The following is a 228,801-nucleotide window of genomic DNA, read 5'->3' as shown; positions in this document are numbered from 1 at the left end:
AGAATAATGTACCTTTGTTGTCTCAGATACCAATAGAATCTGATACTTTTTCTGGTACAGGGAAGGATCTACCAGTTGTTCATACATCTCGAGATTCAATAACAGCAAAAGTATTTTTAGAACTTGCAGGAACTTTATGTAATGCATTATCTGTTAAACAGTGATTTAAAGTAATTATGAGTTTTGGTCGCAGTAAAATACCTAATTTAAAAATAGTTAGAAACAAAAAATTTTGGAAAGATGTAGATTTAATAATTTGGATTGTACCTATTATTTTAGTACATTTATCTTGCTTATTAATTGCAAGTACTCAAAGAAATCTTGGCATTACAGATTGGTATCAACATGCAATTATTGCTTATATAGGTTCTTTTATTGTTTATTTTTTAGCACAATTTCCTTTGCAAGATTTAAAAAAATATATCATAACAATATATTCTTTTACTATTTTAACACTTTTATATGTAAATTTTAGTGGCACTACAGCTCTAGGTGCAAAAAGATGGCTCAGCTTTGCTGGTTTATATATACAGCCATCTGAATTTGCAAAATTAACCTTAATACTTATCTTGGCTTCTATTTTAGAGCGCAAAACATTTTCTGGGCTATCTCATTTAATTAAACCCTTATTAGTTTCATTCTTGCCTTGGGTTTTAGTTTTTTTACAACCTGATCTTGGTACATCTCTTGTGTTTGGAGCCACACTTCTTGGAATGTTGTATTGGTCAGGAATGCCATATGAGTGGGCATTTATTATTTTGGCTACTTTTGTGACAGGATTAATAGGATATTTATATCAATTCGGTCTTTTTATATGGATTCCAATAATTTGGTTTATTTCGTATAAGTCTCTGCCAAATAAAAGAAAGTTACTAACATTATTTGTTGTCTTGTTTCATTCTTTAATAGCAAAAATATCTCCTTGGTTTTGGGAAAATGTTTTAAGAGATTATCAAAGAGATCGATTAATTCTTTTCCTTAATCCCAGTAAAGATCCTTTAGGTGGTGGATATCATATGCTTCAAAGCAAAATAGGTATTGGATCTGGAGGATTGTTGGGTTCAGGTTTGATGCAAGGCCAATTAACTAAATTAAAATTCATCCCTGAGCAACATACTGATTTCATTTTTAGTGCTCTTGGAGAAGAAACAGGTTTCTTAGGAACTTTATTCGTCTTATTTTTATTTTTTATTCTAATTTTTCGACTAATAAAAATAGCCATTGAGGCGCGTACTGATTTTGAATCTTTGATTGTTATTGGAATAGCTTCAATGTTTATTTTCCAAATTATGGTGAATATATTTATGACTGTTGGCCTAGGACCTGTCACGGGAATCCCATTACCTTTTATGAGCTATGGAAGAACTGCCTTATTTGTTAATTTCATAAGTCTGGGCTTATGTTTATCTGTCTCTAGACGAGGCCAGTCAGTAAGAAAAAATCTTTGATTAGATACTTTTGCTTATGTGTATTTGAAACGCATTAATTGACTTTTAGCAGAGCTTTGAAACTAATTCTGGTGAATAGGCGAATACCATCTTGAGGCTAAGTTTTTGCATCTATGTAAAGGAAGGAATCCTCACTTTCAGATTAAACATGAGTTTCATTGGATTAGTTATTATTATTGGATGAATTATATTTCCCGGCTTTAAATCTCCTAGCTAGTCCACTGATAGACGAATTATGTGATTTGTCCAAAGAGACTTTATTTGCCTTTTTAATGGATTGATTGAGCTTAAATGTACAATGCTCAATTCATCTGTTTTAAATATTCATCTAAGCCACCTTAATGAGTCTCAACTGTAGTTTCTATGCTTTTTCATCCTTTAAAATATAATCATCTTAATGGATTTAAAGGTTTTAATGAGGTTAGGAGGATTTTGTGAGCACTCCTCAAGTAACTATTCAAGATTTGCAAAAAAGAATGGCTCAAGGTGTCCCTCGTGCCACATTCAGTGAGTCTGCAGTAAGGAGAATGTGGTGGGCAGCTCTAGATACTCTTCAGTCAGACATATTGCTACCAATGAATCTTACAAGAGGTTTGTGGTTGTCTTCGCCTTTGCCGGCATTATACGAACCTAAATTACTCAAGAAATTCCAAGGATGGGTTTGGGCGCCAAAGGATTTGCTGAGCCTTACAAAGCCCTCCATGGGGATGTTACCTCCCAGTCAATCAATTTCGATGAATTCCCATAATGATTCTTCAGGCTATGAGCGACTGACTCTTTGGCAGGAAGATGGAAATGATCCACTGCTAATTGTTATTACACCTGAAATTCAAATTGCATTAGCTCTGGAAGGTAAATCTCAGGACAGGAAATTATTAATGCGAAGTGATCCTGAAACTTTGAGTGATCTTTTGACAATGCTTGATAATAGATTGAACATTGAAAATGTTGAACAAGCAAATAATCTCCGAAATGCACTTGGAGAGATGGGTCAGCTTAAAACAAATGATGATTTATCAAAGGTATTTTGGCCTTTACTATCTCAACGTCTCGCAGATATTGCACCAAGTTTAAATATTCATACTTTGCCCGATAGCTTAATTAATGATCACAAGTTAAGTTCAAAAGATAGTGAAATTTCCTTGCTAGAAGCCCTAACTCATGAAATTAGAACTCCATTGGCGACAATAAGAACATTAATTAGATCTCTTCTAAGAAAGAAAGATTTACCTAAAGTCATTGAAACACGTTTGAAGCAAATAGATATTGAATGTACAGAACAAATTGATCGTTTTGGTTTGATTTTTAATGCAGTAGAGCTTGAGAGAAGCGAACCTGAACAAACAAATTTAGCTTCAACTGATTTAGGTAAAATGCTGAACATTTTGTCTCCAGTCTGGAACAATCAGCTAGAGCGAAAAGGCTTGAAACTTATTCTTGATATCACACCGGATTTACCTAAGGTTTTGAGTGACGCAGAGGGTCTTGAATTAATGTTGACGGGTCTTATTGATAGGAATAGTCGTGGATTAAAAGCGGGTGGAGAATTAACTTTGAAATTAAGGCCAGCTGGACAGAGATTAAAGCTTCAAATCTTGACTAAGCTCTCCCCAACTGCTCATTATGGACTTTCAGAAAGTGTTTCCAATGAAGAAATTGGACCAGTACTTAGTTGGAATCCAAACACAGGAAATTTGCAGCTTAGTCAAGCTGCAACTCAAAGACTTTTGAAAAGTCTTGGCGGCCGTCTTGCTAATAGGCGAGATAGTGGAATGACGATATTTTTTCCAATTTCTGAATTAAAAGAATTTGATCATCAAGGTTAATGTTGACGCGTGTGAAGTTGACGTGAAATGAGTCAAAAGGCACAAAATAAAGTGCTAATTTAAAAATATAAAGAATAAGTCGATTTGATTGAAAGCATGACTGAAGTATTACCTGGAACACTTCCAAAGCACATTGGTAGCACTGGTGGATTATTAAACTCGGCTGAAACCGAAGAAAAATATGCAATTACATGGACAAGTAAAACTTCTGAGGTTTTTGAACTTCCAACTGGCGGAGCTGCAGTAATGCATGAGGGAGATAATCTCATGTACTTTGCGAGAAAAGAGCAGTGTTTTGCTTTGAATACTCAATTGAGGGGTTTTAAGCCCAGAATTGAAACAAGTAAAATATATAGAATTTATCCTGGGGGAGATAGAGAATTACTTTTCCCTAAAGATGGCGTTTTCTCTGAGAAACCTAATGAAGGTCGCATTAAAGAGGGTTACAACAATAGGCGAATTGGTGAAAATCCTAACCCAGCAAGTTTGAAATTTAGCGGTAAAAAAACTTACGATGCATAAGTTATTCGATTTCAACTTTTGACCCCTTTTAATCTATGTATTGGGCTGCCATTATGCAGTCATGTTTAGTTTAGATAAGGAAGAATTTCTTTTATCAGCCTCCAGCGGGGCCAACTATATTCCCTTGGCAAAAAGTTGGCCTGCAGATTTAGAAACTCCTCTTACAACCTGGCTTAAAGTTGGTAATGATGGCTCTCCAGGAGCATTGCTTGAATCAGTAGAAGGAGGAGAAACTATAGGTAGGTGGAGTGTGGTGGCAACAGATCCTCTCTGGAAGGTGATAGTAAGGGGTGATGAATTGACTAGATGCTGGAGAAATGGAAAACAAGAAAAGTTCCATGGAAATCCAATCGAGATACTCAGGAATATGCTTGAGCCTTATAAATCTGTTTCTTTATCTGGCTTGCCACAATTAGGACAACTTTTTGGAATGTGGGGGTACGAGCTAATTCAATGGATTGAGCCTTCAGTACCTACTTATGAATTATCAGAGCAAGACTTACCTGATGGTATTTGGATGTTTATGGACAAAATTCTTATTTTTGATCAAGTAAAACGTCTAATAACAGCTGTTGCATATGGAAATATGAGTGATGGAGTCTCTGCTCAAAAAGCTTATGAGATTGCCTGTGAACAAATTAATGGACTTCAAGATTTAATGGCTTCTCCTTTAAAACCCATAAAGTCTTTAAGGTGGAATGAAATAGGGAATAGATCTTTTGATATGACTAGTAATATATCAAAAATTGAATTTGAAAATAGTGTTGAAGTGGCAAAGGAATTTATTAAAGAAGGTGATGTTTTTCAGTTAGTTCTTAGTCAAAAACTTGAGTCAACTGTTACGCAAACACCTTTTGAACTATATCGAAGCTTGAGAATGGTAAATCCCTCTCCATTTATGGCATTTTTTGACTTTGGAGACTGGCAACTTATTGGTTCTAGTCCAGAGGTAATGGTCAAGGCCCAACTAACGGGAAAGGGGATTCAAGCAAGTTTGAGACCAATTGCGGGTACACGTCCTAGAGGTAAAGATGATTTGGAAGATGCAGCTTTAGAGAAAGATCTTTTAAAAGATCCCAAAGAAAGATCTGAGCACGTAATGTTAGTAGATTTAGGTCGAAATGACTTAGGTAGAGTTTGTTCCCCAGGGAGTGTGTTTGTAAAAGAATTAATGGTTATAGAAAAATATTCTCATGTGATGCACATAGTCAGTGAGGTTGAAGGCACCCTGAAAAAAGACAAGGATGTTTGGGACTTATTAATTGCCTCTTTCCCCGCTGGAACAGTTAGTGGAGCCCCAAAGATAAGAGCAATGCAACTAATCAATCAATTAGAAAAACAACGTAGAGGGCCTTATTCCGGCGTTTATGGGTCTATAGATTTAAATGGAGCTTTGAATACAGCTATTACTATCAGAACAATGATTGTGCGTAAGCAAAATAAAAATTATTTTAATGTTCAAGTACAAGCTGGGGCAGGAGTAGTTGCGGATTCCATTCCTTCTAATGAGTTTCAAGAAACTTTAAATAAAGCGAAAGGGATGTTTACTGCTTTAGCTTGCCTAGAGCCTCATGATTTATGACCAACTTAATGCTTTTAAAGGGGTTTGAAGTGGAGCTTTTTACTGGCACACAAGATGGTAAAAATGTAGGTATTGCATCTGCTATCACTCAAGATTTATCAGACTTCGTCAAAGAACCTGATCAAAGAAATCTGGAGTACATAACTGTTCCTGATCATAGATACGCTGTTTTAAAACATGCACTGTTACTACCAAGACAAAAACTTAGGAAATGGCTTGATTGCCAAAAACTTACAATCCTTCCAGGAAGCACACTTAGTCTTGGTAATACTAGAATTTTTGAAAGGTCAGATTCAGAAAATTCTTATCACTCATTTATAGAAAAAAACTATGGCACTAATGTTGTAACAGCAAGTATTCACATCAATTTAGGTATTGAAAACTTATCCTTACTTTTTTCGGCTCTTCGCTTGGTGAGATGTGAGGCATCATTATTTCTTGCATTAAGTGCTAGTTCTCCTTTCTTGGGTGGATATGCAACGGGTGCACATTCACAAAGATGGGTTCAATTCCCTAAGACACCATCGAATGTTCCTCTGTTTGTGGATCACGCACATTATGTGGGATGGGTTGAAGATCAATTAGGTCAAGGCAATATGCAAAACGAAAGACATTTGTGGACATCAGTAAGACCAAATGGTCCAGAAAGGCCTCATATCCTAAATCGCTTAGAGCTAAGGATATGTGATTTGGTCTCTGATGTTGATTTGCTTTTAGCGATTACCGCTTTACTTGAGCTCAGAATTATTAATCTAAAAAACAATATGAAGAAATTTGATCCAATTGAGGCAAGCTCTAAAACAAAAGAGGAATTGGCTCTATTGGCAGATGAAAATGATTTGATCGCTGCTAAATCTAGCCTTGATGCAAATTTATATCATTGGAAAAATGGGGAACCAATAAACTGTCGTGATTGGATAAAGGAACTTCTTTTAGATGTAACTCCTTTGGCTAAAGAGCTTGATATGTTTGAGTTGATTCAACCTATTGAAGCTGTTTTGACAAATGGAAATCAATCAATGAAATGGCTTCATTCTTATTCCAAGGGAGTATCAATTAAGTCCTTGCTTCAGAAAGGTATTGATGAAATGGAACGAGAAGAGATCAATTTCATGCAAATGATGCAATCTACTAGTGACTAAGTCGGCAGAACTGCCTCATAATATATTTATGTTGAAAAATTCTTCTAGCGAAAAAATCTCTAATCACTCGACAGGATGTGTTGAGGGTCCTGATCCTGGATATTTGCTGCAACAAAGGCTTGAACTGGTTGAGGATCTATGGAAAACAGTTCTCAAAAGTGAATGTCCACCTGATCAAACAGAGAGATTATTGCTTTTAAAACAATTAAGTGACCCTAGCAAGTCAAATCAAGATAATTCCTCACAAGCAATAGTCCAATTGATTACTGAAATGGATTTAGTAGAGGCGATATCAGCTGCTAGGGCTTTTTCTCTTTATTTTCAGTTGGTAAATATTCTTGAGCAACGTATAGAGGAGGATAGTTATCTAGAAAGTATAGAAAAAGGAAAGTTAGACAATAGTAATTATCAAATAGATCCATTTGCTCCAGCTTTAGCGAGTCAGACTGCCCCTGCAACTTTTACACAATTATTTGAGCGATTACGTCGTTTGAATGTTCCTCCAGCTCAACTTGATGCGTTGATGAGAGAAATGGATATTCGTCTTGTTTTTACAGCTCATCCAACTGAAATAGTTAGACACACTGTTCGCCACAAGCAACGCAGGGTAGCAACTCTTTTGCAGCAACTTCAATCTAATAGCTTAATTTCCGAATCGGAGAAGGCAATATTTAGATTGCAACTAGAGGAGGAGATAAGACTTTGGTGGAGAACTGATGAGCTTCATCAATTTAAACCGACTGTTCTTGATGAGGTTGACTATGCGCTTCATTATTTTCAGCAGGTTTTGTTTGATGCCATGCCTCAATTAAGAAGGAGATTGACTACGGCACTTGCTTCAAGTTTTCCAGATGTAGAGATTCCTAATGAAGCTTTTTGTACGTTTGGTTCATGGGTAGGTTCAGATCGTGACGGGAATCCGTCTGTTACTCCTGAAATCACATGGAGAACAGCGTGTTATCAAAGACAATTAATGTTGGATAGGTATATCGCATCAGTTCAAGAGCTAAGAGACCAACTCAGTATCTCTATGCAATGGAGTCAAGTAAGCTCGCCTTTGCTAGAGTCATTAGAAATGGACAGAGTTCGTTTCCCTGAAGTCTATGAGGAAAGGGCTGCTAGATATAGACTAGAACCTTATCGCTTGAAACTTAGCTATACACTAGAGAGGCTGAGATTGACTCAATTACGTAATAGGCAGCTAGCGGATGCTGGATGGCAATCATCACCGGAAGGAAAGCCTTTAACGTCTACTAAAAATAGTTTTGATGAATTTCTTCACTATAGATCTGTAGATGAATTAAAAAATGAATTAGAGCTTATTAGAAATAGTTTGGTTAGTACAGATCTCACATGTGAACCTCTAGATACTTTATTAAATCAAGTTCATATATTTGGTTTCTCTTTGGCTAGCTTAGACATTAGGCAGGAAAGTACACGACATAGTGATGCGTTGGATGAGCTTACTCGCTATTTAGATCTGCCTGAGTCATATGGTGTGATGGACGAGGATAGTCGAGTCAAATGGTTGATGAAGGAATTAGGCACTCGTAGACCACTTATTCCTCCTGCTTTTGAGTGGTCTAAAACTACTCAAGAAACCATCTCGGTTTTTCATATGCTGCGTAGGCTTCAGAAAGAATTTGGTACTCGTATATGTCGCTCCTATGTGATTTCAATGAGTCATACAGCATCAGATTTATTAGAAGTTCTTCTTTTAGCCAAAGAGTCAGGTTTGATTGATCCAACTTTAGGAGCTGCAGATTTTCTCGTTGTTCCATTATTTGAAACGGTTGAAGATTTACAACATGCTCCTTCTGTAATGGAGTCGTTGCTCCAGAAAGATGTTTATCGTGACTTGCTTCCACGAGTAGGAGAGAAAAAACAACCGCTTCAGGAACTTATGCTTGGATATTCTGATAGTAATAAGGATTCTGGTTTTCTTTCAAGTAATTGGGAAATTCATAAGGCTCAAATAGCACTCCAAGACTTGGCTAGTCAACAAGGAATAGCATTGCGGATTTTTCATGGTAGAGGAGGGTCTGTAGGAAGAGGAGGTGGACCAGCTTATCAAGCTATTTTGGCTCAACCTAGTGGTACGCTTCAGGGACGAATAAAGATTACAGAGCAAGGGGAGGTTCTAGCCTCAAAATATAGTCTTCCAGAACTGGCTTTATATAATCTAGAAACTGTAACCACAGCTGTTATCCAAAATAGCTTAGTTACCAATAAATTAGATGCTACGCCAAGTTGGAATGAATTGATGACTAGACTTGCAGCTCGTTCAAGAGAGCATTACCGAGCTTTAGTACACGATAATCCTGATTTGGTTCAATTTTTTCAAGTAGTTACTCCAATAGAAGAAATTAGTAAGTTACAAATTTCTAGTCGTCCTGCACGAAGAAAGAGTGGTGCAAAAGATTTATCAAGTCTTCGTGCTATACCCTGGGTCTTTGGTTGGACACAAAGTCGTTTCCTTTTACCGAGTTGGTTCGGGGTTGGTACTGCTTTGTCTACTGAACTAATGACAGACCCCAACCAAATGGAGATGTTGCGGATGTTGAATCAGAGATGGCCATTCTTTAGAATGTTAATATCTAAAGTAGAGATGACACTTTCAAAAGTTGATTTGGATGTAGCCCATCATTATATGGTTAGTTTAGGTGGCCATGAAAATCGGGATGCGTTTGCTGGGATTTTCGAGATTATCTCAAATGAATATACCCTGACTAAGAAATTAATTTTAGAAATTACTGATAAGTCGAAACTGTTAAGTGCAGACCCTGCTTTGCAATTGTCTGTAAATCTGAGAAATAGGACTATTGTCCCTTTAGGATTTTTACAGGTCGCGCTTCTCAAACGATTGAGAGATCAGAATCGTCAACCACCAATCAGTGAAGATTTGAGTGTTGACTCTACACAAAGTTCACGTACATATAGCCGTAGTGAATTATTGCGTGGTGCATTGTTGACTATCAATGGCATTGCTGCAGGGATGAGAAACACAGGATGACATGCTTGGATTGAACTCAGCAAATCAATGTCCTCAAATCCCTGAGGGCTTTGTTCTCCTTCGGAGTGAACTCGTTTCTGTACGTAAAATAAATAGGCTTCTATCAAAATGTAATCAGGATACTCATCAACCAAGGAAGTTAGAATTAGCTTTGAAAAGTAGTGATTTTTATTTGACTCTTCTTCAAAGGACTTCTGAAAATCTTGTAGGTTTTGTCCGTGTGACAAGTGATAAAGGTTTAAATGCAAATTTGTGGGATTTAGTAGCAGAGCCTGGCAATCAACAAGAAAAATACATATCTATTGTAGTTTTTAAGGCAGTTGAAATAATTAGACGGGAGTTGCCAGGTTGTAGCATTTCTGTTGCGGCTCCATTAATTTCACTTAATTCATTGAAAGCTAATGGATTTTTATTAAATCCCAATGGTATTAAAACAATGGGGGTTAGACTTTGAAAAAATAATTTACGAGCATGGAGGGACTCGAACCCCCGACTCTCAGAACCGGAATCTGATGCTCTATCCAACTGAGCTACATGCCCAACGAAGGGTTGTTATTAAAAAAGGCCAAATACTAAGACCTTATTAAAATTAGCTTACATACAAATTCCATAAAGAAACATTCAACTTCATCAGTTAGAACTAAATAATTTTCGAAATTATCGGCGTTTTCAGTTTGAGTTGACTGAAAATCGTTTGATAGTAATAGGTCAAAATGGAGTTGGTAAATCTAACCTTCTGGAATCCGTAGAGCTTTTATCAAGTTTACGTTCTCATCGATCTAATCGAAACCAGGATTTGGTTTATTGGGACCAAGACAAGGCTTACTTATCTGCGATGCTTGAGGATGATCAAAAACTATCTTTAGAATTAAATAGAAAAGGTGGTAGAACCGCCTACAAAAATGAAAAACTTTTAACTCGTCAAATAGATTTAATTGGACCGATGAGAAGCGTAGGATTTAGTACACTTGATCTAGAATTAATTAGAGGAGAACCTTCTCTAAGAAGGAATTGGTTGGATAGAATTGTTCAACAACTCGAGCCTATTTATTCTGATTTGATGAGAAGGTTTTCGAGATTACTTAGGCAAAGAAGTCAGCTTTGGCGAAATTTAATTGTTGAATCGAGCAGGAATAAAAATCTTCTATTAGATTCTTTTGATATGCAAATGGCTTTGGTGAGTACAAGAATTCATCGAAGACGTAGGCGTATCCTGGAACGTCTACTTCCCATCGCGTCAAGTTGGCAACAACATCTAAGTAATAGTAGGGAGAAGCTCAATATTATATATTTGCCGGGTAGTAAAATTGAGGGCGAAGAGAGTGAAAGACTTTGGAGGGAGAGTATTGAACGTCAACTTTTAGAAATGAGGCCTGAGGAAGAGTCAACAGGTTATTGTCGAGTGGGTCCTCATCGTGATGATGTGCAGTTTCAACTTAATGGAGTGGATGCTAGACGTTTTGGGTCTGCTGGTCAGCAGAGGACTATTGTATTGGCTTTGAAATTGGCTGAATTAGAATTAATTAAAACAGTGTATGGAAAATCTCCAATTTTGCTTTTAGATGATGTTTTGGCAGAGCTGGATCCCAAACGACAATTATTGCTTTTAGATGCTGTCGGTCAAAAACATCAATGTTTAATTAGTGCAACGCATGTCGAATCTTTTGAAGGTGAATGGGTACGCAACTCACAATTAATGCAATTAGATTCCTTGGGTTGAAACAATTGGTCGGTTATTGTGGGGATGATTTTTGAATAGAAATGGAACCTTTTTTTCCAGAATTGCATCCAAATCCTGGATGGCGTGAATCTTGCAAGTCAAGTGATATAGAAATCTTAGATAAAAAATCTAGCGAGAATATTGGCAGACACTGCATACTTGAACTTTATCAATGTGATAATGCGAAGCTTAATGATGAAGCTTTTATAAGGACAACCATTACATCATCAGCCAAGATTTCTGGTGCAACACTTATAAACTTGGTAACACATAGTTTTAAGCCTCAGGGAGTTACGGGACTAGCTTTATTGGCTGAATCTCATATCTCCATACATACATGGCCCGAGATTGGTTATGCAGCTATTGATGTATTCACATGTGGTGACCATACGATGCCTGAAAAAGCTTGCAAGTTACTTTGTAAAGATTTTTTGGCTAAGAACTTTTCTTTTAAAAATATCACAAGAGAAATTCCTTCAGGAATTCAAACTTTGCATCGTGAACTTTGATCAAAATGCAAAGAGAAAGTAAATCAATAATCATTGTCTCATTAGCATTTACTTTAATTAGCCTTGATGTCTCTAGTGAGCTTTCCACTAATAAACCCCTCGAGATCTAGGCTTATTGAATGGAAACCTAAATATAAAAAATATTTAATTAATTTATCTTTTTCAATAATTTTAAGAAAGTTATCTATTTCATTCGCCGGTAATTCGATTCTGGCTGATAGACCTTGACTTCTCACACGTACTTTTGAAAAACCTCGATTAATAATCCATTCTTCTGCTAAGGCAATTTGCTCAAGCCGTTTTGAACTTATTTCTTCTCCAAAAGGAATACGAGAGGCTAAACATGGTTGCGCAGGTTTATCCCACCAAGGTAAACCTAATGATTTAGAAATCGAACGAATTGATTTTTTATCTATTTTTAGCTCGGCAAGAGGTGATATCACTCCTGCCTGATTAGATGCGTTAATACCTGGTCGAAAATCGTGAAGATCGTCATAATTAACTCCATCGATGACCTGAGCATGATGAAACCTCTTTGAAATTTGATTTAAATGTTTGTGCAATTCTTGCTTGCAAGCAAAGCATCTATTTTCAGGGTTTTTAAAATAATTTGGTTCATTAATTTCATTCGTTTGGCATTCTTCATGATTAATACCAATCCAAGCTGCTTGAAGACGTGCTTGCTGTAGTAGATATGGAGCTAAAGAAGGCGAGACACCAGTAACGGCAAAGGCTTTTGAACCAAGTTGCTCTTGCGCTATTGTGGCTACTAAAGAACTATCAACGCCGCCAGAAAAAGCAACACAAGCATAATTTATATCCTTAATAAACTCCCGTAACAATTTTAATTGCTTCAGTTCTGAGTCAGTTAAAGATTCAAGTTGACTGAAAAACACGTTTTAAAAGATCATTAATTTGATTAAATTGAGACTCGTTAGCTCTGTCATTTTTGTATGTATTTTGCATATTCTATGACGTCTAATGTAGAAGAAGTTAAGTTGCATGCATAAGAAGCAGAATCATCGATCGTGGTATCAAACGGTATAGGAATTACGACAGCATCGGAAAGCCAAGAACGTAGTCACGGACAATTACATGTTTATGACGGAGAGGGTAAAGGGAAGAGTCAGGCAGCTTTGGGGGTGGTTTTGAGGACAATAGGACTAGGGATATGTGAGAAAAGACAAACAAGAGTATTACTTCTTAGATTTTTGAAAGGTCCTGGTCGGTCCTATGACGAAGATGCAGCAATAGATGCTTTGCAGCAAGGCTTCCCTCACTTGATTGATCAAGTGAGGACTGGTAGGGGCGAATTTTTTACCGCCGACCAATCCACCAAATTTGATTATCAGGAAGCTCAAAGAGGATGGGACATAGCAAAGGGGGCAATTGCTAGTGCCTTATATTCAGTTGTTGTCCTGGACGAATTGAATCCTGTTTTGGATTTGGGATTATTGCCTATTGAAGAAGTTGTTAAAACACTTACTGCAAGACCAAACGGTATGGAAATTATTGTTACGGGAAGAGCTGCACCCAATTCTCTTATTAAAGTTGCGGAACTGCATTCTGAAATGAGAGCTCACAGACGACCTGAGATTAATAACGGTGAAATTCTTTTTGAGAATAATGTTGGTGGAATTGAGATATATACCGGTGAAGGTAAAGGCAAATCAACCAGTGCTTTGGGTAAAGCTTTACAAGCTATCGGTAGAGGAATTAGTCAGGATAAAAGTCATCGTGTATTAATTTTGCAATGGCTTAAAGGTGGTAGTGGTTACACAGAGGATGCTGCTATTGCAGCTCTTCGAGAAAGTTATCCTCATTTAGTGGATCATCTTAGATCTGGTAGAGATGCGATTGTTTGGAGGGGCCAGCAAAAGCCCATTGATTATGTAGAAGCTGAAAGAGCATGGGAAATTGCAAGAGCAGCTATTTCAAGTGGTCTTTATAAGACTGTGATTTTGGATGAGTTAAATCCAACTGTTGATTTGGAACTCTTACCAGTTGAGCCTATTGTTCAAACATTGCTACGTAAACCTGCAGAGACTGAGGTGATTATTACAGGAAGATGTAAAAACCAACCAATATATTTTGATTTAGCAAGTGTTCATTCTGAGATGGTCTGTCACAAGCACTATGCAGAAAAAGGAGTTGATTTAAAAAGGGGAGTTGATTATTAGTTTTAATTAATTTTTTCGTTATTCCAGGCTTCAATACCTCCTTCAATATTAATACCTCTAATTCCAAATTTATTTAAATGCTTTAGTGCGCGCAATGATCTGTTCCCACTTTTACAGAATACATAAAGATTTTTTTTTGCGGTAAGAATTTTAATTTCATTAATGGCTTCCCCGCTTTCAATAGTACTCAGGGGTATAAGCCTTGAACCTGAAATTGAACATTGATCGTGTTCATTGAGGTTGCGAACATCTATTAATAGTATTTCTTTTGAAGATTGGCTAAGGAGTCTCTTTAATTCCTTGATTGAAATACTTTTTATATAATAATCTACCTCATTTTTCACTTTAATGTCTGAACAAAACTTTTGATAATCTATTAGCTTATGTATATTTTTATTTTCAGGATTAGATTTCAATGTTAGCTCTTTAAAGCTCATTTTTAGTGCATTAAAAATGAGTAGCCTTCCGTTTAGTGGATAACCAATATTTGTTATTATCTTAATGGCTTCTGCTGCTTGAATTGTACCAATAATTCCTGGAAGGATTCCCATGACACCTGCTTCAGAGCATGATGGGATTAGTTCTTTTGGAGGGGGTGTTGGAATAAGATCTCGATAGTTGGGGCTATCTTCCTTCAGATTAAATACACTTACTTGACCTTCGAATCTAGCAATAGAAGCATATATATTGGGCTTATTAAGTATTAGACAAGAATCATTTATTAGGTAGCGCGTTGGGAAATTGTCAGAACAATCACATATTACATCATAGTTGTTAAGTATTTCTAAAGCATTGCTACTTGTTAGCTTTTGATTGTGTAAATCTACTCGACAAGAGGGATTTAGTTTGAGTAAGTGTTGCTTAGCAGAAGCTGTTTTTAATAAACCTACTGAATTGGTTGAATGAATGATTTGCCTTTGTAAATTTGAGTATTCAACTACATCAAAATCAACTATTCCGATACGTCCAATTCCAGCTGCTGCAAGATAAATTAAAAGTGGAGATCCTAGTCCTCCTGTTCCAATGCAAACAACTGAGCTTGTCTTTAATTTTTCTTGGCCTTTAATGCCTATTTCAGGAAGACTTATATGTCTTGCATACCTAGAAATTTCTTCAGAACTTAAATTTTTTTCATTCTGGCTTTGCTCCATCAATCAAACCTTTCCTGATTAATTTACGTTAAAGAAAAAATCTTAATTTTCACTCTTTGAAAGTTTAATTTATTTTTGACCCACCATGCTTTTAAATCTCCATCTCTATTTGAAATAACCATAAGACCAGGAGATTGGTGTAAGAATAAATCCATTTCTGAAGGTTTGTTTTCACCTGAAGGATGAGAGTGTGCAGAACATAAAACTTCTAGATCATGCTCTCTTGACCATTTGTGAGATGCAATTTGATCTTTAGCGTCTACTTCGAAGCGATTTTTTTTGGATAATTGCATATTTTTTTGATTAGAAAACTCCCCTATATTTTGATCAATTAATTTCGAATCTTTTTCTCCCCAAATATTTCGACAATTCCAGATGTGAGTTACCTCCCAAATATTTTTTTTGTGATCTTTAGCCGAGCTGTTGGTTTTGCCAATTAACATACAGCAGCCTTCCTCTGGCTCTGCCTCCTTTAAAAATCTAGAGAGAACACAATTCGTTTCGTTATGGAATTCAATATATTTTGGAATTTTCATGGGAAAAAATGATTTAATTCGGCATTCTCTCTATTTTGGTTCGGACTTATCTCTACTCAGCCTATGGCATTTATTAAATTAATTCGATACGCTCAATTTATATTTGCTAAGTAGCTTGTGTTCATGTCTGATGTAAATCCTGATTCTAAAGATGAATCAAAGGCTGGGAAAACAGAAGGAGTTAATTTTTCAGAACGTTACAATGATGTAATGGGAAAAGTTAATGAATCTTTGAGCAAAATTGATTGGACTCAAATGGGTAAGTATGGCAAGGCGGCAGGGATCATTGCTGTTGTTGTTTTAGCGCAAGTTTTAATCAAGGTTGTTATTGATACAGTTAATTTCTTCCCGATTCTTCCTGGTTTGCTAGAACTTCTTGGAATTGTTGTTTTAGGCCAATGGAGTTGGCAGAACTTAACAACAAGTGAAAAAAGAACAGCTGTCTTTGACAAAGTTCAAAATCTTAAGAAAGAGTACTTAGGATAAATTTATAAGAGAGAAAAGAACAGATCTGAGGTCTCTTTACTCACGAGATCTCAGATCTTTTAGTATTTTTAGTGAATTTTCTTTGTATGAACCACCGAAAATATTTGCATGATTAAGTAAATGGTAAAGATTATAAATATCAGTTCTATCCTTTGAAAATTTATCTAGTGGCCAAATCTCTTCATATCCTTGATAAAAATCTCTATTAAAACCACCAAATAATTTAGTCATTGAGATATCAACTTCTCTGTCAGCCCAGTAACTGGCAGGATCATAAAGACTTCCTAAACCATTTCTAGTACTTCCACAATTCCCGGACCATAAATCACCATGAACTATTGATATCCTTGGGTCATGATCATTTAGATATGAGCTTAAATATCTTAAAACATCCTCATAATCATCAACTCTAACGCCCCATGCTTTTGCTTTTATAAGTTGTGGTCTAAGACGATAATTCACAAAGAATTCTCCCCAGCTATTGTCCCAACCTCTTATTTGGGTGCTAGAACCTATAAAACCTTCTTTTTCCCATCCGAATTTTTTTGGGCTCCATTCACTCGAGGATTTATGCAGCAGTGCTAAGCCTTTCCCAAGGAGATTTTGTTGGGATTGTTTGAGATCTATCCATTCTAAAAAAAGTATAGATATGTTTTGATAACTTATGAGATCAAGTGCTTTAGGAACGCAGATATACGATTTATTAGCAAATCTTTTTAGAACTGAAAGACACTCACGTTCAAACTTAAACATATTAATATTGTCAATGTGATTTGATTTGGCAAAAACTTTCTTGTCATTTTGGAAATGAATGCACCAAGCTTTATGGATACAACCGCCGCCTATCGGAATTATTTTTTCTATTAGTGAGTTGTTGCTTACTTTATCTGAACTTGAAAGGGCCTTTTGGATTAATTCCTCCATTCACTGTATTCTCGCTTGATAATTTTTATGTCTGAAGAATCTATCATTGTTGTTGGGGGAGGGATAGCTGGCTTAACAGGTGCTGCTCTTCTGGCTAAAGAAGGTTATCAGGTAACTTTGGTCGAAGCACATAGTCAATTAGGTGGTTGTGCAGGAACTTTTAGCAGAGGTTCTTATACCTTTGATGTAGGCGCTACTCAAGTTGCAGGACTTGAAAAGGGGGGGATGCATCATCGTTTATTTAATTATTTAGATATTCCGTTACCTGATGCAAAAATTTTAGATCCTGGATGTTCAGTCGTTCTTGGTGATGGGAGTAGGCCAATCAATCTGTGGCATGATCCCTTGAGATGGAAGAAAGAAAGACAAGAACAGTTTCCTGGGAGTGAGATCTTCTGGTCCTTATGTTCTAAAATTCACGAAAGTAACTGGGCATTTGTCGAAAGAGATCCAATACTTCCGGTAAGAAATTTTTGGGATTTAAGTCAATTAATTAGAGCCATACGTCCTTCCAATCTTTTAACAGGTTTTTTGAGTAAGTTGACTATTGCAGACTTGCTTGCAATAACTGGTTGTCATAAAGATAGACGTCTACGAAGTTTTTTAGACCTTCAATTAAAACTTTACTCTCAAGAGCCAGCAAGTAGAACGGCAGCTTTATATGGTGCAACTGTTCTTCAAATGGCCCAAGCCCCAAGAGGGCTATGGCATATTCATGGATCCATGCAAATTCTTAGCGATGTGTTGAAAGATAGTTTTTTGAGAGATGGTGGAAGACTGTTGATTGGGCATAGAGTAACCAAAATATTAAATAAAAAAAAATCACATATTTTTGATGTCAATGTGATTGATAGAAGAAAGAATTTGATACAGCTGAAAGCGTCAGATATTGTTTTTAGTTTGCCTCCTCAATCTCTTTTAGATTTAATTCCTATTGATGGAGGTTTATCAAGAGCATACCGTGACAGTATAAAAAAATTATCCAAGCCTAGTGGTGCCCTTGTATTCTATGGAGCTCTTCGTCGTACTTACTTACCAGTTGATTGTCCAGGGCATATTCAAATATTTGATGAAAATTTTGGCTCTTTATTTATTTCTATAAGTATGGAAGATGATCAGCGTGCACCAGCTGGAATGGCTACTTTAAATGCAAGTGTATTTGTTGATATTAATCAATGGTCTAATCTAGATAGCCAATCTTATGCCAGAAAAAAAAGTATTTTATCAAAACAGATTAGAACTATTTTAAATAAAAAGTTTGATTTGCTAGAGACGAGTTGGGATCATCAAGAACTGTCAACCCCAAGAAGCTTTGAAAGGTGGACAGGACGTCCTGGTGGGATCGTCGGAGGGCTTGGTCAACATCCAGATCAATTTGGTCCTTTTGGCTTGGCGAGTAGGACCCCTCTTAGAGGTTTATGGCTTTGTGGAGATTCAATATATCCTGGCGAAGGTACAGCTGGTGTAAGCCAATCAGCCATGATGGTTGTCAGGCAACTCATGGAATCTAAAGGTAGACATTTGAATATCCCTGTCTTTACTTAGTAGGTTTTAAAATAAAATTCTGTCTTTCTTCCTGAGTATTGATTAGTATTTTTTCTAGCTCACTCCAGTTCTCTTCAAGTAAATATTTTTCAAACAGATCTAGAGAATGTCTATAAGAGGCCAAATGTCTCTCTATATTTTTCTTGTTAAATTTTGCCATGGAGACTCCTAGTGTTGGGTTTCCACCTCCGACCCTAGAGGTGTCAGCAAACCCACTGGATGCAATACTTTTTGCCAGTGAATATAAGGTGGGCTTTGCATCTGCACTGAGTGTATTCAGCAATGCCGCGCTAATTAGAACTGGTAAATGTGAAATTAAGCCTACAGCTTCATCATGTATTTGAGCTTCAGAGCTTATCCATTGACTCCCAAGTGACAAAGCAATTTGGTGCACTATTTCGAGGGCTTTTTGATCAGTTTCTTTACTTGGAGTAACTACCCATGGCTTGTTTTTAAATAAATTATGTCGACCTGCATCTACGCCAGATTCTTCCGTTCCTGTCATTGGATGACTTGCTACAAAACGGGGATGGAGCTTGTTCCAAGTATTTAAAATAGGGACTTTTACAGATCCAACATCAGTAACAACAGCATTTCTAGGAATAGCATTGATTAAAGCTGTTGAAGGATTTAGAAGCTGCTCAAGTGGTAACGCAATATAAATAAGAGAACAACTCTTTAAAATACTTGGATCAGTACTAACAATTTGGGCTAGTTTTCTTTCTTTGGCTTTTTGTGCAGTTTTTTCTCGATGCGTAATTCCACACACTGTAAATCCAAGCTTTTGGAGATCTAAGCCTAAGGAGCCTCCAATTAGACCTAATCCAACAATTCCTATATTTGCAGAAGTTTTTGTTTTAAGCTCCATAAATTGTATTGTTCTATATCTTTATTGATAGGGCAACATGATTAAAAGAATTTATTGATAAAAGGTACTACTAATGCTTGAGGTTAATTCACATAAACATCTAAAAAAATACTATCAAAACAATCTTGCTCTATGGCCTCATAATTTGACCCTAACAAGATTGATCTCCAGAAGCTTAATTCGTAAAGATAATACTTTTATTCAACTATCAAGTGACAGTAGAAATTTTTGGTGGCCTGGCCTCTTGATTCCACTTTGTTTGCATAACAAGAACATTGTTCTGATTCTTTCAGAGAGACAACGTCGACTATTGTTTGAAGTGGAATTGCCAAAGCTCAGATATAGTCGATTAGGTTTTAATTATGTTGAAGGGATTGAATTAACTCCCTCAGATAAAGAGGTTTGGGTCCTAAGTTATCAAGATCTTATTTTTGCACATGAAAAAGATTTATTAGAAAATCGCCAATTAATATTTCCTGAATCTGAGTTTATTTCTAGTGAGCTTAGAGAATCTATGTCTATTAAAATCACTCCAAAAGATTGGGAGGATTTAATTGCTTCTCATTCATGTTTTGAAGCTTCAATTATTGAAGTTCATGAGCGCCTAACTCGAAGTCTTTTCAGTCATTCAGTAAGTTCTGAGGCTTTCATAAGAATTGATCATAGGGAACTTTTAGCATTAAAAAAAATTCTCAAAGATGACTTACCTTCCACAATGCCTTGGAAACGAGCTCTTAATGCGGCCAGCAATGAATGGGTAACATGGGCGAAACTAGATAATAGAAAACTTAGTTGGGATTGGTATATTCAACCTTTGACTCCTTTGCAAACTCTCTCGGGTTTGTTATCAAAAAATACTCTTTTAATGTTGACTAATTCAGGTCAAAGCGATTCTTTCTTTTTAGATTTAAATAGTAAAAAATTTACTTTCACTGTAAAGGTGAATTTAGGAAATAAATTTGATCAAGAACCTATTCCTTTATTTGTTCCAGAAAGACAACCTTTGCCAAATACGGCTCATTTTTATCGTCATATTCTAAGACAGTGTCAAAGATTAATTCTTGGTCGTACTCGTCCAACTATTATTTTGGTAGATGATTTGCAACTACGACTTCAGATAACTAGTGAATTGTCTGGAGAATTTGGATTGAGAGTAGTTCATGAAACTACTGATATTGAGACTAATGGGATTATTTGTTGTAGTTGTAATTGGTGGATTATGCATCAGTACAATTTGCCAACACCAGATCAATTGATTTTTCCAGTTGTTCCATTGCCCACTTTAGAATCACCCTGGATTGCCGCTAAAGTTGAAATACTTAAGCATCAAGGTCGTGACTGGTTTCGAGAATTCCTTTTCCCTGAAACTCTTACTATCCTTCTCAAATCGCTTGCAATCATTAGGGGTAAAAATGTTCGAGTCGCTATACTTGACGGCCGCATGCGGTATAGAAGTTGGGGAAAACTAATATTTGAAGCTCTTGAGCCATGGGTTGAGTTAGAGCGTTTATTGCCTTATTAAAATCAATCTCTTAGATTGATAAATATTGTTTTTTATAATGGGAGAAGCTCGCCGAAGATCTAAACAAGGCTTAAACCCTCGTAGTAAGAAAAACTCTAGGAATGAGTCTCCTCGTATTGTTTCTTGGTTTCCTGTTACGCAAGCGCAGAGAGATCAATTTATACAATTAAGTATTCGTGCAGGATGGGTAGGTATTGCTGCTTTAGTTATTCTTTGGATTATTGTTCGCTTTGTTGGGCCTGCTGCGGGGTGGTGGATTCCTGCAGACATCAGATAAAGTTAAATATATTGTTACCTTTAGCCGTTAGCTGAAACTTGGCTTAGGCTTGGTCGTAATGAAGCATGTCGAGCAGCCGCGGCTAATGGTCTCATTGAATTAGCACTTACTTCTGAGCCCTCAGTTAATTTGTCTTTAACTAATTTTTCAATTATTTCTTTTGATTCAGGATTTTGTTCAAGCCAAGTAATGGTATTGTCTCTTCCTTGCCCAATATTGTCACCTTCATAGCTATACCAAGCTCCTTTACGAGTAACGACATTAGTCTCATCTGCTAAATCCAGAAGACAACCAAGAGTACTAATTCCTTTTCCAAATAGAATATCAAATTCGGCTATTCGGAATGGAGGCGCAACTTTGTTTTTTGCGACTTTTACTTTTGCACGAATTCCATATTCTTCAGTTCCTCTCTTTAACGTTTGAATACGACGAATATCTAATCTTACAGAGGCATAAAATTTAAGAGCGTTTCCACCAGTGGTTGTTTCTGGATTCCCATATGTAATACCAATTTTTAGACGTAATTGATTTAAGAAAATCACTGTGCAACCAGACTTGCCAATATTTCCAGTAATTTTTCTCATTGCTTGACTCATAAGACGAGCTTGAGCACCTACTGAATGGTCACCCATCTCTCCTTCTATCTCTGAACGAGGCGTAAGTGCAGCGACTGAATCAACAACTACTAGATCGACTGCAGCAGATCTAATAAGTTGGTCAACGATTTCCAATGCCATCTCGCCTGTATCCGGTTGAGATACTAGAAGATTCTCTACATCAACACCAAGAGAAGCTGCATAGACTGGGTCAAGAGCATGTTCTGCATCTACAAATGCAGCAACTCCGCCGTTACGTTGAATCTCAGCTATCGCATGTAATGTCAGCGTTGTTTTCCCAGAACTTTCGGGACCATATACTTCAATTACACGTCCTTTGGGATAGCCGCCACCAAGAGCCAAATCAAGAGTTAAAGCACCCGTAGATATTGTTTCTACCCGCATCTTTGACGCGTCCCCAAGACGCATGATCGAACCTTTCCCGAAATTGCGTTCTATTTGCCCAACTACTAAGCTTAATGCTTTTTCTTTTTCTCCAGATTTTGCGTCTATTTTCTTGGATTCAGTCGATTGGAGTGACTTACCTTCGTTTGACATGACAAATAACGTTAATTCAGAGGGATAACAAGAGACGTTGGGATTTGGTTATGAAATACTCAGTTCCTCAACGAATAGCGATTAAACCGATAGTACAGACGTACGCTATTAAGTCAAGACCACTTCCGGATTGGTTCTCGTAAAGTATCTGAATTTAATAATTTAATACTGGAAGGAAGATTATTTCTATCTTGAGGTTTTAAGTATCCCCAGCTTGCTAAGTAACAAGGGATAGATTTCAGCTTGGGATCTTCTAAGACTTTTTCTAAGGTAGTTCTTCGATCTTCAATAAACCCTGGAATGATTCTTTTTTGTAAGAGTTGTTTTAAGACATCGACTTTACTTCCTGATTCGTGACCGAAAACAAGCTTTGGCTGAAGATCGAAACAATCCAAAAGTTTTTTTGTGAACTCAATGCTTTTTGTTGTTAAAACAGCAAACTCTATTCCTTCTTTCTCAAGTGTCTTGAGGCGTTGAGTGACTAAAGAAAAAGGCTGATGAAAATTTAACCATTGATTGAAATTATTTGATATTGCTTCTCTTCTTGTTTGATTTAAAGCTTCTTGTAATTGAGAAGGTGTCCAACCCCATTTTTCAAGAGCTAAAGAGCATTCTATTTGGTAATTTTTTGAGAAATTTTGTAAACCTTTTAAGTTTAATTGACTAGTTTTATTTGAACATTCAGCAGCCAGAATAACCATTTCCCAACCCTCATTAACCCAGGGTCTCATGGCTTTAAAAGTTTGGGGAATCTCGCTAGGAAAAGAAATAATTTCTTTTTCTTTGGGAGAAATTATGTTTAGACAAGTTTGACGAGAACTTGACCAATACTCCTTAATGCCGTCAACTATGACACCATCAAAATCAAGAACAAGTAGAGGTTTTTCTATCACTAACTATTGAAAACTGGGCCGCTAGGATTCGAACCTAGGAATGTCGAGACCAAAACCCGATGCCTTACCACTTGGCGACGGCCCATTGTTCCAGATCTATGTTTGCAATTTAAAGACATAGATTTGGATTCTTTCTCTTAAATAATTGCATATTTGATTCAATCCTGTCATGTCTTTATCTAGTTTTTTTTAGTTAATCGGAAGATTTCTTCATTAATCCAGCACAAGATGTGCTTTCGAATGATTGATTTGGCTAGGGAAATCCAATTATAAAGATTTTCTTACAAGCCAAGGATTTATCAGTCGTTTTGCCTCTGCAAGAGCCGACTCCCAGCCTTCAGGCCAATCTCTAATACTAATTCTTTTTCGTTGAGCCTCTTCTAGCCATGGTTGGATTATCTTTCTCGCTTTCCCTCCAAAAGCAACTCCTTCAGGCCCTTTAATCTCTGGTAGGTACTTAATTGTCGATTCATTAGTCCCTCCAGCAAGCTGTAAGGGGCCTGGTGGAGCTATTGGGCGTATTCTTTCCCATAGTTTTACTGCAATTTTGGCCGCACCTGCTCCGAGATCTCCACTCATTCGACGCCCATCAATTTGCCAGAGAGGTTTTTGATTATGAATTCTCAGGAATTTATGTCGCAGCCAAAGTTCTTCTGCTAATTTTTCATGGTTTATTCCATACCCTTCTAAACCACAGCTGACAGATAATCGTTGTAGCTGCAGATCGACTTTAAGAATTTCCTTAATTGTTTTTTCAAATGCTTGGCCTCTTCCTGGAGCAGTATGAATTTCTACTGCATCTGGTCTGATAGTTGTTAACAACGGAGCAAAATCTTTAAGAGTTAATCTTCGATCCTTTTCTTGAATGATTCCTAATGGGCATGTATCAATACACCGGCCACATCCATAGCATTTATTAGCTTTTACACTACCTTCGTTTTCAATCGCGTGAGCTGGACAAATGCTTTGACAGGGTCTTAAGCAATTGGATGGACATAGGCCTGGATCAAACCAAGCTTTGCGAAAATGCGCATCTTTTCCATCACTTAAGCTGATCATCAGCCAAGGTTTTTTCCCATAAGTGTCGAAAACCCAATCAATAGCATTGCGAGCTGCATGGATAACAGCTTCGTCGGCAGCCAGGTCAATGCAATGCACCCCTGCAGCCCCATAAATTGAGCAAAGATCAGTTATTGAAGGCAAGTCTTGATTACTTGCGCCACAAATTAACTTTACCCAGTTACCTTTCTTTAGAGCTTCAGAATTGTAAATCGAATTGTTAGTAATCACCTTGATGAATTTCTAATCTCTATTGATGAATTCACTTAATGGTTGCCAGGTAATACTTCGTGCCCCTCCCATCTCAATAACAATTTTGATTCTAGGGTCCTTTTGGCAGAGATTATTTATTGCTAATAGTTCTGACTTTGATAAGACTTGCCCCTCTAATAACCACAGAACCAAGGTTTTATCTTCTACTAACAATTCATTTAATTGAGGAATAACTTGTTGAACTTCCCCTAGAGCCCCATTTCTCCCAACATTTTGATGTCCCAAATGTGGTGGTCTGATTCCATGTAATTGGGTAAGAAAGACAACTGGATCTCCTAAGCCTCTAGCGGAAGTTATCTGTGTTTGATATCCACTAGCTCTAAGCCTTCTAAGTAAACGAGTTTCTGCTCCACCTTCTAACGGACTAAGGATGGCAAGGCAGCCGAATGATTCAAGATCATTGCGAAATGTCTGGCCAGAGAGTAATAAAGGCATCCTTAAATCAAATTCTTTATCTTATTCAAGTGAAGCATCACACAAAATGGGTGTTAATAGTGTAATCTTTTAAGTTGCTAAAGCTTTTCTATGCCCGCCCGCTAGCCGGGCCTCTGGACGCTTGAGCAGACTAGACGTTTGCGTTTAGCCTTTTTGGCTAGTGCAGGAGAATTTATTTTCTTTTGTCGAGATACTGTTTGAACTTTTTTAAAAGTTTGAAAAAGTCTCAGCCACCTGATTATCGCTAGCATTTTTCCAAATAAATTGAATTTCAATTAACTTCAACTTTTTTGGCTAGATAGGCGATTTAATTCAGATTTCAAGTCTCTCTCATTGCAGATTGACCTTTGAGCTGGCGTTTTTTTAACTCATGTCTTTAGGAATCTTAGGTAAGAAGTTGGGAATGTCCCAACTCTTCGATGATCAAGGCAGAGCCGTTCCAGTCACTTTGATCGAAGCGGGTCCCTGTCGAATCACTCAATTAAAATCTGCTGATACGGATGGTTATGCTTCTGTACAGATAGGCTTTCAATTAATTCGTGAAAAACTTATTAATAAGCCTTCAAAAGGTCATCTGGCAAAATCAGGTGATGACCTTTTACGCCATCTTCGAGAATACCGAGTAGAAAATTCTAGTGAATTTAAACTCGGAGCTGCAATAACTGTCGATGATTTCGAAAAAGGTCAAAAAGTTGATGTTAGTGGAGACACTATGGGTAGAGGATTCGCAGGTTATCAAAAGCGACATGGCTTTAGCCGAGGGCCCATGAGTCATGGTTCAAAGAATCATAGATTGCCTGGTTCGACAGGAGCTGGAACAACCCCTGGGCGTGTTTATCCCGGGAAAAGGATGGCTGGTCGTATGGGCGGTAAAAAAGTCACTACAAGAGGCCTTGAAATTCTAAAGATTGATACAAATCACAATTTATTGGTAGTAAAAGGATCTGTTCCGGGGAAGCCTGGATCTCTTTTAAACATTAGACCTGCCAAAAGAGTTGGCGTATCTACCCAGCAAGGAGGTAAATGATGGCTAACTGTACTGTTCTTGATTGGCAAGGCAAAGAGGCTGGACAATCATCAATTGATTTGAAAACTGCCAAGGATTCCTCAGCAGCAGATTTATTACATCGTGCTGTTTTGCGTCAACAGGCACACAGCCGTCAAGGGACTGCAAGCACTTTGACTAGGTCTGAGGTTCGAGGAGGCGGGCGAAAACCCTACAAACAAAAGGGTACTGGTAGAGCAAGGCAAGGCTCAATTAGAACTCCCCTACGCCCAGGAGGTGGAATTATTTTTGGCCCTAAGCCTCGCAAATACAACTTGGAGATGAATAGGAAGGAACGAAGACTAGCTCTTCGTACTGCACTAATGAGTAGAATTTCAGACGCAAAAATAATTAAAGACTTCGGTTCCAAGCTAGAGGTTCCTAAAACAAGTGAAATTCTTGCTGTCCTAAAGAGAGTAGGAATTGATTCTGAAGGGAAAATTCTTATTATTCTCAATAAACCATCAGAAATTATAAAGCGATCAATTAGAAACTTAGAAAAAATTAAGCTTATCTCTGCTGATCAATTAAATGTGTTTGACCTTCTCAATGCCAACTCATTGGTAATAGGTGAAGATGCATTATCAACCATTAAGGAGGTCTACGGTAATGACTAAATTTTTTGATAAACGAATTACTGAAGTAATTAAGCGTCCTTTGATAACTGAGAAGGCGACAAAAGCTTTGGACTTAAATCAGTACACTTTTGAAGTTGATCCAAGAGCAGCTAAGCCTGATATAAAGGCTGCTGTAGAAAAAATGTTTGATGTCAAGGTTCTTGGTATAAGTACTATGAATCCCCCAAGAAAAAGTAGGAGAGTCGGTAGGTTCTCTGGAAAGAGGCCTCAAGTGAAGAAGGCTGTGGTTCGCCTAGCTGAAGGCAATTCCATACAGTTGTTCCCAGAATCAGAGGAGGCTTAAAACAATGGCCATAAGAAGTTTCAAACCTTACACACCTGGTACTCGTACAAGAGTAGTAACTGACTTTAGTGAAGTTACATCCAATAAACCTGAGCGCTCACTTGTCGTATCTAAGCATCGAAAGAAAGGTCGCAATAACAGAGGTGTAATTACTTGTCGACATAGAGGAGGAGGGCATAAAAGGTTGTATAGGATTGTTGATTTTCGTAGAAATAAGTATGGTATTTCAGCCAAAGTTGCGGCAATTCATTATGACCCGCATCGGAATGCAAGACTTGCTCTACTCTTTTACTCTGATGGTGAAAAGAGATACATACTTGCACCTGCGGACATAACAGTTGGGCAAGAAGTTATTTCAGGTCCAGATGCACCAATTGAAACTGGTAATGCTTTACCACTTTCTTCAATGCCTTTAGGTTCGAGTGTTCATTGTGTTGAACTTTATCCAGGTAGAGGCGGACAGATGGTCCGTACAGCTGGAGCTAGCGCTCAAGTCATGGCTAAAGAAGGAGATTACGTCGCGTTGAAATTACCTTCAACTGAGGTTCGTTTAGTCAGGAAGGAATGCTACGCCACTCTTGGAGAGGTTGGTAACTCTGAGATTAGAAATACAAGCCTTGGAAAAGCTGGAAGAAGAAGATGGCTTGGTAGACGACCTCAAGTTAGAGGAAGTGTCATGAATCCATGTGATCACCCTCATGGAGGAGGAGAAGGGAAAGCACCTGTTGGACGTGCTGGCCCAGTGACACCATGGGGTAAAGCTGCTCTTGGTTTGAAAACCAGGAAGAAAAATAAGCCCAGCAATAAGTACGTTCTTCGAAAACGACGCAAGGTATCTAAACGGAGTAGAGGAGGTCGAGATTCATGATTTCTATCTTTATTTACCAATTCTTTTAAACCGTTATGGGACGTTCACTAAAAAAAGGGCCATTTATTTCAGACAGTTTGCTTCGTAAAATCGAAAAGCAAAACTCTAATGAAGATAAAGCTGTCATCAAAACATGGTCTAGAGCCTCAACAATTCTGCCAATGATGATTGGCCATACAATTGCTGTTCACAATGGAAAGAGTCACATACCTGTTTTCATAACTGAGCAAATGGTTGGACACAAGTTAGGAGAGTTTGCACCAACTCGAACCTACAGAGGCCACATCAGAGATAAAAAAGGAGCACGCTAATCATGACTACTTCATCTACCAAAACGACAGCCCAAGCCCATGGGCGTTATATTCGCGGATCTGCTTCAAAAGTACGCCGAGTTCTTGATCAAATAAGAGGAAGAACTTACAGGGATGCTTTGATCATGCTTGAATTCATGCCTTATCGATCAACTGAGCCAATAACAAAAGTATTGCGATCAGCTGTTGCGAATGCAGAAAACAATCTTGGTCTTGAACCTTCTTCGTTGTTTATTAGCACTGCTACCGCTGATATGGGTCCACCAATGAAACGCTATAGACCTAGGGCTCAGGGCAGAGCATTTGCAATTAAAAAGCAGACATGCCACATCAGCATTGCTGTTTCGGCCACTCAATCAACCAATTCTGAGGACTCGGACTGATGGGACATAAAATTCACCCCACTGGAATTAGGCTCGGTATCACTCAAGAGCATCGTTCTAAATGGTATGCACCAAGTAAAACTTATCCTTTACTACTCCAAGAAGATGATCGGATCCGTACTTTCATCAAGAAAAAGTATGGAGCAGCAGGTATAAGTGATGTCCTGATTGCTCGAAAAGCAGATCAACTTGAGCTTGAATTAAAAACTGCTCGGCCAGGAGTCATAGTCGGTAGGCAAGGAAGTGGTATTGAAGAACTTAGATCTGGTATTCAAAAAACAATCGGTGATAGAAATAGACAAGTACGTATCAATGTTGTTGAAGTAGAAAAAGTTGATGCAGATGCTTATCTTCTTGCCGAATATATTGCTCAGCAACTAGAAAAGCGTGTTGCCTTTAGACGAACTATTCGAATGGCTGTTCAAAGAGCACAAAGAGCTGGTGTCTTAGGTCTTAAAATACAAGTAGGCGGAAGGTTGAATGGCGCTGAAATCGCACGTTCTGAATGGACACGAGAAGGAAGAGTTCCTCTACACACTTTGCGAGCAGAAATTGATTATGCAACCAAAGTAGCTACTACAACCTATGGCGTTTTAGGAATCAAAGTATGGGTTTTCAAAGGTGAAGTTCTTCCTAAAGAAGAACAGCCATTACCTGTTGGTTCTTCTCCTAGACGCAATAGGGGGAATCGAAGACCTCAACAATTTGAGGACCGTTCCAATGAAGCTAAATAAGGAGTTTTAATCATGCTTAGTCCAAAAAGAACCAAATTTCGCAAACAACAGAGAGGCCGTATGCGCGGCGTTGCTACTAGAGGCAATAAAATCGCTTTTGGTCAGTTTGCATTGCAAGCTCAAGATTGTGGTTGGGTTACCTCAAGACAAATCGAAGCAAGTAGACGAGCTATGACTCGTTATGTAAAAAGGGGAGGACAAATTTGGATTCGTATTTTCCCTGATAAGCCTGTAACGATGAGGCCTGCCGAGACAAGAATGGGATCTGGTAAAGGTAACCCAGAATTTTGGGTTGCAGTTGTCAAGCCTGGTCGAATCTTGTTTGAAATGGGTGGCGATGAAATTACAGAGGAAATTGCAAAAGAGGCAATGCGTCTTGCTCAATACAAACTGCCAGTAAAAACAAAATTTATTTCTCTAGAGGAAGATCTCAATAAGGGAAATTATAAACCTGCTAAAACGCCAGTTACAGCAGATAATTCGGAGTCATCATCATGAGTAAAATAACCACGAAAGATGTTAGGAATCTCTCTGATTCCGAGATATCAGAAAAGATTGAAAATCTTCGTAAAGAACTTTTTGATCTTCGTTTTCAGCAAGCTACAAGACAGCTAGCTAAAACTCACCGTTTCAAAGAGGCACGCACCGAACTTGCTCAACTTTTAACGGTCTCTAACGAGCGAAGTCGCTCAAACACATCATCTTGATTTTTTAGTTATGGCACTTAAGGAAATGGTCGGCACTGTTGTCAGTGACAAAATGCAAAAAACAGTCGTAGTAGCGGTGGAAAATAGATTTCCACATCCTATGTACCAAAAAATTATTAGTCGGACTACTCGATATAAAGCTCATGATGCAGAAAACAATTGCAAAGTGGGAGACAGAGTTCGAATTAAAGAGAGTCCTCCAATGAGTGCTCAGAAAAGATGGACGGTTATAGATGTTCTTGTGAAGGGTATGAAATCCAAGGAGGCTGCAAAATGATTCAGCAAGAAACATTCCTAACTGTTGCAGATAATAGTGGTGCCAAGCGTTTGCAATGTATTAGAGTCTTGGGCTCTAATCGTCGTTATGCCCATGTAGGCGATGTGATAGTTGCTTCAGTTAAAGATGCAATGCCAAATATGGGAGTAAAAAAATCAGATGTGGTCAAAGCAGTTGTAGTGCGTACCAGAGCTACGATGCGCAGAGAAACAGGAAATTCAATTCGCTTTGATGACAATGCTGCGGTGCTTATTAATGATGATCAAAATCCAAGAGGTACAAGGGTATTTGGCCCCGTTGCACGCGAATTAAGAGAGCGCAATTTTACTAAAATTGTTTCCTTAGCACCTGAGGTTATTTAGTCATGCCAGCAATTAACAAAACCAAAGTATCTTCTGATCGGATAAAAATGAAGATCAGGAAAGGAGATACAGTTCAGATTATTTCTGGAAAGGATAAAGGTAAGACCGGAGAAGTCCTTCAAACACTTCCTCATGAAAATAGAGTTTTAGTGAAGGGAATTAATCAAAGAACAAAGCATTTAAAGCCATCACAGGAAGGAGAAACGGGTCGAATAGAGACCAAAGAATTTTCTTTGCATGCTTCAAATGTAATGATCTACTCAACTAAAGAAAAAGTTGCTAGTAAGGTTGAAATTTTTATAGATAAAGATGGGTCAAAGAAACGGCGATTAAAGAAGACAGGGGAATTAATTGATTAATTAATTCACTATTCCTTTGTCTGAATTAACTAAAGCAGACTTTCTTTTCCCACTTGAATTCTGACCAAGACCAGAATCAACTTTTTTCCAGCAATGTCACTAAAAACCCGCTACCGAGAGACAATTAGACCAAAGCTTTTAAAAGACCTCGGTCTGAAAAATGTTCATCAAGTTCCTAAAGTGCAAAAGGTCACTTTAAACAGAGGACTTGGTGAGGCTGCATCTAATTCAAAAGCTTTAGAAGCTTCTCTAGCTGAAATGGCTACCATTTCTGGGCAAAAAGCTCTTATAACAAGGGCCAAGAAAGCAATTGCTACCTTTAAAATTAGACAGGGAATGCCTATAGGTTGTGTAGTCACACTTAGAGGTGACCGCATGTACGCCTTCTTGGAAAGGTTTATTAATTTGGCACTTCCAAGAATTAGAGATTTTCGTGGTGTGAGTCCAAAAAGCTTTGATGGCCGAGGAAATTACACCATTGGAGTCAAAGAGCAACTTATCTTCCCTGAGATTACTTTTGACAAAGTCGACACTATTAGAGGGATGGATATCACAATTGTGACCAGTGCTTCCTCTGATGAACAAGGTAAGGCTCTTCTTAGTGAAATGGGAATGCCCTTCCGTAAAAAATGAGTTTGATTAGCTAAATACTATGGCCAACCACGATCCAATTTCAGACATGCTCACTCGCATAAGAAATGCAAGTGAAAAACGTCATGAAAATACCAAAGTCCCTGCTTCAAGAATGTCTCTTAGTATCGCTAAGGTTCTTCAGCGTGAGGGATTTATTGCAGAAATCAATGAAGAAGGAGAAGGCTTTCGAAAGCAGCTCATTCTTGGATTGAAATATACTGGTAAGCATCGCTCACCCATTATTCGTTCAATGCAGCGAGTCAGTAAACCAGGCTTGAGGATTTATAAAAATACTCGAGGATTACCAAAAGTTTTAGGAGGCCTTGGAGTTGCAATAATTTCCACCTCTAAGGGAGTCATGAGCGATCGTGATGCTCGCAAGCAAGGTGTTGGAGGAGAAGTCCTCTGCTACGTCTGTTGATTGATTAGGTATTTATTATGTCTCGTACTGGAAAAAAACCAATCTCCCTTCCCGAAAAGGTAGATGTAAAACTCGAAGGACTTTCTATCACTGTAAAAGGTCCAAAGGGTCAACTGCAGCGAACCCTTCCTACTGGAGTCAGCCTAAGCAAAAATGACAACATAATTGTTGTTAAACCTATAAATGAAAAGAGACAGTCCAGGGAAATGCATGGACTATGCAGATCTCTTGTGGCAAATATGGTTGAGGGCGTTAGTAATGGTTTTACAAAAAAACTTGAGATTGTAGGTGTTGGCTCAAGAGCTCAAGTAAAAGGAAAAACTCTTGTTGTTAGTGCCGGTTATAGTCATCCAGTTGAGGTTGTACCTCCAGAAGGCATTACTTTTAAAGTTGAAAATAATACAAATGTGACTGTAACTGGTCCTGATAAAGAATTAGTTGGCAACGAAGCTGCAAAAATAAGAGCAATTAGACCTCCTGAACCTTATAAAGGTAAAGGGATCAAGTATGAAGGAGAAAACATAATTAGAAAAGCTGGTAAGTCTGGCAAAGCTTCTTAATCTTGCTTATTTGTCTTTTTAAATTTTTTAGCCATGTCAAAACTTTCTAGAAAACAACAGACCCAAAAACGACATAAACGCTTGAGGAGAAACTTAAGCGGAACAGAGGCTCGTCCAAGACTTGCTGTATTTCGGTCTAATAACCACATCTATGCTCAAATAATAGATGATGATGCTCAAAATACTATATGTGCAGCATCAACCCTCGATAAAGACCTCAAGGCTTCTTTAAAAGCTAATGCTGGAAGTTGCGATGCCTCTACAGCAGTAGGAGATCTTGTTGCCAAAAAAGCTTTATCAAAAGGCATCAAACAAGTTATCTTTGACAGAGGTGGGAACATCTATCATGGCAGGGTTAAAGCTCTAGCCGAAGCGGCCAGAGTGGCAGGCTTGAACTTTTAATTATTGCTTTAATAATGACAGACTCTAAAAACCAGTCACCAAATAAAAAAACTTCTGGATCATCAGATAATCCTCCTGCAGCTGATGGTAGGCAGGAAAATCGCCGCAACCGTGGTGAAAAACGCGGAGGGAGAAGAGATAGAAGAGGTCAAGAAAGAGACTCTGAATGGCAAGAACGCGTTGTTCAAATTAGAAGGGTCTCTAAAACAGTCAAAGGTGGAAAGAAAATGAGTTTCAGGGCAATAGTTGTAGTGGGAAATGAAAAAGGCCAAGTTGGAGTTGGGGTAGGAAAAGCGGGAGATGTTATTGGTGCTGTTCGGAAAGGAGTTGCTGATGGAAAAAAACATTTAGTTCGTGTTCCTTTAACTCGAAATAGCTCAATTCCAACTCTCTCTAACGGCAGAGATGGAGCAGCAAGTGTATTAATTCGTCCTGCAGCGCCGGGAACAGGTGTAATTGCAGGAGGTTCAATTCGTACTGTTTTAGAATTAGCTGGAATTAAGAATGTACTTGCTAAGAGGTTAGGTAGTAAGACCCCTCTTAATAATGCTCGCGCTGCAATGGTTGCTTTAAGTGAGTTAAGAACTCATAAAGCCACAGCAAAAGAGCGTGGTATCTCCCTTGAGCAGATTTACTCTTAAAAATCATGACTATTAAATTAGAAGCCCTTCAGTCAAATAAAGGATCTAGACGTAAAAAAATGCGTAAAGGTCGAGGTATAGCTGCTGGCCAAGGAGCTAGTTGCGGCTTTGGAATGCGTGGGCAAAAATCTCGATCAGGAAGACCTACTCGTCCAGGATTTGAGGGTGGTCAGATGCCTTTATACAGGCGAGTACCAAAACTAAAGCATTTCCCAATAGTTAATCAGAAAAATTTTACTGTCCTCAATGTTTCGACTTTGAATGATTTGAAGGATGGTACTGTGGTTAACCTTGATTTATTGGTCAAGGAGGGTATTTTGACAAAACCAAAATATCCTCTAAAAATTCTTGGTAACGGCAAATTAGAAGTTAAATTAACTGTTCAAGCTGCTGCTTTCACAGCATCCGCCAAAAAGAAAATTGAAGACCTTGGAGGAACCTGTGAGTTGTACACTTAAGTGTTGTTTCTTTGAAAATATAATTTTATACATTAGCCTCAAATAAATTATCATTTTAAATGTTAATAAGTCGTGGTCGAAATCCAAGTGCAGGCGAGGTGATTACCCAGCTTTTCACTAACGAGGAGCTAAGGGGAAGAGTGTTTACGACCCTTGGTTTATTGTTAGTTGTTCGACTAGGTATTTACATTCCCATGCCTGGGATAGATAGAGAGGCTTTTAAAACTTTTATTGATCAGGGAGGTCAACTTATTGGATTCCTTGATATCTTTACAGGCGGTGGAATCTCAACTTTGGGTGTTTTTGCATTAGGTATTCTGCCATTCATTAATGCGTCAATAATTATTCAATTGCTTACTGCTTCATTACCTCAACTTGAAGATTTACAGAAGAATGAGGGGGAGGCAGGAAGAAGGAAGATTGCCCAAATCACTAGGTATGTGGCTTTGGGTTGGGGCTTAGTTCAGAGTACAGTTTTTGCTTTGATTCTTAGACAGTACGCTGTCGCAGGTCTTAGTGAAACTGAATTTGTTATTCAAACATCCTTGGCATTAGTTACTGGATCAATGATAGTGATGTGGCTTAGTGAGATTATTACTGAAAAAGGTATAGGCCAAGGTGCTTCTTTGGTTATTTTCTTGAATATTGTTGCAACTTTACCTAAGGCACTGAGCTCTACTATTGAAAAAGCTCAAACCGGAGATAGAGCAGATGTTTTGGGGATAATAATTCTTTTGATTGTTTTTTTAATTACTATTGTTGGCATTATTTTTGTTCAAGAAGGTGCTAGAAGAATCCCAATAGTAAGTGCAAAAAGCCAAATGGGAGGAACAGCGCTTTTGCCAAGTAGACAAAGTTATCTACCTCTTAAGTTAAATGCTGGAGGTGTTATGCCAATAATTTTTGCTTCTGCATTGATTTTCCTCCCAATAACAATTGCAAATTTCACTCAAAACCCTTTACTTATTAAGGCTGCTAGTTCACTGAATCCAGGCTCATCTAATCCATGGCCTTATGCAATTACCTTCTTTGCATTGATTCTAGGTTTTGCTTACTTTTATGCTTCTTTAACGATTAACCCAATAGATATTGCATCTAATTTAAAAAAAGGTGGTGTTGCAATTCCTGGAGTAAGGCCAGGAGGTTCTACTTCTAATTATCTTTCAGGTGTGCAAAACCGTCTTACTTTACTTGGTGGATTATTTCTAGGTTCTGTTGCTATTGTCCCTGCCGCAGTAGAGAGAGCGACTAATGTACAAACTTTTCAAGGGCTTGGAGCGACTTCCTTATTGATTTTGGTAGGAGTTGCAATAGATACATCTAAGCAGATTCAGACTTATGTAATTTCTCAAAGATATGAAGGATTGGTGAGACAGTAAAATTTTTTGTATGATTTTTATTTAAATGAAAAAAAAATTACTTTTCCTTGGCCCCCCTGGCGCAGGTAAAGGAACGCAAGCAAATCTTTTATGCAAAAAATACGGATTAGTTCATCTTTCCACTGGAGATTTACTTAGAGATGAAGTCTCCTCTGGTTCTGTTTTAGGTCTCAAAGCTGCTGAGATTATGAATAAAGGAGAATTAGTAAGTGATGAATTAGTTCTCTCAATTGTTGAAGGAAGATTGGTAAATATTAATGAGGGGTGGTTACTTGATGGGTTCCCTAGAAATGTTAATCAAGCTAATTCTCTTGAAAATCTTTTAGAAAAAATCAAGCAACCTTTGGAAGGAGTTATATTAATAAAAATTGCTGACGATTATTTAATTAAAAGGCTTTTAGAAAGAGGAAGGCAGGATGACAATGAACAAGTAATAACTAACAGACTGAAAATATACAGAGACAAAACCTCTCCTCTAATTGATTTGTATAAGAAGCAAGGTATTCTCAAGGAGATAGAAGGTAATGCTGACATAGATGTTGTTTTTTCATGCATTGAGAAGTCTTTAGGCTGACGATGTAGTAAAGTTATAGTTTGGAAATAGGAGAGTCTCACCAAATGAAGGTTAGATCCTCAGTCAAAAAAATTAGTCCTGACGATCAGATCGTGAGGCGAAGAGGCCGAATCTATGTGATAAACAAGAAAAGGCCTCGTAACAAGCAGCGTCAGGGCTGATTCCTGACTTTTTAAGAAGTCTTAAACGATTAATTTTTTTCGTTTACTTCTTTCAACAACGTCATCATTAATTTATGATGATTTTTATTGTCCTCTTCGATTTATCCCTAAGTGGCACGGATTTCAGGCATCGATATACCTCGCGAAAAGCGGGTAGAAGTTGCCCTTACTTACATCTACGGCATTGGCTTAACCAGAGCTCAGGCTATCCTTGAAAAGTCAGGTGTTAATCCTGATATTCGTGTAAAGGATTTAGAAGATAGTGATATTCAGAAGCTCAGAGCTGTTACTGAAGAATTCACTCTTGAAGGAGATTTAAGGCGTCAAGAAGGAATGGCTCTTAAACGACTTCAAGATATCGGATGTGTACGTGGACGGAGGCATAGAATGAGCCTGCCTGTTCGTGGTCAACGAACAAGAACTAACGCTCGCACAAGGAGAGGAGCTAGAAAAACTGTTGCAGGAAGAAAGAAATAATATTTTTAGACTACTGTTACCAACTAACTGGTAATTTACTAAATTTTTTTAAATAAAACACAGCCTAATGGCTACAACCTCAAAGAAATCCGGTTCTAAGAAGTCAAAGCGCAACGTTCCAAATGGAGTTGTGCATATTCAAAGTACCTTCAATAACACCATTGTCTCAATTACTGATACCTCTGGTGAAGTAATTTCCTGGTCATCAGCAGGAGCAAGTGGATTTAAAGGAGCTCGAAAAGGTACTCCTTTTGCTGCTCAGACCGCTGCTGAACTTGCAGCCCGAAGGGCCTTAGAGCAAGGAATGCGCCAAATCGAAGTTCTTGTACGTGGACCAGGCTCAGGTCGTGAAACCGCAATAAGAGCGTTGCAAGTAGCTGGTCTTGAAATTACTTTGATCAGAGATGTAACTCCTCTTCCTCATAACGGTTGCAGGAGACCTAAACGCAGGCGCGTTTAAATCTACTCACTTAAGTGAACTTTTCTTTTTTTCCACATCCCATTAGACCGTGTTGCAATACCAGATAGACAGGATCGACCATCAAGTTTCTAGTGATCGTTCCCAAACAGGCGTTTTCCTAATTGGACCTCTTGAAAGAGGTCAAGCAACAACTTTGGGTAATTCTTTACGCAGAGTTTTAATGGGCGGTCTCGAAGGCAGCGCAGTCACTGCTGTAAGGATTGCAGGTGTTAATCATGAATATGCAACAATTCCTGGTGTAAGAGAAGACGTATTAGACATTCTTCTAAATTGTAAGCAGATTTCAGTTGATAGTCGTAGTCAAGAGCTTGAGATAGGAAGACTGGTTGTATCCGGCCCCGCTGAAGTTAAAGCAAAGGATATTCAGTTCTCATCTCTAGTTGAAGTTGTAGATGGTGAGCGTCCAATAGCAACAGTTCAGGAGGGGCATAACTTAGAACTAGAAATACATGTAGAGAGAGGTGTTGGATATCGACCAGTTGATAGAAAGAATGAAGAGACAAGCGCAATTGATTTGCTTCAAATAGATGCTGTATTTATGCCTATAAATAGAGTTAATTTTACTATTGATGAAACCGCTGTGGCTGAGGGGGGATCTACTAGAGAAAGATTAAAAATGGAGTTAGTAACTGACGGATCTACCTCTCCAGACGATGCATTAGCGGAGGCTGCGAATCAATTAATCGAACTCTTTCAACCTCTTGCTACTGTTTCAATGGTAGAAGAAATTCCTGAAGAGCCAGAGCCTGCAGCAGAGGCCCAAATACCCCTTGAGGAGTTAAACTTATCTGTACGAGCTTACAATTGCCTCAAACGAGCCCAAGTTAACTCTGTTTCTGATCTGATGGGTTTCAGTTATGAGGATTTATTGGAAATTAAGAACTTCGGTTCTAAATCTGCTGATGAAGTTATTGAAGCTCTAGAGAGAATTGGGATTTCTATTCCTCAAAGTAGAACTTCTGCATGACTTTCAGTTTTCTCACTACTAAATTTTAAAGCTAATCAAATGCGTCATCAACGTCGAATCCCACAATTGAGTCTCCCTGCAGATCAAAGGAAGGCACTTTTAAGAGGATTAACTACTCAACTGATTCGCGAAGGTAGAGTTACAACAACTAAAGCAAGAGCCAAAGCTTTAAGAAACGAAACTGAAAGAATGATTACTTTAGCTAAGGATGGCAGCCTTGCTTCAAGGAGAAGAGCTATTGGATATGTATACGATAAGCAGTTGGTTCATGCACTTTTTGAAAAGGCCCAAGAGAGATACGGTGATCGTCAAGGAGGATATACAAGGATTGTTAGAACTACTCCAAGGCGTGGTGACAATTCAGAAATGGCAATTGTTGAGCTTGTATAGGGATTAATTATTCACAAATGTAAATTAATATCTTTTATTTTTTTAGTACGATTTGACGAATAGAATTGCTCTTGTTATTCAATACGATGGAACAGATTTTAAAGGCTGGCAAAACCAAAAAGATTCAATAACTGTTCAAGGAACTTTAGAAGAAAAAATTGCAGAACTTGATCCAATTAAACCTGTCAAAGTAATAGCAGCTGGCAGAACTGATTCAGGAGTGCATGCTTCAGGACAAGTTGTTCATTTTGATTGTTCTGGCCCAATTCCTATTCACAAATGGCCATCAGCTCTGAATGGAAGACTTCCAGCATCAATTAAAGTCCTTGAAGCAGTGAGTGTTCCCAGAGACTGGCATGCTTGCTATTCAGCAAAGTATAGAAGGTATAGATATTCTATCTTTAACGGTTCCTACCCAAATCTTTTTCTTCAAAATATAAGTTGGCATAGATATAGATTTAGATTGGATATTAATTTAATGAATAATGCTCTGAATGATTTATTGGGTTTACATGATTTTGCAGCGTTTCAAAAAGCTGGAAGTAATAGGAGTAATTCATTCACCACAATTCAAGATGTTTCTATTTTTCGTAATGGGGATATAGTCACAGTTGAAATTCAGGCCAGTGGATTTTTGTATGGGATGGTAAGGCTTGTGATGGGTCAATTAGTTGCTGTTGGAGAAAAACGACTTTCTCTTGAAAAATTTAGACATAGATGGAGAAACTGTTTGCGCTCTGAGGTTAAAGAGTCTGCTCCACCTTATGGTCTTTGTTTGATAAGAGTCGGTTATGAGGAACCACTCTTTTCAAAAGAGAAAAGTTTTGATACTTTTCCTAGTTTTTCTCTTCCAATATTTTAGTGTTCAAAATATACAGAACACATCAAAGATTTATAAATTAAAAATTGGTAATTTTGCTAAATCAGCAATTTAAATTTTATACAAAAAAAAAAGCCAGTTTTAAGCCATGAAAGTGTAGAATCCTTTTTCTGAAGCATCAGATCAATTTTTTGACTTGATAACTTCCATAAACAGCATTATCAAAACGATACTGCTTATTCAGTGTTAAAGGTGTTCAGGAAAAATGAACAAGACATCCGTTCCATCACCGGATTCAATAGATCGCCAGTGGTTTCTGGTTGATGCAGAGAATCAGACTCTAGGTAGACTAGCAACTGAAGTTGCTAGTCTACTTAGGGGTAAAACAAAGCCAAATTTCACTCCTCATTTGGATACTGGTGATTTTGTCGTTGTTGTGAATGCAGAAAAGATCAAAGTGACCGGTAAAAAATCTGATCAAAAACTTTATCGCAGGCACTCTGGACGTCCTGGAGGAATGAAAGTTGAAACCTTTAAGGCTCTTCAATCCAGAATTCCAGAGAGAATAGTTGAGAAGGCAATTAAAGGAATGTTGCCTCATACAAGATTAGGAAGGCAGTTATTTACTAAACTCAAAGTGTATAAAGGCTCTGATCACCCTCATTCAGCTCAAGAACCTAAAATTCTCAATTTAAATTCTGAACCTGTTTCGAAATGAATAGTTCCACAAACAAAGTAGTCTACTGGGGAACTGGTAGACGAAAGACCTCCGTCGCCAGAGTAAGGTTAACCCCTGGAAAAGGTGAAATAATAATAAATGGTCGCCCAGGGAACCATTATTTGAATTTTAATCCAGCATATATATCTGCTGTTAAAGCTCCTCTAAAAACTCTAGGCTTGAGTGAATCATATGATGTTTTAGTGAATGTATATGGCGGAGGTTTGACTGGTCAGTCAGATGCCATAAAGCAGGGAGCTGCTAGGGCTTTATGTGAATTGTCACTTGATAACCGTAAGCCCTTGAAAGTAGAGGGTCATCTTAGTCGAGATCCTAGAGCAAAAGAGAGGCGTAAATATGGTCTCAAAAAAGCTCGTAAGGCTCCACAATTCTCTAAGAGATAATTTTACTTTTCACCTTAAATCTTGCTCTTTTTTTACTATGCCTAAATCAGATATACATCCAACTTGGTATCCAGAAGCAAAAGTTATTTGTAATGGAGAAGTTGTTATGACAACAGGTTCTACGCAGCCTGAAATTCAAGTTGATGTTTGGAGTGGAAACCATCCTTTCTTTACAGGTACCCAGAAAATTTTAGATACGGAAGGAAGAGTGGATAGATTCATGAAAAAATATGGTATGGCTTCATCTGACTCAACTGATGAAAAAGATAAATCTAAAAAAGAACAAAAAGAAATTTGATAGAAGTTGATCTAAAAAATTAGGGAATACAAAGAATGGATTCTTCAACCCTAATAAAACGATTAGAAACAGCTAAAAGTAGTTTTCAAAACTTGGAGTTGCAGCTGGCTGATCCAGATGTTGCATCTGATCCCAAACAGCTTGAGAAAATTGCTAGAGAACGATCACGTTTAGAGCCATTGGTCAATGATTATGCAAAACTCCAAACTATAGAAAGAGAGTTTGTAGAGGCTAAAGATTTAGTAAAAGCAAGTAGAGAAGATAAAGAGATGGAACTTCTTGCTAGAGAAGAACTTGAGAATCTGGAACTTTCAAAAAATGAATTAATTCATAAATTGACTTTGGCTCTTTTACCCAAAGATCCAAGAGATGAAAAAAGTGTAATGCTTGAAATAAGAGCTGGAGCAGGAGGAAATGAAGCTTGTTTATGGGCTGGTGACTTAGCAAGAATGTATGAGAGATATGGACAAAAACTTGGTTGGAATGTAAAGCCCATAAGTTCAACCGAAGCTGATATGGGTGGCTTTCGTGAAATGATTATCTCAGTCAAAGGAGAATCTGTTTATAGCCAATTAAAATTTGAAGCAGGTGTTCATAGAGTTCAAAGAGTTCCATCAACTGAATCCCAAGGACGAGTTCATACTTCTACTGCAACTGTTGCTGTAATGCCAGAAGCTGACCCGGTGGAGGTAAAAATAGAATCTACTGACTTAGAAATAAGTACGGCAAGATCAGGTGGTGCTGGTGGGCAAAATGTAAATAAAGTAGAAACAGCTATTGATTTATTTCATAAGCCCTCAGGTATAAGAGTTTTTTGTACACAGGAACGTTCTCAATTACAAAATAGAGAAAGAGCAATGGAAATTTTAAGAGCTAAATTATTAGAACTAGAAATTGCAGAAGCTAATGCAAAAGAAAGATCAGCTAGATTGTCTCAGGTTGGCACAGGAGATAGAAGTGAAAAGATACGGACTTATAACTACAAAGATAATCGAACGACTGATCATAGATTAGGAATTAATTTTCCCCTTGAACAAGTTCTGGCAGGTCAATTAGAAGATGTTATTGGCGCTTGTATCGCAGAAGAACAAAAAAGGCAAATGGAAGAGCTTAGTAATCAATCAGAAGAGTAAAAGAAACTAAGCTACCCATCCAATCACGTATTTACTCCATTCTTTATGACGACCAGAATGGATTTGTTTTGTGGTTTCAAAACTCATGTTATTTAAAGGTTTATAAGGTTTCGTTTTTAAAGGCATCTTTGCTTCTTCAGGGGTTCTATTGCCTTTCATTACGTTGCATTGAAGACATGCCGTAATCACATTTTCCCAATTGTCAGTTCCTCCTCTACTGCGTGGTAAAACATGATCAATTGAAAGTTTTTTATTTTTCTGGCCACAATATTGACAACAGTTATTATCTCTTTGAAATATGTTTTTTCTAGATAGAGGAATATCACGATATGGCACTCTAATAAATTGTCTTAATCTTATTACCGTTGGAGCTTTTACATCTTGCCTAATATTGTGTGAAATATCCTCTTCAAGACTCTCAGCCTTGCCTTTAAGCATTAAAACAGTCGCGCGACGCCATGAAGTGATGTTCAATGGCTCATAGGACGCATTCAAAACAAGAACTTGACCCATGCAAGCAAGCTAATTAAGCGGCATGCTAGTGGTATTACAGCCTTCTTGCAGTTTCCCTTATTACATTGATTGTATTCAGAGTATGTCAAAGATCAATAACAGTGGAAGGTCTATCACTTTTAGTGGGAAAAATGAAAATGTAATGAATCCTGATCCTCGTAGCCGTGCATGGGTTGAGGTCGATTCGAAAGTTATTGAAAATAATTCAAGAGTCTTGAAAAACTTTATTGGCCCAGAATGTTTACTAATGGCAGTTGTGAAAGCTGATGGATATGGACATGGTGCAGAGACTGTTGCAAATGCAGCTTTACTGGGAGGGGCTGATAGTCTTGGAGTGGCAACTTTAGAAGAAGGAATTCAATTAAGAAATGCTGGCTTGAAGTGTCAGATATTAATTCTTGGAAATTTAATAAATGCAGAAGAACTCTATTATTCCTTTTGCTGGGACCTGATACCTACAATAAGTGGAATTCGTGAGGCGATAATTTGTAATAACATTGCTGAAAATAAGCATAAAAAATTTGTTATTCACTTAAAAGTGGATACGGGTATGACGAGACTTGGCTGTCAATGCAATGAGGTAGAAGAATTAATTTCTAAAATTGATTATTTAGAAAACATATCCTTAAAAGGCATATATAGTCATTTAGCAATGGCTGATAAAGATCTAGAAAGCAATATGAACCAAAGTTTTACTCAGATTCAATTAAATAGATTTGAGAAGGTTTTAAAGGATTTGGGTAAAAGAAATAAGCTTTTATGCAAACATTTAGCAAATTCAGCTGGGACACTTTCAGATCGTCGTCTTCATTTTGATATGGTTCGAGTTGGACTTAGCTTGTATGGTTACTACCCTTTAAATGATTTTGAATCTGATTTGAGACTTGACCCGGCATTGAAAGTTAAGGCTAGAGTTACTTTGGTTAGGGAGGTAGAAAAGGATACAGGAGTGGGATACGGACATTTTTTTAAAACTCAAAGGAAAAGTAAGCTTGCTGTAGTTGCTATTGGCTATGCAGATGGCGTCAGCAGAAATCTTTCTGGAAAAATATCAGCCTCAATAGATGGGTTTTTGGTGCCCCAAGTAGGTGCAATTGCAATGGATCAAATGGTTTTTGATATAACTGATAAACCAGATATTAAAACAGGTCAAGTTTTAACCCTTCTTGGTACTGATGGCGAAGTTTCTATTTCACCCCAAAATTGGTGTGATTTGTCTGGATCAATTCCATGGGAAGTTCTTTGTAGTTTTAGAAATCGTCTTCCTCGAGTTGTCACTTAAAATTTGTAGAGGAGCACAATCTAATATTTTTGAGCTTTTACTTGATAAGGTATTTGTAATGGAGAGGTGGCTGAGTGGTTGAAAGCGGCTCCCTGCTAAGGAGTTACAGGAGGTAACTTCTGTCGAGGGTTCGAATCCCTCCCTCTCCGTTCTTATTTGGAGTAAGAGAGTTTCAAGGAGTTCTAAACAGATTAAAAATACAGTAGTAGTAAAGGTTTAGAGAGATAAAGAGTTTCAAGCGTTCCCTTAGTGTGCCATAGAGATCGGAAATGTGGAGGGGGATTTGTGATGGATAATATGTGGGATTTGAATTTCTGATGATAAAATAAATTGTTTACCTTCTAGATTTAGAGGATTCAGAAAAAAGCATGGATGAGTCGCAACTTAATAATTTAATTCAACAATACGCAAAGTATTTAAATTATCAACAGCAAACATTAGATAGGATAGATTCTATCTTAGAAAAAGATAATCATTATCAAAGAATCTTACAATGTAAGAATGATTTTGCTAAGAATTATGCTCGGCATCATTTTTCTCAGACAGATGAAGATGGACTGACGATTGAAATTAATAAACGTATAATTAAAGGTAAGAAAAAGAAAAATACATTTTTAGAACTTGGAGTAGGTACAGGTTGTGAAAATAATACATTAATCTTATTAGCCATGGGGTGGGAAGGCTCATGGTTTGGTGGAGAAGAACTCTCTTTTGATCACACTATTTCAGATAGACTGAAGTTTCAGAAAATATTTATTTCTAAGGAAAATATCAAAAATATATATGAAAAATCATTACTAGAAAATAAGATTGATCATCACAATTTAATATCAATAGATCTTGATGGCAATGATTATGAAATAGCTAGCTCAATCCTAAATTTAAAAGCTAATCCTGATGTTTTTATTGTTGAATATAATGCTATTTTTCCTCCACAGATTAGATGGGAAATGACCTATAATGAAAAACATCAATGGCAGGGAGATAGTTATTTTGGGGCTTCATTAGCATCTTTTGTAGATTTGTTTAAAAGTCATGAGTACTTCTTGTGTGCTTGTAATCCCTCAACAGGATCAAATGCTTTTTTTGTAAAGAATCAATATAGAGATCTTTTTAAAGATGTACCAGAATCAATCAATGATATTTATATGGAACCAAATTATTTGCTGAGAGCAAAACATCATTGGCCAATAAGTCCTAAGCTTGTGTCTTCTATTATTTCCTGAAGATTAGTATAAATATATATTATTAGAATAAAAAATAAATACAGATTTTACATTGCTAAATTGTTCTAATAATTATTAGAAATAAGAGTTATTAGTATAGAGAATATTTTTCAATGAAGAATATATATATGTTTTTAATTAAGATTTTTCTTTGGAGGGGGATTTAATCGCTCTCCCCTCCTTATCTCTTCCCAACCCGTTCTATCCCGTTCTTTTTCCGCTTATTCTGAATCACTCCCTCTCCGTTCTTGATTTCTTCCATTAAAGAAGGGGGCAAGATTTTGGTTGCCCCCTTTAATTTAAGTTCAGCACTTGTGTATCCGTGTGAACAATACGATTCCCTTTAACTAACCACTTCCCTGACCTACGGGAAGACAAGTGCTAGAACTTCAACCCATTTCTAATCAAACAAAATCATTGGAACATGAGAGAAAACACCTGTTTCCATTTGTGTAATTGGTTCATCAGACCAAAGTGAGTTAAAACAAAGTTAGTCAGCATGAACTGATTATGGATAGTAAAGAATATGATTGGATTTTTGTTTATAAGATTCGTGATTCAGGTGATGTGATTTATAAAGTCACTATTCCATCAGAACGAAAAGAAGATGCAGTTGAAATATTTAAGAGAGAACATCCAGATGGATTGATCTGTAGTGGTATCAGGAGAGGTGATTTTAAATTGATACCATTCAAGGAACTATCTTCACGTGATCCTTGGGAGGAGATTGCTTCGTAAGTGATATTCAAATCAAATCAAGGCAAATCCTTTACCAAAGAAGAAGCAATAGATCTAATGGTGTCATTGAGTGCAACTGACGCAAATTCAGAAAAGAAGTGGAGAGGTTTCTACAACTCTTTATCGCAGAAAGAACTTCAGGATGAATGGGATGAGCATTGGAAACCTTGATTTTTGCATTAAGAAAGGGACCCTGCTGCTTCAGCGAGCTTGAGTCCCTCTCTTCATTTACAGAACTATGTGTGAGGAGTTGTTCTGCTTTTCCTTTTCTAATCAATTCCATAGACGGTGCGCATCAGGAAAAATTCCTAATTCGCAATTCGTACTAATTTAGTTCATGAAACGTTTATAAATGTTGTTGAAACTAATTTTTAGATTTTGTGTAGCAGCTGAATGACCATATTCGTTTGTTATTGATGACATACCTTGGTTCATTAAATAAAGGGATTCTCTATCATCATCTCTTGGTATTTGACTTTCTATCCACCCAACACAAACCATTCGCTCTCCCTGAGTAACGGTTTTTACTTCATGAAGATATTTAGTAGGATATATAATCATTTCTCCTGGATTCATTTTGATTTGCTTCTTTTCTGGAGTTATATAAAGTATTAGTTCTCCTCCCTCATAATCTGTGGGTTGATTTAAGAAAATGGTAAAAGATAAATCTCTACGACCTTTAGGAGTGAAAGCAACGTCTACGTGAGGTCCATAAAACATACCTTCTCCCGTTCTTGTAAATAAAATATTAAATATCTTAGAAGGGAAAGAAAAGTTATTACTTAATTCATCCTTATCGATAATTTCAATTATTTCTTTTGATAATTTATTATATGTTTCTCCTAAATTTAATTGTATATTTTTTTTAACTTTAGAACCTCTGGCTGAATTTTTTCCATCTACCCATTCAGTTGAGAGCATTAAACTTTTTCTTAAATCTTTAACTTGTCCCTCATTAAGTAATTTATGAGCAAGATAAAGCATGAAATTTATTCATAGTCATTAAATTTTAGATCAAGATTAATTTTAATCAAGGACTTTTAGATTGTCAGACTTTTTACTATTATATCTTCCAGATCTTCTGAGTCTCTAAGTTGAAGTGCTAATAAATGGCTAGATGAATTATGTTTAATTAATTTACAGTTTTCATGTTCTACGAATTTTGCGTGATTCTTGTCGATTTTTGAAAGGTTAGAGTAATGTATTTCTACTTTGGTTTTAAACGGAATTAAATTCTTAAGGTTTAAGCATTTTTGATATAAAGTATCTGATGAATGTAGATTTCTTAATTTCTCACAAAGTTCTACTGTATAGAAGTTGTCTTTTACTAAGGTTTCCTTCTCTTTTGAAATAACAGTCTGAGGATTGAATACTATGACTTTTGAAAACTTTAGTAAATGTCCAAAGAGAATAGCTGCGAATCCACCAGCTGATGCTCCTACTGATATTGTCTTTTTATATTTCTTTATGGAGCTCATTTTTCTGATTAAATCAACTGTCTCCTGTAAATTATTTGTGCTATTTTTGAGACCTGTTAGATAGTAATTACGATCAATATCTCTTAGAAAGAGTTTATCAAATGACTTGTTATTTTTAAACAAATTATAGAAATTAAAGGATGGTATTAACTTACTATCTCGCCCCATACTACCGAAAATAACTAAGAGAATATCTGTATTATTATCTTCATATAAATAATCATCTTGATCACTCCAAAGTTGATTATTTTTAGTTGTTTTTTCATCATACTCACCTTGAATAAATTTAATACGAGTTAACTCACCTTTAAATAAGTGATTATTGGGATCAAGTTTAATTGCTCGTTCAATTTCTTTACAGGCTTGAGTAAAATCATTCTCTAAGCTGTATATATTACTAAGTACTTGATAAGCCTGTGCGAAATTGGGATTAAGCTTGATAGATTTGCGAATACATATTTTTGCTTGATTTAAGTTGCCAATCTCTATCAATATTGTCGCCAGATTGTAATAAGCATCAGCGTAATCAGGTTTGAGCTCAATTGCTTTTCGAGTTGATAATTCAGCATCTTTGAATTTACCAAGATTGCTCAAAATGCTTCCCAGGTTTAAATGCGCTTCTGCGAAATTAGGATTCAGTGCAATAGCTTTACGAGTCGATAATTCTGCGTTTTCTGAGTAATCAAGATCTTTCAATATGTTGCCAAGATTACAATGCGCCTCTGCATAATCAGGTTTAATTTCAATTGCTTTTTGGTAAGAGATTACTGCGTCTTTTAAGTAATCAAGATCTTTCAATATGTTGCCAAGATTACAATGCGCCTCTGCATAATCAGGTTTAATTTCAATTGCTTTGCGAGTGAATACTTCTGCCTCTTTTAAGTTGTCAAGATATATCAATATACTTCCTAGATTTACATAAGCATCTGCGAGATCAGGTTTAATTTCAATTGCTTTGCGAGTGAATACTTCTGCCTCTTTTAAGTTGTCAAGATATATCAATATACTTCCTAGATTTAAATAAGCATCTGCGAGATCAGGTTTGATTTCAATTGCTTTGCGAGTGAATACTTCTGCCTCTTTTAAGTTGTCAAGATATATCAATATACTTCCTAGATGTAAATAAGCATCTGCGAGATCAGGTTTGATTTCAATTGCTTTGCGGTATGACAATTCTGCTTCTTCTAATTTGCCAAGATCTCTCAATATATCTCCATAGTTAGAGAAAATCCTTTCATCTTTGAATCCTTGCTGAATCAAATATTGATAAAGTTTTTCTGCTTCTGGAATATTTCCTTTTATTTGAAACTGAATTGCTTGATTTATCTTTTGTTCTTTATAAGACCTAGAAGAAGTATGAGAAGTCAGAGTGATGTTTCCTTTGATTTCTCCTAGACCAATTGGAACTGGGAATGTCTTTATTTCTGTGAATTTCTTTTTTTCTTGCTCTTTATGGCTAGATACCACTATCTTCTAAGAACTTCTAATTCAGTCATTTTATTAGCCACTACATCCTTATTAACACTCTTTCTGGGATTATTGTTACTTAATACATAGAGTTCTAAGAAAGATTGTTTGCTTGATCAAAAGAACTGTTTCCTAATTAAATACTTGATTGAAGCTATCTAATTTAGTTATGTCTTTTTATCCATCATCAAAAGTTTGCGAAAACTCTTCTCTCGAACAATCTGAAGTTTAAATGAGTAGGTGGCATGTCACCATACCCACTGCGCTTACCTAATCCACAATTCTAATAAAATTACCGCTTAGGGTTATTTGTATGGAGAAATATCGGTTCTCTTTCTAAAACCTGTTCAATCCCTTTTAGCGTTATGCGTATAAGCTTCCGATTTTAATCTTAGAAGAGATTAAGACTTAGGTTAAATAGTTATTATATGATTTTTCTTCAACCAGCTCTGAATGATACTTCTGGTTGATTTCTTTTTTTATAGAAGCTCTCTTATCATTCTCTTTGTAAACTGATCTAGCGAATTCAATAAATTCTTTGTCAAATTCTTGATTGCTCTCTTTTATCCTAATATTATCTTCTATTTCCCAAAGGCTCTTGTTTACTTCTTTGAGATTATTAATTAAATCGATATCAATTTGCAGATTCTTATCCTGAATTATATTTTTTAGTAGTTTTAGCTCTTTATCTATATTTTTTAGCTTTATTCCAGTCATATGTATTTGTTTGATTTCTAAAATTGTAATTTTATCTATTAGTTCTCCTATAGAGACTGGAGCGAGAATAGAAGATAGGTATTTAACTCTTGAACTCATGCTTTTCCTCCTGATTCTATATCGCAATCTTTTATCACTTCAAGCAACATATCATATTGTTTAATTAAATTATTATATATATTAGACTCTTGTTGGAGTAATCTAACATCAACATTTTTATCTGGATGTAATCTAAACCAGTCTTCACTTGGCATTATAACTGTTTGCTTTAGTTCAAAATCGATATCTAGATATAATCCAAGTGGACTATTTGCTACTCCTTCTTCTACCCACAGCTTGTTTAGTTTTTGAGAAAATAGTTGTAAACCTAGAGGTGTAACAACTCTTACATGAGTTGGATCATCATAGAATAAGTGATGTCTAAAATGAGGTACAATTATTTTAATATTTGCTCCATGAGTACATATTCGATACATCTCTTTAAATATTCCAAAGTATATTTCTACATCTTTTCCTAGATGTTCAAGAACATGTATTAATAGAATATCTGAAACTGAATTTGTCTCCCAAGGCCAAGGGAAAGATTCTAAATCATGTTTTATATCTGGGCTCCCAAACTTATCTACATTGATATAATCTGGTATTTTATTTTCACCACATCCAAGATTTAGTTTAAGACCATTCATTCTTTAAATTTTTCATGATATATCTTTATGATAAGACTCTATTAATTTTCTGCTGTTATGTTTTTACTTCTATTTCCTTTTTTAGTTTATTTGAGACATTTTCCATAACTTCTTGCCAATTATGTCGTTCGTTTTGCCGAAATAATCTCATTGATGGATACCAAAATGTATTGTCCCCTTTCAGTCCCCATCTCCAGTCAGGTAAATGATTTAGGAGTAACCAGGTTGGTTTACCCATTCCTCCAGCTAGGTGAGCAATTGAAGTGTCAGAAGTAATAATTAAATCACAGTTTTCCATAATGGCAGCATTTTCCAGAAAATCCCAAGTGGCATCAATTTTAGCTTGGCATTCAACAAACTTATTTTTAAATGAGCAATGATGGAATTGCTCTGAACCAAATCCTTTTTGTAGTGATAAAAATTTGAAGTTATTATTTCTCGTAAGACTAGAGAAGGTTTCTAGAGGTAATGAGCGCCCTATGTGATCAGTCTTTTCTGCATTTGGATTTCCTTGCCAATTAATAGCTACGATTGGTCTTTTTTCTTGGGAGAGTATGTTTTTCCATTTCTTTTTTAGTTCATTAGTTGAAAAGATATATGGGTTTGAAATGATTGGATTATTCGGACTTACTTGTAGATATCTAGGTAAAGATAATAGTGGGATCCATTGACCCTCTGAAACTTCGCTTGCCTCCTCTGGAGTTAATGGATGTTGATCAATACCAGAGGATTTGATTAATGAATGTAGTTTTGTTTGAGCACAAAAAGAAATTTTTAGGCCTTGATTTCTAATGTAAGGAATATATCTCATGAATTGAAGGGTATCTCCTAAACCTTGCTCAGTGATGACTAATAGCTTTTCTCCTTTTTGTGATTTTTTATGCTCGATTCGTTTGAGTTTTGTAATACCGTGAGCAATAGCAGGGTTCTTTCTTTTGAATCTAAATTCATAGTTCTCTAAACCATTTTTATAGTCACCTTGAAGTAGTTCAAGTAATGAAAGATTCAAAAATGCTTCTGCGAAATTAGGATTAATTTCAATTGCTTTGAGAGTTGCTATTTTTGATTCTTTTAATTTGCCAAGATCTTTCAATATTATTCCCATATTGGAATGAGCCTCTGCAAAATTAGGATTAATTTCAATAGCTTTGCGTTGTGAAATTTCTGCTTCTTGTAATTTGCCGAGATCCATCAATATGTTTCCTAGATTGTAATGAGCTTTAGCGAAATCAGGATTAATTTCAATTGCTTTGCGAGTGGATATTTCTGCTTCTTGTAATTTGCCAAGATCCATCAATATGTTTCCTAGATTGGAATGAGCATCAGCGAAATTAGGATTCAGTTCAAGCGCTTTGCGAGTCGATAATTCTGCTTCTTGTAGGTTGCCAAGATCTTTCAATATGTTTCCCAGATTAGAATGAGCCTCTGCGAAATCAGGTTTGATTTCAATTGCTTTCCTTTGTGAAATCTCTGCTTCTTGTAGGTTGCCAAGATCTTTCAATATGTTTCCCAGATTGTAATGAGCTTTAGCGAAATCAGGATTTATTTCAAGTGCTTTGCGAGTGGATATTTCTGCTTCTTGTAGGTTGCCAAGATCTTTCAATATGTTTCCCAGATTGGAATGCGCCTCTGCGAAATCAGGATTTATTTCAAGTGCTTTGCGAGTGGATATTTCTGCTTCTTGTAATTTGCCAAGATCTTTCAATATGTTTCCCAGATTGGAATGCGCCTCTGCGAAATCAGGATTTATTTCAAGTGCTTTCCTTTGTGAAATCTCTGCTTCTTGTAGGTTGCCAAGATCTTTCAATATGTTTCCCAGATTTAAATGAACATCAGCGAAATTAGGTTGAATTTCGATTGCTTTACGGTATAATAATTCTGCTTCTTTTAATTTACCAAGATCATTCAATATGATTCCATAATTAGTAAAAACCCTGTGATCTTTGAACCCTTGATTTATAAAATATAGATAATACTTTGCTGCTTCTGGAATATTGCCTTGTGAATGAAACTTAAATGCTTTACTCATTATTGCTTCTTTAGCAGGCTTAGAAGTAGTGTTATTGGAAATAGAAATATTCTCTTTAATTTTTCCTAGTCTAAATGGAACTGTAAATGTTTTCACTTCAGTGAATTTCCTTTTTTCTTGCTCTTTATCACTAGATCCCATTATCTTATAAGAATTTTTTAATTTAATTGATTCTACTACTCATTATATTGCTATTTAAAACTCTTCCTGAGATTATTTTGATTTAATTTCGAGAGTGAGATTAAAGATTAATTTCTTGATAAAGTTGATGCGATAATAGATTCCAGTTATAAAAACAGATCTTAGAGATTTTTGTCATGTATATTCTTTTTAGGCTGCAAAACCTTAAGAGAGTTGATTAATAATCAAAATAAGAAACCCATTTCTCTAGGTATTGGTGACAATCTTTAAAATATTTCTCATAGTTTTTCCATTTCTCAATGGATGACTTATATAAAGGTTGAACAACTTGAGAAGATGAAGGAGTATTGATTTTTCCTCTATCTAGTGCTGTTTTTCTGTAGTTTCTTATATTATCATCCCATTTAATGTCTAAAAAATTTAATATTTTAAAAGTATGTTTATCAAAGTCTTCAATAAGATGTTCATATTTGGATGTTATAAAATCAAGAGAAATATTGTTTTTGTATATATCCCATGCCCCCATAACTTGATCATACATTATTGAAGAGGATTTCAAATCTATGAAATGTAACATTGCTATATTTGGATCGAAAGATTGTTGGAAACATGATAAAACCGTGTCATAAGGATGCCTATGCGCAAAAATTATTTTAGCATTAGGGAATAGAAGATTAATCAATGGAAGTTTAACTGTATTTAATGGTAATTTATCTATAATCAGCTTTCTTTCTTTTGTTGTAAATTCTCTCATTATTTCAAAATATTTTCTCCTTAGCATTATTATATTATCGTCCGAAATACTATAAAGATTATCAATTTTTGTATTAAGTTGTTTTTTGATTATTGTTTCAATATTTGAGATTATAGGTTTTTCTTCTATTACTTCAATCTCTTTATGGCTTCTAAGTATAGTATCTAATAGCGTAGTCCCAGACCTGGGAAAGCCTATTAAAAATACAATATTTGTTTCTTCAAATTTATAATTTGAATTTTTAATATTGATTGTTTTATTGATAATATTTTTTTTATATGAATCAATAATATTTAAGTATGAATTTTTACTTAATCTAGAATAAAGTAGGTGATCTTGACTTTTTTGAAAGCAAGAGTATGCAATATCATAATTTTCGATTTTTTCCTCTATAAATGCTTTGTAAGTCCAATAAGTTAGTTTTTGTATGTTATTGCTTTTTTCTAACCATTCATTAGAGATACTATTGATTAATTCTTTAGCAGTTTTATAATCCTTATTCCTAAAATTTAATCTAGAGCGAAAAAGAAATAGTTCATTTTCAATACAATCTATATCATTAAACTCTTTTATCGATTTTTTTAGTTTTTGTAAATTATTTGTTTTTTCATAGTCTAGAAAGAGATTGAAATAGGCATCTACTAGATTAGGATTCAGTTCAATTGCTTTACGATATGAAGATTCTGCTTCTTGTGATTTGCCAAGATCATTCTGTATGATTCCTAGATTGGAATAAGCATTTGCGTAATTAGGATTCAGTTCAATTGCTTTGCGAGTTGATAATTCGGCTTCTTCTAATTTCCCAAAACTTTTTAATATTGCTCCATAATTAGAAAACACTCTAGGATCATTACATCCTTGATTCATTATTTGTTGATAGCATTTTGTTGCTTCTGGAATATTTCCTTGTTGATGTAACTTTCTTGCATGATTAATTATTTGCTCTTTCGAGGGTCTGTCAGGAGTATTAGTATAACTAGTAACATTTTCTTTCACTTCTTCTAAACATAATGGAATAGGGTATGTTTTAATTGGGTGTAATTTTTTGTTTTTATACTGATTCTTATTATTTTCTTCTTCCACACCTGATCATTTTAAATATATTGTAATTTTACTATATTATCTCTTGACTAGCTCTGAGTTTATAGAAATAGTTTTACAAGTAGTTACTTTTGATTAAATAAAGTGTGAAATATATTTTTAGATTTTAATCAGTATGTCGAAAACGTTTATCTATTATTCACTTTTATTTTATATTATTTATTCAGGGTAATAGTATAGTTGCTCTTAATTTATATTTTAACTCCTTATAATTATTGGCTTAGATAAATATTTTTTATTTTTGCTTTATTCTTTCGTTCCCTTCCGTTGCCGTTCTTTCTGCTCCCACTGTAAAGTAGTAACTTTTCGTTCTATTTAGTTGCAAAAGTTTTATGTGATTTATATGTATGCAAGGGATGCAAGTAAAATGTATTGCATTACTTCATTGCAACTAGCCAATATTTGTAAAATCATTGTGATCTGGATGCTTGAATAAGGCAAATTTTTGGATTTAAAGTGCAAGCGAAAACAGCTCAAGCAGAGAAGAAAGCCTTAGCAGAGAAGAAAGCTGCTGCAGAGAAGAAAGCTGCTGCAGAGAAGAAAGCCTTAGCAGAGAAGAAAGCTGCTGCAGAGAAGAAAGCCTTAGCAGAGAAGAAAGCTGCTGCAGAGAAGAAAGCTGCTGCAGAGAAGAAAGCCTTAGCAGATAAGAAAGCTGCTGCAGATAAGAAAGCCTTAGCAGAGAAGAAAGCTGCTGCAGATAAGAAAGCTGCTGCAGATAAGAAAGCTGCTGCAGAGAAGAAAGCTGCTGCAGATAAGAAAGCTGCTGCAGATAAGAAAGCCTTAGCAGAGAAGAAAGCTGCTGCAGATAAGAAAGCTGCTGCAGAGAAGAAAGCTGCTGCAGATAAGAAAGCTGCTGCAGATAAGAAAGCCTTAGCAGATAAGAAAGCTGCTGCAGAGAAGAAAGCTGCTGCAGAGAAGAAAGCCTTAGCAGAGAAGAAAGCTGCTGCAGATAAGAAAGCTGCTGCAGATAAGAAAGCCTTAGCAGAGAAGAAAGCTGCTGCAGATAAGAAAGCCTTAGCAGATAAGAAAGCTGCTGCAGAGAAGAAAGCTGCTGCAGAGAAGAAAGCTGCTGCAGAGAAGAAAGCTGCTGCAGAGAAGAAAGCTGCTGCAGATAAGAAAGCCTTAGCAGAGAAGAAAGCTGCTGCAGATAAGAAAGCCTTAGCAGAGAAGAAAGCTGCTGCAGATAAGAAAGCCTTAGCAGAGAAGAAAGCTGCTGCAGATAAGAAAGCCTTAGCAGAGAAGAAAGCTGCTGCAGATAAGAAAGCCTTAGCAGAGAAGAAAGCTGCTGCAGAGAAGAAAGCTGCTGCAGAGAAGAAAGCCTTAGCAGATAGAAAATCTCAAGTGAGCAATAAAGTTAATTCTCGACCTCAAATTGATTCACAACAGAAACGAGATTCAAGAACTGAATTGTTGACGGTATCAGTCTCCTTAAACACTGGGAAGATCGTTTCAATCGCTTCTGTGGGGATTTTGGCTGCGGCTATTCTTATTTCTGCGATGGTATTTATTGCTGGGTAAGTCAATTTCACTAATATCTATGTGAAAGCAACTTTTTTATTCTGACTTTCTGCTATGTTTTCGATCTTATAGTTTTAGATAAACCTAAGCTGTGCTTAAAGAAAGAATCCAGGAGATTTTTGAGTTCACCAAAAGTGAGTCTCCCTATAGAAAGGCTAATAAAGGTTGGATTAATCCAGATATCTTTTTAGATTTGAGTCCCTCTGCTGATACAGCTAAACAAACAAAAGAAGATGCTAAAATTACATTATTTTGGTCTCCAATAAATAGCTTATTATCGAATATTTTTATTATTGTTATTTTAGGTTCAATACTAGTATTCACTTCTGTATCTTTTGCAAAAGATAGATTTGAATTTAATTTATTTCGTGAATCTGCAATTATGGATATTGAAGAAGTTGAAGAAAATAAAGTTCTAGATACGAGAATATTAAAGGATATAGATTCTAATAATTCAACAATCATAGAAAATATGTCTAAAAAAGACTTGGATAAAACCAATAAAACTAATTCATTAGATGATGATTTGATGAAAGTAGATAAGAAAATAAGAAACAAAAAAATAGATAGCCAAGATGTCGCAATCATAGAAAGTCAAAGTAATAAAGATATTAAAGTTTTACAAAATAAGAAACCAAAATCAAATTTTATTTAAACTATTTTTTTGATACCAATTAATAATTCTTTGGTTTTTTAAAAATTGTTTTATCAGTTAAACTTTTTTTGTTTTTTGGCATAGTTGGATGCTTTAATCAAAGTGATTTTTATGAGTTTTAAAGGTGTCTGAAGCAAAGGGTAATCAACTCGCAACTATATCTGTTTACTTAAATACACCAATAATAGCCGTGCTTTTGGCTGTTGGATTCCTTTTGGGATCTATTTTATTCGCTGGAATTTTACTTATTGCTAAATAGCTAATTTGTTTAACTCACTGCTAATCGCAGGCAGTAAAAATTGATCTTTGACTAATTCTTTGCCAGTTGTAAAAACGACTGCAAGCATAGGATTCTTATTAGGTGCCTCCCACCATGCGACATCATGGCGAACCTCACTCATTAGACCTGCTTTGCTCCAAAGTTGAGAAGTCAAAGGTAGGCCTGCGCCTAAAAAACCATCTACTTGATTCTCTAAATCTTGCTTTCTAGCAACTGGATCGAGTGAGCGTTTAAAAACTTTTATTAAATTCTCACTGGCTGATTTTGGGAGCATTTCATTAGTCATTAATGATTCAAAGATTCTGGCACTCCCATCAGTTGTCATACTGTTTCGATTCTCATTTCTTTTTCCATAAAAATCTTTTTCCCTTCCAAAAGGACCTTCATTCCAAGTCTTTTGACTGCAGTTCCAATTTTTTATTTCAGGCCATCTAAGATCATCTAGCCAGTGGTTAATTAATTGCCTTTGGATTTTCCATGATTGATAGTTTGACTCATTAAGAGATGGGCCACTTGTTGTACCTGTCAAAAGATCTAAAATAAAACTTGTGGCATCATTATTGGAGTTTGCGATCATTTCATGTAATGCTCTTCTAAGCTCTTCTGAGTCAACAATTAAGTCTTGTTGGAGCCATACCTGAGTCGCAAATGCATAAACTATTTTTACTACGCTTGCAGGATAAAAATTTTTGTTTGAATTCCACCCTGTCCCATATCCACTAGATATTGATGGACTTTGCTTGTCATAACGTATGCATGTTATTGCAATATTTTCTTGAAGGTTGGGACGACCTTCTTTTTCAAACCTATCGAGTAGACCTTTCAGGCAATATGCCATTTCAGGGTCTTGTCGGTAGAACGCCATAGCGCTCGAGAAGAATACAATATGACCTTAGAGGTTTTGCTCACTAAATCTTCATTTGTTTTGGGAAGTTTATGGAAACTGAGAATAAATATTGATGGATTTAAAAGTGAAAATAGTGATGAATTAGTTACGCAAGCAAGAATTGGTAGGAGGTTTCAATTGATTGATTGTTTCAAATCTAATTTTAACAATAAGGAAATTATCGATAGAGTCAAAGTGCGTCTTTTGGAAGATGACTATATTTGTTGGTTTAGATTTTCTGAATTAATTCATCAAGCTTCAAAAATAGAATCATGGGAAACTGAATTTTTTACTGAAGAGAAAATAATTTCTAGGATTCCTGGGATATTGTCTTGGACTAAGGCTGCTAAAAAAATTAGTAATGAATATTTGTGGGGTGGAACTATAGGTCCAAATTTTGATTGCTCTGGTTTGGTTCAATCTGCTTTTGCAAGTTCAGGAATTTGGATACCAAGAGATGCTTATCAGCAGGAAAAATTCTGTAAAAATATTGCATTGGATCTTGAAGCTTTAGGCAAAGAATTAAAACCTGGTGATTTACTTTTCTTTGGATCTTCTAAAAAATGTACTCACGTTGGATTACATATTGAGAATGGTTTTTATATTCATAGTTCTGGGCTAACTGATGGGCATAATGGAATAGAGATTGATGGTTTATTTAAACCGAACCTTGGAAAAATTGCTTCTTTTTACAGATCTAAATTTAGATCGGCTGGAAGAGTGATTTCTTGTTATCAGAGTGAAAAACTCTAAATGATAATTAATTGACCCTTATGAGGAGTTTTGAATGAATTCTAATGTTGCACTATCAATAGTTGTTCCTATCTATAACGAAGAAGAAAGTCTTCCTTTTTTGATTAATCAGTTATTAGAAGTTTTACAGCCTATGGAGGAAACTTTTGAAATAGTTTTAGTTAATGATGGTTCGTCAGATAATAGTGCAGAGGTAATTAGGAAACTAAGCTTTGAGCTGCCAGAATTAGTTGGAGTTCTTCTACGTAAAAACTATGGACAGACAGCTGCGATGGCAGCAGGATTTGATATTTCTTCTGGAGAGATAGTTGTCACACTTGATGGTGATTTACAAAATGATCCTGCAGATATTCCTTTATTAGTTAACAAGATTAGGGATGGATTTGATCTTGTAAGTGGATGGAGATATCGAAGGCAAGATGCTGCGATCAGTAGAAAGCTTCCATCAAAAATTGCTAACCGATTGATTGGGAAGGTTACTGGTGTGCGCCTTAATGATTATGGATGTTCTTTAAAGGCTTATAAGAAAGAAGTACTGACAGATATGAGATTATATGGAGAATTACATAGATTCTTGCCTGTTCTTGCAAATATTGAAGGAGCTAGAATTACGGAAGTTAAAGTAAATCATAGAGCCCGTCAATTTGGATCTAGTAAGTATGGAATAGATAGAACTTTTAGAGTTTTAATGGACTTGTTGACTGTTTGGTTTATGAATAGATTCTTAACTAGACCTATGTATGTTTTTGGCTTTGGTGGAATTCTTGCAATTATTGGGAGCTTCATAACAAGCTTTTACCTATTAACAATCAAACTTTTAGGAGAAGATATAGGCAGTAGACCTTTACTTATATTTGCTTTACTTCTTGCAGTGACTGGAGTTCAACTTTTTGGGTTTGGATTGCTTGGAGAGCTGCAAATCCGTACTTATCATGAAAGTCAAAATAGACCAATTTATCGCATTAGAGATACATTTCGAGGTGGACGAGAAGCTTGAGATTTTTTATGTAAATCAATAGGTTTACCTTTATAAGATGAAATGCCAGTAGCAGAAGCAATAACAACTCTGCTATCAGAATCCTTCAATCCTCTTCTTAAAAAAGGTAATGCTTTCATATTGTCCCATTGACTAGCAATTTGAATGGCTAATAGACGATCATTGGGGTTGCTAGAGATTAATTTAGTTAATTGTTTTTTTGTCTCTATTGAATTAAGTGAATTCGTCTGTGAAAAAGGCTTGTATTTTTTATTATTAAGTTTTTTTGATTTATGATTTTGTAAACTCTTTTCGATTACCAATGCGGATGGTGTTAACTGAGCCTTTGACAAGGAATCTTTTTGAGATTTGAAAAAAGCTGATGCCTTGGATTGTTTTTTTGAACTCCAAAGGATTAAAGCAATAATTAGAGCTAAACCACCAGCAAAAACTTGATTCATGATGAGAAAATCTATTTAGTAATGCATCTTAAAGAAGATATACGGATTGAACTTTTATGTCATCAATGGGTTGTATTTGGTTTGAATAGATCATAATTCTATAAAATAAAAGTGGATTTATTGAAATAAGTAATGACTAGTGAACTAGCTTCAAGTTTGCTTCCCGCTATTCTGATTCCTTTGGTTGGAATAATGGGTCCAGCCGTTTTCATCGTTTTAATTGGTAGGTACATAACTGCTACTGAGTAATTTTTAAAATTTAATCTTCTACCAATTTTTTTGTCCATGACTAAATCTCAAGAAACACTTATGCAAAAGTGGGCTGTGAAAACGGTTTCAGATCCAACTGTTGGCAATCTTCAGACTCCAGTTAACAGTGGTTGGTTTACAAAGATGGTTATAAACAATCTTCCTGTTTATAGAGAGGGCTTATCGCCAAACTTCAGAGGTCTAGAAACAGGCGCGATTTTTGGTTATTTACTTTTTGGTCCTTTTTCTATGACAGGGCCTTTAAGAAATACTGATTTTGCCTTAACAGCAGGTTTGCTTGGCGGGGTGGGAGCTATTCAAATATTGACTGCTCTTTTTATTCTTTACAATGCTGCAGGTAAGGAGCCGAATGTACAACCTCCTGATGCAACAGTAGCTAATCCTCCTTCTGATTTATTTACTAGAGCAGGATGGAGTGATTTTACAAATGGTTTTTGGTTAGGAGGCACAGGAGGTGTAGTATTTGCTTGGTTGTTAATTGGTACTTTGCATCTAGATACTGTTCTACCTTTGATTAAGGAATATCATTTACTTGGAGCTTAAAACTTTTCTGGAGAAATTTTCATTAACAAGCCCCTTCAATAAGGGGTTTTTTAATTCTCTAAATTATTTACTTCAATTGGCTGATATATTTTTAAAAGCTTTAATTGAGATTAATTTATTTAGTTTTTATATTTTCTAGGCCTAATTTATTGCTATTAAATTGTTCTATTTTGCTTATAAATATCAATAGATAATCTCATAAAAATTGTACCCATAAAAAAAGAACACTGCTTTTGAAGACAGTGTTCTTTTGATTGGAAGCTTGGTTATAGATTTATCCGAACTTACCTGAAGTAGATGCGATAACAAATGCACCAAAGGTTACAAAGTTTCCAACTGTGAAATGGGTTAAACCAACTAATCGTGCTTGGACAATGGATAATGCAACAGGCTTATCTCTCCAACCAACTAAATTAGCTATTGGTGTTCTTTGATGAGCCCAAACAAGAGTTTTTATAGATAATCTAATAAATATGAGATTAGTACCCATAAAAAAAGAACACTGCTTTTGAAGACAGTGTTCTTTTGATTGGAAGCTTGGTTATAGATTTATCCGAACTTACCTGAAGTAGATGCGATAACAAATGCACCAAAGGTTACAAAGTTTCCAACTGTGAAATGGGTTAAACCAACTAATCGTGCTTGGACAATGGATAATGCAACAGGCTTATCTCTCCAACCAACTAAATTAGCTATTGGTGTTCTTTGATGAGCCCAAACAAGAGTTTCGATAAGTTCTTGCCAATATCCTCTCCAAGAGATGAGGAACATAAATCCAGTCGCCCAAATGAGATGACCAAATAAGAACATCCAAGCCCATGGAGATAAAGCATTTACACCAAATGGGTTATATCCATTGATTAGCTGAGAACTATTTAGCCATAGATAATCTCTAAACCAACCCATTAAATAGGTACCAGATTCATTGAATTGAGCGGTATTACCCATCCAAATTGCTAGATGTTTCCAATGCCAATAGAAGGTAATCCAAGCAATAGTATTTAAGGCCCAGAACATTGCTAAATAAGTAGCGTCCCAAGAAGAACTATCACAAGTACCACCACGACCTGGTCCATCACATGGGAAAGCAAATCCTAAATCCTTTTTATCTGGAATTAGTTTTGTTCCTCTAGCATCAAGAGCACCCTTTATAAGAATCAAAGCAGTTGTATGTAGTCCTAGTGCAATCGCATGGTGAACTAAGAAATCTGCAGGTCCAATAGGTAAGAAATTGGTTAGTGCATCTGGTCTATTGATCATGTCCATCCAGTAGTGATTACCTGGCATGGAATTAGCAGCTATAGATGCAGAACTTGATGCATTTGCTAGCAACGCATTAAATCCATACATCATTTTTCCACTAGCAGCCTGTGCGAACTGTGCAAATACTGGTTCTATAAGAATCTGCTTTTCAGGTGTACCAAAGGCTACAACTACATCGTTGTGAACATAAATTCCAAGAGTATGGAAGCCTAGAAGCATTGTTACCCAACTTAAGTGGCTAATTAGTGCTTCTTTTGTACTAAGGATTCTTGCTAATACATTATCTTTATTCAGCTCCGGATCATAATCTCTTACAAAGAAAATTGCTCCGTGAGAGAAAGCACCAACCATCAAGAACATTGCTATGTATTGATGATGAGTGTATAGAGCTGACTGAGTTGTGTAATCCCTTGCGATAAATGCATATGAAGGAAGTGCACCCATATGTTGGGCGACCAAACTACAAGCTACACCTAAAGAAGCGAGTGCAAGTCCAAGCTGAAAATGGAGAGAATTGTTAACTGTCTCGAACAGTCCATTGTGCTTTATACCGAAATAACCCTTATGTGGATCTTTTGGGTGACTTGTATTATGTGCTTCAACAATTTCTTTAAGGCTATGACCAATACCAAAGTTAGTCCTATACATATGACCTGCAATTATAAATACAACTCCTATAGCCAAATGATGGTGCGCAATATCTGTTAGCCAAAGTGATTCACTTTGAGGGTGAAGTCCACCTAGAAATGTAAATATCGCTGTACCAGCTCCTTGAGTAGTTCCAAAAACTGCATCAAGTGAATCAGGGTTTTGAGCATAAGCTCCCCAGTTCCCTGAGAAAAATGGAGTTAGACCTTCTGGATGAGGCATAACAGTTAACCAGTTATCCCAGCCAACATGAATTCCTCTTGATTCAGGGATGGCTACGTGAATTAAATGACCAGTCCAAGCAATACTGCTGAATCCAAAAAGGACAGCTAGGTGATGATTTAATTGAGATTCTGCATTTTTAAACCATGCTAATGATGGTCTGTATTTAGGTTGAAGATGAAGCCATCCAGCAAACAATAACCAGCAGACAAGAATGTTGATAAATATTGCACCTTGGAAAAGCTGCTCATTAGTTCTCATGCCAATCGTGTACCACCAGTGGTACAAGCCTGAGTAAGCAATATTGACTGGAGAAGTTGCTCCTGCCTGGGTCAGGGCATCAGTAAGACCTTGTCCAAAATGAGGATCCCAAATTGCATGAGCAATTGGACGAGTATGAGTTGGATCTAGAACCCATTGCTCAAAGTTTCCTTGCCAAGCAATGTGAAAAAGATTTCCTGCCACCCAAAGGCCAATGATGGCTAAGTGACCAAAATGTGTAGAGAAGAGTTTTTGATATAACTGTTCCTCTGTCATGCCGTCATGACTTTCGAAATCATGAGCGGTAGCTATGCCGTACCAGATTCTTCTGGTTGTAGGGTCTTGAGCAAGACCCTGACTAAAAGATGGAAATTTAGTTGCCATTTTATAAAAGATCAGAGAGGGTCAGCCGAGACCGATTAAGCGAGCGTGGAAGAAGGCCCAAGTTGTAGCAATTCCTCCTAGAAGGAAATGAGCTGCTCCTACTGCACGACCTTGAGTGATAGATAGAGCTCTTGGTTGAATAGTTGGAGCCAACTTAAGTTTATTATGAGCCCAAATAATTGACTCAAATAATTCTTGCCAGTAACCACGGCCACTGAATAGGAACATAAGACTAAATGCCCAAACGAAATGTGCTCCCAAGAACATTAAACCGTACATACTTATGGGTTGGCCATAACTTGTAAGGACCTGCGATGACTGAGCCCAGAGGAAATCTCTAAGCCATCCGTTAATAGTTATGGAGCTTTGAGCAAAGTTTCCTCCGGTAAGACCCCATACATCACTTTGCATTTTCCATGAGAAGTGGAAGATAACTACTGATAAGCCGTTATACATCCAGAACAATCCAAGGAAAACATGATCCCAAGATGAAACTTGGCATGTACCTCCTCTTCCTGGTCCATCACATGGGAATCTAAATCCAAGATTCGCTTTATCAGGAATAAGTCTGGAGCTCCTTGCGAATAAAACTCCTTTTAGAAGAATAAGAAGGGTTACGTGGATCGTAAAAGCATGAATATGGTGAATCATGAAATCAGCAGTTCCTAGAGGTATAGGAGCGATTCCAATTTTTCCTCCAACTTGACTTACGGAACCATTGAAAACTTCACTAACTAATCCAGGTTGAAGGTTTACGTTTGCACCAGCAAGAGTGGTAGAACCAGCTGCTGAATTATGAATATTTTGAATCCATTGAGCAAAAACAGGTTGAAGTTGGATTCCTGTATCACTGAACATATCTGCAGGTCTTCCTAACGCACGCATTACATCGTTATGAATATAAAGACCAAAACTATGGAAACCTAAGAACATGCAAGCCCAATTCAGATGACTAATTAATGCATCTCTTGCTTTCAAGATTCTGTCTAGAACGTTATCAATATGAACAGCTGGGTCATAATCTCTAATCATTGCAATACCAGCATGAGCTGCTGCACCAACAATGAATAATCCTCCTATCCACATGTGGTGTGTAAATAGACCTAAGACAGTTGGGTAATCAATCGACAAGTAAGGATATGGAGGCATCGCATACATGTGATGGGAAATGATGATGCTCAAGGAGCCAATCATTGCAAGGTTTAAGCCAAGCTGAGCATGCCAACTATTAGCTAAAAACTCATAAATCCCTTTATGGCCATTTGGAGCAGGGAAAAGAATTGGATCTCCAGCATGATTATCTAGTATTTCTTTAAGGCTATGGCCAATGCCAAACATTGTTCTATATAGATGACCGCCCAATACAGCTAGTACTCCAAAAGCTAAATGATGATGAGAAATATCTGTCATCCATAAGCTACCAGTAACTGGATTTAGACCACCTTTGAAAGTTAGGAAATCACTAAACGCCCACCAATTAGTCGTAAAGAAATTTTCAACTGTTCTTCCAGCGAGGCCAGGGAATATTTGACTAGCAATAGCAGGATTGCAAAGCTCGTGGGGCAGAGGCATGTCCGCAATCGAAGCAATTGGAATTCCATCAATAATTAGAGGCTTTCCTGCATCAATTGCATCCATGAGTGCTGCTGTAGGTGCACCAATGTGAATGCAATGTCCAGCCCAAGCAATCGAACCCAATCCCACTAGACCAGCTATGTGGTGATTGAGCATAGACTCGAGATTTCTAAACCAATCAAGCTTGGGAGCAGCTTTGTGATAGTGATATATGCCACCGTGCAACATTATGGCTGCCATTAGTAGTGCACCAATAGCTAAAGCCATGAGCTCGGTTTCATTGGTAATTCCCCAGCCTCTCCACATCTGAAAAATTCCAGAAGTGATCTGAATACCGTGATAATTACCGCCTAAATCCGCATTAAGCATCTCCTGACCAACTATTGGCCAAACAACTTGTGCTCCTGGCTTGACATGAGTTGGATCAGAGAGCCATCCAGAATAATTAGAAAAGCGAGCTCCATGGAAAAAAGCTGCACTCATCCAAATAAAGATGACTGCTAGATGTCCAAAATGAGCAGAAAATACTTTTCTACTGGTTTCTTGGAGATCTCCAACATGAGTATCAAAATCATGCGCATCAGCATGAAGATTCCATATCCATGTAGTAGTCTTTGGCCCTTTCGCAAGGGATTTTGACCAAAAACCAGGCTTATCAAGCTTGGAAAAATCTACAGGGATTGCATCAGTTTCGATAGGTTTATCGAGAACCGGTTCTTTTTTTTGTTCTTTTTCTGGTGGGCTAATGGTCATCGAGTGATTCCTTCAGGAATGTGATCGAGGTTTGGGGGGCCTAATCTTGGAAAGACTAGGGTGAAATCTTTAGCAAGTAATTTTACTTATGAAGTGAAATTACTTTGGAGAAAGATTTCAGGCATTCAAGACCTACCTTTGAAGTTACTTGAAAACCTATATAAGGGTTATGCGTTAAGCATAAAGTAGACAGTCAGTTACTACGGAAGCATGTAACAAATGTTCTACACTTTTATTCTTAAGTGGTCATTGAATCCACGGTTTTTCTTAATTAGTAAATCTTTGCCTTTCGTGGAGTGCAGGCAAGAAAGTTTTTTAGGCCTAGGGGCTTTACTTCTTATAGATATTAATTAGGGAAAAAAGTTGTTATATAAGGCTTTCTTGGCTTTGCAAAGTTTAATTGGATGCTAATAGCTAGGTAAAAATACTATTTGATTTCTTGATAAGAGCTTTTTATTGATTTCAATAAATTTGTTTAAAGACTATTTCACGGTTTTTGATGTTTGATTTTTACTAAAGCTTTCTTTAAGAGGCTACCTTATATAAATAAACCAAAAATTTATTTTATCTCTCGTTCTGGAAAAAACATTAGTAAAAACTTCAAAAAGGATTGCATTTGGATTTTCTTTAAGCGCTTTGCCTTTGCTTGAGAGATTACAAGCAAGCAAACATGTAGATCAAATTTTTATATCTAATGGTTCATCTCTTTCTTTAGAAAAAAAAATTGAAGGTTTAGTTGAATCCTCACCAATTGATTTTTTAAAAGATTATTGGCAGAACAATAATAAATTAATTTTTTTAGGTTCAATCGGCGCTGTAGTCAGACTCATATCTCCTTTTGTTAGATCTAAAGAAAATGATCCAGCAATACTAGTAATGGATTCAAAAGCTAAAAATGTTATTACTCTTTTAGGAGGCCATAAGCAAGGAGGAGATCGATTTGCTAGTGAATTAGCAGCTGCTTTAGAAGCAGAAGTGATTTGCACCTCAGATTCATTTACAGAAAGAAGAATCCCTTTGGATTGTTTTGGTGAAGGATGGGGTTGGAAAAGAGGAGGAGAGAATGTCGATTGGCGAAAGTTAATGATTAGTCAGTCTAAAGAACAAAAAAATATTGTTTTTCAAGGCAAAGGATCAAAATTGTGGCAGAAATTAAAGGGTTGTTCCAATTTCTCTTTTTTAGAGAAAAATGATCCAATATCTTGTAAAAATATCGACTTATATATAGGTCATGAAAATAAGAACATATGTTCATGGCATCCACCGACAATAATCATTGGAATTGGCTGTGAGAGAAATACAGATGAAATTGTCATTCAAAGAGCAATTGATAAGTCTTTGAATCAAAATGGCTTATCAATTCTTTCAATCTCAGGTTTAGCAACGATTGATAAAAAAAATGATGAAATAGGATTATTGAATTTGTCAAAAAAAAATGAATGGCCAATTTATTTTTTTAGTGCCCTTGAACTTTCACAAGTCAACGTGCCAACTCCTTCAAATGTAGTTTTGAATGAAATGGGAACTGCCTCAGTCGCTGAAGCTGCGGCAATTTTGTTAGGAGGTCAGTCTGGAAGATTAATACAAGAAAAACAAATCTATTATTCCAACGAGGATGAGTGTGGTGCCGTAACAATTGCATTGGTCGAGTTATCAATTCCCTTTGCACCTCATAAAGGAGAATTGCATTTAATTGGTAGTGGACCTGGAGACTTGGAAATGCTTACCTCTGACTCACGTCGAGCTTTAACTAGATGCTCTGCTTGGATCGGTTATACCCCTTACTTAAATTATTTGGATTCAATTCGCCGTCCTGATCAGGTTCGTATTGATTCTGAATTAACTTTTGAAAAAGATCGATGTCAATACGCTCTTGATCTTGCAAAAGAGGGAGTAAAAGTTGCGCTTATTTCATCTGGCGACAGTGGAATTTATGGAATGGCAGGCTTGGCTCTTGAACTTTGGCTACATGAAAAGATTGATTCAAGGCCTTTATTTCAAGTGCATCCAGGCATTAGCTCCTTTCAGATGGCTGCTGCAAAACTAGGTGCTCCTTTTATGCATGATTTTTGTTCTATCTCCTTAAGTGATCTTTTGACTCCGTGGGATCAAATTGAAAGGAGAATTAAAAGTGCAGCGATAGGTGACTTTGTTATTGCAATATTTAATCCAAAATCAAAAAAACGTGATTGGCAGTTAAAAAAGACTGTTGATTTGCTAATCGAATTTCGCAAACCCTGCACACCTGTTGCTATCGCTAGAGAGCTTGGGAGGCCAGATGAAAGTATTGAAATTCATACACTCGAAACCTTGCCATTTGATCAGGTCGATATGCTTTCTATTTTGGTTATTGGTAATAGTCAGAGTGTTATTAAAAACAATAGATTTTTAACGCCTAGAGGCTATTTCTCTAATTAATTGTTTTTGCTTACTACGAACCAGAAAATCGAATATTTAGTTTGAATCTTTTTTTAGTTGTCAAATTGAGAAGAAGTTAAAAAATCAAGTCAATCTGGAAATCCTATCTAAAGTTAGTTTGTTATTAAAAGAGCTTTGCTTAAACCAGACTGGTTACGTGTTAAGGCACCACAGCAAGAGAGGATTGGCAATGTTGCTGATCTATTAGTTGATTTAAAACTCAATACAGTATGTCAGGAAGCAAGTTGCCCAAATATTGGAGAATGTTTTGCAGGAGGAACTGCTACTTTTTTAATAATGGGACCTGCATGCACTAGGAAATGCCCTTATTGCGATATTTCATTTGATAATTCGAAAAGGCTTTTAGACCCATCAGAACCTGATCGTCTAGGTGAAGCTGTTTACAGGATGGGCTTAACTCATGTCGTCATAACTTCCGTCAATCGTGATGACTTAGAAGATGGTGGCGCTAGTCAATTTTTGAAATGTATTAAGGCTGTTCAAAGCAGATCCCCCTTTACCTCCATTGAAGTTCTAATTCCAGATCTTTGCGGTAATTGGGATGCTTTGAAAGTTATTTTGGATGCCGCTCCAAATGTACTAAATCACAATATTGAGACTGTTCCAAGGCTATATCCAAGAGTCAGACCTCAAGGAATATATGAAAGGTCTTTGGAATTATTAAAAAGAGTTCGTGAAGGCTGGCCAAGAGTTTATACGAAATCTGGCTTAATGGCTGGATTAGGGGAAACAGATGAAGAGATTTTGAGTGTTCTTTCTGATCTGCATCTAAATAAAGTTGATATAGTAACTATTGGCCAATATTTATCTCCTGGACCAAAACATTTACCTGTTAATAGATTTGTATCTCCTGCTCAATTTGATAGTTACCGTTTTGAGGGAGAAAATAATTTAGGGTTTTTGCAGGTCATTAGTTCACCATTAACTAGAAGTAGTTATCACGCAGGAGAAGTTAAAAAATTAATGATGTCTCATCCAAGATGATTTCAAAACTTTGGTTGACTTCCATTAATAGATATCCATTCTTGAAGATCCCAGATAACTAAATTATTTTTAATCATGGGATCATTTTCTATGATCTTTTTTGCTGTTAAATAATCCTTCGCTTCAAGAATTAATAAACCTCCACCACCCGGCATCTTTTTTTCATTTATTAAATATCCGCTATGGATGTAATGGCCGGATTTACTAATATTATTAACCCATTCTTTATGCAGTAATATGAATTTTTTCCTTTCAATATTAGATAATTCTAAGGTTTGCTCTTTAAACTTCTCTGTCTTAATAAATATAGGCATTAGTGTCTATCTATATTGTCGCTTTCTCCAGCGCTTCCTCAATACCTAATTTATTCTTTTCACTTGGAGGCACTACAACCTTAAATAAATTTTTCCACGAAGACCAGTCTGAGAGAATCTTTTGCGCTAAAGGACTTTTTGTTTTCTGATGATATTCAATAATTAAGTCATTTAAGAATTGTTCTTGGTTAGTTGCAGTTAGATGATATGTCTTAACAATTTCTTTATTCATTCTCAAGTCAAGTTCATTTGTTTTGTCAAGAATAAAAGCTATGCCTCCAGTCATTCCTGCTCCTATGTTCCTTCCGGTTTTGCCAAGCACAACAACTACTCCTCCAGTCATATATTCGCAACAATGGTCACCCGCTCCTTCAATAACAGCATGAGCTCCACTATTGCGAACTCCAAAACGCTCCCCTGCTATTCCAAGGGCGAATAACTTCCCACCAGTTGCTCCATATAGACATGTGTTACCAAGTATTACCTGGGTGTTAGATGTGTCATTAATAATTTCTGGAACAATCGTAATGGAACCTCCGTTAATACCTTTCCCTACATAATCATTAGCTTCTCCTATCAAAGATATATTCATTCCTTTTAAAATAAATGCACCAAAACTTTGGCCGGCTGAACCTTTAAATCTCAAATTTAAATTCCCATTAAAACCTTTATTGCCATATTTTTTAGCTATTTCTCCAGAGATTCGTGCACAAACACTTCTATCTGTATTAACAATTGGAATTTCTTTAGTGATGCTTCCTTGAGTTTGAATTGCATTAGAAACTTCTTCATCTTTCAGTAGGGCATTTTCAATAACTTCTCCATTGCTATGAGCTTTAATTTCGTGTCTTAACCATGAACGATCTTTTGATTTGTCTATAGGTTTGAGAAGGCTAGAAAGGTCAACTTCTTTTGTTTTTGTTAAGTCTAGATTTCGTTGGATTAATAGATCTGTTCTTCCAATAAGATCCTCGACTTTTGCTACTCCAATTTGACTCATTAATTGTCTGACTTCCTCAGCTACGAAGATAAAGAAGTTGACTACATGTTCTGGTAACCCTGGGAATCTTTTTCTTAAGCCTTCTTGTTGAGTCGCTATACCTACTGGACATTTATTTGTATGGCAAATCCTTGCCATGATACAACCTTCGGCAATCATTGCGATTGTTCCAAAACCATATTCTTCTGCTCCAAGTAAAGCTGCAATTAGGACATCCCATCCTGTCTTTAAACCTCCATCTGCTCTTAATAAAACCCTTTTGCGAAGACCATTTTCTAATAAAGAGCGATGAACTTCCGTTAATCCAAGTTCCCATGGCAAACCAGCATGTTTAATTGAGCTAAGTGGCGATGCGCCCGTCCCTCCATCATGTCCTGAAATTTGGATGACATCAGCATTGGCTTTGGCTACTCCCCCTGCAATTGTGCCAATCCCTATCTCAGCAACTAATTTCACACTTACTTTTGCAGTTGGATTTATTTGATGTAGGTCATGAATAAGTTGGGCAAGGTCTTCTATTGAGTAAATATCATGATGAGGAGGAGGTGAAATAAGAGCTACTCCTGGCTTGCTATTACGAAGCTTTGCTATATATGCATCAACCTTTGGCCCAGGCAATTGTCCTCCTTCTCCAGGCTTTGCACCTTGAGCAACTTTGATTTCTAATTGCTTGCCGCTAGTTAAATATTCAGGGGTTACACCAAATCGGCCAGACGCAATTTGTTTAATTGCAGAACATGCTGTATCTCCATTTAAAAGTCCTTTGAGATTAGGTAATGTTTTTGATTGATTATTTTCGTCAACATCCTCTAGAACATTGAATCTTGCAGGATCCTCTCCTCCTTCACCACTATTACTTTTGCCTCCAATCCTATTCATTGCTATTGCAAGAACTTCATGCGCTTCCCTAGATAGGGCACCTAGACTCATTCCGCCAGTGCAAAATCTTTGACAAATACTCTCAACACTCTCTATTTGATCAAGGGGTAAAGGCTGGGCGGCTGTTTTAAATGTAAGAAGATCTCTGAGGGTAGTGGCGGGTCGACTTTCTAGAAGTTGTTGATAAGTTTTGAAGTGGTCATATCCAGGCCCAGCTTTCACTGCAGCATGAAGAATTTTTGACATTTCTGGATTATTTAAATGAAATTCTCCACTATTTCGATATTGAACAAATCCATTAAAATCAAGTTTTTTTTGCGCTAGTTCTGGGAAAGCTTTTGTATGAAAGGAAACCGTCTCGACTGATAATTCGCTCAAAGTTAGTCCTGCTATACGACTTGTGGTTCCCTTGAAAGCTAAATCAATTAAATCTGCACCGATACCTATAGCCTCAAAGATTTGTGCTCCGTGATAACTTGCTAATACTGATATTCCTATCTTCGAAAGTATTTTTCTTAATCCATCTTCCATTGCTTTTTTAACATTATCTTGAGCAATCTCTATAGATAAATTAGATAACTTCCCATCGGAAATGAGTTTTTGAGTTTTAGGTAATTGCCACCAATGACGAGTAGTTTCCCATGTTAACCAAGGACAAATTGCACTTGCTCCAAATCCAATCAGACACGCTATATGATGAGTACTCCAGCATTGAGCTGTATCTAAAATTATCGAGGTTTTTAGTCTTAGCCCTTTTCTAAGTAAGTGATGATGAACAGCACCAACAGCGAGAAGAGGTGGAATGTAGGAGTTCTCTTGATTAATAGTTCTATCAGAAAGGATTAGTATTTCTCCACCTTTAATTACAGTCTCTTCTGCTTCTTGGCATAGATTTTTGAGACCTTTTTCGAGGTTTATTTTATTATCATTAATAGGAATTAAAGTCGATATCTGCTTGCATGAAAGTCCTGATTTTGTTATTGAAAGTAATTCTTTTTCATTAAGTATTGGTGATTTAATATGAATTAGTCTTGCAGACTCTGCTTTAGGCCTTAAGGGTGCTTTTCTAACCCCAAGATTCATCTCTAAGCTGGTGACTAGCTTTTCTCTAAGAGGATCAATTGGTGGATTAGTAACTTGTGCAAATCTCTGTTTGAAATAGTCGTAAAGAATATGTGATTTATTAGAAAGTATTGCTAGTGGTATATCGTCTCCCATGCAATAAGTTGGTTCTTTTGCATTTGCTGCCATGCTATTAATTATGTAATCAAAATCTTCTGCACTAAAGCCAAATGCAATTTGTTGCTTAAGCAATTCTTGCTTATCAAATTTATTATTTGTTTCCCAACTTTGATTGTTAAGGTTTATTCGATTTGCCTTTAACCAATCTAAGTATGGGTATCTATTGGATGACTCTTCTTTAACATCCCAATTACGTAAAATTCTCTTGCTTTCTAAATCTACCGCAAGCATTTGGCCAGGACCTAGGCGACCTTTCTCTTGGATTAGATCTTCTTCTAATTCAACAACACCTGTTTCAGATCCCATGACAACATATCCATTTTTAGTGATGCAATAGCGAGCTGGTCTTAAACCATTTCTATCAAGAGTTGCGCCTATGTTTCTTCCGTCAGTAAAGACTATTAAAGCTGGACCGTCCCAAGGCTCTTGGGTCCCTGCAGCATATTCGTAAAAAGCAGTTATTTCAGGTTTGTTAATTAATTCTGGTTGGTCTCTAAAAGCTTCCGGAATAAGTGTTAATAAACTATCAGTTATTGGTCTTCCACTTCGAACTAATAGTTCAAGATTTAAATCAAGATTTGCTGAATCACTATATAAATTATTGACTATCGGTTTTAGATCATTTGCATGTTCTTTCCAAACTGAACTTATATCTGTTTCTGTTGCTTTAGCCCAATTTATATTTCCGAGTAATGTATTTATTTCTCCATTATGACCTAAAAGTCTCATTGGTTGAGCTAAAGGCCATTTAGGTAATGTATTTGTACTAAATCTTCTATGGTAAACCGCATATGAAACTTCAAATCTATCGTCCTTTAAATCATTATAGAAAGGAGCTAATATTTCAGATCTAACCATCCCTTTATAAACAATAGTTTTGCTACTTAAAGAGCAAATATAGAGACCTAATTCATCCTCCTTTAATTCTATATTTGCTCGATTAGAAATCCTTTGCCTCAATCTGAAAAGTAAAGCCTCAAGATTGATTTCATCATCCTTAACATCAACTAGCCATTGTCTAATAAAGGGTTCATTTTCCCTTGCAAGTTTGCCTAAAACTTCTTCATGAACAGGAACATCTCTCCACCCTTTGGAGGTTATCCCTAACAACTCAGCTTCTTGCTCACATATCTTCTTCGCTATTTCCCTATTCTTAGAGTCTTTAGGCATGAAAATCATACCTATTCCTGATAAATGGGGGTCACATTGTTTAGCCGTGCCCCAAACTTGCTTGAAATAAGACCATGGAATTTCACATAATATCCCAGCACCATCACCTGAGTCACCATCTCCGCCGCATCCGCCCCTGTGCTCCATGCAACTGAGACCACGTAATGCCTGAGACAAGACCCAATGATTTCGGTTTCCTTCAACGCTCGCTATAAAGCCAACACCACAAGAATCTTTTTCCCCAGAAAAGGCATCTGGATTGGTGCTATCGCAGTAGGGCCAATTTGATCTTGAGGGTCGTTGATGCATGTTTTTAACTTACTATTTTTACTTTTCTTACAAAAGTGCTATCTATAAAAGATTGAAATAGCTGATGAGAATAATTTGATAGATCCTAGAGTTACATCTTAAACATTTTTGTCTACTAAGAAGTTTTTTATTCAATACTTTCTTGAAAATTATTTGTACTTATGCTTAAACCTGAATAAAAATAAAATATTAATTGAATAAAACTATGAATTTGGGTAGTTGACCAAGTAATCTGAGGAATTGTTGAATCTGGTCGTACCTAGACCAAATATTAAATTAATGCCAACCATTCAACAGTTGATAAGAACAGAGCGAAAGACTCTTAAAACAAAGACAAAATCTCCTGCTTTGCGAGGCTGCCCAGAAAGGAGAGGAGTCTGTACAAGGGTTTACACCTCAACTCCCAAAAAACCTAATTCTGCTCTTAGGAAAGTAGCTCGTGTCAGATTAACCTCAGGTTTTGAGGTGACTGCATACATTGGTGGTATCGGTCATAATCTTCAAGAACACTCTGTCGTTTTGCTTAGAGGCGGAAGAGTTAAAGATCTACCAGGAGTTAGATATCATATAGTCAGAGGAACTCTTGATACCGCTGGGGTTAAAGACCGTAGACAGTCAAGATCAAAATATGGAGCTAAATCTCCTAAAGAATAAAAATTTAGTTTGTTTTATCGAATTTACCCACTTATACAATTTAATTTCATGTCAAGAAGAAACGCAGCAGAAAAAAGACCTGTTCTCCCAGATCCTCAGTTCAATAATCGCTTGGCGAGTATGATGGTTCATCGCTTGATGAAGCATGGGAAGAAATCAACAGCCCAAAAAATCCTTTCTGATGCGTTTGGTTTGATTAACGAACGAACTGGTTCGGATCCGATTGAGTTATTCGAAACAGCTGTGAAAAATGTCACACCTCTTGTTGAAGTTAGAGCAAGGAGAGTTGGTGGAGCAACATATCAGGTTCCAATGGAGGTTCGCCAAGAAAGAGGGACTGCAATGGCACTCAGATGGTTAGTAAATTTCTCAAGATCAAGAAATGGTAGAAGCATGTCTCAAAAACTTGCTGGGGAGCTTATGGATGCAGCCAATGAAGCCGGAAATGCTGTCAGGAAGAGGGAAGAGACCCATAAAATGGCCGAAGCAAATAAAGCTTTTGCTCACTATCGCTATTGATTTAGGTCAAATTTTTCTATTTAAATCCTCAAAATATTTCTTTTTTAGCATGCTTAGTTGTAGAGTCCATGCGCATTTTAAAGCCCTTTAGTCGGAGTATTTTCTGTGGCACGCGCCTTCCCTTTAGAACGAATAAGAAATATCGGTATTGCTGCACATATTGATGCTGGTAAAACAACTTGCACTGAAAGAATTCTGTTCTATTCAGGTGTTGTTCACAAGATGGGAGAGGTACATGATGGTGCAGCAGTAACTGATTGGATGGCTCAAGAGAGAGAGAGAGGAATAACGATTACCGCAGCGGCGATTTCAACCACATGGGATGATCACCGTATAAACATTATCGATACCCCTGGACACGTTGACTTCACCATTGAAGTTGAACGCTCTATGAGAGTTCTTGATGGTGTTATTGCTGTCTTCTGTGCTGTTGGAGGCGTACAGCCTCAATCTGAGACGGTTTGGCGTCAAGCCGATAGGTACTCAGTGCCAAGAATGGTATTTGTCAATAAAATGGATCGAACTGGAGCAGATTTCCTAAAGGTTCATGGTCAAATTAAAGATAGATTGAAAGCTAATGCAGTTCCAATTCAGCTACCCATTGGAGCTGAAAATGATTTAAAAGGTATTATTGATCTTGTAGAAAACAAAGCATATATATATAAAGATGATCTCGGGAAAGATATTGAGCAGACTGAGGTTCCATCAGACATGGTTGATTTGGTATCTGATTGGCGATCAAAATTAATGGAATCAATAGCAGAAACCGAGGAGGAATTATTAGAAGCTTTTTTAGAAAATGGTGAGCTAACAATAGAGCAACTCAAATCTGGCATTAGGGAAGGAGTTCTTAAACATGGGGTGGTTCCGATGTTATGTGGTTCAGCTTTTAAAAATAAAGGAGTTCAGTTGTTATTAGATGCAGTAGTTAATTATCTGCCTGCTCCTGTTGATGTCCCTCCTATTCAAGGTTTACTTCCTAACGGAAAAGAAGCTGTAAGACCTTCTGATGATGGCGCTCCATTTAGCGCTCTTGCATTCAAGGTAATGGCTGATCCGTATGGCAAATTGACTTTTGTTCGGATGTATTCCGGTGTTCTTGAAAAAGGAAGTTACGTTCTCAATTCAACTAAGGATGCAAAAGAGAGAATATCTAGATTGATAATTTTGAAAGCTGATGACCGAGAGGAAGTCGATGAATTAAGAGCTGGTGATCTTGGTGCTGTGCTTGGCCTCAAAAACACAACCACAGGAGATACTTTATGCGCTTCCGAAGAGGCAATTGTTCTTGAAACCCTTTATATACCTGAGCCAGTTATTTCGGTTGCGGTAGAACCCAAGACTAAAAGTGATATGGAAAAGTTAGGAAAAGCTCTTACATCTCTTTCTGAGGAAGATCCAACATTCAGAGTAAGTACTGATCAGGAGACCAATCAAACAGTAATCGCAGGTATGGGTGAACTTCACCTAGAGATTCTTGTTGATCGTATGTTGAGAGAATTTAAGGTAGAAGCAAATATTGGAGCACCTCAAGTTTCTTACAGAGAAACGATTAGAGCTAGCTCTTCAGGTGAAGGAAAGTTTGCGCGACAAACAGGTGGTAAAGGTCAGTATGGTCATGTTGTTATTGAAGTTGAGCCAGGTGAACCAGGAACTGGTTTTGAGTTTGTTAATAAAATAGTTGGTGGTTCTGTACCAAAAGAATATATAAAACCTGCTGAATCAGGAATGAAAGAAACATGTGAGTCTGGTGTAATTGCTGGCTATCCTTTAATTGATGTAAAAGTTACATTGGTTGATGGCTCTTATCATGACGTTGACTCATCAGAGATGGCTTTCAAGATTGCTGGGTCAATGGCTTTCAAAGATGGAATCAAGAAGTGCAATCCTGTCCTTCTAGAACCTATGATGAAAGTTGAGGTAGAAGTGCCTGAGGACTTCCTAGGATCTATAATTGGAGATCTGTCCTCTAGACGAGGTCAGGTTGAAGGTCAATCCATCGATGATGGACAATCCAAAGTCCAGGCAAAAGTGCCATTAGCCGAAATGTTTGGCTATGCCACTCAACTCCGATCAATGACTCAAGGTCGGGGTATTTTCTCAATGGAGTTCAGCACCTACGAGGAAGTTCCTCGTAATGTTGCTGAAGCAATTATCTCCAAGAATCAGGGCAATTCCTGATCTCTAAAAATTTACTAACCACCCCCCGATTCTTTAAAAAAAATGGCTCGCGAGAAGTTTGAGAGGAACAAACCTCACGTCAACATAGGTACTATTGGCCACGTTGACCATGGCAAAACAACACTTACTGCTGCAATCACAAAGGTTTTAGCCAAAAAAGGTCAAGCCGAAGCGCAAGATTACGCTGAAATTGATGGAGCTCCAGAAGAACGTGAACGCGGTATCACAATCAACACTGCTCACGTTGAATATGAAACTGATGGTAGGCATTACGCTCATGTTGATTGCCCAGGTCACGCTGATTATGTTAAAAACATGATCACAGGTGCTGCTCAGATGGACGGTGCAATACTTGTTGTAGCAGCTACTGATGGAGCAATGGCACAAACAAAAGAACATATTCTTTTGGCCAAGCAGGTTGGTGTCCCTGCATTGGTTGTTGCACTAAACAAATGTGACATGGTCGACGATGAAGAAATGATAGAACTTGTAGAAATGGAGATTCGTGAACTTCTCACAAGTTATGACTTCCCTGGCGATGACATACCTGTTGTTCAAGTTTCAGGATTAAAAGCTATTGAAGGAGAAGCAGATTGGGAGACAAAAATAGATGAATTGATGACTGCTGTTGATTCTTCAATTCCAGAACCAGAACGTGAAATTGATAAGCCTTTCCTAATGGCTATTGAAGACGTTTTCTCAATTACAGGGCGTGGAACTGTTGCTACTGGTCGAATTGAAAGAGGAAAAGTAACAGTTGGAGAGGAGGTTGAAATTGTAGGTATTAGAGATACGAGACTTACAACCGTTACCGGAGTAGAGATGTTTAGAAAGCTTCTCGATGAAGGTATGGCTGGAGATAATGTTGGACTCCTCTTAAGAGGTATTCAGAAAGAAGATATTGAAAGAGGGATGGTGCTTGTTAAAAAAGGATCAATTACTCCCCATACTAAATTTGAAGGGGAGGTTTATGTATTGAAAAAAGAGGAGGGTGGTCGACATACCCCTTTCTTTGCTGGATATCGTCCACAGTTTTACATTCGTACTACTGATGTAACAGGTCAAATTACAGCTTTCACATCTGATGATGGAAGTAATGTTGAAATGGTTATGCCCGGTGACAGAATAAAAATGACCGGTGAATTAATAGCTCCTGTAGCTATTGAGCAAGGAATGAGATTCGCAATTCGTGAAGGTGGTAGGACTATTGGAGCCGGAGTGGTTTCAAAAATTATTGAGTAATTGTTTCTGAGGATGACTTGTAATTTATTCAGGTCATCCTCTAAATTAAATAAACAAATGAACTAACTAGTTCATCCTAAAAAGAACCTGGAAAACTTAATTAGCTTTTGGTAACCCCATTATGTCAACTGCAATTGCACAGCAAAAAATACGCATTCGTCTAAAGGCCTTTGACAGAAGAATGCTAGATTTATCTTGCGAAAAAATAATCGAGACAGCAGACACAACAGCTGCTTCAGCAATAGGACCCATACCTCTTCCTACAAAAAGAAAAATTTATTGTGTTCTTCGTTCGCCTCATGTTGATAAAGATTCAAGAGAGCATTTTGAAACAAGAACACACAGAAGAATTATTGATATTTATAGCCCTTCTGCGAAAACTATAGATGCTCTAATGAAGTTGGACCTTCCTAGCGGAGTTGATATAGAAGTTAAGCTCTAAACCTTTTTCTCTCAAACCAGAGATTGATTATCTAGGATATGTTTAATTAGGAATACCCATTTGAGCGAACTTTCAGTTAGGGAGCTAGCACTTTTCCCATTGCCTGAGGTTGTGCTTTTCCCTCAGGAGTACTTGCCACTTCATATCTTTGAGACTCGTTACAGGGTGATGCTTAAATCTGTTTTGAAATCGGATAGCCGTTTTGGTGTGGTTAGATGGGATCCAATTGCAAAAAAAATGGCAGATGTTGGTTGTTGTGCTGAGATCATTAAGCATCAAACTTCACAAGATGGAAGGAGTAATATTGTCACTATTGGACAACAAAGATTTCGAATTCTAGAAATTATTAGTGAAACTCCTTTTATTAACGCGTTAGTAAGTTGGGTTGATGATGAACAGATTTTAGATCAAACCAAACTATTGGAACTAAAGGATTCAGTCGCTATTGCTTTGAAGGATGTGGTTTCACTTACTTCAAAATTGACTGACTCTGATAAAGCACTCCCTGATTCTTTGCCTGATATCCCTAGGGAGTTGTCTTTTTGGATAGCTGCTCATCTTGGAGGCCCGGTAGCAAGTGAACAGCAAAATTTATTAGAATTAACCAATACTTTCCAGCGTTTAGAGAGAGAATATGAACTTCTTGATCACACAAGAAGACAATTAGCTGCCAGAACTGCTTTAAAAGATACTTTCTCAAATGCTGATCAAGCTAACAATTAATTATGCAATTGATCTTGATTTTTATATTTAGTGCCTTTTTTCTTTTCATTTTAACTACTCATTGGCTCAGGAAAAGTCGTAAATATGAGTCTGTTAATAGCGTTGCATCTTCATATGATTCATGGACTAATGATCGTTTATTAGAAAATCTCTGGGGAGAACATATTCATCTTGGTTTTTATGAAAAACCAAGAATAAAAAAAGACTTTAGGAAAGCTAAGGTAGATTTTGTTCATGAATTAGTTCGTTGGAGTGGTTTAAATAAATTACCAAAAGGCTCAAGGATTTTAGATGTAGGATGTGGAATAGGCGGAAGTTCAAGAATATTATCTGATTATTATGGATTTGATGTCATTGGTATTTCCATAAGTCAGGAACAAATTAAAAGAGCGAATGAATTAACAGCTAACAGAGATTTTTGCCGGTTTGAGGTAATGAATGCCCTTGACTTAAAGTTTGAAAAAGGCAGCTTTGATGGGGTGTGGAGTGTGGAAGCTGGTCCTCATATCTTTGATAAACAAACGTTTGCAGATGAAATGCTCAGGGTCCTTAGACCAGGGGGAGTTTTGGCTGTTGCAGATTGGAATCAAAGAAATTCAAAAAAGCATCCCTTGAATTTATTGGAAAAGTTCATTATGAATCAATTACTAATCCAATGGACCCATCCAGAATTTTCAAGTATTGAAGGGTTCAAAAATAACTTATTAAACAGTCCTTATTGTGGAAGTTCGGTAGAGACTTCCAATTGGACAAAATATACAATTCAATCTTGGAATGAATCTATATATGAAGGTTTTAGAAGACCTTCGTCCATCTTGAAATTAGGCCTTAGATCTCTCCTAAAGGCATTTAGGGAAATTCCAACAATACTAATGATGAGATGGTCCTTTTCAAATGGATTGATGAAATTTGGAGTATTCAAATCAAGAGGATAAGCTACTCAACTTCTGATCCGTAATAACATCCAAAATGAATTATTTGATTGCAAAGTGGAGATAACTCTTCAGTGATGTTTTGAAAGTCTTTTTGATTATTGCTATTCAAATCAAGATCTATGAAAAATACATATTCTCCTAGCTCTCTTTTGGAGGGACGAGATTCAATCCTACTCATATTTAGTCCGAGATTTGCGATACAATTCAATGCTTTTAGTAATGCACCTGGACTATTTGACTTAAGAGAAAAAGCCATACTTGCTTTATTGCCATCTACTTTAATGTTGTTCTTACTAAGCAGAACGAATCTAGTGCAATTACCATCAATATCATTAATAGGATAAGCCAAAATATTCAGTTCATTGCTTGCATCTCTTGACCCTATGGCTGCTCTAAATGAACTACCTTTTACCATTCTTATTGCTTCAGCCGTTGAATTAGTTGGTAAATGAACTGCATTTGGAATATTGTCTTGCAACCATTGGCTGCATTGAGCTATGGCCTGAGGATGTGAGAGGACTTCTGAAATGGTTGATTTTGATCCACTGCTTATTAATGCGTGTTTAATAGGGAGTACTAGGGCTCTGTGAATAAATAGATTTTGATGTCTCCATAGAGAATCTAATGTTGTGGTAACCCCACCTTCTACTGAATTTTCAATTGGTACGACGGCTGCTTCACAAAGATTGTTTGCAAGATTATCTACCACAGCCCTTAAGCCTTTGCATGGCGAGAACTCAGGTGAGTCAATCTTTTCTAGGGCTGCTAGCGCTTTTGCAGCCTTCTCGGCGTATGTACCTTTAGGCCCTAGGTAGGCCACTCGAGTTGACATTAGATAAAAAAAATGGGGTAAATGCCGATAAGATCAATCTGAGCAGGTTTTTGATAATGTCTCTTGCCTTTACAGCGCGACAAAAAATTGATCTAGTTGTTCAAGATAATCAGGAGCAACTTCCTGATTATCTCCTACAACAGGAAAGAGTTGTAGGAGCAATGCTTGATCCTAAAAAATTGACTCCGTTGGGGCCAGGAAGTTTTAAGTACGAAGTCACAAGTTTTAAAGTTTTTCAACTTCAAATAAATCCAGTTGTATCAATAGCAGTTGAAAATACTGAGAGCAAAATCAGAATGTACGTAACCGAAAGCCACTTGGATGGCTTGGGATTAGTTGATGATTTTGATTTAACATTAGATGCAATTTTGGAGGCAAACCCATCAGGTCTCGAAGGCGAAGCTCTTTTGGGTGTAACAGTAAGTCAACCTCAGCTGTTGAGATTAATTCCTCCCAAAATGCTTGAGAAAACAGGGCAGTCAATATTAAATGGAATTTTGTTAGGAATTAAGGCAAGGGTTGAGAAGCAGCTAATTGTTGACTTTAATAATTGGTGCAAAGAAAATTAGTTATCAAATAAATATCAATCGATTTTCACTCTTGAGATAAAGCTTTTTCGGTGGAGTTTTGTTGAACCTCCTTTGATTAAGTTTCTTCTATGCATTTCAGTTCCATATCCCTTGTTTTTTGCTAGTCCATAAATACTGTATTTGCGAGCTAGTCTTTTAATTAATTCATCTCTTGTTTCTTTTGCTAAGACGCTTGCAGCCGCAATTGAGGCGAAATGACTTTCACCCCTAACTTGTGTCTTTTGTTCTCCTGGCCATAAGCGAATGGGTAATATTCCGTCTACAAGAATTAAGTCTGGAGTGGATGGGAATTTTGCCAGTGCTCTTAGCATAGCTTTTTCAGTAGCCTCTCTGATACCTACACAGTCAATTTCTCTTGCTGAAGCCTGTCCTATCGCCCAAGCTATTGAGTTTTTTTTTATTAAAGGAACTAGATTATGTCTTTGCCGCTCGTTTAATTTTTTACTGTCTTTTAAACCATGGCTTAAGAGCTTTATTTCGTTCTCTTTGCTTAAAATCACAGCTCCAGCGAAGACAGGTCCAAATAAACAACCTTTTCCTACTTCATCAACTCCTGCAATCAGATATTCCTTAGGTCCCATCTTTAAGAAGAAGCGGAAGACCTTCTTCTTTTCCGTCTTGGATCCTCATCAACTTCTTTTGGGTCGGTGGAACTTAATTCATTCTTTTCAGTTTTAAAACTATTATCAGTATTTATTAATTCACTTATTTCTTCATCTAAATCTACATTGATATTTTCTTTTTCGGCATTCTCTATCTCTTCAGAATTAGTTAGTTTTTGTTCAATAGAGACATTGTTTTGAAGATTAATAATATCTTTGTGAATTTTTTTGTTTTTCTCACTTGAGCTGGTAAGTGTATTTTTTTTACTTGCCTCATGTATTGCATCCTTTTTGTCTAAAACGGCCTCGTCCCCAGGCCTAATTATGTTAACTGTGTAGTTTTCGGAAAGTTCAGGTTGATCTAAAATTAGAATAGGATCTAATCCCATAGAACTATATACCATCTCTTCGTTTTCACTCATACTTATATTTATTATTCGGTTTTCTTGCTTTTTATTATTATCTTTATTTATATCCTCTGCATTTGTTTCTCTTGATATTGATTTTGAATTATCTATAGATGATTTATATTCTTCATTGATAATATTATGTTCTATATCTTTTGTTCTATTTATACGCTTCTTTTTTATATTATTCTCTTGTAAAGATTGTAAATCTTCACCTGACCTTAAAGTTGAATTGATTGCACCTGATTCAGTCGAATTTGTTGGATTTATATCTTCAATATTAATGTTTTGAAAATTACCTAGACCTTGGGAATTAGGAGAAGTTTTTCCAAATAACTCATATATATTTTGACCTTGTCTTTTTCTTGTTAGCTCAACAAGTCCAAGTTCTGTAAGTGAAGCAATTTGTGGCCGTGCTGAGTCTCCATTAATAGCAGATGTGAAATGTTCTAATAATTGAAGTTGATCTCTTCTCGTATCCATATCTATAAAATCAATAATAATCACCCCGCCAATATTCCTTAATTTTAATTGTCTTGCTATTTCAATAGCTGCCTCACAATTAGTCCATAAAACTGTTTCTCTTGAATTTGCAGATCTTGTAAATGAGCCTGAGTTAACATCAATAACTGTCAAAGCTTCTGTTGGCTCTATTATTATATATCCGCCAGAAGGTAGATTTACCCTAGGTTTTAATGCGTCGTTAATTGCAGAAATGACTCTATGCTTTTCTAATATGTTTTGCGAATCACTATGTAATTCTATTGCTAATTCCTTGCTATCCTTACCTAGGAAGCTTTTGACTCGACCAATTGCTTCAGTATTATCTACAACAATCTGAGTAACATTTTGACCGATATTATCTCTAAGAATTCTATGGATAAAGTCCTCATCTCTGTTTAAAAGGATTGGTGGTGTGCAACTCTCAGATGCTTGTTGAATAAGCTCCCACTGTTTAAGAAGATTCTCAAGATCATCAATTAAAAATTCTTCAGAAATATCCTCTGCTTCTGTCCTTATTAAAAGCCCTGTACTTGGAGGCTTGACTAGTACCCCTAAAGCTCTAAGTCTATTTCTTTCATTCTCTGTGCTTATTCTTCTAGAAATATTTACACCTTGTCCATAGGGCTGGAGTACCAGATACCTACCAGGAAGCGCTATGTTCCCAGTTAATCTAGGTCCTTTTGAACCAGTGGGCTCTTTCATTACTTGAACTAAAACCTTTTGCTTTGGTTCGAGTAACTCTGTTATTCCTGCAGTTGCTTTTTTTAATCTAAGTGGACCTAAGTCATTTACATGAATAAAACCATTTTTTTCACTTTCTCCAATATTGACAAAAGCAGCATCTATTCCTGGAAGAACATTTTCAACTGTCCCTAAGAAAATATCTCCAATTTGGTAGCTACCTTGAGCCACGATTAATTCATCTATTCTCTCGTCAGTGAGCAGAGCGGCAATACGCAAATGCTCAGCAATAACAATTTGCTGGGGCATATATAATGTTGAGCTTTTTAAAGCTATTAAAAAATGATTTGCAGAAAAATTGCAAATAGAACTTTTTGCAATTTTTAACGCTAAACAAACTTAAAGAGATTTTTGAATACTGTTCGGAATGGGATTTAAATATAGTCCGGTTGAAATCGTTGGATTTACCAACGTTTAATCTAGGTGTCTCTTTAAGAAAAGCTTACGTTAATTGAGAACATTAGGGGGTTAAACCCTTTTCTTAGTTCCTAATACATATTAACACAACATATATTTTGAATTAATTGTTTTGAGCATGAAGACCTATTCAAAATTAGTTCTTAATTGCTTAATCATCTGTGTTTGAAGTTATTAAGGTGTTTAAGGGATTATCCTTAAATTAAATCTTGGCGATTCTCAAGTGGTACAAGTTAATGCTGATTACCTGAAATTAAAAGCAGGTTATCTTTTTCCAGAGATTTCTAGAAGAATTAAAGATTTTACCTCTAAGAATCCAAATGCTGATTTGATCCGTCTAGGAATCGGAGATGTGACGGAACCTCTACCTTTGGCTTGTCGTGAAGCCATGAAAGCGGCAATTGAAGAAATGGGAACAGAAAAGGGCTTTAGGGGCTATGGACCAGAGCAGGGATATAAATGGCTTCGAGAGAGCATTGCTGAAAATGATTATCTTTCTCGTGGTTGTGAGATTTCGGCAGAGGAAATCTTTATTTCAGATGGCTCAAAATGCGATAGCAGTAATATTTTAGATATCCTCGGGAAGGATAATAAAATAGCTGTAACTGATCCTGTTTATCCTGTATACGTAGATACTAATGTGATGACAGGAAGGACAGGAGAAGTCAACTCGGCCGGAGAGTATAGAGGTTTAAGTTATATTCCTATTAATTCAGAGAATGGCTTTGAGGCAGCAATACCAAAAGAAAAATTTGATTTGATTTATCTTTGTTTTCCTAATAACCCAACTGGGGCAGTTGCTACTAAAGAGCAATTAGCTTCTTGGGTTAAATATGCAAAAGAAAATAATTCTTTGATTCTTTTTGATGCTGCTTATGAGGCTTTCATTAAAGATGAATCTCTTCCTCATTCGATTTTTGAAATTGAGGGATCTAATGATTGTGCAATTGAGTTTCGCTCTTTTTCGAAAAATGCAGGCTTCACTGGAACAAGATGTGCTTTTACAGTTGTTCCCAAGTCTTTAAAAGGTAAAGCAGGTTCTGAAGAAGTTGATTTGTGGTCTTTATGGAATCGTCGACAAAGTACTAAATTCAATGGTGTAAGTTACGTGGTTCAGAGGGGAGCGGAAGCTGTTTACTCTAAAGAAGGGCAAATACAAATAAAAAAATTAGTAAGCTTTTATATGGACAATGCTCAAAAAATTAAAGCAAATTTGACTGCTGCAGGATTTGAAGTTTTTGGCGCTACTAATGCCCCTTATGCATGGATCAAAACTCCAAAAAACATGAGCTCATGGGATTTCTTTGACTTCTTGCTTGAAAAAGCAAATGTCGTGGGCACCCCAGGAAGTGGCTTTGGAGCTGCGGGAGAAGGTTATTTTCGATTATCAGCTTTCAACAGTAAAGAAAATGTCGAAAAAGCTATGCAAAGGATCGTCAAACTTAATGCTTAATCTCATGGTAAGTTTCTTTTTAAAGAGTGCTATTCATCCTGATAGTTTGATTATGGTTGATTCTGCAAATCAAAGTGATGGTGAAACGGCTGTTATTGATAGGGAAGTTCAGCGAGTTAGAAAATTATCTCCAAAATATAAGGTTCTACTTCATAATGATCCAGTTAATACGATGGATTATGTAGTTGATACTTTAAGGCAGGTAGTTCCACAACTAAGTGAACAGGATGCTTTGAATATTATGTTAGAAACGCATAACAATGGTGTCGGACTTGTTATAACTTGTGACTTAGAACCCGCAGAATTTTACTCTGAATCTTTAAAGGCAAAAGGCTTAACAAGTACAATAGAAATAGAAAGCTGAAATTATCAATTAACACTTTTTGGAATAGATGGTTGCTTCAAAAGATGCAATGGCTACCATCGGCTACGCTTTTTTTCTTTTTGTATCCTGCTGGATGGCTTATTAGTCATTTATCTTACTTATTTAATAGAGATATTAGTTCCAGTGATTTAAGTATTATAGGTACCATAATAACATTCATATTTTTTTTAAGTATCCTACCAAGTTGGGGTAGAATTAGATGGAAAACTAATAATCTATGGGAATTATTAGGATTAGATTTTAAAAATAAATATACAGCATTAAAAATATTTTGTAGTGGATTTATATTTTCAGTTTTTCTTCTATTTATTCTGGTTGTGTTCTTTTTATTATGCGGCTGGGTTGATGGATTTGGCTATGTCACATTTGCTGACTTATTAAATGCAATATTTTTGATAGTGGGCATTGTTTTTGCTGAAGAGATAGTTTTTCGAGGGTGGTTAATGGAGGAAATGGTACTTTTGCTTGGCTTGAGAAGAGGGGTAATTGTTCAATCTATAATTTTTAGCCTTGCCCATTATAGATCTGACATTGGTTTACTAGCTTTAATTCCTTTCTTAATTGGTCTATTTCTTTTTGGATTAGTTTTAACTTTGAGACGAACTATTGATAGAGGTTCATTATTAGGTTGTATAGGTTTGCATGGTGGATTGGTTGGTATTTGGTATCTATTTGATTCAGGAATGCTTGTTTTTTCTATTCATACTCCTTATTTTTTACTAGGACCAAGTCAAAACATGGTAAATCCAATTGGTAGCGTTATTGGCATCTTAATTTTATTGATTACGATATTTTTTCAACGAAGGGTTTTTGCAAGAACTGGACGATTTTTAGCTTCTACAGTTAATGCTTCGTTTAAAGATGAAACTCCATAATCTCTTTCTAATAAGTGCATAACTGTTCTACCGAAATCGTTTGGATTTGTATCGAAGGCTTCTAAACAAATTCTTCCAAATTCTTTGCCCATAGGCTCTGGATTCCAGAGTAGTTTCCTTGCAGTCCAAGGCATTAAACTCATAGGGTTATAACCAGGTTTTAATAAACCTTTTTTCATCCCATACTCTTCCAATAAAGTGTGAGGTTGAAGTCCTATAAAGAATATAGAGGGCTCAACAATATCAGCTCCGAAAATCTTCTCTAATTCTCTATGGTAAGCAACTGTTTGTCTTATTGTTTCTGGACGCTCGTCAATAACATTAAATGAGTAATTTACTGAAACCTGTGATTTAAATCCTGCTTTTGCTAAAAGTTCGCAATTTTTCAGAACGGTTTTTAAGTTGTATCCCATTCTCATCTTTCTAACAAGCTCTTGGGATCCAGAAGTTATTCCAATTTCGAAATAGCTCATGCCTGTTCTAACCATTAATTCAGCTAATTCTGCATCTAAATTGTCAGCTCGTATGTATGCTGCCCAATGAATATCATGTAACCCTTCTTCATGGATAGCTTGAAGAATATCTTTAGCATTTTGAATGTGTCCTCTAGAGGGTATGAATTGAGCGTCTGTAAACCAAAAGCCACGAACACCAAGCTCATACAGTGATTTAATTTCTTTAACTACTTCACTTACTGGATTAATTCTTACTTTTTTACCTTCGATAACAGTGTAAATACAATAACAACAGTTATGAGGACAACCTCTTTTAGTTTGAACTCCAATATAAAAGTCGCCACCTTCTAGATACCATTTGAATTCGGGCCAGATAGATTGGATATAGTCATAATCACATGCAGTTTTAATTAGATTATTTGGTTTCTCATGAATCAACTTTTCTCTAGGAGACTCACCTACAATAAAACATCTCTCATCTGCAATCGATTCATATCTTATTAATTTCTCTATTAAGAGCTCTCCTTCTCCTAATGAGATAATAGTACCTTTAGGAAGAGATTTTTTTAATTGATTATAAAAAACACTAACTGCACCTCCACCCAATATTAGGTTGACATTTGGCTTATATTTTTTTGCATATTTTAATCCATTTCTAATTAATCTTTGGTTTCTCCATATTTCTCCATAATGACTTTTTAATAGTTGAAAACCTCCTAAAGCACCACGAATTTTTTTTATAGGATTGCGAGCATAAAAAACTTCAAATGAATTTTGTAATGGATTACCTCCTCGTCCATCTACAGGAGCGTAAATTTGTATATCTCTCCATGAAAAAACTAATAGAGTAGGTTTAAAACTTTTTATGTTATTTATTAGTATTCTTTCTACATCTAATATGGGTAATGAAGCTAAATCTAAAATTAATTGTTGAATCTCTGGAAAGCATTTATGAACATGATCTGCTAAATAAATTGGTCCAATTGGGAAAATAGGATTACAAGGCAGTCTGACATACAATATCTTAACCTCCGATTTAGGTCCAAGAAGTTTTAATTCAGAAGTCAAAGTTGCTTTCATCAGGACATCTATTGAAAACAAAAATAATTATGTAGAGATAAACACTAACAATTTGTTGACCTTTTTGATTGAAAATTAGATTAATAGTTAAAAGGAAGAATATTAAATTCCATCCCGAATATAGTCAAAACTTAGTTGCAGCTTATTCTTTCATGTCTTTTGAAAGAATTAATTTAATGATTTAATTTAAAGGCAAAGTTTTTTAGAGGCTTTTAAACCAATTGATCTTGATCAATTGGTTTAAAAGCAAAAAATAGATCAGACTAACGATATAGATTTGATGCTTTGATCATGAATCCTTCAATTACTTTGATCATATACATTCTCAGTGGGGCTGCTCTAGGAAGTTTGATGCTGCTAAGCGGCATTCCTGCGGCTCCTCTTCTTGGCTCGATTTTGGCAGCAGGATGCTTAAGCGTAAGTGGTCAATTTGAACCTGCCCAATGGCCGATGGGCACCAAAACTTTACTTGGTATTGGTGTAGGGACTGTTATAGGTACGGGTATTAATAAGGATACTCTTACAGAGTTACAAACTCTTTGGAGGCCAGCTATCCTGATTACAATTACTTTAATTTTTACTGGTTTAGTTGTTGGATTTCTAGTAGTACGTATCTTTGGAATTGATCCTTTAATAGCAGTGCTAGGATCTGCACCTGGGGGAACTCTTGGTATGAGCCTGGTTGGTGCAGAGCTTGGAGTTGGAGCGGCAGTTGCAGCAATTCATGCATTTAGATTAATAGCAGTTTTATTAATAACTCCGGCTGTGGTTAAGTATTTAGCTCCTCTTATTAATGCTAGTTAGAAATTTTTTTAAAAAAGTAAAAATTATTCAAGAAAGCTGATTATCTTTATAAAATTTTCCAAACAGCTTTTTCAGGTATTACTGGCCCTTTGTATTTATCTAAGGGCTCAGTAGTGGTTATACGCCAATCCGGAACACGACATTGTATGTAAGAGGGATTTTGAATCAGAACACCTGGTTTCTCATCTTTTTTGTAAGTAAAACCTCCTTTCCATGTGCCCCCTTCTTTTAGTGAATCTTTAAACCAAACCCAACAGTTTTCTCTTTCCATTTGATGAAGATAAAGAGCCTTAGAATTTTAGTTTTAACTAATTGTTGAGGTTTGTTTATCTTCTTCTGCTTCTGCGTCTTTGTTGTAATTTACGCTTGTATTTTTCGACAGGCGTTTCATGATGACGTAGGCGCTTTAACTCTCCAAAGATGCCGGCTTTGGAAACTTGACGCTTAAAACGGCGAAGTGCTGATTCAATGCCTTCGTTTTCTCCAACAGTTACTTGAGTCAAAAAGATAAAAAATTATTATTGGATAATTTTACAGGACGATAAAGCAAATTTTTGTTTTGTCCTTTTTGGGTGAAAAAGATCTAGAATATATCCTGAATTATCCAAATAGCTTTCTTCAGGTTTTGCTCATTAGTCAATTCATTGAGGTTTTTCCCTTTTCGGACCATTCATTCTTACTTCATAAGTCCGTTATCCAATGACTATTTACATAGGGAATCTCTCCTTTGATGCTGAGGTTGAAGATATTGTTGGTGTTTTTAGCAGCTATGGGGAAGTTACTAATTGTAAGCTCCCATTAGAAAGGGAAACTGGAAGGAAAAGAGGTTTCGCTTTTGTTGATATGGGCGATGATGTGCAAGAACAAAAGGCAATCGATGATCTTCAAGATGTTGAATGGATGGGAAGAGCTATCAGGGTTACAAAAGCTAGACCTAAAAATAACTAGTTTTAGATTTCAGTCTATTAGCGATTACAGCATTTTCTCAAATTAATGCTGTAATGATTAGAAGTTAAGAGCGATGCTTTTTAATGCTTTACTCAACAATCCCTTTTTCTACAATCACATTTGGTGGATTTAATCCTTTAGCTGCAATTGCTGGTTTAGTGATCTTTTTTCAGATTTCTCAAATTTATTATTATGGCTTACCTGAGAATGAACCATCAGTTGAGCTTTCTGAAACAGGCTCATATAAGTACCTTCAAAAACAATTTATTGGTGTTCAAGTAGTTACTGCTCTTATTGCTGCTTCAGTTATGCTTGCCGGTCCTGATAAAATATTCTTCCCTTTTAAATATTTTTAAACTCCAAATAAAATTGAATTTTTTAAAAAAGGCAGCTGAATAAGCTGCCTTTTTTAATTTATAATTAATTTCTAAAAAAATTATGGAGTTAATCTTTTACTTTGATTAATTCGTTTTGGAATCACAATTTTGTTCATGATGAACATCATTTGATGGAACAGATGTTTTAAATAGTTTATACATTTTATCTATTATGGAATTAAATCAAGTTAGTGCTGATAATTATCAAGAAATAGTTAATAGAAAGGAAAAGGCTTTTTCGTCTGAAAATCTTAATTACTTGTACCCAAATGGTCATCGTATTACTCATCAAATGAGATGGTTTAAAGGTATTCGTGATATGGGATTGAACTCTGATATTGCGGCATGAAAAAGACAATAAAAAATAATTATTTATTTATGAAAAAGAAATGAGAAAAACTAAAAATCATAATAGTAATCCTGATCCTTATGAAGATTTCATTAGATCAGACCAACTTGATCCTTATGAAGCACTAATTAAATCAAATAATTCTCGAAAAAATAATAAATTAACTTAATTAATATGGCTTTTATTTAAAATTTTGAAATTAATCTTTCTATTAATGAAAAAAGCCTCCTATTTAAATAGGAGGCTTTTTTAACTTTTAAGGCTTGGCTTAGAAGCTGAAATAAGTTTCTGCAACTACACCAGTGTCGTCATCACCACTACTTGTGTCTTCTACAGTAAAGAATCCAGCTGTGACAGAGACATAGTCATTAAGACCATAGCTGTAAGAAACTTCAAATCCTGTTGAATCTTCAGAATCACTGCCATCAATATCTGTTGAATTGTAGGCAGCACTTAATGTTCCTGGACCAACTTCGTAGTCAACACCAACGAACAAATCAGTTGCATCAGCACCTGTTTCTGGATCTGTTGTGTCATAAGCAACGCTGATTGTTGCAGGGACTGACTCGGGGCTGTAATAGATACCTCCACCAAATGTGTCGTATCCAGAGGTCCCGCCTTCGCCGTCGTTGGTTGCGATTACAAGTCCGCCACCAAAGCCGTCTCCGTCATAACCAAGAGTGAATGTAGAAACATCATCTCCATCATCAGCGCCGATTCCTACGGTTGAATCAGAGCCACCAACAGAAACGAAGCTAACAGAAGCAACTACGCCGTTGTCTCCAGAGTAAGCAACACCAACTCCAGGACCAGTTTCGCCACCAGCTAGTGAGTAAGGCATGCTGCCCAGTCTGAAAGCATCTGAATAAGCAGAAGTCGTTGCAGCTACAACATCATCCTGATCAAGTAAAGGTCCAGCAGTTACTGAAAGATCGCCAACAGGGAAAGCATAATATAAAGAATGCAATGTAATAGCACCAGTGCCGCCGACTGAGCTATCCATGCTTGCTAATGGACCACTAGCATTACCAGTTTCCATACCCATATAGAGCATGTCTTCACCAGTAAAACTAGACGTTACATCAAGTCCATAGCCGTATTGCATATAGAGCTCTTCTTCCGTATCAGTTGTACCACCGTCGGAAACAGAACCTATAGTAAAAACAGCACCACCAGAAAGAGATGTGGTTGATGAAAATGCAGTATCTGCATTGGCTGCAACAGGAGCGATTAATCCCAATACAGCAGGAGCAACCAGCAAACGCTGAAAAAGCTTCATTGTGTCCTCACACAAATTATTAACAATTTATTTTCGTAATTAACAATTTAATTTGATGTATTGCAAATTACATTTTTAGAAAATAATAGGTATTAAAAGCTACATCTTCGTGTTCAGATTTATCTTTTTAATTTTCAGTGAATTAATAGATTAAGGTTTTAATGATTAGCTATCTTATTCATCTAAGAATCAAAGCTAATGAAATTGGGAGTAATTTTTTGAACTTTGATCGATCAATTGAAAAATCATTGAATGTGATTTTAATAGCTAATCATTGTCTATCGCACTGGCTTCTGGCCCTAGAGAAGAAGCAATCCACAATGAAACAACTGCAGAAACACTAGAGAGTTTGTTAAGGAATATTCTCTCTTCTAATGTAACTAGTTGATTACTTTCTATTCTATTGAGTATGTTTTGGACTCGTATTTTTGTTGTTGTTGAGATCATAAAATTTTTTAATATTTTCTAGCTAACCAGCTCTAAGTCGACTGTCCATTCTGGACTGTTTGTAATTCCTTGATATTTTAAGCTTTGTTTTTGGTATAAAAAATCACAAATATATTTTTATTTGTTTGTTTTAATTCCAGCAAATAAATGTAAGTTATGGTCGATTTCTCTTATAGAAACATAAGCTCAAGTATGGTCATATTAAAATGCATTGGACCAGAGAGATTTTTTTTAGAAAGAGCTATTTTCCCCCAAGAAGTTTTTTCGGCTATGGCACCAGAAGGCTCTCAGTTGGAAATTTGGGGAATAGAGTCTTATGGACCGAATTTAGAACAACGTCTTAGAGTATCCGCCTCTAATACTGAAAATCAAGTTGCAGCTTAGTTTGATAACCATTTAAATTATCTCAAAGCAATAGATATCTTTGAGCAAGTGGTAGTGATTCAGCTGGTTCACAGGTTAAAAGCTCTCCGTCTGCGAATACTTCGTATGTTTGAGGGTCAACTTCTATTTTTGGTCTTGCATTATTTAGTTTCATTGATTGTTTAGATATTTTCCTTGTGTCTTTAACAGGAGCATAAGAGCGTTCCAATTTGAGTCGTTTAGGGACACCAGCTTGTATCGCACTCTCGCTTAAGAAAGTCAGGCATGTAGGATTTATTGCCTTTCCAAAGGAAGAAAACATTGGACGACCATGGACTGGTTGTGGCGTAGGAATGGAGGCATTCGCATCTCCCATTTGAGCCCATGCAATAGATCCTCCTTTGATTATTAAGTCAGGTTTAATTCCAAAAAAGCCAGGCTTCCAAAGTACTAAGTCTGCTAGTTTGCCAACTTCTACCGACCCAACATGACCACTGATTCCATGAGCTATAGCGGGATTAATAGTTACCTTTGAGATATATCTTTTTAGACGATGATTGTCATTCTTTTTATTATCCTCTGGTAAGGAACCTCTTTGAACTTTCATTTTATGAGCAGTTTGAAAAGTCCTACTAATTACCTCCCCAACTCGACCCATAGCCTGGGAGTCACTGGCAATAATAGAAAAGGCTCCTAAATCGTGGAGTATATCCTCAGCGGCAATAGTTTCACGACGTATTCTTGACTCGGCGAATGCAACATCCTCTGGAATTTTGGGATCCAAATGATGACAAACCATCAACATGTCTAGATGCTCTTCAAGAGTATTTAGAGTGAAAGGCCTGGTGGGATTTGTACTGCTAGGGATCACATTAGATTCCCCACAAATTTTGATAATGTCGGGAGCATGACCTCCTCCAGCTCCTTCAGTATGAAAAGTATGAATTGTTCTTCCTTTTATTGCACGAATTGTATCTTCAACAAAACCAGCTTCGTTTAGGGTATCTGTATGAATACAAACTTGTACATCTAATTGATCTGCAACACTTAGGCAAGAATCAATACATGCTGGTGTCGTTCCCCAGTCTTCATGAAGTTTTAACCCACAAGCACCTGCTCTTACTTGTTCCTCTAATGCTGCTTTGTTAGTTGCATTGCCTTTTCCAAAGAATCCCATATTAACAGGAAATCCCTCTGCTGATTGCAACATTCTTGTGATATGAAATGCTCCTGGTGTACATGTAGTTGCATTAGTACCAGTTGCTGGACCTGTCCCCCCTCCGAGCATTGTGGTAACCCCACTAGCTAAAGCAGTTTCTATTTGTTGTGGACAGATAAAGTGAATATGACTATCAATGGCGCCCGCAGTAAGAATGTTTCCTTCTCCTGCGATTGCTTCTGTACTGGCTCCTAAAATAATGTTGACACCTTCTTGAGTATCAGGATTGCCAGCTTTTCCGATGCCTGAAATTTTCCCATCTTTAATCCCAATATCTGCTTTAACAATTCCCCACCAATCCAGAATGAGTGCATTTGTAATTACTGTATCTACTACTCCATTGTCTCTACTTTGTTGTGATTGTCCCATTCCATCACGAATAACTTTACCACCACCAAATTTTACTTCGTCTCCATAGTGAGTATGGTCCTCTTCGACTTCAAGGATTAAGTCTGTATCGGCAAGTCTAATGCGATCTCCTTTGGTAGGCCCATAAGTCTCTGCATAAGCTTGGCGAGAAATTTTGAAAGACATTTTATTTTTGAAGTGAATCGTTTATGAGTCCATTAAATCCAAAAACTTTACGGTCTCCTGCATAGGGCACAAGACTAACTTCTCTTTGGTCACCTGGCTCAAATCTAATAGCAGTACCAGCTGGGATGTCTAGTCTTTTGCCAAGAGATTGTTGACGATCAAATTCTAAACCTTTATTTGATTCAAAGAAATGATAATGAGAGCCAATTTGAATTGGTCGATCAGAAATGTTAGCGACTTTTAGAGTCGTGACTTCTCTTCCTTTATTGAGTTCAATAAAACCATCTTCGGGAATAAGTTCTCCAGGAATTAAATTAGGCATAATTGTATTTAGCAAATTGGATTGTGAAGTGTTACCAGCTTCGTTCCATCTGGGAAAACAGCTTCTATTTGAACTTCATGGATAAGTTCTGGCACACCTTCCATGACTTGTTCTCTTTTTAACCATGTCGTTCCTTCGTTCATTAAGGTTGAGACACTCTTTCCATCTCTAGCGCCTTCAAGTACTTGAAAGCTAAGCCAAGCAACGGCTTCAGGATGATTTAATTTCACACCTCTATTTAATCTTCTCTCTGCCAAAAGAGCAGCGGTAACTATGAGTAATTTGTCTTTTTCTTGAGGGCTTAAGTACATTTTTTAATAGTTAGAATTTCATTTTACTAGCAAAGAAATGCTTAAAAGTTCATGATGGACATTTTGTATCTGTTGATGGATTCTCTTGCATTGGCCAAATCCTCATGTATTCAGGCATGCTTAATTTCCTGAAAACTCTTGTAAGACTCCAAATTCTATAAAACCAAAACCGAGCTGATTGAGTTGAAGAGCCTGTATACCTTGCTGATATCCCATTTTCAAGAAGACTACAAGTCATAAACCCTTCCAGTCCATCTCTTTGTTGTCGGCATTTTACTAGTAAATCAGATAAATTTTTTTGGTTGATTACTTTAGGTGTTATCCATGTTAAAGAGCCAAATACTGGTTGTCGTTCTAAACCATGAATTGATTTTAGAGCTTCTCCAGATAGCTCTAAGCGATCACTAAATTCATAATGTTTACCTTGAGGATTTTCCCTGAAGATTTCCAAAGATGATCTCCATACTCCAGTTCCAAGTTCTTCCCCTGCCGCAGTTCGTCCTAAGCGAACCAAATCAACACATAAAAAGCTTGATGAGGTATCAAGATTAACAGTCATATTTTGTTCAAAAAGACCTCCCTGATAAATAATTAATTCTTGAGGGATCCACTCAAAGTCAGCATTTTTTTTAATCTGAAAAAAACATTTTTGATTCGCCCATCTCCCTTGCGGATTTAATTTTGACCTGCCTCTGCTTCCATAAACTTTTTGAGCTGCTACTGAAGAACAAATAGCACTGCTAGCTTCTTCAGCGTTGACATTTATTGTTAGTTGATCACCGCCAACAATGCCTCCAGCACTATGGAGAATTGGTATTTCACATCTTCCATCTTTTTTATCATTGAATACTTTCATTAATTTCAATGGAGCTGTGCATTTTGCTTGATGAATTGTTTTGAGACTATCGATCTCATTAGGATTTGACTTTTTGAAAAGCCTTAGATCACATGTTCCATGCCATTGAGATGTCATTGTATTGTTGTATCGATTTTGCTCATTTAGTATTGAGAAAATAATAAATGTCTTGTCAGGTAGATATACCCTTTAAAATTTAGCTCTACAAAAAATTTGAAGCTTGTCACACGAATTAATCTATCTCACTAAGAGAATTAGTGCTCAAGTGATAGAACATTGTCTTCTACTTCCCTTGTCAGCAAAAGAGAGGACTCAACTTCGGGGCAAGAGATTAACATTAGATGGAATTGATGTCATTTTAAATTTGCCTAGAGGAGGAGGTAGATTGATGCCTGGAGAGGTATTACAAAGTGAGAATTCACAAGTGTTCGTCATCATAGAGGCGGCTCATGAAGATGTAATAAGAATTACCTCAGAAAATAGATTGAAACTGTTAAAAGCTGCTTATCATTTAGGTAATAGACATGTTGAGATTGAGTTGCATGAAAAAGAGTTATATTTACTCAATGATGTAGTTATGCAAAAGATGCTAGAAAGACAAGGATTTTCAATAGAAAGTTTCCAAAGACCTTTCTCTCCAGAGATTGGTGCTTATGAGTAGAAGGTTTGATTAATTTCGTTCATGAAACTTGAGCTTTTACAATTAATCAGTCCATCACTACCAGTTGGTGCTTTTAGTTACTCAGAAGGATTGGAGTGGCTGGTTCAAAATAAAAAAGTATATGACGAGAAAACACTTTTCAATTGGATTGAAAGTGAACTATCTAGAGGCCAGATAACAATTGAGGCAAGCTCAATTGCTCACATAATGAGAGATTTAGTTGATTGGAGGGATTATAAAGATGTTAAATATAAGTTAATTATTGATGAGTGGAATTCTTGGCTTAGTTCACTAAGAGATTCTCCAGATGTTAGATCTCAACAAATACAAATGGGTGAATCTCTATTACAGCTTCTCATTGATCTTGATCATCCTCTTCCTGGTAATGAAAAGAAATTTATATGGCCGATAGCGTGGGCTTGGGCTGGAGTTAGTTGGGATATACCTCAAATTGATTTAGTGGAAGGATTTTTATATAGTTGGGTCGCTAACCAGTTGAGTGCAGCGTTAAGACTATTGTCATTAGGACCCACAAAAGCTCAACAGATTCAAAAGAAATCACTATTGCTTATTAAGTCTCAAGCAAGTTTCTTATTGCAACAGAATCCCAAAGAAATTTGGATTAGCGATGTTGGCGCGATTATGGCCCAACAATCGCATATAGAACTTTATTCAAGATTATTTAGAAGCTAATGGAAAGTAAATTGAGAGTTGGCATCGCTGGTCCAGTGGGATCTGGTAAAACGGCTATTATTCAGAGACTATGTGAAAATCTGAAAGATCACTATGAGATCGCAGTAGTAACGAATGACATCTACACTCAAGAAGATGCAAAGTTTTTAACTAATTCAAAAGCTTTAGCACCTGAACGTATCAAAGGAGTTGAAACTGGAGGATGCCCGCATACAGCTATAAGAGAAGATTGTTCTATTAATCGAATTGCTGTTGAAGAGTTAGAACATAAATTTACAGCTTTAGATTTAATATTTGTTGAAAGCGGTGGCGATAATCTTGCCGCAAGTTTTAGCCCTGAGCTAGTAGATATATGTATATACATAATTGATGTTGCAGCTGGAGATAAAATCCCCAGGAAAGGAGGCCCAGGAATAACACGTTCAGACTTATTAGTGATCAATAAGATTGATCTCGCTGAAATGGTTGGAGCAAGCTTGAAAATAATGGAGAGAGATACTCTATTGATGAGAAATAATCGTCCCTGGTGCTTTACAAATACGAAATCAGGGGAGGGGATAAAAACAATTGAAGAGTTTTTGTGTAATCAGATACCTACTGCTCGGTGAAGTGTAGTGGTTAATACGAAAATCTATCTTCATTTACTGAAATAGCAAAAACAGTCTCATTGGTTACAAAAAGAGGGGTGTTCAGTTGGATACTTTTCTTAAACCCCAAGGTGGGCAAACAACTAAATTTAGTTAGTAATTCATGAAGCTTTCAAAGCGCATTTTTGCAGGTTTAGCTACTGCCTCATTGGCCGTAACTGTTACTGCTTGTGGTGGATCAGATTCCTCAGGCAAATTTGATGACACCGTAACTGTTGGAATTCTCCACTCCCTATCAGGGACAATGGCAATCTCCGAGTCAACTCTTGTTGATACAGAGAAAATGGCTATTGAAGAAATCAATGCAGCTGGCGGTGTAACAGTCGACGGTAAAAGCTATAAAATTGAGTACATCGTTGAAGATGGGGCATCAGATTGGCCTACCTTTGCTGAGAAATCAAAGAAGTTGATAGACCAGGATGGTGTCCCAGTTGTCTTTGGCGGCTGGACTTCTGCTAGTCGTAAGGCAATGCTTCCGGTTTATGAATCTAAAGATGCATTCCTTTATTACCCTATTCAATATGAAGCACAAGAGTGCTCCAATAACATTTTCTATACAGGAGCGACTCCTAACCAACAATCTGAGCCTGCTACAGAATTCATGTACAAGCGCTCACCAGCGGCTGGAGGAGATTTCTTCTTAGTTGGTTCTGATTATGTTTTCCCAAGAACTTCTAACACAATTACTAAAGCTCAAGTCAAACAACTTGGCGGTAAAGTTGTTGGGGAAGACTATCTGCCTTTGGGTAATACAGAGGTAGCTCCTATTATCTCCAAGATTAAAGTTGCTCTTCCTGATGGTGGAATCATCGTTAACACTTTGAATGGTGATCAAAACGTTGCTTTCTTTAAACAAATCCAGGACGCAGGAATTACTCCTTCCAATGGTTATTACGTAATGAACTACTCCATTGCGGAAGAAGAGATTAGTACGATTGGACCTGAGTTCCTTGAGGGCCACTATGGTGCTTGGAACTACATGATGTCTATTGATACTCCAGCTTCTAAGAAATTTGCTAAGAGCTTTAAGAAGAGATGGGGTAGTGATCGTGTTGTGGCTGATCCTCAAGAATCTGCTTATAACATGGTTTATCTTTGGAAGCAGGCAGTTGAAGATGCAGGAACATTTGATGACAATGCGGTTAGAGAAGCATTGGTTGGGCAGACATTTGATGCTCCTCAAGGTCCAGTAGAAGTTATGGCAAATCATCACCTATCTCAAACAGTGAGAATTGGTGAAATCAACGCAGAGGGTGGATTTACGATCCTTGAAGAAACTGATGTAGTTGAACCACAAGCATGGAACCAAAAACATCCAAGTTCAAAAGGTTACGCTTGTGATTGGACTGATCCTAAGAAAGGTGAAAAATATAGGATGTGATTCAATTTTTGACTTATAAATAGATCCTAATAAGGAGCCTTTGGGCTCCTTATTTCTTTAAAAAAAACAACCAAGCTAGTGCAACTTTTTCTTGAAAGCCTCTTTAATGGCGTTGCTATTGGCTCAGTTTTGCTTGTCGCAGCACTGGGACTAGCAATTGTCTTCGGTTTAATGGGCGTCATCAATCTTGCTCATGGGGAATTGATGATGCTTGGTGCTTATTCAACATACATAACCCAATTAATTTTCAAACAAGTTTCTTTTTTAAAACCTTTTTATGATTCGTATGTCATAGTTGCAATTGGGATTGCTTTTTTAGTTAGTGGAACAGTTGGCATTCTTTTAGAGCGAACGGTTATTAGACGTCTCTATGGAAGTCCTCTTGAAACACTTCTCGCGACATGGGGAGTTAGCCTAATCCTTCAACAATTTGTTAGAAGCGTTCCGCTAGCCTATGCAAGTGGTTTGGTGATAGCACTTTTCTTTGGACTATTTTCACCATTATTTATTTCGGATGACTTACTTCATGGTGCAAAAGGTAAATTAATTAAGGCATGTACTTGGGGCTTTTCTGCATTACTAGGTGTCGCAACAGGAGGTATTTTATCTTCTTTAGTAAGCAAACTTAGCCGCGCTAGTGCAAGGAATGTTGATGTTACAGCTCCTTCTTGGATGAGAGGTGGAATTGATTTTGTTGGAATTACTTTTCCTAAAACTCGTCTTTTAATAATCTTTATTACCTTAATATCTGTTTTAGTAGTAATTTTCTTTCTTGATAAAACAGCTTGGGGGATAAGAATTAGAGCAGTAACTCAAAATAGACCTATGAGTGATTGTTTAGGTATATCAACAGAAACAGTAGATATTATTACTTTTGGAATTGGATCAGGTTTGGCTGGTGTCGCAGGAGTTGCGGTTTCACTACTTGGTTCAGTGGGGCCAAATGTTGGCGGAAATTATATCGTGGGTTGTTTTATGGTTGTCGTTCTAGGTGGCGTGGGCAATTTATTAGGAACAATTCTTGCTTCTTTCTCGATTGGAATAATGACCGATTTGATAGGAGCAGGAAGACTGCTTACCATTTGGCCCGAGATGCCATCCCCTCTTTATTCAACGATAGATTTTTTTGCGACAACAAGCATGGCTAGAGTAATGATATTTGCTCTAATAGTCATATTCCTTCAATTTAGACCAACTGGGATGTTCCCTCAAAAAGGAAGAATGGTGGAGTCTTGATTTATGAGTATTTTTTCTACAAAAAAAAGTTGGATTAACTTAACTATTTGGGTGTTGATCATTGCCTTAATTATTGCTGCACCCTCAGTACTTCCTGTCTTTAGATTAAATCTCTTAGGAAGATATTTATCTCTTGCAATAGTTGCTCTTGGAGTTGATTTGATTTGGGGATTCACAGGGATGTTGAGTTTAGGTCAAGGAATTTTCTTTGCTCTTGGTGGATATTGTGCTGCGATGTTCCTGCAACTGAATAGTGCAGGAGAATTCCCAAATGGTATTCCCGAGTTTTTTGGTTTATATGGAGTCGAAAAACTTCCATTCTTCTGGGAACCATTTAAAAGTTCAATTTTTACTCTTATTTCCATTTGGTTGTTACCGGCAATAATTGCTGGTCTTCTTGGGTATTTAGTTTTTAGAAATAGAATTAAAGGTGTTTATTTCTCAATTCTTACACAAGCGGCACTTTTAGTTTTCTTCAATTTCTTTAATGGGCAACAGAAATTGATTAATGGAACAAATGGTCTGAAAACAGACGTAACTCAACTTTTTGGTCAAATGGTTGGTTCAGAAATAATGCAAAGATGGTTTTTTTGGATATCAGCTATCTTAGTAATACTTGCATGGTTTTTTGCGCGGTGGATTGTTAGAGATAGATTTGGAAATATCCTTGTTGGAATTAGAGACGATGAAGCTCGAGTTCGTTTTACTGGATATAATCCAGTAATTTTCAAAACAATAATTTTTTCAATAGCAGGAGGATTAGCTGGTGTTTCAGGAGCTTTGTATACAGTTCAATCTGGAATAGTGTCTCCTCAATTTATGACTGTTCCTTTCTCTATCGAAATGGTTATTTGGGTTGCCGTGGGAGGTAGAGGAACATTATTAGGCGCAATCTTTGGAGCTGTTTTGATTAATTATGCAAAAAGTTTGGTGAGTGAAGCATTACCTGCAAGCTGGATGTTTATTCAAGGTGGATTATTTATTCTTGTAGTAACAGCTCTTCCAGAGGGTGTACTAGGATGGATCAGAAAAGGCGGTCCAAAGAAATTACTTTTTTTAATAGGGATTAATAAAAAGCTAGAAACATATCCAAGTCTTGAAGTCAATGAACAAGGTGAGGTTAAATCATGAATTCTCCATTGCTAGAGCTAAAACAAATTTCAGTTAGTTTTGAAGGATTTCTTGCCCTCAGAGATCTTGATCTGGTTTTGAATCAAGGCGATCTTAGAGCAGTTATTGGTCCCAATGGTGCAGGTAAAACTACATTTTTAGATGTAATTACTGGGAAAGTAGCACCGACAAAGGGGGATGTGATTTTTAAAGGAAAATCGTTGCTTGGTCAAAAAGAGTTTCGTATAGCGCGGAAAGGGATTGGAAGGAAATTTCAAAGTCCTAGGATATTTGAAAATTTATCTGTACAAGACAATTTAGCTCTATCAGTTAGCAGACCTAAAACTCCTTTTTCATTATTAATTAATACTTTAAAGGTTAAGCATTTAGATCAAATTCACCATTTGATGAGTATTGTCAACCTTCAATCAAAAGCCAATATCAGGGCTGGATCGCTTTCTCATGGTCAAAAACAATGGCTTGAGATAGCGATGCTGGTTGGACAAGACCCTGATCTTTTACTTGTTGATGAACCTGTAGCTGGTTTGACTGATGAAGAAACAGATTTAACTGCTGATCTTCTTAAATCTTTAGCTGGCGATCATACTGTCTTAGTCATTGATCATGATATGGAATTTATTCGTAGACTTGATTGTCCTGTTAGTGTTTTACATCAAGGGCATGTATTAAAAGAGGGGTCTATGAGCGACATACAAAAAGATCCTTTAGTTATAGAGGTTTATCTAGGAAAATCTGTGGAGGAAGAAGAATGACTATGCTTCAGATAAAAGGCTTAAATACCTACTATGGCGAGAGTCATATTCTTCGAGATGTTGATATGAATATCAATCAAGGTGAGATGATTTGTCTTATTGGTCGAAATGGAGTAGGTAAAACAACTTTGCTTAAATCATTAATAGGTTTATTAACTCCACGGCGTGGAGAGATTATTTTTAATGGAGATTTACTAAATAGAAAGCCGCCTCATCAAAGGGCTCGTTCCGGCATTGCATATGTTCCTCAAGGACGAGAAATAATACCTTATCTAACTGTTGAGGAAAATCTTCAACTTGGATTGGAAGCTTTGCCTGGAGGGTTAGCAAAGCATAAAAAGATTGATCAACTTGTATATGAACTTTTTCCTGTTTTAAAACAATTTCTAGCTCGTAAAGGAGGTGACTTAAGCGGAGGACAACAGCAACAACTTGCAATTGCGCGAGCATTACTTGGAAAACCAAAGTTGCTTTTACTTGATGAGCCAACCGAAGGAATACAGCCGAATATTGTTCAAGATATTGAGTCAGCAGTTAAAAGGATCATTAGTGAGACTGGGGTTGGAGTTTTATTGGTAGAGCAACATTTGCATTTCGTTAGGCAAGCAGATCGTTATTATGCAATGCAACGCGGTGGAATAGTAGCTAATGGCCCAACGAGCGAATTAAGTAAATCTGTTGTTGAGAAATTCCTTAGTGTTTAAGTCTATTTTGTTTTAGTAAAACTCGTTTCTTGCTCTATTTTGTCTTGGCAAGTAGAGCAAAGGATATGACCTTTCTTTTTCCAAAAAGTCTTTGTTGATCTTTCGATATTTTGTCCACAGCCAAGGCATTTAAAGAGTGGACTCATTTATTACTAAATCTTTTTTTTATGATTATTTATAACACTATTTTTTGTCTGTCGTAAGATATACCATTTCCTTTGGGCCGTAGTCTTTTCTTTTTATCAATAAAATTGAATAATTTAATTAACCTGAAAAAGCATTTTTTGATACTTGCTCTCTTTATTAAGTTTGTTATAAATCGACTAGCTTGTTTTTAGTTCATGTCTTTCGAGAGACTAAGCAAAACTGAAATAGTTCATGGCAGGATTGCAATGTCAGGTGTATTATTTGTTTTATTCCTAGAAATAGTATTTAGAATAAATATTTCTTAGATACTATATGTATTGAATTAATTTTTTTAGGAATAGAAAAGTTAAGCTACTTTTAGGAATAGAGAATCTTTAATTCTCTTGATTTCTCCCCCTTTCCATAACCAGATAATAGGTTCTTTAGATTTGGCTTTTTGTAGATCAATTCTATTTTCAATACTTATAGGATTAAATTCTGTTTTCGCCTCAAATTGTTTATCTCTGATTGCCTGATTGATAACAATACTTCCATCATTTCCAGATATTGATCTATGAAAAGTACCGATAGGTATTTGTAGTGCCCCCATGAATCTATTGAGATAAATTATGTGATGAGGTTCATCCCAGAGAGGATTTAATAGCGTGAAAATCCTATCTCCCTGAAGTACCAGATTATTATCTGTTTGATGATAGTGTACATAATATTGCTCGAAGCTATTTAAATCAGGGGGGGAAGTTGCTCCTCCTCTATGAATAACAACGTCACTACCATTTGAATCTTCAACACTGGCATCTAAAAAAGTTACTTCAGGAGTCTCTCGAAAAATATTAACCGGTACAAAATTGAGTTTCATTAAAAATTTTATTTGTACCAAATATTACGTGAATAAATGTATCTAACTGTATTAATTGATTCACTTTTATCGAATTAATTATCTTTTAGGTAAGAGTAAGGGTATTTAAATATACTAAAAGTCATCAAATATGCTTTGTTTTATTTAGCTCACAAAGCAATTAATGATACATAAGAATATCAAAAATATTTATAACTTTAACTACATTAAGCTATCTGGTTATGACTAAATCAGGCATTAAAAATAAAAAACTCTTGGTTGACTTGATGGTCAAAACTTTTAAATCTCTCCCTGAAACAGCGATTACTTTTTCGAACATAAAAAAAAATTAAACTCATAACTTACGATACCTTTTTGAGATACTTTGCTAGTGGATTATTTTTACTATCTCATGGCCTTTTGGTTTTAGATCATCTAGGAATAGGAGCAGCTCTTCATGGCCTTGGTGAAGTATTTTTTGCTCCTTGGGCTATTAAGCAGAAAGCATGGGACTTGGTTTTTATAGCTTTTTTATTTGGTGCATTTGATCTTTGGGGAACTTTGAAATTAGGATTTAATTAGTAAATTTATTAAATTAATTACTTTTTTTAAAAAATTAGAGGGAGGTCAAAACCCTTCCCAGTAGTGCTGACCTCCCTACAGAAAACTTTGGAACGGGTTTTCTGATAAAACAGTTATAGGTAATTTAGTTGGATAAGTTAAGACTTAATTGATACAGAATTAAAAATCTATTAAAAATTAAAGTAAGTTTTGAATTTATTTGCTTAAAGCTTAATTAGTATAAATTTTTTTTCTCTTAACTTTCTTTAACTCATGCATACCTTCTATTTGTTGGTAAATAGATTGAAGTTGGTTACAAATATGCTCAGTATTCTCTACTTTGTATAATCTAAGTAGCATCTTCTCTATTTGCTCTTTGCATTCTAGGAAGACATGGCAATCTATCGTCCCCGGCTCATATTGCATGTTTGATTTGAAAAGAGTTTACTTTTAAGGCATTAATTAAATTAAAACTGTATTGATTGATTCAGTATTTTAATAAACTAGTTTATTATTTAGTTTATAAATAACAAAATTCAAAAATATAATTAAAAACTATATTTAACTAATGGAAAGACTTTTTTCTAATTCTTTCTCAACCCATTTCAGCTTTCATGGCTTCATGGATTCTCTTACTCATGATTTCATGACCACAATACTGCAAGTGCACTTCTTGAGAGCTTTTAGCAGATTTGTTTTGAGAGTACTTAAGTCCTCTGTAAGTTAGTTCAGCCATTAGAAAAATTGTCATTGTTCAAGTCCCCGTTCCATGGCTTGAATCTAACTGCGACTCGAATAGAGCTGAACGTCTGTTGATAATACACAATTCATTCTCAATCTGTTGAAGTTTCTTCAAAAATTATTATCAATTTAGATCCGAAACTTTTTGTCTTTTCAAGCATAAAGTCCGATTTGGGAAAAAATTATTGCTTATGGACTCTATGGAGAGATGGAGCAATCTTGTCTCTACCTTGAAAAAATAATTGTGTAAGAATATTTTTCTATTAATTAACTTGCCAGTCTGGAAATATATGAGTCTCTTGAACCTGCATTTATCCAACCAGTTGCAATTGTTTTGGAATGAATTTTGTTAACTCTGCCTCTATGAATATGCGTCAATCCAGCAGGGAAAATAACTAATTTTCCTCGTTCAGCTGTCTCATGATATTCCTGCCAGTGGAATTCTGTACCTCCAGATTCGACATCATTGCAATAGAGAATCCAAGCTAAAACTCTATGAACCGGTTCGGTTGCTTCTTCGCTAATCGTCCAGTCACAATGCCATTTTTTAAATCCTTCTCCAGGGGCATAACGTTGTATGTTGAAAATTGGATTGACAAATAATGATTGTTCTGGGGAGCATTTACTAAAAAGAGGACGATCTTGGAGGTATTTTTGAAGCCCAGCATCGACGCCTCTTACAATGACCTCAGAGAGTGCAAATGCTTCTGGGTCGCTGCGATCTATGGCTACAAGGCTGATATCAGTAGAAATTTTTGCAGGATCTGAATCATTATTTGATCCATTGCTGAAGGCGATTCCATTGCGATGCAAGTCCGTGCGACGATCGAAAAATGACATCACACCATCTGCAACAGATTCAAAACCTTTATTTCTATAGCTAGCTATTAAATTCATGGAATTTTTTTAAGGTTTTTTCGATCTCTGGATACTTTAAATCCATTGAAAGTACTAATTCAATAAAAATCCAATAGAGACATTTGCCCTCTTTTAGTTGGCTAGAGGGGTTGTGTTTGATTTAAATGAAGTTGTTTTATTAAAAGGCTATAAATTAAGCTACAGCTTTGTCTTTCAGAGATCTTAAATATCTCTTTCTTTGACCGCTACCTTCAACTTCAAAATGCCAAGTAGGTTGTTTCTTGTCGGTTTTTTTTAAGTTAACGCCAGAATTGCTTGTGCTTAACTTCTTCTTAATCTGTGAGTTCATGGGCTTATTAAAGCACATTCTCTAATTCTTTATGGTTCGGTCATTACTTTCTCTTCTCGAAAATAGATAATAAAAAAGAGGCCCAGTTGAACCTCTCTTTGAAATTTAAAACAATTTTGACCTTGCCCTATGCAATTCCTCGGTTCTTGTAAGGGTCATCTTTGAAAGGCTGCGCCTCAAAACTTGGAGGTGAGTTATCTTTATAAGGATGAAATAGAGCATTTCCCATTGAAATGAGTAATTCTTGAAGCCAAAGAATTGTTTTTTTCATTGAGTCCTCTGGTGGAATATAACCATATATAAGTTATGTGGAATATTTATACATCAGTAAAAACTCCTCTTGTTGAAGTTTTAATTTTCTAGGCAATAGCAATCGAGCAGCCCTCGAGTATCTATTGCAAATAAGAAATTTTGACCTTATTCGAATCCTTGAGGTGACGTTTTCGTCCGAACCTTAAAATCCCAAACCGTAATTCCTCCGTTTGCATTTATTGCAGCCAAGGCAGTGTCATCAGGGTGCCAAGCGATTTGGCTTACAAGGTCACCTGAAAATGCACCACCAACTGGATCACCCTGACCATCTGCTTGGAGGAACCAAGAAAAAACTGAACCATCTCTCGCGCCAGAAGCTAAAAGCATCCCGCTATGTGAGAAAGCAAGGCATGAAATGGGTTCGGTATGAAGCATTAACTCTCCAGGTACAGTGCCCTCAGGACCATCGTCTTGAAAACTCCAAACCGTTACTCGATCACTACCCCCAGTAGCAAGAACTGTGCCAGTTTGATCAAAAGCTAGGTGGCTTGGTTTGCCTGGATATCCTGTCATCTCTGAATCTTCATCTGTTGAACGACGCCAGAAATGAACAGAATTATCCTGACTGCCGCATGCCACTATGTCTCCATCTGGACTAAGCACCATTGATACCAGTGAGCCTCGCCACTCCAACTTTTGATTGATCTTGTCGTTTACTACATCAAAAAAAGTGACTTGGCCATAGCATGCTGTTGCTAATTCATTTGAATTAGACCAAGCAATTGCGCTGACAGTGCTGGGATGCTCCTCTGATCGCCAATGTTCTTGACCTTTATCATCAAAAACATAGACGTATTTAGTAAAAACTACTGCTAAAAATTTTCCGTCTGGGGACCACTTGATGTGCTCAACCCATCCTTTCCCAAGTTCCAAAGCATTAGTTGCCGTACCCTCTTGGCTTTCCCATATATTCACATGTCCATCTTGGCCAGCAGTTGCAAAAGTCTTTCCATTTGGATGTATAGACATTGCGAGTAAGCCACCTTTATGTATGTCTTTTATTTGCCAAATGAGCTTTCCAGATTTTCCCTCAAATGCGTAAAGCCCACCAGCGACATCACCTACTAAAAAAGTTTTACCTTCTAGTGCCCAGCCGCAGACAATCGCATAGTCGTCAACTTGCGTAGACCAACCTTCATGAAGCATTCCCTTGGGACTAAATGCTTCTATACCAGACATTTGTCAAACTCCCTACTCATTTCTGCTGCATCAAGATTTCTACCGATAAAGACGAGTTGGTTACGGCGAGGTTCATTGCCCCATTCTTTATCAGGTTGTGCTGTGAAGAGCATGTGTACTCCTTGAAAAACTATTCGCTTAGATTCACCCGCATAACTAATGAAACCTTTGGTGCGAAATATATCCACACCTTTCTCAGACAAAAGTCGACTTAGCCATCTATTGAGTTTCTCCGGATCTACATCACCCTCTCGCTCGATAGCGATTGAACCTACTTCGTCATCGTGTTCGTGTTCAGCTACCCAAACCCTTTCAGCTATTGGAGAAATTGTAGAGGTGTTCTGATCATTATCTATCTCATCTGTAGAAGGAGTATTTACTTTCGTTAATTTCATATTAAATTCTTCGGCTGTATGTTGAGTGAACAGACCTATATCCCTTGCCTTATCAACATCTATGAAGAAGGACTTAGTTCCTCCGGATTGCAGTTGAAGGCTTACATGTTTGCCGACTGGGACCATATCCCCTGGATTCATAAGTTGTTCTTGTTCGGCATATAGTCTTACGCATGATTCAGCCCCTGAGTTGAGTGATGTCTCATCCTTGCCTTGATTTAATAACAGGACGAGAGACATTGTGGGGTCTGGACCTTCTTCGAGCGTAAGTTCATAGCGACCTTTTTCAAGTGAAAAAACACCTGTCCACTCAAATGGGTATTCTGGTTCAAGAAAAGTTGGACGACGCTGAAGTACTTGATCTAGATCAAAAGCACTTAGATTTAGCACAGTATCAATTGAGACGTCTGCTTGTTTACTGCGTATGACACGAGCCATACGATTCATATCGCGTAGCCGTAATTCTAAGTTGTCGAGTGATTCATCTGAAACTAGATCAGTTTTATTTAAGACAAGGACGTCAGCAAAGGCAACTTGCTCTGAACTCTCATCACTTCGACCAAGTTGTTGCTCTATATGGGCTGCATCAACAAGTGTGACTATGCCATCAAGTGAAAACTCCTCACGGATTTCATCGTCCATAAAGAATGTCTGAGCGACAGGACCAGGATCAGCAAGGCCAGTAGTTTCAACTAATACGTAGTCAAATTTGTCTCGCCTCTTCATGAGGTTTCCAAGTACACGAATTAGATCACCCCGAACGGTGCAACAGATGCAACCATTCGACATCTCGAAGACCTCTTCATCAGCATTGATTACTAATCCTTGATCAATACCAACTTCACCATATTCATTTTCAATAACAGCTATTTTTTTACCGTGCTCTTCGCTTAGAATTCGATTAAGAAGAGTCGTTTTGCCAGATCCTAGGAAACCAGTCAGTATTGTCACCGGTACTTTTTGTTTGGTACTCATTTCCTTTAATTAACGATTTGAACAATGTGAGTTTTCAAGAGAAATATCAGTTATCCAATTTTCTTGAATACCCAATAATTCAAGTGATTTTGACTCGAAGTCATCAAGTTCGTAATAATTATAAGGGACTTTTACTCTTAATGTATTTTCCCCATTCTCTTTTTTAAGCGAATGATTTGAAAATTGAAGTTCTTTTAGATTGGAATCGAAATCAGTTGAGATAATAAGTTTTAGGATCTTATCTTGGTCCCATGGTGGTTTATCCATGAAACCCGCTTGGTCTTCCCAATGTTGTTTGTATGCTTTATATCCTTTGGTTGGAAACATGTAGTTTGAATAATGTCTAACTTTTTTCAAGTTAGACATTATTCAAATTTTGAATCTTAAGGGTTGGTTAAATCATTCCATTTACCCTCAAGTTCATCCCCCTCTCTCTCATCACATTCTCCACCAAGCGAATCAACAATTGTACATGTGTTGTGTACTGCTACTGAAACAGTATTCCCTTCTAGCATTAGACCATCAACAAAGATTTGATTTCTTGCAATAGGGGTGGAAGTTTGTCTGCTTAAGTTTTTTAATAGCTTGGAAGGAGGCTTTTGCTCAGCGAATAAGACGTTCACGTTTTCTTCTTTGAGCTCAGCTATTACCGTAGAAATAGTCTCTGGTCTAAGGCTGGAAGAATCACCAAGGAAATCTAATAGACTCAAAGTCTTCAAGCCAAATGCATCTCCGTAATATTCCATCGCTTTGTGCTTAGAAACGATTGTCCTTCGATCAGTAGGAATTGTAGCAACTTGTTTTTGAGTCCATAAGTCGAGATCTTCTAAAATAGAATTAACGGCTTGAGTTCTTTCTTTTAAAACTTTTTTTGTTTCTCTGTCAAAGAAGGAAATTTTCTTATTGATATTTTTAGAAATGACATTTCCCATCTTGATGATGTTATGAGGGTCATGCCAGATATGAGGATCTAGCCCACCATGATCATGGTGATGATGATGATCGCCTTCATCTGGAACTTGAGCTATAGGTTCAACATCGTCGCCTGAAACATCCTTAAAGAAATGTTCGTCGGCTTCAAACTCAAAAGGCATATGCTCAGTAAAGAATGCATATTTACCAGCTTTTTTGATTTCTACAGTAAAGGTTGTGATGTCTTTCTTCTCATTAAATGAAAGAAAATATGCTTTTTCCTGCGCAACAAGTTTGTCATTATTGCGTTTGGTTTCTGAATCCTTAGATCCTAATAATTCTTTGGCAAGCTCTTCTGATGCTTCAATATCACCAGAATTGAGAATAACCATTTTCATTGCAGGATCAGCATAGTCTCCATCGACTTTGGCAAAAGACCATTTGTATGTTCCTGCTGAAAGATCAAAAACACCAGCCCATTCAAAAGCTCCTTCTCCATGGCTATCACCATGATCATCGTGGTCATCATGATCGTCATGTTTAGCAGCTGAATGATCATCGTGGTCATCATGATCGTCATGTTTAGCAGCTGAATGATCATCGTGGTCGTCATGATGATCGTCTATTTCTATTGCACTTACACCAACGACAACAGTTAAGGGATTATCTAACCATTTTTTAATTGCAGGGGTCATCTCTGAACCAAGCGTAAATATTTGATTCGCACTTTTTAGTGTTTGAGCTTGCCTTGGGGTGATCTTGACATCATGAACATCTTGTTTTCTATCAATTAAGCAGGTTACGGGAGTAGAGGGTGGTGCAATTGCAGAAACGACATCGCAGACTAATGGCTCTACAGCAATAATTGATTTTGAATTTGCCTGTGCGCTCTGATGAATTCCCGAAAATAAAAATGCTCCAGCAAGAAAAGAGTTCTTAAGGACTGTTTTATTAAATATTGATTTGCTCTTGATGCGTTGATTGAACAATTTCGACATTTAATCAAAAATTAACGTATCTAAAACGATAATCATTTTCATTTGAGATTGGCAAGTATATTATGTTTCTTGTCAGCAAATCCTCTAATTGATGTCTAGTTTGATTGCTGAAAATGTGACATATTCCTATTCCAGTAAAATCAAACCTGCTTTAAGTGAGGTTTCTCTAAAGCTGGAGCCAGGTACTTTGACTGCTCTTGTTGGTCCCAATGGTGCAGGAAAGTCCACATTATTAAGCTTGCTTCAAGGAAACAGCAAACCAGATAAAGGAAAAATCACTGTTGGAGGGAAACCATTAATTAATGATCGATCTCAAATTGCTTTAATGCCTCAAAGAGGAAAGCTGAATTGGAATTTTCCTATCACAGTTGAAGGATTAGTTTCCTTAGGTCGAGTAAATCATTCCAAATCGACTTGTTGTGAATTAGAAGCTGCTCTTCAACGTGTTGGAATATCTCATTTAGCAAAAAGGAGACTTGATGCTTTGTCTGGTGGTCAGCAACAAAGAGCATTACTTGCAAAAACATTAATGAATCCAGCCAAAATTTTTCTTCTTGATGAACCTTGCTCCGCCTTTGATCCTCCCGCTAAAGAAGATTTCCTGTTAATCATTCGTCAGCTAGCTGATTCGGGATTCACTGTCTTTGTTAGTAGTCACGACTGGGGAACATCTTTAAATGCCTATGACAAGGTTGTTGCTTTAGATAAAATTATTTTGGCTTCTGGCAGCCCTCAGGAAGTTCAAGAAAAACTTAGTTCAATTAATTATTTGAGGTGGAAGTTATAGGGTTGATTCATATTCAAATAATCTTATCCAACATTAAGTTGCTGAGAACAATTTTGGCAGAGACCAAAGTACTCAAGAGTATGAAACAAAAGCTCAAAATTTTTAGAAGTTTTTTTGGACAGATCAGTTGTTTTGACCGGACATCCCTTTAAGCGTGTTGTTTCTCCACAGCTTACGCAAGTTAAATGATGAATATCTCTTTCAACTGGTGCATAAAGAACCTCACCATTGGGAAGATGTCTGGAACGAATCAAACCTTGCTTTACTAGAGCTTGCAGGTTTCGATAGACCGTGGTCAGTCCCATGACCTTTTCACCATTATGAAGTTGTCTATGCAGTTCTTGCCCACTCAATTCATCAGTACATTTCTTGAGTTCATTGAGCAGTTGCTGTTGACGTCTAGTGATTTCAGGCTTGCTTTTGCTCATTTGTAAGATCTTAACTTGATCTCTCTTCCTGACCATACTGAATCATTGGCTTCATGTCTTTTTTAAATACAAATTGGTGGATAATTCCTCTTTTGATAACTTCCTTTTCAGGAATACTTTGCCCTGCCATGGGCACTGTATTGATCACTCATAAAAGGCTTCTTCAAGTTAATTTGATTTCGCATTGTGTTTTGCCAGGTCTAGCTTTGGCTATGGCGCTTGGTTTGGATCCTTCTATTGGTGGAGTCATCAGCGGCTTGGTAGGAGCTATTGCAGCAGAGAGCTTGACAAATAGAAAAAATCAAAATTATGAAGCGGTTATGAATACAATTCTTGCTGGTTCGATGGGACTCGGTGTTTTGCTTATACCTCTACTGGGTATCAGGATTGATTTGGAGGCTGTTTTATTTGGAGATTTATTAACTGCAAATTTGAGTGATCTGCTAAGAACTTTGATCGCTTTCTCGGTATTTATTTGTTTGATGCTTTTTGGTTACGACAAGCTTGTTCATATTGGTCTTGATCCAGAAGGAGCTGCCTCAAGTGGAGTTAATGTATCTTTTTTAAATTTGGCTCTTGGTTTTACTACGGCACTTGTCATTGTGAGTTCAATGTCTGCAGTGGGAGTCATTCTTGTGATTGCGTTACTTTCAACCCCAACTTTGTTGGGATTACAGAAAGCAAGATCTTTATGGATTGCAATGATTAGATCATCCATATTTGGCTTAATTTTATCGCTTATAGGTTTTTCTCTAGCTATGATTTTGAATTTGCCTCCTGGACCTTTGATTAGTGTTCTTTGTGTGATTTCATTAATTTTGCTACCAAATAATAGATAGATTTATTTTTACCCTTATTGCTTGTAAGAGGTAATTTTTGGATGGGTGAAAAGAGATAGCTTCTTAAAGATCAAGAAATCTGAAAATGTTAACGATATGGTTTTGAATTCAATAAAATATTCATTAATTGGATTTTCCCACCCTTTCATTGATTAACTCATGAAGAGAACTCAACTCAATGTAAGTATTGACCCAAAACTTTTAGAAAAGATTAAGGAGAGTGCGAGGATTTCGGGAAAATCATTGGTTGGTTATGTCTCTGATTGTTTTGTTAATCAAATAGAAAATCTGCCTGTTGAATCGATAGATTCTCGATTTCACATGATTGAACAAAGACTGCAATCATTAGAGAAAAAACTTGAATTTCCTGATTATGAAAGCCATGTCACATCATCTTTTACACCTCATCAATTACAGAATTTTAATGAATTCATAAAAGCTGTTTTCAGCAAAGAGTTAAAAAAGAAGGGATATAGATCAATGAAAGAAGCATGGAATGATTTTATAAACCATATAAATTGTTTTGAACAATGGAATGAGACATGTTCTTTTAGGCTTAAAGAGTCTCTTTTTATTGAACATGCTGATCCTTTAACAAGCGAAGAAATCAATCACCTTAAAGCAGGACAAGTTTGTCCTCAACCAATCCGAACAGGGATTATTAATTGGATCAAAAATTCAGATAGAGGAGAATGTTGTTGCTCCGATAAAGAGTTCCCTTCACAGGAGCAAATTTGCGAAAAGGGTTCAATGTTAGTTGAAGATATATATTCTTAGACCAATTAAGATCACTTTTCGAAAGGTAATTAAATCCTAATTTGTTACAAAACAGGGGGATGAATTTAGTCTTTTTTTAGATATATTGCCAAGAAGTTTATACCACAGCTTTAAATTCTTAATTACTTCAAGATTAGTTAGGGTTTATATGGATTGCACAAGGCATCCATAATTTACCCATCTTATGGACACCATTGCATCCGATCTTTTTGGCTTCGATCTCTGCCTGAGCTTTAGTTGGATATGCATATATATTTTTTGAAGAAGGAGAATTTGAACGATTGATTGACTCGTGAATAGCATTATTTTCCGGACTCCACACCTTTAGACCCATAGTTGTTATTCCTGCAGAAAATATTCCCATTCCTACTATTGAGGCATTAACGACTCCCATAGCTACTACGCCTATAGAAACTACACCCATGGGAACAATCCCAATGGTAACAATTCCCATGGGAACAATTCCAATGGATATAAATCCGAGTGGCGCTATCCCAAATGCAATTTTTTTTGGTTTACTTCCGCAATGAGAAGGACTTTCGGAATTGTTCTGATCGGTACTATTTGAATTTGTCATTATCTAACAATATTAGTGATGATGGTGATGCCCATCATGAGATTCATGATCTGTATGACTTTTGCAAGGCATCCATTTATCTCCCATCTTATGAGCTCCAGTGCAATTGAAATTTTTTGCTGCTTTTTCAGCTTCTGCTTTCGTTTCAAAAAGTGCAGTAGTTCCGTTTGTTTGGGAATTACCCGAGCATCCCATCAGTGAAAACGACATAGAAATAATGATGGCGGTGAAAATAGGCTTGAGATTGTTCATCATTCTAGGTTTATCTAGTTCGTCTAGTTTTAGGTTAATTAACTTGTGAACGTTGTCAGCAAAAGACGTTGAATCTTTGTAGCAAAACGCACACAATCTTTGTAGCAAAACGCACGTCTTTTAGAACTCTCGCAAGTTTTTGAGGTTATATTTTTATTTATATATAGTTTTACTAGTTTTGCTAGTATTTGTGAGATCTATGAAGCTCTTTTCGCGATTACTCTTGATTCCTGCTGCGTTAGGCTTAATGGCCCCAATGGCTGTTGAAGCAGGAGGTGGCGATCAGAAAGGTCATCATGATCACCATGTTGGTCACATGAATATGGGGGATTCATACCCTACAACTATGTTTATGGGTAAAACGACTTTTGTTTTGGGTGGAGTAGATGGCGTAAGCGATTCTGGAATGGGTGGAATGGGTGGAATGGGTGGAATGTCTACTTCTGAGGACAAGGATGGGACAGTTTTTCATTACGATACAAAGCTGATGTTTATGACCAGTTTTACTGGCCAAGACATTCTTAAGACTGCTGTTCGCATAGGTAATTTCGGAATGATGGAGCCCTTCGGGATGATGGGTGAGGCAAGATTAGATACTGCTTTTAGTAGTAGTGATTCGTTAGAACTTCACAAGGCTTATTACCAATTCCCTGTTGGAGACGATATTCAAGTAACTTTTGGCCCCAAGCTTCGTCAAGATGATTTGCTTGGTGTGTGGCCGAGTGCTTACCCAGGCGATGGAGTCTTGTTTGTACTAAACCAGGCAGGAGCCAATGATACTTATTCCAAAAAAATGGGAGCGGGTGCTGGTATTACTTGGTCCCAAGACAAATTAGTTGCTTCTGCACTCTTCGTTTCAGAAGATGCATCAAATTCTTCGATTGGCTTTTTAACTGATGATGGTAAAGATCACATAACAACTCAGTTGGCATGGGTTGATGAGAAATTTACTCTTGCAGCGGCCTATACTCAAGCGGATAACGGGAATACTGATGATTCTCCTGATGTGAATGATTACTCTTCATATGGAATTAGTGGTAGTTACCAATTTGGAGACGACTACAGTCTGAGTGCTGGTATTGGTTGGAAGAATCCTGAAAACGAGGATAATCCTGATACTGCGATGAATAAGGTGGAGGATGGCAATACATGGTCTGTTGGCTTCCTATGGAATGATGCGTTTATTGAGGGGAATAAGTTTGGATTTGGTATTGGAACAGCCGAAACTCATAGAGATGACAGTGGTTATGATGATCCTTTGGCTTGGGAAGCTTTTTATGATTTTTCGGTGAACGATAGTGTCACAGTTACCCCAGCTATTTTTGTTATTGAACAAGATGGTAAAGAGGACGTTAATGGAGCATTGGTTAAAACCACTTTCAAGTTCTAATGCTAATGTTGGTTTTTACTTTGATTAAGCTAATTGAGTAGATAATATTAAACTTATTATCTCAATTGCAGAGATTTTACTTATGTAGAGTCTAATCAATGATTTTTTACACCTAGAGACCTATCATCAAGTTTAAAAAGGGTCAATTCTTAACTATGACAAAGGCTTCTAAATTCGTTTTTGTTATAGTGTTTGGTTTGCTTATTCAAATTTTTTCTCAACCAGTTGATGCATGTGTTGAAGGATTGAAATGGGGAATGGATCTTTCAAGCGTAGAGACTCATCTTGGTGTCTCTTTCATTCCTATAAAAGAAAAAATAAATCAGAATCTGTTCGAAGTGAACGATATTCAAATAAGTGGTTTACCTGTAAAGGCTCTTAGAGTTCGAATTGAGAAGGAGGGTGGATTAAAACAACTTGCTTATGAAATAGACAACGAAAATATGACTGAGGTCCTGGCAGGATTACGCTATCGCTTTGGTCCCCCAGTTGGAACAAATGTTGATGTTGAAAACGGGCCTACCCAGCAACAATGGATTTGGCATACTGGAGAAGATGTGATTATTGCAGTTAAGAGTGACCAAAGGCCATTTTTGCTTTCTTATCGACCATCACTTTTAGATCCCTCTTTTCTCTAAGAGAACTTTTTAACAGTTGTTGTAAGTGACCAAACCTTTTTTAGTTGATTTAGTAATTTTTACCGAAGTTTGACTGCTGTTTAACAAGTTCGAAGAACTCCTGCTTCAAGCTTGCATCATGGCGAAAATCACCCCTAACGATTGAGTTGATCATGCTAGTTTCAGGTTCTTTTACTCCTCTCCATTTCATACAATAATGTTGAGCTTTAACAAGTATTGCTAGGCCTTTAGGTTCGCACAAACGTTCTATTTCATCAGCAAGAATCATTACGGCTTCTTCTTGAATGTGTGGCCTAGAAAAAACCCAATCAGCTACTCTTGCAAACTTCGATATTCCAATAACTTTCTCTCCAGGTTTTATTCCTATCCAGCAATCTCCAAGAATTGGGACAAAGTGATGAGAACAAGCAGATCGAACTGTTATTGGCCCAAGTGTATAAATCTCATCTAAATTTCTATCGTTGGGGAAATTAGTAACTTTAGGTTGAGGGTGATATCTGCCTTTGAATACCTCGTTTAGATACATTCTTGAAACGCGTTCTGCAGTTTCTTGAGTGTTGTGGTCATTATCAACATCAATCAATAAAGTTTTCAGTAAATCTCTCACCCTAGTTGCAACTTCTCTTTCAAGAGTTTCTAGTTCTCCTGGCTGAATGAAATCGGAAATATTATCATTTGCATGGAATCTAGCTCCATGGGCTTGTATACGTTCGCGAATTATTTCTGAGACTAATTTGCAAGAAATTTGATCTTTTAAATTATCCTTTACATTCTCATTAGGAGCAGTAGAAGTCATAACCTTTATTTGTAAGGGTAAAAACCGATGACATACATTTAGAGCGCTAAGACCCTAACATATCAAGATCACTTTCGTTATGGATACAATACCTATTCAATTTTATACGAATCAATGGTCACATGTATTTTCTAAGGGCAAGGTCTTAGCTATTTCAGGAGTTATTCCATTTTTCATAAAAGAAGAAATATCTGAATAAGTGCTTTATTTAGATCATCTTCTTACAGGCTAATTCTCTCGAAAGCCATTTAAAAACTTTATGCCGATGAGTGGAATTGAACCACCGACCTACTGGTTACGAATCAGTTGCTCTACCCCTGAGCTACACCGGCATTAGAATCAAATTATCATCTTTCGATTTATTTTTGAATAAGCCTAATAAGCCAGGATCCAATTTAGATCCCAATTTAAGAGCAAGACTTTTGAAGGAGTCAAAAAATCCTTATCGGGGATTAAGAAGAGCTGTTTGGATAGCGCTTTTCGGTTCGGCTTCTGTTGGTTTTTTTATTATGATTACTAATATAATCGCAGGAGATACTGTCTCTATTAATGATCTTGTAATCCAAAGTTCAGCATTATTAATTCTTGGTTTTTTATTATATAAAGATAGGAATAAACAAAAAAATGATTAGGCTTTTCCTTTTAACTCATTATATTTATTCAGATCTAGAGCCGAAATAAATAACTAATTTAATTCGTTAATTTTCTTCTTTGAGTTACAAGTTTAAAGGCTTCTATTTGATCCCCCTCTTCCCAGTTTGCAAAGCGATCGCATCCTATTCCGCACTCGAAACCTGTTGCTACATCTTTTACATCATCTTTGTTCCTTTTCAGTGAATCTAGATCGCCTTCAAAAACAATTTGCTTTCCTCGTTTGACTCTTGCTCGGCAATTCCGTTGTATTTTTCCATTTGTTACATAACAGCCTGCAACGGCACTTTTCCCAATTGAGAAAATTGCTCTAACCTCAGCAACCCCTAGAGCTTCTTCTATCATTTCTGGCTCTAGAAGACCCTCCATGGCTAATTGGATATCTTCTAAAAGCTTGTAAATAACCTCGTAATCTCTTACGTCAACACCATTCGCATCAGCTGCTCGTTTGGCACCCGAAGCCATTGAAGTATTAAATCCAACTATAACTGCACCAGATGCTGCTGCTAAGTCAACATCGGTCTCAGTAATTTCACCTGGAGCTGATAGCAAAACTCTTACTTGGACTTCATCTTTAGGAAGCTGTTCTAAAGAACCAAGAATTGCTTCTAAGCTTCCTTGAACATCAGCTTTAAGAATGATATTTAATTCTTTAAGTTCACCCTCACTTGCCTGGCCAGACATAGAAGAAAGTGATACTCGTCTGGAAGCCATTTGCTGTGCAAGCCTTGCTGCCCTAGCATCTGTTGCTCTTTCTCCAACTACGGCTCTTGCTGCTTTCTCATCTGGATAAACTTCGAACTCATCGCCAGCTGTTGGCACTTCACTGAATCCAAGAGCTTCTACTGGACAAGATGGACCTGCCTTTTTAATTCTAGATCCATTTTCATCTACCATCGCTCTCACTTTTCCAAGCACTGGACCAGCTGCGACTACATCTCCTGATTTAAGGGTACCGTTTTGTACTAGTAAAGTTGCAACAGGTCCTTTGGCTTTGTCTAAGTGGGCTTCAATAACTGTACCTTTGGCCAATCTGTCTGGGTTTGCTTGTAAATCCTCTACCTCAGTTACAAGCAAAACCATCTCTAAAAGTTTGTCGATGTTTTCGCCTTTAATGGCACTAACGGGAACTATCACTACATCTCCTCCCCACTCCTCTGACAGTAAATCCTGCTCTGATAACTCTTGTTTTACGCGGTCTGGAGAAGATCCTTCTTTGTCAATTTTGTTGATTGCTACGACAATGGGGACTTTTGCTGCTCTTGCATGGCTAATAGCTTCAAGGGTTTGAGGCCTAACTCCATCATCAGCAGCTACAACTAAGATGGCTACATCTGTAACCCTGGTTCCTCTCGCTCTCATCGCAGTAAAAGCTTCATGCCCAGGGGTGTCAAGAAAAGTTAGTTTCTTCGTTGATCCATCATGTTCAGTCTCAATTTGATAAGCACCAATGTGTTGAGTGATTCCTCCAGCTTCTCCTGCTGCAACCCTTGCTTTCCTAATAGCGTCCAGTAAAGATGTTTTTCCATGGTCAACGTGCCCCATCACAGTAACGACTGGAGGTCTTCTAATTAAATGTTTTAAATCTCCCTCCTCAATCATTTCAACTGTCTTCTTCGCTGCTTCTTCAACATCATCTTGAAGAACAGGTACGCCGAACTCTTCAGCTACTGTTTCGATTGTCGTTAGATCTAATGATTGAGTAACAGTTGCAGTAATTCCTTTGAAAAATAAAGATTTAATGATTTCGGAACTTTCAACACTCAACATGTCAGCAAGCTCTTGAACTGTGAGATTGTCTTCTGGAACAACAATCATTTCAGGTCTTACAAGTTTTGCTTCTCTAGCCGCTCTTAATTCCATTGCACGTCTTCGTTGCCTTTGGCGAGTTGTTTCTTTTTTACGTTTTTTCAGCGCAGTTAAAGGCTTCCCATTGTTTCTTTTGCCAGATTTAGGCTTTGATGGTCGAGCCAAGCTTGCTGAGAGAACAACTGCTTGTTGTTCTCCTGCGAATCCACCTCTTTCTGCAGTTAGTGCATCATCATTTTCTCCAATAATGTGAACCTTTTGACGCTGTTTTTGAGGAGATTTATTTCTTAAAGCATCAAGCTTTGCACTGTCATCCCAGTCAGGCCTACCTGTCCTTCTTGGGGCTGCGGCAGTACCTCCAGGCCTATGAGCTGGCTTTTTAGGGGCTGCTGGAGTTGGCCTGCTTACTGGGGGCCTTGCTCCATTTGAGTTATCTCTTTTCTGTCTAGGGCTAGTTGAGGAATCAGTTTTTCTTTGTGGAGCATTAGGTCTGGCTTGCGGCTTTTGCAGTTGCATCAATTCACTAGGTGCAACTGGTTTTCTCATGCCAGAAGGAACCCCTGGACGATTATTAGAACGGTTTGGCCCGCTAAGGGACCTGCTAGGAAATCCAGGCCTATTTTGCATCCCCCCTCGATTTGGAGATCCAGCACGAACTGGTGCTCCAGGTCGATTATTGGACCCTGGACGATTTTGTCCTTGGGTAGGTCGATTAGATACTCCACCTCGATTGGTACCTTGGCGATTTGGCGAACCAAGACGATTTGGTCCTCCCATTCTGTTATTAGGACCAGGTCGATTTGATAAGCCTTGACGATTTGCAGAGACTGGCGGTTTTGGAGCTCCAGGCCTGGATGGAATTACTGGTTTATTTCTTGCTTCGTTAGTCTGAGGTTTATTTGTAGGTTTCTCTCTTCGTATTGGGGCACCTACAAGTTCAAGAGTATTTCCTTTGGTTGGAGGCTGTGGGCTTCTCGATGGTGAATTCTGCTTGGTTTGACTTTTGATTCTTTGGATATTTGCTGGACTAACTTTCTGTGGAGAAATATCACCTTGATTGATTTTTGTTTTTGGCTTTTGGTTGTTGGGTTGTAGTTGTTTTTTATCTTGAATATTTATTTTTGGTCTGCTTGGTGGTGCTAATGGCCTCTTTGGTTCTTGACGATTAGTTTGTTGTGGTTGAACAATTGGCTTTTTAGCTGATTCAGAAATTTTGGATTGATTGATGAATTTGGCATCTTTTTTTTGTTCTAAACGTGTAATCTCACTCTCTGTTTGATTTAAGGGCTTAGAAATAATTTTTTTTACTTCCTCTCTTGGTTTTGGAGGTAATGGTTTGTTTGGTTTAGAGGGTGCATTTATTTTTTGTGGTGTAGGAAATCTACTTTTTAAAGTATTACGATTGTTAGCTTGAGAAGATACTTGATCTTTAACCAAAGTTTGATTTGGTTTTAAAGGGATATTTAACTTTGCTTTTGAAATCTCTGATTGATTTGGGTTGTTTTGCTTCAGTTCAGGCTTCTGATCTTTTTGAGTTTTGACGGGACTTTTTTTAACGGAAAGGATTTGTTTATCTAATTTCTTGCCGGGTTTGCTTGTCGTTTTTATATTATTGCTTTTTTTTAGAAAATCTTTGATTTTATTTGCTTCAAGACTGCTTATGGAGCTGCTGTGGCTTTTTGCTGGTATGGCAAGTTTTCGAGCTGCGTCTAGCACATCTTTATTGTCAAGGCTTAAATCCTTGGACAATTCATAAATTCTGATTTTGCCGCTGCTGGTCATTAATGTTGTGATTGAACTTTAGATTTGGTTTTTGAGTTTACTGAGTTCTCTCAATGAACATCATGCCTCAGTATCTGACTCAATGCAGGTATTAAGTTGTTTTTGGAGCATATTGAAAATGCTTGAGTCAATAGCACATCGCAAAGCTTTTTGTAATCTTTTACGCTTCAAAGCTTCTTCAAAACATGACTCAGCTGGACAGAGATAGGCTGATCTTCCCATCCCGCCTGATAGGACTACTCCATTCTGAAAATCTCTAGTAACTTTTAAAAAATACTTGCGATCAAGAACTTTTTTGCAAGCTACACACCTACGCAGGATGGGACTTTGACTCACCGGGTTCCTTCCTCTTTTGTCATTATTTTATCTTCTCCAGTAACCGCCGCTTCGATTGTTTCTTCAATATCAGTCTCTTCAGTTTCAGTGTTTGTACCATCTATATCGATATTTGAATCAGTTTCAGAAGATTCAGATTCAGATTCAGATTCAGCTTCTGCTTCTGCTTCTGCTTCTGCTTCATCATCATTATCGATATCTGACAATTGCTCATCTTGAAAGTCTTCTTCATCCTCTGGCAAGGGGTAAAGCTCTCTTAATCGTGCATCTTCTTCAGCTCTGGCTGCCTGCTCAGCCTCTAATCTCTGCTCAGCTTCTCTCTGTAAAGATTCTTCTTCCTCCCTTTGAGAAATTAATTCTGCAACCTCAGAATCTTCAGTAGCTTGATCATATTCTTGTGAATTTTTGATATCTATTTTCCATCCTGTAAGCCTTGCAGCAAGTCTTACATTTTGCCCTTCTCTACCTATTGCGAGGCTAAGTTGATCTGGAGGAACTAGGACATGGGCATGCTGACCTTCTGGATCCACAAGTCTGACCACTTCAACTCTTGCAGGACTTAATGAATTGCAGATGTATTGAACAGGGTCAGAAGACCAGCGAATTACATCTATTTTTTCTCCACGAAGTTCATTAACTACTTGTTGAATTCGGGCACCTCTAGCACCAATACATGCTCCAACAGGGTCAACCTCTCTTTCAATACTGTCAACAGCTACTTTTGTTCTGGGACCTACTGCCCTTGAAGGTGGATTTGCTTCACGAGCAACAGCAACAATTCGAACTGAACCTTCTTGAATTTCAGGAACTTCATTTTCAAATAAATATACAACCAGACCAGCGTTTGACCTGCTCACAAAAAGCTGAGGCCCTCGCCTAGGGATTTCACTAACTTCTTTGAGAAATACTTTAAATGTTGCATTTGCTCGATAATTATCATTTGGCAATTGATCTCGTCTTGGAAGCTCTGCTTCTACTTCTGGTCTGCCTAAACCAGAGCTTACTGCCATTATTACTGACTGCCTTTCAAATCTAATGACTCTGGCAGTTAGCACTGGATCTTCTAGGTCAGCAAATTCCTCTTGAATCATTCTTCTTTGCTGATCTCTCAATTTTTGGGCTAAAACTTGCTTGGTTGTAGCTGCAGCCATTCTTCCAAAATCTTCTTTCTCTGGAGTCACATCTAGAACAACGGTATCTCCAACTTGAGCGTCATCAGCAACTTGCATAACTTCAGCTATTGCTATTTGATGGTCATCACTCTCAACTTCTTCCACTATTATCTTACTAGCTAAAACTCTGTAACCTTCCTCTTCTAGATCTAAACCAACATCAAAATTGCTAAAGTAATCTTCTTCAAAAGGATCTTCGCTAATACCTAAATAAAGCGTTCTTCGATATCGTTCATAACCTTTTAAAAGTGCTTCTCGCAAAGCAGCTTCTACGACTTGTGATGGAAGCTTTTTTTCCTCACTAATGTCTTCAATTAAGTTATTTAAGCCGGGGAGTAGAACAAGAGCCATCGATGATGGGATATAGAGATGAGAATGATTGGGTTAGATAGATTGATATCTAGGTTTTAACCAGAGGGTGTTGTGAGTCGGACTTGAATCACATCCTCGACTGGGATTCGTTGAGTTTTCCCCTTTTGATTTATTTGTAGTTCATCATGAGTCCTTTTTAGAAGCAAACCATTTGTTTGTTGTTCAATTTTTTTTAAATCCTGATAAGTAACTTCAATTGGAAAACCTTTGAAAATTTGAAAATCTTGTTCATCCGTTAAGAAATCACCAATTCCCTCACTGCTGATTTGAAGATTGAAAGGTTGATCAAGTATTGAAGAATCTTGAATAGCTTCATCAATGTATTGACTAAGAATAGAACAGTCATCAATAGTGACTTTCTTGTCAGGATTTTTGTGTCGGATATTTACCTGAATTGATAAGGGGTTTAGATGAGTGAACATCTTAAAATCAATTACATCAAAGCCATAATTAGTTGCTGACTTTGCTGCAAGAACCTTCAATTCTGAAACGGTTTGATTAGACAAAAGGCAGTGTCGAAGTCGGGCAGGAAGCCCGAGCGGTTTAAGTTTTGACCCGCCCCTATTTAAAGAGGTACCGTCAGGCAACTAAATATTACTAGATAAAGGTTTCGGTTACCTCTAAAGGCAATTTATTCTTATTTTGCATTGATCCACTTTATTCTTTTCTTAATATTTGGATTAGTTATGGTGAGCCTAAGAAAGTTAGTGATTACGATGAAATTTAGCAGAATATTTTTACTCTCCTCAATCCTTTTTTGTTTTTTGTTAGTGCCAAAATCTGTATTTGCTTTGGAAGATTTTCAAGCAAGTGAATCACATAGTTTTGTTGCTAATGTCGCCAGTAAGGTTTCACCATCGGTAGTACGGATTGATATTGAAAGAGAACTTCAAACAGATGAATTTGAATCTGATTTATTAGACCCCTTATTAAGAGATCTTTTAGGCGATTTGGGGACTCTCCCAAAAAAAGAAAGGGGACAAGGCTCAGGAGTGATAATTGATAGCTCTGGATTAGTTCTCACCAACGCTCATGTGGTTGAAAGAGTTGATCGTGTGATCATCACTTTTCAAAATGGAAAGCAAGTTGATGGAACAGTAGTTGGAACCGATCAAGTTACTGACTTGGCTCTAGTGAAAATTAAAGAATTTCCTGGTTTAGAAAGTGCAAAATTAGGTGATTCAGAAGTTATTCAAGTTGGGGATTGGGCAATTGCTCTTGGAACCCCTTATGGCCTTGAAAGTACTGTCACGCTGGGTATAGTTAGTAGTCTTCATAGAGACATTAATTCTCTTGGCTTTTCTGACAAGAGATTGGATTTAATTCAAACTGATGCAGCAATAAACCCTGGGAATTCTGGAGGTCCATTGATAAATTCAAATGGAGAAGTTATTGGAATAAATACTTTGGTCAGATCAGGTCCAGGGGCAGGACTCGGATTCGCAATCCCAATCAATCTTGCTTCAAAAGTAACCAATCAATTGCTCGCGAATGGAGAGGTTATTCATCCTTACCTAGGCGCTCAGTTGGTTTTATTGAATGAAAGAATAGCCAAAGAGCATAACCAAGATCCAAATGCCTTGATTCTTTTGCCTGAACGATCAGGAGCACTTGTTCAATCTGTAATACCTCAAAGTCCAGCAGAAGAGGGCGGTTTAAGACGTGGTGATCTTGTGATTAATGCTGGTGGTTATGAAGTTAGTGATCCAAAGTCTTTACTCATGCAAGTTGAGAACGCTCAAATAGGCGAGCCATTTAAATTGGAAGTCGTTCGAAACAACAAAGAGATTAATCTTTCTATTAAGCCTGCTGCTTTACCAGGAATTAGCTAATAATCTTGCTACTGTCTTTCAAAAGGTACGACTAAATGGATCTCCAAAATCAGATGAAACAAGCAGTTGCTCAAGCTGCTGTAGATCAAATTCAAAACGGGATGATCCTTGGTCTTGGCTCTGGTTCTACAGCAGCTTTAATGATTGAAGCACTTGCGTTGAAAATAAAATCAGGAGAAATTAAAGATATTGTTGGAGTGACTACATCTTTTCAAGGTGAGGTTCTTGCTTCCGAATTGGGCATACCTCTTAAATCTCTTTCCTCAGTCTCAGAAATTGACCTTGCAATTGATGGCGCGGATGAAGTTGATCCCAAATTTCAACTAATTAAAGGGGGCGGAGCCTGTCATGTTCAGGAAAAACTTGTTGCTGCTTTGGCTAAAAAATTTATAGTTGTAGTTGATTCAACAAAGATTGTCCAAAAATTGAACCTTGAGTTCAAATTACCAGTTGAGGTTCTTCCCTCTGCATGGAAACAAGTACGAAAAACATTAATAAATCTAGGAGGAGAAGGTGATCTAAGGATGGCTCAGAAAAAAGCTGGACCTATAGTTACTGACCAAGGAAACTTGATACTTGATTTAACTTTCAGTAACGGCATTGACCAACCTGAACTATTGGAAAGTCAAATTAACAATATTCCCGGCGTCCTTGAAAATGGACTTTTTGTAAATCTGACAGATGAAGTATTAGTTGGAAAAGTGGAAAATGACGTAGTGGGTGTTGAATCACTTAACAAGATTTAGAGTCTCTAATTCGTATTGATTCTGCGTGACTATGCAATCCCTCGCTGTTGGCTAAATGTACAACTGCATTTTTATTCTCATTGAAGGCTGCTTTTGAAAAATCTATAAGTGAAGTATTTTTCATAAAAGTTTCAACCCCAAGAGCGCCAGCAAATCTTGCAGTCCCTGAAGTGGGAAGAGTGTGATTAGGCCCCCCAAGATAATCTCCTATAGCCTCTGGGCTCCATGGTCCCATAAATATTGCTCCAGCATTCTTGATGATTTTTGATAATTCTTTTGGATTCTCCACAAGTAATTCAAGATGTTCTGGGGCAAAAGTATCACTTAGTTTTGCACAAGTTTCTAAATCATCACAAAGTACTATTAAACCCCAGCTGGAAATAGATTCTTGGCATATTTCCAATCTTGGATGATTAATTAATTGACGTTCAATTTCTGCTGGTAATTTTTCCGTTAATTTTTTATTAGTAGTGATTAGTATTGCCGAAGCTAAAGGATCATGTTCCGATTGAGCTAACATATCTGATGCAACATGTTCCAGTTTTGCTGATTGATCAGCGATTATTAGGATCTCACTTGGACCAGCCAAAGAATCAATACCTACCTTTCCATAAACTTTTTTCTTTGCCAAAGTTACATAAATATTTCCTGGCCCAGTAATTACATCTACTTTTGGAATTGATTCTGTTCCACTAGCAAGCGCGCCAATGGCTTGTGCCCCTCCAATACGAAAAACCTTATTGATCCCTGTAATGTGTGCTGCAGCTAATACTGTTTGGTTTAATTCTCCTTTAGAGTTTGCGGGAGACACCATGATGGTTTGTTTGACTCCTGCAACATAAGCAGGAATAGCATTCATTAAAACTGTGCTTGGATAGGCGGCTCTTCCTCCAGGAACATATATTCCCGCTTTTTCAACAGGGCTCCATCTTCGTCCAAGTGATTCACCATGGGGTCCCGTATAACTAATATTGTTCGGCACCTGAAGACTATGAAATTTTTCAATTCTTTTTTTTGCCAATAAAAGTGCATCTTGTAACTCCTTATTAGTCTCTTCCCAAGCTTTGATTATTAAATCTGATGGAACTTGAAAACTTTCTGCTAAAAATCCATCAAAGCGAGAAGTGTATTCTTTAAGCGCCTCATCCCCTCTTTCATTAACGTTTTTAAGAATATCTTCAACCACCTTTATAGCTTTATCTTGAACGGTTCCAGATGTTCTATTGGTAATTTTGTTGAGCTCAAGCTGAGCCTGATCAAGATTTTTAGCTGTTTTTATGGTCAATTTTCTTGAAGGGGTTTCTTGAACCTCATCTTTATTAATTATTTGCGTCATGAACTTTTGGCTATTGGTTCAATTTGATTATCTTATGCCTTAATTTTGATTTATGTAGATCTTCTTCATGGTCTTGAGGTAGTGTGGATTAACATAAGACTAAAACACAAAGCCTCCGTGGCAAATACCAACTCAGCTAAAAAGCGAATTCAAATTGCGGAACGCAACCGCCTTGAAAACAAAAATTACAAATCTACAGTTCGCACTCTAATGAAGCGATGCTTTGTAGCTTGTGGAATATTTGAAAAAGAGCCTGGCGATGAATCAAAAGCAGATCTCCAAAAAACATTTAATTTAGCCTTTAGCAAAATTGATAAAGCAGTTAAAAAAGGTGTTTTGCATAAAAACACAGGAGCTAATCAGAAATCCAGGCTTAGCACTGCGCTTAAGAAAGTTTTGAAAGAAGTTGTTTGAGAATAAATAAACTAAGATTTAATATTGAAAGAACATTTAATTTTGCACCTTGAGCGATTCCAAAAGTTCAATAATTGACAGTCATTGCCACATCGTATTTTCTAACTTTAATGAAGATAGAGAAGAAGTTGCATTGAGGTGGAGATCACAAGGCGTTAAAGCTTTATTACATGCTTGCGTAGAACCCTCTGAAATCCCTGCTATTAAATCAATGGCTGATCAATTTCAGGAGATGAGATATTCAGTAGGAGTACATCCATTGGATGCACATCATTGGGGACCTGAAACTTTAAGTGTTTTAAAAAATGCAGCTCTTGATGACAGTAGAGTTGTTGCAATAGGTGAATTAGGACTAGATCTTTTCAAAGCAGAGAACTTGAATGAGCAGCTTTCAATTTTAATGCCGCAATTAAACTTGGCTTTTGAATTGAATTTGCCAATCATCGTTCATTGTAGAGATGCCGCAAAAGAAATGTTAGAAGTTTTTTCTAAGCTTTCTGAAGATGATTGTTGTCCAAAAGGTGTTATGCATTGCTGGAGCGGCAATGTCAAAGAGATGAGAGAGTTCCTTGATCTTGGCTTTTATATAAGCTTCAGTGGAAATGTAACTTTCAAGAATGCTATTGATATTCATGAATGTGCCAAAGAAGTTCCTAAAAGTAGATTTCTAGTAGAAACCGATAGTCCTTTCTTATCACCCGTTCCTCATAGAGGGAAAAGGAATGAACCTTCTTTCGTAAAGCATGTGGTAGATAAAATTTCAGAGCTTAGAGGTGAAAACTTTTCTGAAATTGCTGAAAAAACAACTCAAAATGCAAGGGAATTGTTTGCGTTGCCTTAAATATCATCATTTACCATAGTTAATTAACTGATTTGAGTGTAGAGTTATTTATTGTCTTGCCTAGGCGTTTTATCTGCGCTTAATCTTTAAGGTTCTACCCTTTTGAGTCAGTTTGTTCGTTGATTAAGTAAATTCAATTTCAAATTTCAGTCTTTTAGGAGATTGTTTTTTGTTTTTTTCTTAAGTAAAGATCATTTTTCGACATATAGGACAAGACATTAACCCCGTCCTCTACATATAAACGCAGGTTCTCGAATGAGCAGAAGCGCGATTCAGGTAGCCAAAGCAGCTACATATCTGCCTGATTTGGTTGAGGTGCAAAGATCAAGTTTTAAGTGGTTTTTGGATAAAGGCTTGATAGAAGAATTAGACAATTTTTCGCCCATTACTGACTATACCGGTAAGCTTGAACTTCATTTCATAGGAGCAGAATATAGGCTTAAGCGTCCAAGGCATGATGTAGAAGAAGCAAAAAGAAGAGATGCAACCTTTGCTTCTCAAATGTATGTCACTTGTCGTTTAGTTAATAAAGAAACTGGAGAGATTAAAGAGCAAGAAGTCTTTATAGGTGAACTACCTTTAATGACTGAACGTGGAACTTTTATAATTAATGGGGCTGAGAGAGTAATAGTTAATCAAATCGTTCGAAGTCCAGGAGTTTATTTTAAAGATGAGCAAGATAAAAATGGTAGAAGAACTTACAATGCAAGCGTTATTCCTAATCGCGGAGCATGGTTAAAATTTGAAACTGATAAAAATGATTTGCTGCATGTTCGTGTAGATAAAACACGAAAAATCAATGCTCATGTCTTAATGAGGGCAATGGGTTTGTCAGATAATGATGTGATAGATAAATTACGACATCCCGAGTTTTATCAAAAGTCAATTGATGCGGCAAATGAAGAAGGAATAAGTTCAGAGGACCAGGCTTTGTTAGAGCTTTATAAAAAGTTAAGGCCAGGCGAGCCTCCTTCAGTAAGTGGAGGTCAACAACTACTTCAAACAAGATTTTTCGATCCAAAACGTTATGACTTAGGAAGAGTTGGTAGATATAAAATAAATAAGAAATTACGCTTAACTATTCCTGACAATATAAGGACACTTACAAACGAAGATGTTCTATCTACTTTAGATTATTTAATCAATTTAGAATTAGATGTTGGTGGTGCAACTTTGGATGATATTGATCATTTGGGCAATAGACGAGTTAGGTCAGTCGGTGAACTTTTACAAAATCAAGTTCGAGTTGGTTTAAATAGACTTGAAAGGATAATTAAAGAGAGGATGACCGTTGGGGAAACAGATTCACTTACCCCAGCGCAATTGGTAAACCCAAAACCTTTAGTTGCAGCAATAAAAGAATTTTTTGGTTCAAGTCAACTAAGTCAATTTATGGATCAAACCAATCCATTAGCTGAATTGACTCATAAAAGACGCATCTCTGCTTTGGGACCAGGTGGTTTAACTCGTGAAAGAGCTGGTTTCGCAGTTAGAGATATTCATCCATCTCATTATGGAAGACTTTGTCCAATTGAAACCCCTGAAGGACCAAATGCCGGTTTGATTAATTCTTTAGCAACTCACGCACGAGTAAATGAATACGGTTTTATTGAGACACCATTTTGGAAGGTGGAAAATGGGAGATTAATTAAGGAAGGCGATCCTATATATCTGTCTGCAGATTTAGAAGATGAATGTAGGGTTGCTCCAGGCGATGTTGCTACAGATGAAGAAGGAAAAATATTGGCAGACCTTGTCCCAGTTAGATATAGACAAGATTTTGAAACTGTTTCTCCTGAGCAAGTTGATTATGTCCAACTATCACCTGTTCAAGTTATTTCTGTAGCCGCATCCTTAATTCCGTTTTTGGAACACGACGATGCTAATAGAGCTTTGATGGGTTCCAATATGCAAAGACAAGCAGTTCCTCTTTTGCGTCCAGAAAGACCTTTAGTTGGAACTGGTTTAGAGACTCAGGTTGCGAGAGACTCCGGCATGGTTCCAATTTCAAAAGTAAATGGAACAGTGACTTATGTTGATGCCAATGCAATTGTCGTTACTGATGAGGAAGGCAATGATCACACTCATTACTTGCAAAAATATCAGAGATCTAATCAAGATACTTGTTTAAACCATAGGCCTATAGTTTTTAATGGTGACCCAGTAATTGTGGGGCAAGTCTTAGCTGATGGCTCTGCCTGTGAGGGCGGAGAAATAGCTCTTGGTCAGAATGTATTAATTGCATACATGCCATGGGAAGGCTACAACTATGAAGATGCAATTCTTGTTAGCGAAAGGTTAGTTAAAGATGATTTATATACTTCTGTCCATATAGAAAAATATGAAATAGAAGCTCGTCAAACAAAGCTAGGTCCTGAAGAAATAACAAGAGAAATCCCAAATGTATCAGAAGAAAGCCTTGGGAATTTGGATGAAATGGGTATTATCCGAATAGGAGCTTTCGTTGAAAGTGGAGACATACTTGTTGGGAAAGTAACCCCTAAAGGAGAATCAGATCAACCGCCTGAGGAAAAACTTCTTAGAGCTATATTTGGAGAAAAAGCTAGAGATGTAAGAGATAACTCTCTTCGAGTTCCCTCAACTGAGAGAGGGCGAGTAGTCGATGTCAGGATCTATACAAGAGAACAAGGTGATGAGCTGCCACCCGGAGCAAATATGGTCGTAAGAGTTTACGTGGCGCAACGAAGGAAAATTCAAGTTGGCGATAAAATGGCAGGAAGGCATGGTAATAAAGGAATCATAAGCAGAATACTTCCTAGAGAGGATATGCCTTATCTTCCTGATGGCACTCCTGTAGATATATGCCTTAATCCACTTGGGGTTCCAAGTAGAATGAATGTAGGGCAAGTATTTGAGCTCCTTATGGGTTGGGCCGCCTCAAACTTGGATTGTAGAGTTAAAATTGTCCCATTTGATGAGATGTATGGACCAGAAATGTCTAATAAGACTGTTCAAGCGTATTTGAAAGAGGCTGCAAAGCAGCCAGGTAAATCATGGGTATATAACCCTGAGGACCCTGGGAAGTTACTCCTTAAGGATGGTCGAACCGGTGAGCCTTTTGATCAACCAGTTGCTGTCGGCTACGCTCATTTCTTAAAACTTGTACATCTAGTAGACGATAAAATACATGCTCGATCTACAGGTCCATATTCTTTAGTTACGCAACAACCTCTAGGTGGAAAGGCCCAGCAAGGAGGACAGAGACTGGGTGAAATGGAAGTATGGGCACTTGAGGCTTATGGAGCAGCATACACTTTGCAAGAACTGTTAACTGTAAAGTCTGATGACATGCAAGGCCGCAATGAAGCGCTTAATTCGATTGTCAAAGGAAAACCAATCCCAAGACCTGGAACTCCAGAATCTTTCAAAGTTTTAATGAGAGAACTTCAGTCATTGGGATTAGATATTGGAGTTTATACAGATGATGGAAAAGAAGTTGATCTAATGCAAGATGTCAATCCACGGAGGAGCACGCCAAGTAGACCAACCTATGAATCATTAGGTAAAGAATACGAGGAGTAATCGACTAAAACGAAACAAATCATCTAAACACCACTAATCTCTCATGACTAATAGCAATCTACGTACGGAAAATCATTTTGATTATGTCAAAATAAAACTAGCCTCTCCTGAACGAGTAATGGAATGGGGGCAAAGAACTTTGCCCAATGGTCAGGTAGTAGGGGAAGTAACTAAACCAGAAACAATAAACTATCGAACACTTAAACCTGAAATGGATGGGTTGTTTTGTGAAAAGATTTTTGGTCCATCTAAGGACTGGGAATGTCATTGTGGAAAATATAAGAGAGTTAGACATCGTGGAATTGTTTGTGAAAGATGCGGTGTTGAAGTAACAGAAAGTCGGGTGAGGAGGCATAGAATGGGTTTTATTAAATTGGCTGCTCCCGTATCGCATGTTTGGTATTTAAAAGGTATTCCTAGCTATGTCGCTATTTTGTTAGACATGCCTCTCAGAGATGTTGAGCAAATTGTTTACTTTAATTGTTATGTTGTTTTAGATATCGGGGATAGTAAAGATTTAAAATATAAGCAGCTACTAACTGAAGATGAATGGCTTGAGATTGAAGACGAGATTTACGCTGAGGATTCAACTATAGAGAATGAACCTATTGTTGGGATAGGTGCAGAGGCTTTAAAACAATTACTTGAAGATTTAAATCTAAAGGAAGTTGCTGAGCAATTGAGAGAAGAAATTGCAACAAGCAAAGGTCAAAAAAGGGCTAAGCTTATCAAAAGACTAAGGGTAATAGATAATTTTATTGCGACTAGTGCAAGTCCAGAGTGGATGGTTTTAGATGCGATACCTGTGATACCTCCTGATTTGAGGCCTATGGTGCAATTAGATGGGGGGCGATTCGCTACCTCAGATTTAAATGACTTATACAGAAGAGTAATTAATAGGAACAATCGTCTTGCTCGGCTTCAGGAAATATTAGCCCCAGAGATAATAGTTAGAAATGAAAAAAGGATGCTCCAAGAGGCTGTAGATGCACTTATTGATAATGGTAGAAGGGGAAGAACTGTTGTTGGCGCAAATAATCGTCCCTTGAAATCATTGAGCGATATTATCGAAGGTAAACAAGGTAGATTTAGACAGAATTTGCTTGGAAAAAGAGTTGATTATTCAGGTCGCTCGGTAATAGTAGTTGGTCCGAAGTTGAAAATGCATCAATGTGGATTGCCAAAGGAAATGGCTATAGAGCTTTTTCAGCCTTTTGTAATTCACAGATTGATTCGCCAGAATATTGTCAATAACATCAAAGCAGCAAAGAAATTAATACAGAAAGCCGACGATGAAGTTATGCAGGTATTACAGGAAGTTATAGACGGTCATCCTATCCTGCTTAACCGGGCACCTACCTTGCACCGACTAGGAATTCAGGCTTTTGAGCCTAAATTAGTTGCTGGACGTGCTATACAGCTACATCCATTGGTATGTCCAGCTTTTAACGCTGATTTTGATGGAGATCAAATGGCTGTTCATGTGCCTTTAGCAATTGAGGCGCAAACTGAGGCAAGGATGTTAATGCTAGCTAGTAACAATATTCTTTCCCCTGCAACTGGTGATCCAATTGTTACCCCATCTCAAGATATGGTTTTAGGCTCTTATTACCTGACCGCAATTCATCCTCAAGCAGACCAACCAAAGTTTGGAGATCATGCCCATACCTATGCATCACTTGAAGACGTTTTACAAGCACTTGAAGATAAAAGGATATATTTACATGATTGGGTTTGGGTTCGATTTTCTGGTGAAATTGAGGATGACGATGAGCTTCAGAAACCTCGTAAGACAGAGACTTTGAAAGATGGTACTCGTATCGAGGAATGGACATATCGACGTGACCGATTGGATGAAGATGGAAGTTTAATTAGCCGTTACATATTGACTACAGTTGGCCGGGTTGTCATGAACCATACAATTATTGATGCTGTAGCAGCCACCTGATAACTCTTAGAACAAATTCCCTTTTTTCTTGAATCGCTTTTCAACATGACTTCTTCCTCTCCTAAAACTCGTAAATCCTCTACTAAAACAAAAGCAAAAAGAGGCTCTAAAGCAAAAAAAGCAGCAGAGATGAAAGCTGTTCAAAGACTTTCTAAAACTCCTCCGCCCTTTAGAAATAAAGTAGTTGATAAGAAAGGTTTGAAAAATTTAGTTGCATGGGCATTCAAGCATCATGGAACAGCAGCAACTGCTGCTATGGCAGATAACTTGAAAGATCTTGGTTTCAGGTATGCAACCCAGGCAGCAGTTTCAATTTCTGTTGATGATTTAAAGGTTCCAGAGGCTAAACAAGATTTACTCGGTCAGGCCGAAGAACTAATCACTTCTACAGAGGAATGCTATAGATTAGGTGAAATTACTGAGGTCGAGAGACATACAAAAGTTATAGATACTTGGACTGAGACTAATGAAAGATTAGTTGATGCTGTCAAAAAGAATTTCAATCAAAACGATCCATTAAATTCAGTATGGATGATGGCTAACTCAGGAGCCAGAGGAAATATGTCTCAGGTTCGTCAGCTTGTTGGGATGAGAGGATTAATGGCTAATCCTCAAGGTGAGATCATTGACTTACCAATACGCACTAATTTTAGAGAGGGTTTGACGGTCACTGAATATGTCATTTCCTCTTATGGAGCTCGTAAAGGTCTTGTTGACACTGCTTTAAGAACTGCTGACTCTGGATATTTAACTAGACGCTTAGTTGATGTCGCTCAAGACGTAATTGTTAGAGAAGAGGATTGTGGTACTACAAGATCAATTTCAATAAATGCAGAGGATGAAAAGTTTGGTAATAGGCTTGTTGGACGCCTGACAGCCGAACAAGTAGTTAACGTAGAGCAGGAAGTTTTGGCTGAAAGAGATACTCCAATTGATCCTCAGCTATCTAAGAAATTTGAACAATCAAATATTCAAAGTGTCAGGGTTAGATCGCCTCTTACATGTGAGGCGACTAGATCAGTCTGTCGTAAATGTTATGGCTGGGCACTGGCGCATAATCAACTCGTTGATTTAGGGGAAGCAGTAGGTATCGTTGCTGCTCAATCTATTGGGGAGCCAGGTACCCAATTAACTATGAGGACTTTCCATACTGGTGGGGTTTCAACAGCAGAAACTGGTGTTGTTCGTTCCACTCTCGCAGGAAAAGTTGAGTTTGGTTCGAAGGCACGAGTAAGAGGCTATAGAACACCGCATGGCGTTGAAGCGCAGCAAGCAGAAGTTGATTTCAACCTAAAAATTATTCCGGCAACTGGTGCTAAACCTCAGAAGATTGATATACCAATGGGTTCTTTACTTTTTGTAGACAATGATCAAAATATTGATATAGATGTAACTGTTGCTCAGATTGCGAGTGGAGCTGTTCAAAAAAGTGTTGAAAAGGCTACTAAAGATGTTATATGTGATTTGGCTGGACAAGTTAGGTATGAAACCATTATCCAACCCAGAGAGGTTACGGATAGGCAAGGGAATATAACACTTAAAGCTCAGCGACTTGGTCGACTTTGGGTGCTAGCAGGAGACGTGTACAATTTACCTCCGAATGCTAAGCCAGTTGTTTCCGGCAATGTTTCGGTAAAGGAGGGACAAGTTTTAGCTGAAGCAAGTCAGGCAAGTGAGTTTGGAGGTGAAGTAAGGCTCAGAGATTCTATTGGTGACTCTAGAGAGGTTCAAATAGTCACAACCTCTATGACTTTGAATGATTTTGAATTGCATGAAGAGTCGAGTCATTCAGGGGAAATATGGCATCTTGAAGCAAAAGACAATACACGTTATAGATTGAATACTATCCCTGGAAGTAAAATTGGGAATAACGAGGTAATAGCTGAATTAGCAGACGATCGGTTTAAAACTCAAACAGGTGGACTTGTTAAATATGCCCCTGGGTTGACAATTAAAAAAGCTCGTTCTGCAAAGAATGGGTATGAAGTTAGTAAAGGTGGCACTTTATTGTGGGTCCCTCAAGAAACTCATGAAATAAATAAGGATATCTCATTATTAATGATTAAAGATCGTCAATGGATAGAGGCAGGGACAGAAGTTGTCAAAGATATTTTTAGTCAAACTGCTGGAATAGTTACTGTTACACAAAAAAATGATATTCTCCGCGAAATTATAGTCAGAAGCGGTACTTTTAAACTATGTAAAGAAAGTAAAGCACTTGATAGGTTCGCAGGTGATGGGCAAATAGTTAATCCTGGAGAAATAATCGCAAAAGGGATTAAGACTGATTCAATGGTCATGGTTCAATCAGTTGAAACACCAGAAGGTAAAGGTCTCTTATTAAGACCTGTAGAGGAATTCACTATTCCTGACCAAGCACAATTACCTGAATTAGAGCATGTTAAACAACCTAAAGGACCATCACTAGGAATCAAAGCCTCTCAAAGACTTGCTTTCAAGGATGGTGAGCTTATTAAATCTGTTGAAGGTATTGAGTTGCTTAAAACTCAACTCATGCTTGAGACGTTTGATACAACGCCACAGATGACAGTAGATGTAGAAGTCATAAAAGATTTGAATTCAAAGAGTATTAATAGATTGAAATTAGTTATTCTTGAAAGTATTTTAGTTAGACGAGATACAACTTCTGATTCTAGCCATGGGTCAACACATACTGAATTACAGATAGAACATGCTCAAGTTGTTGCAGCTGGAGACGTTGTAGCTACAACCCAGATATTGTGTAAGCAAGAAGGTATTGTTCAACTTCCTGATGCCATTGACGGTGACCCTGTTCGTCGACTTATCGTTGAAAGGGATGAAGATACAATAACAATTGATTCCAAAGGAACTACTCTTTTGAAAGTTGGACAAAGAGTAGTAGATGGAGACTTTGTATCTAAAGACCAACTAATTGGCGCTTGCGGCGAAATAGAAAATATTGATGGTAAGAAAGTGAAGTTGCGTCTTGGTAGGCCTTATATGGTCTCCCCAGATTCAGTCCTGCATGTTCGTGATGGTGATCTGGTGCAAAGAGGTGATGGCCTGGCTTTGTTAGTGTTTGAAAGACAAAAAACAGGTGATATTGTTCAAGGTCTACCAAGGATCGAAGAATTGCTAGAAGCTCGTAGGCCCAGGGATTCTGCTATTTTGTGTAAAAAGTCCGGCACAGTAGATATTAAAAAAGGTGATGACGATGACGCTGTAGTTGTATCTGTTATTGAGGACAATGATGCAATCTCTGAATATCCAATTTTGTTGGGACGTAATGTAATGGTTAGAAATAGCCAACAAGTTGTAGCTGGTGAATTATTGACTGATGGTCCAGTAAATCCACATGAGCTTTTGGAATGTTTCTTTACAGACTTACGTGATAAAAAACCTCTAATGGATGCAGCTCAGGAGGCTATAGCTAAGCTTCAGCATAGGATGGTAAGCGAGGTTCAAAATGTTTATAAATCGCAGGGTGTAGCTATAGACGATAAGCACATAGAAGTAATTGTTCGACAGATGACGAGTAAAGTACGAATAGAAGATGCGGGAGATACAACATTTTTACCAGGAGAGTTAATAGAACTGAGGCAAGTTGAAGATACTAACCAGGCTATATCCATTACTGGAGGCGCCCCCTCGGAATTTACTCCTGTTTTACTTGGTATAACAAAGGCATCACTTAATACTGATAGTTTCATATCAGCGGCTTCATTCCAAGAAACAACCCGAGTTCTTACCGAAGCGGCTATTGAAGGTAAATCTGATTGGCTTCGTGGACTTAAAGAAAATGTAATTATTGGTCGCCTGATCCCTGCCGGCACTGGCTTTAGTGGCTTTGTCGAAGAGTTAAATGCCGAAGCAGGTCCTCATCCAGATATTCTTGCGGAAGACCCAGCGGGTTATCGAAGGATACAAAATCTTAGACCTGACTATACTGTTGACATGCCTTCTTCCCCAGTCGCTAAGAATACCTCTGTTTTGGATGATCCAAGTGAAGAGGATTTAGAGGCAACTAGAAGTAGACATGGCATTGATCCTACAACGAGTAATTTCGCAGCATTTGCGCGACCAATCGGTGATGATGAATCTTCTGAAGACCAAATGCCAGACCCTGCTGCGTTGGAGGGCTTGCAAGAAGAGGGCTTACTTTCAGATGAATAAATGAATCTCTACAATGTTCTTATAAACTTTCTAATATTTAGTTCTTCTACTTTAAAGTCCATCGATGATTGATCCACCTGTAGTCCCCAAGCGTAAATTACCACGCTATGGCTTTCATACACATACTGAAAGAGTTAATGGTAGATGGGCAATGATTGGTTTTATTGCATTAGTTCTTTTGGAATTTAAGTTGGGACATGGATTAATGAATTGGTGACAAAATTCCCTAAACTATCAAGTAATGCATCCTTGCTTGGCTTAGGTTCAAAAGATCTTGAAGAATTTGCTCGCCAGGAAGGTGAAAAAGCTTTTCGAGGTAGGCAAATTCATGAATGGATTTATCAAAGAGGGGCAAAAAGTTTAGATTCAATTACTGTACTGCCAAAGAAATGGCGAGATTCATTAGAACATAAAGGAATAAAGATCGGAAGACTTGAGGAAATCAATAGGGTTGTATCAGAAGATAAGACATTAAAATTATTGATGGGGACTATCGATGATGAGATTATAGAAACAGTAGGAATACCAACAGACAAAAGACTGACTGTTTGTGTTTCAAGTCAAATTGGCTGTCCTATGGGTTGCAAATTTTGTGCGACTGGTAAAAGCGGGCTTAATAGATCTCTTAATGTGAATGAGATCGTTGATCAAGTTATTAGTGTCAGAGAAACAATGAATAGGAGACCCACTCATGTGGTGTTTATGGGCATGGGCGAGCCACTTCTAAATATTCGCAACGTTTTAGACTCTATTGAATGTCTGACGAATGATATAGGCATTGGTCAAAGGAAGATAACTGTTAGCACTGTTGGCATACCGGATACTCTCCCAGATTTAGCAAAATTAGCTCAAGAGCGTTTAGGAAGAGTTAAATTCACTCTTGCTGTTAGCCTTCATGCATCTAATCAGACCTTGCGTGAATCAATTATTCCCTCAGCGAGTTCTTATCCAATCGATTCATTACTCAAAGACTGTAAAAAATATATAGAACTCACTGGTAGACGAGTAAGTTTTGAGTATATACTTCTTGGAGGGTTGAATGACAAAGATATTCATGCAGAGCAGTTAGCTGATTTGATGAGAGGTTTTCAGAGCCATGTTAATTTAATAGCTTATAATCCAATTGCTGAAGAAAACTTTAAACGACCAAGCCAATCCAGGGTTAATGGCTTTAGAGAGCTTTTAGAAAATAAAGGAGTTGCTGTAAGTGTTCGTGCAAGTAGAGGTAGAGATAAAGATGCGGCATGTGGACAGCTAAGAAGGCAAACAATCGATACAATAAAAATTAATTAAGCAAGAAAAAAATATGATTTGTGAGATCTTATGAGTGTTATTGATTGGTTTATTTTATTTCTTTATTTAATATTTTCTTTGGTATTGGGGATTTATATATCTCTAAAAAATCATAATGAGGCAGACTATTTTGTTGCGGGCCGTCGTCTGAATGGTTTGCTTGCAGGTATGTCTATGGCTGCAACAACGTTCTCGATTGATACTCCTCTTTATGTGGCAGGCATTATTGGAACTAGAGGCTTGGCCGGAAACTGGGAGTGGTGGAGTTTTGGACTTGCACATGTGGCTATGACAGTTGTATTCGCTCCACTTTGGAGGCGTAGTGGAGTATTAACTGATGCTGCCTTCACTGAATTACGTTATGGGGGCAAATCAGCTGCTTATTTAAGAGGTATAAAAGCTTTCTTGCTTTCTGTTCCGATTAATTGTATTGGGATTGGTTATGCATTTCTGGCAATGCGTAAAGTGGCTGAATCATTAGGTGTCGTGGATGGACATATTGTGTTTGGCCCCTTTACTGACACGATACTTCTAATGTTTTTAGTTGCTTTGTTTTTGCTTGTTTACACTGTTGTAGGTGGCCTTTGGGCAGTAGTGGTAAATGATTTTATACAACTTGTATTAGCTCTTTTAGGCGCGTTTGCTGTTTGCTTTGTAGCGCTTGATGCTTCAGGTGGTATGACCGAATTATTAACAAAGTTAGAGGCATTAGATCGACCTGAGCTCCTTTCTTTATTTCCATGGACATTTAATAAAGATGGTTTCAAGTGGTTGGATAGTTCAGGAATAAGTATTACTACTTTTTTCGCTTTTATTTCTTTACAGTGGTGGAGTTTTAGACGTAGTGATGGTGGTGGGGAATTTATTCAGCGTTTATTGGCTACTAAAGATGAAAAACAAGCAACTTTGGCAGGAATAGTTTTTTTAATTGTTAATTATCTTATTCGTAGTTGGCTTTGGATTTTAGTTGGCTTGGCTGGTTTAGTTCTCTTGCCTCAACAAGCTGACTGGGAATTAAGTTATCCAAACCTCGCTATTACATATTTGCCACCTGTTGGACTTGGATTAGTCGTGGTTTCATTGGTTGCTGCATTTATGAGTACCGTAAGTACTTCAATTAATTGGGGAGCAAGTTATCTTGCTCATGATTTATATAAAAGATTTGTGAGGCCATCGGCTGGCCCTAAAGAAATGATTCTTATAGGCCAGGTTGCAAGTATTTTATTGCTGCTAATTGGAGTCGTCACGGCTCTATTTAGTAACAGTATTGGTTCAATGTTTAGACTTGTTATTGCAATAGGTACAGGACCAGGTGCTGTCCTTGTTCTTCGGTGGTTTTGGTGGCGAGTTAATGCTCTAGCGGAGCTTTCCGCAATGTTGAGTGGTTTTTTTATAGGCTTAATTACCTCAGTCTCGCCCTATTTTATAATTGAAGATTTTGGAAAAAGACTCTTATTTACCACTTCATTTACTGCTGTAATTTGGTTGCTTACTTTATTTTTTACTGAGCCAGAGTCTGAGGAGACACTCAATCAATTTGTGATGCAGGTAAACCCCCCAGGTCCTGGTTGGAAAACAATAAGGAAAAGTCTGAATATCAATCCGGTTGACAATTTTTCTTTGATTGGATCTCGATTCGTTTTAGCCTCAGGAATTCTCTATGGTGGATTAATTAGCATTGGGGCTTTCTTATTGCATCAAGAAAGGAGCGCTTGGATTGCGCTTTTAATTTTTGTGAGCTGTGTGTTTTTAATTAAGAAAACAAAACTAATGACTCAAAAAGTTGACCCTCGATAGCCAAATGGTCAAAATTTAGAGCAGAATAGAATTCTAATTAATTTGTAACTTTGGGTTTTTTACGAACAACTCTTTTCCCTATTTTGATTGTTGCTCTTTTTGCTGTTGCTTTGTTCGCTGTTAGCGCTCGTATATGGCTCCCCGGGGATATGCTTGCTCCAGCACCAATTAATTAGTTTGCTCTTCCTCTGTCAGAGCTATGAATGATGAAAATCAAAAATTAAGTGAAAAAGGGTTGGCTAATTTGGCCATAGACCCTGATCTTTTGGCTAGAGAATTAGCTGCTCAATTGGCAGGAGATCCTTTAGATGAAATTGAATTAGATAAAATTGATGGAGAGCAATGGAATTCATCAAAAGAATGTGATGTTGCGTTGAAATGGCTGCAATCCGGAAATAATGAGAGACTCCAGGGCTTAAGAGTCTTTTGCGAACATAGAGACCCGAGAGCTCTGCCATTCTTATTGCCTTTACTTGACGAGCCATCTCCTGTCGTCAGGATGAGTGCTGTTTATGCTTTAGGGAGAAATCCTTGTCCACAAGCTATAGATCTTCTGTTGCATTTATTGAGATTTGATAGTAACGCTTATGTGCGTAAAGCTACTGCATGGAGTCTCGGCAATTACACTGACGCTCCAGTACTAGAACCTCTGATTAATGCATTAAAACAAGATGTCGCTGCCGTGAGATTATGGGCATCCAGCTCTTTGGCAGAGGTTGGACTAAATTCAGCAGAGAGCTCTTCCCCAGCAGCGAATCAATTACTTGAAAGTTTGCAAGTAGATGGTGAACCAATAGTTAGAAGTAACTGTATTTGGTCTTTAGGCCGCCTTTATGAACTTTTGAGTCCGGGAATCCAAATTCAAATAGTAGAAACTTTTATTTCTGTTTTATTAAATGATAGAGAGCCTTCTGTCAGGTATGAGGCCAGGACAGCTTTGGAGCAATTGGATAATCCAGAGGTACAAAAAAAATTAAAATCACTGATTGATGATGGTCAATTGGTTTAATTTTTGGTACAAAAACAATTCGTTGTAATTAATAATTCGCGTTTCTAGAGTTTTTTTCTATATCATGCGTGACTTAGGGCTTCAATTTTATGCCACAACGCACATTGCGCTTTAAAATCCGACAAGATGGACGTGTTGAAGAAACCGTTGAAGGTCTTATTGGTGAGGCATGTATTGATTTAACTGAGAAGCTTGAGGAAGCCTTAGGCACCGTTGAAAGGAGAGAGCCAACCTCTGATACCTTTCTTCGTGAAAACGTTCAAAAACAGACAATTACTGCAGAAATCCACTGATGTCACATTTCAGCACAGTCAAAACTCAACTTCGTAAGAAAGAGTTCCTTAAACAGGCTCTAATAGACTTAGGTTATGTCCCCAACGAAGGTGAAAATCTAGTTAGAGGTTATAGAGGTCAAACGGTAAAAGCTCAAATGACTGTTCAGATGAGTAAAGGAGCAGACATTGGATTTCGTTGGAATGAAGGCTCAAAATCATATGAACTTGTAACTGACCTTGATCTCTGGAAACAATCAATACCAATTGAGAGATTTTTAGCTCAGGTCACTCAACGTTATGCTCTAAACACTGTTCTTGATTCAACTTCTCAAGAAGGATTTCAAGTGTCTGAGCAAAAGCAAAATTTAGATGGATCAATTGAATTGGTAGTTACTCGTTGGGATTCCTAAGACTGTTTTGAAAATTGACTTTTGATCCTAGAGCTGCTTTTGAAACTAGGTCTATTGAATATCAGCCTTCAAATGATATTTATGATCCAAATGTTGCATACGAAGCACCTAATAATGAAGATTTTGAGCTTAGTGGTAGAGATCCAGTCCTTGGAGGGAAGTTAAGGGAAAAAGCAGTTTGGGTTGATGAGAGGAAATGCATCGGCTGTACATACTGCAGTTCAGTTGCTACTAACACTTTTGCAATGGAGCCAGAACAAGGGCGAGCAAGAGCTTTTAGGCAAGATGGAGATAGTGATGAATTAATACAAGAAGCAATTGATACCTGCCCTGTCGATTGCATAGATTGGGTTTCTTTTGAAGACTTAATTAAACTGGAAGAAGTTATAAAAAATCATCATTTTAGGAATTTAGGTTTACCACCGGTTACTTGATTTTGAAATATAGAAGTGGCAAGAATTAAAGATAGTAAAAACAATTCAATACCTAGAAGAAGATTTGGGCGTACAGAAATTCAGATGCCAGTTTTATCTCTTGGAGGGATGCGCTTTCAACAAAGCTGGAAGGATTTAGATCCTAGAGAGATTAATAATCAAGAACAAGAGATCTTGCAAAAAACCATTAAGCATGCGTCTCAAAAAGGTATGCATCATATAGAAACTGCTCGTCATTATGGAACATCAGAACGTCAGATAGGCTGGGCCTTCGGCCAAATCGATGACCCAAAAAGAATATTACAAACGAAAATACCACCAAATATTGATCCTTCTATATTTGAGCAAGAACTTGAGTTAAGTATGAGTAGATTAGGTTCCAAGAAAATAGATTTATTAGCTATTCATGGTATTAATCTTCCTGAGCACTTAGATATGACTATTCGTCCTAATGGATGTCTAGAGGTTGTTCGTCGTTGGCAAAAAGATGGTCTTGTTGGTCATGTTGGTTTCTCAACTCATGCAAACGTTGAATTGATAATTAAAACAATTGAAACAGGATTTTTTGATTATGTTAATTTGCATTGGTATTTCATTCGTCAGGAAAACGAAAGAGCTTTACAAGCTGCGGATGCTAATGATATGGGGGTTTTTATTATAAGTCCTACTGATAAGGGAGGTCACTTACATACACCGTCGTTGAAACTTTTGGATTTATGTAGCCCTTTGCATCCAATAGAATTTAATGATCTATTCTGTTTGAGTGACAAAAGAATTCATACATTAAGTGTTGGAGCTTCAAAGCCTGAAGATCTAGATATTCATTTAGGTGCAATCTCTAAACTGGATATAATGCATGATTTGATTAATACTATAGATAAAAGATTATTTGATGCCTCATGCAAGTCGCTTGGAGAGTCATGGTTGACTACCTGGAAAATAGGTTTACCTTGTTGGGACCAAACTCCAGGAGAGATTAATATTCCTGTTCTGCTATGGCTAAATAATTTATTAGAGGCTTGGGATATGGAAAGCTTTGCTAAAGATCGTTATGGTCTTTTAGGCAGAGGAGGACATTGGTTCCCAGGCTCAAACGCAGATTGTTTGGATTGTGAAGTGAGCGAGGATGACTTGAAAAAAGTTTTGATTAATAGCCCGTGGAGATCTGAAATACCTTTCATACTTAGAAAATTGAAAAACAGATTGGGGGGAGAAAGAAGAGATAGATTATGGGGGGTTTAGTAACCTAAAGGCTGTTTTTTGGGTTTGCCGATAGATCTTGGATATTGATTGGGACATTTATTAAGAGAACTAATCCTAATAATATTCCTAATACCGCGATTATTAGGGAGTACGAATTCATGTGTTCGTTGGATCTTTGCATTTAGTTCAGTTAAAGCTTTTTTTAGTATTTGTTGCTCTGCTTCGCTCCACCCTCCTTTAAATATGAGTGCTTGACCTGTCGAATTTAAAAAAGGCACCAGATATTCTGCTACTACATTTGCAGAAGCAACTGCTCTTGCAATGGCATAGTCAAAATTACTTCGAAGGATTGGATCCCTTCCTGCTGTCTCAGCTCGTTCAGTTACGACTGTTATACGAGAATTCAATCCAATTTCTTTAGAAACTTCTTTCAGAAAAGTCGTTTTTTTACTTGAAGAATCTAAAAGAGTAATATTTGAATTTGGCATTGCTATAGCTATGGCTATACCAGGAAATCCACAGCCAGAACCAATATCTATGTATTTATGAGAAAGTTCAGGGTGCTGAAGTTCTTTATGCAGTGGCAACAAACTGTCACATACTTGTGCAGTCCAGAAATCATCTCCATCAACTAAGCGAGTAAGGTTGGTCTTCTTATTCCATTCTTTAAGTAACTCTTGTAAATGGATAAATTGAGCTAATTGTTTTTCACTCGGCACCCATTTAAGCTCATTCCATATCGTGAGATGATTTGCTTTTTTGTTGTTTTTATCAGCAGACATTTTAAATTGTTTTTTGAAATAGTCAGTCCTGAGATATTTATATAAAATCTATACATTATTAGATCATATTTTCTTTAGTTGACCCCTTCCTCTAATTGTTACGAACTGCTTGGTGTTGCTACCTCTGCTAATAACGCAGAGCTTAGAAAAGCTTTCCATCAATTAAGTAAGCAACTTCATCCGGATACGACATCTTTGCCAAGTGATGAAGCGACAAGGCAATTCCAAAATGTTTGTGAGGCTTATGATTTATTAAGTGATCCTGTCTTAAGGGCAAACTATGACTTATTTATTGAAAAAGAGAATAATCTTATAAGGCAGAAAAATGAAACTTATTTAGAGAAGATACAACCTGTACAATTTTCAAAATCGATAGGAGTTAGGAGACCATTATCAGGAGGAGAACTGTTTTCGCTTCTTCTTTTAATTACCTCCATTTTCTTGAGCCTTGCATTAGGTGTGCTTATTGCTTTTTTAAGAGGCGGAAACTTGAATTTTGTTCCAAGTTGGCTGATGCAATCTTAATTTAAGGCAATAATTATATAGCTAAGCGCTTAGAAACTTGATAAGAAAAATTCTAGAATAGGGAATTTAACCCCTCTTGGATTCCAAAATAGCATTTTTCTAGTTCTTCATCGGTGATACAGAGTGGTGGCATTAGATAAACTACATCTCCTAATGGCCTAATGAAAACACCAACACTCAATGCACTTGCTTTCATGATTTTCCCAACGTAACTTAAATACCCTTTTTTACCTTTCACTTTAATATTAAAAGCAGCAATGGTTCCTGTAATTCTTGGACATTCAATTCTTGGATCTTTAACTATTGTTTGGAGATGAGGTAGATGACGTGACTCAAAATCCAAATATTTTTGAGGGGAGTTTTCTAAAAGATCTAAGCTTGCATTTGCAGCTGCACAGCCTAAGGGGTTAGCTGTGAAACTATGACCATGCCAGAAAGTTTGCTTAGGATCTTCTCCCAGGAAACCTTCAGAAATCCTTTTGCTTGACATAGTCACTCCCATCGGTAGGAATCCACCAGTTAACCCTTTTGAGAGTGATATAAGGTCTGGTTTTAATCCTGCTCTTTGAAAAGCGAATAGTTCTCCACACCTTCCAAAGCCAGTTAATACTTCATCTGTAATTAGTAAAGAATTAGCCTGACGAATTCTTTTTTCCACTTCAACTAAAAATTCTGAACGAACCATTCGCATCCCTCCAGCCCCTTGCACTAATGGCTCAAGAATTACTGCAATAGTTGGTGTCTTCAAGAGCTGATCAAGGGTTTCTAAAACCTCCTTTTCTCGTCTTTCAAAATTTTCATCGCCCCACCATGTCTCAGGCCAAGGGACTCTACTAACAGGAAATAGCATTTGATCAAAAGGCTCGCTAAATATATTTCGTTCGCCTACTGCCATTGCTCCAAATGTATCTCCATGGTAGGCACCTTCGAATGCAATGATTTGAGATCTATTGTCACCTTTATTTTTCCACCATTGACGAGCCATTTTTAAAGCTACTTCTACTGCTGTAGAGCCATTATCTGAAAAGAATAACTTTTCTAGACCTGTTAATTTACTTAGTCGATTAGCTAATAGCTCAGCTTGAGGATGAGTAAAATCTGCAAAGATAATTTGTTCTAATTGCTCTGCTTGAGTTGCGATAGCCTTAGCAATATATTCATTTGCATGACCATGAAGAGTGACCCACCAGCTACTTATACCATCGATTATTGGAGCTCTGCCTTTAGGAAATAAGAGGGCTCCTTTGGCTTTTTCAACCAATAATTGAGGCTTAGAGGATGTAAGTTGTGTGAATGGTGGCCATATATGAGGATTCTGAATAGTTTGATTTGAATTTTCTTTCTCATTCATCAAATTTAGTTTTCCCTCTTAATTCATTTAACTTGATTGAAGTCAAAATAATCTTTTGATTAAGAAAAAAATAAAATTTTAATTTCGAATGTATTTTTTAAGCTTTTGATCTAATTGCTGTTTATTCCACTCTTCTGAAAGTACTTTTGCGTTGACTTCGTCAAAGATAGGAAGACTTGCAAGAATTTTAGTATCTCCAAATTGCTCTAGAGTCTTCGGATTGTCTTTGTGTGAAGGGCCGTTTAATACTATTCCCAATACATCTAAATTTCTATGTTTCAAGGCTTCTAGACTTAATAAGGTGTGATTGAGAGTGCCAAGACCGGTCCTGGCTACAAGAATTATTGGTGCTCCCCAATCCTTTAATTGGTCTATTTGTAACCAATCCCGATTTAAAGGAACCATTAAACCACCTGCAGTCTCGATGATTATTAATTCATCTAAGTCAGGTAATTTTAAATTGCTTGGTTCAATAAAACCAGACTCTTGCTCTGCAGCCCAATGAGGAGAGACAGGAGCCTTGAATTTATATCTTTCAGAAAGATAGCGGTTGGGTTCAAGATTTAAGAGATTGCAAACAGTTTGGGTGTCTGTACCTTCCTCTGTTCCACTTTGAATGGGTTTCCAGTAGATACCTTTAAGACCTTGAACGAAAAAACTACTAACTATCGTTTTACCTACATCTGTATCTGTACCACAGATAATAATTCTTTTTTTGAAAGCACTCATCGCTTTATTAATAAAAACTGAATTGACCAACTAAGGCTTACTTGTTTATCCTTGTTGGAGATTGGCCAAAAAGACAATAGATGTCGCCAATCTGAAACACTTAATTGATCCTTCTGACTACTTTGTGCTCCGACCTTGATCATCGGTTTTAATAAAGAGGTAGCCTTCTTCGCTGTTTGTTTGATAACTTCAATTTTATTATATAAAATACTTTGTTTCGGTACGACTCTAATTAGTGAGTCGTATGATGGTAAATCAAGAGCCGTACATGTTAAATTTGCCTTTTCTGCGGCTTCAGACCATTCTGGAAAACTTCCCTTTATTGGGATCGCTAAAGCAATCCATCCATCTAAACTTAGAGAATTCAACCATTCCTTAAGTTTTTTTTGTGGATGATTAAGCCAATGTAAAACAAAACTTGAAGCTAATAAATTCGGTTTTTCAGACCACTTAGGTAACCCATTATTTAAATCCCAAAGTTTTTTAACACTCTTGTCTGAATGTTGATCAAGCATCTTTTTAGAATTATCCAATCTCACTACATATTGGTTTGGATGTAGATCTTCTAATGATTGAGCGAGTAGTCCAGTGCCAGTGCCAAGATCAATCCATAGTCCATGTTTAATTGAATGATGAGAACATATTTTTGCAAGTTTTAAAGCAGTACTTTTTTGAATTGATGCTGAATCGTTATAACTTAATGCAGCTTCGTTGAAGTTTTTATTAACTTGGCTAGACCATGTTTTGTGCATGATCCAATTCTAGCCAGTGTTTGACTTTTTTGATATTTTTAATTTTTGTGATGGAATGCCCGTCGTCTTGAAGGTTAATTGTTTTGGGTACGGTCTCAAGGTGCTTTATTAAATCTTCAGCTAGCTTTTCTTTAGTTTGATTAGTTAAAATATAGTCTTGTTCACTGTTAACAATAAGTACTTTAGTGGAACTCTTTAAGCCAATTGGAAGAGAATCAGAATTCATAAGAAGTTTTAAATCATTTTTTAGTCTTAACCTTCCTGAATCTGAAATCTGAAGGAGGTTTGATTCGGATGACTTAACATCTATGTAATTAGGTTTATAAGCTTTTATATGAAATTTCCTTAACATAGCTGCTTCGTTAGGTGTATTAATTGCATTCATCATCCTGTTGAGTGCCAGCTCTATATGGCGGTTCTCTTTGTTAATTGGAATAAAACGACTAAAACTATTGATTAATACAACATGAGTAGCTGAGTATAAAACTTCTTTATCTATCAAATGTGAACCAAGAGAGTGACATATAGCAACTCTTTTAAGTTCGAATTGATTTGAGTTGTGATTCCATTTGGGGTTATGAGGACGTATCTCTTTATATCCGCGTTCAGAAGTTTGCCATTCCCAATCACAACTTTTAAATACCTTTTCCCAATTTGACCATTGATGACTATCACCAGCCCAGCCATGCATGGCAATTATTTCTTTCATTTGTTTTTAAGAACGTCGATAAGTCTTTCGAAGGCCTGTACGGGAGTATTTCGTCTGATCACTATCCTGAGTCTAGATTTACCTTCAGGAACAGTTGGTGGACGGATCGCAACAGTTAGAAGGCGTTGTACCTCAAGTCTCTTTTGATAATCCATGGCTAATTCGTCTGAACCTAGAATTATGGAGATTATTGGACCTCCCCCAACAGGACGTTGCCACCCAATTTGAGACAATCTTTCTCTTAAGGCTATTGATTTCTCTTTCAGTTCGCTACCCCAGTTAGGGTTGCTTTCAATTAAATTTAACGCCGCTAAAGCACTTGCACAAAGTGGAGGAGCTAAAGCAGTTGTATAGCGAAATGCCCCAGAGTTTTGTATTAAATTTTCTCCTGTTATCTTGTCTGTTGCTAGAAATGCTCCCCCACTTCCAAATGCTTTACCAAAGGTCCCACTGATAATTGATATAGGTTCTTTGAGTCCAAAAGATTCTCCTCTTCCTTCTGGGCCCATAACGCCAAAAGCATGAGCTTCGTCTATCAATAACTTTGAATCATACTTAATGCAAAGCTTTGAAATTTCTTTTATGGGTGCTGTTGTACCCTCCATACTAAAAAGGCTTTCAGTAATTACTAAAGGCTGTTTTTTAGGATTGCTTTGTCTGGATTTTTTTAAAAGTCTTTCTAGGTCAGATAAATTGTTGTGCTTGAATCTAGTAAGCTTTGCTCCACTCGCTTTTACTCCAACGAGCAGAGAATGATGTATCAGGCGATCACAAATGACATGAGTGTGACGATCAGTGAGTGCTAAAACCGCAGCCAGATTAGCCTGAAAGCCACTCGGGTAAATTAGGACAATCTCACGATCAAGCCATTGGGCAAGCTTCGTTTCAAGTCTTTGATGAATATTTCTACTACCAGTAATAAATCTTGATCCTCCAGAACCAACCCCATCAGTTTCTAAGGATTGTCTAGCTGCCTCAATTAATAATGGATGTCTTGCCAGATCTAGATAGTCATTACTCGCTAGGTCAATTAACGTTATTTGATTTTGATTTTCATCTACACCAATCAATTCTGATGATCTTTTTCCTGGAACCCAAGTCCTCAATTTACGAATTCTAGAGTTAGGGATTGCAGGCATATTGTTATTTTGCTTTCTATATTTAAAGATTTGGGTGTTGGCTTAACATTTTTTCTTTGGTTTCTTGATTGTATTATGTATCCACATCAAAAATCATGTGGTCATAGAATATTCCCCTAGGATTTAGCAATGACTTCATCAGAAAGAGATACGTCTGAGAACGAAATCCTCCAAAACAATTTAAATCCAAAGGAAATCTTTCCTTTTGCATTAGATGAGTTTCAACTTAAAGCAATTGACTCACTCAATCAAGGGCATTCTGTAGTTGTTAGTGCTCCTACAGGATCAGGAAAAACCTTAATAGGGGAGTATGCAATTTATAGAGCGATTTCTCATGGAAATAAGGTGTTTTATACAACCCCCTTAAAAGCTTTATCTAACCAAAAACTCAGAGACTTTAGGAATCAATTTGGTTCAAGCAATGTGGGTCTTTTAACTGGTGATTTAAGCCTGAATAGAGAGGCTTCGATTCTTGTTATGACTACTGAAATTTTTAGAAATATGCTTTATGCAGCAGCAGATAGAAATGATGACCCTCTACTTGAGATAGAAACTGTTGTCCTTGATGAATGTCATTACATGAATGATGCTCATAGAGGGACAGTGTGGGAGGAATCAATTATTCATTGTCCTAAATCCGTTCAGTTCGTTGCTCTATCGGCAACCGTTGCCAATGCAGGTCAATTAACTGACTGGATTGAGCAAGTTCATGGACCCACAGATTTGATATCTAGTGATTTAAGACCAGTTCCCCTAGAATTCAATTTTTGTAGTGCGAAAGGTCTTCATCCATTACTCAATGAAAAAGGAACTGGATTACATCCAAACTGTAAGATTTGGCGCCCAACAAAATCACATAAGAAGAGAGGAAACTTATCCAAGCCTACTCAGCCTGATTCTCCTTCACTGGGATTTGTGATATCGAAGTTGGCAGAAAGAAATATGTTACCCGCTATTTATTTCATATTTAGTCGTCGTGGTTGTGATAAGGCTGTGAAAACGATAGCTAGCACTTGTTTAGTGAACCAAGAAGAAAGAAAATCAATTCAAGATCGATTTCAAAAATATACAATTTTGAATTCAGAAGGTTTGAGAGATGATTTACATATCAAAGCTTTATTTAATGGAATCGTATCTCATCATGCAGGAGTTCTTCCTGCCTGGAAGGAGTTAATTGAGGAATTATTTCAAGAGGGATTGATAAAGGTTGTTTTCGCAACTGAAACCTTAGCTGCAGGAATTAATATGCCGGCGAGAAGCACAATTATATCTACTTTGTCGAAGAGATCCGATAATGGACATCGTCAATTAATGGGTAGTGAATTCTTACAAATGGCTGGTAGAGCTGGAAGAAGAGGTCTTGACTCTAGAGGCTATGTGGTTACTGTACAAACTCGATTTGAAGGGGTTCGAGAAGCTGGTCAATTAGCTACCAGCCCAGCCGATCCATTGATTAGTCAATTCACGCCCAGCTATGGCATGGTATTGAATCTATTACAGCGTTATGATTTAAACAAATCAAAAGAATTGATAGAGAGAAGCTTTAGTAGATACTTGGCGAGCTTGGATTTGGTTGAAGAAGAAGAAGAGTTATCCAGATTAAAAGAGGAATTTAAAGAGTATAAAACTTTTTCAGAAGACATACCATGGTCAGATTTTGAAAGATATGAGAAAATCAAAAGTCATCTAAAGGAAGAAAGAAGACTATTAAAAATCCTCCAAAAACAATCAGCAGAAACCTTATCTAATGAATTGATCTTAGCCTTAGAATTTGCAAATAATGGAACCCTCATAAGTCTGAAGACATCACAGTTACGAGGAAAAGTTACACCTGCAGTCATTGTTCAAAAAATACAAAAAGGTGATAGACAATCTCAATTGTTATGCTTAACAGATGACAATATTTGGATACTTATTGCTTGTAAGGAAGTTGTTAGTCTTTATGCTGAATTAACTTGCTTAGACGTTTCACATCTTATAACTCCTGATATTAGTAGATTAGGTGAAATACATCATGGTGATTTACTAAGTAATGAAACAGCTTCAATAATTTCAAATTTGGCTAAGAAAAATAATATGAGAACGGCTCAATATGACCTTGCTAGTGAAGTTTTATCTCAAGCTAAATTAGTTAAATCTCTGGATGATGAATTATTGATTCAGCCAGCTCATCGATGGGGTGATAAGAAAAAATTAAAGAAGCATAGACGAAGAATGGATGAACTAGGTATTGAAATACATGAACGTGAACAGATGCTCTACGACAGGTCTAATCGTCACTGGGAAACTTTCTTATCACTAATTAAAGTACTAAACCATTTCGGATGCCTGGACGATTTAAATCCAACTGAAATCGGCAGAAGTATTGGATCTTTAAGAGGTGAAAATGAGTTATGGTTAGGATTGGTTTTGATGAGTGGACATCTTGATGAACTAACACCCGTAGAATTAGCTGGTGTTATTCAGTCAATTGTTACTGAAGTAAATCGTCCTGATTTATGGTCTGGATTTAATCCTAGTTCAGTTGCAGATGAAGCGTTTAATTATTTATCAAATATTCGAAGAGAGTTGTTTAGAGTTCAAGAAAGATTTGGTATTGAAGTCCCGATCCTATGGAGTTCAGAATTAATGGGTTTAGTAGCAGCCTGGGCTCGAGGAAGTACTTGGACGGATTTAATTTCAAATACTTCCTTAGATGAGGGGGATGTCGTAAGGATTTTAAGAAGAACAAATGATTTTCTTTCACAGATTCCCTATTGCGAGTGTGTGAGTAGGCAACTCAAAAATAATGCCAAGGCAGCGATGAAACTAATGGATAGATTTCCAGTTTGTGAAGCTGAAGATATTAATCAAGCAAAAGAGAAAAATCATGAACTTATTAACCCAGCTACTGAAAGACATAATTTAGATTGAAAAACCTTATTTTTTAATCATCTCCAATCATAGATTTCGGATTAGTGAGATTATCAAATTCTTCTTGATCAATATAATTTAGTTGACTGGAGGCTTCTCTTAGACTTAGATTTTTTTCATGGGCTAATTGGGCAATTTTACTAGCTTTTTCATATCCGATTGATGGCGCGAATGCAGTTACCAACATCAGAGAATTATCTAGATATTCTTGGATTTTCTCTTTATTGGGTTGAATACCTTCAATCATATTTTCTCTGCAACTCTTACATGCATTTTGAATAAGGTTGATGCTTTTTAAAATGTTGTAGCCAATAAGTGGTTTATAAACGTTCATTTGTAGATGTCCTCCACTACCTGCAATTGATACTGAAGTGTCCATACCAATTATTTGCGTACACACCATTGCCATCGCTTCGCATTGAGTAGGATTTATCTTCCCTGGCATTATTGAGCTGCCAGGTTCATTAGCTGGTAGCTGTAGCTCTGATAATCCAGCTCTAGGGCCACAAGATAAAAGTCGAAGATCATTAACAATTTTGAGAAAAGTTATGGCTAATAATTTTAGTTGAGACATTATATTTACAAGACCATCATGACTAGCCATAATTGCAAATTTATTAGCTGCAGTCTCAAAAGGTAAATTTGTTTTTTTAGCAATATCAAGAGCAATTAAACTATCGAAATTCTTAGGAGTATTAAGGCCAGTCCCAATTGCGGTTCCTCCAAGAGGAAGTGGATAAAGTTCCACGAGGTTGATTTCAATACGTGCTAAAGCAGTTTCTAATTGAGTAGCCCAAGCAGAGACTTCTTGTCCAAGAGTTAGAGGTACTGCATCTTGAAGATGAGTACGCCCTATCTTTATAATATCTTTCCATTCTTTACTTTTTTGATGGAGTACATCAATGAGTTTTTTTAATTCAGGTATTAGGGTGTCTTTTAATGATACTATTGTGGCTATTTGGATTGCAGCTGGAAAAACATCGTTTGTTGATTGAGAGCAATTGACATGATCATTGGGATGTATTGGATCATGACTACCTAATGGATTATTTAAACGTTTTGAAGCTATATTACAAATCACCTCATTGACGTTCATATTGGTTTGAGTCCCACTTCCTGTTTGCCAAACCTTCACAGGGAATTGATCATTATGTTTCCCTTCAATAATTTCTAAACTTGCTTCGGTAATAAATTGTGTGGTTTCTGTATTTATTAGGCCTAGATGATTATTAACTTGAGCAGCAGAGGCTTTTATGTGAGCAATTGCATGAATTATTTCGAGTGGTATAACCTCATCACCAATATCGAAATTTAATATTGATCTTTGCGTCTGAGCTCCCCATAGCGCATCCTTTGGAACATCAATCGAACCTAGGCTATCTTTTTCAAGTCGTTTCATATTGGACATTGATCTTGTGTTGAGGACTTTTAAGTTTCCTAGGGAAGAGAAACTTATAACTATAGATTTTAGTTGAATCTAGTTCTATTACCTTTTTAGAGTTTATTCGCTGATATTAATTGATTCAGTTTTGATAGTTAAATACCAAGTCTTTCCCAAATAACTCTCAAATTGGACTGATGTAATTCGGTTGAAAAACAGTCAGAAAGTTTTTCTGTTGAGAGACTATTCATTACTTCTGGATCATTCTCAAGGTTTTTTTTGAAATTACCTTCGTTTTGATTCCAGGCTAAATGAGCATTCTTTTGTACTAGTCGATAAGAATCTTCCCGACTCATTCCATTCTCAACTAAAGCTAAAAGAACTCTTTGACTAAAAACTACTCCTCCATAAATGTTCAAATTTTTCAGCATATTATTTGGATAAACCCCAAGACCTTTAATTATTGCGGTCATTTCTGTGATCATGAAATGAAGAGTAATAGATGTGTCTGGCAGCATTAATCTTTCATTGGAGCTGTGGCTTATGTCTCTTTCATGCCATAGAGCTACATTTTCAAGAGCTGCAACTACATAACTTCTTAAAACTCTGGAAAGACCACTTACTCGTTCACTTCGTATAGGATTTCTCTTATGAGGCATTGCAGAGCTTCCTTTTTGGCCTTTAGCAAAGTTTTCCTCTACTTCAAGAACATCCGTTCTTTGAAGGTTTCTAATTTCTGTAGAAAAACGATCTAATGAAGATCCAATCAAAGCAAGAACCTGCACATAATTAGCATGCCTATCTCTTGAGATGACTTGAGTGCTAGCAGTATCAATCTCAAGCTCCAACAGTTCGCAAGTCATTCTTTCTATTTCTGGATCAGTATTGGCATAAGTACCCATGGCACCGCTAATTTGCCCAACCGAGATGTCTTTCTCAAGACTGTTTAGCCTTTCTTTGTTTCTGAGAGTTTCAGCTAGCCATCCCGCCAACTTGAATCCAAAGGTAATAGGTTCTCCATGGATTGCATGAGAACGTCCAATCATTACGGTTTCCTTATGCTGCTTTGCTAAATTTCTAATAGCTTCTTCAAGTAACAAAAGCTCTTTTCTTAAAAGCTTGACTGATGACTTTAATTGAAGTGCCAGACCAGTATCAAGGACATCGCTACTTGTCATTCCAACGTGTATGTAACGACCGGCATCCCCAACATATTCATTTACATTTGTTAGAAAAGCAATTACGTCATGGCGAACTTCCTCTTCTATTTCGAGGATGCGTTCGGGTTTAAATCTTGCCTTTGTTCTAATGGATTCCATTGCATTGTGAGGGATTTTCCCTAATTTGCAATTAGCCTCACATGCGGCAATTTCAACATCAAGCCATGTTTGGTACTTGGCTTGATCAGACCAAATATTTCCCATCTCTGGGTTTGTGTAACGCTCAATCAAAGTGCTACAAAGTTAAAGGTTGCTTTAATTTATATCCTCAAGGTCAAGCTGACTTGAGTCTATTGTGTTCAACTTCCCAATGGACATATCTTCCCCAAGCTTGCTGCCTTACCCTGCATCTTCCTCCTTTGCAATTAATTACTTGAAAGGGGGGCAAATCATTTGGTTGATTTGCAAATATTGCAAAACTTCCTGGAGGTAGCAATTCAAGCACTTCTCCAGTTTGTTTTTTTGAGGTTAGATGAAAATGACCATGGCTAGATAGCTCATTTTCATTAGTTGGATGCCTGAGCTTTTTAGACAAAACCTTTGGTCAGTTGTATAGATTCTCTATTGAAAAAGAGGATAAGCTCGTGTTCTGCGGTTTTTGTTCCGTTTCCTGTTTGTTTTTGTAAACAAATGACTAAAAAATCGCGATTAGATCTTCACTTGCTGACTAAAGGGTTGGTGAAATCTCGTCAAGAAGCCCAGAAGCTTATCAGAGCTGGCAAAGTTAAGACGATCAATGGTCAAATTTTAGATAAGCCTGGCCAAGAAGTTTTAAAAGATCTTGAGATAGAAGTTACGCAGCCTTTGAGATATGTATCTAGAGGGGGTGATAAGTTGGCTGAAGCGTTTAATCAATTTCCTCTAGATATTAAAAATAGGGTTTGTTTAGATGCTGGAATTTCAACTGGTGGTTTTACAGATTGTCTTTTACAGTTAGGTGCTTCAAAGGTCTATGGAGTTGATGTTGGATATGGCCAGACCGCATGGAGTATCAGAAATGATCCAAGAGTGGTTCTTTGGGAACGAACAAATATTAGGCATTTAACTCCTGAACAATTATTTAATGATGGCGACCCAATACCAGATTTTGCAGTTGCAGACTTATCTTTTATCTCTCTAAAAATTGTTTTGCCAAGTCTGAAATCTCTTCTTCAAGCTAACCGATCTGAGTTGGTTGTATTAGTGAAACCTCAATTTGAGGTTGGCAAAGATAAAGTTGGTAAAGGTGGTGTGGTTCGTGATCATACTCTTCATGCTGAGGCTATTGAGGGTGTCTCGAACGAATCTAAAAAATATGGATGGTACCCAAAAGGATTAATTGCATCACCTTTAAAAGGTCCTGCTGGTAATCAGGAGTATCTTCTTTGGATGGATGATGAAGTTAAAGGAAGTATTGAAATCGAAAAATTGGTGAATGTTTTTTTCGTTTAAAGAGCTGTTTCATTGCTGTCGCCCGTTCTAATTCGAACAACGGAATCAATTGGACTAACGAAAATCTTTCCATCACCTATCTCTCCTGTCTTGGCAGCATCAGCAATAGCTTTCAAAACAACGTCTGCTTTTTCATCTGGAACTACTACTTCGATTTTGAGCTTTTGCAGAAACTCAACGGTAAATTCTGAACCTCTATATCTCTCAACTTGACCTTTTTGTCTCCCAAACCCCCTTACCTCGCTTACCGTCATACCAACAATACCTGCATTTACTAATGCAATTTTTACATCTTCCAACTTAAAAGGTCGGATTATTGCCTCTATCTTTTTCATCTCGCTTTTTGTAACTACATTAATATTAGAGAGTTTTTATTAAATTTTGTCTATTTGACTTAGAGATTTGATGAAATTTATATTTAAACCACCCGTAAGAGCATCTTCACAAAGCATTTCTGCATCTTTGGTAGGAATTATTACTAGACCATTACTGATTGTTTCCCAATGGTCTGATTCGAAATGAGTTTGTAGCCAAAGGATTCCATGAACACTTGTTGGTTCTATTTGAGTTCCATTACGTTTTTCAAAAAGACTAATGTCCATATAAATTTTTTAGTTATCTCTATTAGGGGGGATAGCGAGGATTCATTTTGTACTTAATGATACAAATCAGCTTTTTGGCATTATTTCGGCGATTTTTGATTAGAAAAATTTATTTAAAGTTTCAATTTTTAATCAAGCTTCTATGTAGTCTGAGCTTTCAACGCAATTAAAATGTGATTAGACAAGATAAAGACATCAAAGAAGAAATTATCTATGGGGAGAGGGAAATAGAGGCTGGGAAATTAATTTGTTTCCCAAATCCAAATATTAATAGAGATTATGAAATTTCAATAGATTTCCCTGAATTCACATGTAAGTGTCCTTTCTCAGGTTATCCTGATTTTGCAACTTTGAGAATTAAATATCAACCAAATACTAAGGTTATAGAATTAAAAGCATTTAAACTTTACTTAAATAGCTTTCGAGAAAAGAAAATATCTCATGAAGAAGTTACAAATAAAATAATCGATGATTTTGTTCGAGTTTCCGATCCTAAGTGGATTCAATTAGAAGCTGATTTTAATCCTAGAGGTAATGTTCATACAATCATTAGTGTCTGCCATGGGAAAAGAAATAATTTAGAGCTAATTCTCTAAAAAACTAATAAATTCTGGAAGTTCTTTTGAGAGACCAGATAGATTTCTATTACTTAAGCCACCTATATAAATAATAGATTTTTCTTTTTCATGTAAGATCCAGATTTTCTTAGTGGAAATAATACTAAGTGAACCTCCAATAAGTACTATTGCAAAACTGGTATATACAAGAGGTACTCCAGGGTCACGCTTTAAGAGTAAACCACTACTCGGGATTATGCTTGTTATTTTTATTAAAGTCTCTTTGACTTTTTCTGCCTTATTTGTATTTAATTGCCTAAGTAAAGTACCATCACTATCATAAATATTTACTGGGCCTAGTTCACTCTCTACTGTTAATAAAATTGGCTCTTTACCATCTTTTTTCGTAGGTATAATTGTCCCCCAAACTTGTTCACCCAGAGCAGGAATAGGTTCTATTGGGATTTGTAATTGAGGACTATTTTCAATTTTAATAGTTATTGCCGCTAAAGACCAGTCGGCTTGATATAATGTTATCCCTTTGTATCTTAATGGATAGTTGACACTAATTTCTTTTGATTGATTAATTCCATTTGGATCAATAACATTGACTATTGATCTATACTGCTCTGCTCTTCCTTGAGGATCTCTTTCTATTTGAAAACTTTGCAATTCGATAGTTAACCCTTTCTCTTCATTATTGTTTAATAAATCTATTGATCTGCCAGGGGCTAAAAACTTCTCTATGGTTTTTCCATTTAATGATCCATATGTTGCTCCAATCATTAAAAGGATCATGCCTAGATGAATTAATATGGGCCCTAATCTTCCTATAACTCCTTTGCGAGCAGCTATCCTTCCATTGGTTTCTTTGATATCCCAACCTTGCTTTTTTAAATTAATTTTAACTTTTTCTAAGCTTACCGAGTAATTATTAGTAACGATTGTTTTAGCAATAGCAAGTTTTGCTATTTGGCGAGGTGATTTATAATCTATCCAGTTTAGTGCTGATTTAAGTATAGGCAATTGTCTTCTAAAACTGCAAACTGCAAGGGCTAAGCCAAGCCAAATGAGTAAGAATAAAAACCAAAAACTTGTATAGACATGATTGAATTCAAGAAGTAGCAATATATTTCCATTAATTATTCCAAGAAGAGGATTTTTATTGAAATTATCGTAATAGAATTGATCTGATTCTTGTTGTGGTATGAAAGTTCCAGCTGCACATGAAACAGCTATTAATAATAATAGTAATATCGCAATCTTTAAGCTAGAGAGCCAGTTTAAAACTTGGCTAATTTTTTTCATCTATTTTATGTCCAAACAGAAATAAGGCTCATAAGCCCTATTGTTAACAAAATCACTCCACTAATTGGTGGAACCCATTTCCCAATAGGTCTTAACGATAATAATTTTGGAATACTTGCTGCAAAAGTACCTGCTACAAATAAAGGAACAATTTGTCCAATAGCAAAACTTCCAAGAAAAATTGTGCCACTAAGAGGATTTCCTTGTTTAGCCACCCAGGCGAGAAGAACTGCTAGAACAGGTGTAGTACATGGCGAGGAGGCTAATCCAAAAGCAAAACCTGCTGAAACTGGTGCGAATGCCGGAGGAACTTGATTTGTCCAAGTTCCAGGGTCAGGACCAGATGGAAGTTTGAATTTAAAAATCCCCAGTAAATTAAGACCCATAATTATTGCTAAAAAACTTATGAATATTGAAAAGAAACCTGGTAATTGACCGTAAATTTTACCTAAAAAACCGCTTAGACTGCCTAAGAGCACTAGCGAAAGAACTATACCGCTGCAGAAACTAATAGTTTTTTGTAAAGGGTTTTGATTATTTTTAAATCCAGCTAAATATGCAACTGTTATTGGCAAAAGTGACAATGAACAGGGCCCCAAACTAGTCAAAAGTCCTCCAACAAAGACTATCAGAATTGTTAGGGGGGTTGGATTATTGAGCCCATTATTAATTAACTGCTCGCCATGACGAGTCAAATCAGAGAAAATTAAACTTATAGAAGAAATGTTCAAAAAGAGATTTGCCACTCTAAATTCTCTCTATAGATTATCTAGTTAAAAGTCTCTTTGAGGAATTTTTAATTAATAAATCTGAAGATTCAACTGAGGTCCTGACCAATAAGGCAGCTATAAGTAAGCTGGAAATCAATGAGTTGCCCCCATAACTAATCAAAGGGAAGGGTAGACCAGTTGTAGGCATTGCACCTGAAGAAACTGCTATATGCATAATTGATTGGCCAACAAGAATAGTTCCTGATCCAATAGAGATTAGTTTAGAATAATTATTTCTACAATTAATAGATATCTTAAGGGTTAAATATGCAACTACAAGTAGAAATGATAAAAGTAAAATAGATCCAAAGAATCCAAATTCTTCAGCAAAAACAGCAAATATAAAATCAGTACTCCTGTAGGGCAAATATTGTAATTTTTGCATTGAAAGACCATAACCCTCTCCGAACAGACCACCCGAACCAATAGCATAAAGGCTCTGAATTAATTGATATCCACTTCCTTGTGGATCTTTCCATGGGTTGATAAATGACATGATGCGACTTTGCTGATAGGCATTGAAAAAAATGCTTATTGAACCAATAAAAAAGCCGGATATTGCAGTGTTAAAAAGATATCGGAATTTAATACCAGATGCTAATGCAATCATCCAAAGCAATATTCCTATTAATGCAGCGGTGCTTAAATTTGGCTGTTTTATAATTAATACAATTATAGATGCAAAAATAGTTAACCAAAAAATTTTTTTTTCTGAATTTATTCTTTCCCATTGACCAAAAAGCTTTGCACTTTGAAGAATGATGAAAGGTTTGATTAACTCTGATGGTTGAATTTGTATTGGGCCGATAATCAACCATCGAGTGGACCCATTAACAGTACTACCGAAAAAGCTTGTTGATGCAATTAGGATCATACCTATAAAAAGGCATGGTCCTGACAGTCTAAGCCAACTTTTTAGATTAATATTTATAGCTATGTAGAAAATGCTCCAACTGGTGATCAGCCAGATTAGTTGTCTTTTTATGTAGTAGGCGCCTTCACCCATTTCTCTAGTTGCTACCCACCAACTAGCTGATCCAAGAATAAAGATTCCAGATATGCTCCAAAAGGCAATTAATCCCATGATCAAACGCCCCTCCTTTGGCCAGAGAGACCAAGGCAGTGGAAGAATCTTGTTGTTTATTAAAATACGGAGATAATCTTTTGATTCGTGAGTATTTTCCCTTCTGTGTTCTGAATGAATTTTCTTCTTAGAAATATTACTCAAAGGATGTTTTGCTTATAAACCATTGAGCCGTTTAATTACTATCTTGCCAAGTATTTAAATGTATTTAATTTACTTTTTTATGGAATTGCAGAAAAATCAAGAAGATTTTTATAAGTTCAAAGTTAATTGTTAGTTTTTAGAAACAAAATGAAGAACAAGATAGAACAATCTCTAATTATTTAAATTTATATCATCATGATTAAATTTTTAAAGAGACTGCATATTGATTTAGACTTAGATAACTAAAACTTTGTTTAAAATTTTTGCATAAGTTCTTAGATTAACCAAATTTTCATTTTATTGGTAAAAATTTTTTTGTTTTGATGCAAGTCTCGTGATAGATTCCCCGGGCCTTTGCAGAGAGCTTAGGTGTCTTGTTTGCGAAACAACTTCTCGCTATCACTAATGAACTCCAGTAGGAGGAATTTTCGTGGCATCTGAGACTGTTGAAAATTGCTCAAGTCATAATCCTCTTCTGGATATTGATTCATCGGACTCATCGTCCGAAGTCAAATCAGACGAATATCTTGAACTTCAATTTCGAGTATTCCGTCTGACATTTTTATTGACTATTTTTTCTGTTGGCATAGCAGGTTTCTTTTGGGGAATCCAAGCTAGTTCAAGCCTATTCATTGGTGCTTTATCGGGAATTTTTTATTTTCGCTTGCTTGCTCGCGGAGTTGGAAAACTAGGTACTTCATCAAAAATGGTCGGTAAAGTCCAGTTGTTAGTTCCGGTCCTTTTGTTTTTGGTATCTTCTAGATTCCCTCAACTTGATTTAATTCCGGCTTTATTAGGATTTTTGCTTTATAAACCAGCGTTAATTATTCAGTTTCTATCAATGCCATAGGTGCTTTTTAGAAATTAAATTTTTAAGTTTTGTTTGTTTGGCGTTTATTTTCTTCTTAACCTAACTTCCAGATAAATGGGTTTTTTACCATTTGTTTTTCCTTTAGCTGAATTAGAGGTGGGTCAACATCTCTATTGGCAAATCGGAAATTTTAGAATTCACGGCCAAGTTTTTATGACTTCATGGCTGCTCATAGGCGCTTTGCTTGCCTTAGTGGTCATTGGAACAAAAAAAATGGAACGTGATCCAAAAGGTGTTCAAAATCTTTTGGAATTTCTATGGGATTACATACGTGATCTCGCAAGAACACAAATTGGTGAAAAGGTTTATAGAGATTGGATGCCTTTCATCGGAACCCTCTTTTTGTTCATCTTCGTGAGCAACTGGGGCGGAGCATTAGTTCCATGGAAGCTAATTGAACTACCAAGTGGTGAACTTGGGGCACCTACGGCTGACATAAATACGACTGTTGCTTTAGCACTACTGGTATCTCTCTCATATTTCTATGCGGGGTTGAGCAATAAAGGTTTGCGGTACTTCGAGTATTACGTTCACCCAACGCCAATAATGCTCCCATTCAAAATTGTTGAAGACTTTACAAAGCCTCTCTCTCTGTCATTCCGTTTATTTGGAAACATTCTGGCGGATGAACTTGTTGTAGCGGTACTTGTTTTTCTTGTGCCTCTTGTTCTTCCAGTTCCTGTTATGTTTCTAGGCTTGTTTACTAGTGCTATTCAAGCTCTGATTTTTGCAACTCTTGCTGCCTATTACATCGGGGAAGCAGTTGAAGAGCATCATTAATCATGATTTTTTGCTATCGAATTAACTTTTCAATAGCAAATTTCCTGCTTTAAGGACTGAAATTCTTTCAGTATCATCTCAAGGACTATGAGATGCACCCCTCGCAGGTATAAACTCCCGGTCACAACTCTATAAGCGTTTAAAGCGCTACACATCTTTAGCAGAATTATGGATTCCATTACCACCGCCGCATCAGTTGTTGCAGCTGGTTTAGCTGTAGGCCTTGGCGCAATAGGCCCTGGTATCGGTCAGGGTAGTGCTGCACAAGGAGCAGTAGAGGGTATAGCCCGCCAACCAGAAGCCGAGGGAAAAATCAGAGGTACTTTGCTTCTTTCTTTCGCTTTCATGGAATCACTTACCATTTATGGCCTTGTGGTTGCATTGGTGCTTCTCTTTGCTAACCCTTTTGCTGGTTGAATATTTCAAAAAAGGGCTGATTGAATAAATCAATCAAATTGATTGACTTTCAGCCCAATATTTGAAAATTCTTTAGCAAATTTCAATTGCCGTTATGCGGCTCGCTTAAATTCTTGCACCCCTAGCTAATGCCAACTTTGTTTTTGTTTGGTGCCTCTGAGGGAGGTCTGTTTGATTTCGATGCAACTCTTCCGCTTATGGCGGTCCAAGTTGTATTGCTTACTTTCATACTTAATGCGCTTTTCTTTAAACCTGTAGGACGGGTAGTTGAAGAAAGAGAGGATTATGTAAATACAAGTCGGGCAGAAGCAAAGAAAAAAATCGCTGAGGTTGAACGACTAGAGACTGAACTGAAAGATCAGCTAAAAGAAGCTCGTCTTGAAGCTCAGAAGGTCATTCTTGAGGCAGAGCAAGATTCTGAGAATCTTTACAAAGAAGCTCTTGCTCTTGCTACTTCAGAGGCAAATTCATCGAGAGAGAAAGCTAGGCGTGAGATTGATTCACAAAGAGATGAAGCTCTTAATCAACTCAAAACCGAGGCTGACAATCTTGGTGCTTTGATTATTGAAAGACTCTTGGCAAAAAAATGACTTCTTTAATGTTCTCTTCCGCAGGCTTTGGCCTAAATTTAAATATTTTTGAGACCAACATCATTAACTTAGCTGTTGTTGTTTTTGGGCTCTATAAGTTCTTGCCAGGCTTTTTAGGAAAAATTCTTGAAAGACGAAGAACTACAATCCTTTCTGACTTGAAAGAAGCAGAAGAGCGTTTAGCTCAAGCACAAGTTTCTCTTTCACAAGCAAAAGGCGAACTTGCCTCGGCCAAGCAAAAAGCAGACAAAATCCGAAATGATTGCAAAGCGAGAGCAGAAGCAATTCGTCTAGAGAGTGAAAAAAGAACTGTTGAGGAAATGGCAAGAATTAAACAAGGTGCAGCTTCTGACTTAAATGCTGAAGCTGCAAGAGTAACATCTCAATTAAGAAAAGAGGCTGCAGAACTTGCTATCGAAAAAGCATTAGCAATGCTTCCTAAAAAGTTAGATTCAAATACTCAAGATAATTTTCTTAAACAGTCAATTAAAAATATTGGAGACAACTAATGCCACTACTTAATACTATTACTACTCCATATGCTGAAGCTTTTCTCCAAGTCGCTGAGAGCCGAAACGAAGTTGATGAAGTAGTAAATCAAGCTAAATCTATTTTAGAACTTTGGAATAATTGCCCTGAATTTAGTGATGCAATGTCATCGCCAGTTTTAGAGGTTAATCAGAAGAAATTAGCTTTAGAAAAGCTTTTCTCTAGTCAGGTAAACCCCTCTTTCTTAAATCTTCTAAAACTTTTAGCAGATCGACAGAGAATTGGATTGTTGAATTCTGTTCTTGAAAGATTATTAGAAATCTATCGAGAACAAAGAAATATTGCTTTAGCAACAATTACTTCAGCTTCAGCTTTGAATGAAGATCAACAATCTGAGCTACTCAAGAAAGTACAATCTATAGCTGGCACAGATAATTTAGAAATCGATCTCAAAGTCGACTCTGAATTGCTAGGTGGCTTTGTGGTCAATGTTGGATCAAAGGTCATTGATGCCAGCATCGCAGGGCAAGTTAGACGACTTGGACTTGCTTTGGCCAAGGTCAGCTAATTCTCTCTCTACTGACTTTCTTCTTTCTTTTCTTCCTTCCTTTTATCTTCCCCAACTTAAGTTAATCCCATGGTTTCTATACGTCCCGACGAGATCAGCTCAATCCTTAAACAGCAGATTGCTGATTATGATAAATCAGTTTCTGTGAGTAATGTAGGTACTGTTTTACAAATTGGTGATGGTATCGCAAGAGTTTATGGCCTTGAAAAGGTTATGGCAGGTGAACTAGTTGAATTTGAAGATGGAACAGAAGGAATTGCTTTAAACCTTGAGGATGACAATGTTGGTGTCGTTTTGATGGGTGAAGCTTTAGGAGTCCAAGAGGGAAGCACAGTTAAAGCAACTGGAAAGATTGCTTCAGTCCCAGTTGGTGAGGCAATGCTGGGAAGAGTTGTTAATCCTCTTGGACAGCAAATTGATGGAAAAGGAGAGATGGCTACAACTGACTCAAGATTAATTGAGTCAATAGCTCCTGGAATTATCAAGAGAAAGTCAGTACATGAGCCTATGCAAACAGGCATCACCTCTATTGATGCGATGATTCCTATTGGAAGAGGTCAGAGAGAGTTGATTATTGGAGATCGTCAAACAGGGAAAACTGCAATAGCAATCGACACGATTATCAACCAAAAAGGTCAAGATGTTGTTTGTGTTTATGTGGCGGTTGGTCAAAAACAAGCATCAGTGGCAAATGTAGTTGAAGTTCTTAAAGAAAAAGGAGCTTTGGATTACACGATTATTGTTAATGCAGGAGCATCTGAAGCTGCGGCTTTGCAATATTTAGCTCCTTACACTGGTGCAGCAATTGCTGAGCACTTTATGTATCAAGGTAAGGCGACACTAGTTATTTATGACGACTTAACCAAGCAAGCTCAGGCTTATAGGCAAATGTCATTACTTTTACGTCGCTTACCTGGTCGTGAAGCCTATCCAGGAGATGTTTTCTATTGCCATAGTCGGTTACTTGAGAGGGCCGCAAAACTTTCTGACGCTATGGGTGCAGGATCAATGACCTCCTTGCCTATTATTGAAACTCAGGCTGGTGACGTTTCTGCTTATATACCAACCAATGTTATTTCAATTACTGATGGTCAGATTTTCTTGAGCTCAGATTTATTCAACTCTGGATTAAGACCAGCAATTAACGTTGGTATATCAGTTAGTCGAGTAGGAGGGGCTGCTCAAACGAAAGCTATTAAGAAAATTGCCGGTACGTTAAAACTTGAACTAGCTCAGTTTGATGAACTTGCTGCATTCTCTCAATTTGCTTCAGATCTTGATGAAGCTACTCAAAAGCAATTAGGTAGAGGTAAGAGGCTAAGAGAACTTCTTAAACAACCTCAATTTGATCCTCTAAATCTAGCTGAACAAGTAGCTATTGTTTATGCAGGTGTGAAAGGATTGATTGACGAGGTGCCTGAAGAGGAAGTGACAAAGTTTGCTCGTGAATTGCGTGATTATCTAAAAACAAATAAGGCTGATTTCATTAAGAATGTTCTTTCTGAAAAAGTCTTAAGTGAAGCATCTGAATCAATGCTTAAGGAAGCTATTAACGAGGTTAAATCCTCCATGCTTGCAGCTTAAATACAAAGGCTATCTAAGAGAGACAATCACCTATGGCTAACCTCAAGGACATAAGAGACAGAATTGTATCTGTCAAAAACACTAGGAAAATCACAGAAGCGATGAGACTCGTTGCTGCTGCGAAAGTTAGGAGAGCACAGGATCAGGTCTTACGGAGTAGACCTTTTGCTGATCGATTGGCAAGGGTTTTAGAAAATATTCAATCAAGAATGCAGTTTGAAGCTGCAGACTCTCCTCTTCTCAATAGGCGTGAAGTTAAGAAAATTACTCTCTTAGCTGTTACTGGAGATAGAGGATTATGTGGTGGCTACAATGCAAATATTATTAAACGAACAGAGAAACGCTATGCCGAACTAAAAGATCAAGGATTTAGTCCCGATCTAGTTTTAATTGGTAAGAAAGCCATAGGATATTTCGAGAATAGATCTAGTCTCTATAACATAAGAGCTACTTTTAAAGAATTAGAACAAGTTCCTACCTCAGAAGATGCCGTATCTATTACTAGTGAAGTATTAGCAGAATTTCTCTCCGAAAGTACTGACCGAATAGAGGTCATTTTTACCAAGTTTGTAAGCTTGGTTAGTTGTAATCCAACAATACAAACTCTTTTACCTTTGGATCCTCAAGGAATAGCAGATTCAGAAGATGAAATTTTTAGATTAACTACAAAAGATAGCCAACTAATTATTGAGAAAGATTCTGCTCCTTCAAATGCAGAGCCGAAATTACCATCCGATATCGTTTTTGAACAAAGTCCTGATCAACTTTTGAATGCTCTTTTACCTCTTTATTTGCAGAATCAATTACTACGCGCATTACAGGAGTCTGCCGCCTCAGAGTTGGCGAGTAGAATGACTGCAATGAATAATGCTAGTGATAATGCGAAGGAACTAGCTAAAAACCTTACTATCGACTATAACAAGGCCAGACAAGCTGCAATTACGCAAGAAATTTTAGAAGTTGTAGGTGGCGCTGCAGCATAGTTTCTTATCTTTCTCTAACTTGGCGAATTATCAACGTATCAGTAATTAATAAAGTGAATCTTGAATTTAAAGAATTAGACATAGATTGGCCTTCTGAAATAAGCTTATTTGACTTGAAAAATTATATTTTATCTAAGTTAATCGAATATGGTGAACCACTTAGGTGGGCCATTACTTCAGTGACTTCTCATTCTGAAAAAAAAATCCAGATAATATCGGTCGAATTTTTGGTAATTATTAATCAAGAAAAGGGGAAAGGTATTAATCCTTAATTGAATTGAATTGATTCCTTTATGACTAACACTGATCCTTTGCCAACATTATTGATTATTCCTACTGGCATAGGGTGTAGTGTCGGTGGATATGCAGGGGATGCAATCCCTTCCGCAAGATTACTGGCTGCTGCTAGTGAATGTTTAATAACTCATCCCAATGTTATGAATGGTGGATCTTTATATTGGCCAGATTCTGATGTCCAATACGTAGAAGGGTATAGTTTAAATCTTTTTGCGGCTGGAGAAGTGTTTCTTAAACCCGTAAGACAACAAAAAGTAGGTATACTATTAGATGCTGGCTTAGAGTCTGATTTAAAAAAAAGACATTTACAAGTTGCTGATGGCTGTGTCGCAAGCTTGGGGCTAGATATTGGCCCTGTAATTACAACTGAAAGAGCCATAGGAGTTACTTTGAAAAAAGGTTTAAGTGGCTCAAGCTGGGGGAATATCGAAGAACCAGATGTCCTTTTAAGAGCTGCTGAAAAACTTAAGAAAGCTGGTGCAACCGCAATTGCTGTGGTAACTCGTTTCCCTGATGATAGTGATGAATTAGAAACAAGTCTTTATCGGAAAGGTAATGGTGTCGACATTATTGCGGGGGTCGAAGCTGTAATAAGTCATTTTCTTGTAAAACATTTATTGATTCCATGTGCACATGCACCGGGGTTGGCGCCATTACCAATTGATTATGATCTAGATCCTCGAACCTCGGGAGAGGAGATCGGATATACATTTTTGCAAAGTGTTTTAGTTGGTCTTAGTCGTGCACCCGATCTCATCTGTAAGTCAGCTATAAAAAATATAGAAAATGCTTTTTTACAGGTGAAAATTTTAAAGAATACGGATTTAGGAGCTATTGTTGTGCCACAGGGCGCATTAGGTGGCGAAGCAGTTTTATCTTGTATCGAAAGATTTATCCCTTTGATAGTAGTTTCTAATCAAGGAGTATTAAATGTTAGCTCTAAAAAGATGAGACTAGATTGCTTAAGTAGCGAATATAATAATATTTTGCATGCTGAAAATTATTTAGAGGCTGCAGGATTAATTACAGCTTTACGTCATGGGATTAATATTAAGTCTTTGCGAAGACCAATTAATTGCTTAAAGGAATTGAGTTAGTAATAAAAGTAAATTCAAAAATTTATCTTGAGGCTATTGGCTTTTTCCACCCACTTCCAAAAGCTTGATTACTAATTTTCAATAAAGGAGGTGCTTGATAACGTTTGAATTCGGCGTTCTTTAATAGGTTGGCTACTTTATCAACAATTGTTTGATCAAATCCTTTTTCTATTAAAACTTCAGTTGGTAAGTGCTGTTCAATCAATCCTTTTAGTATTGGATCAAGAATGAAATAATCCGGTAAAGAGTCGCTATCTAATTGTTCTGGTCGTAATTCAGCACTGGGAGGCTTGTTTCTTATTTCAGAGCCAATTATTTCTCCCATTTTAGGGAGAAATAAATCATTCCTACAAATGGATGACGACTCACTATCTATCCAATTACATAGGTCAAATACACTTGTCTTATAAAGATCTCCAATTACAGATAATCCTCCGTTCATGTCTCCGTAAAGGGTGCAATATCCTACGGCCAGTTCTGATTTATTTCCTGTAGATAGAAGCAAATGCTTTTTTTGATTTGCAAGAGCCATCAAGATTGTTCCTCTAATACGAGATTGTAGATTTTCAGCTGTAATACCGGTTGGTGTGCCCCATACTGAGTTAGATAAAACATCGTTAAAACTATTCATTACATCTGAGATCGGAATCTTTTGATGATGTATTCCAAGTCGATTAGCTAATTTCGTTGCATCATTTACAGACCCTGCTGAACTCCAAGGAGATGGCATTAAAATCGCATGAACTTTAGAGATGCCTAAAGCAGCTACTGCAATAGTTGCTACTAGAGCTGAGTCTATACCCCCACTTAAGCCAATAATGGCACTTTTGAAATTACACTTTCTTGCATAATCTTTAACTCCAAGAACTAAAGCTCTGAAAAGAACTTCTTGTGATGTTGGATGTTTACTTGAGATCGAAAGTGGTTGATTGAGGGACGATATGTCACAAAGACCAACTGACTCTTTAAAGGCAGGAAGTTCTTGTTGTAATTTGCCTTGTTTATTAAGCGCAAAACTAGAACCGTCAAAAATCAATTCATCATTCCCTCCTACTTGATTGACGTAGATTACCGGGCATGAAAGACGAATAGCTGCTTTGGCTGCTATTTGTTGGCGTAATAAACTTTTCGATTCAATAAATGGAGAAGCTGACAGATTGATAAGCAAGTCTAATTTTTCTTTTTCTAAGGATTTTATAGGATCTTTCCCTAGGACCTTTTCATTTTGCAGGTTTTGCTCAACCCATATATCTTCACAAATAGTTATTCCAATCTTCCAAAGTTTATCTTGGTAATTAAAGTTTAAAACACTAGTATTCTCTGCAGAGCGAAAATATCGTTTTTCATCAAAAACATCGTAAGTGGGCAGGAGTTGCTTCCTTGCTACTATTCGCCAACTACCTTTTTCTAAAATAACAACTGAATTATATAGTTTAGGAATCTCTATATCTGGTGTTGCTTCTGCGATACCAATGAGTACAGAAAATTTTTGACTAAGCTTACTTAATCTTTTGCTTAATTTGTTTAGAACATCTTTTTGTTCTTCGAAAAGTCTTGGATTAAATAATAAGTCTTTTGGAGGGTAGCCGATCAAAGAAAGCTCAGGTGTTATGAGTAGAGCGACATTCTTGTTTTTGATCTCTTTACACACATTAAATATTTTCTCGGCATTACCATCGAGATCTCCAATAACTGGATTTAGTTGGCTCAATGCTAATTTCATTATCTTTTATCTGCTAGACCGTATAGATTCTCTTCAAGTAGTAATGGGACCAGCTCTTGAGGAACAAGAAGTTCTTGAGGTCTTTCTCTGAATTCCGAACTTGATGATTCAGGTATATGAAAAGGTAATAGATCAACTTCACCACCAAGTTTTTTGATCTCCACTAATTGTTGATCACTAATTGGCCATCCATCTCTCATCGCGATAGCTATTGTTGCTTTATTGAGAATAGACTTAGCATTAAGCCACTTTGGAATTTGAACAGCTAAATCACTACCAATGACAAAGCTAAAACTCGCCTCAGGCCATAGTTGGAAAGCTTTCTTTAGAGTATGAATTGTCCTAGGACTACTCAATTCTTGAACTAGCTCCAATTTTGGATGTGAGATTTTTTGCACCAGAATTCTTAAAAGCTGAGTTCTTTTTAGAAGTGGAATTTGATGTTTTTTATCAGGGTTATCACTTGCCCACGTTATAACTTTTGGGAAGATTTTTGTTAATTCAATCAACAAGGCCTCGTGACCCAAAGTGGGTGGATCAGCACTGGTCCCAAATAAGGCTATTGAATTTATTTTGGCTTTCATGGTAATAAATGATTTTTATTTTTTGCCGTATTTGATGTAAGAAATTTAAAGTCACCGAGCATTATTCTTAAGTCTGAATTTTTTTTGAGAAGATAGTTCAACATTAAACGAGGTCGTCCATCTTTTTTATTTGTATCATTAAGAAATTTGTAAGCTGCGAGACGACCTATGAGTTTTGTTGCATGAATAGCAAGAGCCACTTGTGCAATGGCTATGGGAGCAGTAGGTGCAAGACTTAATCCTCCGGTAAGGGGAGCAACAAGAATCAGTATTTGCTTGAAAATATTTAAAGTAATTTGTATCCCTATTTGTGCACCTCCAAGTAAAGAATTTTGAAAACTAAGCTTTTTAACTATTTGTCTGGCAGATGGACCACCTACTTCTAAACCGTATAATTGACTTAATTGGATAACAAGAGCACTATCTAAAGCAAGACCAGTAATAAGATCAATCATTAAAAAGGGATTAATTGCTATTCCTGAGGCCTTTAAAGTTGCATATTTGCCGATTAAACTTTGTGCTTTTTCTTTCTTTTTTAGTAGTCGATTCTCCTTAAGTAATTTGTAGAATTGTTCTGCAATTCTTAGACTATTGATGCAAAGAAGTAATTCACCACTTTGATCGATAATATCTTTAAGTTCGTTCTTGAAAATATCAACTTTAGGAGTTTTTTGTTCACTTCTTATAGTGCCATTCGGTTTTATTTTTGCTTCCCTTGGAGATGAGGATACTAAAGAAATCTTAATTTTTTGTTTGCAAAATGATAATTTTCTGTGAATACTGGAGAGTATTAGTTTTGTCTCTCGTGTGTTCCATTGATCACAACGATTTAAGACTATTAGTATTGGTTTGTTATGCGTTAATAGCTCTTCAATGGAATTCAAGTCAATTCGATTTATGTCACTATCAATTACAAAGATAATTAAGTCTGTATCTAATACATTATTAAAATTTATTGCTTGTTTATGAGCATTATTGATTTCATCTATACCAGGAGAGTCTATAAGCTCAACCTTGTTTAAGCTTTTAAATCTTTTGTCCCATGTATAAGATTTAGTAGTCTTTGTATTCCCGTTTAGTACATCGGCTGGAAATATTTGTTTTTCAATCAATGCGTTTAATAAGCTTGATTTTCCTACCCCAACACGTCCAAAAACTGATATCTGTAGTTCTTTCTTTTCTAATTTTTTTATTTGAAAATCTAGTTGATTTAAAAAGCTTTCAAATTTAGTTCTCTCATATTTAGTGAGATTTAAATTTTTCTCCCATTGATTAAGTAAAAAGGTGCATTTTGTCGATATATCTTTTTCTTTAATCATGTTTTCGATTTCCGCCACCAACCAGCTAGTACTGCTAAAACCGCTTCGGCCCCAATTAACCCAACAAATCCTCCAAACTCATCTACCACGACTCGGACTCCTTTTTTGTCGTCATTAAATCCAATAAGCAATCTGTCTACTCGAATCATTTCGGGTACAAACTCTACGTTTTCGCTTAGCTCGTAGGGAGTTAGGTGGGAGTCTCCCCGAAGTAAAGAGGTTAATAGCTTTTCACGGTTAGCAACACCAACGACCTTGTCTACTTCTTCACCTAATACTACCCACCATGTTGAATTATTCTCTAATAAATTTGATTTGACAGATTGTAGAGAAACTCTTCCTAGGAGCGTAGGGGCAGCAACTCTTGGAGTCATAAGATCTTTAGCAGTAAGATCATTAAGCTGAAAAACTTTGGATATCATTGCGGCTTCGTCTGCTTCAATTTGACCAATTTGCGAGCCAAGTTTAGCCATTTGTCTGATTTCTTCTTCGTCTGTTGTTAGCTCACTCTTGGCAGTGATGATTGGCAATAGACGTTCTAGAAATATTAGCAATGGTCTCATTATTATACTTAAGAAATCTAGAATAGGAGCACTAGTTAAACTGATTTGCAATGCAAGTCTTGTACCAAGAGCTTTGGGTACAATTTCTCCAAGAAGTAAAACAAGAATGGTCAGGCCAATTGAAAATATTGGCATGAGGTATCCGATTCTATTTTGGAATATGAAGCTTGCGTAGCTACCAACCATCAGACTGCCAAAAATATTAAAACTGTTATTAGCAATTGTTACGACAGTTAAAGTTCTTCCAAGCCTGTGACGTAATTTTTCTAATCTTCTAGCCCCTAATACTTTTGGACTTCTTCTTGCTAGCTCATGAACGTGTAATGGATTAACAGCCAATAGCGCTGCCTCTATCCCTGAGCACATTGCCGAACCAATTAAAACAACCGCAATAAGAGCAGTTAAGAGCAGAATGTCTTGGGTCATCCCCTAGAGATTTTTAAAAGAGTAAGGATCTTTTGCTTTTATTTTTCCACTAAGTTAGTTCTCTTGCCATCCTTAAGAGTAAATGGGAGTATTTTTGTGGCTGATTCAAGTATTTTTCGTCGCCGTAGAGACATATTTTTGTCACATTTAGGTTCTCATGCGGCTGTCATCCCAGCAGCAGAATTAGTTACTCATCATGCAGACTGTGAGTACCCATTTCGTCAAAATAGTGATTTTTGGTACTTAACTGGTTTTGATGAGCCAAATGCAGTGGCTTTGTTTTTACCTCATAAACCTAAGGGAGAACAATATGTACTATTCGTTTTACCCAAAGAATCTAGTGCAGAAGTTTGGACAGGCTTTAGGTGGGGAACAAAAGGAGTTTTAGATAATTTCGATGTTGATATATCTCATCCTTTGAATGAATTACCAAACCTTTTGCCTCATTATTTAAATGGAGCCGAAGGGATTGCTTTTCGAGTTGGAAAACATCCACATTTGGAGCCTTTGGTTTTGAAAACTTGGTCTGATCATTTACAAAAACTACCTAGAAGTGGCTCTGCACCGTTGTCCATGATTGCACCTTGCCCGATACTTCATGATCTGAGACTTCGTAAGGATGATTTTGAAATAGAAAGGATGCGTATTGCATCAAAAATTTCTGGAGAGGGCCATGAAATAGTTAGAGAAATTGCTCGCCCTGGAATGAATGAGAGGGAATTACAAGCTCAAATCGAAAAATACTTTCTTGAAAAAGGGACTAGAGGTCCTGCTTATGGCTCAATAATTGCTTCAGGAGACAATGCATGTGTACTTCATTACACGGCCAATAATTCACTCATAAAAGATGGGGATCTTGTTTTGGTAGATGCTGGTTGCTCTTTGGATGACTATTACAATGGCGATATAACAAGGACCTTTCCTGCTAATGGAAAATTTTCTGGAGAGCAAAAAGTTTTATATGAAATTACTCTCATAGCTCAAGAAGCCGCGATTCAATGCGTTCGCCCTGGTAATAACGCAGAGAATGTACATATGACTGCCTTGAAGCATCTTGTTGAGGGCTTGGTTGATATTGGATTGCTAGTCGGTGAAGTGGATTCAATAATTGAACAAGAAGCTTACTCTCACTTATATATGCATCGAACCGGTCATTGGTTGGGTCTAGATGTTCATGATGTGGGGGCATATAGACTTGGTGATTATCATCTGAAGCTTGAACCGGGAATGGTTTTAACAGTTGAACCTGGTATCTACATCAGTGACCGGTTAGCAGTACCAAATGGTCAGCCTGAGATAGATGAAAGGTGGAAAGGTATCGGGATTCGCATTGAGGATGATGTTTTAGTAACAAAAGATTCTTTAGAAGTACTGAGTAGTAGTGCTGCTAAGAATTTGATGGATTTGGAAAATTAATTGAATCTCCCCAAATATTTTTCTTCTTTTATTATCCGATCATTTTCGAATAGTAGAAAACCTTTTGAATTCCTACTCTAGTAATTCAAATAGGTCCTAGTGCCTGTTAAGTTAGTAATTTGTTAGCTAGTTGAAAACTTAGAAATGATGGTTTCTGAAGAGGCTGGTACTGTTCAAGAAGATGTAACAAGTACTGAGGCAAGCACACAATCTGAAAATCAAGCGAAAGTTAATTCTGAAGAGACGAAATCAGGCCGACCAAGCGCGCTTGGAGGTGCTGCAGCATTAGCAACTGCAACGATAGATGCAGATGGAGTACCTTCTGGACATACACCAAAGGCAGATGAGGGCAGATTTTTGCTGAAAATTCTTTGGTTGCCAGACAATGTAGCTTTGGCCGTTGATCAAATTGTTGGAGGAGGACCTAGCCCCCTTACAGCTTATTTCTTTTGGCCAAGGGAAGATGCATGGGAAACATTAAAGTCTCAATTAGAAGAAAAAAGTTGGATTACTGATAATGAAAGAGTTGAAGTACTCAATAAAGCCACAGAGGTTATTAATTATTGGCAAGAGGAAGGTAAAGGAAAGACCTTAGAACAAGCAAAAGTTAAATTCCCTGACGTAACTTTCTGTGGTACTGCATAAAAATTCCTTAAACAAAAAATTTGTTTAAGGAAAAAATGTTTTTTACTTTTAGTTTGATTTTGATGCTTGAAACCAAGCTTTCGCTTTGTTCAGTTCTTCTTGCGCCTTGATTTTTTCAGGGGAAGCTTCTTTATCTTGAGTTTGGCTTAGTTTGTTTTTAGCTTTTTCTAATTCAGCCTCCGCTTGAACAGAATCTATATTTTTGCCCAACTCAGCTTTATTTACTAAAACTGTCACTTCATTGGATTCAACTTCTGCGAAGCCCCCAGTTAGGGCGATTGAATCCCAATTACCGTTTTTAAAAACCCTCAGGACACCGAAATCAATAGCAGTAACCATTGAAATATGTCCAGGTAAAATTCCCAATAGTCCTGTAGTGCTTGGAAGTATTATTTCATCAGCTGTAGCGTCAAATACGCTCTGATCAGGAGCAAGCACTCTTAGAGTTAAAGTCATTTCTTGAGGATTTTAGAAAAACGTTGGCCGAAGGAGGTTATAAGTAGAAAAAAAGATTTTAAGCTTTTGCTTCAGATTCTATTTTTTCTGCTTTAGCCTTTACTTCCTCAATGCTTCCAACAAGATAGAAAGCTTGCTCAGGTAGATGGTCTAGTTCTCCTGCAAGAATCATGTTGAAGCCTTTGATTGTATCCTCTAATTTCACATATTTACCTGACATACCAGTAAATATTTCAGCAACAAAGAATGGCTGAGATAGGAATTTCTCGATTTTGCGTGCGCGATCAACTGTCTTTCTATCTTCTTCTGATAGTTCATCTAATCCCAAAATAGCAATGATATCCTGCAATTCTTTGTATCTTTGAAGTGTTGACTGAACTGCTCTGGCAGTGCGGTAATGCTCATCACCCACAACAGATGGCTGTAACATGGTGCTAGTTGAGTCAAGTGGATCAACAGCCGGATAGATACCTTTCGCTGCAAGAGCTCTTGCTAGAACAGTAGTTGCATCTAAATGAGCAAAAGTTGTAGCAGGTGCAGGATCTGTTAAGTCGTCAGCAGGAACATAAACAGCTTGAATTGATGTAATTGATCCCTCTAGGGTTGAGGTGATCCTTTCTTGAAGCTCTCCCACGTCAGTTCCTAATGTAGGTTGATATCCAACGGCTGATGGCATACGACCTAACAATGCAGATACCTCTGATCCAGCCTGAACAAATCTGAAAATATTATCAATAAACAAAAGAACATCTTGCTTATTTACATCACGAAAATGCTCAGCCATTGTTAAAGCTGATAGTCCTACTCTCATTCTTGCTCCTGGTGGCTCATTCATTTGACCAAAACACAAAGCTACTTTTGACTTAGTGAGATCTTCTGAATTAATGACTCCAGACTCTTTAAATTCTTCATATAGATCATTACCTTCTCTGGTTCTTTCTCCAACTCCACCAAAAACTGATACTCCGCCGTGTTCTTTAGCAATATTGTTAATGAGCTCTTGGATTAAAACTGTTTTTCCTACCCCTGCACCTCCAAATAAACCAACTTTTCCACCTTGTCGGTAAGGGGCTAGTAGATCAATAACTTTAATACCTGTCTCAAATACTTTTGGTTTGGTTTCTAAGTCAGTAAGGCTTGGGGCTGAACGGTGAATTGGTGAAGTAGTTACGTTTTTAAGATCGCCCTGCTCGTCTACTGGTTCTCCAAGGACGTTGAAAATTCTTCCAAGCGTTGCCTCTCCAACAGGTACAGAAATCGGTGCTCCGGTATCCACAGCTTCCATACCTCTAACTAATCCATCAGTTCCGCTCATAGCAACAGCTCGAACTCGATGATCACCTAGTAATTGTTGAACTTCTGCAGTTAGTGCAACATCCTGACCAGCAGGATTCTTGCCTTCTATTCTTAATGCATTAAGGATTTTTGGGAGTTTGCCGGCTGGAAATTCAACATCTAAAACAGGACCAATTACTTGGCGAACAATACCCTTAGTTCCAACAGTAGTGGTTGCAGAAGCGGCCATAAGATAACTAGAAACTTTGTGAGCATGCTCTGATGTGCATACTCTTATCAGCGGCTTAGACTACCACTCCACAGGCATTTTTTTTCAGTGTTCGGTCAACCGCACAGAATATATGTGGTCTAGAGACTACTTAGATGCATAAATTAATACCGTTGGTAATGAGTAATACTCTTTATCGAGTCAGCGCTAAGCGCTTTTTGTTTTTTTTGCTACTGCACTAATTTATGGCAGCTGTATCTCTCAGCGTCTCCACTGTCAAGCCACTTGGAGATCGCGTATTTGTAAAAGTTTCTGAATCAGAAGAGAAGACGGCGGGAGGCATTCTCCTTCCCGACACTGCTAAAGAGAAACCCCAAGTCGGTGAAGTTGCTCAGGTTGGTCCTGGAAAACGTAACGAGGATGGTTCACGTCAATCTCCTGAAGTAAGTGTTGGAGACAAAGTTCTCTACAGTAAGTACGCAGGTACTGATATCAAACTTGGCAGCGATGAATACGTTCTTCTCTCTGAGAAAGATATTCTGGCTGTCGTCAATTAAAACTCAGCTTTTTGCTGTAGTTCAAACCAAAAAAACTTTTCGAAATTAAAGGAAATCGCCTCTTATGGCCAAGCGCATCATTTACAACGAGCAAGCCCGCCGTGCACTCGAGCGAGGTATTGACATTTTGGCTGAATCAGTCGCAGTCACCTTAGGACCGAAAGGTCGTAATGTTGTTCTCGAGAAAAAGTTCGGTGCACCTCAAATCATTAATGATGGTGTAACTATTGCTAAGGAGATCGAACTCGAAGATCACATTGAAAACACTGGAGTTGCTCTAATTCGTCAAGCTGCTTCAAAAACAAATGACGCTGCAGGTGATGGAACAACCACCGCAACAGTTCTTGCTCATGCGATGGTAAAAGCTGGTTTGAAAAACGTTGCAGCTGGAGCTAACGCAATAACTTTGAAAAAAGGAATTGACAAGGCAACTGAATTTTTAGTTGAAAAAATAAAAGATCATTCCAAACCCATCAGCGACAGTAATGCGATTGCCCAGTGTGGAACTATTGCTGCTGGCAATGATGATGAAGTCGGAAGGATGATTGCTGATGCAATGGATAAAGTTGGTAAAGAAGGTGTCATTTCTTTAGAAGAAGGCAAGTCAATGACCACAGAATTAGAGGTCACTGAAGGAATGCGCTTCGATAAGGGATACATTTCTCCTTACTTTGCAACTGATACCGAGAGAATGGAAGCAGTATTAGACGAGCCTTACATATTGCTTACTGATAAAAAAATTGGCCTAGTCCAAGATCTTGTTCCTGTTTTAGAGCAAGTAGCTAAAACAGGTAAACCTCTTTTAATTATTGCTGAAGACATAGAAAAAGAAGCTCTGGCTACATTAGTCGTCAATAGGCTTCGAGGTGTTTTAAACGTTGCTGCGGTTAAGGCTCCTGGTTTTGGTGATCGTAGAAAGGCGATGCTTGAAGACATGGCTGTTTTAACTAATGGCCAACTCATTACTGAGGATGCAGGCTTAAAACTTGAGAATGCAACTCTTGATATGCTTGGAACTTCAAGGAGAGTGACTATCAATAAGGACACATCAACAATTGTTGCTGAAGGCAATGAAGTAGCTGTCAAAGCAAGATGTGAACAAATCAAGAAGCAGATGGATGAGACTGACTCAACTTATGACAAAGAAAAGCTTCAAGAAAGATTAGCCAAGCTATCTGGTGGTGTTGCTGTAGTGAAGGTTGGAGCTGCAACTGAAACTGAGATGAAAGACAAAAAACTCCGTCTAGAGGATGCAATTAATGCAACTAAGGCGGCGGTTGAAGAAGGAATTGTTCCAGGTGGTGGAACAACACTCGCTCATTTGGCTCCTTCATTAGGCGATTGGTCTTCATCTAACCTGTCTGGTGAGGAATTAATCGGAGCAAATATTGTTGAAGCTGCACTTACTTCACCACTCATGCGTATAGCTGAGAATGCGGGAGCCAATGGAGCAGTTGTGGCCGAGAACGTTAAATCTAAACCAGTCAACGATGGATACAACGCTGCAACCGGGGAATATGTAGATATGCTTTCTGCTGGAATTGTTGATCCAGCGAAGGTGACTCGCTCAGGTTTGCAAAATGCTGCCTCAATAGCAGGCATGGTTCTTACGACTGAATGCATAGTCGCTGATTTACCTGAGAAGAAAGATGCTTCCCCAGCAAGCGGTGGAATGGGTGGTGATTTTGATTATTGATAAGTTTCAGTTTTAAATCTAGCTTTGATTTCAATAATGGACTGGGTTTAGGCCCAGTTCAATTTTTTTGTCCATTAATATACTTGTTTTCTCTCAATTAAATAAAAAAGACAAAAAAGTCTGAAAATTTACTTTAACCATCCTGCGCTAAGAATAATAGCCAGGGTTAAAAACAATATAAGACATGCCCAGGTGGCTCTATTTAAGGTGGATTCAGCACTACTTGCACTTGTGAACATTGAGCTTCCGCTAGATGCTAGGCCACCCATTCCATCACCTTTTGGGCTATGAAGAAGAACTAATAGTATTAGAAAAACCCCTGAAATTGCCCATGCCCAGGATAAAAGTGGAATGATCATTTTTTTATCTATTATGCGGGTTGAGGAATAAGATTTGGCTTTTTAGGCATGTTAATTGGTTCAATAAGTGTTGAACCAGTCATTGCTTTTGGTTTTGGTAAATTTAATAGGTGTAGAAGAGTTGGAGCTAAATCAGATAATCCACCTCCGCACTCTCTGAGTTTTATGTCATTGCCATATCCCTTTAATTTACGTTTTTCACCTTCTACAAGTATAACTGGAACAGGATTTGTTGTATGAGCTGTCCATGGTTGGCCATCGGGTCCTAACATCATTTCGGAATTGCCATGATCAGCTGTTATTAGTAGTGATCCGCCTAACTTACCTATTGAATTTAATAATTTTCCAACGCAGCTATCGACCTTTTCATTAGCTTTAATAGCTGCTTTCATTATTCCAGAATGTCCAACCATATCTGGATTGGCAAAATTAATTACCACCAATGAGTAAATCCCAGTTTCAATTGCTTTGATGCAACTTTCAGTTAGTTCGTCTGCTGACATCTCAGGCTGTAGATCATAAGTTGCAACTCTTGGCGATGGAACAAGGTGTCTTACCTCTCCTTTTAATGGCTTTTCAATACCTCCATTCAAAAAATATGTTACATGTGGATATTTTTCGGTTTCAGCTGTCCGATATTGATTTAGTCCATGACTAGCGACTACTTGACCTAATAAATCATTTAGTGGTTCAGGTGGAAAAGCTACTGAAACAGGGAGACCTGATTCGTATTGTGTAAAAGTCAGTAAGTCAATATCAATTTTATTTTTTCTCTCAAAGCCATCAAAATCTTTTAATTTAAGAGCCTTAACTAATTGCCTAGCTCTGTCGGGGCGAAAATTAAAAAAAATTACTCCATCTTCATCCTTTAAGAAGGAGGAGGAAAACCTAACGGGTTCGAAAAATTCATCAGTTATTCCCTCAGCATAGCTTTTATTTAAACTTTCTTCTGCTGAAAGATCGCTAATCAAAAAGTTTGGATCAGTTAGCAATTCATAAGCTTTTGAAGTCCTTTCCCATCGATTATCTCGATCCATAGCCCAATATCTTCCGCAAATTGAAGAAATCTCACCTACTCCAGTTGATTTGATTGTGGTTTCTATTTTCTTTATATATTTTGAAGCACTCTTTGCTGAGGTGTCTCTTCCATCAGTGAAAAGGTGCAATGAGACATTTGTTAAGTCTTTTTCAGCAGCCCATTGCATTAATCCGCACAAATGATTGATATGGCTATGAACCCCTCCATCGGAACAAAGTCCCATTATGTGAAGAGTCCCTTCTCTCTTTTTTAAAGCTTTAGAAAATTCATTAAGAGCACTATTATCAATTAATTTGTTTTCTTTGACTGTATTAGATATTCGGACTAATTCTTGTTGAATTATTCTCCCTGCCCCAATAGTTAGATGACCAACTTCGGAGTTACCCATTTGATTATCTGGTAGTCCAACATATGCACCGCTCGCTTCAATAAGAGTGTGAGGATAGGCATGCCATAAAGCATCCATTACCGGAGTAGATGCTTGTTTAATAGAATTGTGATTAGTTTCTTCAGAGTGCCCCCAACCATCAAGTATCGCCAATACCACTGGAGATACTTTCCCTTTGCTTATTGAAACAGCGGAGTTACTGCTTGACATTCAAAGAAATTGGTTGCTAATAATGTTTCTCTTTCGTATTAAATTACTTCCTAATAGGTAAACAGGCTAATACTTTGATGTTTGGTTAGCTTTTCCCTATTAGATTAAAAAAGTATTTCAGCTATTCCTAAGAAAAAATAAAATTTTTAGGACTTTAAAATATGCCAGATGAAACCGTGAAAAAAGAGATAGAAATCCTCTCAAAAAAAGAACTTGATAGAACTATAAAAAGATTGGCTTCTCAAATTTTGGAAAAGATTCCAAATATTAGTTCATTATTGCTTGTTGGGATACCAACTAGGGGCGTTTATTTATGTAAAATATTAGCAAAATATTTAGAGGAATTATCTGGTCAGCCAGTCGAGAATGGTTGCTTAGATCCTACTTTTCATAGAGATGATCTTGCGAGGGTTGGTACTCGCATTGCTCAAGCAACTGATTTACCTTCTTCTGTTGATGATAGAGAGGTTGTTTTAATTGATGATGTTATATATACAGGGAGAACAATCAAAGCAGCATTAGAAGCCTTACATTCATGGGGCAGAGCAAAAAGAGTTACGCTTCTTGCGATGGTAGATAGGGGCAATAGAGAAGTTCCAATTCAACCAGACTTTTGTGGGCGTGTAGTCCCAACGAGCAAAGATGAGACTATTGATCTTAGATTGTGGGAAGTTGATGGAGAAGAGGGTATCTTTTTATGTAAAAAACTATAATCTATTAATATTAAAAACTAGCAAATAGTTATCTGATTTCACCAAGAATTTCACTTTGCACTGCATTATGATTTCTTAAATCGATACCTTCAACTTCAAGTTGACAATTTTCATTAATATTGAAAATTAATCTCATACAATCTTGACCAATTTCACCAGGAGGCTCCAGAGGAATTGAAATAATAGTATTATTTATCTTGTTTATTTTATCTTTAGATTCTATTTCTTTTAAAGTGGGTAATCCATCAATATAAATAACTTCATTTGAGCCTTCTTCCTGAGGTTCTCCAATAATTAAATCTATGCTTAATTGATTATTTATACTTGCAGCTAAAATTATTTCTAACGGTTTATTTGTTGGCCATGTTTGACCTGGCAGAAAAAGCGGGTGCCATATGTACTTTTCATTTTTTTTATTCCAGCATCTAAGACTTACCCCTTTATTAAGAACATCTTTTACTTGCACACCTGGTGTAAGATTTAATGCTCCCAATGCAATTGCTTCAATAGGGGGAGGGGTCAAAAAAGGAATAGAATTACAGATCTCACATAAATAATTTTTAATTAAAGGTATTCGAGATCCTCCTCCAACTAAGACAACACTATCAAGATCTTTTATTTCAAATGAATTTCGTTTGGCTACATTAATTGTTTGTTTGAAAAGCTTTTCAATACTTTTAAGGAGTCCTTTCTCTATAAGTAATTCTTCAAGTCCTTTTTTAGATAGTCTTAAAGACTTTTCTTCATTTTTATTATTTTGTACTTGTTTTGTAATAACCAATGTATCTTTTATATTTATGTTGCTTAATTCACATTTTAGTTCCTCTGCCTTTCTCAAGATTGAATTGGTTGGTTTCTCTTCTGGTAATAAATGATGAGATATCCATCTGTCTATATCTTTTCCACCTAACCTAATCCCTGACTTCCCTAGAACTTTTGCTGTGCGAAGAACTTGTTTACTTTTTCCTTCTAAATTATTGCCATCAAATCTGACAAGTTGAGCAATTGGTGAAGCTTGCCCTTCTCCTCCCTCTAAAGCAACAATTGACATATCAATTGTGCTTCCTCCAAAATCTAAAACAAGTAATGTTGATCCAGGTTCTAGTCCAGCTCCCATTGCAGCAGCAGTAGGTTCATCAACCAATGCAATTTCTTTTACTTCTAAGGAATTACATACATTGATTAACCAATTTCTATATTCTCTATATGTATCTACTGGGGCAGTTAATACTAGTCTTTTGATGTTAAACTTCTCCGACACTTTTTCCCAAATATTGTGAATTAAAATCTCTCCTGCTTTTTCTGGGGAGATTATCGAGTCATATATAGGTTCGTTTTCGGTAGATCCTATCCATCTTTTAAAATCTTGACTTAAGTTGTATTCTTTTTTATTAATGAGATCTAAATCTATAATTTCTTGGCCAATTAAATACAATGCTTCTTTTTCTGATGATTTACAAATTAAACTTGGTATCTCTCCAGGAGCTCTGCTGATCGGAGGTAGATCTAAAAGTTCAGGAGGTTGACCATTTTCTTTTTGAAAAACAACTACTGTTGTTGAACTCCCTAAATCAATGGCTAATGTTCCACAATCATTTGTATTTATTTTAGGTAGATGGATATTTTCGAATTGATCGATTTTATTTTTTTCCATCTTTCTTAGTGAATTTTTAATTGGAGTAGCAAGAATCAATTAATAGAAAGTTAGTCTAGAAAAACTAACACCATTGTTCTCTTTTGGTTAAAAATATATAAATGCACTATTCTCTCCTACAATAAAGCAACAAAAAAGTTTTAAGTGTGATCAAGTCAGGTTCAGGAGTTAATTCCAAGGATTTAGCTAAAAGAGGTGAGAGTCTCATAAGACATTCCACTAATCGCTATCTCACTACTGTGCGTATTGCTTTTAGAGCAAAGCAAAGAAGATTTGATGATTTTGACGGACTCTTAGAAGAATCAACAGTCAAGCCAGTACAAAGAGCCATAATTGAACTAAGTGATGAACAAGATCAGCCTGATCTTCTACCTGGATAGGTGATCAAAAGAGAAGGTCCGGGTTGGAGAATATTTAGAGATTCATCAAGAGATAACTTTTCTATTCTTATAGGAGGAGAAAATTGGGCAATTGAGTTAAATGAATCTGAGTGGGAAAATCTAGTTATGGTAGTAATAGATTTGTCTGACCAATACCAATCAGTGAAAGAACAATTAATGGGCGATGAGGATATAACTTTGGAATTAGAACGTAGTCCTTGGTTGGCGATTTTGAAAGGTGATCAATATGGATGGAACCTTAGATTGATCTTGAGCTCTAGTGGTTTATTCAATCGAGGAGCAGAGGTTTATTGGCCTAAAAATGTGACTAACTATGTTGCTAATGCAATGAGAACTATGTGGGATTCAGGCTATTTGTGAGAGAACTTAACTAAAAGTTTTTCAAATTTTTCCCCAAATCCAAGTGGGCTTAACTCACATGTTTTCCACAGTATATATTTAAGCAATTAGACTCCTTCTATTCACTGTGGAAAAAGGCGGAGCTTGATAGCTCACATTTGATTTTTAAATAATATTCATTCTCAAGATAAGTAATACCTATTATTTTTCTCTGAAAGCCGTTGAGGACTTGATCTGGGAATGAGACGGCCCGAGAAAGTGGTTTTTATAGATTTAATTTTGAGAGTATTTTGCGGATGGATTAAATCTTCTAAAGGCCTATTAAATGAAAAATATTGATTTTACGGAAGAAAAAAGCTCGATCCAAGATTCGGAAGTTTTGGAACTTGAGGACACAATTAGTTTTCAAACAGAAATACCAAAACAAATTCAACAAGCTATGCAAGTTTATATTGAGAAACATCCAAATTGGGATCAATATAGGCTTTTACAAGCAGCGCTTGCAGGTTTTTTGATCCAAAACGGTAACAGTTCCAGATTGATAACACGTCTTTATATTGGGAATATGTTTGGATCTCACTCTTTTTAATTAATTTTTCTTGAGCTTTTTAAGAAGTTCTAAAGCGATATTTTTATTAATTGGCATGATTGACAGCCTGTTCCCTTTCCGAACTAGAGTTAGCTCTTCAGACGTATAAGTTTCAGATAGCTCCTTTAACGTAATCATATTTTTAAATTCACAGATGTATTTAGTCTTCACACAATCCCAACGAGGGTTTTCTCTTTTTGCTTTTTTATCAAAGTACTTTGAACTTTCATCAAACTGAAATGGGTCGATTAAGTTGGTCTCAATAATTTCCATTAGACCAACTATTCCAGGGGGCTTAGTATTGGAATGATAAAAAAAAGCCTGATCACCAATTTTCATTGACCTCATAAAGTTTCTAGCTTGATAATTTCGAATTCCATCCCAGAGAGTCTCTTCTTCTGTTTGTAAATCTTTAATACTGTAAGCATCTGGCTCACTTTTCATTAGCCAATAAGAGATATCTTTGGTTGACATGGATATTGTCGAAAATGTCTGGTTTGGATAAAGTTTGGATAACTCTTGGATTAGGGATCCAAACCTCTTCCAAGATTACCTAACTTTTGAAATTAATAAAACCGATCGCTAGACATCGATTTATAAATATTTAGATGGCTTGAATCCGATTCTTATCGAGCCGAAGATGATGAAGAAAACACCTGTTTTGCATCCCAACTCCTGTCCAATCCGTGTACAGAAACGTGTTCTAAGACCCATTCGTATGGATAACTCAAGGTAAGTTGTATCTATGACTTGTTTTTTGTGGCGTTGTGTAAATGCTTCTTTCTCTATAATCATGGCGAGTTATGGCTCAATAGATAAAGTCAGCATTTGAGGCGTTATAGTCTCAAAACTTTAAGAAGAAATCTTCAATGGATCTTGATCCTGTAGATATGATATATCTCTGTACTTTTCTATTGTTTCTTTAGAAGTAATAAAATATATGGAAAAATCAGATAAACAAGAACAAAGAAAAAATAAATTCAATGATATAAAAATATTTACTATTCCATTCTCTTTAGAAAAAATTAAAGAAAATATTACTATTACTACTAATGTTACTTCTAAGCCTTCTAAAGATCAAATAATCAACCAAGCATTGAAGTTCCATTCACAAGGAAATGCTTCAGAGGCAGCAAAGTTTTATCAATATTTTATAAATCAAGGGTTTAAAGATCCCATGGCTTTTTCTAATTATGCAGGAATTTTATATGATATTGGCAACTTACAAGAAGCAGAATTGTTATACCGAAAAGCAATTAAAATTAATCCTGATTACGTTGATGCTCATTACAATCTTGGAATCATATTAAAAGAACTTGGCAAATTACAAGAAGCAGTATTGTCATACCGAAAAGCAATTAAAATCAATCCTGATTGCGCTGATGCTCATTATAATCTGGGAATCGTCTTAAAAGAACTTGGCAAATTACAAGAAGCAGAATTATCTACTCGTAAAGCAATTCAAATTAATCCTAATTTCGCTCAAGCTCATTACAATCTGGGAAACATATTGAGAGATCTTGATAAATCAAAAGAAGCAGAAAGATCAATTCAAAAAGCAATTGAAATTAAACCTGATTTTGCAAAAGCAAATGAACTTTTAGGCTTAATGCATCTTCAAAAAGGAAATCCAGACTTATCTCTAGAATATTTGGCAGAAAGTGCACGGTTACTTAATGAACAAAAGAACAAAAAATCAGGTTACACAAGATTTAAAATAATTAGTGAGGCGAAAATTCAACATGATATTGAACAATTTGAATATTTAGCATCGCAAGGTTATGAGACTAAAAAATTTACTGATCTTGCTATTCTATATAAAAACGTTGCCTCTGAGATTGATTGGCCATCTAAAACCAAACTAATTCCTTTAAATAACAAACATCAAAGCATTCTAGAAGGTAGCTATAATTGTTTAATTCATAGAGTGGCAGCACCTAGATTAGAAAAAGAAGCAATAAATGATTCCTTAAATATTGAAAAAATTACAAATGCTTATTGTGATCATGAGTTTGGGTTGACTTACATTGATAATTTCTTAAGTCCTCAAGCATTAGAATCCCTTCGAAAATTCTTACTGGAAAGTACAATTTGGTTTAATGTCAAAAATAATGGATACCTTGGCACATTCCTCAGAGATGGTTTTGCTAATCCTTTGATTTTTCAAATAGCAGATGAGCTTAGAAAGAAATTCCCACAAATATTTAAAGATTATCCTATAAACCACATATGGGCTTTCAAATACGATAGTCGCTCAAAAGATTACAAGTCATCTATTAAAGGTATCAATGTTCACGCAGATTTTGCAGCAGTAAATGTTAACTTTTGGATTACACCTAAAGAAGCTAACTTAAACAAAAAGTCTGGTGGATTAATCGTCTACGACGTAGAAGCTCCAAAGGAATGGGATTTTCAAATTTACAATAACACCAACGATAAAACAAAAATTCTCGAAGAACTCAAAAAAAGTAAAGGTAATACAAAAGTGATTCCTTATAGCGAAAACCGTGCTGTTATCTTTAATTCAAATTTATTTCATGAAACTGATAGTTATGAATTCAAAGAAGGATATGAGAATCGCCGAATCAATGTCACTATGTTATTTGGACGTAGACAATAGTTAATATCCTTTGTTGCCATGGGATCTTAGCGATATTGCAATGTTTGGATGGTGTGGGATGGTTTAACATTCTCACCACTATTCCTTTACTCTATTTCAATCAGGCTTCTATTACTAATAATGCACAGATCGCAATTGATAGAAAATCTCCAAATTTAAGCATCGTAGAAAAACTGATCTTCCACATATTCTTTGGGAAAAGCTCGCTCTGAACGTCATCATCTGATTGTTGGCTCATAATCTATAAAACAGCCAAGAACTATGACTTCTAAATCTTCTCGAAATGTTCGTTCAATGGAGGAATATAAAGCAGTTCTTGCAGAAGCTTCAACCCTTGAGAAGCCTTATTCAGTGACCGGTCATTTGTATCCAGTGAATGAACTTCTCCCAAGGCCTGTATGGTTTAAAGGGAGTAGGGATAGAGGTTTGAGAGAAAATATCGCAGCATAAAATTATAGATATTTCTTGAGTGAATTAAATCGAATATTTATTATTAGTTTTTCGCTGGAATTGATTCCTGTAGTGAATAGAATTTGATCTAATTTTTCTTTTTAAAAAAGCTTGTTGATAATCCTTTTTGCAGTAGTCGAGAACATGCTCAAAGTATTTGTCTGTGTTTTCTGCGCAATTAGCTCATTCAAGGATGTAAAACATGATCTCATCTAATATTTCTGGTCTGCTTGTCATGGAAAAAGTTCGAATAAAGTTCGAACAAGAAATAACGATTCCTTGAGATCTCAGGCAGTCAATGAAGGCTTGCTTTTCATTAGCCAGTAGTTGATTCCCATTGCTAGCAAGGGATATCAGCGTCATTGCGATGTGTGGCTGTTGTGTGGATTGCTTGACATTCTCACCCTCATTTTTTGTTCTATTTCAAAAAGGTTTTCCTAGTAGTCACCAATCAATTAAATATGACTATTCAAGTAATTTATTTTTGAGATTAATAACTTTGCTTGTTTTTTTGACAATATTTTGGAGATCCTTTCTTAATGTAGGAATATGTTGTTTTGATATTTCTAACTCAAAAGTCTGTTTGTTCAACTTGACGTGATAATTGCAATTATCACTAGTGTTTAATTCCTTATAGTCACTCCTTTGATGCGAACCTCTACTTTCTTGTCTGGTTAACGCAGATAGGATTGTGGCTTCAGCAGAAATTACTGATGCTTCTAAATCAAATACCTGAACAAGATCATCACAACTATGATAGTCAATTCTAACATCAACGTCTTTAATAATATTTTTGATGTCTATAATTTTTTTTAGTCCTGACTCTAATAAGTTTTTATCTTTAATCACTCCACAATGCTTCCACATGACGCTACTTAATTCATGTTGTAATGGCTTTGCTAATTCTGTACCTTTATTTATGAATTTATTGATATGGTCATGAGCATTTTGTATGGAAATATCAGATCTTACTTGTGAATTTAATTGGTTTGAATAATTAATACTAGCCATTCCAGCCCTCTTCCCGAAAATTAAAATTTCTGCAAGAGAATTGCCTCCTAGACGATTTGCACCATGTAATCCACCAGCCACTTCTCCTGCGGCATACAAACCTCTGACTGATGTGCAATGCTCTTCAGGACTTATTACAATTCCTCCCATTGAATAGTGTGCTGTTGGAGCTACTTCCATTGGCTCTTTTGAGATGTCTAGCATTTGTGTATCTAAAAATTGCCTGTAAATACTTGGTATTTTTTGCATTATAAAATCTTTACTCATATGACTTATATCCAGATACACACCTCCATTAGGGGTGCCTCGCCCTTCGGCTATTTCTGTGTAATTCGCTATGGCAACTCTATCTCTAGTTGAAAGCTCCATTCTCTCTTTATCATAATTAACCATGAATCGTTCTCCTTGGTTATTTATAAGTTTTCCTCCTTCCCCTCGAACTGCTTCTGTGACTAATGTTCCTGCAATCTCCTCTGGGAGAAGCATTCCTGAGGGGTGAAATTGAACCATTTCCATATCTCTTAATTGGCAACCTGCTTTGAGACTTAAGTACAAGCCGTCTCCTGTATTTTCTTTTTTTCTAGAGGAACTTCTTTTCCATATTTTTGTATGCCCTCCTGTGCAAAGAATAACAGCATCAGCTAAATGCACTGTCCTTTCAGCTGTACTTGTATCGAATGACATGGCTCCAAAGCAAATGTCATCTCTTATAAGAATCTCAGTGACGTATTGGTTGTCATAAATTGGAATATTTAAAGACTTTGCTTTCTTAAGAAGTGTTTTTAAAATTGATAAACCTGTGAAATCTCCTGAGTAACAAGTTCTTCTATACGAATGAGCTCCAAAAAATCTTTGATCAAGAAGCCCATTTTTTAATTTTGCAAAATTTGCCCCCCATTGATCTATTTCTTGAACAAGTATTGGAGACTCTTTAGCCATTATCTCAATTTGTGATACGTCTCCAATTCCATATCCCTCTATATAAGTATCTGCAAAATGTTGTTCCCAAGAATCTTCTTGATCGACATTTCCAAATGCGGCATTAATTCCTCCTGCAGCTAAAACAGTATGCGAATCTGTCTTTGCTCGCTTCCCTAGTACTGATACTTGAAGTCCAGCGAGCTTGACTTCAATAGCAGCTCTTAACCCTGCACCTCCACAGCCAATTACCAAAATATTTGAAATTTGTGTTGTGTGGTTATAATTTGTCATTGATTTTCCTTAAAATAATTCAAAGTTTTAATTTGGTTGGGATAGGAATTGTTGAGTGTTCTTAACCTTATGTCTTCATTAAGGCTCACTTTTTATCAGCCAATACGAGATATCTATGCTTGACATGGATAGCGTGAAAATGCGGATTTGAATACTTTATATCTTATTAGCTATTACTCATCTAATTTAATTGTTTTTGAAACTAATAAAACTGATAAATGGATATCGACGTATAGTTGTTGTTAACTAGTACTTATCAAGTTGATTAAGAAATTTTCTACTTCTCTCATGCCTAGCATGAGAGAAGAAAATATTTGGAGGAGATGTTTCTATGACTTTACCTGAATCCATAAATAAAACTTGATCGCTTACGTCTTTTGCAAAACCAATTTCATGTGTTACGACAACCATTGTCATTCCTTGCTCAGCAAGTCTTCTCATTGCATCGAGTACTTCATTGATTCGCTCTGGGTCTAGAGCACTAGTGGGCTCATCGAATAAAAGTAACTCAGGCTTTAAGGCTAAAGCTCTGGCTATGGCTACTCGCTGTTGTTCTCCTCCGCTAAGTTGACTTGGGTATTTTTTGGCATGTGAATCTACTCCCATTTGACTCAAGAGATACATGCCATATTCTTCCGCTTCAGTTTGACGACGTTTTTGTACATGTATTGGAGCGAGAGTGATATTCTCAAGTATTGAAAGATGAGGGAATAAATTGAATTGTTGAAAAACCATCCCTACTCTTCTTCTTATCTTTTGGATTTTTCTTTCATCATTTGAAGAGTCAACTTTTATTCCTAAAATATTCAGTTCTCCTTTATCAAAAGTTTCAAGACCATTAAAAGTCCGAATTAGAGTACTTTTCCCTGAGCCTGAGGGACCCATAATTACGAGGACTTTCCCTTGATTAACTGTAAGAGAAACATTATCAAGAGCTCGTAATCCTTTTGTGTATGACTTAGTGAGATTCTTTGCAACAACGATAGGTTCCATGAATTATCAGGAATTAGCTGGATTAATGGTCATTCTTTGTTCAAGATGTCTTGCTAGAACTGCCATTATTGTACAAACCATCCAATAGACAGATGCTAACCAAACATAAACTTCAACATATTGACCAATAAATTCTGGATTAGCCAAGATACTTCTGCCTACACCTAGTAACTCTACTAAGCCTAAAATAGCCATTAAAGATGTATTTTGAAAAAGTCCAATAGATTGATTAGTGAGAGCAGGTAACGCAATACGTAAAGCTTGAGGAATTAATATGAATTGAATGATTTGGTATTGATTAAGGCCAAGACTATTCGCTGCCTCTATTTGAGTATTTGGGATTGACTGAAGTCCGCCACGAATATCTTCAGCTATGTAGGCAGAGACAAATAGAGTAAACGCAAAGACAGCTCTCCAAACACGATCAATTTCTATCCCAAATGGAAGAAATAAAGGTATGAGCAGTTGACCAAAGAAAAGTACAGAAATAAGAGGAATCGCTCTCATGACATCTATATAGATTGAACTTAGTTTTTGAATCAATGGTAATGAACTCTGTCGACATAGTGCTAAAAATATTCCAAAAGGTAATGACAATAATGAGCTGCAAACAGTTAATAGTATAGTTAGAGTTAATCCACCCCAATGTCTACTCATTATAGGTGATAAGCCAAGCCCGCCAGAAAGTAGATATAGGCCCAAGGGTATCGTCCCTACCCATGCTATAAGTAGATTTTTACGTAGCCATTTCCACTTAGGGCCACAAAGAGTAAAGATACTGAGCGAGAGAAGACTTATAATCCAAGTAGCAGGTCTCCATTGCTCATCAGGTGGAAAACTACCAAATGCGTATAAAGGAAGATTTGATATTACAACTTTCCAATTGGCCTTAAATATTAGCCATTCAAAAGTATTAAAACATGCTACACAAATAAATAATATAATGAGTAAACTAATAATAGTATTGGTTGAATTTGAAAAAAAAGTTTTTCTTAGCTTTTTAAAGTCAAATATTGTTGACTTCATATTGATTTTGAACATGTATTAATTATATTTTCGTAATTTTAAAATTAATCTATTTATAATTTCCATGGTATTAGTTATCAATAGATTTAATAGTAAGAAACTAACAAGTAATATAATAAAACATTCGATAGCTCTTCCTGTTTGATTTATAATAGTATCATTAATTGCGTAAATATCTGAATAACCAACTGCTATTGCAAGGGTACTATTTTTAGCAAGGTTAAGATATTGACTTGTTAATCCTGGAATGATCGCTGGTAATGCCTGTGGAAGTATTATACGGATAAGTCCTTTTCTTTCTGAAAGTCCTAAGCTCCTAAATGCTTCCCATTGCCCTCGGGAAACAGAAAGAATGCCACCGCGGATGACCTCTGCTATGTAAGCACTCGTAAATATACTTAGACCAAGTAATAATGCTAGAAACTCCGAGGAAAAAGTTAATCCTGAAAACTCTATACCTTGATTTGAAATGTTAAATATATTTTTTGACTGGATAAACATATTGTCTTTTAAACCTAAGAACCCAACAAAATACCAAAACATAAGTTGAAGTAAAAGAGGAGTTTGTCTGATTATTGTTATGTAACCAGCCGCAATGAGACCTAGTAATGAGTTTTTACTTGTTCTGGCAAAGCCTATTAGTGTCCCTAAGAAAGTAGCCAATATTAATGATGAGACAATAACTTTAAGACTGTTGAGCCAACCTATAACTAATGCCCAAGCATAGCTATCTGAGGAGGTATAAGGTAAGGGGTATTCCGCTAAAGCAAAACTTGCTGGTTGAGAAAGCCAGCTAAAATCGAAACCAAGACCTGTTCTTATTAGATTTATTGTTAAATTATTAATTAATATCCCAATCAAACCAAATAAGATGATAAATATTCCAAATTGTAAAAATATTTTTTTATTTATTTTCATTCCAGCAAAAAATTAGTTTTTAGTTAAATGGTGGTGAAATATGTGCACCTCCTTTGTTATACAATTCATTTTGACCTCTTGGAATAGGTACCTCGCTATTTTGTCCTAAATGTCTTTCGTAAATCTCTCCATAATTGCCAGTTGAGCTAATTACTTTAACTACGAAGTCATTGCTAAGACCAATTTTTTCTCCTAGTCCTCCTTCAATACCTAGAAATCTTCTTAAAGGTTTTAATTGAGGATTATTAATTGCAATCTGTACTTTTTCATCAATATTTGACTTTGTTATCCCTTGCTCTTCTGCCGATATAAGGGCAAAGACAACCCATCTCATGGCATCAGCTAGTTTCTGATCTTGGCCATCGGAGGCTGGAGCAAGTGGCTCCTTGCTTAATACATTATCAAGAATAATATGTTCTTTTGGATTCTTAAAACCAGATCTGGCTGCTGCTAATTGTGAACGATCAGAAGTCATAGCTGAACAACGACCCTGTAAATATCCAGCAACTACTTGATTAAGATCTTGATATTTGATTGGTGTATAAGGCAATGAGGCACTCTCAAAGGCATCATTTATATTTTGTTCAGTAGTTGTACCTGACCCTACACATATAGATTTATTTGCAAGATCATTAAGACTACTAATTTTACTATCCTTCTTGACCATCAATCCCTGGCCATCATGGAAAACAACTGGTGCAAAAGTTAATCCATTTCCACCTGAGGAATCTCTACTGAGAGTGAAAGTGGTATTTCTTGACAACAGGTCAATTTCCCCAGTTTTAATAGCAGTGAATCTTTCTGCTGCAGTTAGAGGTCTATACTGGATCTTTTCTGAATCTCCTATAATTGCAGCAGCAAATGCTTTACATATATCGACATCTAGTCCTTGATAACTACCATTACTTTTCAGAAAACTAAATCCAGGAATTTTTCCACTTACTCCACAAATCAACTCATTGCGATTTTTTATTAGGTTAAGTCTAGAACTATTGTCTTGATTTGTTGTTGCACAGCCAGCCAATAGAGCTGCAAGACCAACTATTCCTGATACCAATCGACGCATGTTTTTTTTTATCATTAAATTTGATTTTCGCCAGATTTTTCTATTTCCTAGGGCAATTAAAGAAAATCTTTTACTTTTTCTTCATTGAAAGTTGTGATCCCAAAAATAAAGCCCGCTTAAAATTCAAAGTGTATTTTTGTGAGTTTAAAACTTTTTCTAAAGATAGAACATTCGTCTTTATGTATAATTGAATAATCTGAAATCAACTATATTATCTTCTGTTAATGAATCTACGTTAGGTGAACTCTTCAGCATCTAATAGTTGATTTCATCCCTATCAAATGATTTTCATATAAATATGGTGTCTGAAAAGTGTAGGAACTTTTCTAGATATAAAGAAAGGGATTAATCTTATTGAATATTTTTCCCAAAAGTAGATGTATCTATACAGAGTATATTTTGTGGAACCAGATCTTTATTCTTTATACATTTAATCCATTCTCTGTATTCTTGTCCAATAGCTAACTGATCTCCAGAATTGAGATGGTCGGTTCTTTTAAGCATATGGCATATAAGGTCTGAAATCGTTTCCTCTACATATCGATTAAAGGCCATTGACTAAAAGTAGCTAATCTAAATTACCCTCTTAGATCAGTTTGTAAACTTCTACAAATTTGGCTATAAGTAATTTTAATATTTAGATGATTGATCGTAAGCACCCTTACCTGATTGCTATGTAAGTATCTAAACGTCGTGTAAAAAATATATCTATTAAAAGTAGTTGAATTTAATTTAACCTTAATAAGAACCTAATCTGAATGTTTGCTTTTGACTTTCCTCTTATCTCATCTTTGAATTGTATACATTCAATATTAAAGGTGAATCAACTTTTATTACATTAAAATTCCTTTACTATCTATATTGCTTGAGAATAGAAAATATGGATTCCTAATACGATTTCAAGTATTTGGTTATGAAAAATTTCAACACAAAAAAAATAATCAGAGCTTTATTAGTAATAGCTTGCCTTACTTTCTCTTTGTTTATTGGTTTTATAATTAGTATTAACCTGATAGTTGATCCTATTATCTATTGGCTTGCATCGACTGAAGGAGCAAGGATATTTATAAGTTGTATTCTATCTTGGTTAGGAGTGTCGACACTTTTCGACTTGTTTTATAAGCGTTATAGGCGTAGTAAAAAATTGAAAAAGTTTAATGCTCTTAATATCCCTTATCCTCGGACTTTTAAGGGTAGGAAATGATTATTTTTCAGAGGAAGGCTGGGCAAATATATAAAGATTGTAGAAAGGAATAAATGAACAAAATGCCCACAAAACTAAGTTTTCCTTACCTATATCTCTCAGCCTTCTGATTAATAAAGCTATAAAAACTAAAAAAGATGGAATGCTATACAAATAACTCCAATCATATCCCTCAGAGATGGTATAAAAATCATTTGGATCATTAGCAAGGGTGTTATTAGATAGTATTGAAACCACAGCTCCTATTAATCCATCCAGGATAAAAAAGTGCCAAAAAGGTATTCTACTTGTTTTATCTTTGTAATTAAAAATCTGACTCCAAGCCAGAAAGTAATTTGAAAGAACCCTCTCTAAAAAATTCATCTTTAGTCTTATATTTATAAATAATTATGTAAGATCTTACTCTCAAAAGGCTCTAAAGTTTTTTATCTCATAAATAAAATAATGAACCGTATCTTTCTCATGGCTCTATCTTTTACTCTTATGTCTCCCATGGCAGTTAAGTCTGATGATCGAATTTATGAAACCAAGCATATTTGTGGACGATACTATGCAGTCGAAATTAACGGTGGTGATGCCGCAAGGTTACTAGGCTTAAAAGATTCTGGAAGGGTTAGCTCAAGGGTAGAGCAGTACTGCAATTTCTTTCGCTAAGTTTCTTGTTTATGCTTTCTGCTCTTGCAGCACTATTACATATTTCGTGGTTGATGTAACTGTTGAAATAGAATGTATTAGCTATTAAGCAATTACAGAATTTATTTATAAATTTCATCTTCAATCTTTGAAAAAGATCATGAGGACTAAGGGGGGGAGTAATATTTATGAGTTAGATTTAGTTATGGACGTGAGGACGTAAGCTGTGTTGATTAGTCTTGTTAATGCTTCAACAGACTTTGGAATAAAAAATCTTTTTAACAATTTAGATCTTCATATAAATAAAAAAGAGAGACTTGGTTTGATTGGTCCAAATGGATCTGGAAAATCAACACTTTTGAGAGTCATTGCAGGGATAGAACCTTTGATGGAAGGAGAAAGGAGATGTTTATCATCTTTGCGGATATCTTTAGTTGGGCAAGAAACAAGTTACAACAGTGAAAACAGTATTTTGGAAGAAGTTCTTGCAGGGTGTGGAGAAAAAAGAAAATTATTACTTAATTTCAGTCAGCTAAGTAGAAAAGTCGCTCAAAGCCCAGAAGATGAAGTCATTTTGGAAAAACTTGGTCAGGCGAGTGAACTTATGGATGCTGCTGGGGCATGGAATTTAGAACAACAATGCCAAGATGTTCTAAGAAGACTAGGTATAAAAGATTTAGATAAGCCAGTAAAAGAGCTTTCTGGTGGTTACCGCAAAAGAGTGGGACTTGCCGCTGCACTTGTCTCTAAACCAGATGTGTTACTTCTTGATGAACCTACCAATCACCTCGATGCATCTGCAGTGGAATGGCTTCAAAATTGGTTAGACCATTATGATGGCGCTCTTGTCTTGATAACTCACGATAGATATGTTCTTGATCGCATTACTAATCGGATGGTCGAAATCAATAATGGAGAAGCTCGCAAGTATTCGGGGAATTATCGCCAATTTCTTCAACAAAAAGTTGAACAAGAACAATCAGAGGTATCTATAAAGAAAAAATTTCAGGGTGTTTTAAGAAAGGAATTAGCTTGGTTAAGACAAGGTCCCAAAGCAAGAAGTACAAAACAAAAAGCACGTATTCAAAGGATTGCTGAAATGCAAGCGAAACCTAAAAATCATGTCAAAGTTAAATTAGAAATGAATTCATTGAGTAGAAGAATTGGAAAAATTGCAATTGAAGCTGAAGGTGTAGGAATTGCTTTAAATGATAAAGAGAATAATTTGGATCTTTTACATGATTTCACGTATAGCTTTAGTCCGGAGGATCGAGTAGGTATTATTGGTCCAAATGGAAGTGGTAAATCAACTCTTTTAGATCTAATTGCAGGTAAAAGATTGCCTACTAGTGGAAAAATAAAACTTGGAGAAACTGTTCATATTGGCTATCTCGATCAACATACAAATGATTTAAATAAAGGGAGTGGCCTAAAGCGCAAAGTTATCGAATTCGTAGAGGAAGCTGCATTACGAATTGATCATGGAGGAAAACAAATAACCGCATCACAACTCTTAGAAAAATTCCTGTTTCCACCCAGTCAGCAACATAGTCCTCTACTTAAGCTTTCAGGAGGAGAAAAAAGAAGACTTGCTCTCTGTAAAATGCTCATACAAGCTCCCAATGTATTGTTGCTTGATGAGCCTACAAATGATTTAGATATACAAACACTAAGCGTGCTAGAAGATTTTCTTGAGGACTTCAAAGGTTGTGTCGTAGTCGTATCGCATGATAGATATTTTCTTGATCGAACTATTGATCGAATTTTTAATTTTGAAAATGGTCACTTACGAAGATATGAAGGTAATTACTCTCGATTTCTGGAACAAAAAATATTAGAGGAGCGAAATAAAGAAATAAAGGAACGAGATCAGCTGGTTAATAATTCTCATAACAAGGTTGGATTAGAAATAAAATCAAACCCTCAACAAACTATGAGGAAATTGAGTTTTAAAGAAGCTAGAGAATTGAAAGAATTAGATCTTAAACTACCTATGTTAGAAAAACAGAAAAGATATTTAGAAAAAAAAATAACTGATAGTGATGTAGACATTAGTGAAATCAGTCATCAGTTAGCAGAGCTTATTGAAGCTATTCAAGAGCATGAGGATAGATGGATTGAGCTAAGTGAGTTGTCTGAGCTAGCCAAATAACAACGTAATCTTTTTTGTGACGTAGAAAAACAGATTGAGACCAAATCGTCACCATTAACATTCTTGAGTATAAATACTATAAAAGGGATGTAGATTTTGCTACTCAATCGTCCGATCTGCCTATGTAGACCGCAGTTCGACTCAAGCCAGAGGACGGGGACTTGAGCACTTTTGAGGAGTATGTATCATGGTCAATATGTATTTCAATGGAAGATCATACGTATATTGTAATTCTGCTTCAAAGCCTCATATAAAGCTCACTTATAGGGGATTGAATTATTCAAGATAAATTCATGCCTCTAATAATTTAAGGCATTTTAATATATCCATATTATTAGAATAAGATTACATTTTTTATGCCTATTAAAAACCTGCTGAATTAGTTTGAATTACTGTAGTGATATTTTTAGATTTTAAATGACTCATTTTTGTAGTTATTAATACAAGACAGAAAATATTATGTTTGTTTTTAGTTCGTTAGCCTTAGAGCTGTGGTATGGAAAAACTCTCACAAGAATATGAGATGCCATTGTCCTGAAAAAAATTTGTTATTTGCCGCTTTTAACTATAATAATTTTGTGTACACAGATCAATTGTGAAGTTGATTAAATGGCATAAATCATTTCTTGAACGTGCTCAAAAAGAAATGGGGATATCTAACTATGCCCTTTATTGGTTTGGCTTCCTTGAGGGTGCTCTAGTTATGTGGTTACTTATGAAAGTTATTTCTGCCCTATGGATAAAATCTGAGTTTCCTTTGTAATAAACATTTTTTTATAGGTGAATTATGGAGTTTCTAAAAAAAATCTCTCCCAATACTTATTTGATTTTTTCTTTGATTTTCATAACAACAGCAATTGCAGTTCTTTTTTTAGAGAAATTTACTTTTGCCATCTTTTCTTTGCTCATAGGACTTATTTTATTGATAGCATGGACTTTTTTTGGATTATTCGAAGAAACTAAAAATACGTAGATGCTTCATTAAACTTATATATAAGGATATGGTTAGCAATAAATTCTCATGATTACAGTATTCATTAGGTGCTTGTTTTATTTTTGAATGAATTTATTCTGATAAAAAGTAGATTATCTTTCATTAGAAAATGGCTATAGATCCAGAAGTAATTCCCCCTTCAAGTAATAAAGGGAGCAGAGCAGGTAGATATTTTCCGAAATGGGCAATTTATAGCTCTGCGGGGATAGGGGTTTTGGTTCTAGTTGGGTTGATTAAAACCCTTCTCCCTTTCATTGGAATGGCTTTTTTATTGGCTTTCATATGGACGCAATCAACAACTAACCGAAGATACTGAGAATTCTGTTCTCCAATAATAAAAGTCGTTCTCCAGGTAACTTTTGAGTTATCTCCCTATAATGAAATGGTGAACAGAGGGAACAGTTCTATAGAGAATGTAAATAATAAGAACTAGTAAATTCCCTCCAACGACGGCCGCTCCTGCAGCAAAATTTCCTTCTTTGGTGGTGTAATCCCACTTTGGCTCGTTATCTGTCATGGTTGAATTATTAATCACTTTATTATTGCCATTTATCCAAAGGGTTCAACAAATATAACTAATAAAAGAATAAAGAAACTCCTAATTTTTTCGAAATTCAAAATATAATCCACTTTTTTTCAATGGGAAAGAGATCTATAGAAAAGAGTTTGAGCATTTTCTTATCTTCAAATCTCTCAATATGACTACGTTGTTAAAATCAAAATTTATGCTTCCTCTTTAGAAACCACTTCGGCATCAACCACTTCTTTTGAATCGACAAACTCGTTTCTTTTCCTATCTATCCAACTATTAATTCCAAATACGAGAGGCTTTGATCCTCGATAAATAAAAATTGCGGTAGGAAGAACACTTATGATCCCAACTGTAGGGTTTTTGAATATGAGTCGTCCTGCTTTGACATTAAAAAGAATAATTAATAAAGAAGGAATTAAAACACTCAGAATGGTCTTTAGAGCTTCAGTCCATCCAACACGATAAACCCACCAAATTGAAGCTATGCCAAAAAAATATAAAATAAAATAAGTCATGAAATATAACTTTTCCAGTAAGTCCGTGTTAATTATTCAAGCTATTCTAAGAACTTCTTTTACGCCTGGAGTTGCTCGTCTCAAGTATGTAAACACTAAAAGCTAACAATAGAGTTATCAAAATAGATGCAGCTACCCAACTTAATTGACTTGAGGTCATCCCTAAGTAAGGTCCATCAAGAGGTTGTTCAGACCAAGTGCCAGGCAAGTGCCACACTTGAGGATTCGAAAGAAAAACCATACAATACCTTTCCATTGCTTTATGAGCAAAGTTTATATTTAAAATGCACAAATGCTATGAATAATTACTTATCGTTACTTGTTCTTAGAACTAAGATTGATGACTATTTTGATTTTTAATTAGTAACGGATTTTTTAAATCCTTTAAAAATAATAATTACTCATGGCAAAGCTTTGAAACATAAGCCATCTTTAAGTTGAATTCATTTCGAGGTCACAATGTCTAGAGCTGTGAACTGGGTTTTGCTTCAACTGGCTATGAGTTATTACGGAGACTCATTAAAAGAGTTTCAAGTTGATAATGATTAGTTATTTATAAGTTTTGAATATTTTTTAATTTCTCATAATTTTCATGAAATTACTAACTCAATTCAGTATCCCTAATCCAAGCAAGGCTGATCTGGTTAAAAAGAATAATAGGACTTCAAAAACACTAAAAAAAGCAGCTAAAAAATAAATCCTTGTAGAGCTTGAGAAGCATTTGTAACCTCCCTGTCCTCACGATTTACTCATAATCGAAAAAAGTGAATTTATAAATCCCGGTTTTCACTTAGGCAGATATTCTTATACAAATCATGATTCTTGCTATGTTTCCATAAGCTAGCCTTGCTCAGAGCCAAGACTTTTTAAATCCGAAAAAGAAAATACTTGTTTATTTATTATTGAACCTTCCGAGGATTCTTTATGTATGGACCTAGAGGATAAAACCCAAGGCCCACCTTTGAATAAAGGTATAAAAGTATCTTTGTAAAAGCTTTTTCCCTTTAAATCTTTTTTTGAAATTGGATCAAGATATTGACTGGAATAACTCTTGCTTAAGTAGCCATTACCAGTATGAGTCACATCGTTAGTGAGGATGATTATTAGATTTCCATGAATATGCCTATAAACCATCGTAACAACATTGTTTTTGATTCTATATTTGTCACCTTCATTTTTTCCTCCGACTATAACTTCTGAGCCGATTTCATTTGTATCTCCAAAAGTAAAGGTATTTTTACCATGAGTTTGTTCAAATGATCTTCTGACTCTATGAATAGCAACTTCCCAAAGTTGTGAAGAAATGGCTTTGTGTATTTCTTCGTCATCTATTTCGTTAACAGTGGCTTTTAAATCTTGTCCTAAGCAAAAGCTTCCTTCTATTTCTTTTTTGCCATCTGTCCAAGAACATCTACCTTTATAACCTGAAAAATCTGATTCCCACGTGTAGCGATTTTCATAGGCTGACTTAAATAAATGCGTACAATCAGTTCCTGACATTTCCTTGGTTAGCATAAAACTTTATTTATGGATTATTTTAGTCAATTAAAGATTTTTATAAACTAATTAAAAATATATTTACCAAACACAATTATTTATAGTTATCTATAATAATTATTAAGAGCAACAAACATAGATAAATTACTTTCCAAGAATTAATGTTTAATCGCATTTTATTTAATGTTATTATTTTTGATGCCAAGACGATGCAAGAAATGGCTATCACACAAAAGCATTACCAGGTTTAAAACTTTTGCTTTATATCTTTAATATATTTTCTAAGAATTGTCAGATTATATGATACGTATCACTGTAAATTATTTGACTTTATAGGTGATTAAAACATTAATCGTTGTTTTCTTTAACTGAGGATGTTCTTTTTTCTGAGCTTAGAGATTTATCTTGCATATCACTTTTTTCATCCCAACCCCAGCTTCTTTTGATCTCTTTTAGTGATCGGCCACTCTCTTTTTGTTGAGGACTTAAGGGAATCCAACTCCAATCAATTAAAAGTGTGGCGGCAATCCCAAAAAGGATATGTCCGACAAGTACGCCTACAACATCAACTGTAGTGAGTGATTCTTGTCCAATCGAGGGGTCGTACAAATTATTCTGTCATTTAATTTCTCTAACTATAGGAATTTGACAAGTGTTTCAAAGAAAAGGTATTGATTAAAGTTTCGTTTATATATATATATTTTTCTAATGTGTTTAATTATTTTTACTGGTATGTTCGGTTGCCCACCAGCAACCGCAGGTGTAACTCCGTTACATTTATTCCACATTAAATCCAATTCAAATGACACCTGAAGCAGAAAAGTTTAACGGTTGGGCAGCAATGCTTGGCTTTGTTGCAGCCTTTGGCGCATATGCAACAACAGGTCAAATAATTCCTGGCATCTTCTGAATTTTTAGTTATGCAACCTTCTAATAAAACAATTTTAGAAAGAAGTATCGGAAGGCCAGCCATGATGAGTTTCCTACCCCTCACATGTATCTACCTAACAACTGGCCAACTAATCCCTGGTGTTGTGTAATGTCTACTCAAAAAAACATCGCAAGAAACATTGATCCTGAAAAGGTAACCGCAGAAAGGCTTAACGGTTATGCAGCACTACTTGGTTGTATTGCCTTAGTTGGCGCATATGCAACCACAGGTCAAATCATCCCTGGTTTTGTGTAACCGATTTAAAGTTATTTAGGAAATTGCTTAACTTTTTAATTGATGTTTAGCAATTGTTGGTTTTCTTGATTTAGTTGTTGACAATGGATTCTTTGGTTTGACAGCTCTAAGGTATGTATAAACTTTCTAAAACAATGTATAAGCTCTCAATTGAGAGCTTTTTTAGTCTTACAAGGAATATCTAAAATTAATTAACTCAAAATTCAAAGGAATATTCCTCTTGATTGAACAAAGCTGTGAAAAGCTGGATTATGAAGATATTCAATATACAAAGTTATTAGAAATGCACCACTTAAGCAACTACTAGCAATGATTGATCCAAAAATAAAAACTTGTTTTTTGCTTACATTTTGCTTCGTATCAATAAATACAAATCTCTTTGATCTTGATACAGTCATTTAAGTTTTTTCAACTACTAAAATCTAGCCATAGCATGTCTTGATTATTTCCTGCTTAAGGGTTTCTTCATGAAACCATGTCTCCCGTGTAAATAGCTTGACAAGAAAATTCTTGAATTTCTCCATTAGGCAAAAGTTGAGCGAATCTGGGTTCATCCATTCTTAATCCATTTTTCTCATCCTGATAACTCCATAACCATTTCTTGTCTGTGAAAGATATATCACCGACCTTAAAAGATACTGGAAGCATGAGGTTTATATCTCGCCAATTAAGAACAATAAATGCTCCTTTATCAATATTTTCAAGATCATTAGTTATTGCGAAATCTCCATTTAAGTTATTCCTGATGACCGCAGTTAATCTATCTCCATCACAAATAAAATTTGAAGAAGGATTAAGAGTAATAAGTAAACTAAGAAAAAATGAAATGAAAATCATTCGTTTTGTTTATAAGGTAAATTGTTCTCTGTAAATAATAATATTTTTATTTGTTATCATAATTCGTTTTTCTTTAATAAAAGGAGCTTATTGGATACTTGATGAGAGTATAAATTTGGTAAAATAAATCTATTAAATAGGTTCTTCAAATCAAAAACTCAAAAGATACTAATTATAATTCTACGAAAATCAGCTGCACTTATCTTGGGGATTTGCACACTGAAGCAAAACATTCTCTTTCAGGTTCTGTAATTCATACTGACGCACCCAAAGATCATGACGGAGAAGGAAAAGATTTTGCTCCAACTGATTTACTAGCTTCTTCTTTAGGAACTTGTGTAATAACAATTATGGGGATCGAGGCAAAACGTAGAGGATGGAAACTTGGTAAGATTAAAATTGATGTTTATAAAACAATGACATCAGATGGACCTAGAAAAATAAAGACTCTTGCGCTAGAAATTTTTATGCCATCTGAATTAGATTCTGACAAGTATAAAATCCTTCAAAGCACAGCTGAAAAATGTCCTGTAAAGCTTAATCTTGAGGACTCCGTCGATATTAAGTTGAATTGGCACAAGCGAAAATTTCAAAACTGAGTTAACTTTTTGATTATTTTTTAATTGTCTGATTATTAAAAAGTTCTTTGAGGGATTTTGTTTTTGCATTATCTATACCGATAAGTAATCACCCAATTAGAGCAGTATTCTTGAGAACAGCTTTTATTTGGAAAGGAAAAAATGAAATATATAAGGTGTTGGAACTATAAATATTAGTAGAAGATACTCCTAATTTTGTTAAATCCTTATATAAAAAGTATTGAGCCAAAAACTAGGCAAATTATTGCCAAAAATAACAAAAATTAAGCTAAAGTAGGAGGTATATTTTTATTTGAGATCAATCCAGCAGTCCATTCGAAATTTATTATTTTACCAGGAATTGCATAAATAAATATAGCTGAAACTAATATTCTTCAAATTAGATTTCTTTCGTGTTCAAAATTCATTTACTCATTATAAGAGGGAAAATTTAACTTCTTTGAAATTTCTAGTGTTTGAGATTTCATCTAGACTTATTATTATGTAATATGTTTTTTTTCTGTGGATATCTTTAGATGTTTTTAAAATATTATTTTTAATTGTATTACTTTTTTGTGGGAGCAATCAAAATACAAATTTATTGCTATGTTATTTTTATATTATTTGAATTTTAGGAATGACAAGGGATTGGGACTCAGGCCCATCATTTTATCGAAAGGGTTCGTTTCATAATAAAATAGGAATGATATCGCTTTGGATCTTTATAGTCTTGGCTTTAATTCAAATTTTTATATTGATTCTTAGTTGAATTATATTTCCATAATTCTTTAATATTAGATGAGTTAAGAATTTATATAATATTTAATTATAAATAGATTGAATTTGATTTCAATTTATCTAAGTTTTGATTTAATCATGATTCTTCTCAAAATTACTAATGCCTCAGATGTGGTTGCCTCTAAAGCAGGTAAATTATTTGAGAAAATGACTCCAGAAATGATTGATCAGAAATTAGTAGAGAGTCAGGTTATTCAGCAGATGATTGATCAACTTCAATTAGAGGGGCTGAAAGGACAGATCTCAAGTGTCAAAGGTCTAGATATTAGTGATGATAATTTGATAACTAAAAATAGTTTTAAAATTAGGAATACGAAGACCTTTTGATTACAAAATTAAAAGTATTTACTTAATTTATTGACAAAGAAAAGAAAAGTAAATTATACACCATAAGCTAGTTTTGATAGATTGTCTAGTATAATTTCCTGTTTAATATTTTTTCTAATATCGAGCATGATTTTTATGTTTTTGAAGATTTTCTTATAAAAACTTAATTATTTATTATTGAGAAGAGATTTGTTTTTCTCACTCAATATTATCTATTCTTAAAACATATAAATAATGAATTATTTTGGGTTTTGATCCCCCAAAAATAAGCAATGAAGAAGAGCGCCTAAGAGCTCTTGCTGAGTACAGGATTTTAGGAACTCAACCTGAGCAATGCTATGACGACATAACAAAAATCGCTTCTTTAACTTGCGGAACCCCTATTTCTTTAATGAGTTTGGTTGATACAGATAGGCAATGGTTTAAATCAATGTGTGGTTTTGAGACAAAAGAAACATCTAGGGATGTTTCTTTTTGTGCTCATGCAATTGCTAGTCCAGAACCCTTGATTATTGAGGATGCTCTGTTAGATGAGAGATTTAAATCAAATCCTTTGGTAGTAGAGGAACCAAAAATTCGTTTGTATGCTGGGTTTCCATTGCAAACACCAAATGATCAGCGAATAGGAACTCTCTGTGTGATTGATAGAAAGCCGGGACATTTGTCGGATCAACAGCATCAAATTATGGAGGCATTATCCAGACAGGTCGTAACCTTATTGGAACTTCGTAAAAGATCTATTCGTCTTCTTGATGCTCTTACCCATATGCATAATACGGAAGGGATTTTAACGACATGTTCATATTGCAAAGAGGTCAGAGATTCCGAGGGTGAGTGGCAGCATCTAGAAAAATACCTTTCAAAAATTGCAGATATTCGTTTTAGTCATGGGATTTGCGATTTATGCATGGAAAAGCACTTTCCTGATGTATTAGAAGTTTGGAGTGATGACGAAATTAATTTAAATAGTAAAAATAAAAAGCCAGAATGCAAAAAAATTAGTTAATTACTTAGGAAATAAACTTATGTGAATTAATTATTTCCTAAACTTTTGATGAATATTTAATTGTTTTAAATTTTTCCATTAAAAAGTTTTAAATATGATTGGTTTCTTTGCGGCAATATTTGCAGTATTATCATGGACTTTTGCGTGTTCTATTTGGCGTAGAGAATCTGAAAACTTGCTACCTAGGCAAATCAACATTTATAAAAATGTTCTTGCTTCAATCTTTTTTTTACCAGTTGTCTTAACTATAAGTTGGTTTTCTGATGCTTTTTCTATATTTATTTTGATGATTAGCGGAATAGTCGGTATTTCTATAGGGGATACTTTATATATAAATTCATTAAAAATAATAGGGACTAGAAAAACTCTTTCATTTGAGGCTTTAACGCCAATAATTGCAACTGCTTTAGGAGCATTGAGTCTCAATGAGATATATCCTCAAAAAGTATGGATAGGATCTTTAATAGTTTCTTTTTCTTTATTGATGATTGTACGTCAAAATACATTTCCAAAAAATGACTCTAGAGATATCAATATTCTTGGTATAAGCTGCGCATTAGGATCTGTCTTTTGTGCTGTTTTGGCAGCTTTAATGTCAAGATTTATTTTTATCAGCTCTACATTAACTCCCTTACAAACTACTGAAATTAGACTTTTATCATCATCAATATTTTTATCTTTAATTTTTAAAAAAGATTTTTTGGATCTTTTTAAAAATAGATCACTAACGAAACAAAATCATTTAAGTTTAATTTTATCAACCTTACTTGGTACTAATTTTGGAATATTATCTCAACAGATAGTTTTTAAATTTTTACCTATAGGTATTGCTTGGACTTTGTTAAGTCTTTCTCCTGTTTGTGCACTTTTTATCTCAAAGAGGGAGGACGATGAAATAAATAATTTAACAATCTTTTATTCCTTTTTATCTTTTATAGGAGTTGCTTTTGCTTTGATTTAGACTTCAAAGTAATCATTTTCTTGCCAATATTCATCTGGATCATCTTCGACGTCGGGCGGATCTTCTAGCTCTCCAGGCTTTTCACCTAGTAGTATAAGCAATCCTTCCAAATATCTCATTTCTGAAGGATTATCTGATTTATCAAGGAGATCCTTAACTTTTTTCGCAGATTTAGGGTCGCCTTCCTCGACAGCTTTTGTTAGTAAATAAAGAGGATCATTTTTGGGGTCTATTTCTTTCATTTGAATTAGAAGTTATTCAGGTAGGTAAGATTCAGTCTTTCATATATTCAAGATAGACTTCTATCAGTTGTACCTGGATAGAAAAGAGTATTTTGATCGATATTAATTGCTGAAAACTTGATAGGTTCCCAGAATAAATCTCTGGTAATCAAAAAACGAATATCTTTCTCTTTTATAAATTTCTCATTTACAAGTTCTTGCAGTGCTTTTATCGGAATTTCTCCCCATTCACTAGAATTTGTTAACCAATTATCCATTTCCCAAACAGGTTCATAATTTATTATTTGAAATCCAAAGGCTTTTTCCCTGTCTTCTGATATCTCCGAAAGGTACCAATCACCTACAACTCCATATAGGTGACAATAAATTAAATCATCAACCGAGCCTTTACTTTCTCCTGATAGCGATTTCATCAACTTAGCAGTTGACTCTGGAACGAGAACAAGTGGATTTTGGTTTTGTTCAGACAAAATAAAACAGTGTATAACCCTTTTACAAAGGATTTAATTCCTAATTATATTTTTTTAAAAGTGCATTTAGTTCTTTTAAATTCTTATGTAATAAACTTTCTAATATTTAATCTTTAATGATCAGATTCTGTTGCTTTGAGTGCTTGTAAGGCCATATTTATATGTGCTCCCATAGCCCCAAAGGCCATAAGAGATTTAGGATTTCTGTTTTCAGTTAAAACTTTTTGTTCGTTTTTCATACTTAGTAATATTTTTTGACTTGTTTCTGTCCAGGTCTTAATTAAATCAGTGAATTCTTGATTTTCTTTGAGTTGATTATTCTCAGGGGTACTATTTGAAGATATATCTTTTTTTGCTTTGATAAAAAAGTCATTTAATTCCTTATGACTAATAGCATTTTGTGAGAATTGATTGTTATTCAATTTATACTTTTAATACTTAATCCCAATTTATCATGAGATAAACTTTCTCCAAGGGTGGATCCCCGACCAAATCTAATTCGTTTTTTTTAAGTAGATTATTTGATATCTCTATACTTTTTAACTAGTCTTTTGAAATGATCGCCTCTTTCTTCGTAGTTTTGATATTGATCAAAGCTTGCACAGGCAGGAGATAATAGTATACTTTTAGAGTTTGTTCTTATTGCCATATGAATAGATGCTGTTGTAGCTTCTTCTAGATTATGTTTTACAATTATTTCTCCTTTATAAGAAGACATTAATAATGCTTTCTTTAAGCTATTTGAACTAATTCCAAATAAAACTATCCCATTAGTCGATTGCTTTAGTTGTTTAATCCATGGTAGATAATCTCCTTTTTTTTGAATACCACCAGCTAGTAAAATTATTGGATGAGGAATAGATTTTAAACCAGTTAGTGAAGAGTCGAAATTAGTTGCTTTGCTGTCGTTATAGACACCTAGATTGTTTATCCTTCCTAAATACTCCAATCTATGAGGAATAGATTCAAATGAGTTTATAGATTTTGCTATTGCTAAATGATCAAGACCTATTTCTCTTGCTGCTGCTGTTGTGAGCAAGAGGTTTTGCAAATTATGTTTACCTGGTATCTTGAGTAGGGAGCTGTGAAATAGTTGTTTTTGGTCTTCAAATATATATCCTTTTTCGTCGATCCAGAATTTTTGATATTGAGAGTAGAAGGATTGTTGATTTGTTCCAACCCATATACCTTTAGGTAATTCTTTTCTTTTACTTGATAAATATTTATCATCAGAATTATAAATTCGAATGGATGATTTCTCTAGTAAACTACGCTTTATATTGAAATAAGTTTCTAAATCATTGTGCCTTTCTAAATGATCAGGTGTAAATGTTGTCCATATACCTATTGTCGGGGCTACTTTTGGTGAACCTTCAATTTGATAACTACTTAATTCTAGTACTAGCCAGTTTAACTCTTGGTCATTATCTTTAATGCTTTCCAAAGCGATTTTGGATAATGCTTTCCCAACATTTCCGCCCATTTCAGTGTTTAAATTATTTAATTTAAGAACATGATTCAGCATGCTAGTGACGGTAGTCTTCCCATTTGTTCCAGTTATACCAATAGTGGGTATATGATTTAATCTTTCCCAGGCTAATCCTACTTCTCCCTGAACATTGATATTCTTATATCTTAATTCTTTTAGAGCTTTATGCTTCCAATCTATTCCTGGACTCACAGTAATAGAACAAATACTTTCTATCCAGGGAGTAAAATTATTAATATTAAGTGGTTCGCCAAGTAAAATAACGTTGATTCCTTCTGATTTTAATTTATTAGATATATTTAATAGTTTTTCATTTGAATTATTCTCTAAAACTAAAACTTTCTTCCCCTCTGATTTAAGTAGTTTTGCTGCACTTACTCCTGAGCAGCCTAGTCCAAGTACAATATGTATTTGATTTGATTGTTTTTGTTTTGACAATTTAGATTTTAATGTTAATAGATTTTATCGTTGGTAGGTCGCTGTTGCCTTGGAATAAATTTGATCGTATGCCATTTGACTATCTCTAATATAAAATATTTTTATATTAGTATTGTTTTGATTCTTAAATAAAGATATTTCGCTTCTTGGTGATTGAATAGCTCACTTTTTAAGAAATAAAGTTGAAATTTTTTCAATTTATTTTAATAAGATTAAAAAAACGTTAATACATCTGGCTTTATTCTCTAAAAGTTGTTTTGATGCGAATGCATTTGCTTCTTTTTAATGGCTGCAAAAATTGAAGGCATCGAAATTTTAAAAACAAAAAAAATTCAAGAGTCAACTAATGTTGAGTATTCTCTAAATGGTTTAGCAGATCAGAGCGAGAGTGAAATCACATGGATTAAACTTCATCAAATGTTTGATAAGTAAAGAATTTAAACCTTTAGCTATTTTTGTGATTAGGCAAATATATGCATTCATTTAATGCTGCAGAATGGGCGATACTGGAATCGAACCAGTGACTCCTACCGTGTCAAGGTAGTGCTCTACCTCTGAGCTAATCGCCCTTGTGAACCAATTTAGAATTGAAGTATTAAGTCCTCAATGAAGTTAGCAGGCGATCGGACCTAATCATCATTGCCTTAGTAATTTGATTCTCCATCGCTCTTTTTTTGTTTTATCAATATTTAAAATTTTAAGAGAACCTTTTTTTTCTAAATGAATAAGGTCTCCAGTATTCACCGATTTGCTTGGCTGATTATTCAAAGCCCAGTTAAGTCGCAAATACCCTTGCTTGATTTGTGCGGCTATTTTTGATCTTGATAGACCAAAACCTGCAGAGGCTATTGCGTCAATCCTGGTAGAGGCCTCAACCGTATTGATTATTTTCTCTGGTCTATGGAAAGGGATCTCCATCTCGCTTAGATCTAATGCCTGGATTGATATTTCAACTTCTCTTAGCTTTCCATACTGTTGGTTTATTGAATCAGCACATTTTTTCGAGCAAATAGCTTGAGCTCCTCTGTCTCTTATTAACCAAATGTCTCCAATTTCATCTGCTGGTACATGAAGTTCATGTAACAGATCTCTAAAGTCATTTTGTTTGGCTCTATCAAACAGAAAATTGCCTTTTATATTAATACCTTTTATGGGGATATCGAGAGAGGTAAAGATCATCTCTTCTTCAGATCTTAAGAAACATATTCTTTTACGTTCTGCGCTCGGGAATCCTCCATTAAAAAGAAGACGTATATCATTCAAGTTGTTAAATTTATTTTTAACTTCCTCTGTTAATTCTGCTGAAACAAAAGGAGACCATATTGCTGCTCTCTCTCTTATGGCCTTTTCCGCGAAGGGAAGTAAGGTCTCTAACTCTTTGCGAAAAGGACTTTTAAAAAGAATCTTTTCTTTTGGAAGATGCATGAAAAGAGATAGGATTTTATCATTTTACAGATTCATAGTCTAAATCATTCTTTCTCTCTTTTTATTTATTTTTGTAAATATTATATTCAATATAAGGTCAATATTGTTAATAGTTATATTCACTTTTTTTATAAATATAATTTAAATTAGTACTATTCTTTACCTATACTTATTATTTCTGGGCTATCTGTTCCTTTTATAATTGCCCAAGGTAATTCTATCTCAATTGGTAATTCAAGAATTAACAGCCAAAAACCTTGTTCACTTTTTTTTCGAATAGCTCTCAAATCATCAAATGTTTCTTGGGTCGTGCCCCCAGCTGAAAAAAAGCTTCCTAGAGCACCTGAAATCATTCCAACTAGGCCACCTAAAAGCTTCTCTAATTGATTTGGGAATCCCATATCTGCAAATGTCTTCAGATCGGTCATTTGAGAAAAACTTAGACCTGCAATAAAACCAAAGGGTATTAACCATGTTGCTAATGTTTTTTGGCGATCCTTTCGAGCAAGAGCTGGATTCAAAAGCTTGATATTATTAAAATTTGATTGCTCGGTAAATACTTCTTCAGATGTGTCTAAATTAAAATTCTCATGGTCTGATTTATTATCCAATGGTTCTACAAGATCGCAATTAAGGATAGGTGTTTGAGCTTCTCTCAGTTTGAGAAGCAACTCTTTTGCAGCTTTCTTTTCTTTTAAGATGATTACGTGTTTGGACACTAATTAGCTCCTTGAAATGTTTGGATATTCAATCCTGCTCAACATAATTCTGGTCAGCGGCAAATAGATCACTAAAGTTCAGATCGGCACGTTTATCGCCCTTAATGACGAAAGTTCTTGTTTCTGATCCCATTGATCAAGCAGGTATAGATATTCTTACTCAGGTTGCTCAGGTTGACCAAAAAGTTGGTCTTTCTACAGATCAGTTAAAGAATATAATTTGTGATTATGACGGATTAATGATCCGTTCAGGAACTCAAGTCACCTCAGATGTGATTTCTGAGGCAAAGAAATTAAGAATCATTGGTAGAGCAGGTGTTGGTGTAGATAATGTTGATGTACCAACCGCTACGAGGAAGGGTGTCTTAGTTGTTAATTCTCCAGGTGGAAACACTATTGCTGCAGCTGAGCATGCTCTAGCAATGATTCTTTCATTATCTAGAAATATCCCTCAAGCTCATGCAAGTATGTTTTCTGGGGGTTGGGATAGGAAAAAATACGTAGGAAATGAACTTTATAAGAAAACTTTAGGAGTAGTTGGACTTGGAAAGATTGGATCTCATGTTGCAAAAGTTGCGAATGCGATGGGTATGGAAGTCGTTGGATTTGATCCTTTCGTTTCCAGTGAAAGAGCTCAGCAAATGCAGGTTCGATTAAGTGATCTTGATGAATTGTTCAAAGAATCTGATTATGTAACCCTTCATCTCCCAAGGACCCCTGAAACAGAGAATTTAGTGGATATAGACCTTCTAAGAAAAATGAAACCAACTGCGAGATTGGTTAATTGTGCAAGAGGCGGGATTATTAATGAAAATGATCTAGCTCATGCATTAGAGGAAAATGTTATTCAGGGTGCTGCAATCGATGTATATGCAAAAGAACCTTTGGCTGAAAATTCTCCTCTACGTGCTGTAAATAAAGGCTTGTTACTTACGCCACATTTGGGTGCTTCAACTGTGGAGGCTCAACAAAATGTAGCTATTGACGTTGCAGAACAAATTAGAGATGTTCTTCTAGGCTTGCCAGCACGCAGCGCCGTAAATATTCCAGGACTTAGCGCAGAGATAATGGATAGTCTTAAACCACATTTGAAACTTGCTGAGACATTAGGATTATTAGTTAGTCAAATTTCAGGGGGACAGATACAAAAATTAGAAGTACGTTTGCAAGGGGAATTCGCTCAACATCCATCTCAACCTCTTGTTATTGCAACTTTGAAGGGATTACTCACTAGTGCATTGGGAGATAAAATTAATTATGTAAACGCTTCGCTGGAAGCTAAAGGACGAGGTATTGATGTCGTCGAAATTAAGGACGAGTTGAACCCAGAGTTTGCTCGAGGCTCTTTGCAGTTGGATAGTTTTAGCGATAAAGGTGGTCATAGTGTCTCTGGGACTGTTTTTGGTGATGGCGATCTTGGTATTACAAGTATTGATGAGTACCCGATAAATTTTGTGCCAAGTAGACATATGCTTTTTACTAGGCATAGGGATATGCCTGGAATAATTGGTCAGATAGGTTCACTTCTTGGAAAACACAATGTCAACATCGCTTCAATGCAGGTAGGAAGAAGGATTGTAAGAGGTGAGGCCGTTATGGTTTTGAGTATCGATGATCCTATCCCATCTGAATTATTGGGTTCAATTCTTTCAATGCAAGGAATAAACGAAGCTCATTCTGTGACTTTATAAACCGTTGGTTGAAAAAACTATTGATTTGCATAACTCTCAGCCTCTTTGGTTGAGATTGGAGCAGGAATTTCCAATTGAGTTAGAAGATTCTTTTTATTGGCTTTTTAGCAATTTAGAAATTCATAGATTTTCTTTTGAGCACCGTCCAAATGAAAACACCACTCAAAAGTTATTTATATGGCTTCCGTTGAATGAGTGGTCAGTTAGAGAGCAAGAGACCCTAGTAAAATCATTAATCTCGTTGGCAAAAACTTTTGATTTGACCTTGCCTCCTTGCGAATGGATTCTAGTAAAAGATGAAGATTGGAGCTTAAGTTGGAAAAAAAATTGGAAACCTGATCCTGTAGGACAATCAATTTTAATTTTACCGGCATGGTTAGATGTTCCTGAAAAATTTTCAGAACGAAAAATTATTCTTTTAGACCCTGGAAGCGCTTTTGGGACTGGTAGCCATCCTTCTACTAGGCTATGCATTGAAGCCTTGGATAATAATCCTCCAGTAGGTCAAGTAATTGCTGATATAGGTTGTGGAAGCGGAATACTATCTTTAGCTGCATTAAAATTAGGTGCAAAGAGTACTTTCTCTGTTGATACTGATTCTTTAGCAATATCAGCAACCAAAACTAATTCTGCCTTAAATGATTTTCCTGAAAATTTATTAAATGTTTTTCTTGGTTCTATTGAAGAAGTTGAGGCAAATATGCCGAGAAAAAAAATTGATTTGGTGGTCTGCAATATTCTTGCACCTGTCATAAAATTACTTGGACCATCTTTCGGAAAAATTATTAGTCATAAAGGTAAAGTGATTTTGTCTGGTTTATTAGTTGACCAAATTGAAGAACTACAAGAATTTTTTTTACCGCTTGGTTGGCAAGTTCTTGAAATCAAAATAAAGGATCAATGGGCCTTAATGGAATTGACTTTGGATTTACCTTGATTCAGTAAATTCTAAATTTTTAAATTAGTAATCTTCATGACATCTTTTAAGATCACTTTTATAAATGAGTTAAGTGGTCTTAAAGAAATCATTGATATCCCAGATGACAAATATATTCTTGATGCTGCATGTGAAAAAAATATTGATCTTCCCTACTCCTGTCGATCGGGAGCTTGTTCGACTTGTGTTGCTAAATTAGAGAAAGGAGCGGTTGACCAACAGGATCAAAGTTTTTTGGACGATGATCAAATTAAAAAAGGTTATGTTTTGATTTGTGTGGCATATCCGACTTCAGATTGCACAATTAGAACCCATGCAGAAGACGAAATGTATTGATATTAATTTTTTTGCCAGATTTTCATCGTTTTGCTTGCCAAATTTCTCCTTTCTAGCCAACCTCTTGTTTATGTGCTCATGGGCGCAAATAAAATTATTTAGGTATTAATTGATTTCAGAAGTTTTGCCAACCAACAAAGTTCAAGGTCTTTTAGATCATGGTTCTATTCATTCAAGTATTGGAGGGCAATTTAGTTTTAGGGTTTTAGGACCATGTTGTCGTCTCTATGACCGTGAGGAATTACCTTGGCCTTGTTGCAGGCTCTCATGGCGAAGTAAAGAGCCTAGCTGGAGAAGAATTGGGAAAAGATTGGTTGCTGATATTGCTGCACAAAAATGTCCATCATATTCGGTTGAAATAATCCAACCGGGAGTTAAACCAACAAAAACTATTTTGACCTTATTCTCTAGTCGTTTAGATACGAATATTCAGGAATGGTGGTATAGCAAACATCCACGTTCTAGAGATAGCTCAAATATTGAGCCCCAATCTGCATGAATTTATAAAAAACAAAAATTCTTTTTGGATTTAAAGTGATGAAGATATTAAGCATTTCAGGCATAAGTTCATACCATTTTTCAAATTTGGAGGATAATTGTAAGTAATTAAATTTCAACACAGGGATGAACTTCGACTATCACGCTGTTGCTTCTGCTGCTACTGCTGCTATTCCGTTGGCTGCTGGAGCTGCTGGAGTTGGCTATTTCATATTGCGCCAAAAAGGCTTTGGATTTGGTACTTCACATTTGCTAGTAGGTTTGCCTATGTTTGCTGTTGGTGGAGCTGCAGCGGCTTTCTTCCTCATAACAAAGTGAAAAAAGTTAGTTTTTAACCAATAAAAAAGGGGCCAATGGCCCCTTTTTTATTGGTTTTTAAATTTGGATAAATTTAAGTACCTGGGTTGAAACCTTGACCTTTGGTCGCAGGCACATATCCAGCAGCTGTAGTGCTACAACCAAGACTTTCGGCTGTGCTTCCGGTAGCTACTTTACATAGATTCTTTTGTTGACTTCTATCTAAAACAGCATCAGTAAAGTCAGCGCCATCAATGGTTACACCATCAAAAACACTCTTAAGTAACTCTGCACCAGTTAGTTTTACATTTGTGAGGTTTGCATTATCAAACCTTGTTGCATAGGCTATGACATTGGTCATGTTTGCGCCCGTTAGATCAGAGTCCTTTAAAGTTGAGACACTGAAATAAGCCCCAGTGAAATTCGCCCCACCAAGATCTTTTCCTGATAAGTCGTATTTTACATACTCTGTATTTTGTAAGTCCTTACCAGCCAAGCTTGTATCTAAGCTCTCCACTGATGAAGGATCGCTGGGATACAGGGCATTTACAGAAAGAGGACTAATAATGAGACTTACAAGCACAGGTATCAAAACAAATAGTCTTGTAAGGGACCGTTTAAGAGAAGAAATAAAAGAATCCATTAATAACGCCAGCGATTGACGGAAGCACCAAACTCGACCATTGTTTCATGTAGTGGCATTTCATAGGCAAGGGATCAAGAACTGTTGCAGCGTTTCTTTATATCAATTTGCAAAAAGTCTTTTGCTAACTGGGTATTTGGAAAAATTGCTTTTGCTTCATTAAGCAAATCATTAGGACTTGTTTCATTCCCAGGGGTATATCTTGGGCTCAAATGAGTCAAAATTAATTGATTTACGTTCGCTTTTACAGCAATTTCAGCCGCCATTGTGGCAGTTGAATGCCCGCGTTGATAAGCCATTTCAGTCTCTTTATATGCATATGTAGCTTCATGAATTAATAGATCGGCTTCTCTAGAAATTTCAATTGCGGATTCTGTATAAAAAGTATCTGTGCAATAAACCATGCTTACCCCAGGTCTAGGAGGTCCGCAGAATTCTCTCCCAGAAAAAGTTCGTCCATCATCTAAACGCACTTCCTCTCCTCTTTGGAGTGCGGCATATAAAGGGCCAGGAGGTATTTTTTGTGACTTTGCTTTGTCTATGTCGAATCTGCCTGGTCTGGATTTCTGATTCACTCTGTAAGCAAAAGATGGGATTCGATGCTTCAGTGGAGCAGCTTTTACTTCTAAATCGGAATCTTCAAATAAAATTTCTTTTTGAATAGCAGCATTTTCAACTTTATTGAATTTTAAAGAGTAAGCCAATCTGCTTGAACTGTTGTACAAGCAAGCATCAATAAAATTTTTAAGAGGCGCTGGTCCATAGAGCTCAATGCCAGAGCTGCTTCCAGCCAACCCAATACTTGCTAGAAGTCCTGGTAGGCCATACACATGATCGCCATGCATGTGAGTTATGAATATTTTTTTTATTTGAGATAGCTTTAGATTGCTTCTGATGAACTGATGTTGAGTGCCTTCGCCACAATCGAACAACCACAAATCTGATCGTTGTGGAGGCTTTAATACCATCGCTGATACGTTTCTCGTTAGAGTTGGAACACCTGAGCTTGTTCCAAGAAAAGTGACTTGCAATTTTGCCCCTTTTAATACATGTTGCCATTCATAGCTTTGACCACTGGTAGATCTTCCTTCTTATAGGCAGAATTAGTATCTAAATTCAATTTTTATTGTGAGCACATCACCTAAAAGTAATTCGGGATGGGCCATAGTTTTTGCAGCTATATTTTTCATCTCTCCATTAAAAGCAATTGCTGCCAAAGAGCCATTAATACGTGTCTTGATTGGTCAGGAAAACAAGGCAAGATTTAGAGCAGATGGCTCCAAATCTATTTTTGTTAAAGGGATTTCTTCTAAACAAAGACCTATTAAATCTATAAGTATAATTTATGGTAATGGTAGTGCTAATTATTCTATAAATAACAACCTAAATCTATGGTTTGAATTACCTAAGAATTTTCACTTAATAATTAAAAATAATGATGATCGTGGCATTTGGTATAAAAATAGAAGATATGCTGGAGAATTAAGAGTTACATTAAATGATCAGAAGTTGCAAATAATAAATTATTTAAAATTAGAAAAATATTTAAAAAGTGTTGTAGGTAGCGAAATGCCTAAAGAATTTCCACTTGCAGCACTTCAAGCTCAAGCAATAGCGGCTAGGACTTATGCTTTAAAACTTTTAGGGAAGAATAAATTTTTTGATATTCATTCAAATCAATCTAATCAAGTTTATTTAGGACTTGAAGCTGAAACAACAAAAATAAATAGGGCAGTTAGAAGTACAAGTTCACTTGCATTGTTTTATAAAAATAAACTTATAGAGGCAGTTTTTCATAGTAGTTCTGGTGGTAGAACTGAAAATTCTGGTCAAGTCTGGAAGTATCAATTGCCTTACTTAAGGAGTGTTGTTGATTATGATCAAAATAGTGAAAAATATAGATGGTCAAAAAAAATTAGTTCTTCAGAATTAGATCAAATATTTTCCGATTTAGGTGGACTAAATAGTATTCAAATTATAAAAAAAAGTAATAGTGATAGAGTCTTAAAACTTAGACTTTATGGGCCCAAGGGAACTAAAATTATCTCCGGTAAAACTTTAAGAAAAAATTTAAAACTACTAAGTAATAAATTTAATTTAAATTTGAAATTTAATCAAACTAAACTAGATAATAAATTCAATTCTGATAATAAAGTAGTTGAAGATTTCGCGCTTGAACCTCTCCCTCTAATTCCAGCAGATTACTTTCTATTAGTGAAAGGTTATGGCGCTGGACATGGTGTTGGACTGAGTCAATGGGGGGCAAAGGCAATGGCTGAAAGAGGAGCAGGCTTTCGTAGAATTCTAAAACATTATTATACGGGAGTACAGATAAAAACCTATTAGTAATTATTTAACAGCTATTAATTATAGGATCTAGATGTTTTTTAACCAATTGCGTTGAAAACGACCCGGGGTTTGATTCTATAACTTTCATCTAAATTTCCAATGCCTAGGATTTTATTTTTTTTATCCAATACTAATATGTTTTTATTATGAAAAGTACTATCTTCAAATTCATTATTTTGGCTTAACTTTAGACGTTTAACATTATTCTGAAAACATATCTTTCTTCCTGAGCGCCAACTAATAATCTCTTCTTCAGAAATTAATTCAAAAGAAGCAAGATGTTTAAAAAAAATAGTTGGGTTAAGAACTTTAGGTTTGGTTTCTTCTGGGTAAAATTCTGATTTCTCAGGTAGTAATACGGAATCATTTTCGTTGAAATTATAAGCTTTTGTTCGACGTAACTTTTTTAAATGACCACCGCATCCAATCTTATCTCCAATATCTCTAGCCAAGGATCTAATGTATGTTCCAGTTGAGCATTCGACATCAACTAATAACTCACCTTTACTTTGAGACCAGCTTATTAAATTTAATTTTTTTATAGTCACTTTTTTAGGAATCAAATCAAATTTTTCTCCTTTTCTTGCTTTCTTATAAGCTCTCTCTCCTTTAACATGAACACTAGAAAAAATAGGGGGTTTTTGTAATATCTCGCCTCTGAAATTATCTAGTAGATAATTCATATCATTTTCGCTAATTAATGGCCAAATTTTTGATTCTAAAATTTCTCCTTGCATATCATCAGTATTCGTTGTAGTTCCTAACTGAATGATTCCTTTATAAGCTTTAGACCCTTGTAAATAGGAGATTAATCTTGTCGCATCGCCTATCGCTATTGGAAGTACTCCAGTAACTGAGGGGTCTAGAGTTCCACTATGTCCAATTTTTTTGATACCAAATACTTTTCTAAGTCTATTAACGCAATCATGGGAAGTAAGCCCAGCAGGCTTATCAATGACAACAAATCCAAAAGGCTTTTTCAAAATCAATATTGTAGGTTGAGACTCACATGAAAAGATTGTTCATGTTACCCCGAACATTTAAAGTTATAACTCAGTGTGTTCAGTGAGCCAAATAATATGACCAATTTAGATTTAAGTATTTCCAGCTTCCTTAAAGATGGCTTTAACTTGAAAAAACACCTTATTGATTTCCTTCATATAAATAATGATCAATTAGATGAAAGATTGCAGAATGGTGTTGATGATTTGGCAGCTCTGCATCCAGGTGCATTTACTGAGAACAATGCAAGAGATTTTTACGAAGAAAAAGTTGGAGATGCTCATCTAATAGATCTAGCATCTTGGCATTTAAATAGTTCTAATTACATAGCTGATACGCTTCGTCTACAACAAAAATTTGCTTCTGGAAAAGTTTTAGATTTTGGTGGAGGTATTGGTACGCATGCTCTGGCTGCATCGTTTTTGACAGAAGTTGAACATGTTTGGTTTGTGGATCTAAACCCTCAAAATCGAAGTTTTGTACAACATAGGTCTAAGGCATTGGGCGTCGAAGATAAGATTTCGGTTTTTAGAGATTTAGAAAGCACATCTGATGTGATTTTTGATTCTCTTGTTTGTTTGGATGTCCTTGAACATCTTCCTGATCCAGCAAAACAATTAAAAATTTTTTTGGATAAGCTTTCTCCTAATGGAATTGCTCTATTGAATTGGTATTTTTATAAAGGGAAAAATGGAGAATATCCTTTTCACTTTGATGAACCTGGTTTGATTGAGAATTTCTTCTCTACATTACAATTGAATTACTTAGAAGTTTTCCATCCTTTTTTAATTACTACTCGAGCTTACAAACCATTAAAAAGTATCAGCTAGCCTGCTTTAACAGCCGAAATATTAATTCTTTTTCTATTCCTTAATCCTCTACGAATACTTTCAAAATGAACCGAACCATCAGTTAAGGCGAAAAGAGTATCATCTTTGCCTCTGCCTACATTGATCCCTGGAAGAATTGATGTACCTCTTTGACGGATGAGAATAGATCCTGCTGTTACTTTCTCACCACCATAGGCTTTTACACCAAGTCTTTTTGAGTTTGAATCTCTTCCATTTCTAGTTGATCCGGTACCTTTCTTATGAGCCATAATTTATGTAATCTTTTAATTTGATTTTTCAGATTCTACTTTATTAGCAGTCGTTTCGGTTCCTTTAGTTTCTTTTGTTTTTTTAGATTTTGATCCAACCGAAATGGATTGAACTAAAACTCTTGTGAGTTCTTGACGGTGTCCAGTTTTTCTCCTTGTTTTTTTCTTTGGACGCATTTTGTAAACAATTATTTTTGGCCCTCTTCTATGTTCTAAGACTTTTAGTTGTACTTTCGCCTCTTTGACATAGGGTTTCCCAATCTTTAAATCTTTGCCATCGTTAAGAAGAAGAACCTTTTCAATAGTCAAAACCTCATCAACTTCTGCATGGCATCTATCTATATCGTAATAACGGTTAGGTTGAAGCCAAAATTGTTTTCCTGATGCTTCGACTATTGCATAAATTTTATCTTGTGATTTTTCCTTCTTGGGAGATGATTTTTTATCAGCCATAATTATTGGTGACACGTTAAGGCTCGAAATAAAATTAAAGGGATGCCCTTACTTAAATCGATTAAGCCTTAATCGTAATCGAAAAACAAACTAACATTTTCGCTTTTTGTTGGTTACTTAGTCAAGATCTAGGGAGGGCAAATGTTCTGTGGATTTTTCGGAGGTTTTAAATGAATGCAAGAAAGACATATATTCTCAAGCTTTATGTGGCTGGGAATACACCAAATTCTATGAGAGCTTTGAATACGTTGAGAGAAATCTTAGAAAGTGAATTCAAAGGTGTCTATGCCCTTAAAGTTATTGATGTTTTAAAAAGCCCTCAATTAGCCGAAGAAGATAAAATACTTGCTACACCGACTTTATCTAAGATTTTACCCCCACCTGTTCGAAGAATAATTGGCGACCTATCCGATAGAGAAAAAGTCTTAATTGGATTGGACCTGTTGTATGACGAACTAACAGATCAGGAAATGTTTTACTCTTCAGATAAATAATTGAGTTATTTAAACAAGAAGTAAATTAATTCTTAAGCCCATCTGATAACAAAGCAATTTTTTGAGTTTGTTTATTATGTTTTGTACATAAGAGCTTTTAGCGTTCTTCAAGAAACAAATTAGACCAAAAATGCATGTTCAAAAACTCCCCACTGGAATCGAGGGCTTTGATGATATTTGTCATGGTGGGTTGCCTAATGCGCGCAGCACATTAGTTAGCGGAACATCAGGTACTGGTAAAACTGTTTTTTCTTTGCAATATCTTCATCATGGAATATGTAATTTTGATGAACCTGGTATTTTTGTTACTTTTGAAGAATCACCTTTAGATATCATTCGAAATGCTGCAAGCTTTGGTTGGGATTTACAAGGATTAATTGATCAAAATAAACTTTTTATTTTAGATGCATCTCCAGACCCAGATGGACAAGATGTAGCTGGGAGTTTTGATTTGTCAGGTTTAATTGAAAGGATCAGTTATGCGATTAGAAAGTTCAAAGCTAAGAGAGTGGCTATAGATTCAATGACAGCTGTTTTTCAACAATATGATGCTCTTTATGTCGTTAGAAGAGAGATTTTTCGACTAATAGCAAGACTCAAAGAGATAGGTGTGACTACTGTTATGACTACTGAAAGAATAGATGAATATGGTCCAATTGCTAGATATGGAGTTGAAGAATTCGTTTCTGACAATGTTGTTATTTTGAGAAATGTTTTAGAGGCAGAGAAGAGGAGAAGAACTGTAGAGATTTTGAAATTAAGAGGAACTACACATATGAAGGGTGAATTCCCTTTCACAATGGGTCCACAAGGAATAGTTGCATTCCCTTTAGGTGCAATGAGGTTGACTCAAAGATCATCAAATATTCGTATCAGTTCTGGTGTTCCCGATTTGGATGAAATGTGTGGAGGAGGATATTTTCAAGACTCAATTATTCTTGCAACTGGTGCAACTGGTACTGGAAAAACAATGCTAGTTTCTAAGTTTGTTGAAGATGCTTATATTCATAAAGAAAGAACAATACTTTTTGCATATGAAGAATCAAGAGCACAACTGCTTAGAAATGCAACTAGCTGGGGAATTGATTTTGAAAAAATGGAAGCGGATGGATTATTGAAGATTATTTGTGCTTATCCAGAATCAACTGGTTTGGAAGACCATTTGCAAATAATCAAATCCGAGATTAGTGAGTATAAACCTTCTAGAATGGCAATAGATTCGCTATCTGCATTAGCTAGAGGTGTAAGCCTGAATGCATTTAGACAGTTTGTTATTGGAATAACTGGTTATGCGAAACAAGAAGAAATCGCAGGATTCTTTACAAATACTGCAGAAGAATTCATGGGAAGCCACTCAATTACTGATTCACATATTTCAACGATAACTGATACTATTTTGCTTTTGCAATATGTAGAAATCAGAGGTGAAATGGCAAGAGCGATAAATGTCTTTAAGATGCGGGGATCCTGGCATGACAAAAGGATACGTGAATATATCATTACTAATGAAGGGCCTGAGATTAAAGATTCATTCTCTAACTTTGAACAGATATTTAGTGGAGCACCTCATCGCATTAATCCTGAGGAGCAGATCACGGGTGTTTTTAAAAGCATTAAACCTAATGAAGATTAATTCTATTTGATTAAAGACTTATCATTTTCAAGTTCCCAATTTTTCCTTGCTGACTTTAATAACAGCTGATCAGCATCAGAGTCTTCAAGTGGAAGTTCAAACCAAAAAGTAGTTCCAGTATTTAGTTCACTAGCCATTCTTATCTCACTACCGTGTTTATCAACGATTCCTTTGACTATTGCAAGACCAAGTCCAGTACCTACTTCAGTGTGGACTGAATCTTCAACTCTGTAAAAACGTTCAAATATCCTTTGTTGATCAAGTTCAGAAATGCCACATCCTGTATCAGATACCTCAACTCTGATTTTTGGTATTGGGGACAATATCTCAAAATGAGGAGCTTTATTGTCTAGATCAACAGGCGAAGCAACGCATATGTCAGGCCATGGATAGGCTTTTAAATTTATTGTTCCTCCTTCTTGACTAAATTTAAGTGCATTACCAACAAGGTTATCTAATACCTGAAGAAGCATATCCCAGTTACCTAAAACAAATGCCAAATTATTCTCAACGTTTAATATTAATTTCACATTTTTATCTTCAGCATTAAGTTTATAGTTTCTTAGGGTTTGTTCCATGGCTTCTTTTATACTTAGTGCTTCTAGTTGGATCGTTCTTCCAGACTCCAACTTGGATAAGTCAAGAACATCATTGACCAAGCGAGTCAGTCTATCTGTCTCTGAATTTGCAACACCCAGAAATTCTTTTTGCTCATCTTTTGTAAGTTGGTCTCCTAAGTCATAAAGTGTCTCAACATAGCTTTTGATATTAAATAATGGCGTTCTCAATTCGTGAGAAACATTACTGATGAATCTTTTTTGTGCTGCGTTTAATTGAACTTCCCTAGTTAAATCTTGAACTGTAACAGCAATACCCTTGATGTTTTCTCCAGTAGTATCTCTGACAGACTTTAAAACTATACGAAGTGTTCTTGGTGGTTCTTCAAGATTACAACGTAAATCATCGCTGTCTCCGAAATTGTCTAATAGAGAGGTTATTGGTGTTTCAAGTTCACTTACGAGAGACTCAGGAATTTGATTCAATAACCTTTGACCTTCCAGATTTCTCCCTTCCCAGCGAAAGAGTCTTCTAGCAGTTGGATTGACTAAAACAATATTTCCTTGTTCGTCAAGAAGAAGTGCTCCATCTGCCATGGTGGCTATTAAAGATTGCTGTTTGACTTGGGCAGCTTTTAATTCTTCAATATTTGCAGCGTCATAGTCTTCTAGTCTGGATGCCATTGCATTAAAACCAGTTAACAGTTCTCCAAGTTCTCCACTCATGGGGAGATCTACTCTTGATTTAAAATTACCCTTAGCAATCTCTCGGACTCCAATGAGTAATTCTTTAATTGGTCGAGTAATTGTTAGAGCATTAAATACTGCGCCTATAATTACTAAAACCCAAATAGAAATAAACACAGCCACAGTAATTTCTCTAGTTAATGCTGCTGTAGCAAGCGCTTTTTTATTTGGTGTTACTCCCAGAGCTAAGGTGCCTAGATATTCGCCCTTCCAAAGCATGGGAACAAAAACATCAGTTACCTGTCCTTGCGGAGTTGAATGTTGTCTAACTAATGGGAATTGTGGTTGTTTTTTTAATTCACTTGGTAGTTGAAGTTTTCTGGTTAGTTGTAAGGCAACCTCATCAGCCTCAGATTCTGTAGTTGTTGCACTTACTGGAATACCCAGTTTTACAAATCCATCTGGGTCAGTAAAGAAAATGTACCTTAAGTTCCTGCTAGAACGCCAAAACTTTTCTGCCACGTTAAAAAGTTCTCTGGTTTGATTCTTCGCTACTAATTCCGTTACGTTACCTGATAATAATAATCCTAAATCCCTAGCGTATCTTGTATCATTCATGCCAGCATCTTTTTGTATGCTGCTTAAAGCAAAAAATGTAATAAGTGTCATTATAAAACTAACTACTAATGTTCCAAATGCTAGTAATTTTGATCTTAAATTAAATCTAGACCACCATAAATTTATTTTTTCTAAAATACTTAAATCATCAAAAAATAGATTTTCTTTTGATTGTGAAAAAGTATTTTTTTGGTCCGTATTTGAATTATTCATTAATAAAAACTAAATTAAAATTTTCTAACTTGGTAGCCTATATCTTTTCTATAATGCATGCCTTCAAAGCTAATTCTCTTCAAGTTAGAGTAGGCAAAATCGAAAGCTTTGTCGAAGCTTTCTCCCTGAGCGACTATTGAAAGAACTCTTCCACCAGAAGTAATTATATTGTCAAATTCGTCAATTGTGGTTCCAGCGTGAAAAACTTGGAGTGAAAGATTTGATTCAACTTTAATATTGACCTTGTTACCTTTTTGAGGGCTTTCAGGGTATCCCTTAGATGCTGCAACTATACAAGCACTGCATTCAGAATTAAATGT

255 protein-coding genes and 5 tRNA genes (2 of these 260 only partly in view) are annotated in these 228,801 nt (G+C 36.4%); 151 read left to right on the top strand and 109 right to left on the bottom strand.

Annotation, left to right across the window (positions count from 1 at the left end; all coding sequences use genetic code 11):
* From O5637_RS06565 to O5637_RS06530, 8 genes are all read left to right on the top strand, one after another.
* A protein-coding gene (locus O5637_RS06565; protein WP_269603576.1) for an Mrp/NBP35 family ATP-binding protein crosses the window boundary here: on the top strand, positions 1-164 show its final stretch. Its footprint begins 928 nt before the window's first position; only the last 164 of its 1,092 coding nucleotides appear in the window; its start codon lies off the left edge, out of view; its stop codon occupies positions 162-164.
* Positions 165-173: 9 nt separating this feature from the next.
* The gene (gene rodA, locus O5637_RS06560; RefSeq protein ID WP_269606940.1) at positions 174-1,448 is read left to right on the top strand and encodes a rod shape-determining protein RodA; all 1,275 of its coding nucleotides are present in this window, start codon (positions 174-176) and stop codon (positions 1,446-1,448) included.
* 434 nt (positions 1,449-1,882) lie between these two features.
* Positions 1,883-3,274, top strand: a complete 1,392-nt coding sequence (locus O5637_RS06555; RefSeq protein WP_269603575.1) for a sensor histidine kinase — start codon at positions 1,883-1,885, stop codon at positions 3,272-3,274.
* 96 nt (positions 3,275-3,370) lie between these two features.
* A complete protein-coding gene (gene psaD, locus O5637_RS06550; RefSeq protein WP_269603573.1) occupies positions 3,371-3,796 on the top strand; it encodes a photosystem I reaction center subunit II in 426 nt (141 codons plus the stop codon).
* Between the two features lie 61 nt (positions 3,797-3,857).
* The gene (locus tag O5637_RS06545; RefSeq protein WP_269603572.1) at positions 3,858-5,378 is read left to right on the top strand and encodes an anthranilate synthase component I family protein; all 1,521 of its coding nucleotides are present in this window, start codon (positions 3,858-3,860) and stop codon (positions 5,376-5,378) included.
* Positions 5,375-6,520 carry a glutamate--cysteine ligase gene (gene gshA / locus O5637_RS06540; RefSeq protein ID WP_269603570.1) on the top strand — a complete coding sequence of 382 codons (1,146 nt, stop codon included), beginning with the start codon at positions 5,375-5,377 and terminating at the stop codon, positions 6,518-6,520. Before O5637_RS06545 ends, gshA begins: the two co-directional genes overlap by 4 nt.
* Positions 6,521-6,548: 28 nt before the next feature.
* Positions 6,549-9,533: a phosphoenolpyruvate carboxylase gene (gene ppc, locus O5637_RS06535; protein WP_269606938.1), complete on the top strand. Its 2,985-nt coding sequence runs from the start codon at positions 6,549-6,551 to the stop codon at positions 9,531-9,533.
* Between the two features lies 1 nt (position 9,534).
* Positions 9,535-9,987, top strand: coding sequence for an N-acetyltransferase (locus O5637_RS06530; RefSeq protein ID WP_269603567.1), 453 nt, complete (start codon positions 9,535-9,537; stop codon positions 9,985-9,987).
* A 12-nt stretch (positions 9,988-9,999) separates the two neighbouring features.
* On the opposite strand, the gene O5637_RS06525 is transcribed toward O5637_RS06530, so the two are convergent.
* Positions 10,000-10,073: transfer RNA gene (locus tag O5637_RS06525), tRNA-Arg, on the bottom strand.
* Positions 10,074-10,152: 79 nt separating this feature from the next.
* Here O5637_RS06525 and recF point away from each other — a divergent pair.
* Entirely contained in the window at positions 10,153-11,253 is a 1,101-nt protein-coding gene (gene recF, locus O5637_RS06520; RefSeq protein WP_269606936.1) for a DNA replication/repair protein RecF, read from the top strand.
* A gap of 41 nt (positions 11,254-11,294) precedes the next feature.
* Positions 11,295-11,762, top strand: a complete 468-nt coding sequence (gene speD, locus O5637_RS06515) for an adenosylmethionine decarboxylase (RefSeq protein ID WP_269603566.1) — start codon at positions 11,295-11,297, stop codon at positions 11,760-11,762.
* Positions 11,763-11,815: 53 nt separating this feature from the next.
* On the opposite strand, the gene larE is transcribed toward speD, so the two are convergent.
* A complete protein-coding gene (gene larE / locus O5637_RS06510) occupies positions 11,816-12,658 on the bottom strand; it encodes an ATP-dependent sacrificial sulfur transferase LarE (RefSeq protein WP_269603564.1) in 843 nt (280 codons plus the stop codon).
* A gap of 132 nt (positions 12,659-12,790) precedes the next feature.
* On the opposite strand from larE, the gene O5637_RS06505 reads away from it, so the two are divergent.
* Complete coding sequence (locus O5637_RS06505) at positions 12,791-13,942, top strand: cob(I)yrinic acid a,c-diamide adenosyltransferase (RefSeq protein ID WP_269603562.1); 1,152 nt, start codon at positions 12,791-12,793, stop codon at positions 13,940-13,942.
* Positions 13,943-13,944: 2 nt separating this feature from the next.
* Here O5637_RS06505 and moeB read toward each other — a convergent pair whose 3' ends face one another.
* Positions 13,945-15,093, bottom strand: a complete 1,149-nt coding sequence (gene moeB, locus O5637_RS06500; protein WP_269603560.1) for a molybdopterin-synthase adenylyltransferase MoeB — start codon at positions 15,091-15,093, stop codon at positions 13,945-13,947.
* A 23-nt stretch (positions 15,094-15,116) separates the two neighbouring features.
* Positions 15,117-15,629, bottom strand: coding sequence for a M67 family metallopeptidase (locus O5637_RS06495; protein ID WP_269603558.1), 513 nt, complete (start codon positions 15,627-15,629; stop codon positions 15,117-15,119).
* 123 nt (positions 15,630-15,752) lie between these two features.
* On the opposite strand from O5637_RS06495, the gene O5637_RS06490 reads away from it, so the two are divergent.
* Positions 15,753-16,115 carry a CAAD domain-containing protein gene (locus tag O5637_RS06490; protein ID WP_269603557.1) on the top strand — a complete coding sequence of 121 codons (363 nt, stop codon included), beginning with the start codon at positions 15,753-15,755 and terminating at the stop codon, positions 16,113-16,115.
* A gap of 36 nt (positions 16,116-16,151) precedes the next feature.
* Here O5637_RS06490 and O5637_RS06485 read toward each other — a convergent pair whose 3' ends face one another.
* The gene (locus O5637_RS06485) at positions 16,152-17,039 is read right to left on the bottom strand and encodes a fructosamine kinase family protein (protein WP_269603556.1); all 888 of its coding nucleotides are present in this window, start codon (positions 17,037-17,039) and stop codon (positions 16,152-16,154) included.
* 27 nt (positions 17,040-17,066) lie between these two features.
* Here O5637_RS06485 and crtD point away from each other — a divergent pair, with 27 nt between their 5' ends.
* Positions 17,067-18,584 (top strand): C-3',4' desaturase CrtD, encoded by a 1,518-nt coding sequence (crtD, locus tag O5637_RS06480; protein WP_269603555.1) that lies wholly within the window; start codon positions 17,067-17,069, stop codon positions 18,582-18,584.
* Here the strand turns inward: crtD and O5637_RS06475 are convergent.
* Positions 18,577-19,452, bottom strand: coding sequence for a prephenate/arogenate dehydrogenase (locus O5637_RS06475; protein WP_269603554.1), 876 nt, complete (start codon positions 19,450-19,452; stop codon positions 18,577-18,579). The genes crtD and O5637_RS06475 overlap by 8 nt on opposite strands.
* A gap of 73 nt (positions 19,453-19,525) precedes the next feature.
* Here O5637_RS06475 and O5637_RS06470 point away from each other — a divergent pair, with 73 nt between their 5' ends.
* Both O5637_RS06470 and O5637_RS06465 read left to right on the top strand, forming a co-directional pair.
* Positions 19,526-20,974, top strand: a complete 1,449-nt coding sequence (locus O5637_RS06470; RefSeq protein ID WP_269603552.1) for a helicase — start codon at positions 19,526-19,528, stop codon at positions 20,972-20,974.
* 37 nt (positions 20,975-21,011) lie between these two features.
* Entirely contained in the window at positions 21,012-21,251 is a 240-nt protein-coding gene (locus O5637_RS06465) for a DUF2839 domain-containing protein (protein ID WP_269603550.1), read from the top strand.
* A gap of 20 nt (positions 21,252-21,271) precedes the next feature.
* On the opposite strand, the gene recA is transcribed toward O5637_RS06465, so the two are convergent.
* The 5 genes from recA to O5637_RS06440 form a co-directional block, all read right to left on the bottom strand.
* Positions 21,272-22,405, bottom strand: coding sequence for a recombinase RecA (recA, locus tag O5637_RS06460; RefSeq protein WP_269603549.1), 1,134 nt, complete (start codon positions 22,403-22,405; stop codon positions 21,272-21,274).
* 113 nt (positions 22,406-22,518) lie between these two features.
* Positions 22,519-23,298 carry an HAD family hydrolase gene (locus O5637_RS06455; protein WP_269603547.1) on the bottom strand — a complete coding sequence of 260 codons (780 nt, stop codon included), beginning with the start codon at positions 23,296-23,298 and terminating at the stop codon, positions 22,519-22,521.
* Between the two features lie 13 nt (positions 23,299-23,311).
* A tRNA-Gln gene (locus O5637_RS06450) sits at positions 23,312-23,383 on the bottom strand.
* Positions 23,384-23,565: 182 nt separating this feature from the next.
* Positions 23,566-24,588 carry an LdpA C-terminal domain-containing domain gene (locus tag O5637_RS06445; protein WP_269603545.1) on the bottom strand — a complete coding sequence of 341 codons (1,023 nt, stop codon included), beginning with the start codon at positions 24,586-24,588 and terminating at the stop codon, positions 23,566-23,568.
* A 12-nt stretch (positions 24,589-24,600) separates the two neighbouring features.
* Positions 24,601-25,065: an NAD(P)H-quinone oxidoreductase subunit N gene (locus O5637_RS06440; protein WP_269603543.1), complete on the bottom strand. Its 465-nt coding sequence runs from the start codon at positions 25,063-25,065 to the stop codon at positions 24,601-24,603.
* 370 nt (positions 25,066-25,435) lie between these two features.
* Here O5637_RS06440 and rplC point away from each other — a divergent pair, with 370 nt between their 5' ends.
* From rplC to prfA, 30 genes are all read left to right on the top strand, one after another.
* Positions 25,436-26,092 (top strand): 50S ribosomal protein L3, encoded by a 657-nt coding sequence (rplC, locus tag O5637_RS06435; RefSeq protein WP_269603541.1) that lies wholly within the window; start codon positions 25,436-25,438, stop codon positions 26,090-26,092.
* On the top strand, positions 26,092-26,727 hold the full coding sequence (gene rplD, locus O5637_RS06430) for a 50S ribosomal protein L4 (protein ID WP_269606934.1): 636 nt from the start codon (positions 26,092-26,094) through the stop codon (positions 26,725-26,727). Before rplC ends, rplD begins: the two co-directional genes overlap by 1 nt.
* Positions 26,720-27,031: a 50S ribosomal protein L23 gene (locus O5637_RS06425; RefSeq protein WP_269603539.1), complete on the top strand. Its 312-nt coding sequence runs from the start codon at positions 26,720-26,722 to the stop codon at positions 27,029-27,031. Before rplD ends, O5637_RS06425 begins: the two co-directional genes overlap by 8 nt.
* Positions 27,032-27,035: 4 nt before the next feature.
* Positions 27,036-27,899, top strand: a complete 864-nt coding sequence (rplB, locus tag O5637_RS06420) for a 50S ribosomal protein L2 (RefSeq protein WP_269603537.1) — start codon at positions 27,036-27,038, stop codon at positions 27,897-27,899.
* A gap of 35 nt (positions 27,900-27,934) precedes the next feature.
* Positions 27,935-28,210, top strand: coding sequence for a 30S ribosomal protein S19 (gene rpsS / locus O5637_RS06415; RefSeq protein WP_269603536.1), 276 nt, complete (start codon positions 27,935-27,937; stop codon positions 28,208-28,210).
* A 2-nt stretch (positions 28,211-28,212) separates the two neighbouring features.
* Complete coding sequence (gene rplV, locus O5637_RS06410) at positions 28,213-28,593, top strand: 50S ribosomal protein L22 (protein ID WP_269603535.1); 381 nt, start codon at positions 28,213-28,215, stop codon at positions 28,591-28,593.
* Positions 28,593-29,327 carry a 30S ribosomal protein S3 gene (rpsC, locus tag O5637_RS06405; protein ID WP_269603534.1) on the top strand — a complete coding sequence of 245 codons (735 nt, stop codon included), beginning with the start codon at positions 28,593-28,595 and terminating at the stop codon, positions 29,325-29,327. The genes rplV and rpsC overlap by 1 nt, the downstream gene beginning before the upstream one ends.
* Positions 29,328-29,339: 12 nt before the next feature.
* A complete protein-coding gene (gene rplP / locus O5637_RS06400; protein ID WP_269603532.1) occupies positions 29,340-29,825 on the top strand; it encodes a 50S ribosomal protein L16 in 486 nt (161 codons plus the stop codon).
* Positions 29,822-30,034, top strand: a complete 213-nt coding sequence (gene rpmC / locus O5637_RS06395; protein WP_269603530.1) for a 50S ribosomal protein L29 — start codon at positions 29,822-29,824, stop codon at positions 30,032-30,034. The genes rplP and rpmC overlap by 4 nt, the downstream gene beginning before the upstream one ends.
* Before the next feature lie 10 nt (positions 30,035-30,044).
* Positions 30,045-30,311 (top strand): 30S ribosomal protein S17, encoded by a 267-nt coding sequence (rpsQ, locus tag O5637_RS06390; RefSeq protein WP_269603528.1) that lies wholly within the window; start codon positions 30,045-30,047, stop codon positions 30,309-30,311.
* Positions 30,308-30,673, top strand: coding sequence for a 50S ribosomal protein L14 (gene rplN, locus O5637_RS06385; RefSeq protein ID WP_011295463.1), 366 nt, complete (start codon positions 30,308-30,310; stop codon positions 30,671-30,673). Before rpsQ ends, rplN begins: the two co-directional genes overlap by 4 nt.
* Positions 30,674-30,720: 47 nt before the next feature.
* Positions 30,721-31,032 (top strand): 50S ribosomal protein L24, encoded by a 312-nt coding sequence (rplX, locus tag O5637_RS06380; protein ID WP_269606931.1) that lies wholly within the window; start codon positions 30,721-30,723, stop codon positions 31,030-31,032.
* Between the two features lie 93 nt (positions 31,033-31,125).
* The gene (rplE, locus tag O5637_RS06375) at positions 31,126-31,665 is read left to right on the top strand and encodes a 50S ribosomal protein L5 (RefSeq protein ID WP_269603527.1); all 540 of its coding nucleotides are present in this window, start codon (positions 31,126-31,128) and stop codon (positions 31,663-31,665) included.
* Positions 31,666-31,684: 19 nt separating this feature from the next.
* Positions 31,685-32,086 carry a 30S ribosomal protein S8 gene (gene rpsH, locus O5637_RS06370; protein WP_269603526.1) on the top strand — a complete coding sequence of 134 codons (402 nt, stop codon included), beginning with the start codon at positions 31,685-31,687 and terminating at the stop codon, positions 32,084-32,086.
* 17 nt (positions 32,087-32,103) lie between these two features.
* Positions 32,104-32,646, top strand: coding sequence for a 50S ribosomal protein L6 (gene rplF / locus O5637_RS06365; protein ID WP_269603524.1), 543 nt, complete (start codon positions 32,104-32,106; stop codon positions 32,644-32,646).
* A gap of 33 nt (positions 32,647-32,679) precedes the next feature.
* Positions 32,680-33,048 carry a 50S ribosomal protein L18 gene (gene rplR / locus O5637_RS06360; protein ID WP_269603522.1) on the top strand — a complete coding sequence of 123 codons (369 nt, stop codon included), beginning with the start codon at positions 32,680-32,682 and terminating at the stop codon, positions 33,046-33,048.
* Positions 33,049-33,062: 14 nt separating this feature from the next.
* Complete coding sequence (rpsE, locus tag O5637_RS06355; protein WP_269603520.1) at positions 33,063-33,689, top strand: 30S ribosomal protein S5; 627 nt, start codon at positions 33,063-33,065, stop codon at positions 33,687-33,689.
* 5 nt (positions 33,690-33,694) lie between these two features.
* Complete coding sequence (gene rplO / locus O5637_RS06350) at positions 33,695-34,147, top strand: 50S ribosomal protein L15 (protein ID WP_269603518.1); 453 nt, start codon at positions 33,695-33,697, stop codon at positions 34,145-34,147.
* Between the two features lie 59 nt (positions 34,148-34,206).
* Positions 34,207-35,526 carry a preprotein translocase subunit SecY gene (gene secY / locus O5637_RS06345; protein WP_269603516.1) on the top strand — a complete coding sequence of 440 codons (1,320 nt, stop codon included), beginning with the start codon at positions 34,207-34,209 and terminating at the stop codon, positions 35,524-35,526.
* Positions 35,527-35,551: 25 nt separating this feature from the next.
* The gene (locus O5637_RS06340) at positions 35,552-36,100 is read left to right on the top strand and encodes an adenylate kinase (RefSeq protein WP_269603514.1); all 549 of its coding nucleotides are present in this window, start codon (positions 35,552-35,554) and stop codon (positions 36,098-36,100) included.
* Between the two features lie 44 nt (positions 36,101-36,144).
* Entirely contained in the window at positions 36,145-36,261 is a 117-nt protein-coding gene (rpmJ, locus tag O5637_RS06335) for a 50S ribosomal protein L36 (RefSeq protein ID WP_011295453.1), read from the top strand.
* A 111-nt stretch (positions 36,262-36,372) separates the two neighbouring features.
* A complete protein-coding gene (rpsM, locus tag O5637_RS06330) occupies positions 36,373-36,738 on the top strand; it encodes a 30S ribosomal protein S13 (RefSeq protein WP_269603510.1) in 366 nt (121 codons plus the stop codon).
* Positions 36,739-36,805: 67 nt separating this feature from the next.
* Positions 36,806-37,198, top strand: a complete 393-nt coding sequence (rpsK, locus tag O5637_RS06325) for a 30S ribosomal protein S11 (RefSeq protein ID WP_011295451.1) — start codon at positions 36,806-36,808, stop codon at positions 37,196-37,198.
* 49 nt (positions 37,199-37,247) lie between these two features.
* Positions 37,248-38,186, top strand: coding sequence for a DNA-directed RNA polymerase subunit alpha (locus O5637_RS06320; RefSeq protein ID WP_269603505.1), 939 nt, complete (start codon positions 37,248-37,250; stop codon positions 38,184-38,186).
* A 39-nt stretch (positions 38,187-38,225) separates the two neighbouring features.
* Entirely contained in the window at positions 38,226-38,576 is a 351-nt protein-coding gene (rplQ, locus tag O5637_RS06315) for a 50S ribosomal protein L17 (protein WP_269603503.1), read from the top strand.
* A gap of 52 nt (positions 38,577-38,628) precedes the next feature.
* The gene (truA, locus tag O5637_RS06310) at positions 38,629-39,438 is read left to right on the top strand and encodes a tRNA pseudouridine(38-40) synthase TruA (RefSeq protein ID WP_269603502.1); all 810 of its coding nucleotides are present in this window, start codon (positions 38,629-38,631) and stop codon (positions 39,436-39,438) included.
* 223 nt (positions 39,439-39,661) lie between these two features.
* Positions 39,662-40,114 (top strand): 50S ribosomal protein L13, encoded by a 453-nt coding sequence (gene rplM / locus O5637_RS06305; protein ID WP_269603500.1) that lies wholly within the window; start codon positions 39,662-39,664, stop codon positions 40,112-40,114.
* Positions 40,111-40,518 carry a 30S ribosomal protein S9 gene (gene rpsI / locus O5637_RS06300; RefSeq protein ID WP_269603499.1) on the top strand — a complete coding sequence of 136 codons (408 nt, stop codon included), beginning with the start codon at positions 40,111-40,113 and terminating at the stop codon, positions 40,516-40,518. The genes rplM and rpsI overlap by 4 nt, the downstream gene beginning before the upstream one ends.
* Before the next feature lie 37 nt (positions 40,519-40,555).
* Positions 40,556-40,816 carry a 50S ribosomal protein L31 gene (gene rpmE / locus O5637_RS06295; RefSeq protein WP_269603497.1) on the top strand — a complete coding sequence of 87 codons (261 nt, stop codon included), beginning with the start codon at positions 40,556-40,558 and terminating at the stop codon, positions 40,814-40,816.
* 35 nt (positions 40,817-40,851) lie between these two features.
* Positions 40,852-41,949: a peptide chain release factor 1 gene (prfA, locus tag O5637_RS06290; RefSeq protein ID WP_269603495.1), complete on the top strand. Its 1,098-nt coding sequence runs from the start codon at positions 40,852-40,854 to the stop codon at positions 41,947-41,949.
* Between the two features lie 6 nt (positions 41,950-41,955).
* Here prfA and O5637_RS06285 read toward each other — a convergent pair whose 3' ends face one another.
* On the bottom strand, positions 41,956-42,462 hold the full coding sequence (locus tag O5637_RS06285; RefSeq protein WP_269603494.1) for an HNH endonuclease: 507 nt from the start codon (positions 42,460-42,462) through the stop codon (positions 41,956-41,958).
* A 73-nt stretch (positions 42,463-42,535) separates the two neighbouring features.
* Between O5637_RS06285 and alr the strand changes: the two genes are divergently transcribed.
* From alr to O5637_RS06260, 5 genes are all read left to right on the top strand, one after another.
* Positions 42,536-43,744 (top strand): alanine racemase, encoded by a 1,209-nt coding sequence (alr, locus tag O5637_RS06280; protein ID WP_269606929.1) that lies wholly within the window; start codon positions 42,536-42,538, stop codon positions 43,742-43,744.
* Between the two features lie 60 nt (positions 43,745-43,804).
* Positions 43,805-43,893 (top strand) — tRNA-Ser (locus tag O5637_RS06275).
* Positions 43,894-44,112: 219 nt separating this feature from the next.
* Positions 44,113-44,970, top strand: coding sequence for a hypothetical protein (locus O5637_RS06270; RefSeq protein ID WP_269603492.1), 858 nt, complete (start codon positions 44,113-44,115; stop codon positions 44,968-44,970).
* A 510-nt stretch (positions 44,971-45,480) separates the two neighbouring features.
* Positions 45,481-45,708 (top strand): hypothetical protein, encoded by a 228-nt coding sequence (locus O5637_RS06265; protein WP_269603490.1) that lies wholly within the window; start codon positions 45,481-45,483, stop codon positions 45,706-45,708.
* Entirely contained in the window at positions 45,709-45,879 is a 171-nt protein-coding gene (locus O5637_RS06260; protein ID WP_269603489.1) for a hypothetical protein, read from the top strand.
* Between the two features lie 159 nt (positions 45,880-46,038).
* Here the strand turns inward: O5637_RS06260 and O5637_RS06255 are convergent, their stop codons facing one another.
* From O5637_RS06255 to O5637_RS06230, 6 genes are all read right to left on the bottom strand, one after another.
* Complete coding sequence (locus tag O5637_RS06255; protein ID WP_269603487.1) at positions 46,039-46,692, bottom strand: Fe2+-dependent dioxygenase; 654 nt, start codon at positions 46,690-46,692, stop codon at positions 46,039-46,041.
* A 56-nt stretch (positions 46,693-46,748) separates the two neighbouring features.
* Complete coding sequence (locus O5637_RS06250; protein WP_269603485.1) at positions 46,749-48,653, bottom strand: tetratricopeptide repeat protein; 1,905 nt, start codon at positions 48,651-48,653, stop codon at positions 46,749-46,751.
* Between the two features lie 408 nt (positions 48,654-49,061).
* A complete protein-coding gene (locus tag O5637_RS06245; protein ID WP_269603483.1) occupies positions 49,062-49,469 on the bottom strand; it encodes a DUF6165 family protein in 408 nt (135 codons plus the stop codon).
* A complete protein-coding gene (locus O5637_RS06240) occupies positions 49,466-50,056 on the bottom strand; it encodes a class I SAM-dependent methyltransferase (protein WP_269603481.1) in 591 nt (196 codons plus the stop codon). The genes O5637_RS06245 and O5637_RS06240 overlap by 4 nt, the downstream gene beginning before the upstream one ends.
* A gap of 55 nt (positions 50,057-50,111) precedes the next feature.
* A complete protein-coding gene (locus O5637_RS06235) occupies positions 50,112-52,226 on the bottom strand; it encodes a tetratricopeptide repeat protein (protein WP_269603480.1) in 2,115 nt (704 codons plus the stop codon).
* A 217-nt stretch (positions 52,227-52,443) separates the two neighbouring features.
* On the bottom strand, positions 52,444-54,063 hold the full coding sequence (locus O5637_RS06230) for a tetratricopeptide repeat-containing sulfotransferase family protein (protein WP_269603478.1): 1,620 nt from the start codon (positions 54,061-54,063) through the stop codon (positions 52,444-52,446).
* A 474-nt stretch (positions 54,064-54,537) separates the two neighbouring features.
* Between O5637_RS06230 and O5637_RS06225 the strand changes: the two genes are divergently transcribed.
* From O5637_RS06225 to O5637_RS06215, 3 genes are all read left to right on the top strand, one after another.
* Entirely contained in the window at positions 54,538-55,599 is a 1,062-nt protein-coding gene (locus tag O5637_RS06225; RefSeq protein ID WP_269603476.1) for a hypothetical protein, read from the top strand.
* Between the two features lie 91 nt (positions 55,600-55,690).
* The gene (locus O5637_RS06220; RefSeq protein ID WP_269603475.1) at positions 55,691-56,254 is read left to right on the top strand and encodes a hypothetical protein; all 564 of its coding nucleotides are present in this window, start codon (positions 55,691-55,693) and stop codon (positions 56,252-56,254) included.
* A 124-nt stretch (positions 56,255-56,378) separates the two neighbouring features.
* Complete coding sequence (locus O5637_RS06215) at positions 56,379-56,513, top strand: hypothetical protein (protein ID WP_011295180.1); 135 nt, start codon at positions 56,379-56,381, stop codon at positions 56,511-56,513.
* Here O5637_RS06215 and O5637_RS06210 read toward each other — a convergent pair.
* Positions 56,506-57,399 carry a serine hydrolase gene (locus O5637_RS06210; RefSeq protein ID WP_269603473.1) on the bottom strand — a complete coding sequence of 298 codons (894 nt, stop codon included), beginning with the start codon at positions 57,397-57,399 and terminating at the stop codon, positions 56,506-56,508. The genes O5637_RS06215 and O5637_RS06210 overlap by 8 nt on opposite strands.
* A 21-nt stretch (positions 57,400-57,420) precedes the next feature.
* On the opposite strand from O5637_RS06210, the gene O5637_RS06205 reads away from it, so the two are divergent.
* A complete protein-coding gene (locus tag O5637_RS06205) occupies positions 57,421-58,173 on the top strand; it encodes a C40 family peptidase (protein WP_269603471.1) in 753 nt (250 codons plus the stop codon).
* Between the two features lie 34 nt (positions 58,174-58,207).
* A complete protein-coding gene (locus O5637_RS06200; protein WP_269603470.1) occupies positions 58,208-59,170 on the top strand; it encodes a glycosyltransferase family 2 protein in 963 nt (320 codons plus the stop codon).
* Here O5637_RS06200 and O5637_RS06195 read toward each other — a convergent pair.
* Positions 59,128-59,610 (bottom strand): HEAT repeat domain-containing protein, encoded by a 483-nt coding sequence (locus tag O5637_RS06195; protein ID WP_269603468.1) that lies wholly within the window; start codon positions 59,608-59,610, stop codon positions 59,128-59,130. The two genes, O5637_RS06200 and O5637_RS06195, sit on opposite strands and share 43 nt — an antisense overlap.
* A gap of 132 nt (positions 59,611-59,742) precedes the next feature.
* Between O5637_RS06195 and O5637_RS06190 the strand changes: the two genes are divergently transcribed.
* Complete coding sequence (locus tag O5637_RS06190; RefSeq protein WP_011295429.1) at positions 59,743-59,859, top strand: photosystem I reaction center subunit VIII; 117 nt, start codon at positions 59,743-59,745, stop codon at positions 59,857-59,859.
* Positions 59,860-59,895: 36 nt separating this feature from the next.
* Positions 59,896-60,423, top strand: a complete 528-nt coding sequence (locus O5637_RS06185; protein WP_269603465.1) for a photosystem I reaction center protein subunit XI — start codon at positions 59,896-59,898, stop codon at positions 60,421-60,423.
* 274 nt (positions 60,424-60,697) lie between these two features.
* Here the strand turns inward: O5637_RS06185 and O5637_RS06180 are convergent, their stop codons facing one another.
* The 3 genes from O5637_RS06180 to psaA are packed head-to-tail and all read right to left on the bottom strand — an operon-like array spanning position 60,698 to position 65,529.
* Positions 60,698-60,913 carry a hypothetical protein gene (locus O5637_RS06180; RefSeq protein ID WP_269603463.1) on the bottom strand — a complete coding sequence of 72 codons (216 nt, stop codon included), beginning with the start codon at positions 60,911-60,913 and terminating at the stop codon, positions 60,698-60,700.
* Between the two features lie 59 nt (positions 60,914-60,972).
* Positions 60,973-63,201 (bottom strand): photosystem I core protein PsaB, encoded by a 2,229-nt coding sequence (gene psaB / locus O5637_RS06175; protein ID WP_269603461.1) that lies wholly within the window; start codon positions 63,199-63,201, stop codon positions 60,973-60,975.
* Between the two features lie 21 nt (positions 63,202-63,222).
* Positions 63,223-65,529: a photosystem I core protein PsaA gene (gene psaA, locus O5637_RS06170; RefSeq protein ID WP_038654276.1), complete on the bottom strand. Its 2,307-nt coding sequence runs from the start codon at positions 65,527-65,529 to the stop codon at positions 63,223-63,225.
* A 636-nt stretch (positions 65,530-66,165) separates the two neighbouring features.
* Between psaA and cobJ the strand changes: the two genes are divergently transcribed.
* Both cobJ and lipA read left to right on the top strand, forming a co-directional pair.
* The gene (cobJ, locus tag O5637_RS06165) at positions 66,166-67,947 is read left to right on the top strand and encodes a precorrin-3B C(17)-methyltransferase (protein ID WP_269603459.1); all 1,782 of its coding nucleotides are present in this window, start codon (positions 66,166-66,168) and stop codon (positions 67,945-67,947) included.
* A gap of 135 nt (positions 67,948-68,082) precedes the next feature.
* Positions 68,083-68,952 carry a lipoyl synthase gene (lipA, locus tag O5637_RS06160; protein WP_269603457.1) on the top strand — a complete coding sequence of 290 codons (870 nt, stop codon included), beginning with the start codon at positions 68,083-68,085 and terminating at the stop codon, positions 68,950-68,952.
* Positions 68,953-68,954: 2 nt separating this feature from the next.
* Here the strand turns inward: lipA and O5637_RS06155 are convergent, their stop codons facing one another.
* Positions 68,955-69,266, bottom strand: coding sequence for a YciI family protein (locus O5637_RS06155; protein ID WP_269603456.1), 312 nt, complete (start codon positions 69,264-69,266; stop codon positions 68,955-68,957).
* A 10-nt stretch (positions 69,267-69,276) separates the two neighbouring features.
* The gene (gltB, locus tag O5637_RS06150; RefSeq protein WP_269603454.1) at positions 69,277-73,866 is read right to left on the bottom strand and encodes a glutamate synthase large subunit; all 4,590 of its coding nucleotides are present in this window, start codon (positions 73,864-73,866) and stop codon (positions 69,277-69,279) included.
* A 279-nt stretch (positions 73,867-74,145) separates the two neighbouring features.
* Between gltB and rpsL the strand changes: the two genes are divergently transcribed.
* The 7 genes from rpsL (at position 74,146) to O5637_RS06115 (ending at position 80,562) form a co-directional block, all read left to right on the top strand.
* Entirely contained in the window at positions 74,146-74,520 is a 375-nt protein-coding gene (gene rpsL, locus O5637_RS06145) for a 30S ribosomal protein S12 (protein ID WP_011824478.1), read from the top strand.
* A gap of 48 nt (positions 74,521-74,568) precedes the next feature.
* Complete coding sequence (gene rpsG / locus O5637_RS06140; RefSeq protein WP_269603452.1) at positions 74,569-75,039, top strand: 30S ribosomal protein S7; 471 nt, start codon at positions 74,569-74,571, stop codon at positions 75,037-75,039.
* Between the two features lie 105 nt (positions 75,040-75,144).
* A complete protein-coding gene (fusA, locus tag O5637_RS06135) occupies positions 75,145-77,220 on the top strand; it encodes an elongation factor G (RefSeq protein WP_269603450.1) in 2,076 nt (691 codons plus the stop codon).
* A gap of 42 nt (positions 77,221-77,262) precedes the next feature.
* On the top strand, positions 77,263-78,462 hold the full coding sequence (gene tuf / locus O5637_RS06130) for an elongation factor Tu (RefSeq protein ID WP_269603448.1): 1,200 nt from the start codon (positions 77,263-77,265) through the stop codon (positions 78,460-78,462).
* A gap of 121 nt (positions 78,463-78,583) precedes the next feature.
* Complete coding sequence (rpsJ, locus tag O5637_RS06125; RefSeq protein WP_269603446.1) at positions 78,584-78,904, top strand: 30S ribosomal protein S10; 321 nt, start codon at positions 78,584-78,586, stop codon at positions 78,902-78,904.
* 60 nt (positions 78,905-78,964) lie between these two features.
* Positions 78,965-79,627 (top strand): LON peptidase substrate-binding domain-containing protein, encoded by a 663-nt coding sequence (locus O5637_RS06120; RefSeq protein WP_269603443.1) that lies wholly within the window; start codon positions 78,965-78,967, stop codon positions 79,625-79,627.
* 2 nt (positions 79,628-79,629) lie between these two features.
* Complete coding sequence (locus tag O5637_RS06115; RefSeq protein ID WP_269603441.1) at positions 79,630-80,562, top strand: methyltransferase domain-containing protein; 933 nt, start codon at positions 79,630-79,632, stop codon at positions 80,560-80,562.
* 1 nt (position 80,563) lies between these two features.
* Here O5637_RS06115 and pheA read toward each other — a convergent pair whose 3' ends face one another.
* Positions 80,564-81,394, bottom strand: coding sequence for a prephenate dehydratase (gene pheA, locus O5637_RS06110; RefSeq protein ID WP_269603439.1), 831 nt, complete (start codon positions 81,392-81,394; stop codon positions 80,564-80,566).
* A 56-nt stretch (positions 81,395-81,450) separates the two neighbouring features.
* Between pheA and O5637_RS06105 the strand changes: the two genes are divergently transcribed.
* A complete protein-coding gene (locus O5637_RS06105) occupies positions 81,451-81,963 on the top strand; it encodes a DUF1997 domain-containing protein (protein ID WP_269603438.1) in 513 nt (170 codons plus the stop codon).
* Between the two features lie 14 nt (positions 81,964-81,977).
* On the opposite strand, the gene O5637_RS06100 is transcribed toward O5637_RS06105, so the two are convergent.
* On the bottom strand, positions 81,978-82,565 hold the full coding sequence (locus tag O5637_RS06100; RefSeq protein ID WP_269603436.1) for a ribonuclease HII: 588 nt from the start codon (positions 82,563-82,565) through the stop codon (positions 81,978-81,980).
* Between the two features lie 2 nt (positions 82,566-82,567).
* On the bottom strand, positions 82,568-84,487 hold the full coding sequence (locus O5637_RS06095; protein ID WP_269603435.1) for an Rne/Rng family ribonuclease: 1,920 nt from the start codon (positions 84,485-84,487) through the stop codon (positions 82,568-82,570).
* Between the two features lie 391 nt (positions 84,488-84,878).
* Here O5637_RS06095 and O5637_RS06090 point away from each other — a divergent pair, with 391 nt between their 5' ends.
* From O5637_RS06090 to O5637_RS06080, 3 genes are read left to right on the top strand one after another with little or no spacing between them, the layout of a single operon-like run.
* On the top strand, positions 84,879-86,108 hold the full coding sequence (locus O5637_RS06090) for an LL-diaminopimelate aminotransferase (RefSeq protein WP_269603434.1): 1,230 nt from the start codon (positions 84,879-84,881) through the stop codon (positions 86,106-86,108).
* A gap of 52 nt (positions 86,109-86,160) precedes the next feature.
* Positions 86,161-86,472, top strand: a complete 312-nt coding sequence (clpS, locus tag O5637_RS06085; protein WP_269603432.1) for an ATP-dependent Clp protease adapter ClpS — start codon at positions 86,161-86,163, stop codon at positions 86,470-86,472.
* 44 nt (positions 86,473-86,516) lie between these two features.
* Positions 86,517-87,368: a CPBP family intramembrane glutamic endopeptidase gene (locus O5637_RS06080; protein ID WP_269603430.1), complete on the top strand. Its 852-nt coding sequence runs from the start codon at positions 86,517-86,519 to the stop codon at positions 87,366-87,368.
* On the opposite strand, the gene O5637_RS06075 is transcribed toward O5637_RS06080, so the two are convergent.
* Positions 87,290-88,903 carry a photosystem II high light acclimation radical SAM protein gene (locus tag O5637_RS06075; RefSeq protein ID WP_269603428.1) on the bottom strand — a complete coding sequence of 538 codons (1,614 nt, stop codon included), beginning with the start codon at positions 88,901-88,903 and terminating at the stop codon, positions 87,290-87,292. The genes O5637_RS06080 and O5637_RS06075 overlap by 79 nt on opposite strands.
* A 291-nt stretch (positions 88,904-89,194) precedes the next feature.
* On the opposite strand from O5637_RS06075, the gene O5637_RS06070 reads away from it, so the two are divergent.
* Positions 89,195-89,707, top strand: coding sequence for an AbrB family transcriptional regulator (locus O5637_RS06070; protein ID WP_269603427.1), 513 nt, complete (start codon positions 89,195-89,197; stop codon positions 89,705-89,707).
* Between the two features lie 46 nt (positions 89,708-89,753).
* Here the strand turns inward: O5637_RS06070 and O5637_RS06065 are convergent, their stop codons facing one another.
* Entirely contained in the window at positions 89,754-89,978 is a 225-nt protein-coding gene (locus O5637_RS06065) for a hypothetical protein (RefSeq protein WP_269603425.1), read from the bottom strand.
* 55 nt (positions 89,979-90,033) lie between these two features.
* Positions 90,034-90,210: a 30S ribosomal protein S21 gene (gene rpsU / locus O5637_RS06060; protein ID WP_011295405.1), complete on the bottom strand. Its 177-nt coding sequence runs from the start codon at positions 90,208-90,210 to the stop codon at positions 90,034-90,036.
* Positions 90,211-90,406: 196 nt separating this feature from the next.
* Here rpsU and O5637_RS06055 point away from each other — a divergent pair, with 196 nt between their 5' ends.
* From O5637_RS06055 to O5637_RS06040, 4 genes are all read left to right on the top strand, one after another.
* Positions 90,407-90,655, top strand: coding sequence for an RNA recognition motif domain-containing protein (locus tag O5637_RS06055; RefSeq protein WP_269603423.1), 249 nt, complete (start codon positions 90,407-90,409; stop codon positions 90,653-90,655).
* 83 nt (positions 90,656-90,738) lie between these two features.
* The gene (locus O5637_RS06050) at positions 90,739-91,011 is read left to right on the top strand and encodes a hypothetical protein (RefSeq protein WP_011295403.1); all 273 of its coding nucleotides are present in this window, start codon (positions 90,739-90,741) and stop codon (positions 91,009-91,011) included.
* A 193-nt stretch (positions 91,012-91,204) separates the two neighbouring features.
* On the top strand, positions 91,205-91,381 hold the full coding sequence (locus O5637_RS06045) for a hypothetical protein (protein ID WP_269603420.1): 177 nt from the start codon (positions 91,205-91,207) through the stop codon (positions 91,379-91,381).
* Positions 91,382-91,421: 40 nt separating this feature from the next.
* Positions 91,422-91,550: a hypothetical protein gene (locus tag O5637_RS06040; protein WP_269603418.1), complete on the top strand. Its 129-nt coding sequence runs from the start codon at positions 91,422-91,424 to the stop codon at positions 91,548-91,550.
* 99 nt (positions 91,551-91,649) lie between these two features.
* Here O5637_RS06040 and O5637_RS06035 read toward each other — a convergent pair whose 3' ends face one another.
* Positions 91,650-92,660: a porin gene (locus O5637_RS06035; protein ID WP_269603416.1), complete on the bottom strand. Its 1,011-nt coding sequence runs from the start codon at positions 92,658-92,660 to the stop codon at positions 91,650-91,652.
* Positions 92,661-92,927: 267 nt separating this feature from the next.
* Complete coding sequence (locus O5637_RS06030; protein ID WP_269603414.1) at positions 92,928-93,107, bottom strand: hypothetical protein; 180 nt, start codon at positions 93,105-93,107, stop codon at positions 92,928-92,930.
* A 156-nt stretch (positions 93,108-93,263) separates the two neighbouring features.
* On the opposite strand from O5637_RS06030, the gene O5637_RS06025 reads away from it, so the two are divergent.
* Positions 93,264-93,491, top strand: a complete 228-nt coding sequence (locus tag O5637_RS06025; protein ID WP_269603413.1) for a DUF1830 domain-containing protein — start codon at positions 93,264-93,266, stop codon at positions 93,489-93,491.
* Between the two features lie 22 nt (positions 93,492-93,513).
* Here O5637_RS06025 and ureC read toward each other — a convergent pair whose 3' ends face one another.
* Genes ureC through O5637_RS06005 form a run of 4 tightly spaced genes read right to left on the bottom strand, consistent with a single transcriptional unit; the run spans position 93,514 to position 96,829 of the window.
* Complete coding sequence (gene ureC, locus O5637_RS06020) at positions 93,514-95,223, bottom strand: urease subunit alpha (RefSeq protein ID WP_269603411.1); 1,710 nt, start codon at positions 95,221-95,223, stop codon at positions 93,514-93,516.
* A 1-nt stretch (position 95,224) separates the two neighbouring features.
* Positions 95,225-95,545 (bottom strand): urease subunit beta, encoded by a 321-nt coding sequence (locus tag O5637_RS06015; protein ID WP_269603409.1) that lies wholly within the window; start codon positions 95,543-95,545, stop codon positions 95,225-95,227.
* Positions 95,546-95,553: 8 nt separating this feature from the next.
* A complete protein-coding gene (locus O5637_RS06010; RefSeq protein WP_269603407.1) occupies positions 95,554-95,856 on the bottom strand; it encodes an urease subunit gamma in 303 nt (100 codons plus the stop codon).
* A gap of 49 nt (positions 95,857-95,905) precedes the next feature.
* Positions 95,906-96,829, bottom strand: a complete 924-nt coding sequence (locus O5637_RS06005; protein ID WP_269603406.1) for an urease accessory protein UreD — start codon at positions 96,827-96,829, stop codon at positions 95,906-95,908.
* 103 nt (positions 96,830-96,932) lie between these two features.
* Between O5637_RS06005 and ureE the strand changes: the two genes are divergently transcribed.
* From ureE to O5637_RS10800, 9 genes are all read left to right on the top strand, one after another.
* Positions 96,933-97,373, top strand: a complete 441-nt coding sequence (gene ureE / locus O5637_RS06000) for an urease accessory protein UreE (protein ID WP_269603405.1) — start codon at positions 96,933-96,935, stop codon at positions 97,371-97,373.
* Between the two features lie 21 nt (positions 97,374-97,394).
* Complete coding sequence (locus O5637_RS05995) at positions 97,395-98,066, top strand: urease accessory protein UreF (protein WP_269603404.1); 672 nt, start codon at positions 97,395-97,397, stop codon at positions 98,064-98,066.
* Positions 98,066-98,674: an urease accessory protein UreG gene (gene ureG / locus O5637_RS05990; protein WP_269603402.1), complete on the top strand. Its 609-nt coding sequence runs from the start codon at positions 98,066-98,068 to the stop codon at positions 98,672-98,674. Before O5637_RS05995 ends, ureG begins: the two co-directional genes overlap by 1 nt.
* A 142-nt stretch (positions 98,675-98,816) precedes the next feature.
* Complete coding sequence (gene urtA, locus O5637_RS05985) at positions 98,817-100,094, top strand: urea ABC transporter substrate-binding protein (protein WP_269603401.1); 1,278 nt, start codon at positions 98,817-98,819, stop codon at positions 100,092-100,094.
* Between the two features lie 78 nt (positions 100,095-100,172).
* Complete coding sequence (gene urtB / locus O5637_RS05980; protein ID WP_269603400.1) at positions 100,173-101,330, top strand: urea ABC transporter permease subunit UrtB; 1,158 nt, start codon at positions 100,173-100,175, stop codon at positions 101,328-101,330.
* 3 nt (positions 101,331-101,333) lie between these two features.
* Positions 101,334-102,461 (top strand): urea ABC transporter permease subunit UrtC, encoded by a 1,128-nt coding sequence (urtC, locus tag O5637_RS05975; RefSeq protein ID WP_269603399.1) that lies wholly within the window; start codon positions 101,334-101,336, stop codon positions 102,459-102,461.
* Complete coding sequence (gene urtD / locus O5637_RS05970; RefSeq protein WP_269603397.1) at positions 102,458-103,213, top strand: urea ABC transporter ATP-binding protein UrtD; 756 nt, start codon at positions 102,458-102,460, stop codon at positions 103,211-103,213. Before urtC ends, urtD begins: the two co-directional genes overlap by 4 nt.
* Positions 103,210-103,917 (top strand): urea ABC transporter ATP-binding subunit UrtE, encoded by a 708-nt coding sequence (gene urtE / locus O5637_RS05965; RefSeq protein ID WP_269603395.1) that lies wholly within the window; start codon positions 103,210-103,212, stop codon positions 103,915-103,917. The genes urtD and urtE overlap by 4 nt, the downstream gene beginning before the upstream one ends.
* A 341-nt stretch (positions 103,918-104,258) precedes the next feature.
* Positions 104,259-104,369, top strand: a complete 111-nt coding sequence (locus tag O5637_RS10800) for a chlorophyll a/b-binding protein (RefSeq protein ID WP_420063710.1) — start codon at positions 104,259-104,261, stop codon at positions 104,367-104,369.
* Positions 104,370-104,410: 41 nt separating this feature from the next.
* Here O5637_RS10800 and O5637_RS05960 read toward each other — a convergent pair whose 3' ends face one another.
* Positions 104,411-104,920, bottom strand: coding sequence for a hemagglutinin (locus O5637_RS05960; RefSeq protein ID WP_269603393.1), 510 nt, complete (start codon positions 104,918-104,920; stop codon positions 104,411-104,413).
* A 354-nt stretch (positions 104,921-105,274) separates the two neighbouring features.
* Here O5637_RS05960 and O5637_RS05955 point away from each other — a divergent pair, with 354 nt between their 5' ends.
* Positions 105,275-105,481, top strand: coding sequence for a hypothetical protein (locus O5637_RS05955; RefSeq protein ID WP_011295386.1), 207 nt, complete (start codon positions 105,275-105,277; stop codon positions 105,479-105,481).
* 574 nt (positions 105,482-106,055) lie between these two features.
* On the opposite strand, the gene O5637_RS05950 is transcribed toward O5637_RS05955, so the two are convergent.
* The 8 genes from O5637_RS05950 to O5637_RS05915 form a co-directional block, all read right to left on the bottom strand.
* Positions 106,056-106,211, bottom strand: a complete 156-nt coding sequence (locus tag O5637_RS05950; protein ID WP_181414079.1) for a hypothetical protein — start codon at positions 106,209-106,211, stop codon at positions 106,056-106,058.
* Between the two features lie 257 nt (positions 106,212-106,468).
* Positions 106,469-107,098: a 2OG-Fe(II) oxygenase gene (locus tag O5637_RS05945; protein ID WP_011824443.1), complete on the bottom strand. Its 630-nt coding sequence runs from the start codon at positions 107,096-107,098 to the stop codon at positions 106,469-106,471.
* Between the two features lie 154 nt (positions 107,099-107,252).
* The gene (locus tag O5637_RS05940; RefSeq protein WP_269603384.1) at positions 107,253-107,408 is read right to left on the bottom strand and encodes a hypothetical protein; all 156 of its coding nucleotides are present in this window, start codon (positions 107,406-107,408) and stop codon (positions 107,253-107,255) included.
* A 127-nt stretch (positions 107,409-107,535) separates the two neighbouring features.
* Complete coding sequence (locus O5637_RS05935) at positions 107,536-107,679, bottom strand: hypothetical protein (protein ID WP_181414077.1); 144 nt, start codon at positions 107,677-107,679, stop codon at positions 107,536-107,538.
* 146 nt (positions 107,680-107,825) lie between these two features.
* Positions 107,826-108,899, bottom strand: coding sequence for a WD40 repeat domain-containing protein (locus O5637_RS05930; RefSeq protein ID WP_269603381.1), 1,074 nt, complete (start codon positions 108,897-108,899; stop codon positions 107,826-107,828).
* Positions 108,887-110,269, bottom strand: coding sequence for a CobW family GTP-binding protein (locus tag O5637_RS05925; protein ID WP_269603379.1), 1,383 nt, complete (start codon positions 110,267-110,269; stop codon positions 108,887-108,889). Before O5637_RS05925 ends, O5637_RS05930 begins: the two co-directional genes overlap by 13 nt.
* Before the next feature lie 9 nt (positions 110,270-110,278).
* Complete coding sequence (locus O5637_RS05920; RefSeq protein ID WP_269603377.1) at positions 110,279-110,596, bottom strand: hypothetical protein; 318 nt, start codon at positions 110,594-110,596, stop codon at positions 110,279-110,281.
* A 56-nt stretch (positions 110,597-110,652) separates the two neighbouring features.
* Positions 110,653-112,179 (bottom strand): metal ABC transporter solute-binding protein, Zn/Mn family, encoded by a 1,527-nt coding sequence (locus O5637_RS05915; protein ID WP_269603375.1) that lies wholly within the window; start codon positions 112,177-112,179, stop codon positions 110,653-110,655.
* Positions 112,180-112,270: 91 nt separating this feature from the next.
* Between O5637_RS05915 and O5637_RS05910 the strand changes: the two genes are divergently transcribed.
* Positions 112,271-112,966, top strand: a complete 696-nt coding sequence (locus O5637_RS05910) for an ABC transporter ATP-binding protein (RefSeq protein WP_269603373.1) — start codon at positions 112,271-112,273, stop codon at positions 112,964-112,966.
* 23 nt (positions 112,967-112,989) lie between these two features.
* Here the strand turns inward: O5637_RS05910 and O5637_RS05905 are convergent, their stop codons facing one another.
* The gene (locus O5637_RS05905) at positions 112,990-113,394 is read right to left on the bottom strand and encodes a Fur family transcriptional regulator (protein WP_269603371.1); all 405 of its coding nucleotides are present in this window, start codon (positions 113,392-113,394) and stop codon (positions 112,990-112,992) included.
* A 53-nt stretch (positions 113,395-113,447) separates the two neighbouring features.
* On the opposite strand from O5637_RS05905, the gene O5637_RS05900 reads away from it, so the two are divergent.
* Both O5637_RS05900 and O5637_RS05895 read left to right on the top strand, forming a co-directional pair.
* On the top strand, positions 113,448-114,233 hold the full coding sequence (locus tag O5637_RS05900) for a metal ABC transporter permease (protein ID WP_269603369.1): 786 nt from the start codon (positions 113,448-113,450) through the stop codon (positions 114,231-114,233).
* A gap of 159 nt (positions 114,234-114,392) precedes the next feature.
* Positions 114,393-115,010 (top strand): hypothetical protein, encoded by a 618-nt coding sequence (locus tag O5637_RS05895; protein WP_269603367.1) that lies wholly within the window; start codon positions 114,393-114,395, stop codon positions 115,008-115,010.
* Positions 115,011-115,143: 133 nt separating this feature from the next.
* Here the strand turns inward: O5637_RS05895 and O5637_RS05890 are convergent, their stop codons facing one another.
* Both O5637_RS05890 and O5637_RS05885 read right to left on the bottom strand, forming a co-directional pair.
* A complete protein-coding gene (locus tag O5637_RS05890) occupies positions 115,144-115,587 on the bottom strand; it encodes a hypothetical protein (RefSeq protein WP_269603365.1) in 444 nt (147 codons plus the stop codon).
* 12 nt (positions 115,588-115,599) lie between these two features.
* Entirely contained in the window at positions 115,600-115,797 is a 198-nt protein-coding gene (locus O5637_RS05885) for a DUF3721 domain-containing protein (RefSeq protein WP_269603363.1), read from the bottom strand.
* A gap of 241 nt (positions 115,798-116,038) precedes the next feature.
* Here O5637_RS05885 and O5637_RS05880 point away from each other — a divergent pair, with 241 nt between their 5' ends.
* Together O5637_RS05880 and O5637_RS05875 are read left to right on the top strand one after the other, a co-directional pair.
* Complete coding sequence (locus tag O5637_RS05880) at positions 116,039-117,229, top strand: hypothetical protein (RefSeq protein WP_269603361.1); 1,191 nt, start codon at positions 116,039-116,041, stop codon at positions 117,227-117,229.
* A gap of 155 nt (positions 117,230-117,384) precedes the next feature.
* Positions 117,385-117,867: a hypothetical protein gene (locus O5637_RS05875; protein ID WP_269603360.1), complete on the top strand. Its 483-nt coding sequence runs from the start codon at positions 117,385-117,387 to the stop codon at positions 117,865-117,867.
* 49 nt (positions 117,868-117,916) lie between these two features.
* Here the strand turns inward: O5637_RS05875 and folE are convergent, their stop codons facing one another.
* Together folE and O5637_RS05865 are read right to left on the bottom strand one after the other, a co-directional pair.
* Positions 117,917-118,663, bottom strand: coding sequence for a GTP cyclohydrolase I (gene folE, locus O5637_RS05870; protein WP_269603358.1), 747 nt, complete (start codon positions 118,661-118,663; stop codon positions 117,917-117,919).
* A 260-nt stretch (positions 118,664-118,923) separates the two neighbouring features.
* Positions 118,924-118,995: transfer RNA gene (locus O5637_RS05865), tRNA-Thr, on the bottom strand.
* A 33-nt stretch (positions 118,996-119,028) separates the two neighbouring features.
* On the opposite strand from O5637_RS05865, the gene O5637_RS05860 reads away from it, so the two are divergent.
* Positions 119,029-119,295 (top strand): DUF3493 domain-containing protein, encoded by a 267-nt coding sequence (locus O5637_RS05860; protein WP_269603356.1) that lies wholly within the window; start codon positions 119,029-119,031, stop codon positions 119,293-119,295.
* Between the two features lie 58 nt (positions 119,296-119,353).
* On the opposite strand, the gene infB is transcribed toward O5637_RS05860, so the two are convergent.
* From infB to O5637_RS05840, 4 genes are read right to left on the bottom strand one after another with little or no spacing between them, the layout of a single operon-like run.
* Positions 119,354-122,905, bottom strand: coding sequence for a translation initiation factor IF-2 (gene infB, locus O5637_RS05855; RefSeq protein WP_269603354.1), 3,552 nt, complete (start codon positions 122,903-122,905; stop codon positions 119,354-119,356).
* 60 nt (positions 122,906-122,965) lie between these two features.
* On the bottom strand, positions 122,966-123,241 hold the full coding sequence (locus tag O5637_RS05850; protein WP_269603352.1) for a YlxR family protein: 276 nt from the start codon (positions 123,239-123,241) through the stop codon (positions 122,966-122,968).
* The gene (gene nusA, locus O5637_RS05845; protein ID WP_269603350.1) at positions 123,238-124,764 is read right to left on the bottom strand and encodes a transcription termination factor NusA; all 1,527 of its coding nucleotides are present in this window, start codon (positions 124,762-124,764) and stop codon (positions 123,238-123,240) included. Before nusA ends, O5637_RS05850 begins: the two co-directional genes overlap by 4 nt.
* A gap of 56 nt (positions 124,765-124,820) precedes the next feature.
* Positions 124,821-125,291: a ribosome maturation factor RimP gene (locus O5637_RS05840; protein ID WP_269603348.1), complete on the bottom strand. Its 471-nt coding sequence runs from the start codon at positions 125,289-125,291 to the stop codon at positions 124,821-124,823.
* A gap of 180 nt (positions 125,292-125,471) precedes the next feature.
* Between O5637_RS05840 and O5637_RS05835 the strand changes: the two genes are divergently transcribed.
* Positions 125,472-126,617: a trypsin-like peptidase domain-containing protein gene (locus O5637_RS05835; protein WP_269603346.1), complete on the top strand. Its 1,146-nt coding sequence runs from the start codon at positions 125,472-125,474 to the stop codon at positions 126,615-126,617.
* A gap of 35 nt (positions 126,618-126,652) precedes the next feature.
* Complete coding sequence (gene rpiA, locus O5637_RS05830) at positions 126,653-127,363, top strand: ribose-5-phosphate isomerase RpiA (RefSeq protein ID WP_269603344.1); 711 nt, start codon at positions 126,653-126,655, stop codon at positions 127,361-127,363.
* Here the strand turns inward: rpiA and hisD are convergent.
* Positions 127,350-128,699 carry a histidinol dehydrogenase gene (gene hisD / locus O5637_RS05825; protein WP_269603342.1) on the bottom strand — a complete coding sequence of 450 codons (1,350 nt, stop codon included), beginning with the start codon at positions 128,697-128,699 and terminating at the stop codon, positions 127,350-127,352. The genes rpiA and hisD overlap by 14 nt on opposite strands.
* Before the next feature lie 117 nt (positions 128,700-128,816).
* On the opposite strand from hisD, the gene rpsT reads away from it, so the two are divergent.
* The 14 genes from rpsT (at position 128,817) to O5637_RS05755 (ending at position 146,060) form a co-directional block, all read left to right on the top strand.
* Positions 128,817-129,113 carry a 30S ribosomal protein S20 gene (gene rpsT, locus O5637_RS05820; RefSeq protein ID WP_269606927.1) on the top strand — a complete coding sequence of 99 codons (297 nt, stop codon included), beginning with the start codon at positions 128,817-128,819 and terminating at the stop codon, positions 129,111-129,113.
* 49 nt (positions 129,114-129,162) lie between these two features.
* Entirely contained in the window at positions 129,163-129,954 is a 792-nt protein-coding gene (locus O5637_RS05815; RefSeq protein ID WP_269603341.1) for a TatD family hydrolase, read from the top strand.
* A gap of 255 nt (positions 129,955-130,209) precedes the next feature.
* A complete protein-coding gene (gene rpoB, locus O5637_RS05810; RefSeq protein WP_269603339.1) occupies positions 130,210-133,497 on the top strand; it encodes a DNA-directed RNA polymerase subunit beta in 3,288 nt (1,095 codons plus the stop codon).
* A 43-nt stretch (positions 133,498-133,540) separates the two neighbouring features.
* Complete coding sequence (locus tag O5637_RS05805) at positions 133,541-135,445, top strand: DNA-directed RNA polymerase subunit gamma (protein WP_269603337.1); 1,905 nt, start codon at positions 133,541-133,543, stop codon at positions 135,443-135,445.
* A gap of 45 nt (positions 135,446-135,490) precedes the next feature.
* Positions 135,491-139,600 carry a DNA-directed RNA polymerase subunit beta' gene (locus O5637_RS05800; RefSeq protein WP_269603335.1) on the top strand — a complete coding sequence of 1,370 codons (4,110 nt, stop codon included), beginning with the start codon at positions 135,491-135,493 and terminating at the stop codon, positions 139,598-139,600.
* Between the two features lie 64 nt (positions 139,601-139,664).
* Positions 139,665-139,817: a high light inducible protein gene (locus tag O5637_RS05795; RefSeq protein WP_038654151.1), complete on the top strand. Its 153-nt coding sequence runs from the start codon at positions 139,665-139,667 to the stop codon at positions 139,815-139,817.
* Positions 139,814-140,893, top strand: coding sequence for a 23S rRNA (adenine(2503)-C(2))-methyltransferase RlmN (gene rlmN, locus O5637_RS05790; RefSeq protein WP_269603331.1), 1,080 nt, complete (start codon positions 139,814-139,816; stop codon positions 140,891-140,893). The genes O5637_RS05795 and rlmN overlap by 4 nt, the downstream gene beginning before the upstream one ends.
* A gap of 30 nt (positions 140,894-140,923) precedes the next feature.
* Positions 140,924-142,690 carry a sodium:solute symporter family protein gene (locus O5637_RS05785; RefSeq protein WP_269603329.1) on the top strand — a complete coding sequence of 589 codons (1,767 nt, stop codon included), beginning with the start codon at positions 140,924-140,926 and terminating at the stop codon, positions 142,688-142,690.
* Positions 142,691-142,740: 50 nt separating this feature from the next.
* Entirely contained in the window at positions 142,741-142,866 is a 126-nt protein-coding gene (locus O5637_RS05780) for a hypothetical protein (RefSeq protein ID WP_269603327.1), read from the top strand.
* 23 nt (positions 142,867-142,889) lie between these two features.
* On the top strand, positions 142,890-143,699 hold the full coding sequence (locus O5637_RS05775; protein ID WP_269603326.1) for a HEAT repeat domain-containing protein: 810 nt from the start codon (positions 142,890-142,892) through the stop codon (positions 143,697-143,699).
* A gap of 89 nt (positions 143,700-143,788) precedes the next feature.
* A complete protein-coding gene (locus tag O5637_RS05770; RefSeq protein WP_269603325.1) occupies positions 143,789-143,992 on the top strand; it encodes a DUF2997 domain-containing protein in 204 nt (67 codons plus the stop codon).
* Positions 143,992-144,384: a DUF1257 domain-containing protein gene (locus O5637_RS05765; protein ID WP_269603323.1), complete on the top strand. Its 393-nt coding sequence runs from the start codon at positions 143,992-143,994 to the stop codon at positions 144,382-144,384. The genes O5637_RS05770 and O5637_RS05765 overlap by 1 nt, the downstream gene beginning before the upstream one ends.
* 14 nt (positions 144,385-144,398) lie before the next feature.
* Positions 144,399-144,818, top strand: coding sequence for a ferredoxin (locus O5637_RS05760; RefSeq protein ID WP_269603321.1), 420 nt, complete (start codon positions 144,399-144,401; stop codon positions 144,816-144,818).
* A gap of 15 nt (positions 144,819-144,833) precedes the next feature.
* Positions 144,834-146,060: an aldo/keto reductase gene (locus O5637_RS05755; RefSeq protein ID WP_269603319.1), complete on the top strand. Its 1,227-nt coding sequence runs from the start codon at positions 144,834-144,836 to the stop codon at positions 146,058-146,060.
* On the opposite strand, the gene rsmG is transcribed toward O5637_RS05755, so the two are convergent.
* Positions 146,057-146,803, bottom strand: coding sequence for a 16S rRNA (guanine(527)-N(7))-methyltransferase RsmG (gene rsmG / locus O5637_RS05750; RefSeq protein WP_269603318.1), 747 nt, complete (start codon positions 146,801-146,803; stop codon positions 146,057-146,059). The two genes, O5637_RS05755 and rsmG, sit on opposite strands and share 4 nt — an antisense overlap.
* Positions 146,804-146,881: 78 nt before the next feature.
* On the opposite strand from rsmG, the gene O5637_RS05745 reads away from it, so the two are divergent.
* Positions 146,882-147,328: a J domain-containing protein gene (locus O5637_RS05745; protein WP_269603317.1), complete on the top strand. Its 447-nt coding sequence runs from the start codon at positions 146,882-146,884 to the stop codon at positions 147,326-147,328.
* Positions 147,329-147,380: 52 nt separating this feature from the next.
* On the opposite strand, the gene bioA is transcribed toward O5637_RS05745, so the two are convergent.
* The 5 genes from bioA to O5637_RS05720 form a co-directional block, all read right to left on the bottom strand.
* Positions 147,381-148,679 (bottom strand): adenosylmethionine--8-amino-7-oxononanoate transaminase, encoded by a 1,299-nt coding sequence (bioA, locus tag O5637_RS05740; RefSeq protein ID WP_269603316.1) that lies wholly within the window; start codon positions 148,677-148,679, stop codon positions 147,381-147,383.
* A gap of 78 nt (positions 148,680-148,757) precedes the next feature.
* On the bottom strand, positions 148,758-149,408 hold the full coding sequence (bioD, locus tag O5637_RS05735; protein WP_269603315.1) for a dethiobiotin synthase: 651 nt from the start codon (positions 149,406-149,408) through the stop codon (positions 148,758-148,760).
* Positions 149,405-150,160, bottom strand: a complete 756-nt coding sequence (locus tag O5637_RS05730) for a methyltransferase domain-containing protein (protein ID WP_269603313.1) — start codon at positions 150,158-150,160, stop codon at positions 149,405-149,407. Before O5637_RS05730 ends, bioD begins: the two co-directional genes overlap by 4 nt.
* On the bottom strand, positions 150,141-150,869 hold the full coding sequence (locus tag O5637_RS05725; protein ID WP_269603311.1) for an alpha/beta hydrolase: 729 nt from the start codon (positions 150,867-150,869) through the stop codon (positions 150,141-150,143). The genes O5637_RS05730 and O5637_RS05725 overlap by 20 nt, the downstream gene beginning before the upstream one ends.
* Complete coding sequence (locus O5637_RS05720) at positions 150,866-152,008, bottom strand: aminotransferase class I/II-fold pyridoxal phosphate-dependent enzyme (protein ID WP_269603309.1); 1,143 nt, start codon at positions 152,006-152,008, stop codon at positions 150,866-150,868. The genes O5637_RS05725 and O5637_RS05720 overlap by 4 nt, the downstream gene beginning before the upstream one ends.
* 129 nt (positions 152,009-152,137) lie before the next feature.
* On the opposite strand from O5637_RS05720, the gene O5637_RS05715 reads away from it, so the two are divergent.
* Positions 152,138-154,921, top strand: coding sequence for a DEAD/DEAH box helicase (locus O5637_RS05715; RefSeq protein ID WP_269603307.1), 2,784 nt, complete (start codon positions 152,138-152,140; stop codon positions 154,919-154,921).
* A 13-nt stretch (positions 154,922-154,934) separates the two neighbouring features.
* Here O5637_RS05715 and O5637_RS05710 read toward each other — a convergent pair whose 3' ends face one another.
* The 3 genes from O5637_RS05710 to O5637_RS05700 form a co-directional block, all read right to left on the bottom strand.
* Positions 154,935-156,329 carry a class II fumarate hydratase gene (locus O5637_RS05710; RefSeq protein WP_269603305.1) on the bottom strand — a complete coding sequence of 465 codons (1,395 nt, stop codon included), beginning with the start codon at positions 156,327-156,329 and terminating at the stop codon, positions 154,935-154,937.
* A gap of 128 nt (positions 156,330-156,457) precedes the next feature.
* Complete coding sequence (gene purB / locus O5637_RS05705; protein ID WP_269603303.1) at positions 156,458-157,753, bottom strand: adenylosuccinate lyase; 1,296 nt, start codon at positions 157,751-157,753, stop codon at positions 156,458-156,460.
* 43 nt (positions 157,754-157,796) lie between these two features.
* Complete coding sequence (locus tag O5637_RS05700) at positions 157,797-158,057, bottom strand: hypothetical protein (protein ID WP_269603301.1); 261 nt, start codon at positions 158,055-158,057, stop codon at positions 157,797-157,799.
* A gap of 95 nt (positions 158,058-158,152) precedes the next feature.
* Here O5637_RS05700 and O5637_RS05695 point away from each other — a divergent pair, with 95 nt between their 5' ends.
* On the top strand, positions 158,153-158,953 hold the full coding sequence (locus O5637_RS05695) for a TlyA family RNA methyltransferase (protein ID WP_269603300.1): 801 nt from the start codon (positions 158,153-158,155) through the stop codon (positions 158,951-158,953).
* Here the strand turns inward: O5637_RS05695 and O5637_RS05690 are convergent.
* Both O5637_RS05690 and O5637_RS05685 read right to left on the bottom strand, forming a co-directional pair.
* The gene (locus tag O5637_RS05690) at positions 158,950-159,288 is read right to left on the bottom strand and encodes a P-II family nitrogen regulator (protein WP_269603298.1); all 339 of its coding nucleotides are present in this window, start codon (positions 159,286-159,288) and stop codon (positions 158,950-158,952) included. The genes O5637_RS05695 and O5637_RS05690 overlap by 4 nt on opposite strands.
* A 39-nt stretch (positions 159,289-159,327) precedes the next feature.
* The gene (locus tag O5637_RS05685; RefSeq protein ID WP_269603296.1) at positions 159,328-159,555 is read right to left on the bottom strand and encodes a hypothetical protein; all 228 of its coding nucleotides are present in this window, start codon (positions 159,553-159,555) and stop codon (positions 159,328-159,330) included.
* A 173-nt stretch (positions 159,556-159,728) separates the two neighbouring features.
* Here O5637_RS05685 and queF point away from each other — a divergent pair, with 173 nt between their 5' ends.
* The gene (gene queF / locus O5637_RS05680) at positions 159,729-160,151 is read left to right on the top strand and encodes a preQ(1) synthase (RefSeq protein ID WP_420063709.1); all 423 of its coding nucleotides are present in this window, start codon (positions 159,729-159,731) and stop codon (positions 160,149-160,151) included.
* Here the strand turns inward: queF and O5637_RS05675 are convergent.
* Genes O5637_RS05675 through O5637_RS05665 form a run of 3 tightly spaced genes read right to left on the bottom strand, consistent with a single transcriptional unit; the run spans position 160,140 to position 163,418 of the window.
* Positions 160,140-161,420 (bottom strand): cytochrome c biogenesis protein ResB, encoded by a 1,281-nt coding sequence (locus tag O5637_RS05675; RefSeq protein ID WP_269606856.1) that lies wholly within the window; start codon positions 161,418-161,420, stop codon positions 160,140-160,142. The two genes, queF and O5637_RS05675, sit on opposite strands and share 12 nt — an antisense overlap.
* Before the next feature lie 5 nt (positions 161,421-161,425).
* Positions 161,426-162,166: a cytochrome c biogenesis CcdA family protein gene (locus O5637_RS05670; RefSeq protein WP_269606854.1), complete on the bottom strand. Its 741-nt coding sequence runs from the start codon at positions 162,164-162,166 to the stop codon at positions 161,426-161,428.
* 19 nt (positions 162,167-162,185) lie between these two features.
* On the bottom strand, positions 162,186-163,418 hold the full coding sequence (locus O5637_RS05665; RefSeq protein ID WP_269606852.1) for an FtsW/RodA/SpoVE family cell cycle protein: 1,233 nt from the start codon (positions 163,416-163,418) through the stop codon (positions 162,186-162,188).
* 430 nt (positions 163,419-163,848) lie between these two features.
* Here O5637_RS05665 and O5637_RS05660 point away from each other — a divergent pair, with 430 nt between their 5' ends.
* From O5637_RS05660 to O5637_RS05620, 9 genes are all read left to right on the top strand, one after another.
* A complete protein-coding gene (locus O5637_RS05660; RefSeq protein ID WP_269606850.1) occupies positions 163,849-164,268 on the top strand; it encodes an ATP synthase subunit I in 420 nt (139 codons plus the stop codon).
* A gap of 75 nt (positions 164,269-164,343) precedes the next feature.
* Positions 164,344-165,069 carry a F0F1 ATP synthase subunit A gene (gene atpB / locus O5637_RS05655; protein WP_269606848.1) on the top strand — a complete coding sequence of 242 codons (726 nt, stop codon included), beginning with the start codon at positions 164,344-164,346 and terminating at the stop codon, positions 165,067-165,069.
* Between the two features lie 168 nt (positions 165,070-165,237).
* Positions 165,238-165,486 carry an ATP synthase F0 subunit C gene (gene atpE, locus O5637_RS05650; protein ID WP_011125758.1) on the top strand — a complete coding sequence of 83 codons (249 nt, stop codon included), beginning with the start codon at positions 165,238-165,240 and terminating at the stop codon, positions 165,484-165,486.
* Positions 165,487-165,614: 128 nt separating this feature from the next.
* Positions 165,615-166,076 (top strand): F0F1 ATP synthase subunit B', encoded by a 462-nt coding sequence (locus O5637_RS05645; protein ID WP_269606842.1) that lies wholly within the window; start codon positions 165,615-165,617, stop codon positions 166,074-166,076.
* Positions 166,073-166,585 (top strand): F0F1 ATP synthase subunit B, encoded by a 513-nt coding sequence (locus O5637_RS05640; RefSeq protein WP_269606840.1) that lies wholly within the window; start codon positions 166,073-166,075, stop codon positions 166,583-166,585. Before O5637_RS05645 ends, O5637_RS05640 begins: the two co-directional genes overlap by 4 nt.
* Positions 166,585-167,133: an ATP synthase F1 subunit delta gene (gene atpH / locus O5637_RS05635; RefSeq protein ID WP_269606838.1), complete on the top strand. Its 549-nt coding sequence runs from the start codon at positions 166,585-166,587 to the stop codon at positions 167,131-167,133. Before O5637_RS05640 ends, atpH begins: the two co-directional genes overlap by 1 nt.
* A gap of 69 nt (positions 167,134-167,202) precedes the next feature.
* Positions 167,203-168,717, top strand: coding sequence for a F0F1 ATP synthase subunit alpha (gene atpA, locus O5637_RS05630; RefSeq protein WP_269606836.1), 1,515 nt, complete (start codon positions 167,203-167,205; stop codon positions 168,715-168,717).
* Positions 168,718-168,749: 32 nt separating this feature from the next.
* Positions 168,750-169,700: a F0F1 ATP synthase subunit gamma gene (locus O5637_RS05625; protein WP_269606834.1), complete on the top strand. Its 951-nt coding sequence runs from the start codon at positions 168,750-168,752 to the stop codon at positions 169,698-169,700.
* Between the two features lie 293 nt (positions 169,701-169,993).
* Positions 169,994-171,094 (top strand): DUF3326 domain-containing protein, encoded by a 1,101-nt coding sequence (locus O5637_RS05620; protein ID WP_269606832.1) that lies wholly within the window; start codon positions 169,994-169,996, stop codon positions 171,092-171,094.
* Between the two features lie 22 nt (positions 171,095-171,116).
* Here O5637_RS05620 and O5637_RS05615 read toward each other — a convergent pair whose 3' ends face one another.
* The 4 genes from O5637_RS05615 to O5637_RS05600 are packed head-to-tail and all read right to left on the bottom strand — an operon-like array spanning position 171,117 to position 175,709.
* A complete protein-coding gene (locus O5637_RS05615) occupies positions 171,117-172,817 on the bottom strand; it encodes an NAD+ synthase (RefSeq protein ID WP_269606831.1) in 1,701 nt (566 codons plus the stop codon).
* Entirely contained in the window at positions 172,817-173,401 is a 585-nt protein-coding gene (locus O5637_RS05610) for a nicotinate-nucleotide adenylyltransferase (RefSeq protein WP_269606829.1), read from the bottom strand. The genes O5637_RS05615 and O5637_RS05610 overlap by 1 nt, the downstream gene beginning before the upstream one ends.
* On the bottom strand, positions 173,398-174,738 hold the full coding sequence (locus O5637_RS05605) for a GTP-binding protein (RefSeq protein ID WP_269606923.1): 1,341 nt from the start codon (positions 174,736-174,738) through the stop codon (positions 173,398-173,400). The genes O5637_RS05610 and O5637_RS05605 overlap by 4 nt, the downstream gene beginning before the upstream one ends.
* Positions 174,717-175,709, bottom strand: coding sequence for a CNNM domain-containing protein (locus tag O5637_RS05600; RefSeq protein WP_269606827.1), 993 nt, complete (start codon positions 175,707-175,709; stop codon positions 174,717-174,719). Before O5637_RS05600 ends, O5637_RS05605 begins: the two co-directional genes overlap by 22 nt.
* Before the next feature lie 96 nt (positions 175,710-175,805).
* Between O5637_RS05600 and O5637_RS05595 the strand changes: the two genes are divergently transcribed.
* Positions 175,806-177,125 (top strand): aminopeptidase P N-terminal domain-containing protein, encoded by a 1,320-nt coding sequence (locus O5637_RS05595; protein WP_269606921.1) that lies wholly within the window; start codon positions 175,806-175,808, stop codon positions 177,123-177,125.
* A gap of 144 nt (positions 177,126-177,269) precedes the next feature.
* Positions 177,270-177,770 carry a 30S ribosomal protein PSRP-3 gene (locus O5637_RS05590; RefSeq protein WP_269606825.1) on the top strand — a complete coding sequence of 167 codons (501 nt, stop codon included), beginning with the start codon at positions 177,270-177,272 and terminating at the stop codon, positions 177,768-177,770.
* A gap of 48 nt (positions 177,771-177,818) precedes the next feature.
* On the opposite strand, the gene atpC is transcribed toward O5637_RS05590, so the two are convergent.
* The gene (gene atpC, locus O5637_RS05585) at positions 177,819-178,226 is read right to left on the bottom strand and encodes an ATP synthase F1 subunit epsilon (RefSeq protein ID WP_269606823.1); all 408 of its coding nucleotides are present in this window, start codon (positions 178,224-178,226) and stop codon (positions 177,819-177,821) included.
* A 58-nt stretch (positions 178,227-178,284) separates the two neighbouring features.
* Complete coding sequence (gene atpD / locus O5637_RS05580; protein ID WP_269606821.1) at positions 178,285-179,751, bottom strand: F0F1 ATP synthase subunit beta; 1,467 nt, start codon at positions 179,749-179,751, stop codon at positions 178,285-178,287.
* Positions 179,752-179,975: 224 nt separating this feature from the next.
* On the opposite strand from atpD, the gene groES reads away from it, so the two are divergent.
* Together groES and groL are read left to right on the top strand one after the other, a co-directional pair.
* Positions 179,976-180,287, top strand: coding sequence for a co-chaperone GroES (gene groES / locus O5637_RS05575; RefSeq protein ID WP_011295315.1), 312 nt, complete (start codon positions 179,976-179,978; stop codon positions 180,285-180,287).
* Positions 180,288-180,351: 64 nt separating this feature from the next.
* The gene (gene groL, locus O5637_RS05570; RefSeq protein WP_269606817.1) at positions 180,352-181,983 is read left to right on the top strand and encodes a chaperonin GroEL; all 1,632 of its coding nucleotides are present in this window, start codon (positions 180,352-180,354) and stop codon (positions 181,981-181,983) included.
* A 128-nt stretch (positions 181,984-182,111) separates the two neighbouring features.
* Here groL and secG read toward each other — a convergent pair whose 3' ends face one another.
* On the bottom strand, positions 182,112-182,342 hold the full coding sequence (gene secG / locus O5637_RS05565; RefSeq protein WP_269606815.1) for a preprotein translocase subunit SecG: 231 nt from the start codon (positions 182,340-182,342) through the stop codon (positions 182,112-182,114).
* 11 nt (positions 182,343-182,353) lie between these two features.
* A complete protein-coding gene (gpmI, locus tag O5637_RS05560; protein ID WP_269606813.1) occupies positions 182,354-183,979 on the bottom strand; it encodes a 2,3-bisphosphoglycerate-independent phosphoglycerate mutase in 1,626 nt (541 codons plus the stop codon).
* Between the two features lie 161 nt (positions 183,980-184,140).
* On the opposite strand from gpmI, the gene pyrR reads away from it, so the two are divergent.
* Complete coding sequence (gene pyrR, locus O5637_RS05555; protein ID WP_269606811.1) at positions 184,141-184,692, top strand: bifunctional pyr operon transcriptional regulator/uracil phosphoribosyltransferase PyrR; 552 nt, start codon at positions 184,141-184,143, stop codon at positions 184,690-184,692.
* Positions 184,693-184,720: 28 nt separating this feature from the next.
* On the opposite strand, the gene O5637_RS05550 is transcribed toward pyrR, so the two are convergent.
* Positions 184,721-186,346, bottom strand: coding sequence for an Hsp70 family protein (locus O5637_RS05550; protein WP_269606809.1), 1,626 nt, complete (start codon positions 186,344-186,346; stop codon positions 184,721-184,723).
* 146 nt (positions 186,347-186,492) lie between these two features.
* Here O5637_RS05550 and O5637_RS05545 point away from each other — a divergent pair, with 146 nt between their 5' ends.
* From O5637_RS05545 to O5637_RS05535, 3 genes are all read left to right on the top strand, one after another.
* Positions 186,493-186,726, top strand: a complete 234-nt coding sequence (locus O5637_RS05545; RefSeq protein WP_158467134.1) for a DNA-directed RNA polymerase subunit omega — start codon at positions 186,493-186,495, stop codon at positions 186,724-186,726.
* Positions 186,727-187,107, top strand: a complete 381-nt coding sequence (locus O5637_RS05540) for a DUF1818 family protein (RefSeq protein WP_269606808.1) — start codon at positions 186,727-186,729, stop codon at positions 187,105-187,107.
* A 304-nt stretch (positions 187,108-187,411) separates the two neighbouring features.
* On the top strand, positions 187,412-187,675 hold the full coding sequence (locus O5637_RS05535; RefSeq protein WP_269606807.1) for a DUF2811 domain-containing protein: 264 nt from the start codon (positions 187,412-187,414) through the stop codon (positions 187,673-187,675).
* Here O5637_RS05535 and O5637_RS05530 read toward each other — a convergent pair whose 3' ends face one another.
* A complete protein-coding gene (locus O5637_RS05530) occupies positions 187,676-188,149 on the bottom strand; it encodes an EVE domain-containing protein (protein WP_269606805.1) in 474 nt (157 codons plus the stop codon).
* A 466-nt stretch (positions 188,150-188,615) separates the two neighbouring features.
* On the opposite strand from O5637_RS05530, the gene O5637_RS05525 reads away from it, so the two are divergent.
* On the top strand, positions 188,616-190,295 hold the full coding sequence (locus tag O5637_RS05525) for a tetratricopeptide repeat protein (protein ID WP_269606804.1): 1,680 nt from the start codon (positions 188,616-188,618) through the stop codon (positions 190,293-190,295).
* 100 nt (positions 190,296-190,395) lie between these two features.
* Here O5637_RS05525 and O5637_RS05520 read toward each other — a convergent pair whose 3' ends face one another.
* Complete coding sequence (locus tag O5637_RS05520) at positions 190,396-190,533, bottom strand: hypothetical protein (RefSeq protein ID WP_269606802.1); 138 nt, start codon at positions 190,531-190,533, stop codon at positions 190,396-190,398.
* A 23-nt stretch (positions 190,534-190,556) separates the two neighbouring features.
* Between O5637_RS05520 and O5637_RS05515 the strand changes: the two genes are divergently transcribed.
* Positions 190,557-190,745 carry a hypothetical protein gene (locus tag O5637_RS05515; RefSeq protein WP_269606800.1) on the top strand — a complete coding sequence of 63 codons (189 nt, stop codon included), beginning with the start codon at positions 190,557-190,559 and terminating at the stop codon, positions 190,743-190,745.
* A gap of 465 nt (positions 190,746-191,210) precedes the next feature.
* Here the strand turns inward: O5637_RS05515 and O5637_RS05510 are convergent, their stop codons facing one another.
* From O5637_RS05510 to O5637_RS05480, 7 genes are all read right to left on the bottom strand, one after another.
* Positions 191,211-192,968 carry an FAD-dependent oxidoreductase gene (locus O5637_RS05510; protein ID WP_269606798.1) on the bottom strand — a complete coding sequence of 586 codons (1,758 nt, stop codon included), beginning with the start codon at positions 192,966-192,968 and terminating at the stop codon, positions 191,211-191,213.
* Positions 192,969-193,214: 246 nt separating this feature from the next.
* Positions 193,215-193,961, bottom strand: coding sequence for an amino acid ABC transporter ATP-binding protein (locus O5637_RS05505; RefSeq protein WP_269606796.1), 747 nt, complete (start codon positions 193,959-193,961; stop codon positions 193,215-193,217).
* A 6-nt stretch (positions 193,962-193,967) separates the two neighbouring features.
* Positions 193,968-194,987, bottom strand: a complete 1,020-nt coding sequence (locus tag O5637_RS05500) for an amino acid ABC transporter permease (protein WP_269606794.1) — start codon at positions 194,985-194,987, stop codon at positions 193,968-193,970.
* 18 nt (positions 194,988-195,005) lie between these two features.
* Positions 195,006-195,905: an ABC transporter permease subunit gene (locus O5637_RS05495; RefSeq protein ID WP_269606792.1), complete on the bottom strand. Its 900-nt coding sequence runs from the start codon at positions 195,903-195,905 to the stop codon at positions 195,006-195,008.
* A gap of 19 nt (positions 195,906-195,924) precedes the next feature.
* Positions 195,925-196,986, bottom strand: a complete 1,062-nt coding sequence (locus O5637_RS05490; protein WP_269606791.1) for an amino acid ABC transporter substrate-binding protein — start codon at positions 196,984-196,986, stop codon at positions 195,925-195,927.
* A 336-nt stretch (positions 196,987-197,322) separates the two neighbouring features.
* On the bottom strand, positions 197,323-197,526 hold the full coding sequence (locus tag O5637_RS05485; protein ID WP_269606789.1) for a hypothetical protein: 204 nt from the start codon (positions 197,524-197,526) through the stop codon (positions 197,323-197,325).
* Positions 197,527-198,175: 649 nt separating this feature from the next.
* Complete coding sequence (locus tag O5637_RS05480) at positions 198,176-198,538, bottom strand: DUF805 domain-containing protein (protein WP_269606786.1); 363 nt, start codon at positions 198,536-198,538, stop codon at positions 198,176-198,178.
* Positions 198,539-198,619: 81 nt separating this feature from the next.
* Here O5637_RS05480 and O5637_RS05475 point away from each other — a divergent pair, with 81 nt between their 5' ends.
* The 4 genes from O5637_RS05475 to O5637_RS05460 all read left to right on the top strand — a co-directional run bounded on the left by O5637_RS05475 (position 198,620) and on the right by O5637_RS05460 (position 202,270).
* Positions 198,620-198,829 carry a hypothetical protein gene (locus tag O5637_RS05475; RefSeq protein ID WP_269606784.1) on the top strand — a complete coding sequence of 70 codons (210 nt, stop codon included), beginning with the start codon at positions 198,620-198,622 and terminating at the stop codon, positions 198,827-198,829.
* A 205-nt stretch (positions 198,830-199,034) separates the two neighbouring features.
* Positions 199,035-200,960 carry an ABC-F family ATP-binding cassette domain-containing protein gene (locus tag O5637_RS05470; RefSeq protein ID WP_269606783.1) on the top strand — a complete coding sequence of 642 codons (1,926 nt, stop codon included), beginning with the start codon at positions 199,035-199,037 and terminating at the stop codon, positions 200,958-200,960.
* A gap of 595 nt (positions 200,961-201,555) precedes the next feature.
* Entirely contained in the window at positions 201,556-201,723 is a 168-nt protein-coding gene (locus tag O5637_RS05465; protein WP_269606781.1) for a hypothetical protein, read from the top strand.
* A 340-nt stretch (positions 201,724-202,063) separates the two neighbouring features.
* Entirely contained in the window at positions 202,064-202,270 is a 207-nt protein-coding gene (locus O5637_RS05460; protein ID WP_269606779.1) for a hypothetical protein, read from the top strand.
* 48 nt (positions 202,271-202,318) lie between these two features.
* Here O5637_RS05460 and O5637_RS05455 read toward each other — a convergent pair whose 3' ends face one another.
* The 5 genes from O5637_RS05455 to O5637_RS05435 all read right to left on the bottom strand — a co-directional run bounded on the left by O5637_RS05455 (position 202,319) and on the right by O5637_RS05435 (position 205,107).
* Complete coding sequence (locus O5637_RS05455; RefSeq protein ID WP_269606777.1) at positions 202,319-202,489, bottom strand: hypothetical protein; 171 nt, start codon at positions 202,487-202,489, stop codon at positions 202,319-202,321.
* Between the two features lie 188 nt (positions 202,490-202,677).
* Positions 202,678-203,001 carry a hypothetical protein gene (locus tag O5637_RS05450; protein ID WP_269606776.1) on the bottom strand — a complete coding sequence of 108 codons (324 nt, stop codon included), beginning with the start codon at positions 202,999-203,001 and terminating at the stop codon, positions 202,678-202,680.
* Positions 203,002-203,047: 46 nt separating this feature from the next.
* A complete protein-coding gene (locus O5637_RS05445) occupies positions 203,048-203,242 on the bottom strand; it encodes a hypothetical protein (protein ID WP_269606774.1) in 195 nt (64 codons plus the stop codon).
* A 599-nt stretch (positions 203,243-203,841) separates the two neighbouring features.
* Entirely contained in the window at positions 203,842-204,516 is a 675-nt protein-coding gene (locus O5637_RS05440; RefSeq protein WP_269606772.1) for a DUF3386 domain-containing protein, read from the bottom strand.
* 330 nt (positions 204,517-204,846) lie between these two features.
* Positions 204,847-205,107: a hypothetical protein gene (locus tag O5637_RS05435; RefSeq protein WP_269606770.1), complete on the bottom strand. Its 261-nt coding sequence runs from the start codon at positions 205,105-205,107 to the stop codon at positions 204,847-204,849.
* A 193-nt stretch (positions 205,108-205,300) separates the two neighbouring features.
* Here O5637_RS05435 and O5637_RS05430 point away from each other — a divergent pair, with 193 nt between their 5' ends.
* Together O5637_RS05430 and O5637_RS05420 are read left to right on the top strand one after the other, a co-directional pair.
* The gene (locus O5637_RS05430; protein WP_011125327.1) at positions 205,301-205,408 is read left to right on the top strand and encodes a high light inducible protein; all 108 of its coding nucleotides are present in this window, start codon (positions 205,301-205,303) and stop codon (positions 205,406-205,408) included.
* 129 nt (positions 205,409-205,537) lie between these two features.
* Positions 205,538-205,684 (top strand): high light inducible protein, encoded by a 147-nt coding sequence (locus O5637_RS05420; protein ID WP_269606767.1) that lies wholly within the window; start codon positions 205,538-205,540, stop codon positions 205,682-205,684.
* Positions 205,685-205,887: 203 nt separating this feature from the next.
* Here O5637_RS05420 and O5637_RS05415 read toward each other — a convergent pair whose 3' ends face one another.
* Positions 205,888-206,082: a hypothetical protein gene (locus O5637_RS05415; protein ID WP_269606766.1), complete on the bottom strand. Its 195-nt coding sequence runs from the start codon at positions 206,080-206,082 to the stop codon at positions 205,888-205,890.
* Between the two features lie 67 nt (positions 206,083-206,149).
* Positions 206,150-206,521 carry a hypothetical protein gene (locus O5637_RS05410; protein ID WP_269606764.1) on the bottom strand — a complete coding sequence of 124 codons (372 nt, stop codon included), beginning with the start codon at positions 206,519-206,521 and terminating at the stop codon, positions 206,150-206,152.
* A gap of 212 nt (positions 206,522-206,733) precedes the next feature.
* Here O5637_RS05410 and O5637_RS05405 point away from each other — a divergent pair, with 212 nt between their 5' ends.
* The 4 genes from O5637_RS05405 to O5637_RS05390 all read left to right on the top strand — a co-directional run bounded on the left by O5637_RS05405 (position 206,734) and on the right by O5637_RS05390 (position 210,191).
* Positions 206,734-207,120 (top strand): OsmC family protein, encoded by a 387-nt coding sequence (locus O5637_RS05405; protein WP_269606762.1) that lies wholly within the window; start codon positions 206,734-206,736, stop codon positions 207,118-207,120.
* Between the two features lie 855 nt (positions 207,121-207,975).
* Positions 207,976-208,224, top strand: a complete 249-nt coding sequence (locus tag O5637_RS05400; RefSeq protein WP_269606760.1) for a hypothetical protein — start codon at positions 207,976-207,978, stop codon at positions 208,222-208,224.
* Between the two features lie 244 nt (positions 208,225-208,468).
* Entirely contained in the window at positions 208,469-209,230 is a 762-nt protein-coding gene (locus O5637_RS05395; RefSeq protein WP_269606759.1) for a GAF domain-containing protein, read from the top strand.
* A gap of 94 nt (positions 209,231-209,324) precedes the next feature.
* The gene (locus tag O5637_RS05390) at positions 209,325-210,191 is read left to right on the top strand and encodes an EamA family transporter (RefSeq protein WP_269606757.1); all 867 of its coding nucleotides are present in this window, start codon (positions 209,325-209,327) and stop codon (positions 210,189-210,191) included.
* On the opposite strand, the gene O5637_RS05385 is transcribed toward O5637_RS05390, so the two are convergent.
* The 4 genes from O5637_RS05385 to murD form a co-directional block, all read right to left on the bottom strand.
* Positions 210,188-210,433, bottom strand: coding sequence for a hypothetical protein (locus O5637_RS05385; RefSeq protein ID WP_269606756.1), 246 nt, complete (start codon positions 210,431-210,433; stop codon positions 210,188-210,190). The two genes, O5637_RS05390 and O5637_RS05385, sit on opposite strands and share 4 nt — an antisense overlap.
* A 47-nt stretch (positions 210,434-210,480) precedes the next feature.
* Positions 210,481-210,903 carry a hypothetical protein gene (locus O5637_RS05380; protein WP_269606754.1) on the bottom strand — a complete coding sequence of 141 codons (423 nt, stop codon included), beginning with the start codon at positions 210,901-210,903 and terminating at the stop codon, positions 210,481-210,483.
* Positions 210,904-211,016: 113 nt separating this feature from the next.
* Positions 211,017-211,325, bottom strand: a complete 309-nt coding sequence (locus tag O5637_RS05375; RefSeq protein ID WP_269606752.1) for an MATH domain-containing protein — start codon at positions 211,323-211,325, stop codon at positions 211,017-211,019.
* 95 nt (positions 211,326-211,420) lie between these two features.
* The gene (gene murD / locus O5637_RS05370) at positions 211,421-212,830 is read right to left on the bottom strand and encodes a UDP-N-acetylmuramoyl-L-alanine--D-glutamate ligase (RefSeq protein WP_269606750.1); all 1,410 of its coding nucleotides are present in this window, start codon (positions 212,828-212,830) and stop codon (positions 211,421-211,423) included.
* A 285-nt stretch (positions 212,831-213,115) separates the two neighbouring features.
* Here murD and O5637_RS05365 point away from each other — a divergent pair, with 285 nt between their 5' ends.
* On the top strand, positions 213,116-213,262 hold the full coding sequence (locus tag O5637_RS05365; protein ID WP_269606748.1) for a hypothetical protein: 147 nt from the start codon (positions 213,116-213,118) through the stop codon (positions 213,260-213,262).
* Between the two features lie 65 nt (positions 213,263-213,327).
* Here the strand turns inward: O5637_RS05365 and O5637_RS05360 are convergent.
* From O5637_RS05360 to O5637_RS05350, 3 genes are all read right to left on the bottom strand, one after another.
* A tRNA-Val gene (locus tag O5637_RS05360) sits at positions 213,328-213,399 on the bottom strand.
* 67 nt (positions 213,400-213,466) lie between these two features.
* On the bottom strand, positions 213,467-214,255 hold the full coding sequence (locus O5637_RS05355; protein WP_269606746.1) for a photosystem II S4 domain protein: 789 nt from the start codon (positions 214,253-214,255) through the stop codon (positions 213,467-213,469).
* A gap of 152 nt (positions 214,256-214,407) precedes the next feature.
* Positions 214,408-214,974 (bottom strand): hypothetical protein, encoded by a 567-nt coding sequence (locus tag O5637_RS05350; RefSeq protein ID WP_269606744.1) that lies wholly within the window; start codon positions 214,972-214,974, stop codon positions 214,408-214,410.
* A gap of 104 nt (positions 214,975-215,078) precedes the next feature.
* On the opposite strand from O5637_RS05350, the gene serA reads away from it, so the two are divergent.
* The 5 genes from serA to O5637_RS05325 all read left to right on the top strand — a co-directional run bounded on the left by serA (position 215,079) and on the right by O5637_RS05325 (position 218,754).
* A complete protein-coding gene (gene serA / locus O5637_RS05345) occupies positions 215,079-216,665 on the top strand; it encodes a phosphoglycerate dehydrogenase (RefSeq protein ID WP_269606742.1) in 1,587 nt (528 codons plus the stop codon).
* A gap of 4 nt (positions 216,666-216,669) precedes the next feature.
* Positions 216,670-217,602 (top strand): 50S ribosomal protein L11 methyltransferase, encoded by a 933-nt coding sequence (gene prmA, locus O5637_RS05340; RefSeq protein WP_269606740.1) that lies wholly within the window; start codon positions 216,670-216,672, stop codon positions 217,600-217,602.
* 36 nt (positions 217,603-217,638) lie between these two features.
* The gene (locus O5637_RS05335; protein WP_269606739.1) at positions 217,639-217,938 is read left to right on the top strand and encodes a 2Fe-2S iron-sulfur cluster-binding protein; all 300 of its coding nucleotides are present in this window, start codon (positions 217,639-217,641) and stop codon (positions 217,936-217,938) included.
* Positions 217,939-218,047: 109 nt separating this feature from the next.
* A complete protein-coding gene (locus O5637_RS05330) occupies positions 218,048-218,437 on the top strand; it encodes a hypothetical protein (RefSeq protein WP_269606737.1) in 390 nt (129 codons plus the stop codon).
* 125 nt (positions 218,438-218,562) lie between these two features.
* The gene (locus O5637_RS05325) at positions 218,563-218,754 is read left to right on the top strand and encodes a hypothetical protein (RefSeq protein ID WP_158467090.1); all 192 of its coding nucleotides are present in this window, start codon (positions 218,563-218,565) and stop codon (positions 218,752-218,754) included.
* A 73-nt stretch (positions 218,755-218,827) separates the two neighbouring features.
* On the opposite strand, the gene O5637_RS05320 is transcribed toward O5637_RS05325, so the two are convergent.
* Together O5637_RS05320 and rnz are read right to left on the bottom strand one after the other, a co-directional pair.
* On the bottom strand, positions 218,828-219,376 hold the full coding sequence (locus O5637_RS05320) for a pentapeptide repeat-containing protein (RefSeq protein ID WP_269606733.1): 549 nt from the start codon (positions 219,374-219,376) through the stop codon (positions 218,828-218,830).
* Positions 219,377-219,450: 74 nt separating this feature from the next.
* Positions 219,451-220,407 (bottom strand): ribonuclease Z, encoded by a 957-nt coding sequence (gene rnz, locus O5637_RS05315; protein ID WP_269606731.1) that lies wholly within the window; start codon positions 220,405-220,407, stop codon positions 219,451-219,453.
* Between the two features lie 97 nt (positions 220,408-220,504).
* Between rnz and O5637_RS05310 the strand changes: the two genes are divergently transcribed.
* Positions 220,505-221,722 carry a SpoIID/LytB domain-containing protein gene (locus tag O5637_RS05310; protein WP_269606729.1) on the top strand — a complete coding sequence of 406 codons (1,218 nt, stop codon included), beginning with the start codon at positions 220,505-220,507 and terminating at the stop codon, positions 221,720-221,722.
* 41 nt (positions 221,723-221,763) lie between these two features.
* On the opposite strand, the gene truB is transcribed toward O5637_RS05310, so the two are convergent.
* Positions 221,764-222,708 carry a tRNA pseudouridine(55) synthase TruB gene (gene truB / locus O5637_RS05305; protein WP_269606727.1) on the bottom strand — a complete coding sequence of 315 codons (945 nt, stop codon included), beginning with the start codon at positions 222,706-222,708 and terminating at the stop codon, positions 221,764-221,766.
* 96 nt (positions 222,709-222,804) lie between these two features.
* On the opposite strand from truB, the gene O5637_RS05300 reads away from it, so the two are divergent.
* Positions 222,805-223,557: a class I SAM-dependent methyltransferase gene (locus O5637_RS05300; protein WP_269606725.1), complete on the top strand. Its 753-nt coding sequence runs from the start codon at positions 222,805-222,807 to the stop codon at positions 223,555-223,557.
* Here the strand turns inward: O5637_RS05300 and rpmA are convergent.
* Both rpmA and rplU read right to left on the bottom strand, forming a co-directional pair.
* On the bottom strand, positions 223,554-223,826 hold the full coding sequence (gene rpmA / locus O5637_RS05295; protein ID WP_269606723.1) for a 50S ribosomal protein L27: 273 nt from the start codon (positions 223,824-223,826) through the stop codon (positions 223,554-223,556). The two genes, O5637_RS05300 and rpmA, sit on opposite strands and share 4 nt — an antisense overlap.
* A 15-nt stretch (positions 223,827-223,841) precedes the next feature.
* A complete protein-coding gene (rplU, locus tag O5637_RS05290; protein WP_269606721.1) occupies positions 223,842-224,279 on the bottom strand; it encodes a 50S ribosomal protein L21 in 438 nt (145 codons plus the stop codon).
* A gap of 170 nt (positions 224,280-224,449) precedes the next feature.
* Between rplU and kaiB the strand changes: the two genes are divergently transcribed.
* Both kaiB and kaiC read left to right on the top strand, forming a co-directional pair.
* Positions 224,450-224,773: a circadian clock protein KaiB gene (gene kaiB, locus O5637_RS05285; protein ID WP_269606720.1), complete on the top strand. Its 324-nt coding sequence runs from the start codon at positions 224,450-224,452 to the stop codon at positions 224,771-224,773.
* A gap of 130 nt (positions 224,774-224,903) precedes the next feature.
* On the top strand, positions 224,904-226,406 hold the full coding sequence (gene kaiC / locus O5637_RS05280) for a circadian clock protein KaiC (protein ID WP_269606718.1): 1,503 nt from the start codon (positions 224,904-224,906) through the stop codon (positions 226,404-226,406).
* Positions 226,407-226,408: 2 nt separating this feature from the next.
* On the opposite strand, the gene O5637_RS05275 is transcribed toward kaiC, so the two are convergent.
* Entirely contained in the window at positions 226,409-228,481 is a 2,073-nt protein-coding gene (locus O5637_RS05275) for a HAMP domain-containing sensor histidine kinase (RefSeq protein WP_269606716.1), read from the bottom strand.
* 14 nt (positions 228,482-228,495) lie between these two features.
* Positions 228,496-228,801: the 3' end of a phosphoribosylamine--glycine ligase gene (gene purD, locus O5637_RS05270; protein ID WP_269606714.1), read on the bottom strand. The gene runs 999 nt beyond the window's last position; the window shows 306 of its 1,305 coding nt (coding positions 1,000-1,305); the start codon falls outside the window, past its right edge; it ends in the stop codon at positions 228,496-228,498.

The organism is Prochlorococcus marinus str. MIT 0917 (assembly GCF_027359575.1).
In the GTDB taxonomy this organism is placed as follows: domain Bacteria; phylum Cyanobacteriota; class Cyanobacteriia; order PCC-6307; family Cyanobiaceae; genus Prochlorococcus_B; species Prochlorococcus_B marinus_D.
This window is presented reverse-complemented; position numbering and strand designations above follow the sequence as displayed.

Coding starts and splice junctions, on each gene's coding strand:
- psaD (WP_269603573.1), top strand. CDS start 3,371: ATGACTGAAGTATTACCTGGAACACTTCCAAAGCACATTGGTAGCACT.
- O5637_RS06545 (WP_269603572.1), top strand. CDS start 3,858: ATGTTTAGTTTAGATAAGGAAGAATTTCTTTTATCAGCCTCCAGCGGG.
- gshA (WP_269603570.1), top strand. CDS start 5,375: ATGACCAACTTAATGCTTTTAAAGGGGTTTGAAGTGGAGCTTTTTACT.
- ppc (WP_269606938.1), top strand. CDS start 6,549: ATGTTGAAAAATTCTTCTAGCGAAAAAATCTCTAATCACTCGACAGGA.
- O5637_RS06530 (WP_269603567.1), top strand. CDS start 9,535: ATGCTTGGATTGAACTCAGCAAATCAATGTCCTCAAATCCCTGAGGGC.
- speD (WP_269603566.1), top strand. CDS start 11,295: ATGGAACCTTTTTTTCCAGAATTGCATCCAAATCCTGGATGGCGTGAA.
- moeB (WP_269603560.1), bottom strand. CDS start 15,093: ATGGAGCAAAGCCAGAATGAAAAAAATTTAAGTTCTGAAGAAATTTCT.
- O5637_RS06495 (WP_269603558.1), bottom strand. CDS start 15,629: ATGAAAATTCCAAAATATATTGAATTCCATAACGAAACGAATTGTGTT.
- O5637_RS06490 (WP_269603557.1), top strand. CDS start 15,753: ATGTCTGATGTAAATCCTGATTCTAAAGATGAATCAAAGGCTGGGAAA.
- O5637_RS06485 (WP_269603556.1), bottom strand. CDS start 17,039: ATGGAGGAATTAATCCAAAAGGCCCTTTCAAGTTCAGATAAAGTAAGC.
- crtD (WP_269603555.1), top strand. CDS start 17,067: ATGTCTGAAGAATCTATCATTGTTGTTGGGGGAGGGATAGCTGGCTTA.
- O5637_RS06475 (WP_269603554.1), bottom strand. CDS start 19,452: ATGGAGCTTAAAACAAAAACTTCTGCAAATATAGGAATTGTTGGATTA.
- O5637_RS06470 (WP_269603552.1), top strand. CDS start 19,526: ATGCTTGAGGTTAATTCACATAAACATCTAAAAAAATACTATCAAAAC.
- O5637_RS06465 (WP_269603550.1), top strand. CDS start 21,012: ATGGGAGAAGCTCGCCGAAGATCTAAACAAGGCTTAAACCCTCGTAGT.
- recA (WP_269603549.1), bottom strand. CDS start 22,405: ATGTCAAACGAAGGTAAGTCACTCCAATCGACTGAATCCAAGAAAATA.
- O5637_RS06440 (WP_269603543.1), bottom strand. CDS start 25,065: ATGCCTTTATTACTCTCTGGCCAGACATTTCGCAATGATCTTGAATCA.
- rplC (WP_269603541.1), top strand. CDS start 25,436: ATGTCTTTAGGAATCTTAGGTAAGAAGTTGGGAATGTCCCAACTCTTC.
- rplD (WP_269606934.1), top strand. CDS start 26,092: ATGGCTAACTGTACTGTTCTTGATTGGCAAGGCAAAGAGGCTGGACAA.
- O5637_RS06425 (WP_269603539.1), top strand. CDS start 26,720: ATGACTAAATTTTTTGATAAACGAATTACTGAAGTAATTAAGCGTCCT.
- rplB (WP_269603537.1), top strand. CDS start 27,036: ATGGCCATAAGAAGTTTCAAACCTTACACACCTGGTACTCGTACAAGA.
- rpsS (WP_269603536.1), top strand. CDS start 27,935: ATGGGACGTTCACTAAAAAAAGGGCCATTTATTTCAGACAGTTTGCTT.
- rplV (WP_269603535.1), top strand. CDS start 28,213: ATGACTACTTCATCTACCAAAACGACAGCCCAAGCCCATGGGCGTTAT.
- rpsC (WP_269603534.1), top strand. CDS start 28,593: ATGGGACATAAAATTCACCCCACTGGAATTAGGCTCGGTATCACTCAA.
- rplP (WP_269603532.1), top strand. CDS start 29,340: ATGCTTAGTCCAAAAAGAACCAAATTTCGCAAACAACAGAGAGGCCGT.
- rpmC (WP_269603530.1), top strand. CDS start 29,822: ATGAGTAAAATAACCACGAAAGATGTTAGGAATCTCTCTGATTCCGAG.
- rpsQ (WP_269603528.1), top strand. CDS start 30,045: ATGGCACTTAAGGAAATGGTCGGCACTGTTGTCAGTGACAAAATGCAA.
- rplN (WP_011295463.1), top strand. CDS start 30,308: ATGATTCAGCAAGAAACATTCCTAACTGTTGCAGATAATAGTGGTGCC.
- rplX (WP_269606931.1), top strand. CDS start 30,721: ATGAAGATCAGGAAAGGAGATACAGTTCAGATTATTTCTGGAAAGGAT.
- rplE (WP_269603527.1), top strand. CDS start 31,126: ATGTCACTAAAAACCCGCTACCGAGAGACAATTAGACCAAAGCTTTTA.
- rpsH (WP_269603526.1), top strand. CDS start 31,685: ATGGCCAACCACGATCCAATTTCAGACATGCTCACTCGCATAAGAAAT.
- rplF (WP_269603524.1), top strand. CDS start 32,104: ATGTCTCGTACTGGAAAAAAACCAATCTCCCTTCCCGAAAAGGTAGAT.
- rplR (WP_269603522.1), top strand. CDS start 32,680: ATGTCAAAACTTTCTAGAAAACAACAGACCCAAAAACGACATAAACGC.
- rpsE (WP_269603520.1), top strand. CDS start 33,063: ATGACAGACTCTAAAAACCAGTCACCAAATAAAAAAACTTCTGGATCA.
- rplO (WP_269603518.1), top strand. CDS start 33,695: ATGACTATTAAATTAGAAGCCCTTCAGTCAAATAAAGGATCTAGACGT.
- secY (WP_269603516.1), top strand. CDS start 34,207: ATGTTAATAAGTCGTGGTCGAAATCCAAGTGCAGGCGAGGTGATTACC.
- O5637_RS06340 (WP_269603514.1), top strand. CDS start 35,552: ATGAAAAAAAAATTACTTTTCCTTGGCCCCCCTGGCGCAGGTAAAGGA.
- rpmJ (WP_011295453.1), top strand. CDS start 36,145: ATGAAGGTTAGATCCTCAGTCAAAAAAATTAGTCCTGACGATCAGATC.
- rpsK (WP_011295451.1), top strand. CDS start 36,806: ATGGCTACAACCTCAAAGAAATCCGGTTCTAAGAAGTCAAAGCGCAAC.
- rplQ (WP_269603503.1), top strand. CDS start 38,226: ATGCGTCATCAACGTCGAATCCCACAATTGAGTCTCCCTGCAGATCAA.
- rplM (WP_269603500.1), top strand. CDS start 39,662: ATGAACAAGACATCCGTTCCATCACCGGATTCAATAGATCGCCAGTGG.
- rpsI (WP_269603499.1), top strand. CDS start 40,111: ATGAATAGTTCCACAAACAAAGTAGTCTACTGGGGAACTGGTAGACGA.
- rpmE (WP_269603497.1), top strand. CDS start 40,556: ATGCCTAAATCAGATATACATCCAACTTGGTATCCAGAAGCAAAAGTT.
- prfA (WP_269603495.1), top strand. CDS start 40,852: ATGGATTCTTCAACCCTAATAAAACGATTAGAAACAGCTAAAAGTAGT.
- O5637_RS06285 (WP_269603494.1), bottom strand. CDS start 42,462: ATGGGTCAAGTTCTTGTTTTGAATGCGTCCTATGAGCCATTGAACATC.
- O5637_RS06270 (WP_269603492.1), top strand. CDS start 44,113: ATGGATGAGTCGCAACTTAATAATTTAATTCAACAATACGCAAAGTAT.
- O5637_RS06265 (WP_269603490.1), top strand. CDS start 45,481: ATGGATAGTAAAGAATATGATTGGATTTTTGTTTATAAGATTCGTGAT.
- O5637_RS06255 (WP_269603487.1), bottom strand. CDS start 46,692: ATGCTTTATCTTGCTCATAAATTACTTAATGAGGGACAAGTTAAAGAT.
- O5637_RS06245 (WP_269603483.1), bottom strand. CDS start 49,469: ATGAGTTCAAGAGTTAAATACCTATCTTCTATTCTCGCTCCAGTCTCT.
- O5637_RS06240 (WP_269603481.1), bottom strand. CDS start 50,056: ATGAATGGTCTTAAACTAAATCTTGGATGTGGTGAAAATAAAATACCA.
- O5637_RS06235 (WP_269603480.1), bottom strand. CDS start 52,226: ATGGGATCTAGTGATAAAGAGCAAGAAAAAAGGAAATTCACTGAAGTG.
- O5637_RS06210 (WP_269603473.1), bottom strand. CDS start 57,399: ATGGCGTTCTACCGACAAGACCCTGAAATGGCATATTGCCTGAAAGGT.
- O5637_RS06205 (WP_269603471.1), top strand. CDS start 57,421: ATGACCTTAGAGGTTTTGCTCACTAAATCTTCATTTGTTTTGGGAAGT.
- O5637_RS06200 (WP_269603470.1), top strand. CDS start 58,208: ATGAATTCTAATGTTGCACTATCAATAGTTGTTCCTATCTATAACGAA.
- O5637_RS06195 (WP_269603468.1), bottom strand. CDS start 59,610: ATGAATCAAGTTTTTGCTGGTGGTTTAGCTCTAATTATTGCTTTAATC.
- O5637_RS06190 (WP_011295429.1), top strand. CDS start 59,743: ATGACTAGTGAACTAGCTTCAAGTTTGCTTCCCGCTATTCTGATTCCT.
- O5637_RS06185 (WP_269603465.1), top strand. CDS start 59,896: ATGACTAAATCTCAAGAAACACTTATGCAAAAGTGGGCTGTGAAAACG.
- O5637_RS06180 (WP_269603463.1), bottom strand. CDS start 60,913: ATGGGTACTAATCTCATATTTATTAGATTATCTATAAAAACTCTTGTT.
- psaB (WP_269603461.1), bottom strand. CDS start 63,201: ATGGCAACTAAATTTCCATCTTTTAGTCAGGGTCTTGCTCAAGACCCT.
- psaA (WP_038654276.1), bottom strand. CDS start 65,529: ATGACCATTAGCCCACCAGAAAAAGAACAAAAAAAAGAACCGGTTCTC.
- O5637_RS06155 (WP_269603456.1), bottom strand. CDS start 69,266: ATGCCTATATTTATTAAGACAGAGAAGTTTAAAGAGCAAACCTTAGAA.
- gltB (WP_269603454.1), bottom strand. CDS start 73,866: ATGCATCAACGACCCTCAAGATCAAATTGGCCCTACTGCGATAGCACC.
- rpsL (WP_011824478.1), top strand. CDS start 74,146: ATGCCAACCATTCAACAGTTGATAAGAACAGAGCGAAAGACTCTTAAA.
- rpsG (WP_269603452.1), top strand. CDS start 74,569: ATGTCAAGAAGAAACGCAGCAGAAAAAAGACCTGTTCTCCCAGATCCT.
- tuf (WP_269603448.1), top strand. CDS start 77,263: ATGGCTCGCGAGAAGTTTGAGAGGAACAAACCTCACGTCAACATAGGT.
- rpsJ (WP_269603446.1), top strand. CDS start 78,584: ATGTCAACTGCAATTGCACAGCAAAAAATACGCATTCGTCTAAAGGCC.
- O5637_RS06115 (WP_269603441.1), top strand. CDS start 79,630: ATGCAATTGATCTTGATTTTTATATTTAGTGCCTTTTTTCTTTTCATT.
- pheA (WP_269603439.1), bottom strand. CDS start 81,394: ATGTCAACTCGAGTGGCCTACCTAGGGCCTAAAGGTACATACGCCGAG.
- O5637_RS06105 (WP_269603438.1), top strand. CDS start 81,451: ATGTCTCTTGCCTTTACAGCGCGACAAAAAATTGATCTAGTTGTTCAA.
- O5637_RS06100 (WP_269603436.1), bottom strand. CDS start 82,565: ATGGGACCTAAGGAATATCTGATTGCAGGAGTTGATGAAGTAGGAAAA.
- O5637_RS06095 (WP_269603435.1), bottom strand. CDS start 84,487: ATGCCCCAGCAAATTGTTATTGCTGAGCATTTGCGTATTGCCGCTCTG.
- clpS (WP_269603432.1), top strand. CDS start 86,161: ATGGTTGATTCTGCAAATCAAAGTGATGGTGAAACGGCTGTTATTGAT.
- O5637_RS06080 (WP_269603430.1), top strand. CDS start 86,517: ATGCAATGGCTACCATCGGCTACGCTTTTTTTCTTTTTGTATCCTGCT.
- O5637_RS06075 (WP_269603428.1), bottom strand. CDS start 88,903: ATGAAAGCAACTTTGACTTCTGAATTAAAACTTCTTGGACCTAAATCG.
- O5637_RS06070 (WP_269603427.1), top strand. CDS start 89,195: ATGAATCCTTCAATTACTTTGATCATATACATTCTCAGTGGGGCTGCT.
- O5637_RS06065 (WP_269603425.1), bottom strand. CDS start 89,978: ATGGAAAGAGAAAACTGTTGGGTTTGGTTTAAAGATTCACTAAAAGAA.
- O5637_RS06055 (WP_269603423.1), top strand. CDS start 90,407: ATGACTATTTACATAGGGAATCTCTCCTTTGATGCTGAGGTTGAAGAT.
- O5637_RS06050 (WP_011295403.1), top strand. CDS start 90,739: ATGCTTTACTCAACAATCCCTTTTTCTACAATCACATTTGGTGGATTT.
- O5637_RS06045 (WP_269603420.1), top strand. CDS start 91,205: ATGGAATTAAATCAAGTTAGTGCTGATAATTATCAAGAAATAGTTAAT.
- O5637_RS06040 (WP_269603418.1), top strand. CDS start 91,422: ATGAGAAAAACTAAAAATCATAATAGTAATCCTGATCCTTATGAAGAT.
- O5637_RS06035 (WP_269603416.1), bottom strand. CDS start 92,660: ATGAAGCTTTTTCAGCGTTTGCTGGTTGCTCCTGCTGTATTGGGATTA.
- O5637_RS06030 (WP_269603414.1), bottom strand. CDS start 93,107: ATGATCTCAACAACAACAAAAATACGAGTCCAAAACATACTCAATAGA.
- O5637_RS06025 (WP_269603413.1), top strand. CDS start 93,264: ATGGTCGATTTCTCTTATAGAAACATAAGCTCAAGTATGGTCATATTA.
- ureC (WP_269603411.1), bottom strand. CDS start 95,223: ATGTCTTTCAAAATTTCTCGCCAAGCTTATGCAGAGACTTATGGGCCT.
- O5637_RS06015 (WP_269603409.1), bottom strand. CDS start 95,545: ATGCCTAATTTAATTCCTGGAGAACTTATTCCCGAAGATGGTTTTATT.
- O5637_RS06010 (WP_269603407.1), bottom strand. CDS start 95,856: ATGTACTTAAGCCCTCAAGAAAAAGACAAATTACTCATAGTTACCGCT.
- O5637_RS06005 (WP_269603406.1), bottom strand. CDS start 96,829: ATGACATCTCAATGGCATGGAACATGTGATCTAAGGCTTTTCAAAAAG.
- O5637_RS05995 (WP_269603404.1), top strand. CDS start 97,395: ATGAAACTTGAGCTTTTACAATTAATCAGTCCATCACTACCAGTTGGT.
- ureG (WP_269603402.1), top strand. CDS start 98,066: ATGGAAAGTAAATTGAGAGTTGGCATCGCTGGTCCAGTGGGATCTGGT.
- urtA (WP_269603401.1), top strand. CDS start 98,817: ATGAAGCTTTCAAAGCGCATTTTTGCAGGTTTAGCTACTGCCTCATTG.
- urtC (WP_269603399.1), top strand. CDS start 101,334: ATGAGTATTTTTTCTACAAAAAAAAGTTGGATTAACTTAACTATTTGG.
- urtD (WP_269603397.1), top strand. CDS start 102,458: ATGAATTCTCCATTGCTAGAGCTAAAACAAATTTCAGTTAGTTTTGAA.
- urtE (WP_269603395.1), top strand. CDS start 103,210: ATGACTATGCTTCAGATAAAAGGCTTAAATACCTACTATGGCGAGAGT.
- O5637_RS10800 (WP_420063710.1), top strand. CDS start 104,259: ATGTCTTTCGAGAGACTAAGCAAAACTGAAATAGTTCATGGCAGGATT.
- O5637_RS05960 (WP_269603393.1), bottom strand. CDS start 104,920: ATGAAACTCAATTTTGTACCGGTTAATATTTTTCGAGAGACTCCTGAA.
- O5637_RS05950 (WP_181414079.1), bottom strand. CDS start 106,211: ATGACAATTTTTCTAATGGCTGAACTAACTTACAGAGGACTTAAGTAC.
- O5637_RS05945 (WP_011824443.1), bottom strand. CDS start 107,098: ATGAATTTAATAGCTAGCTATAGAAATAAAGGTTTTGAATCTGTTGCA.
- O5637_RS05940 (WP_269603384.1), bottom strand. CDS start 107,408: ATGAACTCACAGATTAAGAAGAAGTTAAGCACAAGCAATTCTGGCGTT.
- O5637_RS05935 (WP_181414077.1), bottom strand. CDS start 107,679: ATGAAAAAAACAATTCTTTGGCTTCAAGAATTACTCATTTCAATGGGA.
- O5637_RS05930 (WP_269603381.1), bottom strand. CDS start 108,899: ATGTCTGGTATAGAAGCATTTAGTCCCAAGGGAATGCTTCATGAAGGT.
- O5637_RS05925 (WP_269603379.1), bottom strand. CDS start 110,269: ATGAGTACCAAACAAAAAGTACCGGTGACAATACTGACTGGTTTCCTA.
- O5637_RS05920 (WP_269603377.1), bottom strand. CDS start 110,596: ATGTTTCCAACCAAAGGATATAAAGCATACAAACAACATTGGGAAGAC.
- O5637_RS05915 (WP_269603375.1), bottom strand. CDS start 112,179: ATGTCGAAATTGTTCAATCAACGCATCAAGAGCAAATCAATATTTAAT.
- O5637_RS05910 (WP_269603373.1), top strand. CDS start 112,271: ATGTCTAGTTTGATTGCTGAAAATGTGACATATTCCTATTCCAGTAAA.
- O5637_RS05905 (WP_269603371.1), bottom strand. CDS start 113,394: ATGAGCAAAAGCAAGCCTGAAATCACTAGACGTCAACAGCAACTGCTC.
- O5637_RS05900 (WP_269603369.1), top strand. CDS start 113,448: ATGTCTTTTTTAAATACAAATTGGTGGATAATTCCTCTTTTGATAACT.
- O5637_RS05895 (WP_269603367.1), top strand. CDS start 114,393: ATGAAGAGAACTCAACTCAATGTAAGTATTGACCCAAAACTTTTAGAA.
- O5637_RS05890 (WP_269603365.1), bottom strand. CDS start 115,587: ATGACAAATTCAAATAGTACCGATCAGAACAATTCCGAAAGTCCTTCT.
- O5637_RS05885 (WP_269603363.1), bottom strand. CDS start 115,797: ATGTCGTTTTCACTGATGGGATGCTCGGGTAATTCCCAAACAAACGGA.
- O5637_RS05880 (WP_269603361.1), top strand. CDS start 116,039: ATGAAGCTCTTTTCGCGATTACTCTTGATTCCTGCTGCGTTAGGCTTA.
- O5637_RS05875 (WP_269603360.1), top strand. CDS start 117,385: ATGACAAAGGCTTCTAAATTCGTTTTTGTTATAGTGTTTGGTTTGCTT.
- folE (WP_269603358.1), bottom strand. CDS start 118,663: ATGACTTCTACTGCTCCTAATGAGAATGTAAAGGATAATTTAAAAGAT.
- infB (WP_269603354.1), bottom strand. CDS start 122,905: ATGACCAGCAGCGGCAAAATCAGAATTTATGAATTGTCCAAGGATTTA.
- nusA (WP_269603350.1), bottom strand. CDS start 124,764: ATGGCTCTTGTTCTACTCCCCGGCTTAAATAACTTAATTGAAGACATT.
- O5637_RS05835 (WP_269603346.1), top strand. CDS start 125,472: ATGGTGAGCCTAAGAAAGTTAGTGATTACGATGAAATTTAGCAGAATA.
- rpiA (WP_269603344.1), top strand. CDS start 126,653: ATGGATCTCCAAAATCAGATGAAACAAGCAGTTGCTCAAGCTGCTGTA.
- hisD (WP_269603342.1), bottom strand. CDS start 128,699: ATGACGCAAATAATTAATAAAGATGAGGTTCAAGAAACCCCTTCAAGA.
- rpoB (WP_269603339.1), top strand. CDS start 130,210: ATGAGCAGAAGCGCGATTCAGGTAGCCAAAGCAGCTACATATCTGCCT.
- O5637_RS05805 (WP_269603337.1), top strand. CDS start 133,541: ATGACTAATAGCAATCTACGTACGGAAAATCATTTTGATTATGTCAAA.
- O5637_RS05800 (WP_269603335.1), top strand. CDS start 135,491: ATGACTTCTTCCTCTCCTAAAACTCGTAAATCCTCTACTAAAACAAAA.
- O5637_RS05795 (WP_038654151.1), top strand. CDS start 139,665: ATGATTGATCCACCTGTAGTCCCCAAGCGTAAATTACCACGCTATGGC.
- O5637_RS05785 (WP_269603329.1), top strand. CDS start 140,924: ATGAGTGTTATTGATTGGTTTATTTTATTTCTTTATTTAATATTTTCT.
- O5637_RS05775 (WP_269603326.1), top strand. CDS start 142,890: ATGAATGATGAAAATCAAAAATTAAGTGAAAAAGGGTTGGCTAATTTG.
- O5637_RS05770 (WP_269603325.1), top strand. CDS start 143,789: ATGCCACAACGCACATTGCGCTTTAAAATCCGACAAGATGGACGTGTT.
- O5637_RS05765 (WP_269603323.1), top strand. CDS start 143,992: ATGTCACATTTCAGCACAGTCAAAACTCAACTTCGTAAGAAAGAGTTC.
- rsmG (WP_269603318.1), bottom strand. CDS start 146,803: ATGTCTGCTGATAAAAACAACAAAAAAGCAAATCATCTCACGATATGG.
- bioA (WP_269603316.1), bottom strand. CDS start 148,679: ATGAATGAGAAAGAAAATTCAAATCAAACTATTCAGAATCCTCATATA.
- bioD (WP_269603315.1), bottom strand. CDS start 149,408: ATGAGTGCTTTCAAAAAAAGAATTATTATCTGTGGTACAGATACAGAT.
- O5637_RS05730 (WP_269603313.1), bottom strand. CDS start 150,160: ATGCACAAAACATGGTCTAGCCAAGTTAATAAAAACTTCAACGAAGCT.
- O5637_RS05725 (WP_269603311.1), bottom strand. CDS start 150,869: ATGAAAGAAATAATTGCCATGCATGGCTGGGCTGGTGATAGTCATCAA.
- O5637_RS05720 (WP_269603309.1), bottom strand. CDS start 152,008: ATGCCTGCAATCCCTAACTCTAGAATTCGTAAATTGAGGACTTGGGTT.
- O5637_RS05715 (WP_269603307.1), top strand. CDS start 152,138: ATGACTTCATCAGAAAGAGATACGTCTGAGAACGAAATCCTCCAAAAC.
- O5637_RS05710 (WP_269603305.1), bottom strand. CDS start 156,329: ATGTCCAATATGAAACGACTTGAAAAAGATAGCCTAGGTTCGATTGAT.
- O5637_RS05695 (WP_269603300.1), top strand. CDS start 158,153: ATGACTAAAAAATCGCGATTAGATCTTCACTTGCTGACTAAAGGGTTG.
- O5637_RS05690 (WP_269603298.1), bottom strand. CDS start 159,288: ATGAAAAAGATAGAGGCAATAATCCGACCTTTTAAGTTGGAAGATGTA.
- O5637_RS05685 (WP_269603296.1), bottom strand. CDS start 159,555: ATGGACATTAGTCTTTTTGAAAAACGTAATGGAACTCAAATAGAACCA.
- O5637_RS05675 (WP_269606856.1), bottom strand. CDS start 161,420: ATGAAAAAAATTAGCCAAGTTTTAAACTGGCTCTCTAGCTTAAAGATT.
- atpB (WP_269606848.1), top strand. CDS start 164,344: ATGGGTTTTTTACCATTTGTTTTTCCTTTAGCTGAATTAGAGGTGGGT.
- atpE (WP_011125758.1), top strand. CDS start 165,238: ATGGATTCCATTACCACCGCCGCATCAGTTGTTGCAGCTGGTTTAGCT.
- O5637_RS05645 (WP_269606842.1), top strand. CDS start 165,615: ATGCCAACTTTGTTTTTGTTTGGTGCCTCTGAGGGAGGTCTGTTTGAT.
- O5637_RS05640 (WP_269606840.1), top strand. CDS start 166,073: ATGACTTCTTTAATGTTCTCTTCCGCAGGCTTTGGCCTAAATTTAAAT.
- atpH (WP_269606838.1), top strand. CDS start 166,585: ATGCCACTACTTAATACTATTACTACTCCATATGCTGAAGCTTTTCTC.
- atpA (WP_269606836.1), top strand. CDS start 167,203: ATGGTTTCTATACGTCCCGACGAGATCAGCTCAATCCTTAAACAGCAG.
- O5637_RS05625 (WP_269606834.1), top strand. CDS start 168,750: ATGGCTAACCTCAAGGACATAAGAGACAGAATTGTATCTGTCAAAAAC.
- O5637_RS05620 (WP_269606832.1), top strand. CDS start 169,994: ATGACTAACACTGATCCTTTGCCAACATTATTGATTATTCCTACTGGC.
- O5637_RS05615 (WP_269606831.1), bottom strand. CDS start 172,817: ATGAAATTAGCATTGAGCCAACTAAATCCAGTTATTGGAGATCTCGAT.
- O5637_RS05610 (WP_269606829.1), bottom strand. CDS start 173,401: ATGAAAGCCAAAATAAATTCAATAGCCTTATTTGGGACCAGTGCTGAT.
- O5637_RS05600 (WP_269606827.1), bottom strand. CDS start 175,709: ATGACCCAAGACATTCTGCTCTTAACTGCTCTTATTGCGGTTGTTTTA.
- O5637_RS05590 (WP_269606825.1), top strand. CDS start 177,270: ATGATGGTTTCTGAAGAGGCTGGTACTGTTCAAGAAGATGTAACAAGT.
- atpC (WP_269606823.1), bottom strand. CDS start 178,226: ATGACTTTAACTCTAAGAGTGCTTGCTCCTGATCAGAGCGTATTTGAC.
- atpD (WP_269606821.1), bottom strand. CDS start 179,751: ATGGCCGCTTCTGCAACCACTACTGTTGGAACTAAGGGTATTGTTCGC.
- groES (WP_011295315.1), top strand. CDS start 179,976: ATGGCAGCTGTATCTCTCAGCGTCTCCACTGTCAAGCCACTTGGAGAT.
- groL (WP_269606817.1), top strand. CDS start 180,352: ATGGCCAAGCGCATCATTTACAACGAGCAAGCCCGCCGTGCACTCGAG.
- secG (WP_269606815.1), bottom strand. CDS start 182,342: ATGATCATTCCACTTTTATCCTGGGCATGGGCAATTTCAGGGGTTTTT.
- gpmI (WP_269606813.1), bottom strand. CDS start 183,979: ATGTCAAGCAGTAACTCCGCTGTTTCAATAAGCAAAGGGAAAGTATCT.
- pyrR (WP_269606811.1), top strand. CDS start 184,141: ATGCCAGATGAAACCGTGAAAAAAGAGATAGAAATCCTCTCAAAAAAA.
- O5637_RS05550 (WP_269606809.1), bottom strand. CDS start 186,346: ATGGAAAAAAATAAAATCGATCAATTCGAAAATATCCATCTACCTAAA.
- O5637_RS05535 (WP_269606807.1), top strand. CDS start 187,412: ATGAAAAATATTGATTTTACGGAAGAAAAAAGCTCGATCCAAGATTCG.
- O5637_RS05530 (WP_269606805.1), bottom strand. CDS start 188,149: ATGTCAACCAAAGATATCTCTTATTGGCTAATGAAAAGTGAGCCAGAT.
- O5637_RS05525 (WP_269606804.1), top strand. CDS start 188,616: ATGGAAAAATCAGATAAACAAGAACAAAGAAAAAATAAATTCAATGAT.
- O5637_RS05520 (WP_269606802.1), bottom strand. CDS start 190,533: ATGAGCCAACAATCAGATGATGACGTTCAGAGCGAGCTTTTCCCAAAG.
- O5637_RS05515 (WP_269606800.1), top strand. CDS start 190,557: ATGACTTCTAAATCTTCTCGAAATGTTCGTTCAATGGAGGAATATAAA.
- O5637_RS05510 (WP_269606798.1), bottom strand. CDS start 192,968: ATGACAAATTATAACCACACAACACAAATTTCAAATATTTTGGTAATT.
- O5637_RS05505 (WP_269606796.1), bottom strand. CDS start 193,961: ATGGAACCTATCGTTGTTGCAAAGAATCTCACTAAGTCATACACAAAA.
- O5637_RS05500 (WP_269606794.1), bottom strand. CDS start 194,987: ATGAAGTCAACAATATTTGACTTTAAAAAGCTAAGAAAAACTTTTTTT.
- O5637_RS05495 (WP_269606792.1), bottom strand. CDS start 195,905: ATGAAAATAAATAAAAAAATATTTTTACAATTTGGAATATTTATCATC.
- O5637_RS05490 (WP_269606791.1), bottom strand. CDS start 196,986: ATGATAAAAAAAAACATGCGTCGATTGGTATCAGGAATAGTTGGTCTT.
- O5637_RS05485 (WP_269606789.1), bottom strand. CDS start 197,526: ATGGCCTTTAATCGATATGTAGAGGAAACGATTTCAGACCTTATATGC.
- O5637_RS05480 (WP_269606786.1), bottom strand. CDS start 198,538: ATGAATTTTTTAGAGAGGGTTCTTTCAAATTACTTTCTGGCTTGGAGT.
- O5637_RS05475 (WP_269606784.1), top strand. CDS start 198,620: ATGAACCGTATCTTTCTCATGGCTCTATCTTTTACTCTTATGTCTCCC.
- O5637_RS05460 (WP_269606779.1), top strand. CDS start 202,064: ATGGCTATAGATCCAGAAGTAATTCCCCCTTCAAGTAATAAAGGGAGC.
- O5637_RS05450 (WP_269606776.1), bottom strand. CDS start 203,001: ATGACTTATTTTATTTTATATTTTTTTGGCATAGCTTCAATTTGGTGG.
- O5637_RS05445 (WP_269606774.1), bottom strand. CDS start 203,242: ATGGTTTTTCTTTCGAATCCTCAAGTGTGGCACTTGCCTGGCACTTGG.
- O5637_RS05440 (WP_269606772.1), bottom strand. CDS start 204,516: ATGCTAACCAAGGAAATGTCAGGAACTGATTGTACGCATTTATTTAAG.
- O5637_RS05430 (WP_011125327.1), top strand. CDS start 205,301: ATGACACCTGAAGCAGAAAAGTTTAACGGTTGGGCAGCAATGCTTGGC.
- O5637_RS05420 (WP_269606767.1), top strand. CDS start 205,538: ATGTCTACTCAAAAAAACATCGCAAGAAACATTGATCCTGAAAAGGTA.
- O5637_RS05415 (WP_269606766.1), bottom strand. CDS start 206,082: ATGACTGTATCAAGATCAAAGAGATTTGTATTTATTGATACGAAGCAA.
- O5637_RS05410 (WP_269606764.1), bottom strand. CDS start 206,521: ATGATTTTCATTTCATTTTTTCTTAGTTTACTTATTACTCTTAATCCT.
- O5637_RS05400 (WP_269606760.1), top strand. CDS start 207,976: ATGATTCTTCTCAAAATTACTAATGCCTCAGATGTGGTTGCCTCTAAA.
- O5637_RS05390 (WP_269606757.1), top strand. CDS start 209,325: ATGATTGGTTTCTTTGCGGCAATATTTGCAGTATTATCATGGACTTTT.
- O5637_RS05385 (WP_269606756.1), bottom strand. CDS start 210,433: ATGAAAGAAATAGACCCCAAAAATGATCCTCTTTATTTACTAACAAAA.
- O5637_RS05365 (WP_269606748.1), top strand. CDS start 213,116: ATGGCTGCAAAAATTGAAGGCATCGAAATTTTAAAAACAAAAAAAATT.
- O5637_RS05355 (WP_269606746.1), bottom strand. CDS start 214,255: ATGCATCTTCCAAAAGAAAAGATTCTTTTTAAAAGTCCTTTTCGCAAA.
- serA (WP_269606742.1), top strand. CDS start 215,079: ATGACGAAAGTTCTTGTTTCTGATCCCATTGATCAAGCAGGTATAGAT.
- O5637_RS05335 (WP_269606739.1), top strand. CDS start 217,639: ATGACATCTTTTAAGATCACTTTTATAAATGAGTTAAGTGGTCTTAAA.
- O5637_RS05325 (WP_158467090.1), top strand. CDS start 218,563: ATGAACTTCGACTATCACGCTGTTGCTTCTGCTGCTACTGCTGCTATT.
- O5637_RS05320 (WP_269606733.1), bottom strand. CDS start 219,376: ATGGATTCTTTTATTTCTTCTCTTAAACGGTCCCTTACAAGACTATTT.
- O5637_RS05300 (WP_269606725.1), top strand. CDS start 222,805: ATGACCAATTTAGATTTAAGTATTTCCAGCTTCCTTAAAGATGGCTTT.
- rpmA (WP_269606723.1), bottom strand. CDS start 223,826: ATGGCTCATAAGAAAGGTACCGGATCAACTAGAAATGGAAGAGATTCA.
- rplU (WP_269606721.1), bottom strand. CDS start 224,279: ATGGCTGATAAAAAATCATCTCCCAAGAAGGAAAAATCACAAGATAAA.
- kaiB (WP_269606720.1), top strand. CDS start 224,450: ATGAATGCAAGAAAGACATATATTCTCAAGCTTTATGTGGCTGGGAAT.
- kaiC (WP_269606718.1), top strand. CDS start 224,904: ATGCATGTTCAAAAACTCCCCACTGGAATCGAGGGCTTTGATGATATT.
- O5637_RS05275 (WP_269606716.1), bottom strand. CDS start 228,481: ATGAATAATTCAAATACGGACCAAAAAAATACTTTTTCACAATCAAAA.